Annotated in this window: 216 protein-coding genes, 1 tRNA gene and 2 pseudogenes (1 of these 219 running past the window's edge); 120 read left to right on the forward strand and 99 right to left on the reverse strand. The window is 75.8% G+C overall.

Features of this window, described 5'->3' with window-relative positions; all coding sequences use genetic code 11:
- Positions 1–653 (reverse strand): alcohol dehydrogenase catalytic domain-containing protein (locus BLQ97_RS18320; protein ID WP_245692435.1); only part of this gene is annotated, 653 nt, incomplete at its 3' end.
- Positions 654–835: 182 nt separating this feature from the next.
- Between BLQ97_RS18320 and BLQ97_RS18325 the strand changes: the two genes are divergently transcribed.
- From BLQ97_RS18325 to folP, 8 genes are all read left to right on the forward strand, one after another.
- Entirely contained in the window at positions 836–2,158 is a 1,323-nt protein-coding gene (locus BLQ97_RS18325; protein ID WP_091367473.1) for a serine hydroxymethyltransferase, read from the forward strand.
- Entirely contained in the window at positions 2,155–3,387 is a 1,233-nt protein-coding gene (locus tag BLQ97_RS18330; protein ID WP_091367474.1) for a sarcosine oxidase subunit beta family protein, read from the forward strand. Before BLQ97_RS18325 ends, BLQ97_RS18330 begins: the two co-directional genes overlap by 4 nt.
- 31 nt (positions 3,388–3,418) lie before the next feature.
- Positions 3,419–3,697: a sarcosine oxidase subunit delta gene (locus BLQ97_RS18335; protein ID WP_091367475.1), complete on the forward strand. Its 279-nt coding sequence runs from the start codon at positions 3,419–3,421 to the stop codon at positions 3,695–3,697.
- On the forward strand, positions 3,694–6,561 hold the full coding sequence (locus BLQ97_RS18340; protein ID WP_091367476.1) for a 2Fe-2S iron-sulfur cluster-binding protein: 2,868 nt from the start codon (positions 3,694–3,696) through the stop codon (positions 6,559–6,561). Before BLQ97_RS18335 ends, BLQ97_RS18340 begins: the two co-directional genes overlap by 4 nt.
- A complete protein-coding gene (locus BLQ97_RS18345; RefSeq protein WP_091367477.1) occupies positions 6,554–7,138 on the forward strand; it encodes a sarcosine oxidase subunit gamma in 585 nt (194 codons plus the stop codon). Before BLQ97_RS18340 ends, BLQ97_RS18345 begins: the two co-directional genes overlap by 8 nt.
- Before the next feature lie 25 nt (positions 7,139–7,163).
- Entirely contained in the window at positions 7,164–9,641 is a 2,478-nt protein-coding gene (locus BLQ97_RS18350; protein WP_091367478.1) for a GcvT family protein, read from the forward strand.
- A gap of 162 nt (positions 9,642–9,803) precedes the next feature.
- The gene (locus BLQ97_RS24305; protein ID WP_281181446.1) at positions 9,804–9,929 is read left to right on the forward strand and encodes a hypothetical protein; all 126 of its coding nucleotides are present in this window, start codon (positions 9,804–9,806) and stop codon (positions 9,927–9,929) included.
- The gene (gene folP / locus BLQ97_RS18355) at positions 9,926–10,795 is read left to right on the forward strand and encodes a dihydropteroate synthase (protein WP_091367479.1); all 870 of its coding nucleotides are present in this window, start codon (positions 9,926–9,928) and stop codon (positions 10,793–10,795) included. Before BLQ97_RS24305 ends, folP begins: the two co-directional genes overlap by 4 nt.
- Before the next feature lie 64 nt (positions 10,796–10,859).
- Here the strand turns inward: folP and BLQ97_RS18360 are convergent, their stop codons facing one another.
- Positions 10,860–11,525 carry a GntR family transcriptional regulator gene (locus BLQ97_RS18360; RefSeq protein WP_091367480.1) on the reverse strand — a complete coding sequence of 222 codons (666 nt, stop codon included), beginning with the start codon at positions 11,523–11,525 and terminating at the stop codon, positions 10,860–10,862.
- 138 nt (positions 11,526–11,663) lie between these two features.
- On the opposite strand from BLQ97_RS18360, the gene BLQ97_RS18365 reads away from it, so the two are divergent.
- The 8 genes from BLQ97_RS18365 to BLQ97_RS18405 all read left to right on the forward strand — a co-directional run bounded on the left by BLQ97_RS18365 (position 11,664) and on the right by BLQ97_RS18405 (position 18,492).
- The gene (locus tag BLQ97_RS18365) at positions 11,664–13,037 is read left to right on the forward strand and encodes an L-serine ammonia-lyase (RefSeq protein ID WP_091367481.1); all 1,374 of its coding nucleotides are present in this window, start codon (positions 11,664–11,666) and stop codon (positions 13,035–13,037) included.
- Between the two features lie 10 nt (positions 13,038–13,047).
- A complete protein-coding gene (purU, locus tag BLQ97_RS18370; protein ID WP_091367482.1) occupies positions 13,048–13,896 on the forward strand; it encodes a formyltetrahydrofolate deformylase in 849 nt (282 codons plus the stop codon).
- A 70-nt stretch (positions 13,897–13,966) separates the two neighbouring features.
- Complete coding sequence (locus BLQ97_RS18375) at positions 13,967–14,416, forward strand: PGPGW domain-containing protein (RefSeq protein ID WP_091367483.1); 450 nt, start codon at positions 13,967–13,969, stop codon at positions 14,414–14,416.
- Positions 14,417–14,634: 218 nt separating this feature from the next.
- Positions 14,635–15,507, forward strand: a complete 873-nt coding sequence (locus BLQ97_RS18385) for a patatin-like phospholipase family protein (RefSeq protein WP_091367485.1) — start codon at positions 14,635–14,637, stop codon at positions 15,505–15,507.
- 1 nt (position 15,508) lies between these two features.
- Positions 15,509–16,537, forward strand: coding sequence for a lysophospholipid acyltransferase family protein (locus BLQ97_RS18390; protein WP_091367486.1), 1,029 nt, complete (start codon positions 15,509–15,511; stop codon positions 16,535–16,537).
- Positions 16,538–16,583: 46 nt separating this feature from the next.
- Positions 16,584–17,060, forward strand: a complete 477-nt coding sequence (locus BLQ97_RS18395; RefSeq protein ID WP_217637260.1) for a DUF2975 domain-containing protein — start codon at positions 16,584–16,586, stop codon at positions 17,058–17,060.
- A complete protein-coding gene (locus BLQ97_RS18400) occupies positions 17,060–17,305 on the forward strand; it encodes a helix-turn-helix domain-containing protein (protein WP_091367488.1) in 246 nt (81 codons plus the stop codon). The genes BLQ97_RS18395 and BLQ97_RS18400 overlap by 1 nt, the downstream gene beginning before the upstream one ends.
- Positions 17,302–18,492: an FAD-dependent oxidoreductase gene (locus BLQ97_RS18405; protein ID WP_091367489.1), complete on the forward strand. Its 1,191-nt coding sequence runs from the start codon at positions 17,302–17,304 to the stop codon at positions 18,490–18,492. The genes BLQ97_RS18400 and BLQ97_RS18405 overlap by 4 nt, the downstream gene beginning before the upstream one ends.
- Here BLQ97_RS18405 and BLQ97_RS18410 read toward each other — a convergent pair.
- Positions 18,485–19,282, reverse strand: a complete 798-nt coding sequence (locus BLQ97_RS18410) for a phosphotransferase (RefSeq protein ID WP_091367490.1) — start codon at positions 19,280–19,282, stop codon at positions 18,485–18,487. The genes BLQ97_RS18405 and BLQ97_RS18410 overlap by 8 nt on opposite strands.
- Before the next feature lie 64 nt (positions 19,283–19,346).
- Positions 19,347–20,294, reverse strand: a complete 948-nt coding sequence (locus BLQ97_RS18415) for a sugar-binding transcriptional regulator (RefSeq protein WP_091367491.1) — start codon at positions 20,292–20,294, stop codon at positions 19,347–19,349.
- Positions 20,295–20,447: 153 nt separating this feature from the next.
- Between BLQ97_RS18415 and BLQ97_RS18420 the strand changes: the two genes are divergently transcribed.
- The 6 genes from BLQ97_RS18420 (at position 20,448) to BLQ97_RS18445 (ending at position 27,451) form a co-directional block, all read left to right on the forward strand.
- The gene (locus BLQ97_RS18420; RefSeq protein WP_091367492.1) at positions 20,448–21,815 is read left to right on the forward strand and encodes an ABC transporter substrate-binding protein; all 1,368 of its coding nucleotides are present in this window, start codon (positions 20,448–20,450) and stop codon (positions 21,813–21,815) included.
- 70 nt (positions 21,816–21,885) lie between these two features.
- Positions 21,886–22,851 carry a carbohydrate ABC transporter permease gene (locus BLQ97_RS18425; RefSeq protein ID WP_091367493.1) on the forward strand — a complete coding sequence of 322 codons (966 nt, stop codon included), beginning with the start codon at positions 21,886–21,888 and terminating at the stop codon, positions 22,849–22,851.
- Entirely contained in the window at positions 22,848–23,741 is an 894-nt protein-coding gene (locus BLQ97_RS18430) for a carbohydrate ABC transporter permease (RefSeq protein WP_217637261.1), read from the forward strand. Before BLQ97_RS18425 ends, BLQ97_RS18430 begins: the two co-directional genes overlap by 4 nt.
- Before the next feature lie 38 nt (positions 23,742–23,779).
- On the forward strand, positions 23,780–24,793 hold the full coding sequence (locus BLQ97_RS18435; RefSeq protein WP_091367494.1) for an NAD(P)-dependent alcohol dehydrogenase: 1,014 nt from the start codon (positions 23,780–23,782) through the stop codon (positions 24,791–24,793).
- A gap of 25 nt (positions 24,794–24,818) precedes the next feature.
- A complete protein-coding gene (locus tag BLQ97_RS18440; RefSeq protein WP_091367496.1) occupies positions 24,819–25,931 on the forward strand; it encodes an ABC transporter ATP-binding protein in 1,113 nt (370 codons plus the stop codon).
- 17 nt (positions 25,932–25,948) lie between these two features.
- The gene (locus BLQ97_RS18445; RefSeq protein ID WP_091367498.1) at positions 25,949–27,451 is read left to right on the forward strand and encodes a mannitol dehydrogenase family protein; all 1,503 of its coding nucleotides are present in this window, start codon (positions 25,949–25,951) and stop codon (positions 27,449–27,451) included.
- 10 nt (positions 27,452–27,461) lie between these two features.
- Here the strand turns inward: BLQ97_RS18445 and BLQ97_RS18450 are convergent, their stop codons facing one another.
- The 4 genes from BLQ97_RS18450 to BLQ97_RS18465 form a co-directional block, all read right to left on the reverse strand.
- Positions 27,462–27,866, reverse strand: coding sequence for a hypothetical protein (locus BLQ97_RS18450; protein WP_091367500.1), 405 nt, complete (start codon positions 27,864–27,866; stop codon positions 27,462–27,464).
- A gap of 63 nt (positions 27,867–27,929) precedes the next feature.
- On the reverse strand, positions 27,930–28,433 hold the full coding sequence (locus BLQ97_RS18455; RefSeq protein WP_091367503.1) for a VOC family protein: 504 nt from the start codon (positions 28,431–28,433) through the stop codon (positions 27,930–27,932).
- Positions 28,434–28,509: 76 nt separating this feature from the next.
- The gene (gene phaZ, locus BLQ97_RS18460; protein WP_091367505.1) at positions 28,510–29,754 is read right to left on the reverse strand and encodes a polyhydroxyalkanoate depolymerase; all 1,245 of its coding nucleotides are present in this window, start codon (positions 29,752–29,754) and stop codon (positions 28,510–28,512) included.
- Between the two features lie 79 nt (positions 29,755–29,833).
- Positions 29,834–31,426 (reverse strand): acyl-CoA synthetase, encoded by a 1,593-nt coding sequence (locus BLQ97_RS18465; RefSeq protein WP_091367507.1) that lies wholly within the window; start codon positions 31,424–31,426, stop codon positions 29,834–29,836.
- Positions 31,427–31,718: 292 nt separating this feature from the next.
- On the opposite strand from BLQ97_RS18465, the gene BLQ97_RS18470 reads away from it, so the two are divergent.
- The 5 genes from BLQ97_RS18470 to BLQ97_RS18490 are packed head-to-tail and all read left to right on the forward strand — an operon-like array spanning position 31,719 to position 36,870.
- Entirely contained in the window at positions 31,719–32,507 is a 789-nt protein-coding gene (locus BLQ97_RS18470) for an ABC transporter ATP-binding protein (RefSeq protein WP_091367916.1), read from the forward strand.
- Entirely contained in the window at positions 32,504–33,484 is a 981-nt protein-coding gene (locus BLQ97_RS18475) for an ABC transporter ATP-binding protein (RefSeq protein WP_091367915.1), read from the forward strand. Before BLQ97_RS18470 ends, BLQ97_RS18475 begins: the two co-directional genes overlap by 4 nt.
- Positions 33,481–34,371 (forward strand): branched-chain amino acid ABC transporter permease, encoded by an 891-nt coding sequence (locus tag BLQ97_RS18480; RefSeq protein ID WP_091367510.1) that lies wholly within the window; start codon positions 33,481–33,483, stop codon positions 34,369–34,371. The genes BLQ97_RS18475 and BLQ97_RS18480 overlap by 4 nt, the downstream gene beginning before the upstream one ends.
- Positions 34,364–35,614: a branched-chain amino acid ABC transporter permease gene (locus BLQ97_RS18485; RefSeq protein WP_091367514.1), complete on the forward strand. Its 1,251-nt coding sequence runs from the start codon at positions 34,364–34,366 to the stop codon at positions 35,612–35,614. Before BLQ97_RS18480 ends, BLQ97_RS18485 begins: the two co-directional genes overlap by 8 nt.
- Positions 35,611–36,870: an ABC transporter substrate-binding protein gene (locus BLQ97_RS18490; RefSeq protein WP_091367516.1), complete on the forward strand. Its 1,260-nt coding sequence runs from the start codon at positions 35,611–35,613 to the stop codon at positions 36,868–36,870. Before BLQ97_RS18485 ends, BLQ97_RS18490 begins: the two co-directional genes overlap by 4 nt.
- A gap of 102 nt (positions 36,871–36,972) precedes the next feature.
- On the opposite strand, the gene BLQ97_RS18495 is transcribed toward BLQ97_RS18490, so the two are convergent.
- Together BLQ97_RS18495 and BLQ97_RS18500 are read right to left on the reverse strand one after the other, a co-directional pair.
- The gene (locus BLQ97_RS18495; RefSeq protein WP_217637262.1) at positions 36,973–38,634 is read right to left on the reverse strand and encodes a CocE/NonD family hydrolase; all 1,662 of its coding nucleotides are present in this window, start codon (positions 38,632–38,634) and stop codon (positions 36,973–36,975) included.
- Positions 38,631–39,593 carry a quinone oxidoreductase family protein gene (locus tag BLQ97_RS18500; protein ID WP_091367518.1) on the reverse strand — a complete coding sequence of 321 codons (963 nt, stop codon included), beginning with the start codon at positions 39,591–39,593 and terminating at the stop codon, positions 38,631–38,633. Before BLQ97_RS18500 ends, BLQ97_RS18495 begins: the two co-directional genes overlap by 4 nt.
- Positions 39,594–39,694: 101 nt before the next feature.
- Here BLQ97_RS18500 and BLQ97_RS18505 point away from each other — a divergent pair, with 101 nt between their 5' ends.
- Positions 39,695–40,333, forward strand: coding sequence for a cysteine hydrolase family protein (locus BLQ97_RS18505; RefSeq protein ID WP_091367520.1), 639 nt, complete (start codon positions 39,695–39,697; stop codon positions 40,331–40,333).
- A 115-nt stretch (positions 40,334–40,448) separates the two neighbouring features.
- Entirely contained in the window at positions 40,449–40,682 is a 234-nt protein-coding gene (locus BLQ97_RS18510; protein ID WP_091367522.1) for a hypothetical protein, read from the forward strand.
- A gap of 25 nt (positions 40,683–40,707) precedes the next feature.
- Here BLQ97_RS18510 and BLQ97_RS18515 read toward each other — a convergent pair whose 3' ends face one another.
- Positions 40,708–40,968 (reverse strand): type II toxin-antitoxin system RelE/ParE family toxin, encoded by a 261-nt coding sequence (locus BLQ97_RS18515; protein WP_091367524.1) that lies wholly within the window; start codon positions 40,966–40,968, stop codon positions 40,708–40,710.
- A gap of 20 nt (positions 40,969–40,988) precedes the next feature.
- A complete protein-coding gene (locus tag BLQ97_RS18520; RefSeq protein WP_091367525.1) occupies positions 40,989–41,273 on the reverse strand; it encodes a type II toxin-antitoxin system Phd/YefM family antitoxin in 285 nt (94 codons plus the stop codon).
- Between the two features lie 194 nt (positions 41,274–41,467).
- Between BLQ97_RS18520 and BLQ97_RS18525 the strand changes: the two genes are divergently transcribed.
- From BLQ97_RS18525 to BLQ97_RS18535, 3 genes are read left to right on the forward strand one after another with little or no spacing between them, the layout of a single operon-like run.
- Positions 41,468–42,625 carry an NAD(P)/FAD-dependent oxidoreductase gene (locus BLQ97_RS18525; RefSeq protein WP_175471815.1) on the forward strand — a complete coding sequence of 386 codons (1,158 nt, stop codon included), beginning with the start codon at positions 41,468–41,470 and terminating at the stop codon, positions 42,623–42,625.
- A 22-nt stretch (positions 42,626–42,647) separates the two neighbouring features.
- Positions 42,648–44,177, forward strand: a complete 1,530-nt coding sequence (gene amaB, locus BLQ97_RS18530) for an L-piperidine-6-carboxylate dehydrogenase (protein WP_091367527.1) — start codon at positions 42,648–42,650, stop codon at positions 44,175–44,177.
- Positions 44,178–44,235: 58 nt separating this feature from the next.
- Positions 44,236–45,558 carry an ATP-dependent 6-phosphofructokinase gene (locus tag BLQ97_RS18535; protein ID WP_091367529.1) on the forward strand — a complete coding sequence of 441 codons (1,323 nt, stop codon included), beginning with the start codon at positions 44,236–44,238 and terminating at the stop codon, positions 45,556–45,558.
- 49 nt (positions 45,559–45,607) lie between these two features.
- On the opposite strand, the gene BLQ97_RS18540 is transcribed toward BLQ97_RS18535, so the two are convergent.
- A complete protein-coding gene (locus tag BLQ97_RS18540; protein ID WP_091367532.1) occupies positions 45,608–46,336 on the reverse strand; it encodes a PadR family transcriptional regulator in 729 nt (242 codons plus the stop codon).
- A 31-nt stretch (positions 46,337–46,367) separates the two neighbouring features.
- The gene (locus tag BLQ97_RS18545; RefSeq protein WP_245692438.1) at positions 46,368–46,877 is read right to left on the reverse strand and encodes a VanZ family protein; all 510 of its coding nucleotides are present in this window, start codon (positions 46,875–46,877) and stop codon (positions 46,368–46,370) included.
- A gap of 252 nt (positions 46,878–47,129) precedes the next feature.
- Here BLQ97_RS18545 and BLQ97_RS18550 point away from each other — a divergent pair, with 252 nt between their 5' ends.
- Together BLQ97_RS18550 and BLQ97_RS18555 are read left to right on the forward strand one after the other, a co-directional pair.
- The gene (locus BLQ97_RS18550; protein ID WP_091367533.1) at positions 47,130–47,723 is read left to right on the forward strand and encodes a hypothetical protein; all 594 of its coding nucleotides are present in this window, start codon (positions 47,130–47,132) and stop codon (positions 47,721–47,723) included.
- Between the two features lie 151 nt (positions 47,724–47,874).
- On the forward strand, positions 47,875–48,300 hold the full coding sequence (locus tag BLQ97_RS18555) for a hypothetical protein (RefSeq protein WP_091367535.1): 426 nt from the start codon (positions 47,875–47,877) through the stop codon (positions 48,298–48,300).
- A 100-nt stretch (positions 48,301–48,400) separates the two neighbouring features.
- On the opposite strand, the gene BLQ97_RS18560 is transcribed toward BLQ97_RS18555, so the two are convergent.
- Positions 48,401–48,691 carry a DUF1540 domain-containing protein gene (locus BLQ97_RS18560; RefSeq protein WP_091367537.1) on the reverse strand — a complete coding sequence of 97 codons (291 nt, stop codon included), beginning with the start codon at positions 48,689–48,691 and terminating at the stop codon, positions 48,401–48,403.
- Between the two features lie 177 nt (positions 48,692–48,868).
- Between BLQ97_RS18560 and BLQ97_RS18565 the strand changes: the two genes are divergently transcribed.
- The gene (locus BLQ97_RS18565) at positions 48,869–49,459 is read left to right on the forward strand and encodes a P-loop nucleotide/nucleoside kinase family protein (RefSeq protein ID WP_091367539.1); all 591 of its coding nucleotides are present in this window, start codon (positions 48,869–48,871) and stop codon (positions 49,457–49,459) included.
- Between the two features lie 3 nt (positions 49,460–49,462).
- Here BLQ97_RS18565 and BLQ97_RS18570 read toward each other — a convergent pair whose 3' ends face one another.
- Positions 49,463–51,973: an HAD-IC family P-type ATPase gene (locus BLQ97_RS18570; protein ID WP_091367924.1), complete on the reverse strand. Its 2,511-nt coding sequence runs from the start codon at positions 51,971–51,973 to the stop codon at positions 49,463–49,465.
- A gap of 130 nt (positions 51,974–52,103) precedes the next feature.
- Entirely contained in the window at positions 52,104–52,313 is a 210-nt protein-coding gene (locus BLQ97_RS18575) for a hypothetical protein (RefSeq protein ID WP_091367540.1), read from the reverse strand.
- Positions 52,314–52,410: 97 nt separating this feature from the next.
- On the opposite strand from BLQ97_RS18575, the gene BLQ97_RS18580 reads away from it, so the two are divergent.
- From BLQ97_RS18580 to gcvP, 13 genes are all read left to right on the forward strand, one after another.
- Entirely contained in the window at positions 52,411–53,283 is an 873-nt protein-coding gene (locus tag BLQ97_RS18580) for an alpha/beta fold hydrolase (RefSeq protein WP_091367543.1), read from the forward strand.
- 90 nt (positions 53,284–53,373) lie between these two features.
- Positions 53,374–54,246, forward strand: coding sequence for a PP2C family protein-serine/threonine phosphatase (locus tag BLQ97_RS18585; RefSeq protein WP_175471816.1), 873 nt, complete (start codon positions 53,374–53,376; stop codon positions 54,244–54,246).
- A gap of 188 nt (positions 54,247–54,434) precedes the next feature.
- On the forward strand, positions 54,435–56,504 hold the full coding sequence (locus BLQ97_RS18590; protein ID WP_091367547.1) for an elongation factor G-like protein EF-G2: 2,070 nt from the start codon (positions 54,435–54,437) through the stop codon (positions 56,502–56,504).
- Positions 56,505–56,647: 143 nt separating this feature from the next.
- Positions 56,648–57,310: a cardiolipin synthase ClsA gene (clsA, locus tag BLQ97_RS18595; RefSeq protein ID WP_245692440.1), complete on the forward strand. Its 663-nt coding sequence runs from the start codon at positions 56,648–56,650 to the stop codon at positions 57,308–57,310.
- Positions 57,307–58,191 (forward strand): DUF881 domain-containing protein, encoded by an 885-nt coding sequence (locus tag BLQ97_RS18600; RefSeq protein WP_091367550.1) that lies wholly within the window; start codon positions 57,307–57,309, stop codon positions 58,189–58,191. The genes clsA and BLQ97_RS18600 overlap by 4 nt, the downstream gene beginning before the upstream one ends.
- A gap of 3 nt (positions 58,192–58,194) precedes the next feature.
- Positions 58,195–58,527 (forward strand): small basic family protein, encoded by a 333-nt coding sequence (locus tag BLQ97_RS18605; RefSeq protein ID WP_091107512.1) that lies wholly within the window; start codon positions 58,195–58,197, stop codon positions 58,525–58,527.
- The gene (locus BLQ97_RS18610) at positions 58,524–59,459 is read left to right on the forward strand and encodes a DUF881 domain-containing protein (protein WP_091367551.1); all 936 of its coding nucleotides are present in this window, start codon (positions 58,524–58,526) and stop codon (positions 59,457–59,459) included. Before BLQ97_RS18605 ends, BLQ97_RS18610 begins: the two co-directional genes overlap by 4 nt.
- Positions 59,460–59,511: 52 nt before the next feature.
- Positions 59,512–59,916 carry a glycine cleavage system protein GcvH gene (gene gcvH, locus BLQ97_RS18615; protein ID WP_091367554.1) on the forward strand — a complete coding sequence of 135 codons (405 nt, stop codon included), beginning with the start codon at positions 59,512–59,514 and terminating at the stop codon, positions 59,914–59,916.
- A 262-nt stretch (positions 59,917–60,178) separates the two neighbouring features.
- On the forward strand, positions 60,179–60,697 hold the full coding sequence (gene odhI / locus BLQ97_RS18620; protein WP_091107509.1) for an oxoglutarate dehydrogenase inhibitor Odhl: 519 nt from the start codon (positions 60,179–60,181) through the stop codon (positions 60,695–60,697).
- 4 nt (positions 60,698–60,701) lie between these two features.
- Positions 60,702–61,484, forward strand: coding sequence for a transcriptional regulator FtsR (gene ftsR, locus BLQ97_RS18625; protein WP_091367556.1), 783 nt, complete (start codon positions 60,702–60,704; stop codon positions 61,482–61,484).
- Between the two features lie 90 nt (positions 61,485–61,574).
- Complete coding sequence (locus tag BLQ97_RS18630; RefSeq protein WP_091367558.1) at positions 61,575–62,060, forward strand: bifunctional nuclease family protein; 486 nt, start codon at positions 61,575–61,577, stop codon at positions 62,058–62,060.
- 256 nt (positions 62,061–62,316) lie between these two features.
- The gene (locus BLQ97_RS18635) at positions 62,317–62,892 is read left to right on the forward strand and encodes a MerR family transcriptional regulator (RefSeq protein ID WP_091367559.1); all 576 of its coding nucleotides are present in this window, start codon (positions 62,317–62,319) and stop codon (positions 62,890–62,892) included.
- Between the two features lie 146 nt (positions 62,893–63,038).
- A complete protein-coding gene (gcvP, locus tag BLQ97_RS18640) occupies positions 63,039–66,029 on the forward strand; it encodes an aminomethyl-transferring glycine dehydrogenase (protein ID WP_091367561.1) in 2,991 nt (996 codons plus the stop codon).
- 152 nt (positions 66,030–66,181) lie between these two features.
- Here the strand turns inward: gcvP and BLQ97_RS18645 are convergent, their stop codons facing one another.
- Positions 66,182–66,826: a DUF5701 family protein gene (locus BLQ97_RS18645; protein WP_091367563.1), complete on the reverse strand. Its 645-nt coding sequence runs from the start codon at positions 66,824–66,826 to the stop codon at positions 66,182–66,184.
- A 112-nt stretch (positions 66,827–66,938) separates the two neighbouring features.
- Between BLQ97_RS18645 and BLQ97_RS18650 the strand changes: the two genes are divergently transcribed.
- Positions 66,939–67,691 carry a hypothetical protein gene (locus tag BLQ97_RS18650; protein ID WP_091367564.1) on the forward strand — a complete coding sequence of 251 codons (753 nt, stop codon included), beginning with the start codon at positions 66,939–66,941 and terminating at the stop codon, positions 67,689–67,691.
- Positions 67,692–67,715: 24 nt separating this feature from the next.
- Here the strand turns inward: BLQ97_RS18650 and BLQ97_RS18655 are convergent, their stop codons facing one another.
- Both BLQ97_RS18655 and coaA read right to left on the reverse strand, forming a co-directional pair.
- Positions 67,716–67,916 (reverse strand): DUF5999 family protein, encoded by a 201-nt coding sequence (locus tag BLQ97_RS18655; protein WP_091367566.1) that lies wholly within the window; start codon positions 67,914–67,916, stop codon positions 67,716–67,718.
- A 270-nt stretch (positions 67,917–68,186) separates the two neighbouring features.
- Entirely contained in the window at positions 68,187–69,149 is a 963-nt protein-coding gene (gene coaA / locus BLQ97_RS18660; protein WP_091367568.1) for a type I pantothenate kinase, read from the reverse strand.
- A 114-nt stretch (positions 69,150–69,263) separates the two neighbouring features.
- Here coaA and BLQ97_RS18665 point away from each other — a divergent pair, with 114 nt between their 5' ends.
- Positions 69,264–70,079 carry a GNAT family N-acetyltransferase gene (locus BLQ97_RS18665; RefSeq protein ID WP_091367569.1) on the forward strand — a complete coding sequence of 272 codons (816 nt, stop codon included), beginning with the start codon at positions 69,264–69,266 and terminating at the stop codon, positions 70,077–70,079.
- Positions 70,080–70,144: 65 nt separating this feature from the next.
- Here BLQ97_RS18665 and BLQ97_RS18670 read toward each other — a convergent pair whose 3' ends face one another.
- Together BLQ97_RS18670 and BLQ97_RS18675 are read right to left on the reverse strand one after the other, a co-directional pair.
- Positions 70,145–71,032, reverse strand: a complete 888-nt coding sequence (locus BLQ97_RS18670; RefSeq protein WP_091367928.1) for a serine hydrolase — start codon at positions 71,030–71,032, stop codon at positions 70,145–70,147.
- Between the two features lie 98 nt (positions 71,033–71,130).
- The gene (locus BLQ97_RS18675; RefSeq protein ID WP_091367571.1) at positions 71,131–71,676 is read right to left on the reverse strand and encodes a YbhB/YbcL family Raf kinase inhibitor-like protein; all 546 of its coding nucleotides are present in this window, start codon (positions 71,674–71,676) and stop codon (positions 71,131–71,133) included.
- A 200-nt stretch (positions 71,677–71,876) separates the two neighbouring features.
- Between BLQ97_RS18675 and BLQ97_RS18680 the strand changes: the two genes are divergently transcribed.
- Together BLQ97_RS18680 and BLQ97_RS18685 are read left to right on the forward strand one after the other, a co-directional pair.
- Entirely contained in the window at positions 71,877–72,611 is a 735-nt protein-coding gene (locus tag BLQ97_RS18680) for a beta-phosphoglucomutase family hydrolase (protein WP_091367572.1), read from the forward strand.
- Complete coding sequence (locus BLQ97_RS18685) at positions 72,608–74,980, forward strand: glycoside hydrolase family 65 protein (protein ID WP_091367574.1); 2,373 nt, start codon at positions 72,608–72,610, stop codon at positions 74,978–74,980. Before BLQ97_RS18680 ends, BLQ97_RS18685 begins: the two co-directional genes overlap by 4 nt.
- 145 nt (positions 74,981–75,125) lie before the next feature.
- On the opposite strand, the gene BLQ97_RS18690 is transcribed toward BLQ97_RS18685, so the two are convergent.
- Entirely contained in the window at positions 75,126–75,830 is a 705-nt protein-coding gene (locus BLQ97_RS18690) for a M50 family metallopeptidase (protein WP_091367576.1), read from the reverse strand.
- 180 nt (positions 75,831–76,010) lie between these two features.
- On the opposite strand from BLQ97_RS18690, the gene BLQ97_RS18695 reads away from it, so the two are divergent.
- Complete coding sequence (locus BLQ97_RS18695; RefSeq protein ID WP_217637263.1) at positions 76,011–76,658, forward strand: LysE family translocator; 648 nt, start codon at positions 76,011–76,013, stop codon at positions 76,656–76,658.
- Between the two features lie 76 nt (positions 76,659–76,734).
- Here the strand turns inward: BLQ97_RS18695 and BLQ97_RS18700 are convergent, their stop codons facing one another.
- A complete protein-coding gene (locus BLQ97_RS18700; RefSeq protein WP_217637264.1) occupies positions 76,735–78,690 on the reverse strand; it encodes an MFS transporter in 1,956 nt (651 codons plus the stop codon).
- 606 nt (positions 78,691–79,296) lie between these two features.
- Positions 79,297–80,118 (reverse strand): ABC transporter permease, encoded by an 822-nt coding sequence (locus tag BLQ97_RS18705; RefSeq protein ID WP_091367579.1) that lies wholly within the window; start codon positions 80,116–80,118, stop codon positions 79,297–79,299.
- Positions 80,119–80,188: 70 nt separating this feature from the next.
- Between BLQ97_RS18705 and BLQ97_RS18710 the strand changes: the two genes are divergently transcribed.
- Positions 80,189–81,139: an ABC transporter permease gene (locus BLQ97_RS18710; RefSeq protein ID WP_175471817.1), complete on the forward strand. Its 951-nt coding sequence runs from the start codon at positions 80,189–80,191 to the stop codon at positions 81,137–81,139.
- Between the two features lie 580 nt (positions 81,140–81,719).
- Positions 81,720–81,962 carry a hypothetical protein gene (locus BLQ97_RS18715; RefSeq protein WP_139173750.1) on the forward strand — a complete coding sequence of 81 codons (243 nt, stop codon included), beginning with the start codon at positions 81,720–81,722 and terminating at the stop codon, positions 81,960–81,962.
- Between the two features lie 27 nt (positions 81,963–81,989).
- Here BLQ97_RS18715 and BLQ97_RS18720 read toward each other — a convergent pair whose 3' ends face one another.
- Positions 81,990–82,430 (reverse strand): hypothetical protein, encoded by a 441-nt coding sequence (locus tag BLQ97_RS18720; protein WP_245692443.1) that lies wholly within the window; start codon positions 82,428–82,430, stop codon positions 81,990–81,992.
- A 106-nt stretch (positions 82,431–82,536) separates the two neighbouring features.
- Between BLQ97_RS18720 and BLQ97_RS18725 the strand changes: the two genes are divergently transcribed.
- The 6 genes from BLQ97_RS18725 (at position 82,537) to BLQ97_RS18750 (ending at position 87,617) form a co-directional block, all read left to right on the forward strand.
- Positions 82,537–83,313 (forward strand): glycerophosphodiester phosphodiesterase family protein, encoded by a 777-nt coding sequence (locus BLQ97_RS18725; RefSeq protein ID WP_217637265.1) that lies wholly within the window; start codon positions 82,537–82,539, stop codon positions 83,311–83,313.
- On the forward strand, positions 83,298–84,227 hold the full coding sequence (locus BLQ97_RS18730; RefSeq protein WP_245692445.1) for a lysophospholipid acyltransferase family protein: 930 nt from the start codon (positions 83,298–83,300) through the stop codon (positions 84,225–84,227). The genes BLQ97_RS18725 and BLQ97_RS18730 overlap by 16 nt, the downstream gene beginning before the upstream one ends.
- Positions 84,228–84,273: 46 nt before the next feature.
- The gene (locus tag BLQ97_RS18735) at positions 84,274–85,617 is read left to right on the forward strand and encodes an MFS transporter (protein ID WP_091367587.1); all 1,344 of its coding nucleotides are present in this window, start codon (positions 84,274–84,276) and stop codon (positions 85,615–85,617) included.
- Entirely contained in the window at positions 85,614–86,345 is a 732-nt protein-coding gene (locus tag BLQ97_RS18740; RefSeq protein ID WP_091367589.1) for a thymidine kinase, read from the forward strand. Before BLQ97_RS18735 ends, BLQ97_RS18740 begins: the two co-directional genes overlap by 4 nt.
- 191 nt (positions 86,346–86,536) lie before the next feature.
- On the forward strand, positions 86,537–86,881 hold the full coding sequence (locus BLQ97_RS18745) for an RNA polymerase-binding protein RbpA (RefSeq protein ID WP_091367591.1): 345 nt from the start codon (positions 86,537–86,539) through the stop codon (positions 86,879–86,881).
- 181 nt (positions 86,882–87,062) lie between these two features.
- Positions 87,063–87,617 carry a dihydrofolate reductase family protein gene (locus BLQ97_RS18750; RefSeq protein ID WP_091367593.1) on the forward strand — a complete coding sequence of 185 codons (555 nt, stop codon included), beginning with the start codon at positions 87,063–87,065 and terminating at the stop codon, positions 87,615–87,617.
- A gap of 5 nt (positions 87,618–87,622) precedes the next feature.
- Here BLQ97_RS18750 and BLQ97_RS18755 read toward each other — a convergent pair whose 3' ends face one another.
- The 4 genes from BLQ97_RS18755 to BLQ97_RS18770 all read right to left on the reverse strand — a co-directional run bounded on the left by BLQ97_RS18755 (position 87,623) and on the right by BLQ97_RS18770 (position 92,274).
- Positions 87,623–88,132: an FxsA family protein gene (locus BLQ97_RS18755; protein ID WP_091367594.1), complete on the reverse strand. Its 510-nt coding sequence runs from the start codon at positions 88,130–88,132 to the stop codon at positions 87,623–87,625.
- 40 nt (positions 88,133–88,172) lie between these two features.
- Positions 88,173–88,967: a polyprenol monophosphomannose synthase gene (locus BLQ97_RS18760; protein ID WP_217637266.1), complete on the reverse strand. Its 795-nt coding sequence runs from the start codon at positions 88,965–88,967 to the stop codon at positions 88,173–88,175.
- Positions 88,964–90,565 carry an apolipoprotein N-acyltransferase gene (gene lnt, locus BLQ97_RS18765; protein ID WP_245692446.1) on the reverse strand — a complete coding sequence of 534 codons (1,602 nt, stop codon included), beginning with the start codon at positions 90,563–90,565 and terminating at the stop codon, positions 88,964–88,966. Before lnt ends, BLQ97_RS18760 begins: the two co-directional genes overlap by 4 nt.
- A gap of 191 nt (positions 90,566–90,756) precedes the next feature.
- Entirely contained in the window at positions 90,757–92,274 is a 1,518-nt protein-coding gene (locus tag BLQ97_RS18770; RefSeq protein WP_091367598.1) for an amidohydrolase, read from the reverse strand.
- 54 nt (positions 92,275–92,328) lie between these two features.
- On the opposite strand from BLQ97_RS18770, the gene BLQ97_RS18775 reads away from it, so the two are divergent.
- On the forward strand, positions 92,329–92,862 hold the full coding sequence (locus BLQ97_RS18775; RefSeq protein WP_091367600.1) for a GNAT family N-acetyltransferase: 534 nt from the start codon (positions 92,329–92,331) through the stop codon (positions 92,860–92,862).
- Here BLQ97_RS18775 and BLQ97_RS24310 read toward each other — a convergent pair.
- Positions 92,859–93,728 (reverse strand): lysophospholipid acyltransferase family protein, encoded by an 870-nt coding sequence (locus BLQ97_RS24310; RefSeq protein WP_091367601.1) that lies wholly within the window; start codon positions 93,726–93,728, stop codon positions 92,859–92,861. The genes BLQ97_RS18775 and BLQ97_RS24310 overlap by 4 nt on opposite strands.
- A 30-nt stretch (positions 93,729–93,758) precedes the next feature.
- Complete coding sequence (locus tag BLQ97_RS18785; RefSeq protein ID WP_245692448.1) at positions 93,759–94,934, reverse strand: carboxylate-amine ligase; 1,176 nt, start codon at positions 94,932–94,934, stop codon at positions 93,759–93,761.
- Between the two features lie 125 nt (positions 94,935–95,059).
- On the opposite strand from BLQ97_RS18785, the gene BLQ97_RS18790 reads away from it, so the two are divergent.
- On the forward strand, positions 95,060–95,917 hold the full coding sequence (locus BLQ97_RS18790; RefSeq protein WP_091367603.1) for a hypothetical protein: 858 nt from the start codon (positions 95,060–95,062) through the stop codon (positions 95,915–95,917).
- 22 nt (positions 95,918–95,939) lie between these two features.
- Here BLQ97_RS18790 and BLQ97_RS18795 read toward each other — a convergent pair whose 3' ends face one another.
- The 3 genes from BLQ97_RS18795 to BLQ97_RS18805 all read right to left on the reverse strand — a co-directional run bounded on the left by BLQ97_RS18795 (position 95,940) and on the right by BLQ97_RS18805 (position 98,900).
- Positions 95,940–97,085: an Rv2578c family radical SAM protein gene (locus tag BLQ97_RS18795; RefSeq protein WP_245692450.1), complete on the reverse strand. Its 1,146-nt coding sequence runs from the start codon at positions 97,083–97,085 to the stop codon at positions 95,940–95,942.
- Between the two features lie 224 nt (positions 97,086–97,309).
- On the reverse strand, positions 97,310–97,786 hold the full coding sequence (locus BLQ97_RS18800) for an Lrp/AsnC family transcriptional regulator (protein WP_091367604.1): 477 nt from the start codon (positions 97,784–97,786) through the stop codon (positions 97,310–97,312).
- On the reverse strand, positions 97,761–98,900 hold the full coding sequence (locus BLQ97_RS18805; protein WP_091367607.1) for a M24 family metallopeptidase: 1,140 nt from the start codon (positions 98,898–98,900) through the stop codon (positions 97,761–97,763). Before BLQ97_RS18805 ends, BLQ97_RS18800 begins: the two co-directional genes overlap by 26 nt.
- A 77-nt stretch (positions 98,901–98,977) precedes the next feature.
- Between BLQ97_RS18805 and BLQ97_RS18810 the strand changes: the two genes are divergently transcribed.
- Positions 98,978–99,895 carry a 5'-3' exonuclease gene (locus BLQ97_RS18810; RefSeq protein ID WP_091367943.1) on the forward strand — a complete coding sequence of 306 codons (918 nt, stop codon included), beginning with the start codon at positions 98,978–98,980 and terminating at the stop codon, positions 99,893–99,895.
- Between the two features lie 28 nt (positions 99,896–99,923).
- Here BLQ97_RS18810 and BLQ97_RS18815 read toward each other — a convergent pair whose 3' ends face one another.
- The 8 genes from BLQ97_RS18815 to BLQ97_RS18850 form a co-directional block, all read right to left on the reverse strand.
- A complete protein-coding gene (locus BLQ97_RS18815) occupies positions 99,924–100,532 on the reverse strand; it encodes a DUF4333 domain-containing protein (RefSeq protein ID WP_091367608.1) in 609 nt (202 codons plus the stop codon).
- A 112-nt stretch (positions 100,533–100,644) separates the two neighbouring features.
- Positions 100,645–103,494, reverse strand: coding sequence for a DEAD/DEAH box helicase (locus BLQ97_RS18820; protein WP_091367610.1), 2,850 nt, complete (start codon positions 103,492–103,494; stop codon positions 100,645–100,647).
- Positions 103,495–103,715: 221 nt separating this feature from the next.
- A complete protein-coding gene (locus BLQ97_RS18825; protein WP_217637267.1) occupies positions 103,716–104,618 on the reverse strand; it encodes a diacylglycerol/lipid kinase family protein in 903 nt (300 codons plus the stop codon).
- A 40-nt stretch (positions 104,619–104,658) separates the two neighbouring features.
- Entirely contained in the window at positions 104,659–105,591 is a 933-nt protein-coding gene (tatC, locus tag BLQ97_RS18830) for a twin-arginine translocase subunit TatC (protein ID WP_245692452.1), read from the reverse strand.
- A 20-nt stretch (positions 105,592–105,611) separates the two neighbouring features.
- Positions 105,612–105,917 carry a Sec-independent protein translocase subunit TatA gene (tatA, locus tag BLQ97_RS18835; protein ID WP_091367616.1) on the reverse strand — a complete coding sequence of 102 codons (306 nt, stop codon included), beginning with the start codon at positions 105,915–105,917 and terminating at the stop codon, positions 105,612–105,614.
- Between the two features lie 86 nt (positions 105,918–106,003).
- On the reverse strand, positions 106,004–106,216 hold the full coding sequence (locus BLQ97_RS18840; RefSeq protein ID WP_091367618.1) for a hypothetical protein: 213 nt from the start codon (positions 106,214–106,216) through the stop codon (positions 106,004–106,006).
- A gap of 10 nt (positions 106,217–106,226) precedes the next feature.
- Positions 106,227–107,204, reverse strand: coding sequence for a helix-turn-helix transcriptional regulator (locus BLQ97_RS18845; protein ID WP_217637268.1), 978 nt, complete (start codon positions 107,202–107,204; stop codon positions 106,227–106,229).
- Positions 107,201–108,178, reverse strand: a complete 978-nt coding sequence (locus BLQ97_RS18850; protein WP_091367620.1) for a helix-turn-helix transcriptional regulator — start codon at positions 108,176–108,178, stop codon at positions 107,201–107,203. The genes BLQ97_RS18845 and BLQ97_RS18850 overlap by 4 nt, the downstream gene beginning before the upstream one ends.
- A 126-nt stretch (positions 108,179–108,304) precedes the next feature.
- Between BLQ97_RS18850 and BLQ97_RS18855 the strand changes: the two genes are divergently transcribed.
- Positions 108,305–109,357 (forward strand): DUF3866 family protein, encoded by a 1,053-nt coding sequence (locus tag BLQ97_RS18855; protein ID WP_175471818.1) that lies wholly within the window; start codon positions 108,305–108,307, stop codon positions 109,355–109,357.
- Between the two features lie 17 nt (positions 109,358–109,374).
- Here BLQ97_RS18855 and pafA read toward each other — a convergent pair whose 3' ends face one another.
- The 9 genes from pafA to BLQ97_RS18900 all read right to left on the reverse strand — a co-directional run bounded on the left by pafA (position 109,375) and on the right by BLQ97_RS18900 (position 119,213).
- Positions 109,375–110,733: a Pup--protein ligase gene (gene pafA, locus BLQ97_RS18860; protein ID WP_091367626.1), complete on the reverse strand. Its 1,359-nt coding sequence runs from the start codon at positions 110,731–110,733 to the stop codon at positions 109,375–109,377.
- A gap of 56 nt (positions 110,734–110,789) precedes the next feature.
- Complete coding sequence (gene prcA, locus BLQ97_RS18865; protein WP_091367629.1) at positions 110,790–111,725, reverse strand: proteasome subunit alpha; 936 nt, start codon at positions 111,723–111,725, stop codon at positions 110,790–110,792.
- Positions 111,726–111,730: 5 nt separating this feature from the next.
- Entirely contained in the window at positions 111,731–112,573 is an 843-nt protein-coding gene (gene prcB, locus BLQ97_RS18870) for a proteasome subunit beta (RefSeq protein ID WP_091367631.1), read from the reverse strand.
- Between the two features lie 133 nt (positions 112,574–112,706).
- On the reverse strand, positions 112,707–113,480 hold the full coding sequence (locus tag BLQ97_RS18875) for an endonuclease VII domain-containing protein (protein ID WP_139173751.1): 774 nt from the start codon (positions 113,478–113,480) through the stop codon (positions 112,707–112,709).
- A gap of 21 nt (positions 113,481–113,501) precedes the next feature.
- On the reverse strand, positions 113,502–113,711 hold the full coding sequence (locus BLQ97_RS18880) for a ubiquitin-like protein Pup (protein ID WP_091107399.1): 210 nt from the start codon (positions 113,709–113,711) through the stop codon (positions 113,502–113,504).
- A gap of 95 nt (positions 113,712–113,806) precedes the next feature.
- Positions 113,807–114,799, reverse strand: a complete 993-nt coding sequence (locus BLQ97_RS18885; RefSeq protein ID WP_091367633.1) for an acyl-CoA dehydrogenase family protein — start codon at positions 114,797–114,799, stop codon at positions 113,807–113,809.
- A complete protein-coding gene (gene dop / locus BLQ97_RS18890; protein WP_091367634.1) occupies positions 114,800–116,305 on the reverse strand; it encodes a depupylase/deamidase Dop in 1,506 nt (501 codons plus the stop codon).
- A gap of 68 nt (positions 116,306–116,373) precedes the next feature.
- Positions 116,374–118,098 carry a proteasome ATPase gene (gene arc, locus BLQ97_RS18895; RefSeq protein ID WP_245692455.1) on the reverse strand — a complete coding sequence of 575 codons (1,725 nt, stop codon included), beginning with the start codon at positions 118,096–118,098 and terminating at the stop codon, positions 116,374–116,376.
- Positions 118,099–118,283: 185 nt separating this feature from the next.
- The gene (locus BLQ97_RS18900; protein ID WP_281181448.1) at positions 118,284–119,213 is read right to left on the reverse strand and encodes a tRNA (adenine-N1)-methyltransferase; all 930 of its coding nucleotides are present in this window, start codon (positions 119,211–119,213) and stop codon (positions 118,284–118,286) included.
- A gap of 87 nt (positions 119,214–119,300) precedes the next feature.
- Here BLQ97_RS18900 and BLQ97_RS18905 point away from each other — a divergent pair, with 87 nt between their 5' ends.
- Complete coding sequence (locus BLQ97_RS18905; RefSeq protein WP_217637270.1) at positions 119,301–120,224, forward strand: RecB family exonuclease; 924 nt, start codon at positions 119,301–119,303, stop codon at positions 120,222–120,224.
- Positions 120,225–120,371: 147 nt separating this feature from the next.
- Here the strand turns inward: BLQ97_RS18905 and BLQ97_RS18910 are convergent, their stop codons facing one another.
- Positions 120,372–121,103 (reverse strand): HAD family hydrolase, encoded by a 732-nt coding sequence (locus BLQ97_RS18910; RefSeq protein ID WP_091367640.1) that lies wholly within the window; start codon positions 121,101–121,103, stop codon positions 120,372–120,374.
- 88 nt (positions 121,104–121,191) lie between these two features.
- The gene (locus BLQ97_RS18915; protein WP_091367642.1) at positions 121,192–121,401 is read right to left on the reverse strand and encodes a dodecin; all 210 of its coding nucleotides are present in this window, start codon (positions 121,399–121,401) and stop codon (positions 121,192–121,194) included.
- A 50-nt stretch (positions 121,402–121,451) separates the two neighbouring features.
- On the opposite strand from BLQ97_RS18915, the gene BLQ97_RS18920 reads away from it, so the two are divergent.
- On the forward strand, positions 121,452–121,883 hold the full coding sequence (locus BLQ97_RS18920; protein WP_091367644.1) for a hypothetical protein: 432 nt from the start codon (positions 121,452–121,454) through the stop codon (positions 121,881–121,883).
- A gap of 63 nt (positions 121,884–121,946) precedes the next feature.
- On the opposite strand, the gene BLQ97_RS18925 is transcribed toward BLQ97_RS18920, so the two are convergent.
- A complete protein-coding gene (locus tag BLQ97_RS18925) occupies positions 121,947–123,401 on the reverse strand; it encodes a sugar porter family MFS transporter (RefSeq protein ID WP_091367646.1) in 1,455 nt (484 codons plus the stop codon).
- A 255-nt stretch (positions 123,402–123,656) separates the two neighbouring features.
- Between BLQ97_RS18925 and BLQ97_RS18930 the strand changes: the two genes are divergently transcribed.
- On the forward strand, positions 123,657–124,892 hold the full coding sequence (locus BLQ97_RS18930; protein ID WP_175471819.1) for an aromatic acid exporter family protein: 1,236 nt from the start codon (positions 123,657–123,659) through the stop codon (positions 124,890–124,892).
- A gap of 111 nt (positions 124,893–125,003) precedes the next feature.
- Here BLQ97_RS18930 and BLQ97_RS18935 read toward each other — a convergent pair whose 3' ends face one another.
- Both BLQ97_RS18935 and BLQ97_RS18940 read right to left on the reverse strand, forming a co-directional pair.
- Complete coding sequence (locus BLQ97_RS18935) at positions 125,004–125,396, reverse strand: tautomerase family protein (protein WP_091367650.1); 393 nt, start codon at positions 125,394–125,396, stop codon at positions 125,004–125,006.
- 197 nt (positions 125,397–125,593) lie between these two features.
- The gene (locus tag BLQ97_RS18940; RefSeq protein ID WP_091367652.1) at positions 125,594–126,331 is read right to left on the reverse strand and encodes a GntR family transcriptional regulator; all 738 of its coding nucleotides are present in this window, start codon (positions 126,329–126,331) and stop codon (positions 125,594–125,596) included.
- A 214-nt stretch (positions 126,332–126,545) separates the two neighbouring features.
- On the opposite strand from BLQ97_RS18940, the gene iolC reads away from it, so the two are divergent.
- The 9 genes from iolC to BLQ97_RS18985 all read left to right on the forward strand — a co-directional run bounded on the left by iolC (position 126,546) and on the right by BLQ97_RS18985 (position 136,690).
- On the forward strand, positions 126,546–127,526 hold the full coding sequence (gene iolC / locus BLQ97_RS18945; RefSeq protein ID WP_217637271.1) for a 5-dehydro-2-deoxygluconokinase: 981 nt from the start codon (positions 126,546–126,548) through the stop codon (positions 127,524–127,526).
- Positions 127,519–128,445: a class I fructose-bisphosphate aldolase gene (locus BLQ97_RS18950; RefSeq protein ID WP_217637272.1), complete on the forward strand. Its 927-nt coding sequence runs from the start codon at positions 127,519–127,521 to the stop codon at positions 128,443–128,445. Before iolC ends, BLQ97_RS18950 begins: the two co-directional genes overlap by 8 nt.
- 4 nt (positions 128,446–128,449) lie before the next feature.
- On the forward strand, positions 128,450–129,400 hold the full coding sequence (gene iolB, locus BLQ97_RS18955; protein WP_245692458.1) for a 5-deoxy-glucuronate isomerase: 951 nt from the start codon (positions 128,450–128,452) through the stop codon (positions 129,398–129,400).
- Positions 129,397–131,334: a 3D-(3,5/4)-trihydroxycyclohexane-1,2-dione acylhydrolase (decyclizing) gene (gene iolD / locus BLQ97_RS18960; RefSeq protein ID WP_091367654.1), complete on the forward strand. Its 1,938-nt coding sequence runs from the start codon at positions 129,397–129,399 to the stop codon at positions 131,332–131,334. The genes iolB and iolD overlap by 4 nt, the downstream gene beginning before the upstream one ends.
- A gap of 23 nt (positions 131,335–131,357) precedes the next feature.
- Positions 131,358–132,314: a sugar phosphate isomerase/epimerase family protein gene (locus tag BLQ97_RS18965; RefSeq protein WP_091367656.1), complete on the forward strand. Its 957-nt coding sequence runs from the start codon at positions 131,358–131,360 to the stop codon at positions 132,312–132,314.
- Positions 132,311–133,378 carry a Gfo/Idh/MocA family protein gene (locus BLQ97_RS18970; RefSeq protein ID WP_245692461.1) on the forward strand — a complete coding sequence of 356 codons (1,068 nt, stop codon included), beginning with the start codon at positions 132,311–132,313 and terminating at the stop codon, positions 133,376–133,378. Before BLQ97_RS18965 ends, BLQ97_RS18970 begins: the two co-directional genes overlap by 4 nt.
- Positions 133,375–134,250, forward strand: a complete 876-nt coding sequence (locus BLQ97_RS18975) for a sugar phosphate isomerase/epimerase family protein (protein ID WP_091367658.1) — start codon at positions 133,375–133,377, stop codon at positions 134,248–134,250. Before BLQ97_RS18970 ends, BLQ97_RS18975 begins: the two co-directional genes overlap by 4 nt.
- A gap of 9 nt (positions 134,251–134,259) precedes the next feature.
- Positions 134,260–135,753 carry a CoA-acylating methylmalonate-semialdehyde dehydrogenase gene (locus BLQ97_RS18980; RefSeq protein ID WP_091367660.1) on the forward strand — a complete coding sequence of 498 codons (1,494 nt, stop codon included), beginning with the start codon at positions 134,260–134,262 and terminating at the stop codon, positions 135,751–135,753.
- Between the two features lie 82 nt (positions 135,754–135,835).
- Entirely contained in the window at positions 135,836–136,690 is an 855-nt protein-coding gene (locus BLQ97_RS18985) for a mycofactocin-coupled SDR family oxidoreductase (protein ID WP_091367662.1), read from the forward strand.
- Between the two features lie 7 nt (positions 136,691–136,697).
- Here BLQ97_RS18985 and BLQ97_RS18990 read toward each other — a convergent pair whose 3' ends face one another.
- Positions 136,698–137,219: an Lrp/AsnC family transcriptional regulator gene (locus tag BLQ97_RS18990; RefSeq protein WP_091367664.1), complete on the reverse strand. Its 522-nt coding sequence runs from the start codon at positions 137,217–137,219 to the stop codon at positions 136,698–136,700.
- 156 nt (positions 137,220–137,375) lie between these two features.
- Here BLQ97_RS18990 and hppD point away from each other — a divergent pair, with 156 nt between their 5' ends.
- A complete protein-coding gene (gene hppD, locus BLQ97_RS18995) occupies positions 137,376–138,581 on the forward strand; it encodes a 4-hydroxyphenylpyruvate dioxygenase (RefSeq protein WP_091367666.1) in 1,206 nt (401 codons plus the stop codon).
- A 105-nt stretch (positions 138,582–138,686) separates the two neighbouring features.
- Here hppD and BLQ97_RS19000 read toward each other — a convergent pair whose 3' ends face one another.
- Complete coding sequence (locus BLQ97_RS19000; protein WP_091367668.1) at positions 138,687–141,011, reverse strand: transketolase-like TK C-terminal-containing protein; 2,325 nt, start codon at positions 141,009–141,011, stop codon at positions 138,687–138,689.
- Between the two features lie 71 nt (positions 141,012–141,082).
- Here BLQ97_RS19000 and BLQ97_RS19005 point away from each other — a divergent pair, with 71 nt between their 5' ends.
- Entirely contained in the window at positions 141,083–141,466 is a 384-nt protein-coding gene (locus BLQ97_RS19005; RefSeq protein WP_091367669.1) for a nuclear transport factor 2 family protein, read from the forward strand.
- A gap of 67 nt (positions 141,467–141,533) precedes the next feature.
- Here the strand turns inward: BLQ97_RS19005 and BLQ97_RS19010 are convergent, their stop codons facing one another.
- The 3 genes from BLQ97_RS19010 to BLQ97_RS19020 are packed head-to-tail and all read right to left on the reverse strand — an operon-like array spanning position 141,534 to position 144,384.
- Positions 141,534–142,559, reverse strand: coding sequence for an NAD(P)-dependent alcohol dehydrogenase (locus BLQ97_RS19010; RefSeq protein WP_091367671.1), 1,026 nt, complete (start codon positions 142,557–142,559; stop codon positions 141,534–141,536).
- Positions 142,556–143,341, reverse strand: coding sequence for an iron-sulfur cluster assembly protein (locus BLQ97_RS19015; RefSeq protein ID WP_091367673.1), 786 nt, complete (start codon positions 143,339–143,341; stop codon positions 142,556–142,558). The genes BLQ97_RS19010 and BLQ97_RS19015 overlap by 4 nt, the downstream gene beginning before the upstream one ends.
- Positions 143,341–144,384 carry an amidohydrolase family protein gene (locus BLQ97_RS19020; protein ID WP_091367674.1) on the reverse strand — a complete coding sequence of 348 codons (1,044 nt, stop codon included), beginning with the start codon at positions 144,382–144,384 and terminating at the stop codon, positions 143,341–143,343. The genes BLQ97_RS19015 and BLQ97_RS19020 overlap by 1 nt, the downstream gene beginning before the upstream one ends.
- Before the next feature lie 195 nt (positions 144,385–144,579).
- Here BLQ97_RS19020 and BLQ97_RS19025 point away from each other — a divergent pair, with 195 nt between their 5' ends.
- The 5 genes from BLQ97_RS19025 (at position 144,580) to BLQ97_RS19045 (ending at position 151,419) form a co-directional block, all read left to right on the forward strand.
- Entirely contained in the window at positions 144,580–146,052 is a 1,473-nt protein-coding gene (locus tag BLQ97_RS19025) for an AAA-type ATPase lid domain-containing protein (RefSeq protein ID WP_217637273.1), read from the forward strand.
- Positions 146,053–146,124: 72 nt separating this feature from the next.
- Positions 146,125–148,182 carry a phosphate acetyltransferase gene (gene pta, locus BLQ97_RS19030; protein WP_091367676.1) on the forward strand — a complete coding sequence of 686 codons (2,058 nt, stop codon included), beginning with the start codon at positions 146,125–146,127 and terminating at the stop codon, positions 148,180–148,182.
- A 13-nt stretch (positions 148,183–148,195) separates the two neighbouring features.
- Complete coding sequence (locus BLQ97_RS19035; RefSeq protein WP_091367678.1) at positions 148,196–149,392, forward strand: acetate/propionate family kinase; 1,197 nt, start codon at positions 148,196–148,198, stop codon at positions 149,390–149,392.
- A gap of 87 nt (positions 149,393–149,479) precedes the next feature.
- The gene (locus BLQ97_RS19040) at positions 149,480–150,787 is read left to right on the forward strand and encodes a sensor histidine kinase (RefSeq protein WP_091367681.1); all 1,308 of its coding nucleotides are present in this window, start codon (positions 149,480–149,482) and stop codon (positions 150,785–150,787) included.
- Positions 150,784–151,419, forward strand: a complete 636-nt coding sequence (locus tag BLQ97_RS19045; protein ID WP_245692463.1) for a response regulator — start codon at positions 150,784–150,786, stop codon at positions 151,417–151,419. The genes BLQ97_RS19040 and BLQ97_RS19045 overlap by 4 nt, the downstream gene beginning before the upstream one ends.
- 4 nt (positions 151,420–151,423) lie before the next feature.
- On the opposite strand, the gene metH is transcribed toward BLQ97_RS19045, so the two are convergent.
- Positions 151,424–155,227 (reverse strand): methionine synthase, encoded by a 3,804-nt coding sequence (metH, locus tag BLQ97_RS19050; RefSeq protein ID WP_245692465.1) that lies wholly within the window; start codon positions 155,225–155,227, stop codon positions 151,424–151,426.
- Positions 155,228–155,364: 137 nt separating this feature from the next.
- On the opposite strand from metH, the gene BLQ97_RS19055 reads away from it, so the two are divergent.
- Together BLQ97_RS19055 and BLQ97_RS19060 are read left to right on the forward strand one after the other, a co-directional pair.
- Positions 155,365–156,228, forward strand: coding sequence for a PAC2 family protein (locus BLQ97_RS19055; RefSeq protein WP_091367687.1), 864 nt, complete (start codon positions 155,365–155,367; stop codon positions 156,226–156,228).
- A 130-nt stretch (positions 156,229–156,358) separates the two neighbouring features.
- Positions 156,359–157,108, forward strand: a complete 750-nt coding sequence (locus BLQ97_RS19060; RefSeq protein ID WP_091367689.1) for a potassium channel family protein — start codon at positions 156,359–156,361, stop codon at positions 157,106–157,108.
- A gap of 86 nt (positions 157,109–157,194) precedes the next feature.
- Here BLQ97_RS19060 and BLQ97_RS19065 read toward each other — a convergent pair whose 3' ends face one another.
- From BLQ97_RS19065 to BLQ97_RS19085, 5 genes are all read right to left on the reverse strand, one after another.
- Positions 157,195–158,250: an HD domain-containing protein gene (locus BLQ97_RS19065; RefSeq protein WP_091367691.1), complete on the reverse strand. Its 1,056-nt coding sequence runs from the start codon at positions 158,248–158,250 to the stop codon at positions 157,195–157,197.
- Positions 158,250–159,554 carry a cysteine--1-D-myo-inosityl 2-amino-2-deoxy-alpha-D-glucopyranoside ligase gene (mshC, locus tag BLQ97_RS19070; protein ID WP_091367693.1) on the reverse strand — a complete coding sequence of 435 codons (1,305 nt, stop codon included), beginning with the start codon at positions 159,552–159,554 and terminating at the stop codon, positions 158,250–158,252. The genes BLQ97_RS19065 and mshC overlap by 1 nt, the downstream gene beginning before the upstream one ends.
- A 77-nt stretch (positions 159,555–159,631) precedes the next feature.
- Positions 159,632–161,152, reverse strand: coding sequence for a glycerol kinase GlpK (gene glpK / locus BLQ97_RS19075; RefSeq protein ID WP_091367695.1), 1,521 nt, complete (start codon positions 161,150–161,152; stop codon positions 159,632–159,634).
- 59 nt (positions 161,153–161,211) lie between these two features.
- Positions 161,212–161,937: an MIP/aquaporin family protein gene (locus BLQ97_RS19080; RefSeq protein WP_217637274.1), complete on the reverse strand. Its 726-nt coding sequence runs from the start codon at positions 161,935–161,937 to the stop codon at positions 161,212–161,214.
- A 147-nt stretch (positions 161,938–162,084) separates the two neighbouring features.
- Positions 162,085–163,830, reverse strand: a complete 1,746-nt coding sequence (locus tag BLQ97_RS19085; protein ID WP_245692468.1) for a glycerol-3-phosphate dehydrogenase/oxidase — start codon at positions 163,828–163,830, stop codon at positions 162,085–162,087.
- Positions 163,831–163,993: 163 nt separating this feature from the next.
- Between BLQ97_RS19085 and BLQ97_RS19090 the strand changes: the two genes are divergently transcribed.
- Together BLQ97_RS19090 and BLQ97_RS19095 are read left to right on the forward strand one after the other, a co-directional pair.
- Entirely contained in the window at positions 163,994–165,019 is a 1,026-nt protein-coding gene (locus BLQ97_RS19090) for a sugar-binding transcriptional regulator (RefSeq protein WP_091367697.1), read from the forward strand.
- 16 nt (positions 165,020–165,035) lie between these two features.
- Positions 165,036–165,758 carry a maleylpyruvate isomerase family mycothiol-dependent enzyme gene (locus BLQ97_RS19095; RefSeq protein WP_091367699.1) on the forward strand — a complete coding sequence of 241 codons (723 nt, stop codon included), beginning with the start codon at positions 165,036–165,038 and terminating at the stop codon, positions 165,756–165,758.
- Here the strand turns inward: BLQ97_RS19095 and BLQ97_RS19100 are convergent.
- From BLQ97_RS19100 to BLQ97_RS19120, 5 genes are all read right to left on the reverse strand, one after another.
- Positions 165,755–166,141 carry a VOC family protein gene (locus BLQ97_RS19100; RefSeq protein WP_091367965.1) on the reverse strand — a complete coding sequence of 129 codons (387 nt, stop codon included), beginning with the start codon at positions 166,139–166,141 and terminating at the stop codon, positions 165,755–165,757. The two genes, BLQ97_RS19095 and BLQ97_RS19100, sit on opposite strands and share 4 nt — an antisense overlap.
- Before the next feature lie 100 nt (positions 166,142–166,241).
- Complete coding sequence (locus BLQ97_RS19105) at positions 166,242–166,985, reverse strand: SCO1664 family protein (protein ID WP_091367701.1); 744 nt, start codon at positions 166,983–166,985, stop codon at positions 166,242–166,244.
- A gap of 13 nt (positions 166,986–166,998) precedes the next feature.
- The gene (locus BLQ97_RS19110) at positions 166,999–167,550 is read right to left on the reverse strand and encodes a DUF3090 family protein (RefSeq protein ID WP_091367703.1); all 552 of its coding nucleotides are present in this window, start codon (positions 167,548–167,550) and stop codon (positions 166,999–167,001) included.
- A 35-nt stretch (positions 167,551–167,585) separates the two neighbouring features.
- Complete coding sequence (locus BLQ97_RS19115; protein ID WP_091367705.1) at positions 167,586–168,290, reverse strand: histidine phosphatase family protein; 705 nt, start codon at positions 168,288–168,290, stop codon at positions 167,586–167,588.
- A gap of 119 nt (positions 168,291–168,409) precedes the next feature.
- Positions 168,410–169,243, reverse strand: a complete 834-nt coding sequence (locus BLQ97_RS19120; protein ID WP_091367706.1) for an undecaprenyl-diphosphate phosphatase — start codon at positions 169,241–169,243, stop codon at positions 168,410–168,412.
- Between the two features lie 177 nt (positions 169,244–169,420).
- Between BLQ97_RS19120 and BLQ97_RS19125 the strand changes: the two genes are divergently transcribed.
- Together BLQ97_RS19125 and BLQ97_RS19130 are read left to right on the forward strand one after the other, a co-directional pair.
- The gene (locus tag BLQ97_RS19125) at positions 169,421–170,401 is read left to right on the forward strand and encodes an aldo/keto reductase (RefSeq protein WP_091367708.1); all 981 of its coding nucleotides are present in this window, start codon (positions 169,421–169,423) and stop codon (positions 170,399–170,401) included.
- The gene (locus tag BLQ97_RS19130; protein ID WP_091367710.1) at positions 170,398–172,356 is read left to right on the forward strand and encodes an AAA family ATPase; all 1,959 of its coding nucleotides are present in this window, start codon (positions 170,398–170,400) and stop codon (positions 172,354–172,356) included. Before BLQ97_RS19125 ends, BLQ97_RS19130 begins: the two co-directional genes overlap by 4 nt.
- Positions 172,357–172,359: 3 nt before the next feature.
- On the opposite strand, the gene BLQ97_RS19135 is transcribed toward BLQ97_RS19130, so the two are convergent.
- On the reverse strand, positions 172,360–173,124 hold the full coding sequence (locus BLQ97_RS19135; protein ID WP_245692470.1) for a DUF2470 domain-containing protein: 765 nt from the start codon (positions 173,122–173,124) through the stop codon (positions 172,360–172,362).
- 60 nt (positions 173,125–173,184) lie between these two features.
- Here BLQ97_RS19135 and surE point away from each other — a divergent pair, with 60 nt between their 5' ends.
- Positions 173,185–173,985 carry a 5'/3'-nucleotidase SurE gene (gene surE / locus BLQ97_RS19140; protein ID WP_217637275.1) on the forward strand — a complete coding sequence of 267 codons (801 nt, stop codon included), beginning with the start codon at positions 173,185–173,187 and terminating at the stop codon, positions 173,983–173,985.
- A gap of 11 nt (positions 173,986–173,996) precedes the next feature.
- Here surE and BLQ97_RS19145 read toward each other — a convergent pair whose 3' ends face one another.
- A complete protein-coding gene (locus BLQ97_RS19145; protein WP_091367714.1) occupies positions 173,997–174,257 on the reverse strand; it encodes a hypothetical protein in 261 nt (86 codons plus the stop codon).
- Between the two features lie 169 nt (positions 174,258–174,426).
- Here BLQ97_RS19145 and BLQ97_RS19150 point away from each other — a divergent pair, with 169 nt between their 5' ends.
- Positions 174,427–174,630 carry a DUF5703 family protein gene (locus BLQ97_RS19150; protein WP_091367716.1) on the forward strand — a complete coding sequence of 68 codons (204 nt, stop codon included), beginning with the start codon at positions 174,427–174,429 and terminating at the stop codon, positions 174,628–174,630.
- A 4-nt stretch (positions 174,631–174,634) separates the two neighbouring features.
- Here BLQ97_RS19150 and BLQ97_RS19155 read toward each other — a convergent pair whose 3' ends face one another.
- Genes BLQ97_RS19155 through BLQ97_RS19165 form a run of 3 tightly spaced genes read right to left on the reverse strand, consistent with a single transcriptional unit; the run spans position 174,635 to position 177,121 of the window.
- Complete coding sequence (locus tag BLQ97_RS19155; protein WP_245692471.1) at positions 174,635–175,612, reverse strand: NADPH:quinone oxidoreductase family protein; 978 nt, start codon at positions 175,610–175,612, stop codon at positions 174,635–174,637.
- Positions 175,609–176,415 carry an SDR family oxidoreductase gene (locus tag BLQ97_RS19160; RefSeq protein WP_091367718.1) on the reverse strand — a complete coding sequence of 269 codons (807 nt, stop codon included), beginning with the start codon at positions 176,413–176,415 and terminating at the stop codon, positions 175,609–175,611. Before BLQ97_RS19160 ends, BLQ97_RS19155 begins: the two co-directional genes overlap by 4 nt.
- 7 nt (positions 176,416–176,422) lie before the next feature.
- Positions 176,423–177,121 carry an aspartate/glutamate racemase family protein gene (locus BLQ97_RS19165; protein WP_091367720.1) on the reverse strand — a complete coding sequence of 233 codons (699 nt, stop codon included), beginning with the start codon at positions 177,119–177,121 and terminating at the stop codon, positions 176,423–176,425.
- An 81-nt stretch (positions 177,122–177,202) separates the two neighbouring features.
- On the opposite strand from BLQ97_RS19165, the gene BLQ97_RS19170 reads away from it, so the two are divergent.
- The gene (locus BLQ97_RS19170) at positions 177,203–178,075 is read left to right on the forward strand and encodes a LysR family transcriptional regulator (protein WP_091367721.1); all 873 of its coding nucleotides are present in this window, start codon (positions 177,203–177,205) and stop codon (positions 178,073–178,075) included.
- 3 nt (positions 178,076–178,078) lie between these two features.
- Here the strand turns inward: BLQ97_RS19170 and BLQ97_RS19175 are convergent, their stop codons facing one another.
- Positions 178,079–179,398 (reverse strand): M20/M25/M40 family metallo-hydrolase, encoded by a 1,320-nt coding sequence (locus BLQ97_RS19175; RefSeq protein ID WP_091367723.1) that lies wholly within the window; start codon positions 179,396–179,398, stop codon positions 178,079–178,081.
- Positions 179,399–179,520: 122 nt separating this feature from the next.
- Between BLQ97_RS19175 and BLQ97_RS19180 the strand changes: the two genes are divergently transcribed.
- Together BLQ97_RS19180 and BLQ97_RS19185 are read left to right on the forward strand one after the other, a co-directional pair.
- Positions 179,521–180,609 (forward strand): GGDEF domain-containing protein, encoded by a 1,089-nt coding sequence (locus tag BLQ97_RS19180; RefSeq protein ID WP_091367725.1) that lies wholly within the window; start codon positions 179,521–179,523, stop codon positions 180,607–180,609.
- 16 nt (positions 180,610–180,625) lie between these two features.
- Positions 180,626–180,710, forward strand: a tRNA-Leu gene (locus tag BLQ97_RS19185).
- A 202-nt stretch (positions 180,711–180,912) separates the two neighbouring features.
- Here the strand turns inward: BLQ97_RS19185 and BLQ97_RS19190 are convergent.
- The gene (locus tag BLQ97_RS19190; protein ID WP_217637276.1) at positions 180,913–183,447 is read right to left on the reverse strand and encodes an excinuclease ABC subunit UvrA; all 2,535 of its coding nucleotides are present in this window, start codon (positions 183,445–183,447) and stop codon (positions 180,913–180,915) included.
- 338 nt (positions 183,448–183,785) lie between these two features.
- Between BLQ97_RS19190 and BLQ97_RS19195 the strand changes: the two genes are divergently transcribed.
- Positions 183,786–184,817 (forward strand): MerR family transcriptional regulator, encoded by a 1,032-nt coding sequence (locus tag BLQ97_RS19195; protein ID WP_091367729.1) that lies wholly within the window; start codon positions 183,786–183,788, stop codon positions 184,815–184,817.
- A 66-nt stretch (positions 184,818–184,883) separates the two neighbouring features.
- Here BLQ97_RS19195 and BLQ97_RS23080 read toward each other — a convergent pair.
- Positions 184,884–185,135, reverse strand: a pseudogene (locus BLQ97_RS23080) (IS5/IS1182 family transposase); the annotation flags it as partial.
- A gap of 653 nt (positions 185,136–185,788) precedes the next feature.
- Between BLQ97_RS23080 and BLQ97_RS23460 the strand changes: the two are divergent.
- Positions 185,789–186,409 (forward strand): TetR/AcrR family transcriptional regulator, encoded by a 621-nt coding sequence (locus BLQ97_RS23460; RefSeq protein ID WP_175471820.1) that lies wholly within the window; start codon positions 185,789–185,791, stop codon positions 186,407–186,409.
- 56 nt (positions 186,410–186,465) lie between these two features.
- On the opposite strand, the pseudogene BLQ97_RS24470 reads toward BLQ97_RS23460, so the two are convergent.
- From BLQ97_RS24470 to BLQ97_RS19210, 3 genes and pseudogenes are all read right to left on the reverse strand, one after another.
- A pseudogene (locus BLQ97_RS24470) lies at positions 186,466–186,810 on the reverse strand (hypothetical protein); the annotation flags it as partial.
- Positions 186,811–186,828: 18 nt separating this feature from the next.
- Positions 186,829–187,776, reverse strand: coding sequence for a thioredoxin family protein (locus BLQ97_RS19205; RefSeq protein WP_091367733.1), 948 nt, complete (start codon positions 187,774–187,776; stop codon positions 186,829–186,831).
- Positions 187,777–187,933: 157 nt separating this feature from the next.
- A complete protein-coding gene (locus BLQ97_RS19210) occupies positions 187,934–188,608 on the reverse strand; it encodes a VOC family protein (RefSeq protein WP_091367735.1) in 675 nt (224 codons plus the stop codon).
- Positions 188,609–188,921: 313 nt separating this feature from the next.
- Between BLQ97_RS19210 and BLQ97_RS19215 the strand changes: the two genes are divergently transcribed.
- The 4 genes from BLQ97_RS19215 to BLQ97_RS19230 all read left to right on the forward strand — a co-directional run bounded on the left by BLQ97_RS19215 (position 188,922) and on the right by BLQ97_RS19230 (position 193,977).
- The gene (locus BLQ97_RS19215; RefSeq protein ID WP_091367972.1) at positions 188,922–191,702 is read left to right on the forward strand and encodes an ATP-binding protein; all 2,781 of its coding nucleotides are present in this window, start codon (positions 188,922–188,924) and stop codon (positions 191,700–191,702) included.
- A gap of 204 nt (positions 191,703–191,906) precedes the next feature.
- Positions 191,907–192,341: a VOC family protein gene (locus tag BLQ97_RS19220; RefSeq protein ID WP_091367975.1), complete on the forward strand. Its 435-nt coding sequence runs from the start codon at positions 191,907–191,909 to the stop codon at positions 192,339–192,341.
- A gap of 68 nt (positions 192,342–192,409) precedes the next feature.
- A complete protein-coding gene (locus BLQ97_RS19225; protein WP_139173753.1) occupies positions 192,410–192,616 on the forward strand; it encodes a bleomycin resistance protein in 207 nt (68 codons plus the stop codon).
- Positions 192,613–193,977, forward strand: a complete 1,365-nt coding sequence (locus BLQ97_RS19230; protein WP_091367740.1) for a dihydrolipoyl dehydrogenase family protein — start codon at positions 192,613–192,615, stop codon at positions 193,975–193,977. The genes BLQ97_RS19225 and BLQ97_RS19230 overlap by 4 nt, the downstream gene beginning before the upstream one ends.
- Before the next feature lie 93 nt (positions 193,978–194,070).
- Here the strand turns inward: BLQ97_RS19230 and BLQ97_RS19235 are convergent, their stop codons facing one another.
- Together BLQ97_RS19235 and BLQ97_RS19240 are read right to left on the reverse strand one after the other, a co-directional pair.
- Positions 194,071–195,807, reverse strand: coding sequence for an MOSC and FAD-binding oxidoreductase domain-containing protein (locus BLQ97_RS19235; RefSeq protein ID WP_091367742.1), 1,737 nt, complete (start codon positions 195,805–195,807; stop codon positions 194,071–194,073).
- A gap of 49 nt (positions 195,808–195,856) precedes the next feature.
- On the reverse strand, positions 195,857–196,447 hold the full coding sequence (locus BLQ97_RS19240) for a peroxiredoxin family protein (RefSeq protein WP_175471821.1): 591 nt from the start codon (positions 196,445–196,447) through the stop codon (positions 195,857–195,859).
- A gap of 577 nt (positions 196,448–197,024) precedes the next feature.
- Here BLQ97_RS19240 and BLQ97_RS19250 point away from each other — a divergent pair.
- The 3 genes from BLQ97_RS19250 to BLQ97_RS19260 all read left to right on the forward strand — a co-directional run bounded on the left by BLQ97_RS19250 (position 197,025) and on the right by BLQ97_RS19260 (position 200,757).
- A complete protein-coding gene (locus BLQ97_RS19250) occupies positions 197,025–197,873 on the forward strand; it encodes an SDR family NAD(P)-dependent oxidoreductase (RefSeq protein WP_091367979.1) in 849 nt (282 codons plus the stop codon).
- A gap of 371 nt (positions 197,874–198,244) precedes the next feature.
- A complete protein-coding gene (locus BLQ97_RS19255; RefSeq protein WP_091367981.1) occupies positions 198,245–198,985 on the forward strand; it encodes an MBL fold metallo-hydrolase in 741 nt (246 codons plus the stop codon).
- A gap of 449 nt (positions 198,986–199,434) precedes the next feature.
- Positions 199,435–200,757, forward strand: a complete 1,323-nt coding sequence (locus BLQ97_RS19260; protein ID WP_217637278.1) for an alpha/beta hydrolase — start codon at positions 199,435–199,437, stop codon at positions 200,755–200,757.
- A gap of 33 nt (positions 200,758–200,790) precedes the next feature.
- Here BLQ97_RS19260 and BLQ97_RS19265 read toward each other — a convergent pair whose 3' ends face one another.
- Positions 200,791–201,306 (reverse strand): GNAT family N-acetyltransferase, encoded by a 516-nt coding sequence (locus tag BLQ97_RS19265; RefSeq protein ID WP_175471822.1) that lies wholly within the window; start codon positions 201,304–201,306, stop codon positions 200,791–200,793.
- Between the two features lie 112 nt (positions 201,307–201,418).
- On the opposite strand from BLQ97_RS19265, the gene BLQ97_RS19270 reads away from it, so the two are divergent.
- The 5 genes from BLQ97_RS19270 (at position 201,419) to BLQ97_RS19290 (ending at position 207,709) form a co-directional block, all read left to right on the forward strand.
- On the forward strand, positions 201,419–202,639 hold the full coding sequence (locus BLQ97_RS19270; protein WP_217637279.1) for a DUF3500 domain-containing protein: 1,221 nt from the start codon (positions 201,419–201,421) through the stop codon (positions 202,637–202,639).
- A gap of 1 nt (position 202,640) precedes the next feature.
- The gene (locus BLQ97_RS19275) at positions 202,641–204,059 is read left to right on the forward strand and encodes a HupE/UreJ family protein (RefSeq protein ID WP_091367748.1); all 1,419 of its coding nucleotides are present in this window, start codon (positions 202,641–202,643) and stop codon (positions 204,057–204,059) included.
- A 40-nt stretch (positions 204,060–204,099) separates the two neighbouring features.
- Positions 204,100–205,266, forward strand: coding sequence for a sensor histidine kinase (locus tag BLQ97_RS19280; RefSeq protein WP_139173755.1), 1,167 nt, complete (start codon positions 204,100–204,102; stop codon positions 205,264–205,266).
- Positions 205,263–205,982: a response regulator transcription factor gene (locus BLQ97_RS19285; RefSeq protein ID WP_091367752.1), complete on the forward strand. Its 720-nt coding sequence runs from the start codon at positions 205,263–205,265 to the stop codon at positions 205,980–205,982. Before BLQ97_RS19280 ends, BLQ97_RS19285 begins: the two co-directional genes overlap by 4 nt.
- Before the next feature lie 122 nt (positions 205,983–206,104).
- Positions 206,105–207,709, forward strand: a complete 1,605-nt coding sequence (locus BLQ97_RS19290; RefSeq protein ID WP_091367753.1) for an AMP-binding protein — start codon at positions 206,105–206,107, stop codon at positions 207,707–207,709.
- Between the two features lie 42 nt (positions 207,710–207,751).
- Here BLQ97_RS19290 and BLQ97_RS19295 read toward each other — a convergent pair whose 3' ends face one another.
- From BLQ97_RS19295 to BLQ97_RS19305, 3 genes are all read right to left on the reverse strand, one after another.
- Positions 207,752–209,275, reverse strand: coding sequence for an amino acid permease (locus BLQ97_RS19295; protein ID WP_091367755.1), 1,524 nt, complete (start codon positions 209,273–209,275; stop codon positions 207,752–207,754).
- Positions 209,276–209,442: 167 nt separating this feature from the next.
- Positions 209,443–209,709, reverse strand: a complete 267-nt coding sequence (locus tag BLQ97_RS19300; protein ID WP_091367757.1) for a hypothetical protein — start codon at positions 209,707–209,709, stop codon at positions 209,443–209,445.
- A 124-nt stretch (positions 209,710–209,833) separates the two neighbouring features.
- On the reverse strand, positions 209,834–211,522 hold the full coding sequence (locus BLQ97_RS19305; RefSeq protein WP_091367759.1) for a cyclic nucleotide-binding domain-containing protein: 1,689 nt from the start codon (positions 211,520–211,522) through the stop codon (positions 209,834–209,836).
- Between the two features lie 183 nt (positions 211,523–211,705).
- On the opposite strand from BLQ97_RS19305, the gene BLQ97_RS19310 reads away from it, so the two are divergent.
- The 3 genes from BLQ97_RS19310 to BLQ97_RS19320 all read left to right on the forward strand — a co-directional run bounded on the left by BLQ97_RS19310 (position 211,706) and on the right by BLQ97_RS19320 (position 213,996).
- Positions 211,706–212,860 (forward strand): PIG-L family deacetylase, encoded by a 1,155-nt coding sequence (locus BLQ97_RS19310; RefSeq protein ID WP_091367761.1) that lies wholly within the window; start codon positions 211,706–211,708, stop codon positions 212,858–212,860.
- A 74-nt stretch (positions 212,861–212,934) separates the two neighbouring features.
- A complete protein-coding gene (locus BLQ97_RS19315; RefSeq protein WP_091367763.1) occupies positions 212,935–213,651 on the forward strand; it encodes a DUF2652 domain-containing protein in 717 nt (238 codons plus the stop codon).
- Positions 213,652–213,690: 39 nt separating this feature from the next.
- The gene (locus BLQ97_RS19320; protein ID WP_091367765.1) at positions 213,691–213,996 is read left to right on the forward strand and encodes a hypothetical protein; all 306 of its coding nucleotides are present in this window, start codon (positions 213,691–213,693) and stop codon (positions 213,994–213,996) included.
- Positions 213,997–214,019: 23 nt separating this feature from the next.
- On the opposite strand, the gene BLQ97_RS24050 is transcribed toward BLQ97_RS19320, so the two are convergent.
- The 3 genes from BLQ97_RS24050 to BLQ97_RS19335 all read right to left on the reverse strand — a co-directional run bounded on the left by BLQ97_RS24050 (position 214,020) and on the right by BLQ97_RS19335 (position 216,517).
- Entirely contained in the window at positions 214,020–214,322 is a 303-nt protein-coding gene (locus BLQ97_RS24050; RefSeq protein ID WP_091367767.1) for a DUF7455 domain-containing protein, read from the reverse strand.
- A 219-nt stretch (positions 214,323–214,541) separates the two neighbouring features.
- A complete protein-coding gene (locus tag BLQ97_RS19330; RefSeq protein ID WP_091367986.1) occupies positions 214,542–215,450 on the reverse strand; it encodes an NAD-dependent epimerase/dehydratase family protein in 909 nt (302 codons plus the stop codon).
- A gap of 68 nt (positions 215,451–215,518) precedes the next feature.
- On the reverse strand, positions 215,519–216,517 hold the full coding sequence (locus BLQ97_RS19335) for an NAD(P)H-dependent flavin oxidoreductase (RefSeq protein WP_091367769.1): 999 nt from the start codon (positions 216,515–216,517) through the stop codon (positions 215,519–215,521).
- A 156-nt stretch (positions 216,518–216,673) separates the two neighbouring features.
- On the opposite strand from BLQ97_RS19335, the gene BLQ97_RS19340 reads away from it, so the two are divergent.
- Positions 216,674–217,645, forward strand: a complete 972-nt coding sequence (locus BLQ97_RS19340; RefSeq protein WP_091367989.1) for a tellurite resistance/C4-dicarboxylate transporter family protein — start codon at positions 216,674–216,676, stop codon at positions 217,643–217,645.
- A gap of 9 nt (positions 217,646–217,654) precedes the next feature.
- Here the strand turns inward: BLQ97_RS19340 and BLQ97_RS19345 are convergent, their stop codons facing one another.
- The 3 genes from BLQ97_RS19345 to BLQ97_RS19355 all read right to left on the reverse strand — a co-directional run bounded on the left by BLQ97_RS19345 (position 217,655) and on the right by BLQ97_RS19355 (position 219,398).
- Positions 217,655–217,858, reverse strand: a complete 204-nt coding sequence (locus BLQ97_RS19345; RefSeq protein WP_091367771.1) for a hypothetical protein — start codon at positions 217,856–217,858, stop codon at positions 217,655–217,657.
- Between the two features lie 95 nt (positions 217,859–217,953).
- On the reverse strand, positions 217,954–218,628 hold the full coding sequence (locus BLQ97_RS19350) for a hypothetical protein (RefSeq protein WP_139173756.1): 675 nt from the start codon (positions 218,626–218,628) through the stop codon (positions 217,954–217,956).
- A 92-nt stretch (positions 218,629–218,720) separates the two neighbouring features.
- The gene (locus BLQ97_RS19355; protein ID WP_245692472.1) at positions 218,721–219,398 is read right to left on the reverse strand and encodes a response regulator transcription factor; all 678 of its coding nucleotides are present in this window, start codon (positions 219,396–219,398) and stop codon (positions 218,721–218,723) included.
- A gap of 109 nt (positions 219,399–219,507) precedes the next feature.
- Between BLQ97_RS19355 and BLQ97_RS19360 the strand changes: the two genes are divergently transcribed.
- From BLQ97_RS19360 to BLQ97_RS19375, 4 genes are all read left to right on the forward strand, one after another.
- Positions 219,508–219,879, forward strand: a complete 372-nt coding sequence (locus tag BLQ97_RS19360) for a response regulator (RefSeq protein WP_091367775.1) — start codon at positions 219,508–219,510, stop codon at positions 219,877–219,879.
- Positions 219,876–221,699, forward strand: coding sequence for a sensor histidine kinase (locus tag BLQ97_RS19365; RefSeq protein ID WP_091367778.1), 1,824 nt, complete (start codon positions 219,876–219,878; stop codon positions 221,697–221,699). Before BLQ97_RS19360 ends, BLQ97_RS19365 begins: the two co-directional genes overlap by 4 nt.
- A gap of 72 nt (positions 221,700–221,771) precedes the next feature.
- The gene (locus BLQ97_RS19370) at positions 221,772–222,269 is read left to right on the forward strand and encodes a DUF6653 family protein (RefSeq protein WP_091367780.1); all 498 of its coding nucleotides are present in this window, start codon (positions 221,772–221,774) and stop codon (positions 222,267–222,269) included.
- A 113-nt stretch (positions 222,270–222,382) separates the two neighbouring features.
- Entirely contained in the window at positions 222,383–223,213 is an 831-nt protein-coding gene (locus BLQ97_RS19375; protein ID WP_091367782.1) for a CPBP family intramembrane glutamic endopeptidase, read from the forward strand.
- A gap of 52 nt (positions 223,214–223,265) precedes the next feature.
- On the opposite strand, the gene BLQ97_RS19380 is transcribed toward BLQ97_RS19375, so the two are convergent.
- Positions 223,266–224,372 (reverse strand): alpha/beta hydrolase fold domain-containing protein, encoded by a 1,107-nt coding sequence (locus BLQ97_RS19380; protein ID WP_091367784.1) that lies wholly within the window; start codon positions 224,370–224,372, stop codon positions 223,266–223,268.
- Between the two features lie 168 nt (positions 224,373–224,540).
- On the opposite strand from BLQ97_RS19380, the gene BLQ97_RS23475 reads away from it, so the two are divergent.
- Positions 224,541–224,684, forward strand: coding sequence for a hypothetical protein (locus tag BLQ97_RS23475; protein WP_175471824.1), 144 nt, complete (start codon positions 224,541–224,543; stop codon positions 224,682–224,684).
- Between the two features lie 22 nt (positions 224,685–224,706).
- Here BLQ97_RS23475 and BLQ97_RS19385 read toward each other — a convergent pair whose 3' ends face one another.
- Together BLQ97_RS19385 and BLQ97_RS19390 are read right to left on the reverse strand one after the other, a co-directional pair.
- Positions 224,707–225,480 (reverse strand): enoyl-CoA hydratase/isomerase family protein, encoded by a 774-nt coding sequence (locus BLQ97_RS19385; protein ID WP_091367786.1) that lies wholly within the window; start codon positions 225,478–225,480, stop codon positions 224,707–224,709.
- A 60-nt stretch (positions 225,481–225,540) separates the two neighbouring features.
- A complete protein-coding gene (locus tag BLQ97_RS19390; RefSeq protein ID WP_091367788.1) occupies positions 225,541–226,566 on the reverse strand; it encodes a site-specific integrase in 1,026 nt (341 codons plus the stop codon).
- A gap of 106 nt (positions 226,567–226,672) precedes the next feature.
- Here BLQ97_RS19390 and BLQ97_RS19395 point away from each other — a divergent pair, with 106 nt between their 5' ends.
- Positions 226,673–227,839 carry a hypothetical protein gene (locus tag BLQ97_RS19395; RefSeq protein ID WP_139173758.1) on the forward strand — a complete coding sequence of 389 codons (1,167 nt, stop codon included), beginning with the start codon at positions 226,673–226,675 and terminating at the stop codon, positions 227,837–227,839.
- A gap of 115 nt (positions 227,840–227,954) precedes the next feature.
- Positions 227,955–228,008, forward strand: partial view of an FAD-dependent oxidoreductase gene (locus BLQ97_RS19400; protein WP_245692473.1) — the 5' portion only. 1,260 nt of this gene lie beyond the right edge of the window; 54 of the gene's 1,314 nt are visible here — the first part of the coding sequence; it begins with the start codon at positions 227,955–227,957; the stop codon falls past the right edge of the window.

Here is a 228,008-nt window from a genome sequence, read left to right on the forward strand (position 1 = left end):
GCCAGCTTCCGGTCGTCGACGTCGACGGCGACGATCGTGGTCGCCCCGGCCAGCCTCGCCCCGGCGATCGCGGCGTCGCCGACCCCGCCGCAGCCGAACACGGCCACCGACTCGCCGCGCTGCACGCCACCGGTGTTGATCGCCGCCCCGACGCCGGCCATCACGCCGCAGCCGAGCAGCCCGGCGGCCGTCGCCGGGGTCTGCGGGTCGACCTTGGTGCACTGCCCGGAGTGCACCAGGGTCTTCTCGGCGAACGCGCCGATCCCGAGCGCCGGAGAGAGCTCGGTGCCGTCGGCCAGGGTCATCCGCTGGGCGGCGTTGTGGGTGTCGAAGCAGTACTGCGGCTGCCCCTTGCGGCAGGCGCGGCACTGCCCGCAGACGGCCCGCCAGTTGAGCACCACGAAGTCGCCGACCGCGACGTCGGTGACGCCCTCGCCGACCGCCGAGACGGTCCCGGCGGCCTCGTGGCCGAGCAGGAACGGGAACTCGTCGTTGATGTTGCCCTCGCGGTAGTGCAGGTCGGTGGCGCAGACGCCGCACGCCTGCACGTCGACGACCGCCTCACCGGGCCCGGGGTCCGGGACGAGGACCGTCTCGACGGTCACCGGGGCGCCCTTGCTGCGGGCGACGACGCCCTTCACCTCGTAGGCCATGGCGGTGGAGCTCCTCTCGTGGGGGTGCGCGACCGGTCGCGCCGGTGGGGTGGCCGCTGGTGCGGGGAGCCCGCGGGACGACGTCCCGGCTGCCCCTTGACCCTGCCCGGCGCCCACCCTAGTGTGGTCGACGACTGATATACCAGTCCTCGCTCCACATTCCCGACAGAGGGGACCCCGGCATGGTCGTCCAGACCCGCGAGGCTCCGCGGACCGCTCCCGCCCGCCTGCTCGACCGGTCGCTGCGGGAGACCGACCCGGAGGTCTCCGCCGCGATCTCCGCCGAGCTGACGCGGCAGCAGACCACGCTGGAGATGATCGCCAGCGAGAACTCGGCCCCCGTGGCCGTCATGCAGGCGCAGGGCTCGGTGCTCACCAACAAGTACGCCGAGGGCTACCCCGGCCGCCGCTACTACGGCGGGTGCGAGCACGTCGACGTGATCGAGCAGCTGGCCATCGACCGGCTGAAGGCGCTGTTCGGCGCCGAGTACGCGAACGTGCAGCCGCACTCGGGCGCCCAGGCCAACGCGGCGGCGATGTCGGCGCTCCTGCAGCCCGGGGACACCATCCTGGGGCTGGACCTGGCGCACGGCGGCCACCTGACCCACGGGATGAAGCTCAACTTCTCGGGCAAGCTCTACGACGTCGCGGCCTACCACGTGCGGCCCGACGACCACCGCGTCGACATGGCCGAGGTCGAGCGGCTGGCCCACGAGCGCCGGCCCCGGCTCATCATCGCCGGCTGGTCGGCCTACCCGCGGCAGCTGGACTTCGCCGGGTTCCGGCGGATCGCCGACGAGGTCGGCGCCTACCTGATGGTCGACATGGCGCACTTCGCCGGGCTGGTCGCCGCCGGACTGCACCCCTCGCCCGTCCCGCACGCCCACGTGGTCACCTCGACCACCCACAAGACCCTCGGCGGTCCGCGCGGCGGCGTCGTCCTGGCCACCGCCGACCTGGCCAAGAAGTTCAACTCCTCGGTCTTCCCGGGTCAGCAGGGCGGCCCGCTGGAGCACGTGATCGCCGCCAAGGCCGTCGCCTTCAAGCTGGCCGCCGAGCCCGCGTTCCGGGAGCGGCAGCAGCGGACGCTCGCCGGCGCCCGGCTGCTGGCCGACCGGCTGCTGGCCCCCGACTCCCGCGAGGCGGGCATCGACGTGGTCAGCGGCGGCACCGACGTCCACCTCGTCCTGGTCGACCTGCGGGGGTCCGAGCTCGACGGCCGGCAGGCCGAGGACCGGCTGCACGCCGTCGGCATCACGGTCAACCGCAACGCGGTGCCCTTCGACCCCCGCCCGCCGATGGTCAGCTCCGGGGTGCGGATCGGCACCCCCGCGCTGGCGGCCCGCGGCTTCGGCCTCGACGACTTCGCCGAGGTGGCCGACGTCATCGCGGCCGCGCTGCGCCCCTCGACCGGTGAGGAGCAGCTCGCCGGGCTCCGCGGCCGGGTCACCCGGCTGGCCGAGCGCCACCCCCTGTACCCCGAGCTGACGGAGGTCTCCCGATGAGCCCCCGCACCCCCGGCGCGGACCTGCCGGAGCACCCCGACTCCCTCTGGCGCGACCCCGAGCCGCGGAGGTCCTACGACGTGGTCATCGTGGGCGGCGGCGGGCACGGCCTGGCCACCGCGCACTACCTGGCGAAGGACCACGGCATCACGAACGTCGCGGTGCTGGAGAAGGGCTGGCTGGCCGGCGGCAACATGGCCCGCAACACCACGATCATCCGGTCCAACTACCTGTGGGACGAGAGCTCGGCGATCTACGAGCACGCGCTGAAGCTGTGGGAGGGGCTGGAGGAGGACCTCGACTACCCGATCCTGTTCAGCCAGCGCGGCGTGCTCAACCTCGCCCACACCCTGCAGGACGTCCGCGACAGCGTCCGCCGCGTCGAGGCGAACAAGCTCAACGGCGTCGACGCCGAGTGGCTGGAGCCCGACGAGGTCCGCAAGGTCTGCCCGGTCGTCAACACCTCGACCGACATCCGCTACCCGGTCCTGGGGGCGACCTACCAGCCGCGCGCGGGCATCGCCAAGCACGACTACGTGGCCTGGGGCTTCGCCCGCCGCGCCTCCGACGCCGGGATCGACCTCGTCCAGGACTGCGAGGTCACCGGCTTCACCACCGACGGCGACCGGGTCACCGGTGTCCGGACCTCCCGGGGCGACATCGCCGCCGGCACCGTCGTCCTCTGCGCGGCCGGCTCCACGTCGGTGCTCACCGACATGCTCGGCATCCGCGTGCCGATCCAGAGCCACCCGCTGCAGGCGCTGGTCTCCGAGCTGCTCGAGCCGGTGCACCCCACCGTGGTCATGTCCAACGCGGTGCACGTCTACGTCTCCCAGGCGCACAAGGGCGAGCTGGTCATGGGCGCCGGCGTCGACTCCTACAACGGGTACGGCCAGCGCGGCGCCTTCCACGTCATCGAGCGCCAGATGGCCGCCGCCGTGGAGCTGTTCCCGGTGTTCGCGCGGGCGCACCTGCTGCGCACCTGGGCGGGCATCGTCGACACCAGCCCCGACGCCTCGCCGATCGTCGGGCGGACCCCCTACGCGAACGTGTGGCTCAACTGCGGCTGGGGGACCGGCGGGTTCAAGGCCACCCCCGGCATCGGCTCGGCCCTCGCGCACACGATCGCCTCCGGCGAGCCCCACCCGCTCGTCGCGCCGTTCGGCCTCGACCGCTTCACCACCGGCGCGCTCGTCGACGAGCACGGCGCGGCCGCCGTCGCCCACTGACCGTCGCCTACTGACACAGGGAGCAACCCCGATGCAGCTCATCGCGTGCCCGTGGTGCGGCCCCCGCGAGGAGGTCGAGTTCTCCTACGGCGGCCAGGCCCACGTCCCCTACCCGGACAGCCCCGCCGAGCTCTCCGACGAGCAGTGGGCGCACTACGTCTTCCACCGCGACAACACCCGGGGCCGCTTCGCCGAGCGCTGGAACCACAGCGCCGGCTGCCGCCGCTGGTTCAACGCCATCCGCGACACCGCCACCTACCGCTTCGAGCGCGTGTACCGCCTCGACGACCCGAAGTCGGTGACTCCGTGACGAGCTCCTCCCGCACCCCCGAGGGCGGCCGCGTCGACCGCGCCACCACCGTCGAGTTCACCTTCGACGGGCAGACCCTGACCGGTCACCCCGGCGACACCCTGGCCTCGGCGCTGCTCGCCAACGGCCGGCACCAGGTCGCCACCAGCATCAAGCTCGGTCGGCCGCGCGGCATCGCCGCCGCCTGGGCCGAGGACCCCGGCGGCCTGGTGCAGATCGAGGAGCCCTTCCCGGAGCCCATGCTGCTGGCCACCACCGTCGAGCTCGCCGACGGGCTCGCCGCCTCCGGCCTGCCGGGGCAGGGCCGCCTCGCCGACGTCCCCGACTCGGCCCGCTACGACGCCGTCCACCACCACGTCGACGTGCTGGTCGTCGGTGCCGGTCCCGCGGGGCTGGCCGCCGCGCTCACCGCCGCGCGCTCCGGTGCCCGCGTCGCGCTCGTCGACGAGCAGTCCGAGGCCGGCGGCTCGCTGCTGGGCGGCACCGACCGGCTCGACGACGCCCCGGCGCTGCAGTGGGTCGCCGCGGCGGTCGCCGAGCTGGCCGCCGCCCCGGAGGTGCTGCACCTGCAGCGCACCACCGCCTTCGGCAGCTACGACGACGGCTTCGTCCTGGCTCTCGAGCGGCGCACCGACCACCTCGGCGCCGCCGCGCCCAAGCACGTCTCCCGGCAGCGGGTGTGGCGCCTCCGGGCGCGCTCGATCGTCGTCGCGACGGGGGCGCACGAGCGCCCGGTCGTGTTCGCCGACAACGACCGCCCGGGGACCATGCTCGCCGGCGCCGCCCGCACGTTCCTGCACCGCTACGGCGTGCTGCCCGGCCGCGAGGCCGTCGTGTTCACCACGAACGACAGCGCCTACGACGCCGCCCTCGACCTGTCCCGCGCGGGTGTGCGCGTGCAGGCGGTGGTCGACGCCCGGCCGGAGGGCTCGCCCCGGCGCGCGGAGTGCGAGCGCGCGGGCATCCGCGTCCTGTCCGGGGCCGTCGTGACCGGCACGCGGGGCGTCGAGCGGGTCACGCACGCCCTCGTCGCCCCGTTCGCGGACGGCGAGGTCGGCGCGAGCAGCGCGATCGCCTGCGACCTGCTGCTGGTCAGCGGCGGCTGGAACCCCGCGGTGCACCTGTTCAGCCAGTCCCGCGGCCGCCTCCGCTACGACGAGGGCCTCGGCGCGTTCGTGCCCGGCGAGGAGCTCGACGGCCTGGCGGTCGCCGGCTCCGCGGCCGGCCTGTTCGACCTGGCCGGGTGCCTGGCCGACGGGCAGCGCGTGGCCCGGGCGGCGCTCGCGGCCCTGGGGGTCGCGCCGGCGGCCGACGACCGGCTGCCCACCGCCCCGGAGCCCGTCGTCCCGGCCGCGCCCCTGGTGCTGTGGCGGGTGCCGGACACCTCGGGCGCCGAGGGCACCACCTCGTTCGTCGACCTGCAGCGCGACGCCACGGTCGCCGACGTCGCCCGCGCGATCGGCGCCGGCCTGCGCTCCATCGAGCACGTCAAGCGGTACACGACCATCGGCACGGCGCACGACCAGGGCAAGACCTCCGGCGTCCTCACCTCGGGGATCGTCGCCGAGCTGCTCGGGGTCCCGGTGCAGGACACCGGGACGACCACGTTCCGGCCGCCCTACACCCCGGTCGCCTTCGCCGCGCTGGCCGGCCGCGACCGGGGCCGGCTCTTCGACCCCGAGCGGGTCACCGCCCTGCACGACTGGCACGTGGCGGCCGGCGCGGTCTTCGAGGACGTCGGCCAGTGGAAGCGGCCCCGCCACTACCCGCGGCCCGGCGAGGACATGGAGGCCGCGGTCCTCCGGGAGTGCGCCGCGGTCCGCACCGGCGTCGGGATCCTCGACGGCTCCACCCTGGGCAAGATCGACGTCCAGGGCCCGGACGCCGCCGTCCTCCTGGACCGGCTGTACACGAACCTGATGAGCAGCCTGAAGGTCGGCTCGGTGCGCTACGGCGTCATGTGCGGCGTCGACGGCATGGTCATCGACGACGGCACGGTGCTGCGCCTGGCCGAGGACCGCTTCCTCGTCCTCACCACCACCGGCGGCGCGGCGAAGGTCCTCGACTGGATGGAGGAGTGGGTCCAGACCGAGTGGCCGGACCTGCGGGTGCACTGCACCTCGGTCACCGAGCAGTGGGTCACCTTCCCGGTCGTCGGCCCGCGCTCCCGCGACGTCGTCGGTGCGGTGTTCCCCGGCGTGGACGTCTCCGCCGAGGCGTTCCCGTTCATGACCTGGCGGGACACCACCCTCGAGGGGGTGCCGGTCCGGCTGGCCCGGATCAGCTTCTCCGGCGAGCTGGCCTTCGAGGTCTACGTCAACCCCTGGTACGCGGTCGCCGTGTGGGAGCGGCTGCTCGAGGCCGGTCGCCCGTACGGCATCACGCCCTACGGCACCGAGACCATGCACGTGCTCCGCGCGGAGAAGGGCTACCCGATCATCGGGCAGGACACCGACGGCACCGTCACCCCGCACGACCTCGGCATGGCCTGGGCGGTGTCGAAGAAGAAGCCCGACTTCATCGGCAAGCGCAGCTTCTCGCGGCAGGCCAACCAGGACCCGCTGCGCAAGCAGCTGGTCGGGCTGCTGCCCGTGGACCGGCAGACCGTCCTGCCGGAGGGCTCGCAGATCGTGGAGTTCGCCGCCGACGGCGAGCTGCCGCCCCCGCCGGTGCCGATGCTCGGCCACGTCACGTCCAGCTACCGCAGCGCCGAGCTCGCCCGGCCGTTCGCCCTGGCACTGGTCAAGGGCGGCCGGGAGCGCATCGGCGAGACCGTCCACGTCCCCGTCCACGGCACCCTCGTCCCGGTCGAGGTCACCGGCTCGGTGCTGGTCGACCCCGAAGGAGCCCGTCGCGATGGCTGAGCTGCTGCGCACCCACCCGCTCGAGGCGTGGACCGCCGCGTTCGAGCGGCTGCCCGACACCGTGCGGATCGCCGCCGAGCCGTACGTCGCGATGGTCGACGTCCGCCTCGGCACCGTCGGCCCCGGGGCGTCCACGGCGCTGGGCGTCGACCTGCCGACGGCGCCCAACACCTGGGTGCCGGCCGGCGCGGGGCGGGCCGTCTGGCTCGGCCCCGACGAGTGGCTGCTCACCAGCCCCACGGAGGCGCCCGAGGAGCTCGAGGGCCGGGTCCGCGCCGCCGTCGTCGGCCTGGGCGGGTCCGCGACCGACGTCTCCGCCCAGCGGATCGGCCTCCGGCTGGCCGGGGCGCGGGTGCGCGACGTGCTGGCCAGGGGCTGCTCGATCGACCTGCACCCGCGGGTGTTCGGCCGGGGGAGCAGCGCGCAGACGACGCTGGGCCAGGCCGGCGTGGTGCTGCTGGCCCTCTCCGACGCCGGGGACGACGTCGCCGTCCTGGTGCGGTCGTCCTTCGCCGGCTACCTGGCCGACTGGCTGCTCGACGCGGCCCTCGAGTTCACCACCACCCCCGACCGCTGACCGGCCCGTCAGTCAGGAGCAGAACGTGTCCACCACCCCTCGTGTCGTCATCATCGGAGCGGGGATCGTCGGCGCCAACCTGGCCGACGAGCTCACCCTCCGCGGCTGGGACCGCGTCACCGTCGTCGACCAGGGCCCCCTCCCGCTGACCGGGGGCTCCACCTCGCACGCGCCGGGGCTGGTCTTCCAGACCAACCCCTCCAAGACCATGACGGCGTTCGCCGGCTACACGGTGGAGAAGTTCCTGGACCTCGACGTCGACGGCGCCTGGTGCTTCAACCAGGTCGGCGGCCTCGAGGTCGCCACCACGCCCGGGCGGCTCGCCGACCTGCACCGCAAGCAGGGCTGGGCCACCTCCTGGGGCGTCGAGGCGCAGGTCGTCGACGCCGGGGAGTGCGTGCGGCTGCACCCGCTGGTCGACCGCGAGCGCGTCCTCGGCGGGCTGCACATCCCCTCCGACGGCCTGGCCAAGGCGTCCCGGGCGGTCGTCGCGCTCGCCCGCCGCGCCGAGGCGCGGGGTGCGGTCTTCCAGGGCTCGACCCGGGTGACCGGCATCGAGCAGGCCGGCGGCCGGGTGACCGGCGTCCGGACGCCCGACGGCGTTCTCCCCGCCGACGTCGTCGTCTCCTGCGCCGGCTTCTGGGGTCAGGAGCTCGGCGCCATGGTCGGCATGGACGTGCCCCTGCTCCCGCTGGCCCACCAGTTCGTCTGGACCGACCAGGTGCCCGACCTCGTCGGGCGCAACACCGAGCTCACCGAGGCGAGCCTGCCGATCCTGCGCCACCAGGACCAGGACCTCTACTACCGGGAGCGCGCCGACCGCCTGGGCATCGGGTCCTACGCCCACCGGCCGATGCCGGTCGACCTGCGGGAGCTGCCCCAGGGCGACGGCGACGACGGGGACGTCCGGGAGGAGTCGATGCCCTCGATGCTGCCCTTCACCGAGGAGGACTTCGCCGCCCAGTGGGAGGAGAGCCGGCTGCTGCTGCCCTCGCTGCGCGCCTCGAAGATCGACTCCGGGTTCAACGGCGTCTTCTCCTTCACCCCGGACGGCGGTCCGCTGATCGGCGAGTCGCGGGACGTGGCCGGCTTCTGGATCGCCGAGGCGGTCTGGGTGACCCACTCGGCCGGCGTCGCCCGGTCGGTGGCCCAGCTGCTCGTCGAGGGCCGCAGCGAGCTCGACCTGCACGGCTGCGACGTGCACCGCTTCGAGGACGTCCAGCTCACGCCGGAGTACGTCAGCGAGACCTCGCAGCAGAACTTCGTCGAGGTCTACGACGTCGTCCACCCGCTGCAGCCCCGGCTGTCCCCGCGCGACCTCCGGGTCAGCCCCTTCCACGCCCGGCAGCAGGAGCTCGGCGCGGTCTTCCTCGAGGCCGGCGGCTGGGAGCGGCCGCACTGGTACGAGGCCAACGCGCACCTGGTCGACGAGCTGCCCGCCGAGTGGGTACCGCCGGAGCGCGACGACTGGTCGGGACGGTTCTGGTCGCCGATCGCGGCGGCCGAGGCGTGGCGGACGCGCACCGCCGTGGCGATGTACGACATGACGCCGCTCAAGCGGCTGGAGGTCAGCGGGCCCGGTGCGCTGGACCTCCTGCAGCGGCTGACGACCGGCGAGATGGACAAGTCGGTCGGGTCGGTGACCTACACGCTGGCCCTCGACGAGGCCGGCGGCGTCCGCAGCGACCTCACCGTCGCCCGGCTGGGCGAGCAGCTGTTCCAGGTCGGCGCCAACGGCCCCCTCGACCTCGACCACCTCCTGCGCGAGGCGCCCGACGACGGCAGCGTGCAGGTCCGCGACGTCACCGGCGGCACGTGCTGCATCGGCCTGTGGGGCCCCCGCGCCCGCGACCTCGTGCAGCGGCTCAGCGCCGACGACTTCTCCAACGAGGGCCTGAAGTACTTCCGCGCCAAGCGGGCCCGGATCGGGGGAGTGCCGGTGACGGCGATGCGGCTGTCCTACGTCGGCGAGCTCGGCTGGGAGCTCTACACCGGCGCCGACACCGGCCGGCGGCTGTGGGACGTGCTGTGGCAGGCCGGGCAGGACCTCGGCGTCGTCGCCGCGGGCCGGGCCGCGTTCAACAGCCTGCGGTTGGAGAAGGGCTACCGCGCCTGGGGTCACGACGTGACCACCGAGCACGACCCCTACGAGGCCGGTCTCGGGTTCGCCGTCCGCAAGCAGAAGCAGGGCTACGTGGGCCAGGAGGCCCTCGCCGGGCGCAGCGCCGACACGGTGAGCCGCCGGCTGTCCTGCCTCACGGTCGACGACGGCCGCAGCGTCGTCCTCGGCCACGAGCCGGTGTTCGTGGACGGGCGGCCCGCGGGCTACGTGACGAGCGCGGCCTTCGGGCACACCGTCGGCCGGCCGGTCGCCTACGCCTGGCTGCCGGCGTCGGCGACCGTCGGGACGCGCGTCGAGATCGGGTGGTTCGACACCCGCATCCGGGCGACCGTCGCCGCCGAGCCGCTGGTCGACCCGGAGATGACCCGCATCCGCGGCTAGGAGAGGACCACCCTCCCCCCACGCCTCGCTCCGCTCGGCGCGGGCCCCTGGAGGGTGGCCGCCCCGGCCCGTCACCTCCGCCGGACCGGCGGGCGGCCCGACCACCGGGCGCCCGCCGGCCCGCGGCGTGCCCACCCGACCGCGCCCACTGGAGGACCGCCCGTGCGCACCGACACCCTCGAGACCTCCCTGGGGCAGCTCCCCGCCCGGGAGCCCGTCCCGGGCGGAGGGGCCACCGCCGCGCTGCTCCTGCGGCACACCGTCGCGTCCGCGCGCGGGGCGTCGTGACCGGCACGGCGCTGGCGGCGGCCCCCCGCCCGACCGGGACCGCCGCGTCCCTGGGCCGGGCGCTCCGGACCCGGCGGCCCCTGGTCTGCGGCGTCCTCAACGTCACCCCCGACTCCTTCTCCGACGGCGGGCGCTTCCGCAGCTTCGACCGCGCCCTGGAGCGCGGGCTCACCCTGGCGGCCGAGGGCGCCGACCTCATCGACGTCGGCGGGGAGTCGACCCGGCCGGGCGCGCGCCCGCCGACGCTCGCCGAGGAGCTGGACCGGGTGGTCCCGGTGGTCGAGGCCCTGGCCGGGCGGGTCGCCGTGCCGCTGTCGGTCGACACCTCCCGGCCCGAGGTCATGGGCGCGGCGGTGGCCGCCGGCGCCGGCATGGTCAACGACGTACGGGCGCTGCAGCGGCCCGGCGCCCTGGCCGCGGCCGCGGAGCTGGGCGTGCCGGTGTGCCTGATGCACATGCAGCGCTCGCCGGAGACCATGCAGGAGGACCCGCGCTACCGGGACGTCGTCGGGGAGGTGCGCGCCTTCCTCGCCGGGCGGCTGCGGGACTGCCTGGAGGCCGGCATCCCCCCGGAGCACCTGCTGGTGGACCCGGGGTTCGGCTTCGGCAAGACGCTGGCCCACAACCTCGCGCTGCTGCGGTCGCTCGACGCGCTCACCGGGCTGGGGGTCCCGGTCATGGTGGGGCTGTCCCGCAAGTCGCTGCTCGGGCAGCTCACCGGGCGGGGCGTGGCCGACCGGCTGCCCGGCTCCCTGGCGGCGGCCGCCGTCGCGGTCCAGCGGGGCGCCACCGTGCTGCGCGTGCACGACGTCGCGGCCACGCGGGACGTCCTCGCCGTCCTCGACGCCGTCGGCTCGGTGACGTGATGGAACGGCCACCCCTCAGGGGCCCGCGCCGAGCGGAGCGAGGCGTGGGGGGAAGGGTGGTCCTTCAGATGACCGCGCGGATCGCCCGCTCGAACCCGAGCACGTGCTCGCGGGCGAGGTCGTCGGCCCGGTCGGCGTCGCCGGCGGCGATCGCGCGGAGCAGCTCGACGTGCTCCCCGACGTGCTCGTCGACCGAGGGCAGCCGGTCCAGGAACAGGCAGAAGATCCGCGTCGCCAGGTTGTCGTACCGGATCAGGACGTCCTCCAGGTGGGGGTTGCCCGAGGCCCGGTAGATGGCCCGGTGCACCGCGAGGTCCCACCGCATCAGCTCGGTCCGGTCGGTCCGGTCGACGCGCAGGTGCTGGATGCTCGCGGCCAGCTCCTCGAGCTCGGCGGGCGACGAGCGGGCGGCCCGCTCGGCGGCACGCCGGGCAGCCAGCGGCTCGAGCTGGGCGCGGATGTCGGAGATGTGCGCCAGGTCGGAGATGTCCATGCCGGTCGCGAAGGTCCCGCGCCGCGGGTAGGAGACCACCAGCCGGTCGCCCTCCAGGCGCTTGAGCGCCTCCCGGACCGGGGTCCGGCCCACCCCGAGGTCCCCGGCCAGCTCGTCGTCGTCGATCGGGTCGCCGGGGCGGATGTCGAGCATGATCAGCCGGTCCCGGACCGCCACGTAGGCCTTGTCCGCCAGGGAGACGACGGACGAGTCGAGGTCCAGGGGGGCAGCGGTCACGGACAGATCGTAGAGGGTGACCGCCGCAGGGTCTTGCCTCGTCGGAGCGAACGACATACCGTGACGATACATCTGATATACCAATCGTGTACCTGAACCTGGGGCGCAGACCGGTGACCGGGGGAGAGGGAGGCAGCGGTGACCATCAGCGCCTTCGACCTGTTCAAGGTCGGCATCGGCCCGTCCAGCTCGCACACCGTCGGCCCCATGCGCGCGGCCTGCACCTTCGCCTCCCGCCTCCGCGACGAGGGGCTGCTGGGACGGGTCGCCGGGGTGCGCTGCGAGCTGTTCGGGTCGCTGGGGGCCACCGGGCACGGGCACGGCAGCGTCAAGGCCGTCGTCCTCGGCCTGGAGGGCGAGCAGCCCGACCTGGTCGACCCGGTCGCGGCCGAGCCGCGGGTCGACGCCGTCCGCCGCGAGGGGAAGCTCCTGCTCGCCGGCGAGCACCCGATCGCCTTCGCCGTCGACGACGACGTCGTGCTGCACCGCCGCCGGCGGCTGGAGTTCCACAGCAACGGCATGGTCTTCCGGGCCCTGGGCGCCGACGGCGAGGAGGTCGAGCGGCGCACCTACTACTCCGTGGGCGGCGGCTTCGTCCTCGACCAGGACGACGCCGGCGAGCCGGCCCTCGTCGAGGACCCCACACCCGTCCGGTACCCCTTCCGCACCGGCGAGGAGCTGCTGGCCCGCACGCGGGAGACCGGCCTGCGGATCAGCGACGTGGTGCTCGCCAACGAGCTGGCCTGGCGCAGCGAGGCGGAGGTCCGCGCCGGTCTGCTGCACGTGTGGTCGGTCATGCAGGAGTGCGTCGAGCGGGGCACCCGCACCCCCGGCGTCCTGCCCGGCGGGCTCAGGGTCCGCCGCCGCGCCGCCGCGCTGCGCGCGCAGCTCGAGGAGCACCCGGACGAGGCCGACCCGCTGCGCGCGATGGAGTGGGTGACCCTCTACGCCCTGGCGGTCAACGAGGAGAACGCCGCCGGCGGCCGGGTGGTCACCGCGCCGACCAACGGCGCCGCCGGCATCGTGCCCGCCGTCCTGCACTACTACCGCGACTTCGTGGGGTCCTACGACGAGGACGGCGTCGTCCGGTTCCTGCTCACCGCCGCCGCGATCGGGCTGCTGTTCAAGGAGAACGCCTCCATCTCCGGCGCCGAGGTCGGCTGCCAGGGGGAGGTCGGCTCGGCCTGCTCCATGGCCGCCGCCGGCCTCGCCGAGGTGCTCGGCGGGACGCCGGAGCAGGTGGAGAACGCCGCCGAGATCGGCATCGAGCACAACCTCGGCCTCACCTGCGACCCGGTCGGCGGGCTGGTGCAGATCCCGTGCATCGAGCGCAACGCCGTCGGCTCGGTCAAGGCGATCACCGCCGCGCGCATGGCCGTGCGCGGGGACGGCCGGCACCACGTCCCGCTGGACAAGGCGATCAAGACGATGCGCGAGACCGGGGCCGACATGAAGGACAAGTACAAGGAGACCGCCCGTGGCGGGCTGGCGCTCAACATCGTCGAGTGCTGAGGAGGCACCCGTGTCCCACCCGTTCACCCTCACGCTCAGCTGCCAGGAGCGCCCGGGCATCGTGCACGCGGTCAGCTCGTTCCTGTTCCGCCACGGCTGCGACATCGTCGAGCACCAGCAGTTCGACGACGCCGTCCGCGGTCAGCTGTTCCTGCGCACGGCCTTCGTCTGCACCGAGGACACCGACTGCGCGCGCCTGTCGGCGGAGTTCCGGGCGGTGGCCGAGGAGTTCGGCATGACCTACCAGGTCAGCGGGGACCGGCCGCAGCGGGTGGTGGTCATGGTGTCCAAGCTGGGGCACTGCCTCAACGACCTGGTGTTCCGCTGGCGCGCGGGCAGCCTGGGCGCCGAGCTCGTCGCGGTGGTGTCCAACCACGAGGACCTGCGCCCGATGGCGGAGGCGGCCGGCCTCCCGTTCGTCCACGTCCCGGTGACGCCGGCGACCAAGCGCGAGGCCGAGGCGCGGCTGCTCGAGCTGGTGGAGGAGTACCGGGCCGACCTGGTCGTGCTGGCCCGCTACATGCAGATCCTCTCCGACGAGACGTGCGCCGCCCTCTACGGCCGGGCGATCAACATCCACCACTCGTTCCTGCCGGGGTTCAAGGGCGCCAAGCCCTACCACCAGGCCTTCGACCGCGGGGTCAAGCTGGTCGGCGCGACGGCCCACTACGTCACCGCCGACCTGGACGAGGGGCCGATCATCGAGCAGGAGGTCATCCGCATCGACCACACCTACGACCCGCGGGCGCTGGCCACGGTCGGCCAGGACGCGGAGGCGCTGGCGCTGTCGCGGGCCGTCCGGTGGCACGGCGAGCAGCGGGTGCTCCTCAACGGGCACAGCACCGTCGTCTTCCGCTGAGGAGACGGCCCTCACCCACCCCGTCGCCCGGTCACCGCATGACGCGCGGACGGTCGGGCACAACACAACGGTGAAGACCGCTGTCGTCGCCGTCCTCGGCGGCCTGCTGACCCTCGCCGGCATCGCGCTGCTCGTGCTGCCCGGTCCCGGCTTCGTGCTGGTCGCGGCCGGCCTCGCCGTGCTGGCGACGCGCTTCCCGTGGGCGAGGAAGCCGCTGGACTACGCCAAGGAGAAGGCGAAGGAGGGCGTCGAGGAGGTGGCCCGGAGCCCGTGGCGCGCCGCCGGGGCGGTGCTCGCCGCGCTGGTGCTGGTCGCGCTCGGGGTGCTCGCGCTCGCCGGTGTCGACCTGCCCTTCGTCAACGCCTTCACCGCCGTGGTGCTCATCCTCTCCGGGCTCTTCCTGATCGGCACGGTCGTCTTCGCCCGGCGCCAGGAGAAGCTCGAGCAAGCCCGGGCGCACCGCCCGGCGGGCCGGCCGGGCACCGGCGGCGCCTACCGCGCCGCCCCGCACGGCTCCTGAGCGCCGCGCCGCCAGCGGTCCGCCGGCGGCGGCGACCGGGAGCGGCGCACCGGGGCGGGACCGCCGTGCGGGTGCACGCCGGAGGAGGAGAGCCCCTCGCCGGGCAATGACAGGTCGTGGGCGACGCCGACGCGGCCGCGGGCGTGGGGTCGGGTCCGTGGGGCCCCCGACCTCCCTCGCACCGCGGCGCGCTCCCGGTCGCGTGACACGATGCGGCCATGGCGACGCCACCGGTGCCCCGGGGTCCGGCCGGGACCGGCGGCACGGCCTTCGTCCTCGGCGGCGGGGGTGTCCTGGGGGCGGCCGAGGTGGGCATGCTGCAGGCCCTCCTCGAGCGCGGCATCCGCCCCGACCTGGTCGTGGGCACGTCGGTGGGCGCGATCAACGGCGCCGTCGTCGCCGCCGACCCCGGCCCCGGCGCGGTCCAGCGGCTGCGCGGCGTGTGGGAGGAGCTCGCCTCCCGTCGGGTGTTCGCCGGCTCCCTCCTCGCCCGGGTGGGCACCCTGGCGCGCACCCGCACCCACCTGCACCCCCGTGAGCCGCTGCGCGAGCTGCTCGAGGCCGAGCTGCCGGTGCGCACCTTCGCCGAGCTGCCGGTGCCCTTCCAGTGCGTCGCGGCGAGCATCGAGCGGGCCGCCGAGCACTGGTTCTCCGACGGCCCGCTCGTCGACGCGGTGCTCGCCTCCTGCGCGGTGCCCGGGCTGCTCCCGCCGGTGGCGATCGGCGGCGAGCACTTCCTCGACGGCGGCCTGGTGCACAGCATCCCGGTCGGCCGCGCGGTCGCCCTCGGTGCGCGCACGGTCTACGTGCTGCACGTCGGGCGCATCGACCGCCCGCTGCGGCCGCCGGCCCGGCCGTGGGACGTGGCCACCGTCGCCTTCGAGATCGCCCGGCGGCACCGCTTCGCCGCCGACCTGGCCACGCTCCCGGAGGGGGTCACCGTGCACGTGCTGCCCGCGGGGGACCCGGCGCCGCCCGGTGCCGCCACCCTGCGCTACCGCGACTTCTCCGGGGTGCCCGCCCGCATCGAGCGGGCCCGCGCCGCCGCCGGGGAGCTGCTGGACCGGGTCGCCGCGGGCGGGGTGGGCTGAGGTGCTGCCCCCGCGCCGCGTCCGGCGGGTCGCCGGCCCCCTGCTGCTCGCGGCGCTGGTCGCCGTCGTGGCGCTGCTGCCCGTGCTGGTGGTGCTGGCGCTGGTCGCCTCGTTCTTCCTGCCGGGGCGCTGGCGCGCGCTGCGGCTGCTGGCCTTCGCCGTCGTCTACCTCGCCCTCGAGGTTGCCGGGCTCGCCGTCGCCGGTGTGCTGTGGGTGCTCGGCGGCCTCGGCCGGCGGCTGGACACCCCGCGGTCCCGCGCGGCCCACTACACGGCGCTGCGGCTGCTGCTCGACGTGCTCATGCGGGCCGCCCAGCGGCTGTTCGCGCTGCGGCTGGTCACCGACGGCGAGTCCTGGTCACCGCTGGACGACGGCGTGCCCGGCTCGACCAACGCGATGCTGGTGCTCTCCCGGCACGCGGGCCCGGGGGACTCGTTCCTGCTGGTCAACACGCTGATGAACCGCGACCACCTGCGCCAGCCGCGGATCGTGCTCAAGGACGTGCTGCAGCTCGACCCGCTCATCGACGTCTACCTCAACCGGCTGCCCAGCACGTTCGTCTCCTCGGGGCCGGGCGCCGGCGACCGCGCGGAGGCCGCCATCGCCGAGCTGGCCCGCGACCTCGGCGAGGAGGACGCGCTGCTGATCTTCCCGGAGGGCGCGAACGCGACCCCGGGGCGCCGCCTCCGGGCCCTCCAGCGGCTGCGCGAGCGCGGGCTGGTCGCGGCGGCGCGCCGGGCCGAGGCGATGCGCCACCTGCTGCCCCCGCGCCCGGGCGGGGTGGTCGCGGCGCTGCAGGCGGCCCCGCACGCCGACGTGGTGCTCGTCGCGCACACCGGGCTGGAGCACCTGAGCACGGTGCGCGACGTCTGGCGGGGCCTGCCGGTGGACAAGACCCTGCACCTGCGCTGGTGGTTCGTCCCGGCCGCGGAGGTGCCGCGGGAGCAGGCCGAGCTGACCGACTGGCTCTACCGCTGGTGGGCCACCATCGACGACTGGATCACCACGACGTCGAGCGACACGCGGTAGAGATCTGTTGACTCTCGATAGGTAGTGATCGAGGATCACTGCCGTGATGACGGCACGGCGGGCTGTGCTCCCGCTCCGGGTCCTGCTCGTCCTGCTCTTCGGGCTGCTGGTCGTGCTCGAGACCGTGTCGCTGCCCGGCCAGTTCGCGCACCTGGCCGAGCAGCGCCCCGACCTCGCCCACCTGCGGTGGCCGCTGACGGCGGTGACGGTGTTCTGGGTGGTCTGCGCGCAGGTGGTGGTCGTGGCCACCGGGAAGCTGCTCACGCTGTTCGAGCAGGACCGGGTGTTCAGCGACGGGGCCTCCCGCTGGGTCGACGTCGTCCTGTGGGCCATCGGTGCCGCCTGGGCGGTGCTGGCGGTCGTCTCGGCCCGGGTGGCGCTCACCGCCGAGGACCCCGCCCTGCCGCTGCTGCTCCTGCTGCTGCTCGCCGGGGTCGGCGCGCTCGGGCTGCTGGTCGTGGTGGCGCGGGCGCTGCTGCGGCAGGCGACCACGCTGCGCACCGACCTGGACGCGGTCATCTGATGCCCATCGTGGTGCGCATCGACGTGGAGCTGGCCCGCCGCAAGATGAGCGTGGGGGAGTTCGCCGAGCGGGTGGGGCTGACGCCGGCCAACGTGGCCGTGCTGAAGAACGGCCGGGCCAAGGCCGTCCGGTTCAGCACGCTGGAGGCCATGTGCCGGGTGCTCGGCTGCCAGCCCGGCGACCTGCTCGAGTGGGTGCCCGACGACCAGGAGGCCCCGACCGCCGCCCAGGAGGCCGCCCGGTGAGCCGCGCCGTGGGCCACGCGGTGGGTGAGGACGTCGACGTCCTCGTCGTCGGTGCGGGGCTCGCCGGTCTGCACGCCGCCACCCGGCTGGCCGAGGCGGGCCACTCCGTGCTGCTGGCCGAGCGCCGGCCCGCGCTGGACGGCGCCGTGCGCACCACCGGGATCCTCGTCCGCAAGACTCTCGACGACTTCGCCCTCCCGCCGGAGAGCCTCGGGCCGCCGATCCGGCGGGTGGTGCTCTACCCGCCCGGCCTGCACCGGCCGGTGGCGCTGGTCAGCGACCGCGACGAGTTCCGGGTGGGCGACATGGGCCCGCTGTACACCGCCGCGGCGCGCACCGCGGTGCGCGCGGGGGTCCGCCTCGCGCTGGGCACCCGCTACGCCGGCCGGCGCGACGGCGTGTCCCTGCTCGAGGGGCCGGCCGGGCCGGCCCGGGTGCGGGCCCGGTTCGTCGTCGGTGCCGACGGGGCTCGCTCGCGCGTCGCCCGCGACCTGGGCCTCGACCGCAACCGGCACCTGCTCGTCGGCGCCGAGGAGGTCTTCGCCGTCCCCGACCGCGGGCTGCCGCCGGCCTTCCACTGCGTGCTCGACCCGTCGCTGGCCCCCGGCTACCTGGCCTGGGTGGTCGACGACGGCCGGCACGCGCACGTGGGCGTGGCCGGCTACGCCGAGCGCTTCCCCGGCGGGCTGCGCCGCACCCTGCAGCGCTTCGCGGCGACCGCCCCCGGCCTCACCGGCGTCGCCCGGCCCGCGGAGGTGGAGCGGCGCGGCGGGCCGATCCCGGTGGGCGGCCTCCTGCGCCGGATCGGCTGCCCCGACGGGCTGCTCGTCGGCGACGCGGCCGGCGCGGTCTCCCCGCTGACCGCCGGCGGCCTCGACCCGTGCCTGCGGCTGTCCGACCGCGCCGCCGACGTCCTCGACGAGGCGCTGCGGACCGGCCGGCCCGACGCGCTGGCCGGTTACGACGGGGCCGCGCTGCGCGCCGCCTTCCGCGGGCGGCTGGCGCTGCGCCGCGGGCTGGCCGCGGTGCGGACCCCCGCGGCCGCCACGGCGGCGTTCGCGCTGCTGCGCACGCCGCCCGGGCGCGCCGCCGCCCGTGCGGTGCTCTTCGCCGACCGGTCCTTCCCGGGCGCCCGGCCGGCCGCGGCCGCGCCCCGCCCGGCGGCGGCCGGCGCCCGGCTCAGCTGAGCGCGTCGCGCAGCAGGTCCGCCGACTCCCGGTACCACTGCTGGGTCTCGGTGGCGCGACGCCGGGCGCCCCCGGCCCACCAGTACCGCGCGAAGGCGGCGTGACCGTTGGCGACCGCGGTGCCGACGATGTCGTAGGACCAGTCGTGGTTGCACCGGACCGCGGGCACCAGCCGGTCCCGGTCGGCCGCGGAGGGGCCGTAGCTGTCGACGAACAGCCGCAGCCGGCGCAGCACCTGCCCCCGGCGGGAGTCGCCGACGTGGTGGTCGGGGCGCAGCGGCGCCCACAGCCGGACGGCGCCGGCGACGTCCCACACGCGGCTGCCGGGGCTGGCGAGGTCGAAGTCGATGAACGCCACCGCCCGGCCCTCCCGGAACACCACGTTGTCCAGGTTGAGGTCGTTGTGGCTGACCAGCCCGCCGGCGAACTCGGGCGGCGGGGACGCCGGCCAGGGGTGCGGCCCGGGGTCGAGGCCGGCCACCGCCGCGTGGTACTCGCGCAGCAGGTGGGCCACGCTGACCAGCGCCTCGTCGGTGAGCGCCCAGGACGGGTAGGGCGGGGTGACGGCGGTGCCGGGCACGTAGCTGAGCACCTCGCGGCCCCGCTCGTCGACGCCGAGGAAGCGGGGCGCGCCGCCGAAGCCGACCCGCTCCAGGTGCTCGAGCAGCGCGTGGGTGGCCGGGCTGGAGGGCCGCAGCGGCCGGCGGACGGTGTCGCCGACCCGCACCACCCGCCCGTGGTTGGTGAAGCCGCCCTCGAGCGGGACCTCGCACTCCTGGTGGCCGGGCACGGGCCTCCTCGCGGAACTCGTCGGGCAGGCTGGTCGGGCGGGCTCGTCGGGCGGCGCCGGGGCCTCAGTCGCCGAGCACGGCGTGGGCCAGGGCCGTGTGGGTCACGATGCCACCGACCAGCCCGCTGCGGAGGGCGGCGCGGACAGCCGGCGCCTTGGCCGTGCCGTAGGGGAGGACGAGCACCTCCGGGATCTGCCGCAGCTGGTCGGCGCCGATGCCGATCATCCGCTCGGACAGCTCGGTGCGGACCGGCGCGCCGTCGGCGGCCAGGAACACGCCGGACACGTCGGCGACCACCCCGAGGTCGCGCAGCGCGGCGCGGTCGGCCTCGGACACGGCGTCGTGCAGCGTCGACTGGCCGGGCGCCCACAGGCCGACGCCGGCCACCGCCCGGGTGACGTGCGGCAGCTGGGCGAAGGCGCGGGCGACCTCGGGCTGCCGGCGCAGCGCGGCGGCCGTCGCGGCGTCGGGGACGGTGAAGGGCGCGTAGAACACGTGCGCCGGGCCGCCGGAGGCCCGGGCCACCCCGCGGACGACGTCGACGGAGGTGTCGGGGCCGCCGGGCAGCGAGAGCACCCCGGTCAGCTGCACCACCGGCGTCCCGGGCAGCGGGGGCAGCGCCTCGGCCATCGCGCTCACCGCCCGCGCCCAGGCCAGGCCGAGCACGTCGTCGGGGGTGACCACCTCGGCCAGCAGCCCGGCGGCGGCCCGGCCCAGGTGCCCGCGCAGCGAGGCGTCGTCGTCGTCCGGGGTGTCGACGACGACGGCGTGCTGCAGGCCGTAGCGGTCGCGCAGCCGGACCGAGAGGTCGACGTCGATGCCCCCCTCGTGCCGGATCTCGATGCGGACCAGGCCGCTGCGGCGCGCGGCGTCCAGCAGCCGGGCGACCTTGAAGCGGCTCAGCCCGAACTCGTCGGCGATCTCCACCTTGGAGCGGCCGTCGAGGTAGTAGCGGCGCGCGATCGAGGCGCTGAGCACGATCCCGGCCGGCCCCACGCGGTCCCCGTCCATCACTCCTCCTGCTGCTCATCTGAGCACTGCGCGGCTCACCTTGGCACAACTCCTTGACGCACGGTCGGGTGCCGGAGAGACTCACGCCACACACATCTGAGTGACACGTCGCTCACATGAGCGGCCCTGTGTTACGGGTTGGGGGGACCGCCGGTGTCCGGACACGCGCGACCCGCCCCCGCCGCCGTCGCGGCGACGGTGCTGGTGCTGGGGCTGAGCGGCTGCGCCGGGTGGGGTGGCGGCCCCACCGGCGGCGGGCCCGACACGATCAACGTGCTGATGGTCAACAACCCGCAGATGGAGGACCTGCAGCAGCTCACCGCGGAGCACTTCACCGCCGAGACCGGCATCACGGTCAACTACACGGTGCTGCCGGAGAACGACGTCCGCGACAAGATCAGCCAGGAGTTCTCCAGCCAGGCGGGGCAGTACGACGTCGCCACGCTGAGCAACTTCGAGATCCCGATCTACGCCCGCAGCGAGTGGATCGCCCCGCTCGACGAGTACGTCGAGGCCGATCCGGAGTTCGACCAGGACGACGTCCTCGCCCCGCTGACGGCCTCGCTGTCCGGCGACGACGGCCGGCTCTACGGCGAGCCGTTCTACGGCGAGTCCTCCTTCCTCATGTACCGCGCCGACGTGCTCGAGGCCGCCGGCATCGAGATGCCGGCGAACCCGACCTGGCAGGAGGTCGCCGACATCGCGGCCGCGGTGGACGGCGCCGAGCCGGGCATGGCCGGGATCTGCCTGCGCGGCCAGCCCGGGTGGGGGCAGGTGTTCGCGCCGCTGACCACGGTGGTCAACACCTTCGGCGGCACCTGGTTCACCGAGGACTGGGAGCCGCAGGTCGACAGCCCGGAGTTCCGGGACGCCGTGCAGTTCTACGTCGACCTGGTCCGCGAGCACGGGGAGACCGGCGCGCCCCAGGCCGGCTTCACCGAGTGCCTCAACAACGTCGTCCAGGGCAACGCCGCCATGTGGTACGACGCCACCTCGGCCGCCGGGTCGCTGGAGGCCGAGGACTCCCCGGTCAAGGGCCTGATGGGCTACGCGCCCGCGCCGGTGGTGGAGACCGACAGCGCCGGCTGGCTCTACGCCTGGTCCTGGGCCGTGCAGCAGGCCAGCACCAAGAAGGACGCCGCGTGGGAGTTCGTCTCCTGGGCCTCCAGCGCCGGGTACGAGGAGCTCGTCGGCGCCGAGCTGGGCTGGTCGCGGGTGCCCGCCGGCAAGCGGGCCTCCACCTACGGCAACCCCGACTACCTCGCCGAGGCCTCGGCCTTCGCCGAGCCGACCCTGGCCGCCATCGAGGCCGCCGACCCGGACGACCCGGGGGTGCAGCCGCGCCCGGCGCCCGGCATCCAGTTCCTCGGCATCCCGGAGTTCCCGGACCTGGCCACCCAGGTGTCCCAGGACGTCAGCTCCGCGATCGCCGGCCAGATGACCGTCGACGAGGCGCTGGCCCGCGGCCAGGACCTCGCCGAGGACGTCGCCGAGCGCTACCGGGAGCGCGCGTCGGGATGACCGGCGCACCCACCACCCGGACCTGCACGCCCGCGGGCACGGCAACCGCCCGCGAGGGGGAGGAGCGGCCATGAGCACGACCATCGAGCGCAGGCGCGACGACGTCGGGTCACCCCCGCCCCCGCCGCCGTCGGGGGCGCTGCGGCGCACGTCGGACTGGGCCCGCCGCGCGCCCCTGCTGCCGGCGCTGCTGTTCACGATCCTGGTGACGCAGCTGCCCTTCGTCGTCACGCTGGTCGTGTCCTTCATGGACTGGAACGCCTACTACCCCGACGAGCGCGGGTTCACCGGCTTCAGCAACTACGCCAGCGTGCTCACCGACGTGAACATGCGCGAGGCGATCCTCACCACGGTGGTCCTGACCGTGGTGGTCGTCCTGGTCAGCCTGCTGCTGGGCATGGGCATCGCGCTGCTGCTCGACCGGCAGTTCCGCGGCCGCGGCGTGGTGCGCACCCTGATGATCACGCCGTTCCTCGTCGTCCCGGTGGCCGCGGCGCTGCTGTGGAAGCACGCCCTGTTCAACCCCGAGTACGGCCTGCTCAACGGCACCCTCACCGCGATCTGGCGGCTGTTCGGCTCGGAGGACGCGCCGCAGCCGGACTGGATCACCGCCGCGCCGCTGGTCTCGGTCGAGGTCGCCCTGATCTGGCAGTGGACGCCGTTCATGATGCTGATCCTGCTGGCCGGGCTGCAGAGCCGGCCGCTGGACGTCATCGAGGCCGCGCGCATCGACGGCGCGAGCACCTGGCAGGTCTTCCGCTACATGACCTTCCCGCACCTGCGCCGCTACCTGGAGCTCGGCGCGCTGCTCGGGTCGATCTACATCGTCCAGAACTTCGACGCGGTCTTCACGATCACCTCGGGCGGCCTGGGCACCGCCAACCTGCCCTACGTCATCTACCAGACCTTCTACCAGGCGCACGACTACGGCCGGGCGTCCGCGGCGGGCGTCGTGGTGGTCATCGGCACGATCGTCATCGCCACGCTCGCACTGCGGACCGTCTCGACGCTGTTCCAGGAGGAGAACGCGCGATGAGCTCCGTCACCGACGTCGGCCCGGTCGCCGCCACCCGCACGCCCGAGGGCGAGCCCCGCGCGCCGCGCAAGCCGCGCAGCGGCGCCCTGCTCGGCGTGCTCGCCTGGCTGATCGGGATCCTGTTCGTCGTCCCCGTGCTCTGGATGGTCCTGACGTCGTTCCACAGCGAGGAGGACGCCGCGACCAACCCGCCGTCGCTGTTCGCCCCGCTGACGCTGGAGGGCTACCGGTCCTTCTTCGGCATCGGCACCGGCGCCAACCCGTGGCCGTCGCTGGCCAACTCGCTGACCGCCAGCGTGGTGTCCACGGTGATCGTGCTGCTGCTGGCCATCCCGGCGGCGTACGCGCTGTCGATCCGGCCGGTGCGCAAGTGGACCGACGTGCTGTTCTTCTTCCTGTCCACCCGGATGCTGCCGGTGGTCGCGGGGCTGCTGCCGATCTACCTGTTCGCGCAGGTCAGCGGGCTGCTGGACAACATCTGGCTGCTCATCGTCCTGTACACCGCGATGAACCTGCCGATCGCGGTGTGGATGATGCGCTCCTTCCTCGCCGAGGTGCCGGTGGAGATCCTCGAGGCGGCCTCGATGGACGGCGCGGGCCTGCTGCTCACCCTGCGCCGGGTGGTCGCGCCGATCGTGCTGCCGGGCATCGCGGCCACCTCGCTGATCTGCTTCATCTTCAGCTGGAACGAGCTGCTGCTGGCCCGCACCCTCACCGGCACCGTCGCGCAGACCGCGCCGGTGTACCTGACCGGCTTCGTCACCAGCCAGGGGCTCTTCCTCGCCCAGGTGTGCGCCGCCGCCTTCGTGGTGTCGCTGCCGGTGCTCATCGCCGGGTTCGCCGCCCAGGACAAGCTGGTGCAGGGGCTGTCGCTGGGAGCGGTCAAGTGAGGAGCCGGGTGTGAGGGGCGCGGCGTGAGGGGCGCGCCGTGAGGGCGGCGGTCCTGCGCGGCCCCGGCGACGTCGTCGTCGAGGAGCGCCCGGTCCCCGAGCCGGGGCCGGGGGAGGTGCTCGTCCGCGTCACCGCGGTGGGCGTGTGCGGCTCGGACACCCACTACTACGACCACGGGCGGATCGGCCGCTACGTCGTCGAGGCGCCGCTGGTGCTCGGCCACGAGGCCGCCGGGGAGGTGGTCGCCCTCGGCCCCGGCGTGACCGCCCCGGCCGTCGGGCAGCGCGTGTCGGTGGAGCCCGGGGTGCCCGACCTGACCTGCGCGCAGTGCCTGGCCGGCCGCTACAACCTCTGCCCGGGCATGCGGTTCTTCGCCACCCCGCCGGTCGACGGCGCGCTCGCCGAGTACGTCACCGTGCACGCCGCCTTCGCCCACCCGGTGCCCGACGGCCTGGGGAACGACGCCGCCGCGCTGCTCGAGCCGCTGTCGGTGGGCATCTGGGCCTGCCGCCGCGGCGGGGTCACCGCCGGCTCCCGGGTGCTGGTGGTCGGCGCCGGCCCCATCGGCCTGGTCAGCGTGCAGGCGGCGTTGGCCTTCGGCGCCACCGAGGTGGTGGTCTCCGACGTCAACCCCGCGCGGCTGGCGCTGGCCCGCGAGCTGGGCGCCACCGCCGTCGTCGACGCCCGCAGCGAGCGCCCCACCGACCTCGGGGACCCGCCCGGCGTGCTGCTGGAGTGCTCGGGCGTGCCCGCGGCGATCGCCGAGGGGATCCGGGCCCTGGACCGGGCCGGCCGCGCGGTGCTCGTCGGCATGGGCGGCGACGAGGTGCCGCTGCCGCTGTCCGTGGTGCAGGAGCGCGAGCTGGAGGTCACCGGCACCTTCCGCTACGCCGGCACCTGGCCGACGGCGATCGCGCTGGTCGCCGCCGGGCGGGTCGACCTCGACCGCCTGGTCACCGGCAGCTACGACCTCGACGGCACCGAGGACGCCCTCACCGCCCGCCGCCGCGACCCCGGCTCGGTCAAGGTCGTCGTCCGCCCCGGCCCCTGACCCCACACCGCAGGAGGAGAGTCCCATGGCCTCGGTCACCTACGACGCCGCCAGCCGCATCTACCCCGGCGCCGACCGGCCCGCCGTCGACGCGCTGGACCTGGAGATCGCCGACGGCGAGTTCCTCGTCCTCGTCGGCCCCTCCGGCTGCGGCAAGTCCACCTCGCTGCGGATGCTCGCCGGCCTGGAGGACGTCGACCGCGGCGCCATCCGCATCGGCGACCGCGACGTCACGCACCTGAAGTCCAAGGACCGCGACATCGCGATGGTCTTCCAGAGCTACGCGCTGTACCCGCACATGACCGTGGCCGACAACATGGGCTTCGCGCTGAAGATCGCCGGCCGCAGCCGCGACGAGATCTCCCAGCGGGTGGCCGAGGCCGCCCGGATCCTCGACCTCGAGGAGTTCCTCGACCGCAAGCCCAAGGCCCTCTCCGGCGGGCAGCGGCAGCGGGTGGCGATGGGCCGCGCGATCGTGCGCGACCCGCAGGTGTTCCTCATGGACGAGCCGCTGAGCAACCTCGACGCCAAGCTGCGCGTGCAGACCCGCACCCAGATCGCCGCCCTGCAGCGCCGGCTCGGGACGACGACGGTCTACGTCACCCACGACCAGGTCGAGGCCATGACCATGGGCGACCGGGTGGCGGTGCTGCGCGCCGGCGTGCTCGAGCAGTGCGACACCCCGCTGCGGCTCTACCAGGAGCCGGCCAACGTGTTCGTCGCCGGCTTCATCGGCTCGCCGGGGATGAACCTCGCGGAGTTCGCGCTCGACGACGGGCAGGCCGTCCTCGGCCGGGCCCGCATCCCGGTGCCGACGGCGGCGCTGCGCGCGCTGTCGGCCGAGGACGCGCGCACCGTGGTCGCCGGCTTCCGCCCGGAGTCGCTGGAGCTGGTCGGCGAGGGCGAGCCCGGCGCCTTCCCCGTCGACGTGACCGTGGTGGAGGAGCTGGGCTCCGACGCGTTCCTGCACGGGTCGCTGCCCGACCTGCCGCCGGACTCGGGGACCCTCAGCGACAGCATCATCGCCCGGGTCGACCCCAACCGGCCCCCGGCCAAGGGCGAGCGGGTGCACCTGCGCATCCAGCCGGGCCGGGAGCACCTGTTCTCCCCGTCCACCGGGCACCGCCTGCCCGCCTGAGCACCCAGGAGCCTGCCGTGCCACCGCTCGCCGCCGCGACGCTGCCCGCCCTCGCCGGCACCCTGCCGGTGCCCACCTACGACCGCACCCGGGTGCGGGCGGGGATCGTGCACCTGGGGGTGGGTGCCTTCCACCGCTCCCACCAGGCCCTCTACCTCGACCGGCTGCTCGCGGCCGGGCAGGGGGAGGAGTGGGGCATCTGCGGGGTCGGCGTGCTGCCGTCGGACCGCCGGATGGCCGAGGTCATGGCGGCCCAGGACTGCCTCTACACCCTCGTCGTCCGCCACCCCGACGGCACCGCGGAGGCCCGCGTCGTCGGCTCGATCGTGGAGTACCTGCTGGCGCCCGACGACCCCGACGCGGTCGTGGAGAAGATGGCGGCGGAGACCACGCGGATCGTCTCGCTGACCGTCACCGAGGGCGGCTACGCCCTCGACCCGGTCACCGGCCGGTTCGACCCCGCCGACCCCGGCGTCGCCCGCGACCTGGAGCCCGGCGCGGCGCCCTCGACCTGGTTCGGCCTGCTCGCCGAGGCGCTGGTGCGCCGCCGCGAGCGCGGGCTGGCGCCGTTCACCGTGGTGTCCTGCGACAACGTGCAGCACAACGGCGACGTCGCCCGGCGCAGCTTCGCCGCGTACGCGGCCCTGCGCGACCCCGAGCTCGGCGCCTGGGTGGAGCGGGAGGTCGCCTTCCCCAACTCCATGGTCGACCGGATCACCCCCGCCACCACCGACGACGACCGCGCCGACGTCGCCCGGCGCCTCGGCGTGGAGGACGGCTGGCCGGTGGTGTGCGAGCCGTTCGTGCAGTGGGTGCTGGAGGACCGCTTCCCGCTCGGCCGGCCGCCGCTGGAGGAGGCCGGCGTGCAGGTGGTGGCCGACGTCGAGCCCTACGAGCGGATGAAGCTGCGGCTGCTCAACAGCGGCCACCAGGCGCTGGCCTACCTGGGCACCCTCGCCGGGTACCGGCTGGTGCACGAGGCGGCGCAGGACCCGCTGTTCCAGCGGCTGCTGCTGGACTACATGGAGCGCGAGGCGACCCCGACGCTGCTGCCGGTGCCCGGCATCGACCTCGACGCCTACCGCCGGCAGCTCATCGAGCGGTTCGCCAACCCGGCGATCCGCGACACCCTGGCCCGGCTGGCCTTCGACGGGTCCGAGCGGCTGCCCAAGTGGCTGCTGCCCGTGGTGCGGGACAACCTGGCCGCCGGCGGCGAGGTCGCCCGGTCGGCCGCGGTGGTCGCCGGCTGGGCCCGCTACTCCGAGGGCGTCGACGAGCAGGGCGCGCCGATCCCGATCGCCGACCGGCGCAGGGAGCGGCTGGCGGCCAACGCCGGCCGGCAGCGGGAGGACCCGCTGGCGTTCCTCGCCGACCGCGAGCTGTTCGGCGACCTCGTCGACGACGCGCGGTTCACCTCGCCCTACCGGGCGGCGCTGGCCTCCCTGTACGAGCGCGGCGCGCGGGCGACCGTCGAGGACGTCGTCGCCGGTACCGTGCCCGCCGCGACCGGCGGCCGCTGAGCCCCGGGCGTCAGCCGGCGTCGAAGAGCACCACCTCGTCGGGCTGCGCGGTGAACGGGTTGGCCCACTCCGAGGCGGCGCCGGTGATCGGCTGGGCGTCGGTGACCACGACGTGCGGCGTGCCGGGGTAGACGGCGAGCACGCGGGTGGGCGAGGTCAGCGTCTCGGTGTGCTCGACGAGCTCGCCGCGGCGCAGCAGCCGCGTCGTCCGTCGGCCGCGCAGCTCCGCGCCGACCTCGGCCACCCACACCGCGCCGTCGGCGGCGAAGGTGATCGAGCGCACCCGCCGGCCGGGGGGCGCGGGGGCGCAGCCGGCGAAGTCGGCGAGCGCCTCGTAGAGCCGCTCGGCCTGCTCGTCGTCGCTCGCTCGGGGGAGGAAGAAGGCCACCACGCCGGCGATCCTGCCCCGGGCCACCGACGCTCCCGCGGCCCGGGGCGGGGGTGGGTCGGGGCAGGTGTGGGTCGGGGCAGGGGCGGGTCAGAGCACGGTGGAGCCGTACATCTCGCCGAGCGGGTCGGCGATGAGCTCGATGCGGGCGCCGTCGGGGTCGCGGAAGTACACCGACACGCCGCTGTGCACCTCGTGCGGGACGCCGGCGTCGGCGAGCCGGGCGACGAGGTCCTGCCAGCGGTCGGGCTCGACGCTGATCGCCAGGTGGTGCAGCCCGCCGAGCACCTCGGCGTAGGGGCCGACGTCGAGGCCGGGGAAGTCGAAGAAGGCCAGCAGGTTGCCGTGGCCGATGTCGAAGAAGAAGTGCGAGGACCCCGGGTAGTCGCGGTTCTCGATCAGCTCGGTGAGGGGGAAGCCGAGCACGTCCTGGTAGAAGCGCACCGTCGCCTCGACGTCGCTGCTGATCAGCGCGGTGTGGTGCAGGCCGCGGGCGGTGGAGGCCGGCCGCTGCCCGGCGGGGCGCAGGTGGGCGGCGCGGATGCGGGCCCTCTCGGCGTCGCGTGCCGTCGGGTCGGGTGCGGTCGCGGTCATGGCGGGCGTCTCCTCGGTCGGGCCGGCGTCGTGCGACCGATCGTCGCAGGACGCCGGCCCGGCGCGCAGGGCTGCGTCAGCGGGCGCGCGCCGCCACCGGGGCGTCCTCGGCGGCCGCGACGAACGACCGGACCACCGGGTAGATCTCGGCCTCCCAGCGGGCGCCGGCGAACACGCCGTAGTGGCCCACGCCCTGCTGCAGGTGGTGGTGCCGCCGCTCGGCCGGGATGCCGGTGCACAGCGCGTGCGCCGCCTCGGTCTGCCCGGGTGAGCACAGGTCGTCCTGGGCGCCCTCGACGGTGAGCAGCGCGGTGTCGGTGATCGCGGCGGGGTCCACCCGCTGCCCGCGCCAGGTGAACTCGCCGCGGGGCAGGTCGTGCTCCATGAACACCCGCTGCAGCGTCTCCAGGTAGAACTCCGCCGGCACGTCCATGACCGCGCCGTACTCCTCGTAGAAGGCGCGGGTGGTGGCCGCGGCCGCCTCGTCGCCGGCCACCATCGAGCGGTACATCTGCAGGTGGGCGCGCAGGTGCCGGCGCGGGTTCATCGACATGAACGCCGTCAGCTGGGTGACGCCGGGGTAGACGCGGCGGCCGGCGCCGGGGTGGCGGGCCGGCACGGTGGTGGTGAGCAGCCGCTCGTAGCGCGAGATGGAGTGCCGGCCGGCGCCGTCGTTGACCCGGTTGGGGTTGACCCGGGTGTCGATCGGCCCGGCCATCAGCGTCAGGCTGCGCGGCTGGGCGGGGTCGCCGGCGGCGGCCATCACCGCGACGGCGGCCAGCACCAGCGGCGCCGGCTGGCACACGGCCATGACGTGGGTGTCGCGGCCCAGGTGCCGCATCGCGGCGAGCACGTGGTCGACGTACTCGTCGAGGCCGAACCGGCCGGCCTCCAGCGGCACGTCGCGGGCGTTGTGCCAGTCGACGACGAAGACGTCGTGGTCGGCCAGCAGGGTGCGCACGGTCGGGCGCAGCAGGGTGGCGAAGTGCCCCGAGATCGGCCCGACGACGAGCACCTGCGGCTGGCCGGCCACGTCGGGCTTGCCGAAGTGCAGCACGTCGGCGAACGGCGTCGACAGCACCGGCTCCACGACCACCTCGGCGCTGCGCCCGTCGACGTCGACCGCGTCGATGCCCCACTCGGGCCGCACGTGCGTGGGGCGCGCCTCGGCGAGCACCCGGCAGGCGGCCCGCAGCCGGCGGGGCACCGGCAGCCCGGCCAGCGGCGCCGGCAGCGCCTCCAGCGCCCGGGCGGTGAGCGCCGTCGTCGTCCGGGCCGGTGCGGTCAGCCGCTGCTGCCACTCGTAGGCGGTGTAGAGCACGGGTGCGTCCCCCTCGGGTCCTGGTGTGGTCCGCGCCACACCCGGCCGACGGTAGGCGACGGCCCGCCGTTCGGCGCGCTCATCCGGCCAGGTCGGCGTACGTCGTCCGCAGGTCGCGCTTGAGGATCTTGCCGCTGGCGTTCTTGGGCAGCGCGTCGGCCAGCGCCACGTGGCGGGGGGCCTTGAACCCGGCCAGCCGCTCGCGGCAGAAGGCGACCAGCTCCTCGGGGGTCACCGGCTGCCCGTCGCGGGGGACCACCACGGCGGCCACGGCCTCGATCCACCGCGGGTGCGGCACGCCGAAGACGGCGACCTCGGCGACGGCGGGGTGCTGGTAGAGCACCTCCTCCACCTCGCGGCTGGCCACGTTCTCCCCGCCGGTCTTGATGACGTCCTTCTTCCGGTCGACGACGGTGACGTAGCCGTCCTCGTCGGCCACGCCGAGGTCGCCGCTGTGGAACCAGCCGTTGCGGAAGGCCTCCGCCGTCTTCTCCGGGTCGTTCCAGTAGCCGGCCGTGGCGTGCGGGCTGCGGTGCACGATCTCGCCCTCCACGCCGGGGCCCACCGGGCGGTCCTCGTCGTCGACGACGCGGGTCTCGCTGTTGACCACCGCGGTGCCGGCCGACCCGGGCTTGCGCAGCTGGTCCTCGGGGGAGAGGACCAGCGCCAGCGCGGACATCTCGGTCTGGCCGTAGAAGTTGAACAGCGCCATCCCGGGCAGCCGGCGGGACAGCTCCTCCACCACGGCCACCGGCATGATCGACGCGCCGTAGTACCCCTTGACCAGCGAGGACAGGTCGCGGCGGTCGAGGTCGGGGGAGCGCAGCAGCCCGATCCACACCGTCGGCGGGCAGAACAGGCTGGTGATCCGCTCCCGCTCCACGGTCTCGAGCACCGTGGCCGGGTCGGGCCCGGGCAGCACCACGTTGGTCCCGCCCAGGTAGAGGTTGGGGTTGAGGAAGCAGTGCTGCGCGGCGACGTGGAACAGCGGCAGCGCGTGCAGCGCCACGTCGTCGGCGGTGTAGCGGCCGTCGACGATGCAGCTGACGTACTGGCTGACCAGGCTGCGGCTGGTCATCATCACGCCCTTGGGCCGCGACTCGGTGCCGCTGGTGTACATCAGCTGCAGCACGTCGTCGTCGGCCACCGGCACCTGCGGGGGCGAGGCGTCCGCGTGCGCCGTCCAGGTCTCGTAGGCCTCCCAGCCCTCCGGTGGCGCGGTGTCCCCGCCGCCGAGCACGCCGCGCACCCGGACCTCCCCGTCGCGGCCGGACAGCCGCAGCGCCTCGCGGGCCACCGGCAGCAGCGCGGCCTCCGCGACGACGCCGACCGTGCCGGAGTGCCCGAGCACGTAGGCGACCTCGCCGGCCTGCAGCATGAAGTTCACCGGGACGGCGATGGCGCCGAGCCGGGCCAGCGCGAAGGTGAGCGCCACGTAGCCGTCGTCGTTGTGCGACAGCAGCGCCACCCGGTCACCCTTGGCCAGCCCCCGGTCGGCCAGCGCGTGGGCGGTGCGGTTGACCACGGCGTCGAGCTCGGCGTAGGTCCAGGACCGGTCGCCGAAGCGCAGCGCGGTCTTCCCCGGCGCGCGGACCGCCGAGCGGTGCAGCAGGTCGCCGAGGGCGTGCCCGCGGGCGGTCGCGATGGTCGCGGTGAGCTGGTCGTCGAACACGGGAGGGCTCCTTCGCCGCCGTCGGTCCCGGGGAGCCGGGTGTAGCAGCCGCGGACACCCGCCGTCGAGCAGCCGCCCGGTCCTGACACGGCCGGGGGACGCGGACAATGTCGCCGGCACCCGTAGCGGTGGCACCGGGGGTGTGTCGCGGGCACGTCGGGAACCCCTCCGGGTGCGGACGGTCGCGTCTCGGATCACCGAGTGGTCACAGTCGTGCCGTCGCAGCCCGACAGGCCTTGACCTGCGGCCTATCGTTCCGCCGCATGTGCTCCACATCACCTCCGGTCGCCCCGTGCTGACCGTCGACTCGCTGCAGGTCACCTACGGCGGCGCCGTCGAGGCCGTCCGGGGCGTGTCCATGGAGGTGCCCGACGGCGCGGTCGTCGCGGTCCTCGGCAGCAACGGCGCCGGCAAGAGCACCCTGCTGCGCACGATCTCCGGCACCCTGCGGCTGCACCGCGGCCGGGTCGACGCCGGCTCCGTGCGCCTCGGCGACCTCGACCTCACCCGCCGCGACGCCGGCCAGATCGTGCGCGCCGGCGTCGTCCAGGTGCCGGAGGGGCGGCGGATCTTCGGCCGGCTCACCGTGGAGGAGAACCTGCGCGCCGGGGGCATGGGCAACCGCGACCGCGCCGCCAAGGCCGAGGCCGTCGCCCGGGTGCACGACCTGTTCCCGGTGCTGCGCGAGCGGGCCGGCCAGCGCGCCGGGCTGCTGTCGGGCGGGGAGCAGCAGATGCTGGCCATCGGCCGCGCGCTGATGGCCAGCCCGCGGCTGCTGCTGCTCGACGAGCCCTCCCTGGGCCTGGCGCCGCGGGTCATCGGCCAGATCGGCGAGGTGGTCGCCGAGATCAACCGGCAGGGCACCGCGGTGCTGCTGGTCGAGCAGAACGCCACCATGGCCCTCGGCGTCGCGGACCGCGCCTACGTCCTCGACGTCGGCAAGGTGTCGCTGTCGGGCAACGCGCGCGAGCTCGCGCAGACCGACGAGGTGCAGCGGCTCTACCTCGGCCACACCGGGGACGCCCCCGAGCAGCGCACCGACCGCGCGCCGCTGCGCAGCCTGTCGCGGTGGTCGGCGTGAGCGCGCCCGCGGCCGAGACCCGCAGCGACGTCCCCCCGGTCGAGGTCGAGCACGTCAGCGTCGCCTTCGGCGCCATCAAGGCGCTCAGCGACGTCTCGTTCACCGTTCAGCCGGGCAGCATCCACGCCGTCATCGGGCCCAACGGCGCCGGCAAGTCGACGCTGTTCAACGTCCTCTCCGGCGTCTACAAGGCCACCGAGGGCGAGGTCCGCTTCGGCGACGCCCGCCTCAGCACCATGCGGCCGTTCCAGATCGCCGGCGTCGGTGTGGCCCGCGCCTTCCAGAACATCGCGCTCTCGGGCGCGCAGACCGTCGCCGAGAACCTGATGCTCGGCCGCCACCACCTCACCAAGGCCGGCTTCCTCTCCTCCGGGCTGCGGCTGCCGCGCGCCACCCGCGAGGGGAGGGTGCACGGCGAGCGCATCCGCGAGATCGCCGAGTTCCTCGACCTGGGGCCCAAGCTGCACACCCCGGTCGGCGTGCTGTCCTACGGCGACCAGAAGCGCGTCGAGGTGGCCCGCGCGCTGTGCATCGAGCCGCGGCTGCTGCTGCTCGACGAGCCGGTGGCCGGCATGAACGCGCAGGAGACCGTGCGGATGGCCGACGCGATCCGGGAGATCCGCTCGGCGCTGGGGATCTCGATCATCCTCGTCGAGCACGACATGGGGATGGTCATGTCGCTGGCCGACCGGGTCACCGTCCTGGACTTCGGCCGCCGCATCGCCGACGGCACCCCGGCGCAGGTCCAGTCCGACCCCGAGGTCATCCGCGCCTACCTGGGCTCGGGCACCGACGTCGACCCGGCCGAGGCGGCCGCCGCCGCGCACGGCGGGACACAGCACGGCGCGACACAGCACGACCCGACGGAGCACGGCACCGCAGGGCACGGCGCCACCGCGCACGGCGCGACAGCACACGGCACGACCGAGCACGGCACCGCTGACCACGCCACCGACGTCCCGGGGAGCCGGCCGTGACCCAGTTCCTGTCCCTGCTGCTCAACGGCATCTCGCTGGGCGCCATCTACGCGCTCATCGCCCTGGGCTTCGTGATCATCTTCAAGGCCAGCGAGGTGGTGAGCTTCACCCACGGCTCGCTGCTGCTGCTCGGCGCCTACACGATCGCCCGGCTGTCGGACACCCTCGGGTTCTTCCCGGCGGTGCTGGTCGGCGTCCTGGTCACCGCCGTGGCGGCGTTCCTGGTCGAGCGGTTCATCATCAACCGGCTGCGCGGCGCCCCGGTGATCAGCCTGGCCATCGTCACCATCGGCGTCGACATCATCCTGCTCACCGAGCTCATCCGGCAGATCGGCCCGGACATCCTCAACGTCCCGCACCCGTGGGGCGGCGACTCGGTGCGCATCGGCGGCGTGGGCATCAGCGAGAACCGGCTCATCGCCATGGGCGTCGCCGGGGTCCTGATCATCGCGTTCTTCGTCGCGTTCAAGTACTCCAGCTGGGGCGTGGCGATGCGCGCCTCGGCCGAGGACGGCGAGGCCGCGGCGCTCATGGGCATCCGCCAGGGCCGCGTCTCGGCGCTGGCCTGGGTGGTCGCCGGCGTGCTGGCCGCCGTCGCCGCGCTGTTCCTCGTCGGCGCGCCCACCCCGGGCGTGAGCGCGGCCGCCTACACGGTGGCGCTGCGCGCCTTCCCGGCCGCCATCCTCGGTGGCCTGGACTCCACCGGCGGCGCGCTGGTGGGCGGGCTGCTCATCGGCATCACCGAGGCACTCGCCGCCGGGTACCAGGAGCAGCTGTCCTTCCTCGGCCGCGGCTTCGGCGAGGTCGCCCCCTACGTCGTGATGATCATCGTGCTGCTCGTCCGCCCCTCCGGCCTGTTCGGGACCAAGGAGCTGACACGTGTCTGACACCCTCTCCGCCCCGGCCGGCGCCGGCCGCGCGCCGGCGGCCCCGGCCGGCTCCGCGCCGCGCCGGTCGCCGGCCCGGCTGCTCACGCCGCTGCTGCTGCTCGCCTTCCTCGTCGTGCTGCTGGCCCTGCCGCTGTACGTGGAGGAGTTCTGGCTGCGCACCGGCTTCGCCGTCGCCGGCGCGATCGTCGGCGCCATCGGGCTGAACCTGCTGGTGGGCACCACCGGGCAGCTGTCGCTGGCGCACGCCTTCTTCCTCGCCGTCGGCGCGGTCAGCTACACCTTCATCTCCGGGGAGTCCGGCGGCCTGGGCACCCGGGCGGCGCTGCGCGGCCTGGAGCTGCCGCCGATCGTCGGCATGGTCGTCGGGGTGCTGCTCGCGGGCCTGGCCGGGCTGGTGTTCAGCCCGATCGCGGCGCGGCTGCGCGGCATCTACCTCGGCGTCGCCTCGCTGGGCCTGGTGTTCATCGGCGTGCACGTGCTCAACACCTGGACGCCGGTGACCGGCGGCTTCAACGGCCGCTCGGTGCCGGAGTTCTCGCTGTTCGGGTTCAGCTTCGGCAACGACGACCCGCAGCTGTTCGTCCTCGGCGTCCCGTTCCGCGAGGCCGAGCGGCTGTGGTACCTGGGCATCGTCCTGGCCCTGGCCGCCTACCTCTTCGCCCGCAACCTGCTGCGCAGCCGGCCCGGCCGGGCGCTGCAGACGCTGCGCGACAGCGAGGTGGCCGCCTCGGTCATGGGCGTCAACGTGCAGGCCTACAAGGCGCGGGTGTTCCTGGTCAGCTCCATGTACGCGGGCCTGTCGGGCGTGATGTACGCGCTGTCGATCGGCAGCATCGCGCCGGAGTCCTTCGGCCTCACCGTGTCGATCCTCTACCTGGCGATGATCGTGCTCGGCGGGCTCGGCTCGGTGGCCGGCGCCGCCCTGGGCGCGGCCTTCGTCACCGCGCTGCCGCTGGTCTTCCAGCAGTTCGCCGACGTGCTGCCGCTGGTCAGCGCCCCCGGCGAGGGCGGCATCAACGCCGGCATCGCGGCCCGCTACCTCTTCGGGCTGGCGATCATCATCGTCGTCCTCTTCGAGCCCGGCGGCCTGGCCGGGTTCGCCAACCGCTTCCGCAGCCGAGGCCGCCGGTCCGCCCGCGCCCCCGGCCGCGGATCCCCGAGCGCCGCACCGGCCTCGGCGTCGAGCACCACCGTCACCGACCCGTCCGATCCACCAGCGCAAGGGAGCAGCACCAGATGACAGCAGGGAAGCGTCTACGGGGGGCCACCGTCCTGGCCGCTGCCGCCGTCGTGGCGGTCAGCGGCTGCAGCACCAAGGCACCGGAGAGCGGTGGCGGCGGTGGCGGCGGTGGCGGCGGAGGCGGCGAGGGGGAGGTCACCACCGACGTCGGCATCGAGGGCACCACCATCCGGCTCGGCGTGCTCACCGACCTGACCGGTGTGTTCGCCGCGCTCGGCACCGACATCACCAACGGCAACACGCTGTACTGGCAGGACAACCAGGTCTGCGACACCTACGACGTCGAGCTCGACGTCCAGGACACCAACTACGTGCCGCAGACCGGCGTGCAGCTCTACTCCGGCATGGAGCCCAACATCCTGGCGATGCAGCAGACGATCGGCTCGCCGATCAACACCGCACTCGCCCCGGAGTACGAGAGCGACTCGATCGTCAACTTCCCGTCGGCCTGGGCGCGCACGCTCACCGAGATCCCGGGCACCGGCGTGCTGGGCGCCACCTACGACGTGGAGCTGGCCAACGGCTACCAGTACCTGTTCGACCAGGGCCTGCTGCAGGACGGCGACACCGTCGGGCACATCTACTTCGAGGGTGAGTACGGCGAGAACGGCCTGGCCGGCAGCGAGGCCGTGGCCGAGGCCCGGAACCTGACCGTCGTCCCGGCGCAGATCAAGTCCGCCGACCAGGACATGTCCGCCCAGATCACCCAGTTCGCCTCCGAGGGCGTGGACGCGATCGTGCTGACCGTCGCCCCCGCGCAGACCGCCTCGGCGGCCGCGGTGGCGCAGGCCCAGGGCCTCGACGTCCCGATCCTGGGCAGCAACCCGGTGTTCGCGCCGGGCCTGCTGCAGGGCCCGTCGGCGCAGTGGCTCAAGGACCACCTGTACGTGTCCTCGCCGATCACCTCGTGGGACTCCCAGCCCGAGCTGCTGCAGGAGTACCAGGCGGCCTACCCGAACACCACGCCGAGCCTCGGCGCGGTCTTCGGCTACGCCATGGGTGACGTGATGAAGCAGGTGCTCGACTCCGCCTGCGAGGAGGGCGACCTGACCCGCGAGGGCGTGCTCGCCGCGTTCGGCGAGCTGTCCGACGTCGACACCGGCGGCCTCCTCGTGCCGATCAACGGGTTCGAGACCGGGGTGTCGCCCAGCACGCAGAGCATCATCCTGCGGCCGGCCGACGTCCCCGGCGGCGCCGAGGTCGTGCAGGAGGCGTTCGAGGGCGAGCTGGCGGCCGACCTGGCCGGCGGCGAGTAGCAGCAGGGAGCCGGGCCGGCCCTGCACGCGGGCCGCTCCAGCACCGCACCAGCGGCGCCCCCTCCCTCCGGGGAGGGGGCGCCGTCCTGCGTCCGCCGGCGCTCAGCGCAGGACCGGCAGCTCCACGCAGGAGGGGTGCGCGGCGTCGGCGAACACCTCGAACCGGCAGGGCCGGCCGGTGGTGGCCGACGCGAAGGGCTCCCCGGTGCCCAGGTTGCGGGCGAAGCGCGGGAACGCCCCGCCCGACACCTGCACGCGCAGCCGGTGCCCGGCCCGGAAGCGGTAGGCGGTGGGGAACAGCTCGACGTCGACGGCCAGCACGCCGTCCTCGCCCACGACGACGTCGGCGGCCGGCACGGTGCGCGGGTGCAGCCGCCGGATCCCGTCGACGACGTTGCGCGAGACCCCTGCCGGGTCGACGTCGCAGAGCCGCACGAACAGGTCGGCGTGCTCGAGGTCGGTGCGCACGAACACCCGCGCGCGCACGTGCCCGACGACGTCGAGGTCGCGGGGGAGCACCGGCCCGGTGGACACCAGGACGTCGTCGCGGGCCTCGACCGCGGCGTTGTCGGCCTGCCGGCCGGGCCGCTCCAGCAGCGGGCCGCCCACGGTGGGCGTGGGGTCGGCGGGGTCGTAGGTGAACCGCCGGGGCGGGGCGTCGCCGGTCTCCGGCTGCTCGGTGAGGCCGCCGTCGGCCCGCAGGTGGTGCGCCACGGGCGAGCTGCCCGGTGGCGGCCAGGTCTCCGACTCCAGCCACGTGCCGGCCTGCTGCAGGTACAGCCGCACCGGCGCGCCGGTGGGCGCCGGGCCGCCGTCCAGGTGGTGGCGCAGCCAGCGCACGTCGCTGCGGACGATCTCCTTCAGCTCCCCGGGGTCGCCGTGCAGCCACGGGCCGACGGTGATCCGGGCGGGGACCCCGGCGGCGCGCAGGCGGGCGTGGTCGGTGAGCTGGGCGGCGGCGAACAGGTCCCACCAGCCGGTCACCATGTTGGTCGGGGGGAAGCCGGTCAGGTCGGCGTCGTCGTGGTCGACGCCGTCCCAGAACGGGTCGCCGGGCGCGGCGTGGCCGGTGAAGTCGCGCCAGAACGGCACGGGTGCCCCGACGGCGGCGGTGTCGGCGGCCTGCAGCGGCAGCAGCCGCAGCGCCCGGTGCACCCGCGCCCGCAGCCGCGGGCTGAGCGGCCCGGGCAGCCCGCCGGCCTCCTGGCGGCCGATGGCCACCGACCAGCGCAGCGCGTTCTCCAGTGCCGGGGCGCCGTGGTCGTAGAAGGCGGTGGTGATCCGCGCGCCGGTGATGTGCGGCGAGACCGCCACCAGCGGCGGGTCGGCGTAGGGCGCCACCGCCCACTGGGTGTGGCCGAAGTAGCTGCCGCCAGTCATCGCCACCCGCCGGTCGCACCACGGCTGGGCGCGCACCCAGGCGAGGGTGGCCAGGCCGTCCTCGTGCTCGGTGCTGAACGGCCGGAAGTGCCCGCCGGAGCCGAACGTGCCGCGGGTGGACTGCACGAACACCTGGAAGCCGCGCCGGGCGTAGGGGGCGGCGAAGGCGTGCGCGACCAGCCCGGCGCGGCCGTAGGGGAGCCGGATGAGGACGACCGGCAGCGGGCCGGCCGCGCCGGCGGGCCGGTAGTGGTCGCCGAGCAGCGTCACGCCGTCGGGCACCGGGACGGCGACGTCGCGCTCGACGGTGTAGCGCACCGCGCGCAGCGGCAGGCCCAGCGCCGCGTCGGCCAGCAGGCCCCCCAGCCGGGCGAGCACGCTCACGCGGCCCCGTCCCCGCCGGGCAGCAGCAGCACCTTGCCCGTCGTCCGGCGGCCCTCCAGCTCCTCGTGCGCCCGCCGGGCCTCGGCCAGCGGCAGGCGCGCGCCGATGCGCACGTCGAGGCGGCCGGCGGCGACCAGGTCGAGCACCGCGCCGGCCAGCGCCCGCAGCAGCTCCGGCGTGCGGGTGTAGGTGGCCAGCGTGGGGCGCTGCACGTAGACCGAGCCGTGCGCGGCCAGCTGCTGCAGCTCCAGCGGCTCGGGCTGCCCGCTGGAGGCCCCGTAGAGGATCATCCGCCCGGTGGGCCGCAGCGCCCGCAGCCCCGCGGCGAAGGTGCTGCGGCCCACGCCGTCGTACACCGCCGCGGCGCCCTCCCCGCCGGAGAGCTCGCGCACCCGCTCGGCGAACCCGTCGTAGCCCACGACGACCTCGTCGGCGCCGGCGCCGCGGGCCAGCTCCGCCTTCTCCTCGGTCGACGTCGTGGCCAGCACGTGCCCGCCGCGCTGCCGCACCAGTTGGGTGAGCAGCAGCCCGACGCCACCGGCGGCGCTGTGCACGACCACCCAGTCGCCGTCGGCCACCGGGTGGGAGTCCGCGGCCAGGTAGTGGGCGGTGCAGCCCTGCAGCATCACCGCGGCGGCCAGCTCCGCGCTCACCCCGTCGGGCACCGGGACGAGCGCGCCGCGCCGGGCGGCCACCCGCCCGGCGTAGCTGCCGGGCACGTTGAGCCAGGCCACCCGCTCCCCGGTGCCGACGACGCGGCCGGCGCCCTCGGCGCCCACCACCGCCGGCGGGGAGGCGGTGTAGGGCGGGCGGCCCTCGCGCTCGTAGACGTCGCGGAAGTTGACGCCCACCGCCTCGACGTCGACCAGCACCTCGCCGTCGCGGGGCTCGGGGTCGGGCACGTCCCGGACGGTGAGCACCTCCGGTCCGCCGGTGCGCTCGTAGACCACTGCCTGCACGTCGCCTCCTCGGGTCGGCCGCCGCGCCGGGGCCGTCGCCCGTGCCTACCACCGGGCGGCGCCCCCTGGTAGCCGAGGGCGGGGCCTGGCACGCTCGGCGCGTGCAGCGGGCCTTCGGCGTGGACGTCCCCGAGACCGTCGCGGAGATGTGCCGGCCGGCGGCCAGCGCGGTGCTCGTCTACGACGCGCAGGTGGGCATCCTGGCCCACGTCCGCGACCGCGAGGCGCTGACCGGCCGGATCGCGGACGTCCTGCGCGCCGCGCGCGGGGCCGGCGCGCCGGTCCTGTACGTGCGGCACGTGTCGCTGCCGCCCTCGCACATGGGGGTGGCGGCGCTGCGCACCGCGATGGCCTGGCAGCGGCGGGACCGCGCCGACGCCGTCACCGCCGCCTTCCCGCCCGACGCCGAGCACACGCAGATCACCGGCGACCTGGCACCGGCCGACGGCGAGCCGGTGTTCGACAAGCTGGGCATGTCGGCGCTGGTGGGCACGCCGCTGGAGGCCGTGCTGCGCGACCGCGGGGTGAACACGCTGGTCCTGGTCGGCGCGGTGCTGGAGATCGGCATCGAGCCCACCGCCCGGCACGCCGCCGACCTCGGGTTCCTGCCCGTGGTGGTCGACGACGCCTGCGGGGTGGTCGACGAGGAGGCCGCCCGCCGGTCGCTCGCCGCGCTGGACTACAGCCTGCTGTCCCACCGCTGCACCGCCGCCGAGGTCGTCGCCGCGTTCGGCGGGTGACGCCCGGCCCGCGGCGCAAGAGCCGGGCGCCCCTGTCGGTGCCCCGCACGCGGCGGTACCCACACCGGTACGCCGGTGCGTGCCGTCACCGGCGACCCGTCCCGGGGGAGGACCCGTGAAGCGCCTCGCTCTGCCCGCACTCGTCCTGTCGTTCGCCGCGGCGTCGGTCGCCACCGCCGGCGCCGCGTCCGCCGCACCCACCGAGCCCGCCGCCTGCTTCGGGGCCTTCTCCAGCACCTTCGCCCAGATGTTCGTGCCGTCCGGGGCGCTGGTGTCCGGGGCGGCTCCAGGAGGTGGCATCGGCACGGTGGCGTCCGAGAAGCCGAACGACCCCACCGGCTGCCCCTAGCGGGCCGGGCCGGCCGCGCCCGCGGTCACCGCCCCGGGCGGTAGGCGTCCCGGCGGTGGGCGACGTCGACCACGGTCACCGTCCGGCTCCCGTCGTCGATCCGGTGCACGACCCGGTAGGTGCCGCGGCGGGCGCTGTCCCTGTCCGCGAGTGGCGGCCGGAGCCGGTTGCCGACGCGGTGAGGGGCGTCGAGCAGTGGTCCGGTGACGAACTCGTACGTCGCGGTGGCGACGGCCTCCGGCAGGTGCTCGGTGAGCTGACGGCGGGCGGTCGGCGTGACGGCCAGGGTTTATGGGCGGTCGTCCGTCACGGACGGCGCGGGTGGTGGCGGCGCATCGCCGCGTCCAACTCCTCGCGGGACTCGACCTCGCCGCGCGCCAGCTCGTCCTCGGAGGCGTGCAGGCGCCGCATCGCGTCGGCATCGGCGAGGATCTCGATCGTCTCCTCGAGCGACTCGAGGTCCTCCGTGGCCACCAGCACGGCGGACGGCTTGCCGTGCACGGTCACGTACACCCGCTCGTGCTGTCCGCTCACCCGGGCGACCAGACGGGACAGGTGTGCCTTGACGTCGGCCAGGGCCATCGTCGTCATGGTCAGGATCCGACCAAACCCTGCCCACGGCGTCCGCGCGGTGTGCACGTGCGGTCGCCGGGGGCGGCGGCCGACCGCGGTGCGGGCACGCGGAGCACGCCGGCCCGCGACGGCACGCCACGCTCCCGGGGCCTGGTGCGGCGGGCCGCCCGCACCGCAGGATGGGGCTCCCGTCCCGCGTCCGGAGGAGACCCATGAGCCCGCAGCTGCCGTCCTCGGCGTCGGTCGTCGTGATCGGCGGGGGCGTGGTGGGCCTGGCGACGGCGTACGAGCTCGCCCACGCCGGCGTGCGCGACGTCGTCCTGCTCGAGCGCGACTCCTTCGGCTCGGGCTCCACCTGCCGGGCCGCCGGCGGGGTGCGGGCGATGTTCTCCGACCCCGTCAACGTCACCCTCGGCGCCCGCAGCCTGGAGACCTTCCGCGACTTCCCGGCCCGCTTCGGCCAGGACGTCGACTTCGCCCAGGTCGGCTACCTGTTCCTGCTGTCCACGCCCGCGGAGGTCGCGGACTTCACCGCCGCCGTCGCGCTGCAGAACGACCTCGGCGTGCCCAGCCGGATGGTCGACGTCGCCGAGGCGCGGCGACTGTCCCCGCTGGTCGACGGCGACGGGCTGCTCGCCGCCGCCTGGTCGCCCACCGACGGCCACTGCACGCCGGAGTCGGTCGTCCTCGGCTACGCCGCCGCGGCCCGCCGCGCCGGCGCCACGCTGGTGCCGCACTGCGCCGTCACCGGGGTCGACGTCGCCGAGGGCCAGGTCACCGGCGTGCGCACCCGGGCCGGGCGGGTGCAGACCGACGCCGTCGTCGTCGCCGCGGGGCCGTGGTCGGCGGAGGTGGGCCGCCTCGCCGGCATCGACCTGCCGGTGGAGCCGCTGCGCCGGCAGATCCTGGTCAGCGAGCCGGTGCCCGGCCTCGACCCGCACACCCCCTTCACCATCGACTTCGCCACCTCCTTCTACTTCCACCGCGAGGGCGCCGGCGTGCTCATGGGCATGTCCGACCCCGACGAGACGCCCGGCTTCCGGCTCACCCGCTCCGAGGCGTGGCTGCCGCGGCTGGGCGCCGCGGTGGAGCGGCGGGCGCCCGCGCTGGCGTCGGTGGGCATCGCCAGCGGCTGGGCCGGCCTCTACGAGATGACGCCGGACCACAACGCGCTCATCGGCCGGTCCGCCGAGGTGGAGGGGCTGCTCTACGCCACCGGCTTCTCCGGGCACGGGTTCCTCATGGGCCCGGCCGTGGGGGAGGTGGTGCGCGACCTGTACCTGGGGCGCGAGACGCTGGTCGACGTCGCCGGGCTCGACGTCCGGCGGTTCGCCACCGCGGGCGCCCGCCCGGAACTGAACATCGTGTGACCGACAGAGGAGTTCGCAGAACGTGACCAGCCTGCCCACCGCCGAGGAGCTCCGGACCCTCGCCCGCGAGGCCGCCGGACGCTGCGGCGTCGACCTCGACGCCGTCGCCGGCGACCACCCGGTGACCTCCCCGCTCACCGGGACCCCGCTGGCCTCGGTCCGCTGGGACACCGCCGGCGACGTCGAGACGGCCGTCGCCCGCGCCGGCGAGGCGTTCCGCGCCTGGCGGACGACGCCGGCGCCGGTGCGCGGCCAGCTCGTGCGCCGCCTCGGCGAGCTGCTGCGCGAGCACAAGGCCGACCTCGCCACCCTGGTCAGCCTGGAGGTCGGCAAGATCACCTCCGAGGCGGCCGGCGAGGTGCAGGAGATGGTCGACATCTGCGAGTTCGCCGTCGGCCTGTCCCGCCAGCTCTACGGGCGCACCATCAGCTCCGAGCGCCCCGGCCACCGGCTCATGGAGACCTGGCACCCGCTCGGCGTCGTCGGCGTCATCAGCGCCTTCAACTTCCCGATGGCCGTCTGGTCGTGGAACACCGCCGTGGCGCTGGTCTGCGGCGACCCGGTGGTGTGGAAGCCCTCGGAGCTCGCGCCGCTGTCGGCGCTGGCCGCCGCGGCGCTGCTGGACCGGGCGATCGCCGAGACCGGCGCCCCGGCCGGGCTCAGCCAGGTCGTGCTCGGCGGCGCCGACGTCGGCGAGGCGCTGGTGGACGCGCCCGGGGTGGCGCTGCTGTCGGCCACCGGGTCCACCCGGATGGGCCGGGTCGTCGGCCCGCGGGTCGCCGACCGCTTCGGCCGCTCGCTGCTCGAGCTCGGTGGCAACAACGCCGCGATCGTCACCCCCTCGGCCGACCTCGACCTGGCCACCCGGGGCATCGTCTTCTCCGCCGCCGGCACCGCCGGGCAGCGCTGCACCACGATGCGGCGGGTCATCGCGCACGTCGACGTCGTCGACGCGCTCGTCGAGCGGGTGGCCGCGGCCTACCGTGCCCTGCCGATCGGCTCGCCGATCGCGCCCGGGACGCTGGTCGGCCCGCTGGTGCACGACGCCGCGTTCAAGGCGATGCAGGACGCGCTCGAGGCTGCCCGGCAGCAGGGCGGCGAGGTCGTCGCCGGCGGCGGGCGGCGGCTGGCCGACGAGGCGCCGGACGCCTACTACGCCGAGCCGGCGCTGGTGCGGATGCCCGGGCAGACCGACGTGGTCCGCCAGGAGACGTTCGCCCCGATCCTCTACGTGCTGCCCTACCGCACGCTGGAGGAGGCGGTGGCGCTCAACAACGACGTCCCGCAGGGGCTGTCGTCGAGCATCTTCACCTCCGACCAGGCCGAGGCGGAGCGGTTCCTGGCCGCCGACGGCTCCGACTGCGGCATCGCCAACGTCAACATCGGCACCTCCGGGGCGGAGATCGGCGGGGCCTTCGGCGGGGAGAAGCACACCGGCGGCGGCCGCGAGTCGGGGTCCGACGCGTGGAAGGCCTACATGCGGCGGGCCACCAACACCATCAACTACTCCGGCGAGCTGCCGCTGGCGCAGGGCGTGGAGTTCCCGATCTGACGCGCCGACACGGACCCAGTCGTCATGACGACTGGGTCCGTGTGGGAGCGTCCTCCCCATGGTCGACTCCGCGGACCTCGCCGTCCGCACGCTGGGCCCGTGCCGCATCGACTCGCCGCTGGCCCCGCGGCTGGGCGCCCGGGAGACGACGCAGCACTCCGTCGTCGAGGAGGACCGCATCCTCTTCGACGACACGCTGTCGATGGCCGGCGCCCGCGGCGTGCCGCTCGAGCAGCTGCCCAGCCTGGAGCCCGGCGGCCCGCGCAAGAAGATCTACTTCGACCCGGCCAAGACCCGGGTCGGCATCGTCACCTGCGGCGGGCTGTGCCCCGGCCTCAACGACGTCATCCGCGGGCTGGTGCTGGAACTGTCCCGGCACTACGGCGTCCGGCGGATCGTCGGCTTCCGCAACGGCTACCGGGGGTTCATCCCGGAGTTCGGCGAGGACGTGCTCGACCTGACCCCCGAGGTCGTCATGCACATCGACGACGAGGGCGGCACCATCCTCGGCACCTCCCGGGGCAAGCAGGACCCCGAGGCGATCGTGGACGCCCTCGAGCGCCTCAACATCAACATCCTGTTCGTCATCGGCGGGGACGGCACCATCCGCGGCGCGATGGACGTCGTGCGGGTGGTTGAGGAGCGCGGCCTGAAGGTGGCCGTGATCGGCATCCCGAAGACCATCGACAACGACATCCCCTACATCGACCAGAGCTTCGGCTTCCAGACGGCGATGTCGGAGGCGACCAAGTCGATCCACGCGGCCAGCGTCGAGGCCCGCTCGGCGCCCGGCGGCATCGGCCTGGTCAAGCTCATGGGCCGGCACTCGGGGTTCATCGCCTGCTACTCCACGCTGGCCAAGGACGACGCCGACTACGTGCTCATCCCCGAGGTGCCCTTCGCCCTCGACGGCGAGCGCGGGTTCCTCGAGCACCTGCGCCAGCGGGTGCAGGAGCGCGGGCACGCCGTGGTGGTCGTCGCCGAGGGCGCGGGGCAGGAGCACGTGGAGGGCGAGGAGCCCGGCCGCGACGCCTCGGGCAACGTCCGCTTCGGCGACATCGGCCGGCTGCTGCGCAAGCGGATCATCGAGCACCTCGACGCGCGTGGGGTGGAGAACAACGTGCGCTACTTCGACCCGAGCTACGCCATCCGCAGCGTGCCGGCCAACCCCTACGACAGCGCGTACTGCCTGCGCCTGGCGCACGCCGCGGTGCACGCGGCGATGGCCGGGCGCACCGAGGTGATCGTGGCCCGCCGGCGGCGGCGCTTCGTGCACATCCCGATGGGGCTGGCGGTCAGCCGCCGCAACCACGTCGACCCGCTGGGCGACCTGTGGATGTCGGTGCTCGAGGCCACCGGTCAGCCGGTCCGCTTCGAGTAGCGGGGGCCGGTCCGGGCGCCTCGGCTCCCGGACCGGCCCCCGGTGCCGCTCACGTCGCCGGCGTCCCGGCCTGGCCGGGAGTCCCGGTCTGGCCGGGGGTCCCGGCGTCGGGGCCCTCGGCGAGCAGCAGGTACAGCGCCCGCCGGGCCTCGGCGAGGACGGCGGCCGCGGCGGTCAGCTGCGCCTCCGACCCGGTGCGCGAGACCTGGCGCACCGCGCCGTGCACCTGCTCGAGCAGGCCGCGCAGGTCGGGGCCGGCCGCGCCGTCGGCGGTGCCGCCGAACGGGTCGGCCCAGGTGTCGCGGCGCTCCTCGACGTGCTGCCGGCCGGCCTCGGTCAGCGTGACCAGCTTGCGGCCGGCCTCGGCGGTGACGGTGGCCAGGCCCTCGTCCTCCAGCGCGCTGATCGTCGGGTAGACCGCGCCGGGGCTGGGCGTCCAGCGGCCGCCGCTGCGCTCGGCGATGGCCTGCATGAGCTGGTAGCCGTGCATCGGCTGCTCGGCGAGCAGCAGCAGGACGGCGGTGCGGACGTCGCCGCGGGGAGCCCGGCCACGGCCGTGGCGCCGGCCACCGGGGCCGAGACCGCGCCCGCCGGGGCCGAAGCCGCGGCCGCCCGGGCCGAACTCGGGACCGCCGGGACCGAAGCCGGGACCGCCCGGGCCGAAGCCGGGGCCGGGGCCGAAGCCGCCGGGACCGCCCTCGTGCGGGTGGTGGTGGGGGCCGCGGAAGCCGCGGCGCGGGCCGGGCTGCCGGCCTCCGGGGAAGGGGTGGGAGAACATCTCAGGACCTCCTGTGTCGTATCGGATGACGCTAACGATACATCGCTACCGTCGCCCCGTCTACTGCCGCCGTACCGGGTGCACCCACCGGTCCTGAGCCGGTGCGGTCGGCCGCGGCGACGATCGCCCCGACCAGCACCGCCCCGACCGCGTTGAGCAGGGCGTCGACGGGGGAGACCACCCGGCCCAGGGGCAGGAGGAGCTGCAGCCCCTCGATCGCGCCGCCGGTCGCGAGCGCGACCGCGGCCAGTCGCCCGGCTGCGGCGAGCCCCGGCCACAGCCGCACGGCGAGGGCCGCCGGTGCCGCGAGCAGCAGGAGGTTGCCGACCAGCTGCAGCAGCGTGGCGGGGGAGGCGAGGCCGGTCAGGTACCAGCGCAGCTCCGCCCCGGGTGCGCCCCACGCCCACCCGGACCCCTCCGGCACGAGGGTCAGCGCCGCCACGACGGCGAGGGCCAGGGCGAGTCCGGCACCGAGCGGCAGTCGCCGGCCGGAGGGTCCGCGGCCGGTGCCTGCGGCGGGGGAGCGCTGGTCGAGGTCCACGACCCCAAGGTCGATCCACCACCCGCGCGCCACCTGCGCGCGGGCTGGGAGGCGGCTGACCGTCTCCTCCGACCGTTATCCCCAACCCGACGTCGACACGGGACGGAAACGGCACCGTGCCGCGGCGAGGGGAGGGGACCTGACCGCGGGTCACAGCAGCGGCACGGCGCGTTCCCAGGTGCGTCACAGGTTGGGGGTCGACCCTGGGAGGCGAACGGCCGGAGGGACCGGCTGCCGGACTAGGAGTGTCCCGTGCGCAAGAAGATCGTCCTCGCCGCCACCGCCGGTGTGCTCGCGCTGACCGGCCTCGGGCTCGCCGTCCCCGCGATGGCCGACGAGGAGGAGACCGGCACGACCGAGGCCACCACCGCCGAGGACCGCATCCGCGACGCGCTCTCCGGCCTCGTCGACGACGGCTCGATCAGCCAGGAGCAGGCCGACGAGGTGGCCACCACGCTCAGCGACGCCGGCCTGGGCGGGCACGGCGGGCACGGCTGGTTCCGCGGCTTCGACCTCTCCGTCGCGGCGGAGACCCTGGGGCTGAGCGAGGACGACCTCCGCACCGCGCTGGAGGCCGACGGCGCCAGTCTGGCCAGCGTGGCCGCCGACCAGGGCGTGGCCGTCGAGGACCTCGTCGCCGCCCTGACCGCCGCCGCCCGCGAGCACCTCGACGAGGCCGTGGCCGACGGCCGGCTCACCCAGGAGCAGGCCGACGAGCGGGCGGCCGACATCGAGGGCTGGATCACCGAGCGGGTCAACGACACCGACACCGACACCGACGCCGACACCGACGGCGGCCCGCGCGGCGGCTGGGGTCCCTGGGGGCACTGGGGCGACGACGACTGACCCGCGCCCGGCGACCTCCTGACGGCACCCGCTGACGGCGCCGCCCGCACCCGCGGGCGGCGCCGTCGTGCCGTCCACGGTGCGGGCCGGGGGTGGACGGATCCGTCCGCCTGAGGTTAGCCTCGCCTCACCACGATCCGAGGAGGTCTGCGTGGGGCTGCGACTGCCGGTCGGCGACGTGACCGTGCTGCTGGGACCCGACGGTGCCCGGAGCCGGGTGATGACCGCCCTGGACGACGACAGCGGCCGCTGCGCCTCCGGGCACGCGTCGGTGCGGGTGCACCGGCTCGCCGCCCGGGCCGGTGCGGACGTGCGCGACCGGCTCGAGGCGATCGAGGCCGTCGCCGCGCAGGGCGCGACCATCGTGCTCGTCGACCGCTTCACCGACGGCCTGCCCGCCCCCGAGCGGCGCCGGCTGCTCGCCGCCCTGCGGCCGGTGGCCACCGCCGGGCGCGCCGTCCTCGTCGACGACGCCGACCCGGTGGCCGCGCTCGCCGTGGCCGACGGCGCGCTGCGCGCCGACCCGTCCGGCGGGCTCGTCCACGAGCCGCTGGGCGCCGACCTGCTGGCGTCCTGACCCGCGGCGTCCTGACCCGCGGCGTCCTGACCCGCGGCGTCCTGACCGACGGCGTCCGGGGTCGCGTCCGGGGCCGTGGCCCCGGACGCGGGGGAGGGGACTAGCGGGCCGAGTAGGTCAGGCAGTCCGCGGCGTCGGCCTCGGGCCCGACGCTGATCCCCGGGGCGGTGCACTCGAGCTTGTCGTTGTGCACGCAGTCGGAACGGTGGCAGGCGCCGACCATCCCGCTGCGGCCGAGACCGCCGCGGAAGCTGATCTCCACGAAGGTGCCGCAGTGGGCGTGGTCGCCCCCGACGGTGATCGCCCCCGCGTGGCACTGGTGCTCGGCGTTGTAGGAACAGCTGCTCACCGCGCAGTCCTGCACCTGGGGCATGTCCTGGAGAGAGGTCATGGACCCAGGCTGGCACGCCCGCGGAGGGCCCGCCAGCCAAGGAAGGCTAGCCTGACCTGCGCGAACGCCGTCCGGCGGGCACGTCCGGCGGGTTCCGTGCGTTGACCTGTCGACGGACCCGGCCGGGCACCGGCACCCTCCGGGCCGGCCCCCCGGCGGGCCAGGTGGAGGTGGGAGATGACCCTGTCGACCGGTGGGGACCCGGCGCCCGGCGCGCCCGGTGCCGCGACCGGCGGCCCCGCGCTCGTGGTGGTCGGCGGGCTGCCCGGCAGCGGCAAGACGACCCTGCTGCGGCAGGTGCTCGACCGCGACGTGCCGGGCGTGACCGGCGTGGACTCCGAGCACGTCGCCGAGCGGCTGGCCGGCGCCGGCGTCCCCTACCGGCTGCTGCGCCCGCTGGTGCACGCGGTGCACCGCGTGGCCGTGCTGCGGGCGCTGGCCGGCCCCGCCCCGGTCGTCGTCCTCACCGACCCCTGGACGAGCACCGCCTGGCGCGCCGTCGTGCTGCGGGCCGCGCACCGGGCCGGGCGGGCGGTGCGGCTGGTGCTGCTGGAGACCACGCCCGAGGAGGCCGCGGCCGGCCAGCGCGAGCGCGGCCGGGCCATCTCGGCCGGCGCCATGCGCCGGCACGCGGCCCGGTGGGCCCGCCTGCAGCAGGCGCGCGCCGAGGCGGCCGGGTCGGAGGGTCCCGACGACGTCCTCGTCGTCGACCGCGAGGCGGCCCGGCGGCTCACCCTCGACGACGTCCTGGGCCGCATCGGCGGCTGAGCCTCAGCCCGCGGGGGTCAGGCCCAGGGCCCGCTCGAGCAGGCGGAACCGGTAGACCGCGCTCAGCACGGCGAACCAGAGCAGCAGCGCCGGCAGCACCGTGGCGAACACGGGGTCGGCGGCGTCGGTGAGCCCGAAGTAGTCGGTGAGCACGGGCACGAACAGCAGCCCGGTGAACGCCACCACCAGGCCGGCCACCAGCAGCGCCGGCCGCCGGTCGCCGTCGGGGGGAGTCCAGGAGGCGAAGAACCGGTTCGGCGGGCGCAGGAACAGGATGAGCAGGAACGCGGCGTAGGACACGAAGGTCGACAGGCCGGTCTGCGCGCCGATCGTCGCGGCGGCCTCGGCGAACCCGACGTCGGAGGAGGAGACGCCGGTGTAGCGCTCGAAGTCGGCCACCACCTGCTCGGGCGTGCGCGCCGTGCCCACGGCGTCGATGAGCGCCGTGTAGAGCGTGGCGTACACCCCGACCCCGGCCGCCGCGGTGACCACCATCGCCGGGACGACGAAGCGCCACAGCGAGGTGAGCAGGTGCGGGTCGGGCCGCTCCGGCCGCGCCCAGGTGGTGAGGAACAGCGTCGGGACGCCGACGGTGAGCAGCGTCAGCCCGACCTGCGCGGGGGAGTAGGGGAACCCCAGGCCGAGCATGGTGACCGCGACGATCACCAGCCCCTGGGTGCCCACCCGGGCGAGGAACACCTGCATCGAGGTGCCGATGCCGGTGATGATCCGGCGGCCCTCGTGCTGGGCGGGCAGCAGTGCGCCGATCGCGTCGTCGGTGAGCACGATGTCGGCCACGTCCCGGGTGACCGCGCTGCCGCTGCGCATCGCCACCCCGACCTGCGCCCGCTTGAGCGCCCGCGCGTCGTTGACGCCGTCGCCGATCATCGCGACGTAGCGGCCCTGGCGGCGCAGCGCGTCGACCAGCCGTTCCTTCTGCTCCGGCGCGACCCGGCCGAAGACGGCGGTGCGGGTGACCAGCGCGTCGAGCCCGGCGTCGTCCAGCGCGGCGAGCTCCGCGCCGGAGACCGGGTCGCCGGCGTCCATGCCCGCCTGCCGGGCGAGCGCGGCGACCGTGCGCGGGTCGTCGCCGGAGACCACCTTGAGGTCGACCCCGTCGGCGGCGAAGCGGGCCACCGTCTCGGGCACGCCGGGGCGCAGCTCGTCGGCCAGGACCACCAGCGCCAGCGGCTCGAGCGCGGGCAGCCGGGCCCGGCCGTCGCCGTCGCGCAGGGGGGCGGCGGGGTCGGCCGGGCGGGCGGCGACGAGCACCCGCAGGCCCCGCGAGGTGCGGGCGGCGACGGCGTCGGTGAGGTCCGCCCCGGGCGTCGCCGGTGCCAGGGAGTCGGGCGCACCGAGCACCAGCACGCCGTCGTCGGTGCGCACCGCGCTCCACCGCAGCGCCGAGGAGAACGGCACCTCCTCGCGCACCGGGAGCGCCGTCCCCGGGAGCGCGGCGGCCAGCGCGGCGGAGGTGAGGTTGGCCGCGGCGGTGCTGCGGGCCGCCGTCCCGACCAGCCGCTCCACCGCCTCCCGCGGCAGCCGGCCGACCGGCACCACCTCGGCGAGGGTGAGCCGCCCGGTGGTCAGCGTGCCGGTCTTGTCGGTGCACACCACGTCGACGTTGCTGATGGACTCCACGGCGTTGACCTGCTGCACCAGCGCGCCGTCGCGGGCGCTGGCCGCGGCGCCGACGGTGTAGGCGAGCGCGACGAGGAAGAACAGCCCGTAGGGGACCAGGCCCGACAGCACCGCGGTGGTCTGCACCACGCGCTCCACCGACAGCCCCTCGAGGGCGGCCTGCAGCAGGATGGTGGCGCTCATCAGCCCGACGAGCACCATGACCAGCCGGACGACGAAGTCGATCCGCCGCTGCAGCGGGGTGGCGTCGGTGCTCACCCGGCGGACGTCGGCGGTCAGCCGACTGGCGTAGCTGGCGCCCCCGACGTCGCGGGCCAGCTGCCAGCCCTCCCCGCCGGCGGCGAAGCTGCCCGACAGCAGGTCGTCGCCGGGCCGCTTGGGCTGCGCGTCGGACTCGCCGGTCAGCAGCGACTCGTCGGCCTCCACTGCGCCCTCCAGCAGCGGCCCGTCGACGACGACCTGGTCGCCGGGGCGCAGGTGCAGCACGTCGCCGCGCACCACCTCGTGCGGCAGCACCTCCTCGTCGTGGCCGTCGCGCACCACCGTGACCCGGCCGCGGGAGAGCAGCTGCAGGCGGTCGAGCTTGCGCTTGGCGCGGATCTCCTGGACGGCGCTGATGGCGGCGTTGACCAGGCCCAGGCCCACGCTGGTGACCGCGTCGCTGTAGCGGCCGAGGGCCAGGAGCGCAGCGCCGATGGTGAACAGGATCGTGTTGAAGGTGTTGAAGACGTTGGTGCGCAGGATCCGCGCGTAGCCGCGACCGGACGCTCGCGGCGCGGCGTTGCCCTCCCCGCGGCGGAGCCGGGCCTGCGCCTCCGCTCGGGTCAGGCCCCAGCTGCCGGCGGCGCGGTCGGTGGTACGGGTGGGCTGCACGGCGGCCACCCTGACAGGCGGCGCGGCGGCGGGCACGGCGGCGGGCCGCGACGATCAGGTGACCTGATCGTCGCGTGTCCTCCCTCACGGTGGGCGGTGGGGTCGGACGCGCTGCGGTGAGGTGGGACGCTCAGTCGGGCGCGAGCCGGCGGCACTCGGGGCAGGGGTCGGCCGAGCCCAGCCCGCGGCGTCCGGCCCACGACCCCTGGACGACGGCGACCGGCGTCCCGCAGACGGCGACCCACGGCGGCGGCCCGTCGGCGGCATCCCGCGGGACGGCGTGCGCCCGGCTGCTCTCCTGGTCCCGGCCGGCCGCGTGGCCGCTCCCCGCGCTCGTCACCGGCCCAGTGTCCCGGACGCCCGTCCCTGACCGTTATCTCCAACTGGTCACCGCAATCCGGACGACAGCAGCCGGTGACGCCGGTCAGGCTGGCGCGGTGACGACGGAGCACCGGGTGACCGTGGCCGGGGGCGTGCAGCTGTGGGCCGAGGAGCGCGGGGACCCGGCCGCCCCGCCGCTGCTGCTGGTCATGGGCGCCAACGCCAGCGGCGTGCTGTGGCCCGAGGAGCTGGTCGACCTGCTGGCCGCGCGGCACTCGGTGGTCCGCTACGACCACCGCGACACCGGCCGCAGCTCCGCCGTCCTCGACCGCGCGCCCTACGCCGTCGCCGACCTCGCGCGCGACGCCCTGGCCGTCCTCGACGCGCTGGGGATCGCGCGGGCGCACGTCGTGGGCATGTCGATGGGCGGGACGCTCGTCCAGCTGCTGCTGCTCGACGCGCCGGAGCGGCTGCGCAGCGCCACCCTGCTCTGCACCTCCGCCCTCGGCGCCGGGCTGGCCGACGTCGCGGGCACGAGCGGGCTCCCCGGTCCCGCGCCCGCGCTGCTCGAGTACTGGCAGACCATGGGCGGCGACCGCGACCGGGCGGCCGAGCTGGACTGGCGGGTGGAGCACTGGCGGCTCCTGGGCGGCGGGGTGCTGCCCTTCGACGCCGCCTGGTTCCGCGCGCTGGAGGAGCGGGCGATGGACCACGCCGGCAGCGTCCGCGGGCCGGTGGCGCACGCGCTGGCCGACCAGGCCGGCCTCGACCGCGGCGCGGAGCTCGCCGCCGTCCGGGTGCCCACCCTCGTGGTCGACGCGCCGGCCGACCCCGTGAACCCGCCGCCGCACGCCGCCCACCTCGCCGCCGTGGTCGGCGGCGCGCGGCTGGTCCGGGTGCCCGGCATGGGGCACGCGCTGCCGCCCCCGGTGCACGCACCGCTGGCCGCGGCGGTCTCGGCGCACACCGCCGCCGCCGACGCCGGCTGACCGCCACCCCACCGCCCCCCGGGGCGACCTCCCGCGGGCGTCGTGCGCCGCCGCTCTCCGGAACCGGCCCGACCGGGCCATGCTGTCGCCGTGACCGCCCCCGTGACGCCGCTGCCGTGGTTCCCGGCAGCCGAGGCGCCCGGCGGCGGGCGGTCCCCGGCCCCCCGCGGCGCCGTCGACCGGCTCGTCCTCGACCCCGCCGCCGTCTCGCTGGCCGGGCCCCGCGGGCAGGACCAGGACGCCGGCCTCGCCGGGCCGGCGCTGCTCGTCGTCGCCGACGGCGTGGGCGGCGGCAACGGCGGCGCGCAGGCCGCCCGGGTGGCGGTCACCGAGGTCGCCCGCCGGGCCGCCGCCGCGCGGGAGTCGGGCGAGGACGACGCCCCCGACGCGGGCCTGGCCGCCGCGCTCGCCGCTGCCGACGCCGCCGTCCGGTCGGCCGCCGCCGGTGACCCCGCGCTGGCCGGGATGGCGACCACCTGCACCGCCGCGGTGCTCACCCGCGACGGGCGGGTCGTGGTGGCCCACGTCGGCGACAGCCGCGCGCACCTGCTGCGCGGCGGCGTGCTCACCCGGCTGACCACCGACCACACGCTGGTGCAGGCCCTCGTCGCCTCCGGCGAGCTGAGCCCCGAGGAGGCCGCGACCTCCTCGATGCGCTCGGTGCTGCTGCGCGCGCTGGGCGGGTCGGCCGACCCCGGCCCGGCGGACCTCGTCGCCGTCCGGCCCGAGCCGGGCGACCGGCTGCTGGTCTGCTCCGACGGGCTCTCCGGCGTGGTCCCGGCCGCGACCCTGCAGCGGGTGCTCACCGCCGAGCGGCGCCCCGCGGCCGCCGCCTCCCGACTCGTGCTGGCCGCGCTGGCGGCCGGCACCCGCGACGACGTCACGGTGGTCGTCGGGGACGTCGCCCCGGCCGGCTGGGCCGGCAGCACCGCGACGGTCGCGGTGGGCGCCCTCGCCGGCTGAGCCGGGCGGAGCCAGACCGCGTGGGCGGGGGGCTTGCCCGGCGGCTCCGCCCGGGGGCAGGGTGTGACGCGAGACACATCCCGTGACGACCCGGGAGGCCGCGGTGCCCGACCCAGCAGTCGACAGGACCGATCCCGACAGCGAGGCACCCGGCCGCCCGGCCGGGGACGACCGGCCGGGCGGCCGCCGTGGGTAGGGACGTCGTCCCGGCGCCGGCTCCCCGCGAGCCCGCCCGGGTGCGCAACGTGGCGCTCGTCGGGCACGCCGCGGCCGGCAAGACCACCCTCGCCGAGGCGCTGCTCGTGGCCACCGGGGCGCTGCCGCGCGCCGGGCGGGTCGAGGACGGCACCACCTGCCTCGACAGCGACGACGTCGAGGTCCGCCAGCAGCGCTCGGTGACCCTCGGGGTGGCCACCGTCGAGCACGAGGGCACCCGGATCACGCTGCTGGACACCCCGGGCAGCCCGGACTTCGTCGGTGAGCTGCGGGCCGGGTTGCGGGCCGCCGATGCCGCCCTCTTCGTCGTCTCGGCCGTCGGCGGGGTGGACGCCTCCACCGTGGCGCTGTGGGAGGAGTGCGCGGCGGTCGGCATGCCCCGGGCCGTCGTCGTCACCCAGCTCGACCGGGCCCGCGCCGACGCCGAGGAGACCGTCCGGCTGTGCCAGACCGCGCTGGGCGCCGGCGTCTACCCGGTGCACCTGGTCGACCGGGGGCCCGACGGCGCCGTCCGGGACGTGGTCAACCTGCTGCAGCCCGGCGCCCAGGCCCCCGACGCCGACCGGCTCCGCAGCGAGCTCATCGAGGGGATCATCGGCGAGAGCGAGGACGAGGCGCTCATGGAGCGCTACCTCGCCGGCGACGAGCTCGTGCAGGGCGACCTGATGAGCGACCTGGGGACCGCGGTCGCCCGCGGGCACTTCCACCCCGTGCTCTGCGCGGCCCCGCTGCAGGGCATCGGCCTCGACGCGCTGCTCTACCTGGTCGTCCACGGCTTCCCCTGCCCGACCGAGCACGGCTGCCCGCCGGTCACCCGCCCCGACGGGTCACCGGCACCGGCCCTGTCGTGCGACCCCGACGGCCCGCTGGTGGCCGAGGTGGTCAAGACGACGACCGACCCCTACCTGGGGCGGGTGTCGCTGCTGCGGGTGTTCTCCGGCACGCTCACCCCCGACACGCCGGTGCACGTCTCCGGGCACGGCGGCGCCGAGCGCGGCCACCCCGACCACGACGCCGACGAGCGGATCGGCGCGATCTCCTCCCCGCTGGGCGCGGCGCTGCGGCCGGTGGCGTCCTGCCCGGCCGGCGACGTGTGCGCGGTCGCCCGGCTGACCTCCGCCGAGACCGGCGACACGCTGTCCTCGCCCGGCGACCCGCGGCTGGTACCGCCGTGGGAGCTGCCGGTGCCCCAGCACCCGGTCGCCGTCGAGGCCGCCTCCCGCGGCGACGAGGACCGGCTGGGTCCCGCCCTCGCCCGGCTGGCCGCCGAGGACCCCACCCTGCGCGTCGAGCGCTCCCGCGACACCGGCCAGCTGCTGCTGTGGTGCGTCGGGGAGGCCCACGGCGAGGTGCTGCTCGAGCGGCTGCGCTCCCGGCACGGGGTGGCGGTGACGACGGTGCCGGTGCGGGTGCCGATGGTGGAGACGCTCGCCGGGCCGGCGAAGGCCACCGGCCGGCTGGTCAAGCAGTCCGGCGGGCACGGGCAGTACGCCGTCGTGGTGGTGGAGGCCGAGCCCGGGGAGCCGGGGTCGGGCATCACCTTCGCGCAGCGCGTCGTCGGCGGGGCGGTGCCCTCCCAGTACCACGGCAGCGTGGAGAAGGGGGTGCGCGCCCAGGCGGCGAAGGGCGTGCACGACGACCGGCCGCTGGTCGACGTCCGCTTCGTGCTCGTCGACGGCAAGGCGCACTCGGTCGACTCCTCCGACGCGGCCTTCCAGTCCGCCGGGGCGCTGGCCGTCCGCGAGCTCGCGGCCGCCGCCGGCACCAAGGTGCTCGAGCCGTGGTGCGAGGTGCAGGTGGTGGTGCCCGGCGAGCACGTGGGCGCGGTGATGAGCGACCTGTCCTCGCGGCGCGCCCGGGTGACCGGCAGCGACGCCGACCCCGCGCGCGACCGGACCACCGTGCGCGCCGAGGTGCCCGAGCTGGAGCTGCTCGGCTACGCCGGGGCGCTGCGCTCGGTCAGCCACGGCACCGGGTCGTTCACCCGCCGCCCGCTGGGCCACGAGCCGGCGCCGGCGTCGCTGGTCGCCGTCCCGGTGTAGCGGCCGGTCGGGCCCAGCGGTCGGCCCCGCTGCAGATCCCCGGAGCGGCCCCGTCCGGAGGCTCGCCACGAGCTCGCGAGTGGTGAGGGGGACGGGGTCGGTGAACTAGCCTCGGGCACGGTGTGCAGCGGGGTGGAGGAGCAGTGACGTCGTCGCAGGGGCCGTCGGCCACGGGGCCGGGGCCCGTCGTCGACCGCAACGCGCTGCCCGACCGCGTCTGGACGGTGCCCAACGCGCTGTCGGTGCTGCGGCTGCTCGGCGTCCCGCTGTTCCTGTGGCTGCTGCTGGGCCCGCGGGCCGACGGCTGGGCCGTGGTCGTCCTCATGGTCGCGGGGGTCACCGACTACGCCGACGGCAAGCTCGCCCGCGTGCTCGGGCAGTCCAGCCGGCTGGGCGCGCTGCTCGACCCCGCCGCCGACCGCCTCTACATCGTCTCGACGCTGATCGCCTTCGTGCTCCGCGACGTGGTGCCGCTGTGGTTCGTGGCGCTGCTGGTGGGCCGCGAGCTCGTGCTCGGGGTGGCGCTGCTGCTGCTGCGCCGCCACGGCTACCCGCCGCTGCAGGTGCACTACCTGGGCAAGGCGGCCACCTTCATCCTGCTCTACGCCTTCCCGCTGCTGCTGCTGGCCGACGGCGGCGGCGCGCTGGTCGCCGTCCTCACCCCGGTCGCCCGGGCGCTGACCATCTGGGGCGGCGCGCTCTACCTGCTCGCCGGCGTGCTCTACGTCGTCCAGGTGCTCGGCCTGCTGCGCGCCGAGCGGGCGGTCCCCGTCGGGGCGGGCGCGGCGCCCCGTCCGGCGCCGTGAGCGCGCCCCGCGGGGGCGGGGGTGCGCGGTCGATGGGCGCCTCGCTGCTCGACCAGGTGCTCGCCGAGACCCTCGACCCGGCCTACGCCCGTGCCGCCCGGGCCCGCGCCGCGCGCGGGGAGGACGCCGGCCCCCGCCGGCGTCGCCGGCTGGGCCCCACGGCGGTCGCGCTCACCATGGTCGGCGCCGGCCTGCTGACCGCGGTGACCTGGGACCAGGCCGCCTCGGGGGCCGAGGGCCGCCAGGAGGTCCGCGCCGCGCTGGTCACCGAGATCGAGGCGCAGTCGGCGACCACCGACGGCCTCGCCGCCGAGCTGGAGGCGCTGCGCCAGCGGGTCACCGGCGCGCGCGAGGACGCGCTGGCCGCCACCGCGCAGGGCCAGCGCGCCATCGACGACCTCGACGCCGCCGAGCAGGCCGCCGGCCTGGTGCCGGCGATCGGGCCGGGGCTGCTGGTCACCCTCGCCAACGCCGAGGCCGACGCCGACTCCGACCCGGTCGGCGGCGGGGGCGGCGAGGACTCCCGCGGGCGGGTCCAGGACGGCGACCTGCAGCTGGTGGTCAACGCGCTGTGGGCGTCGGGCGCCGAGGCGGTGGCCGTCAACGGCCAGCGGCTGGGGCCGACGACGGCCATCCGCTTCGCCGGGGAGGCGGTCCTCGTCGACTTCCGCCCGGTCACCAACCCCTACGAGGTCAGCGCGATCGGCGACCCGGACGAGCTCCGGTCGCGGTTCCTGGCCAGCTCCGAGGTCGGCGCGCTCGCCGTCGTCTCGGACCTGTACGGCCTGCGCTTCGAGTTCGCCGAGGAGGACGAGCTGTCCGTGCCCGCCGGGGGAGTCCCCGAGCTGCGATCCGCCGTCCCGGCCGGAACGGGGGGCTGAGGCGTGCTGCCCGTGATCGGCCTGGCCGTCGGCATCGTCCTCGGCCTGGTGTTCGACCCGACCGTGCCGGTGGGCCTGCAGCCCTACCTGCCCATCGCGGTGGTCGCCGCGCTCGACGCGGTCTTCGGCGGCGTCCGGGCGCGGCTGGACGGCATCTTCGACGCGAAGGTCTTCGTCGTGTCGTTCGTGTCCAACGTCGTCGTCGCCGGGCTGATCGTCTTCCTCGGTGACCAGCTGGGCGTCGGCGCGCAGCTGTCGACGGCGGTCGTCGTCGTGCTGGGCATCCGCATCTTCGGCAACGCCGCGGCCATCCGCCGGCACGTGTTCCGGGCATGAGCGGCACCCCGCGTCCCGACGACGCCGAGCGGCCCGGCCCGCCCGCCGACGACGACGTCCCCGCGGCCACCGGGGAGCGTCCGGCCGGGGAGGAGCAGCTCACTGAGGAGCCGGCCCCTGAGGAGCCGGCCCCTGAGGAGCCGGCCCCGGAGGAGCCGGCCCCCGAGGAGCCGGCCCCCGAGGAGCCGGCCCCCGAGGAGCCGACCTCCGAGGAGCGGCCCGCCGCGCCGGCGGCCGGCCCCGCGCGGCGCCGGCAGCGGCGGGTCGCCGGCGCGCTGATCGCCGTCCTCACCCTGCTGCTCGGCTTCGCCATCGCCGTGCAGGTGCGCAACACCGACACCGGCGAGGCGCTCGCGGCCACCCGCGAGGAGGACCTCGTCGGCATCCTCGACTCCCTCGACTCCCGCGAGGCCCAGCTGCGCCAGCAGATCGCCGACCAGCGGGCCGCGCTGCGCGACCTGTCCGGCACCGACAGCCGCTCGGCCGCCGCGCTCGAGGAGGCCACCGCCCGGGCCCAGGCGCTGGCCGTCCTCAACGGCACCGTCGCCGCCGAGGGCCCGGGACTGGTCATGACCATCCGCGACCCGCAGGGCCAGGTGCGCGTCGCCGACCTGCTCGACGCCGTCCAGGAGCTGCGCGGCGCGGGCGCGGAGACGCTGCAGATCGACGGCGTCCGGGTCGGCGTCTCCACCGCGGTCACCGGGGAACCGGGGGCCCTGCGGATCGACGGCCGGCCGGTGAGCGCGCCCTACGAGGTGGTGGTGATCGGCTCGCCCCAGGACCTGCAGACGGCGATGAGCATCCCCGGCGGCGTCGTGGACCGGGTGGGCCGGCAGGGCGGCAGCGTCGACATCGAGCAGCGCGACCGCGTCGTGGTGGACGCGTTGCGACCCCTCGACGAGCCTCAATACGCTCAGCCGCAGACCGAGTGAGGACCTCTCCACCCCCCGGGGAGGCCGCGGACGACCCTGGAGACGACGCCGCATGACCACGCCCGACGACCGCCGCTACACCGACCAGCACGAGTGGGCGCTCGTCCAGGGGGGCGGGGACTCCGGCACGGTGGTCCGCGTCGGCATCACCGACCACGCCCAGGACGCGCTGGGGGACATCGTCTTCGTGCAGCTGCCCGAGGTGGGCGCCGAGGTGGCCCCCGGCAACCCGATCGGCGAGGTGGAGTCGACCAAGTCCGTCTCCGACGTGTACTCGCCGGTCGCCGGCGTCGTCACGGCGGTCAACGAGGCGCTCAGCGACACCCCCGAGACGGTCAACGCCGACCCCTACGGGCAGGGCTGGCTGGTCGAGGTCACCGTGTCCGGGGACGGCGGGGACCCCACCGCCGACCTGCTCGACGCGGCCGCCTACCAGGCGCTGGTCGACGCGTCCTGAGCACCCCCGGGTCCCCGGGAGACCCCCGCCCGATCACTATGCTGCCCTCGGGAACGGGCTCCGGCCCGGCCCGCTGGGACTGCTGTGGCGTCGCCCCGACGCCCGGTTGACCCTCGGGTCGACCGCTGGTTCCATGACCAACGGCCCGCCGTGCCCCGCACGGCGGCCGACCACGAACGGACCGTCCGGTCCGTCGTCCGCCGGCCGCCCGCGGCAGACCCCCTCGCCCGCGGCGGTGCCCCCTGCACCGGAGGAGACAGACGTGCACTGCACTCGTTGTGGCCACGACAACCCCGAGGGCAGTCGCTTCTGCGCGCAGTGCGGCGCCGCCCTCTCCCAGGAGCGGGTCGGCGAGTCGACCAGCGTGATCCCCAAGGTCGGCGGCGAGGACTCCGGCGAGGTCCCCGAGGTCTCCGAGCCCGCCCCCGACGCGCACGCCGGCGCCGTCGAGTCGCTGCCGGCCGGGTCGGCCCTGCTGGTGGTCAAGCGCGGCCCCAACGCCGGCAGCCGGTTCCTGCTCGACCAGGACGTGACCACCGCCGGCCGGCACCCCGACAGCGACATCTTCCTCGACGACGTGACCGTCAGCCGCCGGCACGTGGAGTTCCACCGCGAGGGCGGCGGCTTCTCGGTGCACGACGTGGGCAGCCTCAACGGCACCTACGTCAACCGCGAGCCGGTCGACGTCGCGACGCTGGCCGGTGGCGACGAGGTGCAGATCGGCAAGTTCCGCCTCGTCTACCTGACCGGCCCCCGCACCGGCGAGCCCGCCGCCCGCTGAGCCGGTGCCCGGAGCGCCCGCCAGCGCGTCCGGGGGCGCCGCCGACGCGCGCACCCCGCGCCTGACCATCGGCGCGGTGCTGACGGCGCTGCGCGACGACTTCCCCGACGTCACGATCAGCAAGATCCGGTTCCTCGAGAGCGAGGGACTGGTCGCCCCGCAGCGGACGCCGTCGGGCTACCGGAAGTTCTCCCGGGCCGACGTCGACCGGCTGCGCTACGTGCTCACCGCGCAGCGCGACCACTACCTGCCGCTGCGGGTCATCAAGGAGCACCTCGACGCGCTCGACCGCGGGCTGCCGGTGCCCGGCACCGGCCCCGCCGTGCCGGGCCCCGCCGTGCCGGGCCCCGACGTGCCCGCCGACGGGCCGGCGGCTGGGCACCGGGCCGCCCCGGCGCCGGCCGCCCCGGCTGCCGAGCGCCCGCTGCCGGCCGAGGAGTTCGCCCGCGCGGCCGGCCTCGAGGCGGGGCAGCTGGCCGACTGCGTCCAGTACGGCCTGCTGGCCCCCGACGCCGACGGCCGCCACCCGGCCGGCGACCTGCCCATCGCGCAGGCCGCCGCGGGCCTGGCCCGGCACGGCATCGAGCCGCGGCACCTGCGGGTGTTCCGCACCGGTGCCGAGCGCGAGGCGGTGCTGGTCGAGCAGCTGCTCGCGCCGGTGCTGCGGTCGCGCTCGGAGGACGCCCGCGCCCGCGCGGCGGAGGAGCTGGCGCAGCTCGCCGGGCTGTCCGCGCAGCTGCACCGGGCCCTCCTGGAGGCACGCCTCCGGGACCTCCTGCGCCCCTGAGGGCGGCGTACGGTGGACCTGCCGCCGGAGGGGCCGCCGTCCACGCCGTGCCGGCGCTCGCCCGTACGCCGCAGCTGAGGGAGCAACACCGTGCAGGAACTCAGAGTCGTCGGGGTCCGGGTCGAGCTGCCCGGCAACCAGCCCATCCTGCTGCTCAAGGAGACGCAGGGGGAGCGCTACCTGCCGATCTGGATCGGTGCGGTGGAGGCCGCGGCGATCGCGTTCGAGCAGCAGGGGGTGCGGCCCGCGCGGCCGATGACCCACGACCTGCTGCGCGAGGTCGTGCGCACCCTGGGCGCCGAGCTCGAGGCGGTCAACATCACCGAGATGCGCGACGGCATCTACATCGCCGAGCTGGTGTTCGGTGACGACCGGGTCGTCTCCGCCCGGCCCTCGGACGCCGTCGCCCTGGCCGTCCGCACCGGGGCACCGATCTACGGCGCGGAGGAGCTGCTCGACGAGGTGGGCATCGAGATCCCCGACGAGCAGGAGGACGAGGTCGAGAAGTTCCGCGAGTTCCTCGACCAGATCTCGCCGGAGGACTTCGGCGCCGGGTCCGGTTCCGGCGGGGCGTGAACGGGCGGGGTGCGTGTGACCCCGTCCGCCACAGTCGTCACACGCGTCCCGACCGGCGCGGACGGGCTACAGCAGCGCGACGCACCTGCCGATACCACCCCTCCGGGGTGCTCGCGGCGACACGCCGCCCGCGTCAGTTGACCGCCCTGGGGGCCCGGCTTACGGTCGCGGACAACACCGGTGTGATCCGTGGGGAAGCGGATCTGACCGGGACGCCCGCCGCGACCGTGGCGGCACGCGAAGGAGGACCGCTGACGTGAGCGACCAGAGCGAGGGCTCCCAGGGTCAGCTCTTCAGCGACGCCGCCGTCGGGGCACCGGACTACGACGAGGTCGACAGCGACCTGGTCGGGTACCGCGGCCCGACGGCGTGTGCCGCGGCCGGGATCACCTACCGCCAGCTCGACTACTGGGCCCGTACCGGACTGGTCGCCCCCTCGGTGCGCAGCGCCACCGGCTCGGGGACTCAGCGGCTGTACTCGTTCCGCGACATCCTGGTGCTCAAGGTGGTCAAGCGGCTGCTCGACACCGGGGTGTCGCTGCAGAACATCCGCCGGGCCGTCGACCACCTGCGCAACCGCGGCACCAAGGACCTCGCCAACGTGACGCTGTTCTCCGACGGCGCGACGGTCTACGAGTGCACCTCGGCCGAGGAGGTCGTCGACCTGCTCGCCGGCGGTCAGGGCGTGTTCGGCATCGCCGTCTCCGGTGCGCTGCGCGAGCTGTCCGGGGAGCTGGCCGAGCTGCCCGCCGAGCGGCTCGACGGCGCCCCGCTGCACGCGGCCGAGGACGAGCTGGCCATGCGCCGCCGTCGTCGCGTGCAGACCGCGTAACCCACCGAAGCTCCTCCGGAGCCGGCACTGCCGGCGGTGCTCGGCGATCGCCGGCGCTGCAGCACCGGCAGTGCCCGGGGAACGCCGTCGGTGCGGCTCCGCCCGACCCGGGAGGGTGCCGCGCCGCCGCTGGTAGCGTCGTGACAATGGCGGATGCTGCTGCTGGCCCCCTCCCGTCGCTGTCCGCGCTGAGCCCCGCGGGGTCGTTCGCGGCCCGGCACATCGGCCCCCGCGCCGACGAGACCGCCGCGATGCTCGAGACCGTCGGGTACGACTCGCTGCAGTCGCTGGTCGACGCGACCGTGCCCGAGGTCGTGCGCGACCGCGACGAGCTGAGCCTGCCGCCGGCCGCCGACGAGGCCGCCGTCCTCGCCGAGCTGCGCGAGCGGGCCGCGGCCAACGAGCTGAGCGTCCCGATGATCGGCCTGGGCTACTCCGGCACGGTCACCCCGGCGGTCATCCAGCGGAACATCCTGGAGAACCCCGCCTGGTACACCGCCTACACGCCCTACCAGCCCGAGATCAGCCAGGGCCGGCTCGAGGCGCTGCTGAACTTCCAGACGGTGGTCGCCGACCTCACCGGGCTGCCCGTCGCCGGCGCCTCGATGCTCGACGAGGCCACCGCCGCCGCGGAGGCGATGACCCTGGTCCGCCGGGCGGGGCGCGCCAAGCCCGACGCCGTGTTCGTCGTCGACGCCGACACGCTGCCGCAGACCCTCGCCGTCCTCGAGACCCGCGCCGAGCCGCTGGGCATCCGGCTGCACGTCGCCGACCTCTCCGCCGGGTGGCCGGCCGACCTGCCCGCGGCCGGCGCGTTCGGCGTGCTGGTGTCCTACCCGGGCGCCAGCGGCGCGGTCCGCGACCACCGGGCGCTGGCCGAGGCCGCGCACGCCGCCGGCGCCGCGGTCGTCGTCGCCGCCGACGTGCTGGCGCTGACCCTGCTCGAGGCGCCGGGCGAGTGGGGCGCCGACGTCGCCTGCGGCAGCACCCAGCGCTTCGGCGTCCCGCTGGGCTACGGCGGCCCGCACGCCGGCTACCTGTCGGTGCGCGAGGGCCTGGCCCGCCAGCTGCCCGGCCGGCTGGTCGGGGTCTCGGTGGACGCCGACGGTGACGTCGCCTACCGGCTGGCGCTGCAGACCCGCGAGCAGCACATCCGCCGGGAGAAGGCCACCAGCAACATCTGCACCGCGCAGGTGCTGCTCGCCGTCATGGCCGGCGCCTACGCCGTCTACCACGGGCCCGAGGGGCTGACCGCGATCGCCGCCCGGGTGCACCGCAGCGCGCTGGCACTGGCCGGGTGGCTGCGCGCCGGCGGCGTCGAGGTGGTGCACGAGGCCTTCTTCGACACCGTGCAGGCCCGCGTCCCCGGCCGGGCCGACGAGGTGGTCGCCGCCGCCGCGGCCCGCCGCATCGACCTGCGCCGGGTGGACGCCGACACCGTGGCGGTGGCCTGCGACGAGACGACGACCCCGGAGGTGCTGCGCCAGGTGGCCGCGGCGTTCGGCATCGCCGCGGACGACTCGGCGCTCGACGACGACGGCCCCGACGCGCTGCCCGACGCGCTGCGCCGGCGCACGCCGTTCCTCACCCACCCGGTCTTCTCCGCGCACCGCTCGGAGACGGCGATGATGCGCTACCTGCGCGCGCTGTCGGACAAGGACCTGGCGCTGGACCGCACGATGATCCCGCTGGGCTCGTGCACGATGAAGCTCAACTCCGCCGTCGAGATGGCCGCCATCACCTGGCCGGAGTTCGCCGGGCTGCACCCCTTCGCCCCGGCCGACCGGGCCCGCGGCTACCGGCAGCTCATCGACGAGCTGTGCGCCTGGCTGGCCGAGATCACCGGCTACGCCGCGGTCAGCGTGCAGCCCAACGCCGGCTCGCAGGGCGAGTTCGCCGGGCTGCTGGCCATCCGCGGCTACCACCGCTCGCGCGGCGAGGAGCACCGCGACGTCTGCCTCATCCCGAGCTCCGCGCACGGCACCAACGCCGCGAGCGCGGTCATGGCCGGCATGCGGGTGGTCGTGGTGGCCTGCGACGAGGCCGGCAACGTCGACCTCGCCGACCTGCGGGCCAAGATCGGGCAGCACGCCGACCGGCTGGCCGCGATCATGGTCACCTACCCGTCGACGCACGGGGTGTTCGAGACCGACATCCGCGACATCTGCGCGGCGGTGCACGACGCCGGCGGCCAGGTGTACGTCGACGGCGCCAACCTCAACGCGATGGTCGGGCTGGCCCGGCCGGGGCGCTTCGGCTCCGACGTCAGCCACCTCAACCTCCACAAGACGTTCTGCATCCCGCACGGCGGCGGCGGTCCCGGCGTCGGGCCGATCGGCGTCCGGGAGCACCTGGTGCCCTTCCTGCCGGGCCACCCGCTGGCCGACACCGGCGGGCAGGGGCCGGCGGTGTCGGGCGCCCCGTGGGGGTCGGCGGGCATCCTGCCGATCTCCTGGGCCTACCTGCGGCTGATGGGCCCCGACGGGCTGCGCCGGGCCACCGAGCACGCGGTGCTCGGCGCCAACTACCTCGCCGCCCGGCTGCGCGAGCACTTCCCGGTGCTCTACACCGGCGCCGGGGGGCTGGTCGCCCACGAGTGCATCCTCGACATCCGCCCGCTGACCCGGGCCACCGGCATCACCAACGACGACATCGCCAAGCGGCTGGTCGACTTCGGCTTCCACGCCCCGACGATGAGCTTCCCGGTGGCCGGCACGCTGATGGTCGAGCCCACCGAGAGCGAGGACAAGGACGAGCTCGACCGGTTCGTCGAGGCGATGGTGGCCATCCGCGGCGAGATCGATCGGGTCGCCTCCGGCGAGTACGACCGCGAGGACAACCCGCTGCGCAACGCCCCGCACACGCTGAGGATGCTCGCCGGCGACTGGGACCGGCCCTACGACCGCGCCGCCGCGGTGTACCCGGTGCCCTCGCTGGTCACCCGCGGCTACCTGGCCCCGGTGCGGCGGATCGACCAGGCCTTCGGCGACCGCAACCTGGTCTGCTCCTGCCCGCCGCCGGAGGCGTTCGCCGAGCCGGAGCCCGCGCACGCGCCGCAGACGCACGTGCCCGACCCCGGCGAGGGCGCCCCCGACGACCTCGGCACCGCCGCCGACGTGGTGGGCGCCTCCGCCTAGCGGCGCCAGATCTGCACACCGGGTGCCGTCCGGGCCCGGACGGCGACCGGTGTGCAGATCTCGCCGTGCAGATCTCGCCGTGCAGATCTCGCCGTGCAGATCTCGCCGTGCAGATCTCGCCGTGCAGATCTGGCCGTGCAGGTCCCGCCCGGTCAGGACACCGCGGTGCGGCCCGACGCCGAGGCGATGCCCAGCCAGGTGTGCCGGTTGCCCGCCCAGCACCAGCCGACCTTGGCGGTGCCGCGGCGCTGCGGCCCGTCGCGGCCGGTGCCGTTGCTGATCCACAGCGCCGGCGTGCGGGCGTCCAGCGACCCGTCCGGCCGCCGCAGCCGGGAGCCGACGGTCATCGTGCAGGCGTTGCGCTCGAGCACCCCGGGGCTGTGCAGCAGCCAGGTCAGCCCCTCGGCCACGATGAGCGGCGTCCGCCCGGCCGCCCGGATCCGCGGCAGCGCGTCGTCCGGCGTCACGTCCCGGTACTCGTCGCCGCGCTCGGGCCCGCACAGCGCGTAGACCGGGCCGGACGGCGGGACGGCGTCGGGCAGGGGGGCGAAGTCGTCGAGGTCGGTGAGGTCGACGACGACGAACGCCGGCCGGTCCCGCCACCGCACCGCGGGCACCAGCGCCGAGGCCGGCACCCGGTCGGGGGCGAGCACCAGCAGCGCGTCGCGGGGACACGCGGCGGCGGCCGCGCGCAGCTCGGCGTCGGACAGCCCGGCACGTCCGGCCAGGCCCAGGGCGGCCAGCCGGTCGGCCTGCTCGGCGGGGGAGGGGAGCGTCAGGGGGACGGCGCGGGTCACGGGACACCTCCGGAGGAGGGGACGGCGGACCGTCGGGCAACGCGCGGGCGCCCGGCCCGGTTCCGCGGGTGACGGGTCGACGCCCTCCCGGCCGGGGAGGACGATCGGCGGCATGGTGCGCGGTGGGCGGGGACGGGTCGCGACGGCGTGGGTGGCCCTGGGGGCCGGCGCGGTCCTGACGGCCGGGTGCGCGGGGGTCTCCGACGCCGCGGCCCCGGTCAGCCCGGCGGCGGCGACCACGCCCGCAGTGGCGCCGGCGTCGCCCGACGCGCTGCGGGACCGGCTGCTGCCCGCCGCGGCCTTCGGCGCCGACGCGACCGTCGTCGGCCTCACCCTGGAGCAGGCCGGCACCGGCCTGGCCGGCCTGGCCGGGGACTGGTGGGACGGCGACACCGGGGCGCCCACCGTCGAGCCGGCGCTGTGCGGCTCGGCGCTCGGAGCGGTGGCGGGGGCCGCCGGGAGCCCGGACGCCGAGTCGCCGGTGCTGGTGGCGCAGGCCGCGCTCGGGCCGCAGGCGCGCACGGTGGAGGTGCTCGCCGAGTCCCCGGCGCTGGCGGGGGTGCAGCTGCCGGTCGACCGGCTGCTGGCCGCCTGCGCGACGGTCACGGTGACCGCGCCGGGCGGGGAGACCGCGACGGTCGGGCTGTCGCCGCTCGACGCCCCGGAGCTCGGGGACGCCGGCGCGGCGCTGCGGGTGACGGTCGACCGGGCCGGTCAGGCCACCGCGACCGCGCTGGTCGGGATCGTGGTGGACGGCGGCCGGGGGCTGCTGCTGGCGCAGACCGCCGCCCCGGGGGCGGCCGAGCCGGACCCGGGGGCGTTCACGGCCCTGCTCGGCGACGCGGCCGAGGCCGCCGCCGGCTGAGCGGGAGCGCCCCCGGGTCCTCGCTCAGGCCGGGACGAGCCCGGTGCGCCACTCGTGGTGGTCGGGGACGGCGCGGCCGTCGGGGAGCAGCTCACCGTCGTCGTCGAAGAGGACGACGCCGTTGCACAGCAGGCTCCAGCCCTGCTCGGGGTGGCTGCTGACGACGGCGGCGAGGTCACGCGCTTCGCTGCTGGGGTCGGGACACGGGGTGGGGTGTACGCACATCAGGATCGACTCCCGATCGGCCGGCGGGGAAGGCCGGGGTTACTTGTAGTGAGCGTCCGAGTACCGGACGTTCCGAGTGTGCGCCGTCGACCGGCCCTCGTGGGGTGACGAACCTCACCACCTGACCCGATCGGGTCGTCAGCACCTGCCAGCCGGGACGCCGGACGGCGCACCGGCCGCTCTTGTCATCCCGTTATCCCCAACTTATCGGCGCTCTCGCCCGGGGAGCGCGAGTGACGGAGGCAGTGAGAGGACGGGGGAAGGGTGCGGTCAGAGCTTGCGGAGCAGCACCCGGCGCACCGCGTGGTCGGCGGCCTTCTGCAGCACCAGCCGGGCGCGCGAGCGGGTCGGCGCGATGTTCTGCCGCAGGTTGGGGCCGTTCACCGCGTCCCAGATGGACAGCGCGGTGGCCCGGGCGTCGTCGTCGCTGAGGCCGGCGTAGCGGTGGAAGTAGGCCGAGCTGTCGGCGAACGCGGTGCGCCGCAGGGCGAGGAACCGCTCGACGTACCACTGCTGCACGTCGGACTCGGCGGCGTCGACGTAGACGGAGAAGTCGAAGAAGTCCGACAGGAACACCTCGGGCACCCGGCCGTCGTCGCGGCGGCCGGCCTGCAGCACGTTGAGCCCCTCGAGCACGAGGATGTCGGGCCGGTCGACCACCTGGCGCTGGCCGGGCAGCACGTCGTAGCTCTGGTGGGAGTACACCGGCGCGCTGACCTCGCCGCGGCCGGACTTGACGTCGGCGAGGAAGCGCACCAGGGCCCGCCGGTCGTAGCTCTCGGGGAAGCCCTTGCGGGCCAGCAGGCCGCGCTGCTCGAGGACGGCGTTGGGCCACAGGAACCCGTCGGTGGTGACCAGGTCGACCCGCGGGGCGCCGGGCCCGGCGGCCAGCAGCGTCTGCAACAGGCGGGCGGTGGTGCTCTTGCCGACGGCGACGCTGCCGGCGACGGCGATGACGTAGGGCACCTTGGCGGTGGTGTCGCCGAGGAAGCGGCTCTGCGCGGCCCACAACCGCCGGCTGGCGGTGACGTGCAGGGCGAGCAGTTCGGCCAGCGGCAGGTAGACGGTGGCCACCTCGCCGAGGTCGATGCGGTCGCCGAGGCTGCGCAGCGCCCGCAGGTCGGCCTCGTCCAGGGGCAGCGTGCGGTCGCCGGCCAACCCCCGCCACGTGGCGCGGTCGAACGCCGCGTAGGGCGAGATCTGGGTGCGGGTCACGGCCGTCACGCCGTCCATCGTGCCGCCCGCCCTCCCGCGGGCGGGTCCCCGGGGTCCCTCCGCGGGGGGAGTCCGGGCCCGGGCGCCGGTCGTGGCGCGGCCGGCGGGGCGGCCCGCGTCTAGGGTGCCGGTGTGCCGACCCGCCCCGGCCTGCTCGACCGCGTCGAGCAGTACGCCGCCGCCGCGCCGCTGGCCGATGCGCGGGTGGTGCCCGTCGGGACCCTCGACGTCCCGATCGGCTCGCCGGCCTGGCCCTACCCGGCGCGCCCGCGGCCGGGCACGCGCACGGTGGGGGCCGACGACGTCCGGCGGGCGGTCGCGCTGCAGGACGAGGCGGGGCTGCCGGCCGCGGTGGAGTGGGTGGTCGAGCGGACGCCGTCGCTGGCGGCCGCCGCCCGGGCGGCCGGTCTCGTGGTGACGGAGTTCCCGCTGCTGGTCGTCGACGACCCGGTCGAGCTGCTGCTGCCGCACGGGGTGCGGCTGTACCTGGTGGGGGCCGAGGACCCGCGGCTGCCGTGGTACCAGGAGCTGCTGGAGACCGCCTTCGCCCCGGACGTCGAGGTGGCCGGCGCTCCCGAGGGCGCGGCTCCCGACGGCGCGGCGGCCGAGGACGCGCGCACCGCGGTGCTGCGCGAGCGGGTGGCCACGGGGCGCACGGTGGTGATGGTCGCCGTCGAGGACGGGCGGCCGGTGGCGGTCGGCGCACACCAGCCGGTCGACGTCGGCGGCCGCGAGGTCAGCGAGGTCGTCGGGGTGGCCAGCTCCCCGCGCCGCCGCGGCCGGGGTGTGGGCGCGGCGCTGGCCTCGGCACTGGTGGCGCAGGCGCGCGAGACCGCCGACCTGGTGTTCCTCACCGCCGGCGACGACGACGTGGCGCGCGTCTACGAGCGGGTGGGCTTCGCGTGGCTGGGCGCCACCGGGGTCGCCGACCGGCCGGCCCCGCGCTGAGCCCGGCCCACTGAGCGCGGCCCACTGAGCCCGGGCCCCTGAGCCCGCCCCGTTGCGCCCGGCCGTCAGCCGGGAGGCGGGGACAGCAGCGCGGCGGCGGCGCCGTCGAGCGCGGCGCGGGCCCGGCCGTAGGACACCGAGCGCGGCACCTCGCTGAGCAGCACGACCACCCGGTTGCCGACGACGCCGACGGAGTGCAGGTGCCGCTGCCCGCTCAGGCAGCACATCCAGCCCTGCTTGACCGCGGTGGCCGGTGGCGCGGTGCCGAAGACGCCGAAGCGCTGGTCGAAGCCGTCGGCGGCGACCGGCGTGGTGGCGCTCATCCAGGACAGCAGCGTGGCGGCGTCCTCGGGGTCGGCGACCTGGCGCAGCGTGCCGAGGAAGCGGGCCAGGTCGCGGGCGGTGGTGGTCGTCTCGCCCCACTGGCTCGGGTCGTCCGGGGGAGCGGTGTCGCGCAGGCCGTAGCGGGCGGCCACGTCGCGCACCATCTGCGGACCGCCGAAGCGGTCCCAGAACTGGGAGGCGGCCGGGTCGTTCGACGCGCTGATCATGTCCTGCAGCAGCCGCCGGTCCCGCTCGCCCAGGGTGACCGTGCCGGCGCGGGCCCGGTGCAGCAGGTCCTCGGCGAGGAAGAGCTTGACCAGCGAGGCGGTGGGCAGGGGCCGGGCCGCCGCGGGGCCGTTGTCGGCGGTGCGCAGGACGAGCCGGCCCCCGGTCGCCCCCGGCCCGGTGAGCCCGGGGGCGACCGGCACGAGGCCGGCGACCGCCACGGCCAGCGTGCCCCCGGGGGCACCGAGGGGGCCGACCACGGGCGCCAGCAGCCCGGGTGCCGGGGGCGCGGCCGCGGCCCGCCGGGGCTCGAGGAGCACCTGGGCCAGCAGGAGGGCCAGCAGCAGGACCGGCACCAGCACGCGGTACGACGGCGGGCGGGCCGGGACCGGGCGGGAGGGCACCGGGGACACCACGGCCCCTGCCTACCCGGTCCCGGCCCTGCGCACCTACCCCGCGGCGGGACGACCTGGTTCCGTTGCGGTGTCCGCCCGGGGTGGCGTCACTCCTGGGTGTAGGTGGGCACCAGGACGGCGCGGGCCAGGGTGTGGCCGAAGAGGTTGAAGCCGTGGAAGGCCGGCGAGGCGTCCTCGGGCACCCCCATGTCCTCGACGTCGAGGGCGTGCACGACGGTGTAGTACCGGTGCGGGCCGTGCCCGGCCGGGGGAGCGGCGCCCACGTAGCCGGCGAATCCGGCGTCGTTGCGCAGCTGCCGCGCCCCGGCCGGCAGCCCCGCGCCGTCCTGGTCGCCGGCGCCGGCGGGCAGCTCGGTGACCGACGCGGGCAGGCCGGTGACGATCCAGTGCCAGAAGCCGCTGGCGGTGGGGGCGTCGGGGTCGTAGACGGTGACGGCGAACCCCTGGGTGCCCTCCGGGAAGCCCGACCACGACAGCTGCGGCGAGCGGTCCTGCCCGCCGGCGCCCATCATCCCGCTGACCTGGGGCGCGGCCATCTCCTCGCCGTCGCGGACGTCGGTGCTGGTCACCGTGAACGACGGGACGGGGGGCAGGAAGTCGTAGGGGTTCGGGGGCGTGGGCCGCTCGGCCATGGGGCGCTCTCCTCGCGTCGGGGGCGGCGTCCTGCCGCCTCGGCGCGACCCTAGTGAAAGGAGCCCGTCGCCCCCCACCGCTCGCAGGCTCGCGGCGGGCCCCTGCAGCGGGGCCACGGGGCGCCGCGCCGTCCGGCGCCGGCGCCCGGCCGGGTGGTCTCGACCCGTCGCCGGTGCGCGCGCGCCGGTAGCGTCGGCGCGTGCTCGGACTCCCCGACGGCATCCGTGCCTGTCTCTTCGACATGGACGGCGTGCTCACCCGCACCGCGACGGTGCACATGGCCGCGTGGAAGCGCACCTTCGACGAGTACCTGCGGGCCACCGACCCGCAGGCGCCGCCGTTCACCCAGCTGGACTACAACCGCTACGTCGACGGCAAGCCGCGGGCCGACGGTGTCCGCGACTTCCTGGCCAGCCGCGGCATCACGCTGCCCGAGGGCACCCCCGACGACCCGGCCGACGCCGCGACCGTGCACGGCATCGGCCGCCGCAAGAACGAGCTGCTGCTCACCGAGCTCGCCGAGCACGGCGTGGAGGTCTACCCCGGGTCGATGGCCTACCTGCGCGCGGCGAAGGACGCCGGCCTGGCCACCGCGGTGGTCACGGCCTCGGCCAACGGCGAGCAGGTGGTGGCCGCCGGCGGGTTCGCCGACCTCATCGACGCCCGCGTCGACGGCGTGGTCACCGCCCGCGAGGGACTGCGCGGCAAGCCCGCCCCGGACACCTTCCTGGCCGGCGCCCGGGCGCTGGGGGTCGCGCCCGCCGAGGCCGCCGTCTTCGAGGACGCGCTGGCCGGGGTGGCGGCCGGGCGGGCCGGGGCGTTCGGCCTCGTCGTCGGCGTCGACCGGGTCGGGCAGGGCGAGGCGCTGCGCGAGCACGGCGCCGACGTCGTGGTGACCGACCTCGACCAGCTGCTGAACGGGGGTGCCCGGTGACGGAGGGGCGGCCCAGCTTCCCCGTCGAGCCGTGGTCGCTGACCGAGATCGGCCTCGACCACGCCTCCCTCGGCGTCCACGAGTCGGTGTTCGCGCTGGCCAACGGGCACATCGGCATGCGCGGCTCGTTCGAGGAGGGCGAGCCGATCGTCGTCCCCGGCACCTACCTCAACGGCTTCTTCGAGGAGCGGCCGCTGCCCTACGCCGAGGCCGGGTACGGCTTCCCCGAGCAGGGCCAGACCGTCGTCAACGTCACCGACGGCAAGCTCGTCCGGCTGCTGGTCGGTGACACCCCCCTCGACCTGGACTACGGCCAGATCGTCGAGCACCGCCGCACCCTCGACCTGCGCCGCGGCGTGCTGCGGCGGGTGACCGAGTGGCGCTCGCCCAACGGGCGCACGGTGACCGTGACCAGCACCCGGCTGGTGTCGCTGCGGCGGCGCTCCATCGCCGCGATCGAGTACTCGGTGGAGTGCTCCGACGACCGCGGCGACCTCTACGTGGCGCTGCAGTCGGACCTGCTGGCCAACGAGCCGGTGGACAGCGGCACCGAGGGCGACGACCCGCGCGCGGCCGCCGCGCTGCGCCGGCCGCTGGTCAACGAGCTGGCCGTGGGCCGCGGGCAGCGCGCGGTGCTGGTGCACCGCACCCGGCGCAGCAAGCTGCGGATGGCGGCGGGCATGGACCACGTCGTCGACGTCCCCGACACCGCCACCCAGGACATGGAGGCCGGCGAGGACCTCGCCCGCTTCACCCTCGCCGCCCGGCTGCCGCAGGGCTCCTCGCTCAAGCTGGTCAAGTACCTCTCCTACGGCTGGAGCTCGCGCCGCTCGGCGGCGGCGCTGCGCGACCAGGTGGAGGGGGCGCTGGCGACGGCGAAGCTGGCCGGCTTCGAGCGGCTCATGCGCGAGCAGCGGGAGGTCCTCGACGCGCACTGGGCGCTGGCCGACGTCGAGATCGACGGCGACGACGAGCTGCAGCAGGCCGTGCGGATCGGCGTCTTCCACGTGCTGCAGGCCGGGCTGCGCGCCGAGCGCCAGCCGATCCCGGCCAAGGGGCTCACCGGCCCCGGCTACGACGGGCACACCTTCTGGGACACCGAGACCTACGTGCTCCCCGTGCTCACCTACATCGCCCCGGACGCCGTCCGCGACGCGCTGCGGTGGCGGCACTCGACGCTGGACCTGGCCCGCTCCCGCGCCCGCGAGCTCGGCCGGCAGGGCGCGGCCTTCCCGTGGCGGACCATCCGCGGCGAGGAGACCAGCGGCTACTGGCCGGCGGGGACGGCGGCCTTCCACATCAACGCCGACATCGCCGACGCCGTCGTCCGCTACCTGCACGCCACGCACGACGAGGAGTTCGAGCGCGACTTCGGCGCCGAGCTGCTCATCGAGACCGCGCGGCTGTGGGCGTCGCTGGGCCACTTCGACGCCGAGGACGGGTTCCGCATCGACGGGGTGACCGGCCCCGACGAGTACACCGCCGTGGTGGACAACAACGTCTACACCAACCTCATGGCGCAGCGGAACCTGCGCGAGGCGGCCGCGGCGGTCGAGCGCCAGCCCGACGTCGCCGGCCGGCTGGAGGTCACCGAGGAGGAGGTCGCGCACTGGCAGCGGGCCGCCCGGCTGATGCGGGTGCCGTGGGACCCGCGGCTGGGCGTGCACATGCAGTCCGAGGCGTTCACCCACCACCAGGAGTGGGACTTCGCCGCCACCCCGCCCGACCACTACCCGCTGCTGCTGCACTACCCCTACTTCGAGATCTACCGCAAGCAGGTGGTCAAGCAGGCCGACCTGGTGATGGCGCTGCACCTGCGCGGGGACGCGTTCACCCACGAGGAGAAGGTCGCCGACTTCGCCTACTACGAGGCCCGCACGGTCCGCGACAGCTCGCTGTCGGCCGCGCAGCAGGCGGTCGTGGCGGCCGAGACCGGGCACCTGGAGCTGGCCTACGACTACTGGGGCGAGGCCGCGCTCACCGACCTGCAGAACCTGCACGGCAACGCCGGCCACGGACTGCACATCGCCTCGCTGGCGGGGGGCTGGATGGTCGCCGTCGCCGGGTTCGGCGGCATGCGCGACCACGACGGCCGGCTGCTGTTCAGCCCGCGGCTGCCCTCGCGGATCGAGCGGCTGGCCTTCCGGCTGTCCTACCAGGGCCGCTGCCTGCAGGTGACGATCGAGAAGGAGCGCACCACCTACCGCCTGCGCGACGGCGAGCCGCTCGACATCCACCACCACGGCCGCCGGGTCACGGTGGACGACACCGACCTGGTGCTGGACAACCCGCCCGCACCGGAGGTGGCGCCGGTGTCGCAGCCCCCCGGCGCCGCGCCGCGCCGCCGCGGCAACGGCCGCCGCGACTAGGAGAAGGACCCCCTCGCCCCCCGCCCCTCGCTCCGCTCGGGACGGGCCCCTGCGAGGGAGCCGTTCCAGCACCTCACCGGCCCCCCGCCCCTCGCTCCGCTCGGGACGGGCCCCTGCGAGGGAGCCGTTCCAGCACGCTGCGGGGTCAGGGGACCAGCAGCCAGGTGGCGGCGAGGGCGAGGGCGGCGACGTCGACGAGCAGGAAGACGGCCACCCACACCACGCCGGGGACGTGGGTGAGCCGGGCGAGCTGGTCGGCGTCGGAGTCCGGGGTGCTCCGCCGGCGCCGTTCGGCCTGCAGCTCGAGCACCGTCCGCGGCGCGGCGAGCAGCAGGAACCAGGTGACGGCGGCGGCGAACCCGGCCTGCGCGGCTGTCGGCAGCCACCCGGTGACGCCGACGAGGACGGCGCCGGTCACCAGCACCGCCCCCAGGCCGAAGAAGTTGCGGATCTGCAGCAGCAGCAGCGCCAGCAGGGCGAGCAGCGCCCACAGCACCCCGACGGCGTGGCCGGCCGCCAGCAGCGCGGCCGCCCCCAGCCCGAACAGGCCCGGGCCGACGTAGCCGGCCAGCAGGGTGAGCACCATGCCCGCCCCGGTGGGGCGACCGGCGGACACCGTCAGCCCCGAGGTGTCCGAGTGCAGCCGGATGCCGGCCAGCCGGCGGCCCGTGGCGACGGCGGCCAGCCCGTGCGCGCCCTCGTGCGCGATCGTCACCACCGTGCGGGCCGGCCGCCACAGCGCCGGGCTGGCGACCACCACGAGCGCGACGAGGGCGGCGCCGACCAGCACCCCGGGGGGAAGCGGCACCTCGGCGGTCACCCGCGTCCAGAGGCGGTCGAGAGGGTCCACGGCGGCGAGTGAACAGGACGGGCCTGGGACCGACCCGGGAGGTGCGGCCCGTCCCTCCGCCGACCCGCTACCTCCCGACCGTTATCCCCAACGAACCGAACACCCCACAGGAGGGACGGACGAACCGGCACCGAGAAAGGCGGTCGCGGTCGCCGGGCAGGGCTGGGAGCATCCGCGGGCGTGGACGCGGTCGCACTGGCGGGGACGGTCCCCGCCTTCCTCGGCGTCGTGCTGCTCATCGCGGCGACGCCGGGGCCGGCGATGGCGCTCGTCGTGCGCCGCGCCGCCCTGCGGGGGACGGGCGCCGCCGTGCCGACCGTGCTGGGCCTCGAGGCGGGACTGCTGGTCTGGGCGCTGCTCGCCGGGGCCGGTGTCGCCGCCGCGGTCGCCGCGTCGGAGGTCGCCCACCTGGTGCTGCGGGTGGCCGGGGCCGTGGTCCTGCTGTGGCTCGGCGGGCGGGCGCTGTGGCGTGCGGGGCGGGGAGGCGGTGAGGCACCGGTGCCCGGTGGGGGCGGCGCCGGCGCCGGCGCGGGACGGCGGGCCTTCGGCGAGGGCCTCCTGGTGCAGCTGGCCAACCCGAAGCTGGCCGTCTTCATGGTCGCCCTCTACCCGCAGTTCGTCCCTGCGGGCAGCGACCCGCTGCCGGCGGCCGCCGTGCTCGGGCTGCTGCAGGTCGCCGTCGAGACGGCGCTGTACCTGGGGCTCGCGGTCGGCGTCGGCCGGGCGGGGACCTGGTTCCGGCGTCCGCGGGTGGGCCGTGGCCTGGACGCCGCCGCCGGCACCGTGCTGGTGGGCATGGGCCTGCGCGTCGCCGTCACCACCCGCTGAGCCGCCACCGGACTCGCACGGACGAGCGGAGGGGCCGGGGCCCCCTCGTGCCCCGGCCCCTCCGTTCGGTGGTGGCTCAGCCGTTCGTGCGCTCGAGCGCCGCGAGCTCGCGGGCCACCATCTCCTCGTGCGCCTGCTCGTCCTGGCGGGCGCGGCGGGGGCTCCACCGGCCGGCCATCACGAACACGAAGGGCAGGAACAGCAGCTGCCCGGCGACGCACACCCACCACCAGCGCTGCCACTGCCGCGGGTTCTCCTCGGCGGCGGCCGCGACCTCGTCCCCGTGCTCGGCGAGGTAGGCGAGGTCGTCGGCCGGGATGGACGTGTTCGCCTGCTGCAGCACGGTGCCGTACCGCTGCACCAGCGCCAGGTCGGCCTGCACGGCCGGGTCGCCCAGGCTGACGAGCAGCTGGGTGGCCTGGCCGGCGTCGACGCCGAGGGCCGAGGCGATCTGCCCCACCGCGGCGGCACCGGCCGCCGGGTCGGTCGGGTCGGCCTGCAGCGCCGCCAGCGTGGCCGGGTCGACCGCCTGGGCGGCCGCCAGCTGCGGCGCCCGCGTGCGCACCGCCTCCGACACCGCGGCGGCCTCGTCGGCGTCGGCGCCCTGCTGGGTGGCCACCGCGCCGAGCGCCGTGGCCAGCGCGCCGACGTCCTGGGGGTCGGCGGCCAGCGCGGCCGAGGTGGCCGGGTCGAGGGCCGAGAGCACCGCGACCTCCTGCGGGTGGGCGGCGACGATCTCGCTCACCCGGGAGCCCTGGTCGACCAGGACGGAGGTCGCCGGCACGACGAGGGTGAAGACCGCCAGCGACGCCGTCACCACCAGGCGCAGCAGCCAGCCCCAGACGGCCAGTCCGGTGGCCGTGGCGGCCGGGTTGTGCCGCTCGACGGTCTCGGTGAACGAGGCCATCCAGGCGACGTAGGCCATGCCGCCGCCGGCCGCCGACAGGATGAAGTAGGTCGCGATCGTGTAGTAGCCGGTCTCCGGCCGCGTCGCCGACAGCGCGAACAGCACCGAGCCCACGAGGCCGACGAGCGTGCCGACGACCATGAACGGCTTGCGCACCCGGAACCGGTCGGTGAGCACGCCGGTGACCACCAGCGCGATCGCGTTGGTCACCCAGTACCAGTTGGCCAGCGCGTTGGCGCGCTGCTCGGAGTAGCCGAAGACGGTGGCGAAGTAGACGACGGCGAAGCCGACGAGGATGTAGTAGAGCAGCAGGAAGATGCTGATGGCGAAGGCCGACCCGACGACGTCGAAGCGCAGCACCTGCCGCCAGTGGCCCTTGAGGGCCTGCTCGGTGTCCAGGCCCCGGGCCCGCGCCTCGACCAGCGCGCGGTCGCGCATGCTCACCATGAGCTGGTCGCGCAGGGCGGGGGAGAGCTCGCGCAGTCCGACGAGGGCGACGACGAACACGACCAGGCCGGCGGTGCCGCAGACGTAGAACTGCCAGCGCCAGTCGGGGTGCTCGTCAAGGGTGTTGCTCGACACCGTCGTCACCACGAGGCTGCCGAGCACCGGGCCGAGGGTCCAGAAGCCCATGGCGACGCCGCGGCCGACCTGCGGCGAGAAGTCGCGGATCAGCGCCGGGGTGGCCACCAGCACCACGCCCTCGACGAAGCTCAGCACCGCGAAGAGCACCGTGAAGGCGGTCTTGCCCGGCGCGTGCGGCAGGCCGACCAGGAGGAGCAGCCCGGTGAGGAGCAGGCCGCCCACGACCAGGTTGGCCCGGCCCCACCGGTCGGCGAGACCGGCGAACAGCGAGGCGAACGCACCGACCAGGTTGCCGATGACCGAGACGAAGACGTAGCCGGTGAAGGAGAAGCCGAGCTCGGCGATGATCTGGGTCGCGACGGCGCCACCGACGTAGAGCTCGTAGTACAGGATCACGGTGGCCAGCACGGTGATCCCCAGGTACAGCGACCGGGGCCCGTTCTCGGGGTAGTGGTGCAGCTTGCGGTCCCAGAGGCGGCGGAGGCCGGAGACCTCGCGGGGTGGGGGAGCCTCGTTCGGGCGGACGGCGGTAGCGGTCACGGACGATCCCTTCCCGGCGCAACGCCGAGCACGGGTGGGGAGGACGGCCGCCCCGCGGGCGACCGCCGGTGTGGCGTGGAACACACCGGCGGGAACGTAACCACGGGTGATGCAGAGGTCAACGACTTCCTGCAACGTCATCCCGATCCGTTACATCCGTTATCCCCAAGTTGCAATCAAAACAAGCGGCAACGACCCAGAACGACGACGACCGGGGGAGGGTCCCGCCCACCGCCTCCGCTGCGGTGTCGGGCGGGCGGGACCGAGGGACGGGTTCGCCGCTGGTCACGGCTCGTCGCTCGCCGGCCCGGCCCCGGTGGGTGTCGGCGCGCCGTGCACGCGGGACGGGACACGCCGGGCGCCGGGATCGGCCGGCCGCGGCGTGGCACGCGGCAGCATGATCGCCGGTCGAGCGCTGCAGCTCTCCTCTCTTCTACCGTTATCCCCAACAAAATGATGGAATTGACGGTTGCTCGTCCCGAACAAGACCATGAAGGACCAGGGGAGGGGTCATCTGTCAGCCTGGAGCCGGGACGGACGACCCGGACCCGAGCAGGGGAGTGGTGCCCCGTCGACGTCCCGGGCTCGCGACGCCCTCGCGACGGCTCAGCGGTGGGTCGGACGTCGGCGCAGGCCCTCGCCGAGGAGGACGAAGGCGGTGACGGCGACGACGAGGACGAGGCTGGGCGCGATCAGGGTGTGCGGCGCCCGGGAGGACGCCTCGCCGCCCTGCTGCAGCAGGATGCCCCAGGACTCGGTCGGGCGCTGCAGGCCGACGCCGGCGAAGGTGAGGACGGCCTCGGCCGACACCAGGACGCCGGCGTAGGCGCTGGCGAAGACCACCAGCGGCCGGACGGCGTGCGGGACGACGTGCCGGGTGAGCAGCCGCACGGGTCCGGCGCCGAGGGCGCGGGCCGCGGTGACGTGGTCGAGCGCCACGACCTGCCGGGTGGCCGCGCGCACGACCCGCAGCATGGGCGGCCAGCTGAAGGCCGTGAGCACGGCGACGAGCTGCACGGGGCCGCGCCGGTCGGTGGCGCTGAGCAGGACGACCCCGCCGAGGACGAGCGGGATCCCCGACCACACGTCGGTGGCCCGGGAGACGACGCCGTCGACCACGCCGCCCGCGTAGCCGGCCACCGTGCCCAGTACGACCGCCAGCAGGCCCGCGAGGACGATCACGGCGGCCGCCGCGAGCAGCGACGTCCGCGCCCCGTGGACGGCCTTGGCGGCCAGGTCGCACCCGAACACGTCGAGACCGAGCGGGTGCGCCCACGACGGCGGCTCGAGGGACGCGCCGAGGTCGCAGTCGCGGGGGTCGGCGGGGCTGAGCGTGCTGGGCGCCAGGACCATCACCGTGAGCACGGCCAGCAGCGGGACGGCGACCAGCAGGGCGCCGCTCGCCCGGACCCGGTTCGACGACGGCACGAGCGGATCCTGCCCGACGGCCGGCCGGGACCTCGACGGCGGTGATCACGGTGCTGCCACGATGTCGGCCGTGCCCGCCTTCGCCCTGCGCCGCCTGGCGCAGATGGTGCTCAGCCTCTGGGCGGCCGTGACCCTGGTCTTCGTCGCCGTGACGCAACTGCCCGGGGACCCGGTGCGGGCGCTGTTCGGCTTCTCGCCCCCGCCGCCGGAGCTCTACGCGCGCATCCGCAGCGAGTTCTCGCTCGACGAGCCCCTGCCGGTCCAGTACGGCCGCTACCTCCGCGACCTGGTGACCGGGGACTGGGGCCGGGGGCTGCCGACCCTGCGCGGGGACGCCGTCGTGCCCGGGCCGGCCGTCATCGACGTGCTGGCGGTCGCCGCGCCGGTCAGCGCGACCCTGCTGGCCGGCGCGGTGGTGCTCCAGCTGGTCGTCGGCGTGGTCGCCGGGGCGCTGGCCGCCGGCGGGCGGTGGACAGGCAAGGGAGTCACCGTGGTGGCCACGCTGCTGGTCGGCACGCCGGTGGTCGTGGCGGCCTACCTGCTGCGCTTCGTGTTCGTCTCCGAGCTCGGCTGGGCGCCGTTCAACGGGCGCAGCGGCGAGCCCGCGGCCTACGTGCTGCCGACCGTGGCACTCGCCGCGCTGTCCACCGGCTACGTCGCGCTGATCACCCGCGCGGAGGTGGGCGACACGCTGCGCGCGCCCTTCGTGCAGGCGGCGCGCGGCCGCGGGCTGACGACCCGGCGGGTGGTCGGCGTGCACGCGCTGCGTCCCGCGCTGACGCCGGTGGTGACCTTCGTGGCCGCCCACCTGGGACAGCTCGTGGTGGGGCTGGTCGTCGTCGAGGGGGTGTTCGGCATGCCCGGTGTCGGCAACGCGATCCTGGGCGCCATCGGCGGGCGCGACCGGGCGCTGCTGGTCGGGCTGACCACGGTGGTCATCGCCGCGGTCATCGTGGCCAACGCGGTCGCCGACGTCGCCGCGGCCGCGCTGGACCCCCGGGTCCGCCTGCAGGAGACGTGACGGAGGAGGAGGCTCCGGGGAGGACGGGAGCGGCCCCGCTCCGCGCTACCTGACATAATGTGCATTATCGGCACAGGTTCCCAGGGCGGTCGGAACCGGTCGAGATCGTCCCGCCGGGCCCGGCCACACCGCCGGCCACGACCTGGTGGACACGACCTGGTGGACACGACCTGGTGAGTTCGGGACCCTGGCGACGTCGGGACCACCGGCACGGCTCGTCCGGCTCGCAGGTGACGGCGGCACGCACCCCGACACCACGCGCGCCGACGTCCCGCGTCCGGCACCCGTGCCGGCCCGGCACCTCCGGTGGTCCCCGGCGTCACGACCCGTCCGTGCCGTCCGACCGGCGCCGCCCGGTGTCCGCAGCTCCGATCCCGTCACCTGCCCGCCGCCGGCCCGTCCTCGCCGGCCGACCCGGGCCCGACTGTCGACCGGTCGCCCCGGACGCCACCGCCGGACGGTGACCCCCTCCTCCCCGGCAGTCACCGACACCACCAGTGTTGCGTCACAGTGACGCAATAATGGTGGTGTGGGGTGCTTCGACGGGCGGCCCGCCCGGCTGCTCCGTAGGGTCGACGACATGGAACTCCGACGTCCGATCGCCGCACTGATGACCGCCCTGGCTCTCTTCGGCGGCGGTGCCACGCTGACGGCGTGCGGTGATCCGGCCGGCCAGGACCGCAACGACGGCACGACCGACGACAGCGAGAACACCAGCGGTGGCGACCCGTCGGAGGAGTCGCAGGACAACCTGCCGGACAACAGCAACCCCGACCCGGGAGCACCCGAGGACCAGGACGACGACACGCAGGACCCGGACTGACCGGGCGGCGACCTGCGACCCGGCGGGTCAGCCGGCGGCGCGCTCGCTGACCCAGAGCTTGTCCAGCCGGCCGGTGGAGTGCACCAGGTCGGCCAGGGAGCGTTCGAGCTCGGCCTTGGTGTGCCGCTCGGCCAGCAGCGTCTGGACGTCCTCGATGGCGCAGCGCAGCTGGTAGAGCCGGTCCTGCAGGCCGTCGAGCTCGGCGCGCTTGACCAGGACGACGTCGCCGGGCAGGCCGGCCTGGGTGCTGGCGTTGCGCTGCTCGTAGGCGCGCTGGCGGCAGGCCTGCCCGCAGTAGAGCCGGGGGCGGCCCACCGACCCGGCCTGGGGCAGGACGCGGCGGCACCAGCCGCAGCGGCGCTCGCCGCCACTCCCCTGCCGACCGTCTTCCGCCGGGGCGTCCGTCCCCAGCTGCGTCGTCGTACCGACCGCCTTCCCCACCGTCCTGCGGGCGCGCTGCTCTGCCACGGCCCGCACGGTAGACGGCGGCACCGACAGTCCCGCCGGACACGCCCGCGACGCGCTGACGGAGGGCCCGTCCGGCGTGTCGGGCGGCGCGGCTAGCGTGTCGGCCGTGCCCCCCGCCCGGTTCGCCTACCTCGAGGGGCCGACGCCGCTGGCGATGGCGCACCGCGGCGGCGCCATCGAGCACCTGGAGAACACGCGGCCGGCGTTCGAGGCGTGCGTGGCGATGGGCTACCGGTACCTGGAGACCGACGTCCGCGTCACCGCCGACGGTGTCCTCGTCGCCTTCCACGACCCCACCCTCGACCGGGTCACCGACCGCACCGGCCGCATCGAGCACCTGCCGTGGGCGGAGGTCGCCACGGCGCGCATCGGCGGCCGGGAGCCGGTCGTGCGGCTCGAGGACCTCTTCGGCGCCTGGCCCGACGTCCGGTTCAACCTCGACGTCAAGGCCGCCGGCGTGCTCGCGCCGCTGGTGCCCCTGGTGCGCCGGACCGGGATGGCCGACCGCATCTGCCTCGGGTCGTTCTCCGACGCGCGGGTGGCCGCGGCCCGCCGGGTGTTCGGGCCCTCGGTGTGCACCTCGCTGGGCCCGCGCGGGGTCGCCGCGCTGCGGCTGTCGTCCTACTCCCCCCGGGCCGCCGGGCTGGTGCGGCTGCCGGCCGGGTGCGCGCAGGTGCCGCTGCAGCTGGGCGGCCGCGCGCTGGTGGACGAGCGGTTCGTGGCCGCCGCGCACGCCCGCGGGCTGCAGGTGCACGTGTGGACGGTGGACACCCCGGAGGAGGCCGCGGCGATGCTCGACCTGGGCGTCGACGGGATCATGACCGACCGCCCGGCGATGCTGCGCGGCGTGCTGGAGGACCGGGGCCAGTGGACGCCGCGCTGAGCGGGTGGGTACCGGGCGGGTGGCTGCCGGGCGGGTGGGTGCAGGCGCTGCGCGACTGGCGGCCGGCCCCGCCGCCGCTGCCCGACCACCTCGAGGGCATCCTCCGCGCCGGCGACCCGGAGTGGTTCGCCCGCGAGCTGGCGATCGCCGCGGCCCCGCCGTGGGAGGTGTGGCTGTTCCTGCTGCAGCGCTTCTCCTGGCTGGTCGACCTCGTCGGCCGGGTGGAGGTCACCGGGTCGATCCCCGCGGAGCTGCGGCGCGGGCCGCTGCTGCTGGCGGCCAACCACGTCGGCGACTTCGACCCGTTCGTCATCGCCGTCGCGCTGCACCGGCTCGGCGTCGTCCCCCGGATCATGGCGACCGGCGGGATCGTGTCCGCGCCGGTGGTCGGCCCGCTGCTCGAGCGGGCCGGCGGCATCCGGGTCGACCGCGGCACCGAGGTGGCGCGGCACGCGGTGCGGGTCACCGAGGTGGCGCTGGTGCACGGCGGGCACGTGGTGGCCTATCCCGAGGGGCGGGTCGGCCTGGCGCCCGACGGCTGGCCCGAGCGGGGCCGCACCGGCATGGCGCGGCTGGCGCTGGGCGTGCGGGTGCCGGTGATCCCGGTCAGCCAGTGGGGCGCCCAGGAGGTGCTGCAGTACGGCAACGACTGGGGCAAGCTGCGCACCCTAGCCCGGTCGCTGGTGCAGCGGCCGGTGCTGCGGGTGCACGTCGGGCCGCCGGTGTCCATGGCGGACCTCGAGCTGGGCCGGGTGGGCGACGCCAACCGGGCACGGACGCGCATCGCGGCGGCGATCACGCGGGGGCTGGTGCCGCTGCGGGAGGCGAGCCGGCCGCTGCACCCCGACCCGACCCGGCCCACGACCGGTGTCGCGGCGTTCCCGGGCGGCGTCGTCCCCGACGACATCCCGTGACCGGACGGTGCTGGATCCGCGCCGCCCGGGGTGGCACCCTGCGCCGGTGAACGCCCCCGACGTCGACGCCGCGCCGCCCGTCGACCGTGCCCTGCGCCGCGAGCGCTTCGGCTGGTACTCCTACGACTGGGCGATGTCGGTGTTCAACACCAGCGTCACCACGGTCTTCCTCGGGCCCTACCTGACCTCGGTCGCCGAGGACGCCGCCGGGCCCGGCGGGCGGCTGCCGTTCCTGGGTCTGGCGATCCCGCCGGGCAGCTGGTTCTCCTACGTGCTGTCGGTGTCGGTGGTGCTGCAGGTCGTGGTGCTGCCGCTGACCGGCGCGGTCGCCGACCGCACCGGCCGCAAGCGGCACCTGCTCGGGGCGCTGGCGGCGCTGGGCGCGCTGGCCGCGACCTGCCTGTTCTTCGTCGCCGACGGCCGCTACCTGCTGGGCGCGGCGCTGTTCGTGGTGGCCAACGTCAGCTTCGGCGCCGCCACCGTCGTCTACTACTCGTGGCTGCCCGACCTGGCCGGCCCCGACGAGCGCGACGCGGTCTCCAGCCGCGGCTGGGCCTTCGGCTACGTCGGGGGCGCGCTGCTGCTCGCCGTCCACCTCGGGCTCTTCCTCGGCGCGGGCTCGCTGGGCCTCACCGAGGGCGAGGCGGTGCGCATCTGCCTGGCCACCGCCGGCCTGTGGTGGGGACTGTTCACGCTGGTCACGGTGTCGCTGCTGCGCGACCGGCCGGCGCAGGCCGCCGCGCACGCCACCAGCGGCTTCCGCCAGCTCGCCGCCACGCTGCGGGGCATGCGGGCGTTCCCGCTGACGCTGTGGTTCCTCGGCGCCTACCTGCTGTTCAACGACGGCGTGCAGACGGTGGTCTCGCTGTCGGCGACCTACGCCAGCGAGGAGCTGGGCCTGTCGCAGTCGGTGCTCACCGGGGCGATCCTCATGGTGCAGGTGGTCGCGGTGTTCGGGGCGCTGGGCCTGGGCCGGGTGGCGGCCCGCCACGGCGCCAAGCGCACGGTGCTGGGCTGCCTGGTGGTGTGGACGGCGGTGCTGGTGGCCGCCTACTGGCTGCAGGAGGGCGCGGTCGCGCAGTTCTACGCCCTGGCCGCGGTGATCGGGCTGGTGCAGGGCGGCACGCAGGCGCTGTCGCGGTCGCTGTTCAGCCACCTGATCCCGGCGGGCAAGGAGGCGGAGTACTACAGCTTCTACGAGATCAGCGACCGTGGGACCAGCTGGCTGGGGCCGCTGGCCTTCGGCCTGACCTACCAGCTCACCGGCTCCTACCGGTACGCGATCATCAGCCTGGTGGTCTTCTTCGTCGCCGGCTTCCTGCTGCTGCTGCGGCTGCCGGTGCGCCGCGCGGTGGTCGCGGCGGGCAACACGCCGCCGGAGCGCCTGTGACCGACCCGTCCGTCCCGCCGGTGGCGGTGCCCGCCGCCGGTGACCGCCGCCGCGCGCCGGCCCCGGCCCACCTGCGCTTCTTCCACGGCCCGATGGACTGCGGCAAGTCCACCCTCGCCCTGCAGGTCGACCACAACCAGAGCCGCCAGGGCCGCTCGGGGCTGCTGCTGACCCAGGGCGACCGCTCGGCACGGCCGCTGATCAGCTCCCGGGTCGGCCTGTCGCGCACCGCCGTCGAGGTCGACGCCGGCAGCGACCTGCTGCTGCTGGTGCGCAGCCACTGGGCCGGGGGCCGCCGGGTGGACTACCTGATCGTCGACGAGGCGCAGTTCCTCACCCCCGGGCAGGTCGACCAGCTCGCCGAGCTCGTCGACGCCTCGCACGTCGACGTCTACGCCTTCGGCCTGACCACCGACTTCCGCGCCCGCCTGTTCCCGGGCACCCAGCGGCTGCTGGAGGTCGCCGACGACGTGCAGCGCATCCAGGTCGAGGTGCTGTGCTGGTGCGGGCTGCCGGGCCTGCTCAACGCCCGGGTGGTGGACGGCGCGATGGTGCGCTCGGGCGCCACCGTCGTCGTCGCCGACACCGCGCCCACCCCCGCCCCGACCGACGAGGCCGGTGACGAGACGGGCGCGGAGGTGCACTACCAGGTGCTGTGCCGCCGCCACCACGTGCTCGGCCAGCTCGGGCCCACCGCGGCCGGGCCGGGGCAGCTGGCCCTCCCCTGAGCCCGGGTCCCCCGGCCGGGGGGTGCGTGCGGCGCCCGATACCACTCCATGCGATGATGGGGAACCGACTCAGCGGAATCTCTTCGCGAAATCCGTCGTTGGTCCCTTTCGACTCCCCTGCGCAGTGGGTAGCTCCCTGCTGCGACGTGGACTCCTGACCGACACCCCGAAGCACGAGAGGACGGTGTGCCATGGGCGAGCGTTCCCTGCGCGGCAGCCGACTGGGCAGCGTGAGCTACGAGACCGAGCGGAACACCGCTCCGATCGAGCGGCAGTACGCGGAGTACAAGTGCCCCACGGGCCACCAGTTCACCGTGCCGTTCGCCGACGACGCCGAGGTGCCCGACACCTGGGAGTGCAAGTTCGACGGCGCCGCGGCCAAGCTGGTCGGCGGCAGCGAGCCGGCCCCCAAGAAGGTCAAGCCGCCGCGCACCCACTGGGACATGCTGCTCGAGCGCCGCTCCGTGGAGGACCTCGAGGAGGTCCTCGCCGAGCGCCTCGAGGTGCTGCGCGGACGGCGCACCCGCGCCAGCTGAGGGAGGACCCGCCTCCTCCCACCGCTCGCGAGCTCGCGGCGGGCCCCTGGAGGCGGGCCGTGCCAGGACCGTTCGGCGGCCCCGGTGGGACACCCCACCGGGGCCGTCGCGCGTCCGGGGACCGCTCAGTTCCCGCTCCCCCACGGGTCTGCCCCGTCAGCACCCCCCCGAGGAGGACGCCGTGGCCCACCTGATCGCCGGCATGACGATGTCCCTGGACGGCTACGTCGCCGACCCCTCCGGGGACTTCGGCGTGCTCTACGCCGACCTCGACAGCCCGGCCGGCCGCGCCTACCTGGCCGCCTCGCAGGCGGAGACCGGGGCGGTCCTCATGGGGCGGCGCACCTTCGACGGCGCGCCCGACCCCGACTCCTACGCCGACGACTACGAGTACCAGGTGCCGATCGTCGTGCTCACCACCCGCCCGCCGGCCACGCCGCCGCGCAGCAACGACCGGCTGTCGATCACCTTCGCCGGCGACCTGCCCGCGGCGGTGGCCACCGCCCGGGAGCTCGCCGGGGAGCGGGCGGTCACCGTCGTCGGCGGCGCCGACCTCAACCGCCAGCTGCTCGACGCCGGGCTGGCCGACGAGCTGCGCGTCGACGTGCTGCCCGTGCTGCTCGGCGGCGGCCTGCGGCTCTTCGACGGCGTCGCCCCGGCCCGGCTCGCGGCGACCGGCGTCGAGCGGGTGGGCGAGCGCACCTGCCTGCGCTTCCGGCCCCTCCCCCGGGACTGAGGTCGTCAGCCGCGCGGGCCGGCGTCGACCACGTCGCCGGCCACCTCGCCCTCGATGACCCGCACCCGCGCACCGGCCGCCGTCGCACCGGCCGCCGTCGCCCCGGGCACCCGGGTGCTGCGCACCCGCACCGGACCCGCGGGGACCAGGCCCAGCCGCGCGACCAGCCCGCGGCCGACGACGGCCCGCACCAGGGGGCGGGTGGGCGGCAGCAGGCACAGCAGCCCGACGACGTCGCCGAGGAAGCCGGGCAGCACCATGAGCGCCCCGCCGACGGCGACCAGGCCCCCGTCCCCGATCGTCCGGCCTCGCTGCAGGGGCCCGCCGCGAGCGTGCGAGCGGAGGGGGGCAGCGAGGCCCCTCAGCTGCCGCGCCGTCAGCGACCAGCCCAGCACGGTGGTGGCCAGCGCGGCGAGCACGGTCGCGCCCACCCCGATCCAGCTCGCCACCAGCACGAGGACGACGACCTCGGCGAGGGCCCACAGCCCCGCCAGCACCCGAACGCGGTGTCCCACGGTTCTCCTCGGCCCGGCTCGCCGGGCGGCCCGGGTCCGCCTACCGGACCGCGCTGGACCGCCCGCCGTCGCGGACCCGTCCCGGTACGGCGCGGGGGACCCGGCCCGGCAGCCGGTCGGCCAGCCGGTCCTGCAGGCCCCACCACGTGACCCGCACCAACGCCTCCTCAACGATCGAGGCGGTCATCTTGCTCCGGCCCCGCGCGCGTTCGCTGAAGGTGATCGGCACCTCGACCACCCGGGCGCCGGAGCGCCACGCCCGCCACGCCCAGTCGACCTGGAAGCAGTACCCCTGGCTGGCCACCGCGTCGAAGGGCAGCCGGTCGACCAGCTCGCCGCGGACCGCCCGGAACCCGCCGGTGGCGTCGGCCAGCGGCAGCCGCAGCGCCCAGCGGGTGTAGCGGTTGCCCAGCCGGGAGAGCAGCAGCCGCCGCCGCGGCCAGTCCTCGACGCGGCCGCCGGGCACCCAGCGCGACCCGAGCACCAGGTCGGCGCCGTCCAGGGCGGCCAGCAGCAGCGGCAGCTGCTCGGGGTGGTGCGAGCCGTCGGCGTCCATCTCGACGAGCACGTCGTAGCCGCGCTCGCGGCCCCACCGGAACCCCGCGACGTAGGCCGGGCCGAGGCCGGTCTTCGCCGTCCGCCGCAGCACGTGCACCCGCGGGTCCGCGGCGGCCAGCCGCTCGGCGAGCTCACCGGTGCCGTCGGGTGACCCGTCGTCGACCACGAGGGCGTGCGCGGCCGGCACCGCGGCGCGCAGCCGGTCGAGGATGGGCCCGAGGTTGTCCACCTCGTCGTAGGTGGGGATGACCACGAGCACCCGCGGCGGGACGGTCACCGGCCGCTCCGCCGTCCTCGCCGTGCCCGCAGTGCCGGGACGGCGACGGCGAGCACCGCCCCGGCACCGAGCGCGGACAGCAGCCACTCGGGGCCGGCGCCGACCCGCTGCGCCGGCGTGGTGGTGTCGCGCTGGGCGATCTCCTCGACGAACACCGCCGGGGTGAACAGCTGCGACTGCCGCACCAGCGTCCCGTCCGGGGCGATCACCGCCGAGATGCCGCTGGTGGAGGCCAGCGCCACCGAGCGGCCGAACTCCACCGCCCGCACCTGCGCGGCGGCGACCTGCTGGGCGCTCTCGTCGCTGAACCCGAAGGTGGCGTTGTTGGTCTGCACGACGAGCAGCCCGGCGCCGGCCTCCACCGTGTCGGCGACCAGGGAGTCGTAGACCACCTCGAAGCAGATGACGTCGCCCACCCGCGCGCCGCCCACCTCCAGCACCCCGACCTCGCTGCCCCGGGTGAAGTCGCGGCGGACCAGGTCGACCTTGTCGCTGAAGAAGCGGAAGAAGGCGCGGGCGGGCACGTACTCGGCCAGCGGCACCGGGTGGCGCTTGACGTAGGTGTCGCCCGGGCCGGTCACCGGGTCCCACACGATGCCGGTGTTGCTCAGGTACCGCCCCGGCCCCTCGACGACGGCGCCGACCAGGATCGGCGCGTCGATCGCCGCGGCGGCGCCGCTGATGGCCCGGGCGGCGTCGGCGTTGGTGTAGGGGTCGATGTCGGAGCTGTTCTCCGGCCACACCACCAGGTCCGGCTGCGGCTGGTCCCCGGCGGCCACCGCGGCGGCCAGCTGCCGGGTCTGCTGCACGTGGTTGTCCAGCACCGCGCGGCGGCGGGCGTTGAACTCCAGGCCGGCCTCGGGCACGTCGCCCTGCACGACGGCGACGGTGACCGCCGGCCCGCCCGCGGTGAGCGAGGCGCCCGGCAGCGGCAGCCAGGCCAGCCCCCCGAGCAGCGGGACGGCCAGCGCCCCGGCCACCGCGGCGGCCGCCGTCCGCACCGTGCGCCCCTGGACGGCGGCGAGGACCGCCGCCGCCAGCAGCGCGCCGCACAGCGCGACGGCGAAGGCGACCAGCGGCACCCCGCCGTAGGCGGCCAGCGACAGGAACGGCCCGTCGGTCTGGCTGAACCCCAGCCGTCCCCACGGGAACCCGCCCAGCGGCAGCCGGCCGCGCAGCGCCTCGTCGGCCACCCACAGCGCCGCCGTCCACAGGGGCCACAGCCGCAGCCGGGAGGTGGCCGCCGTCGCCGCTCCCAGCAGTGCCACGAACGCCGCCTGGGAGAGCGCCAGCGCCAGCCACGGGAACGCCCCGACGTAGGTGCCGCTCCACGACAGCAGCGGCACGAAGAAGGCCAGCCCGAACACCAGGCCCAGCCAGGCGCCGCCGCGGGCGCGCTGCCCGTGCACGGCCAGTGCCAGCGCCGCGGTGGCCGGCACCGCCAGCAGCGGCAGCGACCAGCCCGGGAAGGCCAGCAGCAGCAGTCCGCCCCCGGCGGCGGCCAGCGCGGTGCGCCACGGCAGGCGGCGCGAGGCGGGGGGTGTCTCGTGCGGGCCGGTGCGCGGCCGCTGCGTGTCCGGCGCGGCTGCTGCGGGCACCCTCGGCCTCCCCGCGACGTGGTGCCGCGGGCGGGGCCCCGGCGTCCGGCTGGCACCCACCACACGGCGGGCGCGGACCACCGCGTGGTCCACCGACCAGCATCCCATCCCCCCGGCCGCGGCCGGCCTCCCGACCGGGAGCGTCCCCCGTCGGGTCGGCCCCGACGCTCGTTACAGCGACCCGACGGCGGTCACTGCAGCGGCTCCCCCGCCACCACCAGCGCCCGGCAGGCGGGCCGCTGCCGCTCGGCGAGGACGCCCGACAGGCTCGCCCCGCTCGCCCACAGCGCCAGGTCGGCCGGGGCGCCCACCGACAGCGGCCCGGCCGGCGTCTCGGCGCGGGCGGCGTGCCAGCCGCCGTGGGTGGCGGCGTCGAAGGCGTCGAAGGGCCGCAGCCCGGCGCCGGGCGTGCGGTGGTCCACGGCGGCGTGCACCCCGCCCCACGGGTCCAGCGGGGTGACCGGGGCGTCGCTGCCCAGCGCCAGGGCGACGCCGGCGTCGGCGAGGTCGGCGAACGGGTTGGTCGCCAGGGCCCGCTCGACCCCGAGCCGCTCGGCGTACATCCCGGCCTCCCCGCCCCACGCCGCGTCGAACGCCGGCTGCACGCTGGCCACCACCCCCCAGGCCCGCATCCGCGCCACGGCGTCGGCGGAGGGCATCTCGACGTGCTCGAGGCGGTGCCGGCAGGCGCGCACCGCGGCCACGCCGAGCTGCTCGACCACCACGCCGACGGCGTCGAGCACCTGGCCCACCGCGGCGTCGCCGATGACGTGGAACCCGGCCTGCAGCCCGGCCTCGGTGCACGCGCGCACGTGGTGCACCAGCGAGGCGGTGTCGAACCGCAGCGCGCCGGAGGTGGCCGGCCGGTCGCGGTAGGGCGTGCCCAGCGCCGCGGTGTGCGAGCCCAGCGCGCCGTCGCAGAACAGGTCGCCGCCGGCGCCGGCCAGCCCGAGCTCGTGGACCGGCTCCAGCCCGCCGCGCTCGGCCAGCTCCCCCCAGTAGCCGACCACCCCCGGGCCGGGGCGCCCGCCGGCGAGCGCGAGCAGCGCCTGCAGGTCCTCCGCGCTGGACACCTCGGGCCCGGCCATCTCGTGCACCGTGCCGATCCCCAGCCGCGCCGCCTCGGCCAGCGCCGCCGCCTGCGCCGCGGCCCGCTGCGGGCCGCCCACGGCGCCGTAGGCGGCCTGCCGGGCGGCGTGGTGGGCGTCGAGGCGCAGCTGCCCGTCGGGGGAGAAGCCGGGCAGCCCGCGGATGCCGGGGACCCGGTCGAGCAGCGCGGTGGACACCGTCGCGGAGTGCACGTCCACCCGGGCCAGGTAGGCCGGCCGGTCGCCGACGACGGCGTCGAGGTCGGCGCGGGTCAGCCCGCGGCCCTCCGGCCAGCCCGTCTCGTCCCAGCCGGTGCCCAGCACGATCCCCGGCGGGGCGGTGCGCACCGCGTCGGCGACGGCGGCGAGCGCCGCGGCGAGGCTCGACCTCGAGTGGAGGTCGAGACCGGTCAGCGCCAGCCCCGTCGCGGTGGCGTGCACGTGCGCGTCCACGAACGCCGGGGTCAGCAGCGCGCCCTCCCCGGCCAGCACCCGGCCGGCGCGCGGCGCGTCGGCGGCGTCCCCGAGCCAGGCGATCCGGCCGTCGACGGCGTGCACCGCGCGGCCGCGGCGGTCGCCGACGGTGACGTCGGTGATCAACAGGTCGGCCGGTGCGCTCATGCCGGGAGCATGACGGCGGGGCGTGAGGGTCGTGGCGCCGGGTAGGCACCGACCGTGCCCGACGGCGACGGGGAGCTGGTCACCGAGCGGCTGCGGCTGCGCGCCTGGACCACCCGCCGCGACGACCTGGCCCGCCTCACCGACCTCTACCGCCGCGAGGCGGTCACCCGCTGGCTGGGCGGCACCCCCTCGGTCGGCCCGGTGGAGCTGGTGGCCCGCTGGGCGCAGGTCTCGCGCGCCGACCCGCGCTGCGGGGTGTGGGCGGTCGAGCCCCGCGCGGACCCCGCCCGGATCGCCGGCACGCTGCTGCTCAAGCCGTTGCCCGACGGCGTCGGCGAGGTCGAGGTCGGCTGGCACCTGCACCCCGACAGCTGGGGCCGCGGCTACGCCACCGAGGCCGCCCGCGCGGTCGTGCAGTGGGCCTTCGGCGCCGGCCTGCCCGAGGTCTACGCGGTCGTGCGGCCGGGCAACGCGGCGTCCCTGGCGGTCTGCCGGCGGCTGGGCATGACGCCGCTGGGGCGGCTGCGCCGGTGGTACGACGTCGAGCTCGAGGCCTTCCGGCTGATGGCGCCCCCCGTCGTCGACTAGGCCGCCCGCCCCCCGCGGCGGACGCGGGCCGCCAGCCGCGCCCGGCGGGAGGTGCGCGCCCGGCGCCGGTGCCCGGTGGCGTCGGCGAGGTCGCGGGCCGCGGCCTCCTCCAGGGTGGGCGCGGTGCCCCCCAGGTGCACCGGCAGCCACCACGTGTCCTCCGGCCCCGAGGGCTGCTGCGGGTAGCTGCGCTGCGCCTCGTCCAGCAGCGCCTCCATGGCCGCGCGGGTGCGGGCCAGCAGCGCCGCCGGCGTCTCCCCCGGCTCCGGCTGCAGCGGCTCGCCCAGCAGCACGGTCACCGCCCGGCCGCGGGTCAGGTCGACCGGGTGCTTCTTGGTGGCCACCCGGTGCCCGCCCCACACCGCGGCGGGCAGGATCGGCACGCCGGCGTCGATCGCCATCCGGGCGGCGCCGGCCTTGAGGTCCTTGAGGGTGAAGCTCTGGCTGATCGTCGCCTCGGGGAACACGCCCACCAGCTCGCCGTCCTTCAGCGCGCGCACGGCGGCATCGAACGCCGCGGCACCGGCCTTGCGGTCGACCGGGATGTGCCGCATCGCGCGCATGAAGGGCCCGGCGAACCAGTGCCCGAACACCGCGGCCTTGGCCATGAAGCGCACCAGGCGGTGCTGCGGGAGGGCGGCCAGGCCGAGGAAGGTGAAGTCGAGGTAGCTCACGTGGTTGCTGCACACCACCGCGCCGCCGGACGCCGGCACGTGCTCGGCGCCGCGGACGTCGAAGCGCAGCCGCAGCAGCCGGAACACCACCAGGGCCAGCCGGACCACCAGCCGGTAGGGCCGGTCCCGCCGGTCGGGGTGGGGGCCGAACAGGTCGCGCCGCACGACGTCACGCCAGCTCGCGGTGTCCACGGCGGGGACGATAACCGGCTCCGGACGGCGTCACCCGCCGGGCGGCCCGGCCGCGGTGAGCTCCACGGCGGCCCGCACCACCGCGGACAGGTCGCCGGTCTCGCCGAACACCCGGCGCTGCAGCTCGGCGCCCGTCCCGCGCGCCAGCACCGCGGCGACGCCGTCGGCCACCCGCTCGCCGTCGCCGGCGTCCCGCAGCGCGGGACCCACGTGCCCGAGCAGCGCGCCGACGACGTCCGCCGCCGGGGCGGGCCGGCCGGTGAGCGGGTGCAGCAGGTCGCCGGCGGTGCCCGACCGCCCGGCGCGCCAGGCGGCCACCCGCAGCACGTCGGCGCGCACGGCGGGCGCCGGGACGCCGTCGCGCCACTCCCGCGCGGCGGTCTCCACCAGGGCGCGCACCAGCCCGGCGTGCGTGACGGCGTCCTCGACGCGCAGGCAGACGTCGGCGATGCGCACCTCGACGGTGGGCCAGGTCTGCGACAGGCGGGCGTCGACGGAGACCATCCCCGCGTCGACGATGGTCTCCGTCGCCACCAGGTCGGCGACCACCCGGTGGTAGGCGGCGGCGTCCCCGAAGCGCTCGGTGGCCCCGGAGGAGGGCCACCGGTTCCACGCCTGCGAGCGGAAGCTGGCGTACCCGCTGTCGCGGCCCAGCCAGAACGGTGAGTTCACGGTCAGCGCGGTGAGCACCGGCAGCCACACCCGGATGCGGTCGAGGACGGCCACGCCCTCCTCGTCGTCGGCCACCGACACGTGCACGTGGCAGCCGCAGGTCAGCTGCTCCAGCGCGGTGAGCCCGAAGGTCGCGGCCATGAGCTCGTAGCGCTCGCCCGGCGTGGTCACCGGCTCCACCGACACCGGGGAGCTGGCCAGGGCCGCCACCCGCGCGCCCACGGCCCGCGCCGCGGCGTCGGCCCGGCCGCGCCAGTGGCGCAGCTCCGCGGTCACCTCGGCCAGGTCGCTGCACACCCGGGTGCCGAGCTCCAGCTGCTGCTGCATCAGCTCGGGCACCAGGTGGCCCGGCGACCCGCCGGTCCCCTCCCCCTCCCCGGAGCGGTCGTGCTCCGCGGGGGTCTCCCCCTCTCCCCGCCGCGACGCCACCGCGAGCGCCTCGGGTCCCAGCGGCACCGGCACCCCCGACGGGTCGACGACGAGCAGTTCCTCCTCCACCCCGACCGTGCGCACCGGGACATCGTCGGTGCGCACGGGTCCCCCCCGCAGGTCGGTGCCCCGGCGGGCCCGACACAGGCCTTGCGCGGCAAGCGTTCCTGGTCGTTCGAGACCACCGATTTTTTCATTGCTTCGTTAGGGATAACGGGTATGATGGGGAAGTGGACGCGGGATGGCAGCACCCCCTGCCCGACATGCCGGCACCCCCGGCGGCCCGGGCGTGGCAGCGCCTGGCGCCTCCCGAGGGCTACGCCGTCCAGTGGCGTCGGCTGGTCGACGCCGCACTCGAGCTCGGGCTCGGCCCCGAGGAACTGGCCTCCGGGGGCATGGACGACGTCGCCGCGGCCCGCGGGTGGAAGCCCGCCACGGTCACCCTCTACAGCAAGGTGGCCCGCTACGGCGGCGTCCCCCTGCCGGTGCCGCCCACCCCGGAGCCCGACCCCCGCTCCCTGGACCTCCGGCCGCTGACCGAGGTGCGCAGCGAGGACCCCGAGCACCTGCGCACCGTCGTGTGGTGCGCCATCGCGCTGGGCTGGCCGGCCCCGGTGGGCACCTTCCGCGACCTGCGGCGCGAGCAGGTGCACCCCACGGCGCGCCGGCTGGTGGTGCGCACCGACGACGGCGAGTGGTCGGTGCCCGGCGCCCTGCTCGCCTGGCACGCCTGGGAGGAGGTGCGCAGCCGCTTCCCCGCCCTGGCCGACAGCCCGTGGGTGCTCCCGGCGCTGCGGCGCGGCCCGGGCCTCACCTCCACGGTGGGCGGGCGGCTGTCCAGCCAGGCGCTGCAGGTCACCTTCACCAAGCACGCCGTCCGGACCGCCCTGCACCTGCGCGCCACCGCCACGGGCGCGCGCCGCGCGCGGGCCGAGGCCCTGGCGGCCGTCTACGAGACGCTGTCCTACGACTCCTACCGCCGGCTGGCGCTCGCCGGTGGCGCGGAGCCGGTGGCCGAGCGCGGGGCGGTGCGGGCCGAGCGCGCCGCCCGGGCCAACCGCGCGTCCGCCGCCCCGCCGGCGGGCTGAGCCCCTCCCCTCCCCCGCCGTCTCACAGCAGCGGGAGCTGGCCGGCGACGGCCTCCTCCCGGATCGCCCGCCCGCGCCGCCGGACCCCCGCCCCGGGCGCGGGCGGGCCAGGGGACGGCGGCAGGCTGCCGGCCGGGAAGGCCGCCTCGTCGTCGCCGGGGACGCCGGGGGGCGCCACGCCGTCGGCGCCACGCGCCCGCCCGCTGCCCTGCCCGTCGAGCCCGTGCCGGCGCAGCAGCGGCGCGACCCGGGCGGCCAACCACGACCGGTACTCGGCCGTCACGTACGCGCCGCCGCGGTAGAGCTGCCGGTAGCGGCCGACCAGCGCGGGGTGCTCGCGGGCCAGCCAGGCGGAGAACCACTCGCGGGCGCCCGGGCGCAGGTGCAGCGGGACGACGGTGACCCCCGTCGCGCCCACGGCCGCGACCGCCGCCAGCGCGGCGTCGAGGTCGGCGAGCCGGTCGGTGAGCCCGGGCAGCACCGGGGCGAGGAACACCCCGCAGGGCAGGCCCGCGTCGGTGACCGCGCGCACCAGGTCCAGCCGCGCCCGTGGCGAGGGCACCCCGGGCTCGAGGCCGGCGTGCAGCTCCTCGTCCCAGATCGCCAGGGACACCCCGAAGCCGACCGGCACCCGGCGCGCGGCCGCGGCCAGCAGCGGGACGTCCCGCCGGGCCAGCGTGCCCTTGGTGAGGACGGAGAACGGCGTCCCGGAGTCGGCCAGCGCACGGATCACCCCCGGCATCAGCCGGTAGCGGCCCTCCACGCGCTGGTAGGGGTCGGTGTTGGTGCCCAGCGCGACGTGCTCGCGCCGCCACGACGGCCGGGCCAGCTCCCGGCGGAGCACCTCGACCAGGTTGGTCTTGACGACGATCTGGGTGTCGAAGTCCCGCCCCGCGTCCAGGTCGAGGTACTCGTGCGTCGACCTGGCGAAGCAGTAGACGCACTGGTGGAGGCAGCCCCGGTAGGGGTTGATCGTGTAGGAGAACGGCACCCGCGAACCGTCGGGCACCTTGTTCAGCCCCGAGCGGGCCAGCACCTCGTGCAGCGTCACACCCGGGAACTCGGGCACCTCGACGCTGCGCAGCAGGCCGCGCGCGCTCGGCATGCCGGGCAGCAGCGCGCCGTCGCCGTCGTCGAGCCGCTGGGCGTCCCACCGCATGGCGCCCATGCGAACACACGTTCGACCCACTGTCCAGGCGGTGTGGACCGTGTTGCTGTCCCCGAGCGGGTGTCCCTACCGATTTTCGGCGATGGTGTTGGGGATAACGGACGGTCAGGGGCTGCTGTCCGGCGTACTCGATCATCACGGGCGCTGCGGGACCGGCACCGCGCGAGGAGCACGGGCAACGGGCGGCGGCGTGCCCCCGGCCGGCGACACGGGCCGCCGGCGGCTCAGACGAGCGGGCGGTCCTCGTAGAAGGTCGAGAGGACGACGGTGGTACGGGTGCTCACGTTCGCCGTCGCCCGGATCTCGCGCAGCAGCGCCTCCAGCGCCTCCGGGGAGGCCACCCGCACCTTGAGCAGGTAGCTCTCCACCCCCGCCACCGAGTGGCAGGCCTCGATCGCGTCGAGGTGGGCGAGCTTGGCCGGGGCGTCGTCGGCCTCGTGCAGGTCCAGCGGCGTGATCGAGACGAACGCCGTCATCCCGAGCCCGAGCTTGCGGGCGTCGACGCTGGCCCGGTAGCCGGTGATCAGGCCCCGCTGCTCGAGGCGCCGCACCCGCTGGTGCACCGCCGACACCGACAGGCCCACCCGCTCGGCGAGCTCGGTGTAGCTGGCCCGCCCGTCGCGGGCCAGGGCCGCCAGCAGCGCCCGGTCGACGTCGGGGGCGGCGGCCCCCGGCTCAGCCGGGGAGGACGACGAGCCCACGGGGACCCTCGTTCAGCGTGCGCACGCCCTCGTCGGTGCAGACCACGATGTCCTCGATGCGCGCGCCGCAGCGCCCGGCGAGGTAGATGCCCGGCTCCACCGAGAAGGCCATCCCCGCCTCCAGCGGCAGGTCGTTGCCCGCGACGAGGTAGGGCGCCTCGTGGGTGTCCAGGCCGATGCCGTGCCCGGTGCGGTGGATGAAGTGCTCGCCCCAGCCGGCGGCGGTGATCCGGTCGCGCGCCACGGCGTCGACCTGCTCGGCGGTCACCCCGGGGCGGACGGCGGCCACCGCGGCCTCCTGCGCGTCCTGCAGCACGGCGTACCACTCGGCCACGTCGGGGCCGGGCTCGCCGCCGACGGCGTAGGTGCGGGTGCAGTCGGAGCGGTAGCCGGTGGCGGTCTCCCCGCCGATGTCGACGACGACGAGGTCGCCGGCCTGCACCACCCGGCCGGACAGCTCGTGGTGCGGGCTGGCGCCGTTGGGCCCGGAGCCGACGATGGTGAAGTCGACGCCGACGTGCCCCTCGGCCAGGATCGCCGCGGCGACGTCGGCACCGATCTCGGCCTCGGTGCGGCCCACCCGCAGCCACTCCCCCATCCGCGCGTGCACCCGGTCGATCGCCGCGCCGGCGGCGGCGAGCTCCTCGACCTCGGGCGCGGTCTTGACCATCCGCAGCCGGTCGACCACCGGCGTGGCCAGCTCGAGGGTGGAGCCGGGCAGGGCGCGGTGCACGCCGAGCGCGTGCTCGGCCCAGGTGCGGGCGCCGACCGCCACCCGGGTCGGCGCGCTCCCGAGCCGGGCGGTGACCTCGGTGGCGAGCAGCGCGAACGGGTCGTCGGTCTCGTCCCAGGCGCGCACCTCCAGGCCGAGCGCGCCGGCCGGGCCGGCGTCGACCATCGGCGCCTCCAGCCGCGGGACGACCAGCAGCGGGTCGCCGCTGCGCGGCACCACCAGCGCGGTCAGCCGCTCCATCGCGTGCGCGTGGTAGCCGCACAGGTAGCGCAGGTCCGAGCCCGGCGTGAGCACCAGGACGTCGATCCCCAGCTCCGCGGCGACGGCGCGCGCGGCGTGCACGCGGTCGATGGTGACGAGGGCCCCCGTGCTGTCTGCCACGCCCGGACACTAACCCCGGGTGGCGACCGCGCCCGCCCCGGTTGCCCGGACCGTTACCGTCACCGGCCGTGACGACGATGCTGCTCGACGCCGCGAGCCTCTACTTCCGGGCCTTCTACGGCGTGCCGACCAGCGTGACCGCCCCCGACGGGCGACCGGTCAACGCCGTGCGGGGGTTCCTGGACATGACCGCCCGGCTGCTCACCGCGCACGGCCCCGACCGGCTCGTCGCCTGCTGGGACGACGACTGGCGCCCGGACTTCCGGGTCGCGGCCCTGCCGTCGTACAAGGCGCACCGGCTCTCCCCCGAGGGCGGGGAGGAGACGCCTCCCGAGCTCGGGCCGCAGGTGCCGGTGCTCGTCGACGTGCTCGCCGCGGCCGGTGTCGCGCGGGTCGGGGCGCCGGGCTACGAGGCCGACGACGTCATCGGCACGCTGGCCACCCGCGCCCGCGGGCCGGTCGACGTCGTCACCGGTGACCGCGACCTGTTCCAGCTCGTCGACGACGTGCGCGGCGTCCGGGTGCTCTACACCAACCGCGGCATCACCGACATCGAGGTGGTCGACGAGGCGGCGGTGAGCGCGAGGTACGGGATCCCGGGGCGCGCCTACGCCGACTTCGCCGTCCTGCGCGGCGACCCCAGCGACGGGCTGCCCGGGGTCGCCGGCATCGGCGCCAAGACCGCGGCGGCGCTGATCACCGAGTTCGGCGACCTCGCCGGCGTGCGGGCGGCCGCCGCGCGCACCGCGGTGCCGCGGGCACCGCTGACCGCCGCCGTGCTCAAGCGGCTGCACGCCGGCGCGGCGTACCTGGACGCAGCGCCGGTGGTGGTGGCCGTGGCGCGCGACGTCGACCTGCCGGCCGTGGAGGGCGCGCTGCCGCGCCGGCCCGCCGACGCCGGCGCGCTGGCCGCGCTGGCCGACGCGCACGGGCTGCGGTCCTCGCTGGGCCGGCTGGGGGCCGCGCTGGGCTGGCCGGCCGACGTCCTGGACTGAGGACGGCGGCCGGCCGCCGCGCCGTCGGTCAGACGACCTCCCACGTGTAGGCCGCCGACTCCGCGTCGGTGATCACCACCCGGATCGTCACGTCGTCGCCGTCCTCGGTGGTGCCGGAGCAGTCGTAGCTGGCCCCGGCCTCCACGACCATCTCGTCGTCGCAGCTGACGTCGATGCCGACGCCGAAGGTCTCCTCGAACTGGGTGGCGATGTCGTCCTCGGCCCGGTCGCCGTCGAGGACGTCCTGGCCGAGCAGCAGCGCGAGCAGGATCGCCGCGCCGATGACGACGACCGCCAGGGCCGTGCCGATGAGCGGGCGGGTGCGCGACCTCCGTGGCGGCTCCCCGTAGCCGACGGGCTGGCCGTACCCGCCGGGCTGGCCGTAGGAGGCGAAGGGCTGGCCGGGCGCGCCGGGCTGCGCCGACCAGGGGCCGGGGGGCCCGTACTGCCCGGGCGGCGGCCCCGGCTGCTGGGGGGCGCCCGGCGCCCCCCAGGGACCCGGCTGGCCCGGCTGGCCGTACGGCCCGCCCGGCTGCCCGTACCGCTCGCCCGGCTGGCCGTACGGTCCCGGCGGCCCGTACGGACCCGGCTGCTGCCCGTACCGGTCCGGCTGGCCACCCTGCGGCGGGTTGGTCATCGTCGCTCCTGCCCTCCCGGCCCCTGCGGACCGTCCCGGAACACCCCGTCACCGGGAGCGGGAGCGATTGTGCCCCACCCCGGCGTGCGTCCCGCTCCCCCGACCGGCTGCCTCAGCCGCTGACCGCGACGGCGACCACGCCCCGCCGCACCCGGCCCACCGCGGCGCGGGCGACCCGGGCGACGTGCTCGTCAGCGACCTTGGCCAGCTGGTCGAGCACGTCGACGAGCTGGCGCGCCCAGCGCACGAAGTCGCCGCCGGAGAGCTCGGTACCGGCCTGCTCGGCGCCGGCGAGCACCCGGTCGAGGCTCTGCCCGTCGGCCCACCGGTAGGCCGCCCAGGCGAAGCCCAGGTCGAGGTCGCGGCTGGCCGGCAGGCCCCGGTCGAGCTCGACGTCCTGCAGCCGGGCGCGGATGCGGCGCATCTCCGCGATCGCCGAGGCGACCTCACCGGCGGGCACCGCCGGCTGCCCGGGCGTCTCGCGGCGCGCCTCGAACACCAGCGTGGACACGGCGGCGGCCAGCCCGGCCGGGCCCAGGCCCCGCCAGGCGCCGGCGCGCAGGCACTCGGCGACGAGCAGGTCGCCGTCGGACCAGATGCGCGCCAGCCGGCGTCCCTCGTCGGTGACCCGGGGGACGTCGTCGAGCGGGACGTCCTCGGCGGTGTCGGCCGGCACCAGGGGCGCCACCTCGGGCACCAGGTAGCCCAGCTCCTCGAGGACGTCGCAGGTGCGGTCGAACTGGCGGGTCAGCGACCCGGTGCGCTCGGCCATCCGCCGGTGGGTCGCCTCGGCCTCGGCCACCGAGCGCAGGTAGCGCTCGGCGGCGCGCACCCGGTCCTCCCGGTCGGGCAGCCCGTGCACCGGGTGGGCGCGCAGCGCGCGGCGCAGGTCGTGCAGCACCGGGTCGTCGGCGGCCGCCGAGCGCTGCCGGACCCGGCGGGCGCCCAGGTCGTTCTCCACCCGCGCGGCGCGCAGCGTCGAGGCGAGGTCGCGGCGGGCGTGCGGGCTGCGGTGGTTGAAGTTGCGCGGCACCCGCACCCGGGCCAGCGCGGTCACCGGCGTCGGGAAGTCCACGCTGCCCAGCCGGCCGGCCCACTTGTCCTCGGTGAGCACCAGCGGCCGCGGGTCGGCGAGGTCGGTGACGCCCGGGTCGAGGACGACGGCCAGGCCCTGCCGCCGTCCCGACGGCACCCGGATGACGTCACCGGGGCGCAGCGCGGCCAGCGCGTCGGCGGCCTCCATCCGGCGCTTGGCCTGCGAGTCGCGGGACAGCTCCCGCTCGCGGTCGGCGATCTCCCGGCGCAGCCGCGCGTAGCCGGCGACGTCGCCGCCGTCGGAGTGCATCTCGGCGGCGGCCCGCTCGGCCTCCTGCTCGTGCCGGGCGGCCGCCCGGGCCAGCCCCACCACCGAGCGGTCGGCCTGGAACTGCGCGAAGGAGGAGGCCAGCAGCTCGCGGGCGCGGGCCCGGCCGAAGCTGCCGACCAGGTTGACCGCCATGTTGTAGCTGGGCCGGAACGACGAGCGCAGCGGGTAGGTGCGGGTGCTGGCCAGCCCGGCCACGACCGAGGGGTCCATGCCCGGCGCCCACACGACGACGGCGTGCCCCTCGACGTCGATGCCCCGCCGCCCGGCCCGGCCGGTGAGCTGGGTGTACTCCCCCGGCGTGACGTCGACGTGCGCCTCGCCGTTCCACTTGACCAGCCGCTCGAGGACGACGGTGCGCGCGGGCATGTTGATGCCCAGCGCGAGGGTCTCGGTGGCGAACACGGCCTTGACCAGGCCGCGCACGAAGCACTCCTCGACGGTCTCCTTGAACGCCGGCACCAGCCCCGCGTGGTGGGCCGCCAGCCCGGCGAGCAGGCCCTCCCGCCACTCCCAGAAGCCCAGCACGTGCAGGTCCTCGTCGGGCAGCGAGCCGGTGCGCTCGTCGATGATCCGGGCGATCTCGGCGCGCTCGGCCTCGTCGGTGAGCCGCAGGCCCGACTGCAGGCACTGGGCGACGGCGGCGTCGCAGCCGTTGCGGCTGAAGATGAACGTGATCGCCGGCAGCAGCCCGGCGCGGTCGAGCCGCTCGACCACCTCCGGGCGCGCCGGCGGCCGGTAGCGCGGCTTGTGCCAGTCGCCGCGGTCGCGCCGGGAGCCGCCGTTGCCGCCGCCCCAGGTGTCCAGCCGCCGCTCGTACTCGCGCACGTAGCGCACCAGCTCGGGGTCGACGACGCTGGCGCCGCGGTCGCGGGTGGACCGGGTGCGGGGGTCCTCCCCCTGCTCGGCGGCGTGCGCGGCCGGGCGCAGGCTGAACAGGTCGAACACCCGGTTGCCCACGAGCATGTGCTGCCACAGCGGGATCGGCCGGACCTCGCTGACGACGACCCGGGTGTGCCCGCGGACGGTGACCAGCCAGTCGGCGAACTCCTCGGCGTTGCTCACCGTCGCCGACAGCGACACCAGCGTCACCGACGCCGGGAGGTGGATGATCACCTCCTCCCACACCGCGCCGCGGAAGCGGTCGGCGAGGTAGTGCACCTCGTCCATGACCACGTAGCCGAGGCCGTCGATGGCCGGGGACTCCGCGTAGAGCATGTTGCGCAGCACCTCGGTGGTCATCACCACCACCGGGGCGTCGCCGTTGATCGCGTTGTCGCCGGTGAGCAGCCCGACCTGCTCCTCGCCGTAGCGGTCGACGAGGTCGTTGTACTTCTGGTTGGACAGCGCCTTGATCGGCGTCGTGTAGAACGCCTTGCGGCCCTCGGCGAGCGCCTTGTGCACGGCGAACTCGCCGACGACGGTCTTGCCGGCGCCGGTGGGCGCGCACACCAGCACGCCCGCGCCCTCGTCGAGCGCCTCGCACGCCTCGACCTGGAACGGGTCGAGGGAGAAGCCGAGCTCGGCGGTGAAGTCGGCGAGGGTCGGGTGCGCGCTGCGCCGCCGGGCAGCCGCGTACCGCTCGGCGGGGCTGGACATGTCCTCCACGTTAGGCGCACCGGCGGCGGCGCTCAGATCGGCGCGGGATCCCCGGGCGTCGCCGTCTTCCCCGCCTGCCCTCTCCACCCGGTTCACCGAGCGTGTAGTTGGGGATAACGGTCGAGTTGCGGCGGGTGCGACGGGGACCGGACGGCGTCCTACCGCACCGCAGCGCGTCCCACCCGACCGCCCACCGTCGGGTGGGACACGCGATGATCAGGTCACCTGATCATCGCCGGGCGTCCGCTGCCCACCACGAGCAGCGCGCCCGGCACGGCCTCGGCGAGCACCGGCAGCGCGGCCACCGGCTCCCCGTCGGCCCAGGTGGTCAGCCCGGCCCCCGCCAGCTCCACCCGCGCCGCGCGGTGCACCGTGACCGCCGGGTGCCCGACGTGGGAGCCCGCCGCCAGCCGCGGGCGGGTGCGCACCAGCTCCCGGCGCGACACCGGCCCGACCACGGTCACGTCGAGCAGCCCGTCGGCCGGGTCGGCGGCCGGGCAGATCCGCAGCCCGCCGCCGTACCAGGCGGTGTTGCCGACGGCGACCAGCGTGACCGGCAGCGTCCGCGGCCGCCCGTCGAGGGTCAGCGTGACCTCGCGCGGCCGCAGCCGGGCCAGCTCGGCCAGGACGGCCACGTCGTAGCGCCGGGGCCCGCGGGGGCGGCGCAGCCGGGCGGCCCGCTCGGCGACGGCCGCGTCGAAGCCGCAGCAGAGCACGGTGGCCCACCAGCGGCCCGCCGCCCGGCCGGCGTCGAGGGTGCCGACGGCGCCCTCGCGCAGGTCCGCGGCGGCCGCCGCGGCGGCGGCGACCGGCTCCGGCGGCACGCCGAGGGCCCGCGCCAGGTCGTTGCCGGTACCGGCGGGGACCACCGCCAGCGGGGTGCTCGCGCCGGCGACGGCCTGCAGCGCGGCGTGCGCGGTGCCGTCTCCCCCGACCGCCAGCACGGCGGCGGCGCCGGCGGCCACCGCGCCCGCGGCGGCCCGCTCGGCACCGGCCCGGTCGGCGGCGGGCAGCACCCGCGGCGCGAGGCCGCCGCGGCGCAGCACCGCGAGGACGGCGGGCAGCACGGCGCGCGCCCGTCCCCGCCCGGCGGCCGGGCCCACCAGCACGGCGACGTCGGTCACCGCCGGGCCCCTCCCGGCACCGGCCGGCACGCCCGGCGGGTCAGCCGCGGGAGGCGGTGCGCTCGTCGGCGGGCTGCGGCCCGGCGAGCGGCGACGGGGCGGCGTCCAGCGGCGACGGGCGGGCGTCCAGCGGCGAGGCCTCGTCGTCGGCCACCTCGTGGAAGTGCTCGCGGGCGTCGCGGCGGGCCCGCCGCCGGTCCACCAGCCGGGCCACCTGGATGGCCAGCTCGAAGAGCACGATCATCGGCCCGGCCATGAGCAGCATGGTGAACGGGTCCTGCGTGGGGGTGACGAACGCGGCGAACACGATGGTGAGGAAGAAGATCCACCGGCGGCTGCGGCGCAGCACGTCGTAGGACAGCACCCCCACCGCGTTGAGCGCGACGGCCACCAGCGGCACCTCGAAGCTGACGCCGAAGGCCACCAGCAGGGAGAGCACGAAGCCGATGTAGTCCTGCGCGGTGAGCGCGATGACCACGCCGTCGCCGGCCAGCCCGAGCAGCAGCTCCAGACCCGCCGACAGCGACACGTAGGCCAGCACCGCGCCGAGGGCGAACAGCGTGGACGAGACCAGCACGAAGGTGATGCCGTAGCGCTTCTCGTTGCGCTTGAGGCCAGGGGTGATGAACGCCCACAGCTGGTAGAGCCACACCGGCGCCGACAGCACCGCCCCGGCCAGCAGGCTCACCTTCAGCCGGATGAACACCCCGCCGAACACGTCGGTGATCAGCAGCCCGCAGTCGGTGTCGCCGCCGTAGCGCAGCTCGGGCTCCAGGCCGCAGTAGGGCGCGCGGATGAAGTCGCCCAGCCCGTGCTCGTACCACCAGAAGGCGACGGCGGCGGCGACCAGCAGCGCCAGCAGCGCCTTGGCCACCCGGTTGCGCAGCTCGGTGAGGTGCGCGACCAGGGTCATCGTCGCCTCGGGGTCGCGCGGTGGCCGGCGACGCCGGCGGCGCGGGGCGGGCCCGCTCACGTCGGTGCTCCGGGGGCGGGTCAGCGCGGGTCGGCGGCGCCGGGCCGGCCGGCGCGCGCCCGCAGCTCCGCCGCGCGGGCCTCGGCGGCGACCGCCTCGGCCTCGAGCTGCGCGCGGCGGTCGGCGTCGGCCGCGTCGAGGGCGGCCGGGCCCTGCCGGCCACGGTCGTCGCGGGTCCGGTCGTCGTCCTTCATGCCCTTCATCTCGCCCTTGAAGATGCGCAGCGAGCGGCCGAGCGAGCGCGAGGCGTCGGGCAGCTTCTTGTACCCGAACAGCAGCAGGATCGCGAGGACGATCAGGATGATCTCCGGCGCGCCGAGGTTCATGCGTCCTCCAGGTCGAGGGGCGACGGCGGCGATGCTACGCCGTGGGGTGTTCGTCGCCGGGGTCCTCGGCGGACGCCGGGGCGCGGTCAGCCCTCGCCGCGGCGCTCCTCCACCGACGACAGCGCGGCCGCGCGGGCGGCGGTGGCCTGCGCCTGCGCGAGCACGGGCCGCACGTCCCGCTCGGCGGCCTCCAGCTCCCGGCCCAGCCGCTGCAGCGCGCCGAGCACGCCGTGCACCAGCGCGCCGAGCACCACCAGCGCCAGCACCCCGACGGCGATCCAGACCACGAGCAGCAGCACGGCGACGACCCTAGGCCCCCGGCTGCCCGCCGTAGCGGGCCAGGGCGGCCCGGGCGTCGGCGGCGACGGCCTCGGCGAGCTCGGCCGGCTCGGCCACCGTGGCCGCCCCGCCCAGGGAGGCGACCAGCCGGCGCGCCCACGCCAGGTCACCGGTGCGCAGCGCCACCGCCAGCCCGCCGGGCGGGTCGTCCACCTCGCGGACGTCCTCCACCGGGTAGTACTCGGCCACCCAGCGGGCGGTGCGCGCCAGCCGCAGCCGCACCACCGGCGCGTCCGGCCCGGGCTGGTAGATGCCGTTGTCCAGGTCGCGCAGGTGCACCCCGGGCGGCGGCGCGGCGGGCTCGTCGAGCACCTCGACGTCGTCGACCCGGTCGAGGCGGAACAGCCGCAGCCCCTCGGCGCGCCGGCACCACGCCTCCAGGTAGGAGCGGCCGTCGACCAGCAGCAGCCGCAGCGGGTCGACGGTGCGCTCGGTGCGCTCGTCGCGGGTGGGCACGTAGTAGTGCAGGTGCAGCGCCCGGCCCTGCTCCAGGCCGCGGCGCACGACGGCGAGGGACTGCTCGCGGGCGTCCACCGACAGCGCCACCGGGGTGACCCGCTCGGCGGCGTGCCCGGCGGCGGCCGACACCTTGGCCAGCGCGCGGCTGACCGCCTCCTGCTCGGCCAGGCCGGGCAGCTCCAGCAGCGTGCGCAGGGCCACCACCAGCGCGACCGCCTCGTCGGTGGTCAGCCGCAGCGGGCGCACCATGCCGGCGGTGAAGGTGACCCGCACCCGGTCGCCCTCGAAGGCCAGGTCGATGAGGTCGCCGGGGCCGTAGCCGGGCAGCCCGCACATCCACAGCAGGTCCAGGTCGCGGCGCAGCTGCCGCTCGGGGACGCCGAAGTCGCGGGCGGCCTCGGCCAGCGGCACGCCCTCGGGCCGCGCGGTCAGGTACGGGACCAGCGACAGCAGCCGGGTCATCCGCTCGTTGGTCGCCGGGCTCGTCACGACCGCTCCCCCATCGCCGCCAGCCGGGTGAGCCGCTCGACCACCGCCGCGCGCACCGCCTGCGGCGACTCGACCACGACGTCGGGGCCGTAGGCGGCCAGCTGGTCGGCCAGCCGCCACGGCTCGGTGGTCCGCAGCTGCAGCCGGTCGTCGCCGTCGGGGCCGGCGCCCAGCGGGGTGGCCCAGCGGCGCAGGCCCACCGCGGTGCCCGGCCGCGCGCGCACCACGACCAGGTGCTCCTCGCCCCCGGCCTGGCGGGCCACCAGCGCCGAGAGGTCGACGTCGGCCGGCGGCTCGAACGCGCCCTCCGGCCCGGTCGCCCGCGGCGTGCCGACGACCCGGGAGAGCCGGAACACCCGGGGCGCCTGCCGGTCGAGGTCGAGGCCCACCAGGTACCAGCGGCCGTGCCAGGCCACCACGCCCCACGGCTGCACGTGCCGGCGGGCCGGGGCGTCCTCGTCGGGCCGGCGGTAGTCGAAGGTCAGCACCCGGCGGTCGCGGGCGGCGGTGTAGCAGGGCTCGAACGCCGGCTCGTCGGAGTCCAGCCGCGGCTGCACCGGCAGCGCCCGGGCCGGGTCGACGTCGACACCGGCGGCACGCAGCTTGACCAGCGCGCTCTGCGCGGCCCCGGCCAGCTGCGCGGACTCCCACAGCCGCAGCGCCAGCCCCACCGCGGCGGCCTCCTCGCCGGTGAGCGTGATCTCGGGCAGCTCGTAGTCGGCGCGGGCGATGCGGTAGCCGTCCTCGGTGTCGAAGACGCTGGTGCGGCCGGTCTCCAGCGGCACGCCCATCTCGCGCAGCTCGGCCTTGTCCCGCTCGAACATCCGCTTGAACGCCTCGTCGGCGCGGGCGGTGCCGTCGTCGGGCTCGTAACCGGGCACGGTGGCGCGGATCCGCGCCGCGGTCACGTACTGCCGGGTGCCCAGCAGGGCGATGACCAGGTTGACCAGCCGCTCCGCCCGCTTCGCCGACACGCGCCCAAGGCTAGTCAGCCCCGCTGCACCGGGGCCGCCGGGCCGCGGGCGGCCGGGGTGCTGGCTAGCCTCTCGGCCGTGGGGGAAGCGACGAGGACGCAACGGATCCGCTGGCGACGCGGGCGGGTGACCGCCACCGGCCGCAGCTGGCGCGACGCCCTCGAGCTCACCGTGGCGGTGCCCGGCGACGGCGACGTCCGGTCGCTGGCGCACCCCTCGCTGGTCGGCGTCCCCGAGGTCGGCGACGAGGTGCTGCTCAACACCACCGCCTGGGCGCAGCGCCTGGGCACCGGCGGCTACGCGCTCGTCGTCGCCGTTCCCGACCGGCTGCCGCCGGACCCCACCGGCCCCGGCCACCTGGTCAAGGCCCGCTACACGCCGATGCAGGTCAGCGTGCAGGGCGTCGACGAGCAGGACACCGAGCACCACGACGCCATCGCCGAGGCCGAGGACCTCGGCGGCATGCCGGTCGTCGTGGCCGACCTGCACTCGGCGCTGCCGGCGGTGCTCATCGGCGTGCTGGCCACCGACCCCGACCTCCGGGTCGCCTACGTGATGACCGACGGCGGCGCGCTGGTGGCCGGCTTCTCCCGCACGCTGCACACCCTGGCGCCGTCGCTGGCCGGCGTGGTCACCGTGGGCCAGGCCTTCGGCGGCGACCTCGAGGCGGTCACCCTGCACACCGGGCTGCTCGCCGCCCGGCACGTGCTCGGCGCCGACGTCGCGATCGTCACGCAGGGCCCGGGCAACCTGGGCACCGGGACGTCGTGGGGCTTCTCCGGGGTGGCCGCGGGTGAGGCCTGCAACGCCGTCTCCGTGCTGGGCGGGGAGCCGATCGGCGCGCTGCGCATCTCCGACGCCGACCCGCGCCCGCGCCACCGCGGGGTCTCCCACCACTCGCTGACCGCCTTCGGCCGGGTGGCGCTGGCCGGGGTGACGCTGGTGGCGCCGCGGGGGCTGGGCTCGGAGCTGGGCAGCCAGGTCGACGAGGACCTCGCCTCGCAGCCGGAGCGCAACGAGGTCGTGTGGGTCGACACCGAGGGCCTCGACGAGGCGCTGCAGCTCTCCCCGGTGACGCTGTCGACGATGGGCCGCGGCTGGCCGGAGGAGCGCGCCTACTTCCTCGCCGCCGCAGCGGCCGGCCGCTACGCCGCCGTGCAGGTGCCGGTCGAGGGCTGAGCCCGCGCCGGCCGCGGTCACATGGAGGCGATGAGCTTCTCCACCCGCTCGTCGACGCTCTTGAACGGGTCCTTGCACAGCACGGTGCGCTGCGCCTGGTCGTTGAGCTTGAGGTGCACCCAGTCGACGGTGAAGTCGCGCCGCTTCTCCTGCGCCTTGCGGATGAACTCCCCCCGCAGCTTGGCGCGGGTGGTCTGCGGCGGCACGTTCTTGGCCTCGAACACCCGCGGCTCGTGCGCCACCCGCTCGACCTGCCCGCGCCGCTCCAGCAGGTAGTACAGCCCCCGCCGGCGGCTGATGTCGTGGTAGGCGAGGTCCATCTGCGCCACCCGCGGCGAGGACAGCGACAGGTCGTGCTTGGCCCGGTAGCGCTCGATGAGCGAGAGCTTGGTCGCCCAGTCGATCTCCCGGTCGATGAGCGAGAGGTCGCCGGAGTCGACGGCCTTGAGCACCCGCCCCCACAGTTCCAGCATCTGCCGGTGCACCGGCCCGAAGCCCTCCCGGTCGACGAACTCCGCCGCCCGCGCGTGGTACTCCGCCTGGATCTCCAGCGCCGACATCTCCCGGCCGTTGGCCAGGCGCACCTTGCGGCGGCCGGTGATGTCGTGGCTGATCTCCCGGATGGCGCGGATCGGGTTCTCCAGGGCCATGTCCCGGATCGGCACCCCGGCCTCGATCATCCGCAGCACCAGGTCGGTGACGGTGACCTTGAGCAGCGTCGTCGTCTCGTTCATGTTCGAGTCGCCGACGATGACGTGCAGCCGCCGGTAGCGCTCGGCGTCGGCGTGCGGCTCGTCGCGGGTGTTGATGATCGGCCGGCTCCGCGTCGTCGCGCTGGAGACGCCCTCCCAGATGTGCTCGGCGCGCTGGCTGACGCAGTAGATCGCCCCGCGCGGGGTCTGCAGCACCTTGCCCGCGCCCACCACCAGCTGCCGGCTGACCAGGAACGGGATGAGCACGTCGGCGAGCCGGCTGAACTCCCCGTGCCGGCCCACCAGGTAGTTCTCGTGGCAGCCGTAGCTGTTGCCCGCCGAGTCGGTGTTGTTCTTGAACAGGTAGATGTCGCCGGTGACGCCCTCCTCGGCCAGCCGCTGCTCGGCGTCGACCAGCAGGCCCTCGAGGATCCGCTCGCCCGCCTTGTCGTGGACGACGAGCTCGGTGAGGTCGTCGCACTCGGCGGTGGCGTACTCGGGGTGGCTGCCGACGTCGAGGTAGAGCCGCGAGCCGTTGCGCAGGAACACGTTGGAGCTGCGCCCCCACGAGACCACCCGGCGGAACAGGTAGCGCGCGACCTCGTCCGGGGACAGCCGGCGCTGCCCGCGGAAGGTGCACGTGACGCCGTACTCGGTCTCGATCCCGAAGATCCGTCGGTCCACGGACCGAGCCTAGGCGCCGGATGCGACTCCGGCCGGTTCCCGGCGCGGCCCGCCGCTCAGGACGACCGGCCGCCGCCGTCCGCCCCGCCGTCGGTGCCGCCACCCTCGCCGTCGGCCGGTCCGGGCTGCGGGCCGGCACCCTCTCCCGAGCCCGCCGTGCCCCCCGCGGTGTCCGGTGCGGCCGGGTCGCCGAGACCGGCCGGGGTGCCCGGCTGCGGCGCGCTCGGCGTGTGCGCGTGCGTGGCGCCCTCGGCCGCCTGCTCGGCCGTGGCGTCGCCGGCCGACCGGTCGCCGAGCAGGCTGCCCAGCGCGGCGCCGACGACCCGGCGGAAGGCCCGCTTGGGCCGGCGCCGGTCGAGCACGGCGACCTCGAGCTGGGTGGCCGGCAGCAGCCCGCCGTCGCCGTTGCCCGACATCGCCGGGCTGGACGCCGACAGCGCGCGGACGCCGACCATCAGCGCGTCGCGCAGGTCCAGGCCCGCCCGGAAGTGGTCCCGCAGGTGCCCGGTGACCGCGTCGGCCTGCCCGCCCATGACGATGAAGTCCGGCTCGTCGACCACCGAGCCGTCGAAGGTCAGCCGGTAGAGCTGGTCGGCCTCCGGTGTCTCACCCACCTCGGCGACGCACAGCTCCACCTCGAAGGGCTTGGTCTGCTGGGTGAAGATCTCGCCGAGGGTCTGCGCGTAGGCGTTGGCGATGACGCGGCCGGTGACGTCGCGGCGGTTGTAGGAGTAGCCGCGGACGTCGGCCAGCCGCACGCCGGCCACCCGCAGGCTCTCGAACTCGCTGTAGCGGCCCACCGCGGCGAAGCCGATCCGGTCGTAGATCTCGCCGACCTTGTGCAGCGTGGAGCTGGGGTTCTCGGCGATGAACAGCACGCCGTCGGCGTAGGTGAGCACGGCGACGCTGCGGCCGCGGGAGATGCCCTTGCGGGCGTACTCCGAGCGGTCGCGCATCAGCTGCTCGGGCGAGGCGTAGTACGGCATGGTCATGGCGGTCAGCCCTGCCCCTCGGCGGCGGCCCGCTCGTCGGTGATGGTCCCGGCGACGGCGGCCACCTCGTCGTCGGTGAGCCGGACCGCGCCCTCGGCGTCGACCCGGTAGACGATCGGGTACAGCCGCCGCACCGGGTCCGGCCCGCCGGTGGCGGAGTCGTCGTCGGCGGCGTCGTAGAGCGCCTCGACCAGGCTGCGGGTGGCCGCGTCGCCGTCGAGGCCCGGGCGCCAGGTCTTCTTCAGCGAGTTGCGGGCGAACAGCGAGCCCGAGCCGACCGAGGAGTAGCCGCGCTCCTCGTAGTTCCCGCCGGTGACGTCGTAGCTGAAGATCCGGCCCGGGGTGGCGCCCGGCGCGGCGTCGAGGTCGTAGCCGGCGAACAGCGGGACCACCGCGAGGCCCTGCAGGGCGGCGCCGAGGTTGCCGCGGATCATCTGCGCCAGCCGGTTGGCCTTGCCGTCGAGGCTGAGGGTGAGGCCCTCGATCTTCTCGTAGTGCTCGAGCTCGACCTGGTAGAGCTTCACCATCTCGATGGCGATGCCCGCCGCGCCGGCGATGCCGATGACCGACCAGCTGTCGGCCGGGTACACCTTCTCGATGTCGCGGCTGCTGATGAGGTTGCCCATGGTGGCGCGGCGGTCGCCGCCCATGAGCACGCCGTCGGCGTAGGTGAGAGCGACGATCGTGGTGCCGTGCGGGGTGAGGTCACCGGCGTTGACCGCGGGGACCGGGCGCCTGCTGGGCAGTAGGTCGGGCGCGGCGGTGGCGAGGAAGTCGGTGAACGAGGAACCCACCCGGTCCAGGTAGGCGGGCGGGAAGCCGCTCCGGCCGGTGTGCGACTGGGTCAACCCGTCCACCTCTCCGCCCCGCTCGGGGTGCTGATCGACGTGCCGCGGGGACCCCGCGACGCCTGCCGCCGACCCTACCGGCGCGACTCGCGACCCACCCGGGACGCCGGGAGGCGGGCGCGGCCGGCCGGGATCAGTGGGGAGGAGGCCGGTCCAGGGAGGCGATCACGGCCGCGACCCGGGCGCGCACCACGTCGCGGTGGGAGCACCCGGCGGCCCGGCCCCGGACGGCGAGCCCGCCGGGGTCGCCGGACCCGCGCGGTGCCCGCAGGACCCGCTCACCTGCTTCCGGCTCGTCCGCACGGGTCGGCCCGGCGCGGTGGCCCTCCACGTACCGGGCAGCCGCGCGCAGCGTCGCAGGGTCGTCCTTGAACTGACCCAGGCCGCCGTTGCAGCCGAAGCACAGCAACTGGCGCACCCGGCCGGTGTCGTGGTCGTGGTCGATGTGTGCAGCCGGTGCCGCTCGGCAGATCGCGCACCGACCGTCCTGCGCCGCGAGCATCGCGTCGGCATCCTCGGCCGTGATCCCGTACCGGCGCTTGAGGTGGTAGGTCCGGGAGCCACCGATCTTGTCCAACGAGGCGCGACCGCGCGCGTTGTGGCACGGCCGGCAGTAGGAGTGCCGCCCGCTCTTGGTGGCTGACGTCTTGGGGAAGTCGGCGAGCGGCTTGACCGCATCGCAGTCAGGGCACCACTTGTGGCCGTCGGGGACGTGACGGTCGAGGGCGAAGCGGCGCTTGGGTGGCCCCTGGCGGCGCTCCTTCGAGGCTCGGAGACGGCGCCGGGCGTGGTCACGACAGTAGAAGGCGAGACCGTCGCGCCGGCGCCTGTCCCGGGTGAAGTCCTCTACCGGGCGGTGCGCACCGCAATCTGGGCAGAACTTTTCCCCGCCATTCTTGTCCGCCATTTTAATGGCACGACGGAATGGTCACTCCCCTCCTTTTTGCACATATGAACGAACGAATTCCTCTGCATTCTCCTCGAGGACGTCGTCGATTTCATCCAGAATGGCGTCGACGTCCTCGGACATCTCCTTGTGCCGCTCGGCGACCTCGGTGTCGACCGAGGCCTCGACCTCGTCGGTCTCCTCGCGCGTCCGCGTCGCCTTCTGCTGCCCGCCGGTGTCCCTGGTGGCCACGTGCCCTCCCCTGGTGCGCGCCGAGTGCGTGCTGCCGCCGAAACTACCCGCAGGTACCGACATCCGTCGGCCGCCGGCGCGGGGCGTACCCGCGATCAGCGCGGGGCCGACGCGGCGCCGAGGCGGTCGAGCAGCGCGGCGCGGATCGCCGGCCGGGTGCCGAAGACCAGCAGGAACAGCGCCTCCCGCAGCGTCCGCTCGGCGTCGCTGCCCGACCGCACCGCGCTGCTGCCGCTGGCCACCGCCAGCGCGCCCGCGGCCCGGTGCGCCAGCGCGGCGGCCTCGGCGCGGGCGGCGGGCAGCTCGTCGGGGCCCGCGGCGTCGAGGCGGGCGCGCACGGCGGCCAGCTCGCCGTCCAGCGGGGAGGGCCCGACCAGCCGGGTGCACCGGCGCACCAGGCCGAGGGCCAGCGAGCCGTTCACCCGCAGCGTCGCGGCGTCGGCGGCCAGCACCTCGCTGAAGGGCCGGCGCCGCACCAGGCGGTCGGCGGGCACCCGGTGGCCGGTCAGCCGCAGCTCCACCGTCGCGCTGGCCCGCACGGCGACCAGCGGCTGCGCGGCGACCGCCAGCGTCGGCCCCTCGACGGCGTCGACGAGCACGAAGGCCACGTCCGCGCCGTCGCGGGCGGCGACGAGCAGCACGTCGACCGCCCCCCAGCCGGTCACCCAGGGCACCGCGCCGTCGAGCACCAGGTCGCCGCCGTCGGCCCGCGCCGTCATCGCCGGCGGCCCGGGCCGGGTCGCCGCCTGCAGCGCCACCCCGGCGCGCCGGCGCCCGGCGCAGAGGTCGGCCAGCAGCTGCGGGTGCGTGCCCGCGGCGGCCAGCCGGGCGACGACGCCCAGGTGCTGCAGCCAGACGAACGTCGTCGCCAGGTCCCCGGCGGCGAGCTCCTCGACGACGGCGGCGACGGTGACCGCGTCGGCCCCCAGCCCGCCCGACGGGCGCGGCCCGGTCAGCCCGTAGAGCCCGGCGCCGGCCAGCGCGTCGAGGTGCCCGCGCGGCACCGCCCCGGCCGCCTCCACCGCGGCGGCCGCCGGCGCCAGCAGGGACGCGGCCAGCTCCCGGGCCGTCGCGACGGGGCCGGTCACTCAGCCGCCGGTGATCGTGTCGACCAGCTCCTGCGCGGTCGACGTCGACTCGAACAGCAGGCCGACGTGCTCGCGGGTGCCGCGCAGCGGCTCCATCGTCGGGATCCGCACCAGGTTCTCCCGGCCCAGGTCGAACACCACCGAGTCCCAGGACGCCGCGGCCACCTGCGCGGGGAAGCGGCGCAGGCACTCGCCGCGGAAGAACGCGCGGGTGTCGGCCGGCGGGCTGACCACGGCCCGGGCGACCTCCTCGTCGGTGAGCAGCCGCCGCATCGAGCCGCGCGCCACCAGCCGGTGGTAGAGCCCCTTCTCCGGGCGCACGTCGGAGTACTGCAGGTCCACCAGCTGCAGCCGCGGGTCGCCCCACTCCAGCCCGTCGCGGGAGCGGTAGCCCTCGAGCAGCCGCAGCTTGGCCGGCCAGTCCAGCCGGTCGGCCAGCCGCAGCGGGTCGGCGGCGAGGTCGTCGAGCACCTCGGCCCAGCGGCGCAGCACGTCGGCGGTCTGCTCGTCGGCCTCGCCGCCGCGGTCGACGAACCGCTGCGCCTGGTCGAGGTAGGCGCGCTGCACGTCCAGCGCGGTCATCCGGCGGCCGTCGCGCAGCCGCAGCAGGTGGGTGAGCGAGGGGTCGTGGCTGACCGCCTGCAGCGCCGCGACCGGCTCCTCGACGGCGAGGTCCTCGGTCAGCGCCCGGGCCTCGATCATCGCCAGCACCAGCGACGTCGTCCCGACCTTGAGGTAGGTGGACAGCTCGGCGAGGTTCGCGTCGCCGACGATCACGTGCAGCCGGCGGTACTCGTCGGGGTTGGCGTGCGGCTCGTCGCGGGTGTTGATGATCGGCCGCTTGAGCGTGGTCTCCAGACCCACCTCGACCTCGAAGAAGTCGGCGCGCGAGGAGATCTGGAAGCCCTTGGTGCGGCCCTCGGTGCCGATGCCGACCCGCCCGGCGCCGGCGACGACCTGCCGGGTGACGAAGAAGGGGACGAGGCCGCGGATGATGTCGATGAACGGCGTCCGCCGGTCCATCAGGTAGTTCTCGTGCGCGCCGTAGCTGGCGCCCTTGCCGTCGGTGTTGTTCTTGTACAGCTGGATGGGCTGGGTGCCGGGGATGCGGGCGGCCCGCCGGGCGGCCTCGACCATCACCCGCTCCCCCGCCTTGTCCCACAGGACGACGTCGCGCGGGTTGGTGACCTCCGGCGTCGAGTACTCCGGGTGGGCGTGGTCGACGTAGAGCCGCGCGCCGTTGGTGAGGATGACGTTGGCCATCCCGGAGTCCTCGTCGAGGTCGGTGTGGTCGAGCGCCTGGGCCGGCGAGAGGTCGAACCCGCGGGCGTCGCGCAGCGGCGACTCCTCCTCGAAGTCCCAGCGGGGGCGGCGCCGGGTGGGCGCGTCGGCCACCGCCCAGGCGTTCACCACCTGGCTGGAGAGGGTGGTCGGGTTGGCCGTGGGCTGCCCGGGGACCGAGATGCCGTACTCGACCTCGGTCCCCATCACCCGCCGAACGCTCATGCGACCGAGACTAGGCGGCGGACCGGACGCCGCCCGGGCACCCCGCGCGGGGGTGCCCGGGCGGGGTCTCAGAGGTACTGGCCGGTGTTGGTGGCCGTGTCGATGGCCCGGCCGGACTCGTTGCCCTTGCCGCTGATGAGCGTGCGGATGTAGACGATCCGCTCGCCCTTCTTGCCCGAGATCCGCGCCCAGTCGTCGGGGTTGGTCGTGTTGGGGAGGTCCTCGTTCTCCTTGAACTCGTCGACGCAGGCCTGCATCAGGTGGCCGACCCGCAGGCCCGCCGTCCCCGTCTCGAGGTTCTCCTTGATGGCCATCTTCTTGGCGCGGTCGACGATGTTCTGCAGCATGGCGCCGGAGTTGAAGTCCTTGAAGTACAGGACCTCCTTGTCACCGTTGGCGTAGGTGACCTCGAGGAAGCGGTTCTCCTCGCTCTCGGTGTACATCCGCTCGACGGTGCGCTGGATCATCCCCTGGATGGTCGCCTCGGCACTGCCGCCGTTCTCGGCGAGGTCGTCGGCGTGGATGGGCAGCGTCGGCGTCAGGTACTTGCTGAAGATGTCGCGCGCGGCCTCGGCGTCGGGCCGCTCGATCTTGATCTTCACGTCGAGCCGGCCGGGCCGCAGGATCGCGGGGTCGATCATGTCCTCGCGGTTGGAGGCGCCGATGACGATGACGTTCTCCAGGCCCTCGACGCCGTCGATCTCGCTGAGCAGCTGCGGCACGATCGTCGACTCGACGTCGGAGGACACGCCCGACCCGCGGGTGCGGAAGATCGAGTCCATCTCGTCGAAGAACACGATGACCGGCGTGCCCTCGCTGGCCTTCTCCCGGGCGCGCTGGAAGACCAGCCGGATGTGCCGCTCGGTCTCGCCGACGTACTTGTTGAGCAGCTCGGGGCCCTTGATGTTGAGGAAGTAGGACTTCGCCTGCCCCTCCCCCTTCACCGCGGAGACCTTCTTGGCCAGCGAGTTGGCCACGGCCTTGGCGATCAGCGTCTTGCCACAGCCGGGCGGGCCGTAGAGCAGGATGCCCTTGGGCGGGCGCAGCTCGTACTCGCGGAACAGGTCGGCGTGCAGGAACGGCAGCTCCACGGCGTCGCGGATCTGCTCGATCTGCCGGGACAGCCCGCCGATGTCGGAGTAGTCGATGTCGGGGACCTCCTCGAGGACGAGCTCCTCGACCTCGCTCTTGGGGATCCGCTCGTACACGTAGCCCGACCGCGTCTCCAGCAGCAGCGAGTCGCCCACCCGCAGCGGCTGGTCGGTGAGCGAGTCGGCCAGGAAGACGACCCGCTCCTCGTCGGTGTGGCCGATGACCAGGGCGCGCGGGGTGAGGCCGTCGACCGGCTCGAGCAGCTCCTTGAGCATGACGACGTCGCCCTGCTTCTCGAAGCCGCGCGCCTCGACGACGTTCATCGCCTCGTTGAGCATGACCTCCTGGCCGGGGCGCAACTGCTCGCCCTCGACGGCCGGGGAGACCGACACCCGCAGCTTGCGGCCGCCGGTGAAGACGTCGACGGTGCCGTCGTCGAAGCGGGTCAGGAAGACGCCGTAGCCCGACGGCGGCTGCCCGAGCCGGTCGACCTCCTCCTTGAGGGTGACCAGCTGCTCGCGGGCGTCGCGCAGGGTGCCGGCCAGCTTGTCGTTGCGCTCGGAGAGGAAGGCCGCGCGGCCCTCCGCCTCGGCGATCCGCTCCTCGAGGGCGCGCACCTGCCGGGGGCTGTCGGCCACCTTGCGGCGCAGGAGACCGATCTCCTCCTCGAGGTAGGAGATCTGGGCGAGCAGCGCGGACACGTCTCGTTCGCGCCGCGCCCGGAACTCGTCGGGACCACTTCCAAGGCCGGAGCCCATCGCGCACCTCCGCAGATCGGCGGGAGCCAGGAGGCAAATCTATACACGGCGGCCGACACCCCGCCGGGGGCTCGCGCAGACCGTGACGCGCTCGTCACGCCGCCGTGACGGGAGTCCCCGGCCCTCGCTCAGTGCTTCTGCGCGCGGCGCTGCCGGGCGGGGGCGACGACGCCCTCGGCCAGCCGCCGGGCGGTGACCAGGAACGCGGTGTGGGCCACCATCCGGTGCTCGGGGCGCACCGCCAGGCCCACGGCGTGCCACGGGCGGACCAGCGACTCCCAGGCGTACGGCTCGGTCCAGCAGCCCTGCGCGCGCAGCGCCTCGACGTAGGTGGACAGCTGGGTGACGGTGGCGACGTAGCCGACCAGCACGCCGCCGGGGCGCAGCGCCGCGGCCACGGTGGGCAGCACCGCCCAGGGCTCGAGCATGTCGAGCACCACCCGGTCGACGACCTCCTCGGCGGGGTGGTCGGCGAGGTCGCCGAGGCGCAGGTCCCAGGTGGCGGGGACGCCGCCGCCGAAGAAGGCGGCGACGTTGCCGCGGGCGACGTCGGCGAAGTCCTCGCGGCGCTCGTAGCTGGTGACCCGGCCGTGCTCGCCGACGGCGCGCAGCAGCGAGCAGGTCAGCGCACCGGACCCGGCGCCGGCCTCGAGCACCCGCATGCCCGGGCCGATGTCGCCGTTGCCGACGATCTGGGCGGCGTCCTTGGGGTAGATGACCTGCGCGCCGCGGGGCATGGACAGCACGAAGTCGGCCAGCAGGGGCCGGAACGCCAGGTAGCCGGTGTTGGCGGTGGAGTGCACGACCGACCCCTCGGGGGCGCCGATGAGGTCGTCGTGGGCGATGGCGCCGCGGTGGGTGTGGAACTGCCTGCCCGGCTCCAGGACGACGGTGTGCAGCCGGCCCTTGGGGTCGGTGAGCTGCACCCGGTCGCCGGCGACGAAGGCGCCGGGCACCGGAACGGCCGCCGTCGGCCGCTCCTCCCCCGCCGGCAGGGGCTCCGCGGCCGGCGCCGGCTCGGGCTGGGGTGCGTCGGTCGGCTCGGGCTGCGGGTCCACGGGCGGCCAGCCTAGGTGAGAGCGGTCCGCGGGCTCCCCGGCGCGGGTGCCGCGGAACTGTCGGTGGCCCGGCCTAGCCTCGGGAGCGTGACTGCAGTGTTCTCCTCCGACACCGCGGCCGACGGCGGGCAGGCGGCCGCGCCCGCTCTCGAACGGGTGCCGCGGCGGCCGTCGCTGTCGCCCAGCCGCGCGGCGGACTTCAAGACCTGCCCGCTGCTCTACCGGTTCCGCACGATCGACCGGCTGCCGGAGAGGAAGAGCGCCGCGGCGGTGCGCGGCACGCTGGTGCACGCCGTCCTCGAGCGGCTCTACGACCTGCCCGCCGCCGAGCGCACCGTCGACGCCGCGCGCGGCCTGGTGACCCCGGCGTGGGAGGAGCTGAGCGCCGACCCGGAGGTCGCCGCGCTGTTCACCGCCGGCGAGGAGGGCGCCGAGCCGCCGTCGCTGGAGACGTGGCTGGCCTCGGCCGGCAAGCTGGTGGAGACCTACTTCACGCTGGAGGACCCGACCCGCATCCAGCCCGAGGGCCGCGAGGAGCTGGTCGAGGTCACCCTGCCCGACGGGCTGCTGCTGCGCGGGTACGTCGACCGGCTCGACGTCGCCCGCAACGGCGCGCTGCGGGTGGTCGACTACAAGACCGGCTCGATGCCGCGGGAGGCCTTCGAGTCCAAGGCGCTGTTCCAGATGAAGTTCTACGCGCTGGTGCTGTGGCGCACCCGCGGCGTGGTGGCCAGCCAGCTCAAGCTCATCTACCTCGGCGACGGCGACGCGCTGACCTACGCCCCCGACGAGGGCGAGCTGGTGCGCTTCGAGCGGACGCTGCTGGCCATCTGGGCGGCGATCGAGCGGGCGGTGTCCACCGGCGACTTCCGGCCCAACCGCACCCGGCTGTGCGACTGGTGCGACCACCAGGCGCTGTGCCCCTCCTTCGGCGGCACTCCCCCGCCGTTCCCCGCGGAGGCCGCCGCCGCGGCCGGCTGGCCGACGCTGCCGGTCGTCGAGCGCGACTGACACCTCTCCCGCGCCGGGCGGTACCGCCACTCCTCACCGTTCCGCGCGCGGTGCTGCGTCCCCGTTCGGGTGCGGCTCAGTTGGGGATAACGGAAGGGTCCGCCCCACGGCGGTGCACCGGCCGGTGCCGGGAGGCCGGGCCGGCCGTCAGTGGCGGCTGGCGGCGGGCTCGCGGGCGGCGCGGACACCGGCGAGGACGCCGGTGAGGTCGGCGAGGCCGACGCCGGCGAGGGTGTCCCGCAGCACCAGCCCGGGCGCGGGGCTCAGCGGCTGCAGCGACGGGACGCCGAGCACCGCGCAGCCCGCCGCGAGGCCGGCGGCCACCCCGGCGGCGGAGTCCTCCACGACCACGCAGCGGGCCGGGTCGACACCGAGCGCCGCCGCGGCCTGCCGGTAGGGCGCCGGGTCGGGCTTGCGGGCGGGCACCTCGTCGCCGCAGACGGTGAGGTCGAACGGCGGGACGTCGGGGAAGGCCCGCTCCAGCTGGGCGAGCACGAGGTCGGCGAGCCGGCGCGGCGTCGTCGTCACCAGGGCCGTGGGGACGGCGGCGGCGCGCACCTCGGCGATCAGCTCGCGCGCGCCCGGCCGCCAGTGCAGGTCGCTGGCCAGCAGCCCGGCGACGGTGTCCTCGACCCAGGCGGCGTCGGCCCGCCACCGGTCCTCGCGGTCGAGGCCCAGGTCGGCGTGCAGGACCTGCATGGAGTGGCGCATCGAGGTGCCCACGGTGGCCTCCCGGCCGGCCGCGCTCAGCTCACCGCCGAGCCGGCGGGCGAGGGCGAACAGCGCCGTCCCCCAGTGCTCCTCGGTCTCCACGAGGGTGCCGTCCATGTCGAACAGGACAGCGGCGGGATCGGTCCGGCGGTCGGGGGTGGTGGTCACTGGTCGTCTTCCGTGCAGACAGCAGGGGCGGTGCGGCCCGCGCCGGCCGACCCGCCCAGTGTCCCACCCCCGGCCGCGGGGGCGCGGATCAGTCCTCGACGCGGAAGCCGATCTTCAGCGTCACCTGGAAGTACGCGACGTCGCCGTCGGCGACCTGGCCGCGGACCTCCTGGACCTCGAACCACTCCAGGTTGCGGACCGTCTCGGCGGCCTTGCGGACGGCGGTGCGGATGGCGTCGTCCACGCTCGTCGGGCTGCTGCCCACGATCTCGCTGAGCCGGTACACGTGGTTGCTCACAGCGCTCTCCTCTCCGGCCGGGGACGGTCGGTGCGCCTAGCATCGTCGCGGTGCCCGATCGCTCGCACGCCCAGGTCGTCCTCGGCCAGCAGGTCTACCCCGTCCTCGAGCAGTGCCGGAAGCCCGAGGTGCTGTGGGCCAAGCTCGCCACGGGCAACTACGACTGGCTCGGCGTCCGCCGCAACGGCCGGTACGTGCTGGGCCGGCCCCGGCTGTCCGCCGTCGTCCCGGAGGAGCCCGGCCCGCTGCCGGACGACGCGCGCGAGCCGCACCGCATCGAGTCGCTGGCACCGCTGCAGCGGGTGCCGCGGTGGGAGGCCTACCCGACGGCCGAGGAGGCCCGCGACACCTTCGGCCGGCTGGTGCAGGGCGACCCGATCACCCCGCTGCGCACCTCCGGGGTGTGGCGGGCGCGGCTGGTCGTCGACGGCCGGCCGGTCGAGGAGCGGCTGGTCGTCCGCCCGCTGCCCCGGCTGGTCTGACCCGGACACGGCGGTGCCCGCCACCCCGGACAGCGGGGTGACGGGCACCGTCGGGCGGGGTGGTCAGCCGCCGTGGACGCCGACCGGGGCCTCGCGGACCTCGGCCGGGGAGTGGGTCCGGAAGTCGTCCTCGAGCTCCTCGAGCGAGCGGCCCCGGGTCTCCGGCGCGAACTTCTTGACGAAGGTGAGCGAGCCGACGTTGACCAGCGCGAACAGCCCGAAGGTCAGCGTCGCGCCGAGGGACGCCACCAGCGGCGGGAAGGCGAAGGAGATGGCCGCGTTCACCGTCCACAGCACGAAGACGGCGATGCCCATGGCGAACCCGCGGATGGTCATCGGGAAGATCTCCGACAGCAGCAGCCACACCAGCGTGCCGATGAACGTCTGCACGAAGAAGACGACGAACAGCATGGCGGCGAGGATCAGGTAGCTGCGGAAGCCCGACTCCGGCAGCAGGAACGACAGCGCCAGCACCGCGTGCCCGGCGGCCACCCCGGTGAACCCGGTGAGCAGCAGCGGCCGCCGGTTGATGCGGCCGATGAGGACGATGCCGAGGATCGTGCCGATGATGCCGACGACGCCGACGGTGATGGTGAGGATGAGCGACGCGCTGGCCCCGAGGCCGGTCGACTCGAGGATGGTCGGCGCGTAGTAGTTCACCGTGTTGATGCCGGTGGCCTGCTGCACCGTGGCCAGCCCGCAGCCGATCCAGAGGATCCGGCGCATCCACGGGAAGGCCCGCAGGTCGCGCATCGCCGCGCCCTTGTCCTCGGTGACGTCGCGCTGGGCGTGCTGGGCGATGACGTTGTACTCCTCGGCGGCCTCGGCCGGGTCCCGGCTGAGGCTCAGCACCCGCCGGGTGTCCTCCAGCCGGCCGCGCACGGCGTACCAGCGCGGCGAGTCGGGCAGGAAGAACATGCCGACGAACAGCGCGACCGCGGGGACGGTGGCCACCGCGAGCATCCAGCGCCACACGTGCGGGTCCTTGATGAGGGCGTCGAGCAGGGCGTTCATCGCGAAGGCGAGGAACTGGCCGGTGACGATCATCAGCTCGTTGATGGTGACCATCCGGCCGCGCCGGTCGGCGGGGGCCATCTCGGCCAGGTACAGCGGGCAGGTGGCGGCTGCGGCCCCGACGCCGAAACCGAGCAGGATGCGGCCACCGGTCATGACGCCGACGTTGGGCGCCACCGCGCAGATCAGCGCGCCGACGAGGAACAGCCCGGCGCACACGAGCAGGCTGCCCTTGCGGCCGAGGGCGTCGGCGAGCTTGCCGCCGAGCAGCGCGCCGAACGCCGCGCCGGGGAACAGCAGCGAGCTGACGACGACGGCCTCGCTGAACGTGGTGAGGGCGAGGTCCTCCTTCATGTAGAGGAGGGCACCGGAGATGACCCCGGTGTCGTAGCCGAACAGCAGACCGCCGAGCGTGGAGATCACCGTCAGCTTGACGAGGAACCGGTTGTGCGCCGGCGAGCGCTGCGCGCCGGTGGACGTCCCGGAGGAGGAGTGGATCGACATGGCCGCTCTTTCGGGGGTGGAGGGCGTCGTGGCCCCGGGTGGGAGGTGCGGACGGGTCGGGCAGGTGGGGAGTCAGTGGGCCGGCGCGGCGGCGGGGTCCCGGCCCCGGGGCCGGCCGCACGGGGCCCGGCGCCGGGCCGCGCGCGGCCGGCGGGCCGGGACCGGACGGTCGGGTGGGGCGCAGGGGACGGCGGTGGCGCGTCCCCACCGGCGAGCCGGGTGCCGGGGCCGCGGGCCATCGCGGAGGATGGCGCCGTGGCTCCCTGGCGTCGGAGCGGGCGCGGGCCCGTCCCGGAACTCGTCGCGGGCGCCGTGCACCTCGTGCGCCGGCGCGCCCGCTCCGCGGCGTTCCGCGCACTCCGGCTGACCGGGGCGACCGTGGCCGCCTACGTCGTCGCCCAGCTCGTCGGGCTGCACGACCCGCCACCGCTGATCGCCGCGCTCACCGCGCTGCTGGTCGTGCAGGCCACGCTCACCAGCACGCTGGTCAACGGGGTGCAGCGGGTGCTCAGCGTGGTGGCGGGCGTCGCCCTGGCGGTGGGGTTCGTCGCCGTCGTGGGCCTCACCTGGTGGAGCCTCGGAGCGCTGGTCGCGGCCGCGATCGTCGTCGGCCAGCTCTTGCGGCTGGGACCGCACCTGGTCGAGGTGCCGATCAGCGCGATGCTGGTGCTCGGGGTCGGCGCCTCCGGAGCCGAGTCCTACGGCGGCGACCGGGTGCTGGAGACGCTCCTGGGCGCGGCCGTCGGCATGCTCGTCAACGTGGCGTTCCCACCGGCCGTGCGGACCCGGCACGCGATCCGGTCCGTCGAGCGGTTCGCCGGGGAGATCGCCGCGCTCCTCGACGACGCCGCGGGCACGCTCCTGGCCGGCCCGGTGTCCCCGGAGCAGTCCGCGCGCTGGCTGCAGGACGCCCGCCGGCTCAACCGGCACGTCCCCCGCCTGGACCGGGCGCTCGCCCACGCCGAGGAGAGCCGCCGGCTCAACGTGCGCGCCCTGCGCTCGCCCTGGGCGCCCAGCGGCGTGCGCGCCGGGCTGGACGCGCTGGAGTACACCTCGGTGTCGCTGCGGACGCTGTTCCGCGCGGTGGACGACGCCACCCGCGAGCGCACCGGGATCGGCGAGGACGCCGGGTACGCCGACACCGTCCGGCGCACCACGGCCAGCCTGCTCGAGCGCATGGGCACCGTCGTGCAGGAGTTCGGCCGGGCGCTCACGGCGGGGCCCGGGGACGCCCGGCGCGCCGCGGAGGAGCGGCTGGCGTCCGCCCTCACGGCCCTGGCCAGCGGCCGGGCACTGGTGGCGGACCTGCTCATCGGCGACCCGCGCAGCCGCACGGGGCTGTGGGAGCTGAACTCCGCGCTGCTCACCACCGTCGACCGCATGCTCGACGAGCTGGGTCCCGGGCCGGCCGGCGCCGCCGAGGCGCTGCCGGCCCCCCGCGCCGCGCTGCTCGCCCCGCACCGGCTGCGGCTGGGCCGCCGCCCGTCCTGAGGCCGGCCGTCCCCCGGCGGCGGGGCCGCCGGGGAGGACCGGGTGCCGTGCGGTCACGTCGTGCCTCCTCGGGTGCGGGGGTGGGTGGGGCGCCGGGGTTCCGGGCGCGGGTCAGAGGTCGCCGTCGAGGAACTGCGCGCGGCCGAGTCCGAAGGACCAGTCGGCGCGGGTGTTGCCGACGACGGACACGACGAGGTCGCCCGGGGGCAGCCCGGTGGCCTCCCCGAGGCGGGCGCACAGCCCGGCGTAGAGGGCGCGCTTCTGCTCGTCCGAGCGCCCCTGCTGGACGACCTGCAGCACGACCAGGTCGTCGGTGCGCTCGATGCCCAGGCCGGTGTCCTCGCAGATCAGCTGCCCGGGCCGGTGCTCGGTGAGCACCTGGTAGCGGTCGCCGGGCGGTGCGGCGAAGACGTCGAGCAGGACCTCCTGCACGGTGTCGGCCAGCAGGCGGAGCTGCTCGGGGGTGCGCCGTCCCTCGACGACGTCGATGCGGACCAGGGGCACGGGGCCTCCCTCGACGTGGGGTCGGCCGGCGTGACGCCGGCCACACGCTGAGGGACTATGTCAGGACATTAGGACTTTGTGAAGCCCCATTCGGCAGATCCCGCGCCCGGTCCGTCGGGACACGCCGGGAGGCGGGGCGGGCAGGCGGGCACTCCCCGTGCCGGAGGGCGCGGGGCGCGGGGGTCGGCGGGGTGCCGTCAGCGGCCGACGAGCGTCGTCTCGAAGTCGTAGCGCGAGGCGCGGTAGACGTGCCGGCCGTGCTCGACCGCGACGCCCTTGTCGTCGAAGGCGGTGCGCTGCATGGTCAGCAGCGCCGAGCGCGGCGGCTCGTCGAGCAGCCGCGCCTCGTCGGCGCGGGCCAGCCGGGCGCCGATGCGCTGGTGCGCCACGCGCAGGTGCACCCCCTGGCCGCGCAGGTACTGGTAGAGCCCGCGCTCGCCGAGCTCGGCCGGCGTCGGGTCGAAGCGCCCGGGCAGGTAGTTGGTCAGCACGGCCAGCGGCTCGCCGCGGGTCCGGCGCAGCCGGCGCAGGGTGACGACCTCCTCCCCCGCGGCCAGGTCCAGCTCCGCGGCGACGTCGGCCGGCGCGGGCACCCGCTCCAGGGAGAGCACCTCGGTCGTGGGCGCCTCGCCGCCGCGCGCCAGGTCGTCGTAGAGGCTGGTCAGCTCGACCGAGCGGCGCACGTGCGGCGCGATCACCTGGGTGCCCACGCCGCGCTTGCGGACGAGCAGCCCCTTGTCGACGAGCTCCTGGACGGCGCGGCGCACGGTGGGCCGCGACAGCCCGTAGGACTGGGCGAGCAGGATCTCGTTCTCCAGCTTCGACCCCGCGGGCAGGCTGCCGTCGGTGATCGCCCGCTCGAGGGCCTGCGACAGCTGGAAGTACAGCGGGGTCGGGCTGGAGCGGTCGATGTCGAAGGTCGGCGTGACGGCCACCTGGTCCTCCTCGTGCGGGCGCCGGCGGAACGGCTCCGGCGGGGGCGCACCCGGATGATCGCACCCGCCGCCGCGCCCCGGCCTCCCCCCGTCGGGGCATCGAGACGTCCCGATGTCCTGCTGTGCTTATGTCCTGACAAAGTCTTGACGCGGCCCTGTGCGGTGGAGCACAGTCCCTGGCACCGCAGGACGACGCACAGGGACGGAGCGCACCGTGCAGAACGCACCCGACGTGGTGGTCATGGGCCGCAGCGGCGTCGACGTCTACCCGCTGCAGGTGGGCGTCGGGCTGGAGGACGTCGAGACCTTCGGCAAGTACCTGGGCGGCAGCGCGGCGAACGTCGCGGTGGCCGCCGCCCGCCTCGGGGAGTCCGTCGCGCTGGTCACCGGGGTCGGCGACGACCCCTTCGGCCGGTTCGTGCGGCGGGCGCTGCGGGAGCTGTCGGTCGACGACCGCTTCGTCGTCGTCGACCCCGAGCACCCGACGCCGGTGACCTTCTGCGAGGTCTTCCCGCCCGACGACTTCCCGCTGTGGTTCTACCGCCGGCCCACCGCCCCCGACCTGCAGGTGCGGCCCGCCGACCTCGACCTCGACGCCGTCCGCGGCGCCCGGCTGTTCTGGGCCACGGTGACCGGCCTGTCCGAGGAGCCCTCCCGCTCGGCGCACCACGCCGCCTGGGCGGCCCGCGGGCGGCAGCGGCACACCGTGCTCGACCTGGACTACCGGCCGGTGTTCTGGTCCTCCCACGACGAGGCCGCGCGGCAGGTGCGGGCGGCGCTGCCGCACGTGACCGTCGCCGTCGGCAACCGCGAGGAGTGCGAGGTCGCCACCGGCGAGACCGACCCCGACCGGGCCGCCGACGCGCTGCTCGACGCGGGGCTCGAGCTCGCCGTGGTCAAGCAGGGCCCCCGCGGCGTCCTCGGCAAGACCCGCACCGAGCGGGTGGTCGTGCCGCCCACGCCGGTCGAGGTGGTCAACGGCCTCGGCGCCGGTGACGCCTTCGGCGGGTCGCTGGTGCACGGCCTGCTCGCCGGCCTGCCGCTGGAGCAGGTGCTGCGCAACGCCAACGCCGCCGGGGCCATCGTCGCCTCGCGCCTGGAGTGCTCGACCGCCATGCCCACCGCCGACGAGGTCGCCGCGCACGTCGCCGCGCACGCCTCCCCCACCCCCCGCCTGGAGAGCACCCGTGCCTGACACCGCCCTGGACCTGCCCGACCTGGGCACGACCGTGCCGCTGTGCGCCACCTACGCCGAGGTCACCGAGCTGCGCAGCCGCCACCCCGAGGCCGTCGCGCGGGCGCTGGCCACCCGCCGGCGGCGCCCCGCCTTCCTCCCCGAGGACGGCCGGCTCATGCTCGTCGCCGCCGACCACCCCGCCCGCGGCGCGCTGGCCGCGCAGGGCCGGCCGACGGCGATGAACAGCCGCACCGACATGCTCGACCGGCTGCGCACGGCGCTGGCCCGGCCCGGCGTCGACGGCCTGCTCGCCACCGCCGACATCGCCGAGGACCTCCTGCTCATGGGCGCGCTGGAGGACAAGGTCGTCGTCGCCTCGATGAACCGCGGCGGCCTGGCCGGCTCGGTCTTCGAGATGGACGACCGGATGACCGCCTACGACGTGCGCGGCGTGGTCGAGGCCCGCTTCGACGCGGCCAAGATGCTCAACCGCTTCGACCTCGACGACCCCGGCACCGTGGTGTCGATGGAGTCGGCCGGCCGGGCGGTCACCGAGCTGGCCCGCGCCGGCGTGGTGGCCATGCTCGAGCCCTTCCTGTCCCGCCGCGTCGACGGCCGGGTGGTCAACGACCTCTCCCCCGACGCGGTCATCCGCAGCGTGCACATCGCCCAGGGCCTGGGCGCCACGTCGGCCTACACCTGGCTCAAGCTCCCGGTGGTCGACGAGATGGCGCGGGTCATGGACGCGACCACGCTGCCCACGCTGCTGCTCGGCGGGGACCCCTCGCGGCACCCGGAGGAGACCTACGCGCAGTGGGGCGACGCGCTGGCGCTGCCCTCCGTGCGCGGCCTGGTGGTCGGCCGCACGCTGCTCTACCCGCCCGGTGACGACGTCGAGGCCGCGGTCGACACCGCCGTCTCCCTCGTCCACGGGTGACGCCGTGACCGCCACCGTGCCCGCACCCGACACCCGCGCCCTGCACCTGCCCGCCGGCAGCGCCGCCGCCGGCGACTACGCCCTCGAGGTCACCCCCGAGTCCGCCGGCTGGGCCCACTCCGGCCTGCGCGTGCTGGAGCTCGCCCCCGGCGGGCGGCACACCCTGGCCACCGGCGAGGACGAGGTGCTCGTCGTGCCGCTGTCCGGCGGGCTGCGCGTGTCCTGCGACGGGCAGGACCTGGAGCTGACCGGCCGGCCGGACGTCTTCGCCGGCCCCACCGACTTCGCCTACCTGCCCCGCGAGGCCACCGCGGAACTCGCCAGCGAGCACGGGGGCCGGTTCGCCCTCTGCAGCGCCCGCGCCCGCCGGCGGCTGCCGGTCCGGTACGGCCCCGCGGCCGGCGTGCCGGTCGAGCTGCGCGGCGCCGGCGCCTGCAGCCGGCAGGTGAACAACTTCGCCACCGCCGGCGTGTTCGAGGCCGACGCGATCATCGCCTGCGAGGTGGTCACGCCCGGCGGCAACTGGTCGAGCTACCCGCCGCACAAGCACGACGAGACCAGCGACGTGGAGAGCGAGCTCGAGGAGGTCTACTACTTCGAGGTCGCCCCCGGCCCGCAGGGGCAGCCCGGCCTGGCCTACCACCGCGTCTACGGCACCCCCGAGCGGCCGATCGACGTGCTCGCCGAGGTCCGCGACCGCGACGTCGTCCTCGTCCCGCACGGCTGGCACGGGCCCTCGATCGCCGCGCCCGGGCACGACCTCTACTACCTCAACGTCATGGCCGGCCCCGGCCCGGAGCGGGCCTGGCGCATCGTCGACGACCCCGAGCACGCCTGGGTGCGCGAGAGCTGGGCGCAGCAGGACGTCGACCCGCGGCTGCCCCTGCACTCCCCCGCCCGAGCCGCCACCCCTCCCCCCGCCCGACCCGAGCAGAACGGAGCGACCCGACCGTGAGCGCGCCGTCCCACCCCCCGGCCGAGACCGAGACCGTCCGGCTGACCGTCGCCCAGGCGGTCGTGCGGTTCCTCGCCCAGCAGCACACCGAGCGCGACGGGCAGCGGCAGCGGCTGTTCGCCGGCTGCCTGGGCATCTTCGGTCACGGCAACGTCGCCGGCCTCGGCCAGGCGCTGCTGCAGGCCGAGCTCGACGAGCCCGGCGCGCTGCCCTACGTGCTCGGCCGCAACGAGCAGGCCATGGTGCACACCGCCGTCGCCTACGCCCGCGCCAAGGACCGGCTGCAGACCTGGGCGATCTCCACCAGCGTCGGGCCCGGCTCCACCAACACGCTCACCGGCGCGGCGCTGGCCACCATCAACCGGCTGCCGGTGCTGCTGCTGCCCGCCGACACCTTCGCCACCCGCTCGGCCGGCTCGCTGCTGCAGGAGCTGGAGCTGCCCGCCTCCGGCGACGTCACCGTCAACGACGCCTTCCGCCCGGTGTCGCGCTACTTCGACCGCGTCTGGCGGCCCGAGCAGCTGCCCGGCGCGCTGCTGGGCGCCATGCGGGTGCTCACCGACCCGGCCGAGACCGGCGCGGTCACCCTCTGCTTCCCGCAGGACGTGCAGGCCGAGGCCTTCGACTGGCCGGTGGAGCTGTTCGCCGAGCGCACCTGGCACGTCGGCCGCCCGCTGCCCGAGCGCGCCGCGCTGGCCCGCGCCGTCGAGGCCATCCGCTCGGCCCGGCGGCCGCTGGTCGTGGCCGGCGGGGGCGTCGTCTACTCCCACGCCACCGAGGCCCTCGACGCGTTCGCCACCGCCACCGGCGTGCCGGTCGCCCAGACCCAGGCCGGCAAGGGCGCGCTGCCCTTCGACCACCCGCAGTCGGTCGGCGCCATCGGCTCCACCGGCACGACGGCGGCCAACGCCCTGGCCCGCGAGGCCGACGTCGTCATCGGCATCGGCACCCGCTACCAGGACTTCACCACCGCCTCCCGCACCGCCTTCAGCGACCCCGGCGTGCGCTTCGTCAACGTCAACGTCGCCTCCCCCGACGTGGTCAAGCACGCCGGCATCGCGGTGCAGGCCGACGCCCGCGAGGCGCTCACCGCGCTGACCGACGCGCTGGCCGGCTGGTCGGTCGACGACGCGTACCGGACCCGCACCGCCGAGCTCGCCGCCGCGTGGGAGGCCACCGTCGAGGCCGCCTACCACCCGCCGGTGCCCAGCGCCGGCGAGGGCGGCCGGCTCACCCAGAACGAGGTCATCGGCCTGGTCAACGAGGTGTCGGCGCCCCGCGACGTGGTCGTCTGCGCCGCGGGCTCCATGCCCGGCGACCTGCACAAGATGTGGCGGGTCCGCGACCCGAAGGGCTACCACGTCGAGTACGGGTACTCGTGCATGGGCTACGAGATCCCCGGCGGCATCGGCATCCGGATGGCCGCCCCCGACCGCGACGTGTTCGTCATGATCGGCGACGGCTCCTACCTGATGATGCCGACCGAGCTGGTCACCGCCGTCCAGGAGGGCGTCAAGATCGTCGTCGTCCTGGTGCAGAACCACGGCTTCGCCTCGATCGGCGCGCTGTCCGAGCAGCTCGGCTCCCAGCGCTTCGGCACCCGCTACCGCGCCCGCGCCGCCAACGGCCGCCTCGAGGGCGACGTGCTGCCGGTCGACCTCGCCGCCAACGCCGCCAGCCTCGGCGTCGACGTCCTCACCGCCCAGGACGGCCCGAGCCTGGAGGCCGCCCTGCGCAAGGCCAAGGCCAGTGACCGCACCACCGTCGTCCACGTCGAGACCGACCCGCTGGTCGACGCCCCCTCCAGCGAGTCGTGGTGGGACGTGCCGGTCAGCGCGGTGTCCACGCTCGAGAGCACGCAGCAGGCCCGCGGGGTCTACGAGCAGTGGAAGGCCCGCCAGCACCCCTACCTGACGCCGTCCGAGCGTTCCTGAGCACCCTCCGAGGAGAGGCAGACATGACCGTGCAGCAGCCCGGAGGCGCCCGGATCCGCGTCGGGTCCGCGCCCGACTCGTGGGGCGTCTGGTTCCCCGACGACCCCCAGCAGGTGCCCTGGCCGCGCTTCCTCGACGAGGTCAGCGCCGCCGGCTACGAGTGGATCGAGCTCGGCCCCCACGGCTACCTGCCCACCGACCCCGCCCGGCTCGCCGACGAGCTGGCCGCCCGCGGCCTGCGCGTCTCGGCCGGCACCGTGTTCGAGCACCTGCACCGACCCGACTCCTGGGACGACGTGTGGCGGCAGGTCGGCGACGTGGCGACGCTCACCGCCGCGATGGGCGGCACCCACGTCGTCGTCATCCCCGACGTCTGGCGCGACCACAAGACCGGCGAGGCCATCGAGCCGCGCGAGCTCACCGCCGAGGCCTGGGCGCGGCTGGCCGCCGGCGTCGACCGGCTCGGCCGCGCGGTGCAGGAGGAGTTCGGCCTGTCCATCGCCTTCCACCCGCACGCCGACAGCCACGTCGGCCGCCAGCCCGACATCGAGCGCTTCCTCGCCGAGACCGACCCGGCGTACGTGCCGCTGTGCCTGGACACCGGGCACGTCAGCTACTACGGCGGGGACAACCTCGACCTCGTCCGCCGCTACCCCGAGCGGATCGGCTACCTGCACCTCAAGCAGGTCGACCCGGCCGTGCTCGAGCGGGTGCACGCCGAGGACGTCCCCTTCCCCCAGGCCGTGCAGCTCGGCGCCATGATCGAACCGCCGCACGGCGTGCCCGACCTGCCGCCGCTGCTGGCCGAGGTCGAGCGGCTGGGCCTGGACGTGTTCGCCATCGTCGAGCACGACCTCTACCCCTGCCCGCCCGACGTGCCGCTGCCCATCGCGCAGCGCACCCACCGGCTCATCGGCTCCTGCGGACTGCCCTCGCTGCAGCTCGGCCGGCCCCGCACCCCCGCGGCGGAGCAGGCGTGACCGCCGCCGAGGTGCTGCCCGCCGCCGCGGCCGCCGGGCCGGACACCGCCGACCTGCGCGTCGCCGTGCTCGGCGTCGGCCTGATGGGCGCCGACCACGTCGCCCGGCTCTCCCGCCGGGTGTCCGGGGCCCGGGTGACCGTGGTCAGCGACGCCGCCACCGACCGCGCCGACCAGGTCGCCGCCGAGGTGCCCGGCTGCCGGGTGGTGCCCGACCCGCTGGCCGCGATCGCCGACCCCGAGGTCGACGCCGTCGTCGTCGCCAGCCCCGGCCGCTTCCACGAGGAGCAGGTGCTCGCCTGCATCGAGCGCGGCACCCCGGTGCTGTGCGAGAAGCCGCTGACCATGGACGCCGACAGCTCGCTGGCCGTCGTCCGCGCCGAGGACGCGCACACCGCGCGCACCGGGCGCCGGCTGGTGCAGGTCGGCTTCATGCGCCGCTTCGACCCCGAGTACGCCGCGCTGCGCGAGCTGGTCGCCTCCGGCGGCCTCGGCGAGCCGCTGCTGGTGCACTGCGCGCACCGCAACCCCGCGGTGCCCGCCGGCGTCACCACCGAGTCGGTCGTCAACGACTCCGTGGTGCACGAGGTCGACGTCGCCCGGTTCCTGCTCGGCGAGGAGATCGCCGCGGTCACCGTGCTGCGCCCCCGGTCCACCCGGCGCGCCGCCGAGGGCCTGTCCGACCCGCTGGTGGTGCTCCTCGAGACCACCGGCGGCCGGCTGGTCGACGTCGAGTGCTTCGTCAGCACCGGCCTGGCCTACGAGGTGCGCACCGAGGTCGTCGGCGAGGACGGCAGCGCGCTGATCGGCCTGGACGCCGGCCTGGTCCGGCAGCAGGCCGGGCCGGGCGGCGCCGTGCGCGGCACCGCGGTCACCCCCGGCTTCCGCGAGCGGTTCGGCCGCGCCTACGACGTCGAGGTGCAGCGTTGGGTGGACGCCGCCCGACGCGGCGGCATCGACGGCCCCGGCGCGTGGGACGGCTACGCCGCCCAGGCGGTCTGCGCCGCGGGCGTGGAGGCGCTGCGCACCGGCCGGCGCACCGAGGTCCGGATGGAGGAGCGATGAGGATCGCGCTGGACCCGCAGATGCTGCGGACGACGCCCCTGCTGGAGCTGCCCGACGAGGTGGCCCGGATGGGCTACGGGTGGATCGAGCTCTCGCCCCGCGAGGACCTGGTCCCCTTCTTCAAGCACCCCCGCATCGACACCGCCACCGTCCGGGCGTTCAAGTCCCGGCTGGCCGACGCCGGCGTCGGGATCACCTCGGTGCTGCCGGTCATGCGCTGGTCGGGGCCCGGTGAGGTGGAGCGGCAGGCGGCCGTGCGCTACTGGCGGCGCGCCATCGAGATCTGCGTCGAGCTCGGCGTGGACACGATGAACAGCGAGTTCAACGGCCGGCCCGAGGCCCCCGAGCTCGCCGAGGCGATGTTCTGGCGCTCGATGGAGGAGCTGCTGCCGGTGTTCGAGCGCGAGGGGATCCGGCTCGCGCTCGAGCCGCACCCAGACGACTTCATCGAGCTCGGCCACCCGGCGGTCGACATGGTCCGGGGCATCGACAGCCCGGGCGTGTCCTTCCTCTACTGCCTGCCGCACACGTTCCACCAGGGCGACGACGCACCGGGGGTCATCGCCCACGCCGGCGACCTGCTCACCCACGTGCACGTGGCCGACTCGATGGACCACCGCGCCTCCGACGGGCTGCGGTACATCACCAACCCGCCGGGCAACACCACCCGTGTGCACCAGCACATGGAGATCGGCCGGGGCGACGTCGACTTCGACGAGGCCTTCGCCGCCCTGGCCGGCATCGGCTTCGACGGCGTCCTGACCACCTGTGTCTTCGGCTGGGACGACCAGGCCCGCGAGTCCGGCACCCGGATGCTGCAGGCCATCCGCGAGCTGGTCACCAAGCACTTCCCCGACACCACCGTCTCCTGAGGAGCGAGCATGCCCACCGCCATCCCGCACTGGATCGACGGCGCCCGCCGCGAGGGCACCAGCGGCCGCACCGGCGAGGTCACCGACTCCGCGACCGGCGAGGTCACCGGCGAGGTCGCGCTGGCCAGCGTCGAGGAGGTCGACGCGGCCGTCGCCGCCGCGACGGCCGCCTTCCCCGCCTGGCGCGACACCTCCCTGGCCAAGCGCACCGCGGTGCTCTTCCGGTTCCGCGAGCTGCTCAACGCCCGCAAGCCCGAGCTCGCCGCGATCATCACCGCCGAGCACGGCAAGGTCCTCGACGACGCCCTCGGCGAGGTCTCCCGCGGCCAGGAGGTCGTCGAGTACGCCTGCGGCGTGCCCTCGCTGGTCCGCGGCGGGTTCACCGAGAACGCCTCGACCAACGTCGACGTGCACTCGATCCGCCAGCCGCTCGGTCCGGTGGCGGTCATCAGCCCGTTCAACTTCCCGGCGATGGTCCCGATGTGGTTCTTCCCCGTCGCGATCGCCACCGGCAACACCGTCGTCCTCAAGCCCAGCGAGCAGGACCCCTCCGCGGCGCTCTGGATGGCCGAGCTGTGGAAGGAGGCCGGGCTGCCCGACGGCGTGTTCAACGTCGCCCAGGGCGACAAGGTCGCCGTCGACCGGCTGCTGGAGCACCCCGACGTGAAGGCGGTGTCCTTCGTCGGGTCCACCGCGATCGCGCGCTACGTCTACGAGACCGGCACCCGGCACGGCAAGCGGGTGCAGGCCCTGGGCGGGGCGAAGAACCACATGGTCGTGCTGCCCGACGCCGACCTCGACCTCGCCGCCGACCAGGCGGTCAACTCCGGGTTCGGCTCGGCCGGCGAGCGGTGCATGGCCATCAGCGCGGTGCTCGCCGTCGGCGGGATCGGTGACGACCTGGTCGCCCGCATCGCCGAGCGCACCCGCACCCTGCGCACCGGCGACGGTCGCAAGGGCTGCGACATGGGGCCGCTGATCAGCGCCAAGCACCGCGACCGGGTCGCCTCCTACGTCGAGGCCGGCGAGCAGCAGGGCGCCAAGGTCGTCGTCGACGGCCGGCAGGTGACCCCCGACGGCGGCGAGGACGGCTTCTGGCTCGGCCCCACGCTGGTCGACCACGTCGAGCCGCACATGAGCGTCTACACCGACGAGATCTTCGGCCCGGTGCTGTCGGTGCTGCGGGTGGACACCTACGAGCACGCCGTCGAGCTGATCAACGGCAACGAGTACGGCAACGGCACGGCCATCTTCACCAACGACGGCGGCGCCGCCCGGCGCTTCCAGCACGAGGTGGAGGTCGGGATGATCGGGATCAACGTGCCCATCCCGGTGCCGATGGCCTACTACTCCTTCGGCGGGTGGAAGAACAGCCTCTTCGGCGACTCCCACGCCCACGGCGCCGAGGGCGTGCACTTCTACACCCGGGGCAAGGTCGTCACCTCCCGCTGGCTCGACCCCAGCCACGGCGGCCTCAACCTCGGCTTCCCGCAGAACACCTGACGCCCGGCCGGCGCCGGTGGGGACCCGTCCCCGCCGGCGCCGGCCGCCCTCCCGCACCCACCGACACACGAGGACCGAGGACATGGCCCAGACAGCGTTCGACCCCAACCGCTTCGCCGGGAGGGTCGCCTTCATCAGCGGCGCCGGGCGGGGCCAGGGCCGGCAGTTCGCCGTCGACCTCGCGAAGGAGGGCGCTGACATCGTCGGCTTCGACGTCTGCGAGGACATCCCCGGCGCCAGCACGCCGATGGCCACCAAGGCCGACCTCGAGGAGACCCGCGCCCTCGTGGAGGCCACCGGCCGGCGGATGGTCGCCGAGCGCGCCGACGTCCGCGACTACGCCGCCGTCGAGGCGGTGCTGCAGAAGGGCCTGGCCGCGTTCGGCCGGGTCGACGTCGTGGTGGCCAACGCCGGCATCTGCTGCGGCGCCGGGCCGTTCTGGGAGATCGGCCTGCAGGAGTGGAAGGACACCGTCGACACCGACCTCACCGGCGTCTGGCACACCGTCCGCGCCGCCACCCCCGCGATGATCGAGGGCGGCCGCGGCGGCGCGATCGTCATGATCGCCTCGGCCGGCGCGACGAAGGGCTTCCCGAACATCACCCACTACGTCGCGGCCAAGACCGCGCTGGTGGGGATGCTCAAGCCGATGGCCGCCGAGCTCGGCCCGCACTCCATCCGGGTCAACGCGCTCTCCCCCACCAACGTCAACACGGCCATCTACATGACCGAGACGAACAAGCGGCTCTTCCTCCCCGACAACCCGAACCCCACCGACGAGGAGTACGAGATCGCCTCCCGGCCCCAGCACGTGCTGCCCATCGGCTGGATGGAGACCCGGGACACCTCGGCCGCGCTGCGCTACCTCGCCTCCGACGACGCCCGCTACGTCACCGGGCTGGAGCTGCGGGTCGACGCCGGGGTGGTGCTGCGCTGAACCGGCCCTACCGGCCGGGGTCCGCCGGCCGATAGGGCGAGCGGCCCGACCCGCGGGCCGCCTCGGAGGCGAGCAGGGGCAGCGTCCGCCACGCCACGAGCTCCGAGAGCACCACCACGCTGGTGGAGCGGACCACCGCCGCGGACCGGTTGAGGTCGACCAGGATCTGCTGCAGCGCCTCGTGCGATCGCGCAGCCACCCGGCACAGCACGTCGCCGCTGCCGGTGGTGGCGTGCGCCTCCAGCACGCCGGGGATGGCCTCGAGGTCGCGGCGGACGGCGTCGATGGCGCCCTGCGCGATCTCCAGGGTGACGAAGGCCTGCACGCCGAAGCCCGCCGCGGCGACGTCGACGTCGGGGCCGTGGCCGGTGACCACGCCCGCCTCCTCCAGGCGCGCCAGCCGGGCGGTCACCGTCGCGCGGGCCACGCCGGTGCGCCGGGACAGCTCCAGGTCGCCGGCGCGGGGGTGCTCCCGCAGCGCGGTGAGCAGGGCGACGTCCAGCGCGTCGAGCGGCCGACCCGGGGTCACGGTGCCTCCAGCTGTGCTCGTTGCCCACCCTGCGCCGGGTGCAGCTGTGCCATCTGAGCACACCGGGCAGTCCCAGCGGCACCGGTTGCCCAGCCCGGGTGACCGGGTGTGCGCTGCCCCCCGACGCTGCCGGACCGCGCCCGACGGGAGACGACGATGAGCCTCGACCAGGTGCTCAACGACGAGGAGCGGCTGGCCCGCCTCGACCTCGACCAGCTCAGGCAGCTCGTGGGGCTGGTCGAGCACGACGACTCCGCCGACCCGTTCCCGGTGTCGGGCTGGGACGCGCTGGTCTGGGTGGTGGGCAACGCGCTGCAGACGGCGCACTTCCTGCAGTCGGCGTTCGGCATGGAGCTGGTGGCCTACTCCGGCCCGGAGACCGGCAACCGCGACCACCACGCCTACGTGCTGCGCTCGGGGGCGGCCCGGTTCGTCGTCCAGGGCGCCTACGACCCCGCCAGCCCGCTGGCCGACCACCACCGCGCGCACGGCGACGGCATCGCCGACATCGCGCTGGCCGTGCCCGACGTCGACCGCTGCGTCGCGCACGCCCGGGCGCAGGGCGCCACCGTGCTGGAGGAGCCGCACGACCTCACCGACGAGCACGGCACCGTGCGGCGCGCGGCGATCGCCGCCTACGGCGACACCCGGCACGGCCTGGTCGACCGGTCCCGCTACACCGGCCCGTACCTGCCCGGCTTCGTCGCGCGGACGTCGTCCTTCGTGCCCCGCCCGGGCCGGCCGCAGCGGCTGTTCCAGGCCGTCGACCACGTCGTCGGCAACGTCGAGCTCGGCGCGATGGACGCCTGGGTGGACTTCTACAACCGGGTCATGGGGTTCACCAACATGGCCGAGTTCATCGGCGAGGACATCGCCACCGACTACTCGGCGCTGATGAGCAAGGTGGTGGCCAACGGCAACCACCGGGTGAAGTTCCCGCTCAACGAGCCCGCGCCCGGGAAGAAGCGCTCGCAGATCGACGAGTACCTGGAGTTCCACCGCGGTCCGGGCGCCCAGCACGTCGCGCTGGCCACCGGCGACATCCTGGCCACCGTCGACGCGATGCGCGCCGAGGGCGTGGACTTCCTCTCCACCCCCGACTCCTACTACTCCGACCCCGAGCTGCGGGCCCGCATCGGCGAGGTGCGGGTGCCGATCGAGGAGCTGCAGGCCCGCGGGATCCTGGTCGACCGCGACGAGGACGGCTACCTGCTGCAGATCTTCACCAAGCCCACCGGCGACCGCCCCACGGTGTTCTTCGAGCTCATCGAGCGGCACGGCTCGCTCGGCTTCGGCAAGGGCAACTTCAAGGCGCTGTTCGAGGCGATCGAGCGCGAGCAGGCCCGGCGCGGCAACTTCTGACCCGGCGCCCGCCGTCTGGGCCACCGCCGGGGAGGCAGTCGTGGTCGGCGACACGGGCGGACACGCCGTGCCCGGCGACCACGACTGCCTCTTCGGCCGGAGAGGTCAGTCGACCAGGTCCAGCGCGGCGCCCACCAGCGAGTCGACGTCGAGGCCGTGGGAGCGGTACACGCTGTCGAGGTCGCCGGACTGCCCGAAGCGGGTCACGCCCAGGTGGGTGGCCGGCACGCCGCGCACCCCGGCCAGGAACGCCAGCGTGTGCGGGTGGCCGTCGAGCACGGTGACCAGCGGCGTGGCCCGCTCGGCGGGGAACACCGCGTCGAGCACCCAGCCGGGCGCCTCGTCCAGCCCGCGGCGGGCCTGCACCGCCCGGAACAGCAGGTCGGGGCTGGTCACGACGACGACGTCGGCGGGGAAGCCGAGCCCGTCGAGCCGCTCGGCGGCGGCCAGCGCCTCGGGGACGACGGCGCCCACCGCGGCGAGGGTGACCGCCGGGCGCGGCACCCGCCGCAGCGGGTAGGCGCCGGCCACGACCTGGCGGCGGCGCCGCTCGCGGGCCGCGGGGTCGGCCGGGACGGCGGCCAGCGCCTGGTCCACCGGCCGGGTGGAGAGCCGGACGTAGGAGCTCGACCCGCCCGGCCGCCCCATCTGCCCGAGCGCGGCCAGCAGGCACCACTCGGTGTCCAGGGCGAACGCCGGCTCGTAGGACAGGCAGCCGGGCTGCTCCAGCCCGATCGACGGCGTGGTGATCGACTGGTGCGCACCGCCCTCGGGGGCCAGCGTGACCCCGGAGGGCGTGCCCACCAGCAGCGACTGCCCGCCGGCGTAGACCGTGAACGACCACGGCTCCAGCGCCCGCTCGACGAACGGGTCGTAGAGGACGCCGACCGGCAGCAGCGGCTGCCCCCACCGCGACCAGGTGGCGCCCAGCTCGCCGATCGCGCCGACCAGGTTGGTCTCGGCGATGCCGAGCTCCACGTGCTGGCCCGACGGCCGCTCCCGCCAGTGCAGGATCGTCTCGGCGTCGTCGGCGAACCAGTCGCGGCGGTCCTCGTGCGACCACACGCCCACCTTGTTCACCCAGCCGCCGAGGTTGGTCGAGCTCGACACGTCGGGGCTGACGGTCACCACCCGCCGGCCCACCTCGGGCGCGGCCCGGTTGAGGTCGAGCAGCGTGCGGCCCAGCGCCGCCTGCGTCGTCGCCGTCCCCGACGGGGTGCGGCCGAGGTCGGCCGGCACCGGCGGCGGCACCTGGGGCGCGACGTCGGTGCGCCGCAGCCGGCCGGCGGCCGCGGCGAGCAGCCGGCCGGGCGCGCTGTCGGCGGGGAAGCCCGCCCAGGGATCGGCCGGGTCGACGCCGACGTGCCCGGCCAGCTCGTGCAGCTGGGCCTCGGTGAGCAGCGCGGAGTGGTTCTGCGGGTGGCCCTCGGTGGCCAGCCCGTAGCCCTTGAGCGTGTAGGCGATGACCACGGTGGGCCGGGTGTCGTCGATCCGGGTGAACGCCTGGCGCAGCGCGGCGAGGTCGTGGCCACCGAGGTTGCGCACCGCGGCCACCAGCTCGTCGTCGGGCACGCCGGCGACGAGCGCGGCGACGTCGTCCGCGCCGGGCCCCTCCCCGGGCAGCGTCCGGCGGACCTCGTCGGGGGTGCGGCGCAGCATCCGCTGGTACTCGGCGTTGCTCATCCCGTCGATGCGGTCGCGCAGCGCCGGCCCTCCGGGGCGGGTGAACAGCCCCTCGAGCAGCGCGCCGTACTTGACGGTGAGCACTTGCCAGCCGGCGGCGGCGAACATGCCCTGCAGCCGGGTGGCGCCCATCGTGGGGACGACGCGGTCGAGCGACTGCCGGTTGAGGTCGACCACCCACACGACCTCACCGAGCTCGGCCACCATCGGGTCGAGGACGGCCTCCCACACCGCGCCCTCGTCGAGCTCGGCGTCGCCGACCAGCGACCACTGCCGGCCCGTCCCGCCGGCGCCGAACTGGGTGTTGACGTAGCGGCGGGCCAGCGCGCCCCAGATCGGGGCGGTGGCGCCGATGCCGACCGAGCCGGTCGAGTAGTCGGCCGGGACGGGGTCCTTCAGGCGCGAGGGGTAGGACTGCAGCCCGCCGAACGCGCGCAGCGTGGTCAGCCAGGAGGCGTCGAGCTGCCCGAGCAGGAACTCCAGGGCGTGCAGCACCGGGGAGGCGTGCGGCTTGACGCTCACCCGGTCGTCGGCGCGCAGGTGCTCCAGCCACAGCGCCGTCATGATCGTCACCATCGACGCGCTGGAGGCCTGGTGGCCGCCCACCTTCAGGCCCGAGGGGTCGGTCCGCACCCGGTTGGCGTGGTCCACCACCGCCGTCGCCAGCCACAGCACGCGCTGCTCGACCTCCCGCAGCGCGGCGTCGTCGGAGCCGGTCGCGGGCGGTCGCGGGGCGGTGAGCGTCATGGTCTCTCCTGTCGGACGGTGGGGCACCAGGATGGCGGGTGCCCGCGCCGCCGTCGCGAGAGGACCCGCCCATGACCACGGACCCGTCCCCGACCGCAGACCCGTCCGCACCGGACCGCGCGGCGCGGCTGCGCGCGCTGTACCGGGCCTTCACCGCCCGCGACCTCGACGCGGTGCTGGCCGCGATGAGCCCCGACGTCGACTGGCCCAACGGCTGGGAGGGCGGCCGCGTGCACGGGCACGACGGCGTGCGCGCCTACTGGGAGCGGCAGTGGGCGCAGATCCGGCCCCTGCTGCGGCCGACCGGCGTGCAGGAGCGGCCCGACGGCTCGGTGGCGGTGACCGTGGCGATGACCGTGCGCGACCCCGGCGGCACGGTGCTGTCGCGGGAGACCGTGCGGCACGTGTACCGCTTCGCCGGCGACCTCGTGCGGCGGATGGACGTCGAGCGGTAGGACGTCGAGCGGGTGGACGTCGAGCAGTGGGCCCCGGCCGGCGGTCCGGCCGGGGCCCACCCGGTGCTCACGGCACGAGGATCGCGCGCCCCCGCACCTTGCCGGCATCGAGGTCGCGGATGGCGTCCACGGCCCGGTCCAGCGGGTACTGCTGGGTGTGCAGGGTGACCTTCCCGGCCTGGGCGAGCACCATCAGCTCGGCCAGGTCGGTGTAGGTGCCGACGATGTTGCCGACGACGTTCTTCTCGCCGGCGACGAACTCCAGCGTCGGGATGCGCAGCTCGCCGCCGTAGCCGATGACGTAGAGCGAGCCGGCCGGGGCGGTCATGTGCCAGCCGTCCGTCTCCGCGCCCTGCTCGGCGACGAAGTCGAAGACGACGTCCGCGCCGCCGCCGGTGAGCTCCTGCACCGCCTGCACCTGGTCGCCGTCGGCGACCACGGTCTCGTCCGCCCCGATCTGGCGGGCGAGCTCGAGCGCCTCGGGGTTGCGGTCGACGACGACCACCCGGGTGCCCGACAGCGCGGCCAGGCACTGCACGCCGATGTGGCCGAGCCCGCCCGCGCCCTGCACGACCGCCGTCGTGCCCGGGTGCAGCAGCGGCAGCGCCTTGCGCACGGCGTGGTAGGCGGTGATGCCGGCGTCGGCGAGCGCGGCGACGTCCGCCGGGTTGGTCGACGGGTCGAGCTTCACGCAGGCACGGGCCGTGGTGCGCAGGTACTCGGCCATGCCGCCGTCGTCGTTGCTCAGCCCGGGGAAGAAGGCGTGCTCGCACTGCATGTCGCGGCCGGCGCGGCAGGCCAGGCACAGCCCGCAGCTCGGCTGCGGGTGCAGGATCACGGTGTCCCCGACGGCGACGTTGGTGACCCCCTCCCCCACCTGGTGCACCCAGCCGGCGTTCTCGTGCCCGATCACGTAGGGCAGCTCGGGGTTCTGGATGTCGGCCCACTGGCCCTCGAGGATGTGCAGGTCGGTGCGGCACACCCCCGCCCCGCCGATCTTGACGATGACGTCGAGGGGTCCCTGGAGCTGCGGCTCCGGGACGTCGTCGATGCGGGGGTCGACGTGGTACTCGTGCACGCGGACGGCCTTCATGAGCGCACCTCCAGGGGCAGCAGGGGACGGTCCTCGGGTCGGGGCGTCTGGTCGGCCTCGGACCCGGGGTAGCGGGTGGTGAGCAGGCCGCGGCAGAAGTGCGCGTTGCCGTCGACCGAGATGCGCACCGAGCGGGCCCGGCGCAGGAAGTGCGCCGCGGCGTCGCCGGCGGGGCGGGTGCCGTCGGCCTCGACCAGCACCGGGGACGCGGGGTCCAGCGGCAGGCCCACCGCGGCCCGGCGGCGCAGCAGCGCCCCGGTGGTGGGCTCCCCCGCCGGCAGGTCGCCCAGGGTGAGCGCGGCGACGTCGACGGCCGGGTCGAGCCGGAGCAGGGCGGTGACCGCCCGCTCCATCGCGGCGGTGTGCGCCTTGCGGGTGAAGGTCGCCCGCAGCTCGTCGAGCGACTGCTCCGCCTCGTGCCCGAAGGTGCCCCGGTAGCCCAGGCCCGCGGCCAGGCCGCGGTTGATCAGCTCGGAGTCGTGGTGGTCGTCGAGCTCGACAACCACCCGCGCCACCCCGGGCAGGCCCGAGACCGCGTCGTGGGCGTCGGAGACCATCAGCCAGGCGAAGTTGGGCGCACAGAACGAGGTGGGCAGCCGCAGGTGCACCTCGACGCGCACCCCGTCGTCGGTGTCGTCGTCGGTGTCGTCGACCGCCACCGAGCGGACGAAGCCGACGTCGGTGATCGGCTCGTCGAGCTCGGGGTCGACGACGGTGCCGAGCGCCGCGCGCACCGCCGCCTCGTCGACCCGGGCGGCCCGGGCGGGGAGGACGGCCGTCATCAGACGCTCGCCAGGTCGGCCGCGGCCGGCTCGCGCGGGCCGGTCGGGGTCTCGTCGGCCTCGGCCACCTGCAGGTGCTCGGGCACGGGCAGGTCGTAGAGGCGGGCGGCGTTGAGGCCGAGCACCTTCTTCTTCTGCGCGGTGGTGATCGGCGAGTACTCGGTCATGTCCTCGGGGATCTGGAAGTCCACGAACCGCTCGACCAGCCACTTCGGCGTCCAGAGGGCGTAGTCGCTGGAGAACAGGATCCGGTCCTCGCCGATCCAGTAGAGGAGCTCACCCATGATCTGGGCGAAGTAGCGCGGCCGGGTGTGGATGAACGGCATCGCGACGGCCAGGCCGCCGTAGACGTTGGGCTCCTGGGTGGCGATCCAGCAGAAGTCCTCCAGCCGCGGCAGCCCGACGTGCTCCACGACGAAGTTCAGGTCGGTGAAGTCGGTGGCGGCGTGGTCGACGTCGGCGACGTCGAAGGCGTCGCGGTCCAGCGGGCGGATGGTGGGGCCCTTGTGGATGTGGATGTTGCGGATGCCCAGCTCGCGACAGGCCTCGAAGTAGCGGTAGGCCATCGGGTCGGTGAGCTTCCAGCCGCGGGACTCGCCGTGCCAGTCGGCGGTGTAGAGCTTCACGCCCTTGAGGTGCATGCGCTCGGCGTTCTCGCGCAGCTTCTCCAGCCCGTTCTCGCCGTCGCGCGGGTCCCAGTAGTGGTTGTAGGTGAGCTTGTCCGGGTGGGCCTGGGCGAGGGCGAACGCCTCCTCGGTCTGGCCGAAGCCCCGGTGGTAGAACTCCGCCAGCCGGGCGGGCTGGAAGATCGCGTGGTCGACGATGCCGTCGACGAACACGTCGCGCATCAGCCGCTCGCCGCCCTGGTAGAGGTACTCCTCGTAGCCCCAGGTCTCCGACTCCGGCGACAGGTTGCGGTGGTAGTCGTAGAAGCAGTCGATGAACTGCTTGCCGTGCACGTTGCGCTGGTTCTCGGGACGGGCGTCCCACAGCGCGATGTGGGCGTCCACGACGTGGTACTGCTCGCCGTCCTTGCTGTACATCCGTGGCCTCCGTCGGCTCGGTGTGAGTGGGGTCACTACCTGGGGCCGACGCTAGGCAGCCGCGGCGGGGCGGCACAGCCGCCGGGTGTCTCACTTCGGGACAGCCGCCCGCTCGCTGGACCGCGTACATTCGGTGGTCTGCGCCACACGCCGCGCGGCCCGTCGTGGCCGGCCTCCCAGCACCGGAGGGACCCCGTGGACGACCTGCCGGCCCGCAGCCTCGCCGACCCCGAGCTCGCCGCCCGCGCCGCCGCACCACGGCTGCGCGCGTCGTGGCACCGCAGCCAGGACTACGGCGTGCCGCCCGACGAGGTCATCCCCGTCTTCACCGGCTCCCCCGACACCGGCTCGCTGCTCTACGAGTGCGCCCACCGGGTGCTCACCGACCTGCAGGCGACCATCGCCAACGAGCCGGTGAGCCTGATGGTCGCCGACTCCGAGGGGCTGGTGCTCGCCCGGCTCGGCGACGACCGCGACATCCGGCGCTCGCTGGACCGGGTGCACCTGGCCCCCGGGTTCACCTACAGCGAGCGCAACGCCGGCACCAACGGCCTGGGCCTGTCGCTGGCCGACCGCGCGCCGTCGCTGGTGCGCGCCGGCGACCACTACGTCACCGACCTGCGCGGCTACACCTGCGCGGCCGCCCCCGTGCTCGAGCCGCTCACCGGGCAGCTGGCCGGCAGCATCAACCTGACCACCTGGTCGGAGTCGTCCTCGGAGCTGCTGCTCGGCCTGGCGCAGACCGCCGCGTCGGCCACCAGCGCGCTCATGCTCGTGCGGGCCGGCGGCCGCACCGTCCGGCCCGCGCCGCGCGGTGAGGTGTTCTCCGTCGTCCGCGGGTCCGCCGCCGGGGACGACGTCGGCGACCCGTGCGCGTCGGCCGGCTGGCGGTCCGCGCTCGACGAGGCCGCGGGCGCCGTCGCGGCCGGGCGGGTGCTCACCGTCCTCGGCGAGCCCGGCGCGGGCAAGGCGACGCTGGCCGCGCTGGCCCGGCGCCGGGTGGCGGCGCGGCAGCGGCTGCTGCACGCCCGCGCGCCGGAGGGCGGGGACGTCGCGGCCTGGCTGGAGCTGTGGACGCCGGAGCTGCGCGACCCGGGCACCTGCGTGATCGTCTCGGGCCTGCCGCACCTGCCCGCGTGGGCCGCCGGCGACCTCGCCCGCACCCTGGCCGCCGCCCGCCGGGCCGGCCGGCCGCAGCCGTTCGTGCTGTCGGCGCCGGAGTTCGCCGCGCTGCCCGACCCGCTCGCCCGGCTGGCCGACGCGGTCGTGGAGGTGCCGCCGCTGCGGGCCCGCGCCGAGGACGTGCTGCCGCTGGCCGGCCTGTTCGCCCGCCAGGAGCGGCACCGCGCCGTCGCCCTCACCCCGCGGGCGGCCCGCGCGCTGACCGGCTGCCCGTGGCCGGGCAACGTGCGCCAGCTGCGCCGGGTGGTGCGCGACGCCGCCGCCCGCGCCGACGTCGTCGACGTCCACCACCTCGCGCCGGAGGTGCTCGACGGCGGCAGCCGGCCGCTGTCGCGGCTCGAGCGGCTGGAGCGCGACGAGATCGTCCGGTGCCTGACCGAGCCGGGGACGACGATGACCCGGGTCGCCGAGGAGCTCGGGATCGGCCGGGCCACCCTCTACCGCAAGATCGCCCAGTACAAGATCGCGGTCCCGAAGGCCGGCTGAGCCCGCCCGCTCCGGACGCCGCCCCGCCGCCGCGCCCCTAGGGTCGCGGGCAGGGGGCGGAGGGAGACGAGGGTGTCGGACGGGCTCTACCTCACCGGCTGCGAGCCGGCGACCGGCAAGTCGGCCGTGGCCCTGGGGGTGTTCGAGCTGCTGGCGCGGCGGGTCGGCCGGCTCGGCGTGTTCCGCCCGGTGGTGTCCACCCGCGACGGCGCCGACCCGGTGGTGGACCTGCTGCTGCCGCGCTCCCCCACCGCGCTGCCCGAGGAGGCCTGCGTCGGGGTGCCCTACGCCGACGTGCTGGCCGACGAGGACCGGGCGCTGTCGGAGATCGTCGCCCGCTACCGGGCGCTGGCGGCGCGCTGCGACCGGGTGCTGGTCGTCGGCTCGGACTTCAGCGAGGCCGGTGCCTCCCGCGAGCTGGCGCTCAACGCCCGCATCGCGGCCAACCTCGGCCTGCCGGTGCTGTGCGTCGTCTCCGGCCGCGACCGCGACCCCGGTGACGTGGCGGTGGCCGTCGGCGTGGGCGAGACCGCGGTGCGGGCGGCCGGCGGCGAGGTGGTCGCGGTCGTGGCCAACCGGGTGCCGCCGCGGCTGCTGCCGGCGGTCCGCGAGCGGGTCGGCGGCCGCGCGGTGCCGGTGTACGTGCTGCCCGAGGCGCCGGTGCTCACCGCGCCCACCGTGGCCGAGGTGGCGCGGGCCTGCGCCGCGCGGGTGCTGGCCGGCGACGAGGCGGCGCTGGGCCGGGAGACCTCCGGCGTGCTGGTAGCGGCCATGACCATCCCCAACCTGCTCGAGCGGCTGGTCGACGACGTCGTGGTGATCACCCCGGGCGACCGCGCCGACGTCGTCCTCGGGGTGCTCGCCGCGCACCTGTCCGGCGGGCTGCCCGCCCCGGCCGGGCTGGTGCTCACCGGCGGCATCGAGCCCGCCGCGTCGGTGATGCGGCTGGTCGAGCGGCTGCCGGCCGTCGTCCCCGTGGTGGTCACCGACGAGGACACCTACGCGACCGCCACGCTGGCCGGGTCGGTGCCCGGCCGGATCGGCCCCGGGGCGCCGCGCAAGGTGGACGTCGCGCTGGCGCTGGTGGAGGAGCACGTCGACGGCGCGGAGCTGCTCGACCGCACCGCGGTCGCGCGGCCGCGGGTGACCACGCCGCTGATGTTCGAGTACGAGCTGCTCGACCGGGCCCGCGCCGACCGCCGCCACGTCGTCCTCCCGGAGGGCACCGACGAGCGGGTGCTGCGGGCCGCCGAGCGGCTGCTGCGCCGCGGCGTCGTCGACCTGACCCTGCTCGGCGACGCCGGGGAGGTGCGCGCCGCGGCCGCCCGCGCCGGCGTCGACGTCGCCGGGGCGCGGCTGCTCGACCCGTGCGAGCCCGACCTGCGCGAGCGCCTCGCCGTGGAGTACGCGCGGCGGCGGGCGCACCGCGGCGTGACCATGGACGCCGCCCGCGACCTGGTCGTCGACGTCTCCTACGCGGGCACCCTGATGGTCGCCCTGGGCCTGGCCGACGGCATGGTCTCCGGCGCCACGCACACCACCGCGCAGACCATCCGCCCGGCGCTGGAGCTGATCCGGACCACCGAGGGGGTCTCGCTGGTCTCCAGCGTGTTCTTCATGTGCCTGGCCGACCGGGTGGTCGTCTACGGCGACTGCGCGGTCAACGTGCACCCCAGCGCCGAGCAGCTCGCCGAGATCGCGGTCACCTCGGCGCGCACGGCGGACCGCTTCGGCGTCGAGCCGCGGGTGGCGATGCTGTCCTACTCCACCGGCAGCTCGGGCAGCGGCGAGGACGTCGAGCGGGTGCGCGCGGCCACCGAGCTGGTGCGCGCCCGCGCCCCCGGGCTGCCGGTGGAGGGGCCGATCCAGTACGACGCCGCCGTCGACGCCGGGGTGGCGCGCACCAAGCTGCCCACCAGCGAGGTGGCCGGGCGGGCCACCGTGTTCGTCTTCCCCGACCTCAACACCGGCAACAACACCTACAAGGCGGTGCAGCGCAGCGCGGGCGCGGTGGCCGTCGGCCCGGTGCTGCAGGGGCTGCGCCGGCCGGTCAACGACCTCTCCCGCGGCGCGACGGTGCAGGACATCGTCAACACGGTGGCGATCACGGCGATCCAGGCGCAGTCGTGAGCGGGGCGCAGTCGTGAACGGGCGGGTGTTGGTCGTCAACTGCGGCTCGTCGTCGCTGAAGTACCGGCTGGTCGACGTCGGCGCGGTGCAGGCGCTGGCGTGGGGACTGGCCGAGCGCGTCGGGCAGCCCTCGGGCCGGCTCACCCACTCCCGGGCGGGCGCGGAGCCAGCGGTGGTGGAGCAGCCGCTGCCCGACCACGCCGGCGCGCTCGCCGCCGCGCTGCAGGCCTTCGAGCACGCCGGGCCGTCACTGGCCGACGCCGGCCTGACCGCCGTCGCGCACCGGGTGGTGCACGGCGGCGACCGCTTCTCCGCGCCCGTGCGCATCGACGATGACGTCGTCCGCGCGGTGCGCGAGCTGGCCACGCTGGCGCCGCTGCACAACCCGGTCAACGCCGTGGGCATCGAGGTGGCCCGGCGCGCCTTCCCCGGCCTGCCGCACGTGGCGGTGTTCGACACCGCCTTCCACGCCACGCTGCCACCGCACGCGCACACCTACGCCGTGCCGCCGCAGTGGGCCCGCGACCACGGGGTGCGCCGCTACGGCTTCCACGGCACCTCGCACGCCTACGTCTCCCGCGCCGCCGCCGAGCTGCTCGACCGGCCGCCGGCCGAGACCAACACCGTGGTGCTGCACCTGGGCAACGGGGCCAGCGCCAGCGCCGTCGCCGGGGGCCGCAGCGTGGAGACCTCCATGGGCATGACGCCGCTGGAGGGGCTGGTCATGGGCACCCGCTCCGGTGACCTCGACCCCGCCGTCGTCGCGCACCTGCACCGGGTGGCGGGGCTGTCCCCGGAGGAGGTGGACCGGGCGCTGAACTCCTCCAGCGGGATGCTGGCGCTGGCCGGCACCAACGACCTGCGGGAGGTGCACCGGCGCATCGCAGACGGCGACGAGGCGGCCGCGCTGGCCCTCGACGTGTTCTGCCACCGGGTGCGCAAGTACGTGGGCGCCTACCTGGCGGTGCTGGGCCGCACCGACGCGATCGCCTTCACCGGCGGCATCGGCGAGAACGACCCGGTGGTGCGGTCCCGCTCGCTGGCCGGCCTGGAGGCGCTGGGCATCCGGCTCGACGAGCAGCGCAACGCCGTCCGCGCCCCGGGCGGGCGGCGGGTGTCGGCCGACGACAGCCCGGTCGCCGTGCTCGTCGTCCCCACCGACGAGGAGCTGGAGATGGCCCGGCAGACGGTGGCCCTGCTCGCCGGCTGACCGCGACGCCGTGTCGGGGAAGCCCGACAGCGGACCGGCCGGGCAGCAGGATGGGACCGTGACCGTCCCGCCGCCAGGCTCGTCGGCATGAGCACCGACACCGCCGTCCTGCCACCGATGACACCCGCAGCGCCCGACCCGGCCCGCCCGCGCGACCGGCTGCGCGCCCTCGGCGTGGACACCGCCTACGCCCTCGCCGGCTTCCCCGTCGCCACCGTCGCCTTCGTCGTCGTGGTGACCGGCCTGTCCCTCGGCGCGGGGCTCCTGGTCGTCTGGGTCGGGCTGGCCGTGCTGGCCGGCACCCTGCTCGCCGCGCGCGGCCTGGCCGGTGTCGAGCGGGCCTGGCTGCCCGCGGTCCTCGGCACGCCGCTGCCCCGGCCGGCCTACCGGCCCGCCGAGGGCGGCGCCGTCCGCCGGCTGCTGACGCCGGTGCGCGACCCGCAGACCTGGCTGGACGCGCTGCACGCGCTGGTCCGCTTCCCGCTGGCGGTGCTGGCGTTCAGCGTGACGGTGAGCTGGTGGGCCGTGGCGCTCGGCGGCCTGAGCTACGGGCTGTGGGACTGGGCGCTGCCGCGCGACGAGGGCAACCAGGACCTGCTCGAGCTGGTGGGCCTGGAGAGCTCGCCGTTCCGGCGCATCCTGCTCTACACGGTGATCGGGGCGCTGTTCGCGCTGCTGCTGCCGCTCGTCGTCCGCGCGGTCGCGCTGCTGCAGGCCCAGCTCGGGCGGGTGCTGCTCACCGGCCGGGCCGCCACCCAGGCCGAGCTCGGCCGGCTGGCCGGGGGCCGCGACGCCGCCGTCGCCGCCGAGGCCGTGGCGCTGCGGCGGCTCGAGCGCGACATCCACGACGGGCCGCAGCAGCACCTGGTCCGCCTGGGCATGGACCTCTCCCGCGCCCGGCGCCAGCTCGACCGCGACCCGGACGCCGCGCGCGCCACGCTCGGCGAGGCCGCCGACCTGGCCCGGGAGGCGCTGGAGGAGCTGCGGGCGCTGTCCCGGGGCATCGCGCCGCCGGTGCTCGCCGACCGCGGCCTGGCCGCCGCGCTGGCCGCCGTCGCGGCGCGGTCCCCGGTGCCCGTCGAGCTGGCCGTCGACCTGCCCCGCGAGCGGCTGGCGCCGGTGGTGGAGAACACCGCCTACTTCGTGGTCAGCGAGGCGCTGGCCAACGTGGCCAAGCACAGCGGCGCGACCGCCTGCCAGGTCGTCGTGGTCGCCGCGGGCCCAGCGCTGCGCGTCACCGTGGAGGACGACGGCCCCGGCGGGGCGGTGCCGGTGCCCGGGCACGGCCTGGCCGGGCTCGCCGACCGGCTGCGCGCCGTCGACGGCGTGCTCACCGTCGACAGCCCGGCCGGCGGCCCCACCCGGCTGGTCGCGGAGCTGCCGTGCGGGTCGTGATCGCCGACGACTCGGTGCTGCTCCGCGAGGGGCTGGTGCGCCTGGTCGAGGAGGAGGGCAGCGAGGTGGTCGCCGTCGTCGGCGACGGCCCCTCGCTGGTCCGGGCGGTGGCCGAGCACCGCCCCGACGTCGCCGTGGTCGACGTCCGGATGCCCCCCACGCACACCGACGAGGGGCTGCGCGCCGCCGTCGAGGCGCGCGCCGCCGTCCCCGGGACGGCGGTGCTGGTGCTGTCGCAGTACGTCGAGGTGGCCTACGCTGACGAGCTGCTCGCCGACGGCCGCGGCGGGGTCGGCTACCTGCTCAAGGACCGGGTGGCCGACCTCGACGCCTTCCTCGCCGCGCTCACCGGCGTCGCGGCCGGCGGCACGGTGCTCGACCCGCAGGTGGTCGCCCAGCTGTTCGCCCGCCGCCGCGCCGACGACCCGGTGCGCCGGCTGACCCCCCGCGAGCGGGAGGTGCTGGAGCTCGTCGCCGAGGGGCACTCCAACGCCGCGATCGCCCGCCGGCTGGTGGTCAGCGGCGGCGCGGTGGAGAAGCACACCCAGCGGATCTTCGCCAAGCTCGGCCTGGCCCCCGACGAGGACCGCAACAGCCGCGTGCTGGCCACCCTCGCCTACCTGCGCTCCTGACCGGCTACTCGGCGTCCGTGCGGTAGCCGAGGTTGGGCGAGAGCCAGCGCTCGGCCTCGGCGAGGGTCCAGCCCTTGCGCCGCGCGTAGTCCTCGACCTGGTCGCGGCCCAGCCGGCCGAGCACGAAGTACCGCGACTCGGGGTGGGAGAGGTAGAGGCCGCTGACCGCGGCACCCGGCCACATCGCCATCGACTCGGTCAGCTGCAGCCCGGTGGCGGCCTCGACGTCGAGCAGGTCCCAGATCGTCTGCTTCTCGGTGTGCTCGGGGCAGGCCGGGTAGCCCGGCGCCGGGCGGATGCCGCGGTAGCGCTCGGCGATGAGCGCGTCGTTGTCCAGGTGCTCGTCGGCGGCGTAACCCCACAGCTCCCGGCGCACCCGCTCGTGCAGCCGCTCGGCGAACGCCTCGGCCAGCCGGTCGGCCAGCGCCTCGAGCATGATCGCCGAGTAGTCGTCGTGCTCGGCCTTGAACGCGGCCACCCGCTCGGCCGAGCCCAGCCCGGCGGTGACGGCGAACGCGCCCACGTGGTCGCGCAGCCCCGTGGCCCGCGGCGCGACGAAGTCGGCCAGCGACTTCCGCGGGGAGCCGTCGCGGCCCTCGGTCTGCTGGCGCAGCTGATGCAGCACGGCGCGCACCGCCGTCCGCGACTCGTCGGTGTAGACCTCGACGTCCTCGGTGCCGTCCACCCGGTTGGCCGGGAACAGCCCGACGACGCCGTTGGCGGTCAGCCACCGCTCGGCGACGATCCGGTCGAGCATCGCCTGCGCGTCCGCGTAGAGCCGGCGGGCGGCCTCGCCGGTCGTGGGGTTGTGCAGGATGTCGGGGAACCGGCCGCGCATCTCCCACGCGTTGAAGAACGGCTGCCAGTCGATGTAGCCGCGCAGCTCCTCCAGCGGGTGCTCGCGGAAGACGCGCACGAACTGGGTGGCCGCCGCGTGCCGGTGGTCGCAGCCGGGGCCGGTGCACGCGTCGCGGGCCTGCCGGGCCAGCATCCGCGGCCGCGGCGGGGTGTAGGCCGACCAGTCCAGCTGCGGCGCGGCGGCGCGCGCGGCCTCCAGGGACAGCAGCGCGCGGGTGTCGGTGCGCGCCGCGTGCCGCTCGCGCAGCCCCTCGTACTCGCTCTCGACGCCGGCGAGCAGCTTGGGGCGCTGCTCGTCGGACAGCAGCGCGGCGACGACGGGCACCGACCGCGACGCGTCCTTCACCCAGATGACCGGGCCGTGGTAGCGCGGGGCCACCTTGACGGCGGTGTGCGCCCGCGAGGTCGTCGCCCCGCCGATGAGCAGCGGCACGTCGAAGCCCTGCCGCTCCATCTCCGCGGCCAGGTTCACCATCTCGTCGAGCGAGGGGGTGATCAGGCCCGAGAGGCCGATGACGTCGGCGCCCTCGGCCTTGGCGGTGTCGAGGACCTTCTGCGCCGGCACCATGACGCCGAGGTCGACGACGTCGTAGTTGTTGCACTGCAGGACCACACCGACGATGTTCTTGCCGATGTCGTGGACGTCGCCCTTGACGGTGGCCATGACGACCTTGCCGTTGCTGCGCTCGGCGTCGCCGGGCCGCTTCTCCGCCTCGATGAACGGGATGAGGTAGGCGACGGCCTTCTTCATCACCCGCGCGGACTTCACCACCTGCGGCAGGAACATCTTGCCCGCGCCGAACAGGTCGCCGACGACGTTCATGCCGTCCATCAGCGGACCCTCGATGACCTCGATGGGCCGGCCGCCGCGGGCGGCGATCTCCGCGCGCAGCTCCTCGGTGTCGGACTCGACGAACTCGTCGACGCCCTTGACCAGCGCGTGGGTGATCCGCTGCGCCACCGGCAGCGCCCGCCACTCCTCGGTCGCCGCCTCCTTCGCCGCGCCGTCCCCGGCGTAGTCGCCGGCGATCTCCAGCAGCCGCTCGGTGGCGTCGGGGCGGCGGGCCAGGACGACGTCCTCGATCCGCTCGCGCAGCTCGGCCGGGACCTCCTCGTACACCTCCAGCGCGCCGGCGTTGACGATGCCCATGTCCATGCCGGCGGCGACGGCGTGGAAGAGGAACACCGCGTGGATGGCCTCGCGCACCGGGTTGTTGCCGCGGAAGGAGAAGGAGACGTTGGAGACGCCGCCGGACACCAGCGCCCCGGGCAGGTTGTCCTTGATCCAGCGGGTGGCCTCGATGAAGTCCAGCCCGTAGCGGGCGTGCTCCTCGATGCCGGTGGCCACCGCGAACACGTTCGGGTCGAAGATCACGTCCTCGGCGGGGAAGCCGACCTGCTGGGTGAGGACGTCGTAGGCGCGCCGGCAGATCTGCTGCCGCCGCTGCAGCGTGTCGGCCTGGCCCTGCTCGTCGAAGGCCATGACGACGACGGCGGCGCCGTACCGGCGGCACAGCCGGGCCTGCTCGACGAACTCCGCCTCGCCGTTCTTCAGCGAGATCGAGTTGACGATCGACTTGCCCTGCAGCTGCTGCAGGCCCGCCTCGATGACCTCCCACTTGGAGGAGTCGACCATCACCGGCACGCGGCAGATGTCGGGCTCGGCGGCGATCAGGCGGGTGAAGCGGGTCATCGCCTCGACGCCGTCGATCATGCCCTCGTCCATGTTGACGTCGATGACCTGCGCGCCGGCCTCGACCTGCTGGCGGGCGACGGCGAGCGCGGTCGGGTAGTCGCCGTCGCGGATCAGCCGGCGGAAGCGGGCCGAGCCGGTGATGTTGGTGCGCTCGCCGACGTTGACGAACAGCGAGTCGGCGTCGACGGCCAGCGGCTCGAGGCCCGACAGGCGCAGCGCCGGCCGCCGGGCGGGCGGGGTGCGCGGCGGCAGGCCCTCGACGGCGGCGGCGATGGCCGCGACGTGCTCGGGCGTGGTGCCGCAGCAGCCGCCGACGAGGTTGACGAAGCCGTCCTCGGCGAAGCCGCGCAGCACCCCGGCGGTCTCGGCCGGCGCCTCGTCGTACTCGCCGAAGGCGTTGGGCAGCCCCGCGTTCGGGTAGCAGGAGACGAAGGTGTCGGCGACCCGGGCCAGCTCGGCGACGTAGGGCCGCATCTCCTCGGCACCCAGCGCGCAGTTGAGCCCGACGGCCAGCGGGCGGACGTGGCGCACCGAGTTCCAGAACGCCTCGGTGGTCTGCCCGGACAGGGTGCGGCCCGAGGCGTCGGTGATCGTGCCGGAGACGACCACCGGCCAGCGCCGGCCGTGCTGGTCGAACAGCGTCTCCAGCGCGAAGACCGCCGCCTTGGCGTTGAGCGTGTCGAACACGGTCTCGACCAGCAGCAGGTCGGCCCCGCCGTCGACCAGGCCCCGCGCCTGCTCCAGGTAGGCCTCGACCAGCTCGGCGAAGGTGACGTTGCGGGCACCGGGGTCGTTGACGTCGGGCGAGATGGACGCCGTCCGGCTGGTCGGGCCGATCGCGCCGGCCACCCAGCGCGGCCGGCCGGGGGTGCGCGCGGTCATCGCGTCGGCCTCGCGGCGGGCCAGCCGCGCGGCGGCCACGTTGATCTCGTACGCCAGCGCCGACATGCCGTAGTCGGCCAGCGAGATGGCGGTGGCGTTGAAGGTGTTGGTCTCGACGACGTCGGCGCCGGCCTCGAGGTACTCGCGGTGGATGCCCGCCACCAGCTCCGGCGCGGTGAGCACCAGCAGGTCGTTGTTGCCCTGGACGTCGGTGTGCCAGTCGGCGAAGCGCTCGCCGCGGTAGCCGGCCTCGCTGGGCCGGTCGCGCTGGATCGCCGTCCCCATCGCCCCGTCGAGCACGAGGATGCGCTGCTCGAGCAGGGCGGTCAGCTCCGCCGTCGCGTCGGGGCGGGGGGTGGGGGCGTCGGTCACGGGCGTCCTCGGGAGTCGGTCGGCGGCGGACGGGCCTGCTGCACGGGCAGCGGTCCCGGGCCCTGCCTTTGTTCCGCGGGTCATCCTCCCACCTCGACGTCCCGGCGGGAGGCCGCGACCGACGTAGGCTCGCAGGGGTGACCGACCCGAAGTCCGCCTCCGAGGACCTGCCCCAGCTCGACCGGCCGGTGGTGGTGGTCGCGTTCGAGGGCTGGAACGACGCCGGGGACGCCGCGACCGGGGCGCTGGAGCACCTGGAGCTCATCTGGGACGCCACCCCCCTCGCGGCGCTCGACCCCGAGGACTACTACGACTTCCAGGTCAACCGGCCCACCGTCTCCCTGGTGGGCGGCATCAGCCGGCGCATCGAGTGGCCGACCACGCGCATCTCGGTGGCCCGCCCACCGGGCAGCGACCGCGACGTCGTGCTCATCCGCGGCATCGAGCCGAACATGCGCTGGCGCGGCTTCTGCGAGGAGCTCATCGAGCTGTGCCGCGAGCTCGACGTGCAGACCGTCGTGGCCCTGGGCGCGCTGCTGGCCGACACGCCGCACACCCGCCCCACCCCGGTCACCGGATCGGCCTACGACGCCGAGTCCGCCGAGCGCTGGGGGCTGCAGACCTCCACCTACGAGGGGCCCACCGGCATCCTGGGCGTCTTCCAGGACGCCTGCGTGCAGGCCGGGCTGCCGGCGGTGAGCTTCTGGGCCGCCGTGCCGCACTACGTCTCCCAGCCGCCCTCGCCGCGGGCCACCGTGGCGCTGCTGCAGCGCGTCGAGGAGGTGCTCGAGGTCGCCGTGCCGCTCGGCGCGCTGCCCCAGCAGGCCGACGAGTGGGTGAAGACCGTCGACGAGATGGCCCAGGAGGACGCCGAGGTCGTCGAGTACGTCCGCTCGCTGGAGGAGCGGCAGACCGAGTCCGACCTGTCCCAGGCCGACGGCGACCAGATCGCCCGAGAGTTCGAGCGCTACCTGCGCCGCCGGGGCTCCTCCCCCAACTGAGCCGGTCCCGGCCGCCGCGTCGTCGTGCGGCGGCCGGTGTCCCGCGACAAGTTGGGGATAACGGTCGTGCCGGTGGTGGCGTCCCGGCTAGCGTGACCGCGACGGTCCCCGACCCCGCGACGGAGGCGGCGTGTCCATCCGGCACCGGCTGCGGCCCTTCGACGACCGCTCCCCGGCCCTGGACCGCTTCGGCGCGCTGCTCGGGCTGACCGCCGGTGCGCTGGTGACGCTGTCGCTGACCGGCGTGACCCCGGGCCGCGCGGGCACCTCGGAGTCGGTGGCCGAGGCCGTCGTCACCGTCTTCGTCGGCGCGGTGCTCCTGCTCGCGCTGCGCACCTCCGGGGTGTCCCGCCGCTGGCTGCACCCGGCCACCGTCCTCGTCGGCCTGGCCGTGGCGGTCACCGTCGTCGGCGTCGTGCTGCGGCTGCCGGTCGTGGCCGAGGAGGCGGCCGGCGCGGACTCCGGCGCGGTGCCGGTGCTGTGGATCGTGCTGTCGGCGCTGGCGCCGGTGGTGGTCATCCGGCGGCTGCTGCACCACCACGAGGTGACGCTGCGGACGGTGCAGGGCGCGGTGGCGGCCTACCTGCTGATCGCGCTGGCGTTCTTCTTCGCCTTCCTCGGCGTCGAGTCCGCGGCCGGGGACTTCTTCGGCCGCCCCGAGCCGACGACGTCGTTCATGTACTTCAGCCTGTCGACCCTGACCACCACCGGGTACGGGGACCTGGCGGCCGTCTCCCGGGTGGGCCGGCTGCTGGCGACGACCGAGGCGCTGGTGGGCCAGGTCTTCCTGGTCACCTTCGTCGCCCTGCTGGTGGGGCTGCTCGCCGAGCGCTGGCGGGACCGCCGGTCGGCCGGGGGCGGGGACGCCGAGCGCCCCTGAGCCCCCTCCCGGGGCGTTCCTCGTCCTCCCGGGGTCCGGCAGCGCCCCGGGACACCGGAGAACACCCCGGGAGCGACGACGCGCGATCAGGTGCGCAGCAGCGGGGTCATGCGGGCCGCGGCGTCGTCGCCGAAGAGCCGGTCGTGGGTGGCCAGCGCGAACCGGTCGGTCATCCCCGACACGTGGTCGACGACCTGGGTCACCAGGTCGGCCTCGGTGTCGCGGTAGGTGTCCGGGATGAGCCCGGGGTGGGCCAGGTGGTGGTCGACCAGCCGCCGGATGACGTCGACGGCCAGCTGCTTCTGCCCCGCGGCGGTCTCGGACACGTACACCCGCGCGAACATGAACGCCCGCAACTCGTGCATCGCCGCCAGCGGCCCGGGGGCCATCACCACCGCTCCCCCGTCGGCCAGCGACCCGGCGACGACGGCGTCGACCATCGCCCCGACCATCGCGCTGCCCGGCTCGCCGAAGGCCGCGCGCGCGACCGCGGGCAGGTCACCGGGCCGCAGCACCCCGGCGCGGACGGCGTCGAGCGCGTCGTGGGACAGGTAGGCGATCCGGTCGGCGTACCGCACGCACTCGCCCTCCCGGGTGGCCGGCGGCGGGCTGATCTTCCAGCTGTGCGCGCGGATGCCGTCGCGCACCTCCCAGGTGAGGTTGAGCCGCTCGAGCACCTCGACGATCCGCACGCCCTGCGCCGCGTGGTGCCAGCCGCCGGGGACGTAGGGGTCGAAGGCGTCCTCGCCGATGTGCCCGAACGGCGAGTGCCCGACGTCGTGGCCGAGCGCGATCGCCTCGGCCAGCGTCTCGTTGAGGCCCAGCGCCCGGGCGATCGCGCGGGCCACCTGGGTGACCTGCAGCGTGTGGGTGAGCCGGGTGACGAAGTGGTCGCCGTCGGGGTTGAGGAAGACCTGCGTCTTGTGCTTGAGCCGGCGGAAGGCCTTGGCGTGCAGGATCCGGTCGCGGTCGCGCTCGTAGGCGGTGCGCAGCCGGTCCTCGGGCTCGGCGACGGCGCGGCCGCGGGTGGCCACCGAGCGCGCCGCGGCCGGGGCGAGCCCGGACTCCTCCGCCTCACGCGCGGCGCGACCGGTGAGCCGGAACCCCTCGGCCGGGGCGCCGTCCCGGGACCCGCCGGGCATCAGCCGTCCTGCAGCGCAGCGCCGAAGAGGTCGATGCCCAGCAGGGCGTCGACGGCGTCGGCCACGACGGCCGGGGCGCCGTCCTCGGTGTCGCCGTCGCCGGTGCCCGTGCCGTCCCCGGTGCCGCGGAGGGTGGCCGCGGCCCAGGCGTCGACGACGGCGATGGCGCCGGGGCTGTCGAGGTCGTCGGCCAGGCGCTCGCGCAGGCCGGCCAGCACCGGCGCGGCCGGGGCGCCGGTGTCGCGGACGACGGCACGCCGCCAGGTGGCCAGCCGGCTCTCCGCGGTGGTCAGCAGGTCGGCGGTCCAGGCGCGGTCGGTGCGGTAGTGGCCCGACAGCAGGGCCAGCCGGATGGCCATCGGGTCGACGCCCCCGCCGCGCAGCTTGGAGACGAACACCAGGTTGCCCCGGCTCTTGCTCATCTTCTCGCCGTCCAGGCCGATCATCGCCGCGTGCACGTAGGCCCGGGCGAAGGGCAGCTTCTCCCCCGTCGCCGCGGCGGTGAGCGCCTCGGCGTGGACGGCGGAGTACTCGTGGTGCGGGAAGACCAGGTCGCTGCCGCCGCCCTGCACGTCGAAGCCCATGCCGATGGTGTCCAGCGCGATCGCCGCGCACTCGATGTGCCAGCCGGGCCGGCCGGCGGTGCCGCGCGGGCCGGGCCAGGACGGCTCGCCCTCGCGGTGGCCGCGCCACAGCAGCGGGTCGAGCCGGTTGCGCTTCCCCGGGCGGTCGGGGTCGCCGCCGCGCTCGGCCGAGAGCGCCAGCATGGTGGCCTCGTCGTAGCCGGACTCCTCGCCGAAGCCGGGCGCCTGCGCGACGTCGTGGTAGACGTCGCCGGTGCCGTCGTCGAGCACGTAGGCCAGGCCCTCGTCGAGCAGGGTCTCCACGTGCACGACGATCCGCGGGATGGTCGCCACCGCGCCCACGTAGTCGTCGGGCGGCAGCACCCGCAACGCCGTCATGTCCTCCCGGAAGAGGGCGGTCTCGCGCATCGCGAGCACCACCCAGTCCTCGCCGTCGCGCTCGGCGCGCTCGAGCAGCGGGTCGTCGACGTCGGTGACGTTCTGCACGTAGTGCACGCCGTGGCCGGCGTCCCGCCACACCCGGTTGACCAGGTCGAAGGCGAGGTAGGTGGCGGCGTGGCCGAGGTGGGTGGCGTCGTAGGGGGTGATCCCGCAGACGTACATCCGCGCGACCCGGTCGGGCGTGGTGGCCACGACCTCCCCCCGGGCGGTGTCGAACAACCGGAGGACCGGGCCGGGGCCCGGCAGGGTCGGCAGGAGCGGGGCGGGCCAGGCGAGCACGACACCGAGCCTAGTTGCGTGGCCCGCCCCACCCCGCGGACGCCGCCCCACCGGGGACGGCGCCCGTGGGGGACCGCTCAGGCGTCGTCGTCGTCGTCGACCCAGTCCAGCGTGCGGGCGACGGCCTTCTGCCACTTGCGGTAGTAGCGGTCGCGCGTGCCGGCCTCCATGACCGGCGACCACCGCTTGTCCTCGGCCCACTGGCTGGTCAGCTCGTCCTCGTCGGCCCAGAAGCCGACCGCGAGGCCGGCGGCGTAGGCCGCGCCGAGCGCCGTCGTCTCGGCGATCTGCGGCCGGACGACGTCGACGCCGAGGACGTCGGCCTGGAACTGCATGAGCAGCTCGTTGACCACCATGCCGCCGTCGACGCGCAGCTCGGTGAGGTCGACGCCGGAGTCGGCGTTCATCGCCTCGACCACCTCGCGCGTCTGGTAGGCGGTGGCCTCCAGGACGGCGCGGGCCAGGTGACCGCGGTTGACGTAGCGGGTCAGCCCGACCAGCGCGCCGCGGGCGTCGGAGCGCCAGTGCGGGGCGAACAGGCCGGAGAAGGCGGGCACGAAGTAGGCCCCGCCGTTGTCCTCCACCGAGCGCGCCACCGCCTCGATCTCGCCGGCGCCGCCGATGAGCCGCAGGTTGTCGCGCACCCACTGCACCAGCGAGCCGGTGACGGCGATGGAGCCCTCGAGGGCGTAGACCGGCTTGCGGTCGCCGATCTTGTAGCAGACCGTCGTCAGCAGGCCGTTCTTCGACGACACCGCCTCCTCGCCGGTGTTGAGCAGCAGGAAGTTGCCGGTGCCGTAGGTGTTCTTGGCCATGCCGGGCGAGAAGCAGACCTGCCCGAAGGTGGCCGCCTGCTGGTCGCCCAGCGAGCCGGCGATCTTCACGCCCGCGAGCGCGCCGGCCTTGCGGCCCTCGCCGTAGACCTCGGAGTTGGAGCGGATCTCCGGCAGCATCGACACCGGGATGCGCATGTCCGCGGCGATCGACTCGTCCCAGGCCAGGGTCCGGTAGTCCATGAGCATCGTCCGCGAGGCGTTGCTGACGTCGGTGATGTGCTGACCGCCGTCGGTCCCGCCGGTCATGTGCCACAGCAGCCAGCAGTCGATCGTGCCCATGAGCAGGTCACCGCGCTCGGCCCGGTCGCGGGCGCCCTCGACGTTGTCGAGGATCCAGGTCACCTTGGGCCCGGCGAAGTAGGTGGCCAGCGGCAGGCCGACCTTCTCCTTGTACCGGTCGGCGCCGCCGCCGAGCTCGCCGAGCTCGGTGACGATGCGGTCGGTGCGGGTGTCCTGCCAGACGATGGCGTTGTAGACCGGCTCGCCGGTGTGCCGGTCCCAGACGACGGTGGTCTCGCGCTGGTTGGTCAGGCCGACGGCGGCGAGGTCGGCGCCGGTCAGGTCGGCGCGGGCCAGCGCCTGGCCGACCACCTCGCGGACGTTGGCCCAGATCTCGACCGGGTCGTGCTCCACCCAGCCGGCGCGCGGGAAGATCTGCTGGTGCTCCTTCTGGCCGACGGCCACGACGGCGCCGTCGTGGTCGAAGACCATGCAGCGGGTGCTGGTGGTGCCCTGGTCGATGGCGGCGATGTACTGGCTCACGGGGACCTCCGGGTGCGTCGTTGCAGGTGGGGGTGCGGGACGGGGAGAGCGGGCGCGGGTCAGAAGACCTGGGAGAGCAGGCCGGCGAGGACACCGCCGAGGACGGGGCCGACCACCGGGACCCACGAGTAGCCCCAGTCGCTGCCCTTCTTGCCGCGGATGGGCAGCACGGCGTGCGCGATGCGCGGGCCGAGGTCGCGGGCGGGGTTGATGGCGTAGCCGGTGGGCCCGCCGAGCGAGGCGCCGATGCCGACGACCAGCAGGGCGACCGCGAGCGGGCCGATCTCGGTGGGGGTGTTGCCGAACTTGAGGATCACGTAGACCAGCACGAAGGTGCCGATGAGCTCGGTGACGGTGTTCCACGCCGGCCGGCGGATCGCCGGTGCGGTGGAGAACGTCGCCAGCACCTCGCCGGGATCCGGGTGGGCGGTGTAGTGCTCGTGGTAGGCCAGCCAGGCCACGACCGCGCCGAGGAAGGCACCGACGAACTCGCCGGCGAAGTAGACCAGCGTGCTGCCGAACGTGACGTCGACCCCGGGGGCGTACTCGTCGGCGCCCGAGGCCCACAGGCCCAGGGTGACCGCCGGGTTGAGGTGGGCGCCGCTGCGGTAGCCGGCGTAGACGCCGATGAAGACCGCCAGGCCCCAGCCGAAGTTGATCAGCAGCCAGTCGGCGCCGCGGCCCTTCGACTCGGTGAGCAGGACGTTCGCGACGACGCCGACGCCGCCGAGCAGCAGCAGTCCGGTGCCGAGCACCTCGGAGAAGAAGACGGAGACCAGTGACACGCCAGGGACCTCTCTGTCCGGTTGTGCCGTACGGGGGCCCGCCCGGTCCGGGCGGGGTCGTGCGGGATCTGCGTGCTCCTCCTCTCGCGGGCTCGCGGTCGACGGGGTGGGGCGGGGCCGGCCGCGGGGTCCCGGCCGGCCCCGGGCTCAGGAGGCGTCGGCGAAGGGCCGGATCTCCGGCGCCTGCAGCCGGGCGGCCTCGGCGGAGCTGTCGTCGGGCATGACCTCGGCGGCGCGCTCGGCCTCGACGCGGGCGAGGTAGCTCGACACCTCGCGCTCGAGCTGCGCGTCGTCCCAGCCCAGCGGCCCGGCCATGAGCTGCGCGGCCGCGCGCGCCGACGCCGTCCCCCGGTCGGCCTGCTCGTAGGACAGCCGGGTGCGCCGGGTGAGGACGTCCTCCAGGTGCAGCGCACCCTCGGCGGTGACGGCGTAGACGACCTCGGCGCGCAGGTAGTCCGGGGCGCCCTCGAGCGGCCGGCCGAGGTCGGGGTCGGCGTCGACCAGGGCCAGGACCTCGTCGACGAGGCTGCCGTAGCGGTCGAGCAGGTGCTCCACGCGCGTCTCGGTCCACCCGTGCGCGGCGGCGAGGTGGGCCTTGCGGTTCCAGCGCACCTGGTACCCGTCGGCGCCGACCAGGGGCAGCTCCTCGGTGAGCGAGGCCGGCACCGGCGCGGCCGGGTCCTCCCCCGGTGCGCGGTCGGCCAGCGCCATGTCGACGACGTCGCGGGCCATGACCCGGTAGGTCGTGTACTTGCCCCCGGCGATGACGGTCAGCCCCGGCCGGACGGTGGCCACGGTGTGCTCGCGGGAGACCTTGGTGGTCGAGCCGCTGCCGTCGTCGACCGGCTGCAGCAGGGGGCGCAGGCCGGTGTAGACGCCGAGGACGTCGTCGCGGGTGAGCGGCCGCTGGAGGACGGCGTTGGCGTGCTCGAGCAGGTAGTCCACGTCGGCCGAGGAGGCGACCGGGTGGTCCTTGGCCAGGTCCCAGGGGGTGTCGGTCGTGCCGATCACCCAGTGGGTGGGCCACGGGATGATGAACAGCACGCTCTTCTCGGTGCGCAGGATGAACCCGTCCTCACCGGCGATGGCCGACCGCGGGACGGCGATGTGCACGCCCTTGGAGGCGCGCACGGTCAGGCCCTGGGCGCGGAAGAGCTCCTGGGTGTGGTCGGTCCACACGCCGGTGGCGCCGACGACGTGGCGGGCGCGGATGGTGAGCTCGCGGCCGGTCTCGAGGTCCACGGCCCGCACGCCGGCGACCCGGCCGTCCTCCTCGAGGTAGCCGGTCACCTGGGTGCGGCTGGCGGCGAGCGCGCCGTGGCCGACGGCGGTGCGCACGAGCACCTGGACCAGCCGGGCGTCGTCGACCTTGGCGTCCCAGTAGCGGATCGCGCCGATGGCGGCGTCCTCGCGCAGGGAGGGGGCGACCCGGCGCAGCGACCGCTTGGACAGGTGCCGGTGCAGCGGGACGCCGCGGCCGCCGACGCGCCCGAGCAGCCCGCCGAGGGTGTCGTAGAGGGCGATGCCGGCGCCGATGTAGACCCGCTCCCACAGCCGGTGGCGGATCGGGTACAGGAAGGGCACCGGGTGCACCAGGTGCGGGGCGAGCCGGCCGACGAGCAGGCCGCGCTCGTGCAGCGCCTCGCGGACCAGCGCGAAGTCGAGCATCTCCAGGTAGCGCAGGCCGCCGTGGACGAGCTTGCTGGCCCGGCTGGAGGTGCCCGAGGCCCAGTCGCGCTGCTCGAGCAGGCCGGCGGTCAGGCCGCGGCTGGCCGCGTCCAGGGCGGCTCCGGCACCGGTGACACCACCTCCGATCACCAGGACGTCGAGGACCTGCGAGGACATGCGGTCGAGTGCGTCGGAACGGTTCTGCAGGGACAGGGCGGTGGGCACGGGCACTCCCGGGAGGTGTGCTGGTCACCGACGGGGGGCCGCCGGTGCGCTGAACAGTCCAGAGCCTGCCGCGCTCGCGCCGCCAGATCAGCTCCGTGCACGCATGTGCACGCGCGGACTACCGTCGTCGACGGCGGCGGACCGCGCGGAGGGAGGGGCCGGGATGACACCCGACGACCGGGTCGAACGGGTCGCCCGGAGGTTCTGGCTGGACAGGGCCACGATGGAGACGATCGCGAACGAGGAGGGCGTCTCCCGGTCGACGATCTCCCGCGCCCTGGACACCGCCCGGGCGACCGGTGTCGTCAGCATCACGGTCAACCCCGTGCACGGACGTGCAGCCGCGATGGCCGCGGAGCTCGGTCGCCGGCACGGCATCGCGGCCCGCGTGGTGCCCGTCCCGGACGACGCGCCGGGTCCCGCGCGGCTGCAGGCGGTCGCGGCCGAGACCGCCGTGCTGCTCGACGCGGTCGTGGACACCGGCACCACCCTGGGCCTGGCGTGGGGCACCACGACCAGCGCGGTGGGGCAGCACCTGCGCGCCCGCCCGCTGCGCGACGCGCACGTCGTCCAGCTCAACGGGGCGATGAACACCCACAGCAGCGGCGTCGGCTACGGCAGCGACGTCCTGGGCCGGTTCGGCACCGCGTGGGACGCGCGGGTGCACCACTTCCCGGTGCCGGCGTTCTTCGACCGGCCCGAGACGCGCCAGGCGATGTGGCGGGAGCGCAGCGTGCGCCGGGTGCTCGACCTGCAGCAGGGCGCCGGCGTCGCGCTCTTCGGCATCGGCGCGATGACCGGGGCGGTGCCCTCCCGGGTGCACACGGAGGGGTACCTGACGCCCGGCGACCGGGCCGACCTGGTCGCCGCCGGCGTCGTCGGCGACGTCTGCACGGTCTTCCTGCGCGCCGACGGCTCCTGGGAGGGGATCCCGCTCAACGCCCGCACCAGCGGGCTGCTGCCCCCGGTGCTGCGCCGGATCCCCCGGCGGGTGTGCGCGGTCGCCGGCGACGACAAGGTCGCCGGTCTCGTCGCCGCGCTGGCCGCCGGGCTGGTGACCGACCTGGTGCTCGACTCGCGGGCGGCCCAGGAGCTGCTGACCTCCCGTCCGCCGACCCGGCCCGCGCCGCTGTGGCGGCCGCCGTCGGGCCACCCGCCGCCGACCGGCGCTAGCGTCCGGGGCACCTGACCCCGGGGAGGTCGCCGTGGAGCCGTCCGCCTACCTGCCGGCGCTGCGCCGGGCCGACGCCCGGTTCGCCGACGCCGCCGCCGAGGCCGTGCTGAGCGCGGGCTGGCGCGCCGCGGTGCCCGGCTGCCCCGGGTGGACGCTGTCGGACCTGGTCTGGCACCTGGGCGAGGTGCAGCACTTCTGGGCGTGGGTGGTGCGCACCCGCGCGCCGCACCCCGGCGGCTACGACGGCCCGCACCGGCGGCCCGACGACGAGCTGCTGGGCTGGTCGGCCGGGCAGTCGGCGGAGCTGGAGGTCGCGCTGGCCGCCGCCGACCCCGCCGAGCGGGTGTGGACCTGGGCGCCCCGGCAGGACGTCGGCTTCGTGCTGCGCCGGCAGGTGCACGAGGCCGTCGTGCACACCGTCGACGTGGAGCAGGTGCTCGGCGACGTCCGGCCGGTCCCGCCCGAGGTCGGCCTCGACGGCGTCGACGAGTGGCTGGAGGTCGTGGTGCCCGGCGTCTTCCCCGACGGGCCGCCGGAGGGCGCCCACCCGGTGGTGCTGCACGCGATCGACGCCGGGGAGGAGCGGACGCTGTTCGCCGGCAGCCGCCCGCAGCCGGTGGCCACGCTGCGCGGCACGGCCGGCGACCTGCTGCTGGCCTGCTGGCGCCGGGTGCCGCTGGAGGTGCTCACCGTGGACGGCGACGGCCTGCAGGCGGCGGCGATGATCGACCTGGTGCGCCTCGACGCGCCCTAGGGCCAGCGGACGGCGTACCGGTCGAACGCCTCCCCGGTCTGCACGCCGACCACGCAGAACACCAGCCCGGCGGGGTCGGTCATCTGCCAGAACGAGCCCATGTCGGCCAGCCGGCGGGCGCCGAGGGCCTCCAGCCGGGCCACCTCGGCGGGGACGTCGTCGGTCTCCACGTCGACGTGCCAGCGCGGCGGCGTCCCCTCCCCCGTGCGCTGCACCTCCAGGGAGAGCCCGCCGGCGAGGGAGCCGAGCGAGGCCCAGTCGCCGTCGGCGGGGTCGGGGACGGCGGTGCGGCCGGTGGCGCCGGCCCAGAACGCGGTGCCCGCGGCGTGGTGCGCGGGCGGCAGGTCGAGCAGCAGGACGGCCAGGCGGGAGCGGTGCGGCACGTGCCGCATGCTGCCCGCCGGCACCGACGGTGTGCGCCGACGCCCCCTTCCCTGCCTCGGAACGGGGCCGGGGCGCACACCGTCGGCCGCCGGCCTCGGCTCAGAACGGCGGCCAGGGCAGGGCGGGCCACTCGCCGGAGGGCTCGGGGTGCAGCTGGCTGCGCAGCAGCTCGGCCACCCGCTGCTGCGTGCTGCGGACCTCGCGGCGGGTGAGGTGCTCGTGCAGCGCGTCACCGAGGTCGCCGCGCAGGTCGTCGGCGAGGCGCTCGAGCACCTCCAGCGCCTCCAGCGGCAGCGGCTTGCCGGCCCAGCGCCACAGCAGGGTGCGCAGCTTCGGGTCGGAGGAGAAGCAGATGCCGTGGTCGACGCCGTACACGTGGCCGGCCGAGGTCGGGATGATGTGCCCGCCCTTGCGGTCGGCGTTGTTGACCACCGCGTCGAAGACCGCCATGCGGCGCAGGCCGGGGTGGTCGGAGCGGACGAAGGCGGCCAGGTCGACGTCGGGGTCGCCGTCGACCCACAGCTGCACCATGCCGGGGCCGAACGGACCGTCGCGCAGCACCGTGGGTGGCACGACCGACCAGCCGGTGGCCTCGCTGACCAGCGCCGCGGACACCTCGCGACCGGCCAGCGTGCCGTCGGGGAAGTCCCACAGCGGCCGCTCGCCGGCCACCGGCTTGTACACGCACTCGGCCTCGAGCTCGCCGGTGCGCACGACCCCGACGAGGGTCACGTTGCTGGCGTCGAGCATCCGGCCCTCGAGGTCGATGTCCCCCTCGAGCAGCAGGCGGCGCGCCTCGGCGTCGCCGACCGGGGTGCGCAGCTCCCGCGCGGGCTCGCTCACCGTCGTCCCCGGTTCAGCGGCGGTAGCCGTTCTGCCGGGGGCAGACGTGGCCGGTGGGGTCCAGCGGCAGCGAGCACAGCGGGCAGGACGGGCGGCCGGCGGCGACGACGCGGCGGGCGCGGGCGACGAACGAGCGGGCCGCGCCGGGGGTGATCGTCACGCGCAGCGCGTCGGGGCCCTCCTCGGCGTCGGAGAGGATGGCCTCCTCGTCGACCGGCTCCTCGCCGGCGGCCACGGCCTCGACGACGACGGCCTGCGTCTCGCCGTCCCAGGCCAGGCCCATCGCGGCGACCCGGAACTCCTCGTCGACCGGCGCGGTCAGCGGCTCCAGGTCGTCGACGTCGGCCTCGGCGGGGACGACGGTCCCGGGCCGGGTGGCCACCTCGTCGAGCAGCTCGTCCATGCGCTCGGCGAGCACCTGCACCTGCGACTTCTCCAGCGCGACGCTGACCACGCGGCCCTCGGCGTCGGAGGCCTGCAGGTAGAAGGTCCGCTCGCCCGGCTGCCCGACCGTGCCGGCGACGAACCGGGACGGGCGGTCGAAGCGGTAGACCTGGCGGGGCACGCGCCCAGGTTACGCGGGCCCGCCGACCACCGCGTTCAGGGAACCGCCGCGCCGGCGCCGCCGCCGACGACCGCGTCGGAGTCCCTCCCCCGGCGGCGCCGCGGCCGCTTCCTCGGCGGGACCAGCGCGGCGACGTCCCCGCCGGTGTCGTTGACGCGGACGACGAACGGGCGGGTCTCGGTGTAGGTGACCACCGAGACCGACGCCGGGTCGACGACGATGCGCTGGAAGCCGTCGAGGTGCAGGCCCAGGGCGTCGGCGAGCACCGCCTTGATGACGTCGCCGTGGCTGCAGGCCAGCCACACCGCGTCGGGGCCCAGCCGGGCGTTCCACTCGCGGACGGCGGCCACCGCGCGGGCCTGGGTCTGCGCCAGCCCCTCCCCCTCGGCGCCGGGGAACACCGCCGCGGAGGGGTGCTGCTGCACGACCTTCCACATCGGGTCCTTGACCAGCTCCTTGAGCGGCCGGCCGGTCCAGTCGCCGTAGCGGGCCTCGCCGAGCCGCTCGTCGGTCCGCAGCTCCAGGTCGCGGCCGGCGAGCACCGCACCGGCCGTCTGCCGGCAGCGCTCCAGCGGGCTGCTCACCACGGCGGCGAGCGGCACCGGGGCCAGCCGCTGCCCCACCGCGGCCACCTGCGCCTGCCCGGTCTCGTCGAGCTCGACGCCCGGGGTCCAGCCGGCCAGCACACCTCCGGCGTTCGCCGTCGTCCGGCCGTGCCGCAGGAGGATGACGGTGGTCACCCGGCCGAGCCTAGGTGCGCGCAGCGGACGGCGCCGTCCCCTGGTGAGGTGCTGGAACGGCCCCCTCGCAGGGGCCCGCCGCGAGCGTGCGAGCGGTGGGGGGGCGAGGGGGTCCTTCATCAGTTGGGGGCGAGCACGCCCACGCCGACCAGCGCGAGCAGTGCCAGGCCGAGCACCACCCGGTAGACGACGAACGGGGTGAAGGTGCCGCGGTCGAGGTAGCGCAGCAGCCAGGCGATGACCGACAGGCCCACCCCGAAAGCGATGACCGTGGCCAGGATCGTCGGCCCCCAGGAGATCGTCTCGCCGGCCACGTCGCCGGTGAACGTCTCGTAGACCTGGAAGAAGCCCGACCCGAGGACGGCGGGGACGGCCAGCAGGAAGGAGTACCGCGCGGCCGCGGCCCGGGTGTAGCCGAGGAAGAGCCCCATGGTGATCGTGCCGCCGGAGCGGGACACGCCGGGCACCAGCGCCATCGCCTGCGCCAGGCCGAACAGCAGCCCGTCGCGGACGGTGAGCTGGTGCAGCTCCCGCCGCTTGCGGCCCACCCGGTCGGCCCAGTACAGGACCAGCGAGAACGCCACCAGCGCGATCGCGACGATGCGCAGGTCGCGGAAGGTGGTCTCCACGTCGTCCTGGAACAGCAGGCCGAGCACCACGATCGGGACGCTGCCGACGATGATCAGCCAACCCATCCGGGCGTCGGGGTCCGAGCGCAGCGAGCGGTCGGTCAGCGCCCGCAGCCAGGCGACGACGATCCGCGCGATGTCGCGGCGGAAGTAGAGCAGGACGGCGGCCTCGGTGCCGATCTGGGTGATCGCGGTGAACGCCGCCCCCGGGTCACCCCAGCCCGACGCCTCGCCGACCACCCGCAGGTGGGCGCTGGAGGAGATCGGGAGGAACTCCGTCAGGCCCTGCACCAGGCCCAGGACGACGGCCTCGAACCAGCCCACCGCCGGTCAGCCCCGGCGTCCGGACGACGGGCGGGCGGGCGCGGCGGAGGTCAGCGGAGGCACGGGCGGACAGCCTAGGTCGCCGCCCCCGGACCGACCGGGCGCGACCCGCGCGCCGTCCACCACACCCGCCGCGTCCCCGGCCGGTGTCGGTGTCCGGCGGTAGGTTGGCCGGTCGTGGAACAACGGGCGCTGGGACGCAGCGGCCTGGTCGTCTCCCGGCTGGCGCTGGGCACCATGACCTGGGGCCGGGACACCGACGAGGACGAGGCGGCGCTGCAGCTGACCGCGTTCGCCGACGCCGGCGGCACCCTGGTCGACACCGCCGACGTCTACTGCGACGGCGACAGCGAGCGCCTGCTGGGCCGGCTGATGGCCGACGTCGTCCCCCGCTCGGAGCTGCTGGTGGCCACCAAGGCCGTGGGCCGCACCGGCGCCGGGCCGATGGGGCGCGGCGGCTCCCGCGGGCACCTGCTGGCCGCGCTGGACGCCTCGCTGGAGCGGCTCGGCGTCGACCACGTCGACCTCTGGCAGCTGCACGCGTGGGACGAGCTCACCCCGGTCGAGGAGACCCTGGCCGCCTGCGACGCCGCCGTCACCTCAGGGCGGGTGCGCTACGTCGGGGTGAGCAACTTCACCGGCTGGCAGACCGCGCAGGCGGCGACCTGGCAGCGCGCCTGGCCCGGCCGCGCGCCGCTGGTGAGCACCCAGGTCGAGTACTCGCTGCTGCAGCGCGGCGTCGAGCGGGAGGTGGTGCCCGCCGCCGAGGCGCTGGGGCTCGGCGTCCTGGCCTGGTCGCCGCTGGGCCGCGGGCTGCTCACCGGCAAGTACCGCACCGACACCCCCGACGGGTCCCGCGGCGCCTCGCCGCAGTGGGCCGGGTTCATCGACGACCTGCGCTCACCGGCCGCCGACCGGATCGTCGAGGCGGTGGTGACCGCCGCCGACGGGCTGGGCACCACCCCGCTGGCCGTGGCGCTGGCCTGGGTGCGCGACCGGCCCGGGGTGGTCGCGCCGGTGGTCGGCGCGCGCACCGCCGAGCAGCTGCAGTCCTCCCTCGACGCGGAGTCGGTGCGGCTGCCCGCCGCGATCCGCACCGCGCTGGAGGACGTGTCGGCGCCGCACTTCTCCTACCCCGACCAGCGGTCGGCCCGATGACCGCGGCCCCCACCCCCGCGGCCCCCGACCCGGTCTTCGCCGCCTTCTGCGCGGCGGGGCTGTGGCCGGGCCTGGGCAAGCGGGCCGCCGCCGAGCTGCCCGGCGCCGGGATCACCTCGCCCGACGACGTGACCGCCACGCGGCTGCAGAAGCTGCCGCGGGTGGGGACGCAGCGCGCCGAGCGACTGTTCTCCTCGTTCCTGTCCGCCCAGCCCACGTACGGCGTGGTGGAGCTGCTGGTGACGGCCGGCCTGGAGGCGAAGCTGGCGTCCTCGGCCGCCGACGCCCTGGGCGACGACGCCGCCCGGCGGCTGCGCGACGACCCGTGGGCGCTGCTGCGGCTGCCGGCCGTCAGCCTGCGCGACGCCGACCGGCTGGCCATCTCGCTGCTGCCGGGCGCCGACCGCAGCGACAGCCGCCGCGGCCGGGCGATCGTCGTCATGACCCTGCGGACGGCGGCGCGCGACGGGCACACCGTGCTGCCCGCCGACCTGGTGGTGGCCGCGCTGCGCGCCGAGGGCGTGGCCGACCCGGCGGCCGCGGTCCTGGCCGCGGTCGAGTCCGGGGAGGTGCTCGACCACGAGCCGCCGGAGCCGGAGTTCGACGAGGACGCCGACCCCGACGAGCTGCCCGAGCCCGACCCGGCGCTGCGGATGCTGTCGCTGGGCCGCTTCGGCATGGCCGAGGAGGCCGTCGCCGAGGGCGTGGCGCGGCTGGCGGCCACCGCCGAGCGGATCGCCGACCCCGCCGCCGTCCGGTCGGTGGCCAAGGGGCTCGACGACGCGCAGAAGGCCGCCGTCGCGCAGGTGCTCGGCGCCGGCGTGTCGCTGCTCACCGGCGGCCCCGGCACCGGGAAGAGCCGCACCGTGGCCGCCGTCGTCAAGCTGCTCATGGCCAGGGGCAGCGAGGTGGCGCTGGCCGCGCCCACGGGACGGGCGGCCAAGCGGCTGGAGGAGCTCACCGACCACCCGGCGACGACGGTGCACCGGCTGCTGGGCTCGCAGGGTTTCGGCGGCGGGTTCGCCCGCACCGAGGAGTGGCCGCTCGACGCCGACGTCGTGGTGGTCGACGAGGCCTCGATGCTCGACGTCGAGCTCACCGCCGCGCTGGTGGAGGCCTGCCCCGACGGCACCCACCTGCTGCTGGTCGGCGACCCCGCGCAGCTGCCCTCGATCGGCCCCGGGCACGTGCTGGGCGACCTCATCGACTCCGGCGTCGTGCCGGTCACCGAGCTGACCACCCTCTACCGGCAGGCCGAGGGCGGCGCGATCGCCCGGCTGGCCAACGCCGTCCGCGGTGGGCAGCTGCCGCCGGTGGACTCCCCCGACCGCGAGGTGGTCGTGGTCCCCGCGTCGGGCAGCGGCGAGGCGGCCCGGCGGGTGGTGCAGCTGGTCACCGACTCGATCCCGCGGGCGCTGCGCATCGACCCGCGCAACGTCCAGGTGGTGACGCCGGTCCACCGCGGGCCGGCCGGGACCATCGAGCTCAACCGCGCGCTCAAGGAGCGGCTCAACCCGGGCGATGGCACCGTCTTCGGCTTCGACGTCGGCGACCGGGTGGTGGCCACCGCCAACCACCTCGACATCGAGCCGATCGGGTTCGCCAACGGCGAGGTGGGCGTGGTGACCGGCACCGGCGACGGCACGCTCGACGTCGCCTTCGCCTCCGGGCCGGTGACGGTGCCCAACGACGCGCTGCCCGACCTCAAGCACGGCTGGGCGATCACGGTGCACCGCGCGCAGGGCTCGGAGTGGCCGGGCGTGGTGGTGGTGCTGCCCCCGGAGGCCGGCGGGATGCTCTCGCGGCCGCTGGTCTACACCGCGCTCACCCGGGCGCAGCAGCACCTGTCGATCGTGCACGCGTCCGGGGCGGCCCTGGCGCGGGCGGTGCGGGAGGTCGACGTCCGCCCCCGCCGCACCCGGCTGGCCCAGCTGCTGCGCGAGAACGCCGGCTGACCCTCAGTCGCGGCGGCTGAGGCCGGCGCGGAGGGCGCACAGCAGCCGGGACGTCGCCGCGCGCAGCTGGCCCGGGCAGGTCAGCGGCCGCGCGAAGGGCACCCGGACGTCGCGGTGCCCGCCGGGCCGCTCCACCCGCAGCCGGTAGCCGAACCGGTCGACGCCGAGCGGGCGCACCACCTCGCCCGCGCCGGCGGCGACCCGGCTGCGCAGCAGGGCCAGCACGTCGGGGTGGTCGCGCTCCAGGTGCTGCAGCACCCCGGCCTCCACGGCGGCCAGCGGGTCGGGGCGGGCGGCGGCGAACCCGGCCGGCGAGACCTCGGTGCAGCCGCCGCCCTCGCGCAGCACCACCTCGGCGAGGTCCAGTCGCAGCAGCAGGGCACCGGCGCCGACGTCGAGCAGCGCGCCCTCGGGCCGCACCTCGGCGAAGGCCAGCGCGGCGGCGGTGCGGTCGGCCGGGCGCACCGGCGTCAGCCAGCCGGAGAGCCACAGCGTGGCGCGCACCGGGTCGCGCAGCGGCACCGGCGCCCGGTCGCTGACCATGAGCAGCGCCGAGACGTCGGCCCGCCCCTCGAGCGCGCGGGCGGCCTCGCCGTCGGCGGGGACGAGCACCAGCACCTGGCCGGCGGCCGTGGTGGCGTGCGCGAGCGGGCGGCCCGGCTCGTGCCCGGGCAGGCAGAGGGCGGCGGCCGCCCGGGTGGCGGCGGTGCGGGCGCGCTCGGCGGCGCCGGCGACGGCCGGCGCCTGCGGGCCGGAGCAGGTGGTCACGGGTCCCCCTCGGATCGGTGAGTTAGGGCAGCCTAACCACACTCGGCGTCCGGTGGAGGGGTGAGGGCCCGCGTCCCGGGGAACGGGGAGGCGGTGCGCGCCCTGGTGACCAACGACGACGGGATCGACAGCCCCGGCCTGCACGCGCTGGCCCGGGTGGCGGTGGCGGCCGGGCTGGAGGTGACGGTCGCCGCTCCGCACGAGGAGTCCAGCGGGTCGAGCGCCGCGGTGAGCGCGGTGCACTCCTCGGGCCGGCTGGCACTGCACCGGCACGAGCTGCCCGGGGTGGACGCCGTGCGGACGCTGTCGGTGGAGGCCTCCCCCGGGTTCATCGCCTTCGCCGGCATCCGCGGCGCGTTCGGCGAGCCGCCCGACGTCGTGCTCTCCGGCGTGAACAAGGGACCCAACACCGGGAGGATGGTGCTGCACTCGGGCACCGTGGGCGCCGCGCTCACCGCCACCACGCACGGGCTGCCGGGGCTCGCGGTCTCCCTCGAGGGCGCGGCGGACTGGACCGCCGAGCACGCCTGGGACACCGCCGAGGAGGCCGCCGCCCGGGCGCTGCGCTGGCTGCTGGCCCACCCGCCGGGCCCGGTGGTGGTCAACGTCAACGTGCCCGACGTCCCGCCCGACCGGCTGCGCGGGCTGTGCGCGGCGCGGCTGGCCCCGCACGGCGCGGTGCAGGTCGACGTCGGCGAGGCCGGCGAGGACTTCGTCACGCTCACCTACCGCGAGACCCCGGAGGCGCCGGCGCCCGGCAGCGACGTCGCGCTGCTGCGCGAGGGCTGGGCGACGGTGACCCTGCTCGGCCCGCCGGCCGAGGTGCCCGGCGCCGGCTACCCCGGTCTCGGCTCGGCCTGAGCGGCGGCCGGTCAGTCGGTGCGCTCGTCGTCGTCCAGGGGGACGTCGGCCTCCTGCTCGAGGACGTCGGCCTCGTCGGCGTCGCGGTCGCCGACGCCGCGCGGGGTGCCCGCGGTGCCGGGCGAGGTGGCCAGCTGCTGCTCGAGCGCGTCGGCCTCGGGGACGCCGTCGCCGATGCCGCCGACCTCGCCGGCGAGGGTGGGGGCGGCGGGCTCGAGGAGCGCCTCCTGCTCGGCGCGATCGGCGTCGTCGGCGGTGCCGGGATCGGTCACGTCGTCCTCCCTCGGTGCGGTGCTCCGGTGCGGTGCTCCGGTGCGGTGACCCGGTGCGGTGGCCCGGGTCGCCGTCCATCCTGCCGCCCGGTCCCCGTCCCGGCAGCCCCGGGAACGGCGGGTGGCAGACGGGTGACCGGGGGTCGTCGCCCGTGGCAACATCGGTCGGGTGGACGGCGCCGACGACTACGAGTACGCGCCGCTGCGGATCCCGCCGGGCACGTCCCGGTCCGCAGCGGCGACGATGCTGAGCCTCCAGGTCGACGTCGGTGGGTGGGAGCTCGCCCGCCTCCAGCTGCACGCCGACGGCACCCGCAAGGCCGTCCTGCGGCGGCGGGCGCGGCTGTCCTACCTGCCGATGCCCGTCACCTGAGCGGTCAGGGCACGAGGACGACCTTGCCGACCGTGCCGCGGTCGGCCAGGGCGGCCAGCGCCCGCGGCGCCTGGTCCAGCGGCAGCACCTGCCCGACCAGCGGGTCGATCGCGCCCTCGCCGACCAGCCGGACCAGCTCGTCGTGCGTCCGCCCGATCACCGCCGGGTCCTTGCGCTTGTACAGCCCCCAGTGCAGGCCGACGACGCTGTAGTTCTTCACCAGCGCGTGGTTGGCCGGCGCGTCGGGGATGCGCCCGCTGGTGAAGCCGACGACGACCAGCCGGCCCTCGAAGGCCACGCACCGGCGCGAGCGGTCGAAGACGTCGCCGCCGACCGGGTCGTAGACGACGTCGGCGCCCTCGCCGCCGGTGAGCTCCTTGACCACGGGGACGAAGTCCTCGGCGGTGTAGTCGACGACGTGGTCGGCGCCGAGCTCCCGGCAGACCTCGACCTTGTGCGCGCCGCCCGCGGTGGCGATCACCCTCGCCCCGGCCGCCTTGCCGAGCTGGATGGCGGCCGACCCGACACCGCCGGCCCCGGCGTGCACCAGCAGCCACTCCCGCGGCTGCAGGTGCGCGCGGCGGTGCAGGCCGACGTGCCCGGTCTGGTAGGTGATCCACAGCGCCGCGGCCTGCTCGTCCGAGAGCGCGTCGGGCACCGGCCAGGCGTCGGCGGCGTCCATCAGCGCGTACTCGGCGAAGGCCCCGGGCCCGCCGGCCGGCGCGCCGACCACCCTCCGGCCGTCCTCGGTCTCCCCGCACAGCTCCATGCCCGGCGTGTAGGGCAGCGGCGGGCGCTCCTGGTAGCGCCCCTGCGCCATGAGCACGTCGGGGAAGTTCAGCGCCGCCGCGCGCACCCGCACCCGGAGCTGCCCCTCGCCCGGGGTGGGCGGCTCGACGTCCTCCAGCCGCATCACCTCGGCGGGGTCGCCGAGCTCGTGCACCCGCCAGGCCCGCATGCGCCCGCTCACCGCCCCGGTCACCGCATCGACGGGGGCCGCAGGGCCTCCGGGACGACGGCGGTCTCGCCGGTCGGCGTCTTCGCGCTCGGCACGCCCTTGAACCGGTAGGGCACCGTGCCGACGCCGGGCTGGATGACGTAGGCCGCGCCCGGCTCGCCGGACTCCCAGGCCATGACCATCGCGGCGGCGACCTCGGCGGCGGGGATCACCGGGAAGGACGCCGCCTCGAACTCGTGCCGGATGCGGTCGATGATCGCGGTGTCGGCGAACCCGGGGCAGATCGCGGTGATGGTGGTGCCCTCCCGCGCCAGCCGCGGCGCCATCGAGCGGACGAACGCGATCGCGCCGCCCTTGGCCACGCTGTAGCTGGGGTCGGTGGCCATCGGCGAGAGGCCGGCCAGTGACGCCGTCACCACGATCGCCCCGCCGCCGGCCCGCCGGATCGCCGGGCGGGCGGCCTGCACGCCGTAGACGACGCCGAACAGGTCGATCTCCACCACGCGCAGGAACTCGTCGAGGTCCAGGGCGTCGTCGCTCTTGGCCGCGGAGATGCCGGCGTTGAGGTAGGCGGCGTCGAGCCGGCCGTGCTCGGCCTCCACCTGCGCGACGACGGCCTCGTTGGCCGCCCGGTCGGCGACGTCGAGGGCGACGAAGTGCGCGCCCAGCTCCTGCGCCACCGACCGGTTGCGCTCGGTGTCGAGGTCGGCGGCGACCACGGTGACGCCGCGCTCGCGCAGCTGCTGCGACAGCGCCCGGCCGAAGCCACCGGTGCCCCCGGTGATCAGCGCGACGGATCCGGGACCGGGAGGTGTGGGAGGTGTCACCCGGGCATCACACCACGGCAGCCGGGACGGCCAGCGCGCGGTCGACGGCGGCGGTCACGTGCAGCCGGGCCGACGGCAGCAGGGGCACCGGGGAGTCGTCGGGGCCGAGCAGCAGCTCGAGCTCGGTGCAGCTGAGCGCCACGGCCAGCGCGCCGCGGGCGGCGAGCCGGGCGACCACCGCGCGCAGGTCGGCCCGCGTCGCGTCGGTGAGCACGCCGCGGCACAGCTCGCCGAAGATCGCGGTGTCGACGCGGTCCACGTCGTCGTCCGGCGGCACCAGCACGGTCAGCCCGCGGGCGGCGAGGCGGTCGCGGTAGAACGGCTCGCGGACCGTCCCGGCGGTCCCGAGCAGCCCGACCACCGGCCCGGGCGCGGCGGCGGCCACCGCGTCGGCGATGTGCAGGAAGGGCACCGACAGCGCGGCCTCCAGCGCCGGGGCCACCCTGTGCATGTAGTTCGTGCACAGCAGCACCAGGCCGGCGCCGGCCGACTCCAGCGCCCTCGCCTCCGCGGTGAGCAGGGCCGCGGCGTCGTCCCAGCGGTCCTCCAGCTGGCAGGCGCGCACGGGGCGGAAGTCGAGGCTGCGCACCAGCAGCGACGCGCTGGCCAGCCCGCCGAGGCGGTCGCGGACCAGCTCGTTGGCCACCCGGTAGTACAGCGCCGTCGACTCCCAGCTCATCCCGCCCAGCAGTCCGATCGTCTCCATGCCGCCAGGCTGGCCGCTGACGAGCTCCCTGACCAGACCGTCGGGACGACCACCGGACCCAAGCGCTGCTTGGATGTCGGCGTGGACTCCCGCCGGCTGCTGGTCTTCCGCGAGGTCGCGCACGCGGGTTCCCTGTCCGGTGCGGCCCGGGCCCTGGGCTGGACGCAGCCGGCGGTCAGCCAGCAGGTGAAGCGGCTCGAGGCCGAGGCCGGCACGCCGCTGGTCGTGCGCGAGGGGCGCGGCGTGGCGCTCACCGAGGCCGGCCGGCGGCTGCTGCGCCACGCGGAGGCGATCGCCGACCGGCTCGCGGCCGCCGAGCAGGACCTGGCCGCGCTCGCCGGCCTGGCCACCGGGAGGGTGCGCATCGCCGCCTTCCCGACCGCCGCCGCGGTGCTGGTGCCCCCGGCGCTGGCCGCGCTGCGCGACCGGGCGCCGGGAGTGGAGGTGCACTTCGCCGAGCTCGAGCCACCCGAGGCCGAGGCGGCGGTGCGCGACGGGGAGGCCGACCTGGCCGTCGTCTTCCGGCACGAGGACGACGCCGACGCCGTCCCCGGCGACCTGCTGCGCGAGCCGCTCACCCGCCACCCCGTGCAGGCCGTCGTCCCCGCGGGGTCGCCGACACCGGCGTCGCTGGCCGACCTGCGCGAGGAGCCGTGGATCGCCGGCTGCGCACGCTGCCGGCGGCACCTGCTGCGCTGCGCGCGGCGGGCCGGCTTCGTCCCCGACGTCCGGTTCGCCACCGACGACCACGTGGTCGTGCAGCGCCTGGTCGCGCGGGGGCTCGGCGTGGCGCTGCTGCCGAGCTGGGCGTTCGCGGTCGGCGCCCAGCCCGGCGTGGCCGCCGTCGACCTGCCCGACGTCGACGGGCGGGTGGTGGAGACCCTCGTCCGCCCCGACGCGCGACGGGTGCCCGCGGTGGCCGCGGCGCTCGAGGCGCTGCGGGCCGCCTGTTGAGGGCTAGACCGAGCGCAGGAACCGGTCGAGCACCCGGACGCCGAACTGCAGCGACTCCACCGGCACCCGCTCGTCGATGCCGTGGAAGAGGGAGGCGAAGTCCAGGTCGGCGGGCAGCCGCAGCGGCGAGAACCCGAAGCAGCGCATGCCCAGGCGCTGGAAGCTCTTGGCGTCGGTGCCGCCGCTCATGGTGAACGGCACCGGGCGGGCGCCGGCGTCCTCGGCCTTCAGCGCCTCGACCATCAGGTCGACGAGCGGGCCGTCGAACGTCGTCTCCACGGCCTGGTCGTGCACGATCCACTCGCGCTGGACGCCCTCGCCGACCAGCGAGGCGAGCTGGCGCTCGAACTCCTCCTCCTGGCCGTGCAGGAAGCGGCCGTCGACGGTGGCGCTCGCGGTGCCGGGGATGACGTTGGCCTTGTAGCCCGCCTGCAGCATCGTGGGGTTGGCGGTGTTGCGCAGCGCCGCGCCGATCATCCGGCTGATGGAGCCGAGGCGAGCGAGGGCCTCCTCGGGTGCGTCGGGGTCGATCTCGATGCCGTAGGCGTCCTCGACGGCGGCGAGGAACTGCCGCATCGGCGGGGTGAGCACGGTGGGCAGCCGGGAGGCGCCGATCCGGGCGACGGCCTGGCACAGCCGGGTGACGGCGTTGTCGTCGTGCACGAACGAGCCGTGCCCGGGCCGCCCGCCGGCGGTCAGCCGCATCCAGGCCAGGCCCTTCTCGGCGGTCTGGACGAGGTAGAGGCGCAGGTCGTCGCGGACGGTGATGCTGAAGCCGCCGACCTCGCTGATCGCCTCGGAGCAGTCGGCGAACAGGTCGGGGTGCTCGTCGACCAGCCAGCGGGCACCGAGCTTCCCGCCCGCCTCCTCGTCGGCGACGAAGGCGAGCACGACGTCGCGCGGCGGCTGCACGCCGGTGCGGGCCCAGTCGCGCACCAGCGCCAGGACCATCGCGTCCATGTCCTTCATGTCGACCGCGCCGCGGCCCCAGACGTAGCCGTCGCGCTCCTCGCCGGAGAACGGGTGCACGCTCCACTCGGCCGGGTCGGCGGGGACGACGTCGAGGTGACCGTGCACCAGCAGCGCGGGCCGGCTGCGGTCGGCGCCGGGGATGCGGGCGACGAGGCTGGCCCGCCCGCGCTCGGACTCGTGGATGACGCTGTCGATGCCGACCTCGTCGAGCTTGCCGGCCACCCACTCGGCGGCGGCCCGCTCACCGGCGCTGGTGGCGGTGTCGCCGGTGTTGGTGGTGTCGATCCGGATCAGCTCGCTGAGCAGTTCGGCGACCTCGGACTGGGCCCGGCTGGGCGCGGTGCTGTCCACCGGCCGAGCGTAGGGCGCCCGCCGACCGGCCGCCGCGAGCGGTCCTGTCCCCTGACCTGGTTATCCTCCGCCGCCGACGGCCGGTGCCCCGGTCCCCGATCCTGCGGAGGTGAGCCCCGCCGATGTCCCTGCGGGCACGCGACCCCCTCGCGGCCGCGCGCAGTGCCGTGCCGCTCCTCGTGGTGTGCGCGGTCGCCGTCGCCGCGTGGACGCTCGTCGAGGCGGGCGCGCTGAGCGCGGCGGGCACCGCCGTGTCCTGGGCGGTGGTCGGCCTGCTGGCCGCCGCGGCCGCCCTGTTCCGGCTCGTCCCGGCCGGCCGGCTCGACCGCGTGCGCGCCGGCGCCGTGGCGGCGGTGACCGGTGTCCTGCTCGTCTGCGGGCTGCGGCTGGTCACCGCCGACACCTCGGCCGCCGCCCACGCCTTCCTCACCTTCCCGGTGCTGTGGAGCGCCGTGCACCTCCGGCGCGGGGGCGTCGTCCTGGTGACCGGGGTGGCGCTGGCGGCCGACGCCGCGACGGCGCTGCTGCTGCTCCCGCTGGGTGCGGCGCTGACCGACCTGGTGTTCTCGGGCGGGGTGCTGGTCGTCGTCGCCGTGGTCCTGCACCGGGCGGCAGCGACGCAGGCCCGGCTGGTCGCGGCCCTACAGGAGCAGGCGGACGTGGACGCGCTGACCGGGCTGGTCAACCGCCGCGTCTTCGACCAGGCGCTGGCCGGCCAGCGGGCCCGGCGGACGTCGTCGGGCACCGCGCTGCTGCTCATCGACGTCGACACGTTCAAGCAGATCAACGACGCGCACGGCCACCCGGTGGGCGACGCGGTCCTCGTGCACCTGGCCGGCGTGCTCCGCGAGCAGGTGCGGGCCGACGACGCCGTCCTGTCCCGGCTCGGCGGCGACGAGCTCGCCGTCCTGCTGCCGGACTGCCCGGCCGACGTGGCCGCCGAGCGCGCCGGGCGGGTGCACGAGGCGGTGCGCGGGACGCCGCTGCGACTGGCCGACGGGACGGCGCTGCCCCTGTCGGTCAGCCTGGGTGTGGCGCACACCGCCGGCTCCGTGCTCGACGTCCGGGACCTGTACTCGGCCGCCGACCGGGCGCTGTACGCCGCCAAGCGGGCCGGCCGCGGGCGGGTGGCGGTGGCGCCGGCCGTTCCCCCGCGCCCGACCGTGCCGCGGCGGCGGGGGGTGCACGAAGCCGCGCCCTCGGTCGGGTAAGCTCTGCTCCGCACTCGTCCGGGTGGCGGAATGGCAGACGCGCTAGCTTGAGGTGCTAGTGCCCTTTATCGGGCGTGGGGGTTCAAGTCCCCCCTCGGACACCCAGGAGTGGGATCCATCCCACCTGCTCGGGCCGGAGTCCCGCTCCGCGCCCACGACCGGCACGGTCCCCGCCGATCCCCGATGGGCAACCCTCCCTTCCCCGCGGCTCCCGGCCGCCTCCGGCGCAGCGGTGCTGCGGCGCGTCCTGGGCGCGACTGCCGAGCAGGTGGCGGCTCGGACGGAGGCCGGCCGCAGGCTGTCTCACCGGACTGCCGAGCGGGCCGACGACGGAGCGAGCTCCGCCCTCGGCAGCCGGGGGGCGAGGAAGCGGGCGGTCTGGCTCGCCGGCGTGGTGGCCACCTGTTCCGGCGTGCCGGCGGCCACGATCCTGCCGCCCTGGTCACCCGCTCCGGGACCCAGGTCGATGACCCAGTCGGCGTCGGCGACGACGTCCATGTCGTGCTCCACCACCACCACGGTGTTGCCCGCGTCGACGAGCTGGTGCAGCTGGCGCACCAGCAGTTCCACGTCAGCGGGGTGCAGCCCGGTGGTCGGCTCGTCGAGGACGTACAGCGTGTGCCCCCGTCGGGCCCGTTGCAGCTCGCTGGCCAGCTTCACCCGCTGCGCCTCGCCGCCGGACAGCTCCGTCGCCGGTTGTCCGAGGCGGAGGTAGCCCAGACCGACCTCCTGCAGCACGCGCAGGCTCCTGGCCACCGGCGCGAGGTCGGCGAGGAAGTCCGTGGCCGCGTCGACGGTCAGGTCGAGCACCTCGGCGATGTTCTTGCCGCGGTGCGTGATCTCCAGCGTCTCGGGGTCGTAGCGCGCACCGTGGCAGGTCGGGCAGGGCGAGTACGTCCCGGGGAGGAAGAGCAGTTCCACGGTCACGAAGCCCTCGCCCTGACACGTCGGGCAGCGCCCCTCGGCCACGTTGAAGGAGAACCGCCCGGCGCCGTAGCCGCGCCTGCGGGCCTCCTCGGTGGCCGCGAAGAGCTTGCGCACCGCGTCGAAGAGCCCGGTGTAGGTGGCCAGGTTGGACCGGGGGGTCCGGCCGATGGCCTTCTGGTCGACGCGCACCAGACGGTCGACGGCCGCGGGCCCCTCGACCTGCACCGTCACCCCCACGGTGTCCTGGACGACGTCGTCCGGGTCGCCGGTCGGGTCGTCACCGGCGTCGCCCTCGCCGTCCGCGGCCGTCGCGGGTGAGCCGAGCTGCCGGGAGACGACGTCGGCCAGCACCTGGCTGACCAGCGTCGACTTGCCCGAGCCGGAGACGCCGGTGACCGCGGTGAGGACCCCGAGCGGGAACTCCGCCTCGACGTCGCGCAGGTTGTGCCGGTCGATGCTCCCCAGGTGCAGCTGCCCCGCGGGCTGCCGTCGCGGCCGACCGACCGGCGGCTCCCGGTCGAAGAGGAAGCGCCGGGTGACCGAGGCCTCCACGTGGGACAGGCCGGCGACGGGCCCGCTGTAGAGGACGCGGCCGCCCCGCTCACCTGCCATCGGGCCGACGTCGACGATCCAGTCGGCGCGGTGGGCCAGCGCCATGTCGTGCTCGATGACGAACAACGAGTTGCCGGCCGCGGTCAGCTGGTCGAGGACCCTCAACAGTGGTTCGGCGTCGGCCGGGTGCAGCCCCGCGGACGGCTCGTCCAGGACGTACACCACGCCGAACAGCCCCGACCGCAGCTGGGTCGCGATCCGCAGCCGCTGCAGCTCGCCCGGCGACAGGGTCGGGGTCGTCCGGTCCAGGCTGAGGTAACCGAGGCCCAACGTGGTGAGCACCTCGATCCGGCCGAGGAGGTCCGCCGTGATCCGCGCCGCGACGTCGGTCGCCTGCGGTGCCTGGCGGAGCGTCTCGACGAGCGCGGTCAGCGGCAGGGCCGCCAGCTCGGCGATGTTCCGGCCGCCGACGGTGACGGCCAGGGACTCGGGCCGCAGCCGGGTGCCCGAGCAGACCGGACAGGTCGAGGTCCGCACGAACCGCAGGACCCGCTGCCGCATGGTCGGGCTCTTGGTGTTGGCCAGGGTGTGCAGCACGTAGGCCCGCGCGCCGGTGTACCGGCCCTGGTAGTCGCGCTGGACCTGACCCACCCCGCGGACGGGGCGCACGGTGACCTCCGGCTGCTCGTCGGTGAACAGGATCCAGTCGCGCTCGGCCTGTGGCAGGTCCCGCCACGGCCGGTCGATGTCGTGGCCGAGCTCGACCAGGATGTCGCGCAGGTTCTTGCCGTGCCAGGCGCCCGGCCAGGCGGCGATCGCGCCGTCCCGGATGCTGAGCGATGCATCCGGGACCAGGCTGTCCTCGGTCACCAGGTGGACCCTGCCCAGACCGGAGCACTCGGGGCAGGCGCCGGCGGCGGTGTTGGGCGAGAAGGCGTCGGAGTCCAGCCGACCGGTCGACCCCGGCGGGTGGGTGCCGGTGCGCGAGAACAGCATCCGCAGCGAGTTGGACAGCGTCGTCACGGTGCCGACGGTGGACCGGCTGCTGGGGGTGCCCCGGCTCTGCTGCAGCGCCACCGCCGGCGGCAGCCCGGTGATCTCGTCGACGACGGGTGCGCCGACCTGGTGGATGAGCCGCCGGGCGTACGGGGCCACGGACTCGAAGTACCGGCGCTGCGCCTCCGCGTAGATCGTGCCGAAGGCCAGCGAGGACTTCCCGGATCCGGAGACGCCGGTGAAGACGACCAGGGCGTCCCTCGGCACGTGGACGTCGACGTTGCGCAGGTTGTGCTCGCGGGCGCCGCGCACCCGGACGAACGGGTCCGTCGGCGAGGACGCGCGGCCCGGTTCGTCGATCACGGCTCCAGCCTGACCTGCGCCCGGGCCGGAGGGGCACCCGGGGCACACCCGGTCCCGCCGGCGTTGCCCGGACCGTCGCTGCGGGCACCGAGCGGGACGTTCCCCGAGCCGGCGCTGCCGGCCGGGCAGCGCGGGGTCACCCGCCGGCTCCTCGCTCGCCCAGCGCGCGGGCGGCATCGGCGACGTCCTCCGCGGTGATCGTGGTGACGTCAGCACGGATCCGGGGGCGCCCGCGTCGCGGGAGACCGGGGCGAGGAGCGTCGCGCTGCTGACGCCGACCCGGTGCTGCACCTCCCGGGACACTCGCCCTCAGCGACGAAGCAGGGGACGATTCCGGGGTGGCGCGGCCGCCCGAGCAGTCCAGCGCGGACCCGCGGCTGAGCGTCGCCGTGGTGGCCCGGCGACTGGGCGTTGCGCCGACGACGCTGCGGTCCTGGGACCGCCGCTACGGCCTCGGCCCATCCGACCGCCGGCCCGGCCAACACCGCAGCTACACCAGTGAGGACGTCGCCCGGCTCGAGGCGGTCCGGCTGCTGCTGCTGGAGGGAGCCACCGTCGCCGAGGCGGTGCGTCTGACGCGAAGCGCCACGGACACCCCACACGGAGCGGAGGTCGGGGCCGACGCGCCCACCGCCGTCCTTCCCCGCCCCTCACCGCCGTCGTGGCCCGCGCGCCTCCGGCGGTTGCATGCCTCGACACGTCAGATGGACGCCGACCGCGTCGTCGCCGTGCTCGACCAGGCCGTCGACGCGCACGGCGTGACCGCGACCTGGGACCACCTGCTGCGGCCGGCACTCGCCGCGCTGGGCGAACAGTGGAGGAGCGACGAGCGGTGCATCGCCGAGGAACACCTGCTCAGCGAGTGCGCGACCCGGCTGTTCCACCAACTGGTGGGGGCACGCCCCGTCACCGCCCGGCGCCCGGTGCTGTTGCTCAGCGCATCGGCCGAAGGTCATGTCCTGCCCCTGCACGCACTCGCAGCGGCACTGGCCGAGCAGGGGGCGCCGAGTCGGCTGCTCGGCTCCACGCCCACGGCGGCCGCGCTGGCGGCGATCCGACGGATCCATCCGTCGGCGGTCGTCATCTGGGCCCAGGCGTCGGAGAACGCGACCATCGACGTCTTCACCCGATTGCCCCGGATCCGTGGAGGACTGCAGACCCTGGCGGCCGGCCCCGGGTGGAGCACCGTCCCCGTACCGCCGGGCGTCGCACGCGCGAACAGCTTGCAGACGTCCCTGGACCTGCTCGGAGACACCGCTCGAGGGCGACGCGCCCCCGCACGCCGCGGCGCGTCGCCGCTACGACCGGTGCCGCCGGCACCGCGACCGGGACGACCGGCACCACCCGGGGACGACCGGAGCCCGGAGTAGCCCGGCGGGCGGAGGTCTCCCGGAACGGCGGGTTGCCGAACAGGACACTCGCGTTGGCGAAGGACAGGCCTCGGCCCGCTCGTGGAGTCGGCGCCAGCAGGTCCAGCCCGAGCCGCAGCCGAGCTCGGTCAGGTGCTTGGTCCAGCCGTGCCGGTGCCGAGCACGAAGACGATGCTCTCGAGCAGGTCGCGGTCGGAGGTTCGCGGTCTACCGGTGCGGCCGCGAACGGCCGGCTTGCCCGGTGGATCAGCGGCTCGACCCGTGCTCACAGCTCGCCACTGATCAGCGCGGCGGCGGGGAAGACGCCGAGGAGCTCAGGGTCCGCACCCGCGCCGAGGCATGTCCGACCGGCAGGACCTGAGGACCCACTTCGGCAACGTCCTCCACGCACCGGATGACGGCTCGACGCCAGCCGTCGAGTCGTGTGCGGGTGTACCGAGTCGCTCCTCGGACCCCTCACCGCCCCTCAGGGGCCGTCCCTCACCGCAGCACCGACCCGCAGGGTGCGCTGACGGCTGCCGCCTGCGGCGGAGCCGGGGGTGCTCGCCGACGCGGGGTCGGACCAGACCGGTGCGACGGCGCTCCGCCGCACCTGTCCGGCACCACGGCCGGCAGGCTCCCCACTCCGCCGACCCCCTGCCGCCGGCTCCAGCCCTCCTGGGAACGACGGCTGCGACGAGCGGTCCGGGCGAGGGCCCGGGTGCGACCGAGCGCTCGGGGCCGTCTCGTCCGGCGTCCGCAGCTGCACTGTCCTGCCTGCGCCGGCCTGGTCGTTGCTGCACCATCCACGGGAAGATCCCGAGGGACGTGCCCACCTGACCGGACGGTCGGCCGGCACGCCGTGTGCGAGGAGGTCACGTGGGGCGGTGAGGGACGAGTCCGCACCGGCGAGCGAGGCCGGGGCCGAGGAGCCGGTGCCCGCGAGGACGGGTCCAGGTCGGTGGCAGCGCAGCCGGGCCCGTGTCGAGCGAGTGGCGCTCGAGCTGTTCGACCGACACGGTGTGGAAGCCGTGACGGTCGAGCAGATCTGCGCGGCGGCCGGCATCGGCCCTGCGACCTTCTACCGCCACTTCGGTACCAAGGACGGGGTGCTCTTCGCCTACCGGCCGCTCTTCCTGGAGGCCATCCGGACCGCCGTGTCCAGGGCGCCGGCGGGTACCGCCTCCGACCAGGTGGAGGCTGCCCTCCTCGACTTCGCCGAATACCTCGAGGCACACGCTGACGAACTCGCGATGCGGGACCGCATCGTCGCCGCGAACCCGGTCCTGCTGCCCCGCACGCTCCTCGTGCAGCGCGAGTGGGAGGCGGAGCTCACCCGCGCGCTGGCAGCAGCGCGCGGTGTGCCGGACACCGACCCCACCGTGTGGTGGAACGCAGCCCTGGGGCTGGTCGTCATCCGCGCTGCCTTCCGCCGCTGGCGGGGCGAGGCGGCAGCCACCCTCCGGGGGTGCGTGCGGGAGAGCCTCGCGGAGGCACGCGCGACGATCGCCACGCGTGCCGCCCCGGGCACGACTCCGGCCCACCCGGACCCGGCGACTCCTCCGGCGCTCGAGGACGAGAGGGCGCGGGAGGGACACGACGGCGACGGGTGACGGTCGTCCCCCGGCCGGTCCCGCACCGGTCGGCCGGGGACGGGCCGCTCAGGAACTCGCAGGACGACCTCCTCGCAGCCGGGGTGTCGGAGGACGACGGCCGGCGCGTCCCGGTACGGGTGGTGGGCACCGATCGGCGACGTCTGCCCGCAGGCCGGGTTCGCCCCACCGGAGATCGAGGAGACGCGCGGCTCGCCGGTCCCCCACCTCGTCGTCGAGGAGCTCCCGGTCGGTGTCCCGGCTGTCACCGAGTCCGTCGCCGTCGTCCTCGTCGAGGTGCTGCGGCCACTCCCTCGCCGAGCGAGCGCCCAGGCTCTCCCCGGTGACCTGCTCCCAGTGCGTCGTCCCCCGGTCACGGACGGCCCCACGGCCGGTCGACGTGCCGACCAGCCGCGTGCCACCCCGCACGGGTGGGGCGCTCAGCCGAAGGTGGAGGCGTAGGCGTCCGCGCCGGCCTCGAGGAACTGGACCTCCAGCGTGCGGTCGCGGATCGGCCCCTGCTGACGGATCAACTGGTAGAGGCGGCCCTCGCGCAGCACACCCGTTCCCTCCTCGCTGACGTCCAGGCCGTGTGCCGAGGCGGGGGCCTCGCCGTCGAGGACGACACGGAAGGGAACCGGTCGCCGGCCCCCCGGAGCGAGCACCAGGTGCACATCGCGGGCGTGGAAGCCGATGGCGATGCTCCCGCCGGCCTCACGCAGCCGCACGCTCTCGGCGCCGACGGACCAGTCGCCCCGGAGGCTCCACCGTCCGGGCCGGAGGCCGGGCGACGACGTGTGGCTGGTCGAGCCGTCGGTCGCGTACCCGCTCGGCGGTACGGGCGGCAGTCCGCGCCCGCTGCCGAGGTAGGTCTCGGGCGTCCGCAGGTTCGCCCAGTCGGCTGCCGCCTCGACGCCGGCCGCGACGACGTCGACGAGTTCCCGGTCGACCCCGAGCAGCCGCTGGACGAGGCGCTCGGACTCCTCGTAGCGTCCCTCGCCGGAGTACTGGTCACGGATGACGCCGTCGGCGTCGACGAAGTACAGCGCCGGCCAGTAGTGGTTGCCGAAGGCGTCCCAGATCCGGTGGTCGTCGTCGACGGCCACCGGGTGGTCGATCCCACGGACCTCGATCGCCTGTCGCACGCCGTCGAGGGAGCGTTCGAAGGAGAACTCCGGCGTGTGCACTCCCACGACCAGGAGCCCGTCGGCCCGGTAGGCCCGTGACCAGGCCCGGATCCAGGGCGCCGTGCGCAGCCAGTTGATGCAGGTGAGGGTCCAGAAGTCGACCAGGACGACGTGGCCGCGCAGCGCGGCAGCGCTCAGCGGGCCGCTGTTGAGCCAGCCGGACGCGCCGTCGAGCGGGGGCATGTGGACGCGGGTCAGCATGTCGGTCCTCCCGGGACGTCGCGCCGCTCCGACGGGCTGCAGGTGGACCCGGGACGCGCTACGCCGTCCCGGGCCGATGCGGATGGCCGTCGACGTGACGGCCCGTGCGGCCCGCCCCGGCTGCGCCTGGCCGCCGCCACGACCCCGCGGATGCACCTCAGCTGGGTGGCTGCTCTCCGGTCTGCTCGCGCCGCATGAACTCGGCGTACCACTGCGGCCAGTCGGGGTCGGCCTGACCAGTGCGGGCCTCGTGCTCGCCGTGCGCGGCAGCTGCCCGCCGCAGGGCCTGGGACAGGTCGTCCGCCGACGCGTAGGTCGTCTCCCCCTCGACGCGCCCGGGGAACCGGGTGGTGACCTCCTGCAGGACCCAGCCGTTGCCGTCGGGGTCGGTGAAGTCCAGGAACGACCCGTAGGTGCCGCGGTCGGGGTGGGGGCCGGGCACTGGTGGGTCGTTGCCGGGGAACCGGCACGCGTAGCCCTCCTGGCAGTGGTAGACGCCGCTGTTCGGCACCCCTCGGGCCACGAGGTCGGCGTGGGCGGCCTCGATGTCGCCGACGACCAGGTGCAGGCCCTGCGCGGAGCCGGGCGCCGCCGAGGTGACGTTCGTGCCGAACTGGATGGAGCACGCCGATCCCGGAGGCGTGAACTGGATGCCCCGGAAGTGGTCGCCGCCCCGGAAGTCGCCGTCCAGCCGCCACCCCAGCCCCTGGTAGAAGGCCATCGCCCGGTCGACGTCGGACACGGGGATGACGATCACCTCCAGCTTCATGTCGACCGTCGCGACACCCGCCGCTGCTGCGCTCTCGTCGCGCCGGACCTCGGTGGTGCTCATCCCGCCCTCCTCGCTGTCTCGGACGGGCTCGACGCTGCCTCCGGGAGCGCTGCCTCACACCAGGGGGACACCCTGGGCGGCTCCCTGGTGCTGCGCGTCCGCTCGCCCCCCGGCCCTCCCGCCGCGCGCGAGCGGGTGCACGACCGGCCGGCGGGGCCACTGGGTGCTCGGTCACTCGCCCTGCGCACCGGCTCGCCCGTGCCGGTCCGGAGGAGTGCCACACCGCAGTGAGAGTCACTATCATCTGCTCCCGCCGCCCTCACCGGTGGCCGGGTACCGCAGCGCGCTGACCGACGAGACGGGCGGTGTCGGCATGGCTCTCCCCAGCTCCCTGCCCGGTCTGCTCGGGCGGCGTGGCGAGTCCGACCGGTTGAGCAGCCTCGTGGCGGCGGCGAAGGCGGGACGCAGCCAGGTCCTGGTCCTGCGCGGCGAACCGGGGATCGGCAAGACCGCCCTGCTCGACGTCGTCCTGGACCGCGCGGTGGGCTGCCAGGTGGCGCGCGCATCCGGGGTCGAGTCGGAGATGGAGCTCGCCTTCGCCAGCCTGCACCAGATGTGCAGCCCCTTCCTCGACCGGCTGGACGACCTGCCGCCCCCGCAGCGGGATGCGCTGGGCACCGCGTTCGGGCTCCGGTCGGGCAACGCGCCGGACCGCTTCCTCATCGGCCTGGCCGTCCTCACCCTCGTCGCGACGGTGGCGGACGACGGGCCGTTGGTCTGCGTCGTCGACGACGCGCAGTGGCTGGACCAGGCCTCGGCGCAGGTCCTGGAGTTCGTGGCCCGCCGGCTGGGTGCCGAGAGGGTGGCTCTCGTGGTCGCCGTGCGAGAACCCGAGGGGGCTCTCCGGTTCACCGGACTCCCGGAACTGCGGGTGGGCGGACTGGGGCCGCACGACGCCGCGGCGCTCCTGCAGTCGGCCCTGACGGGCCCCCTCGACCCGAGGGTCCGGGAACGGATCCTCGCCGAGAGCCACGGCAACCCCCTCGCCCTGCTGGAGCTGCCTCGGGGGCGGTCGACAGCGGACCTCGCCTTCTGCAGCGACCCCGGGGCCACGACCCCGCCCCTGCCCCTGCGCCTCGAGCGCACCTTCCTGCAGCAGGTGGAGCCGCTCCCCCGTCCGGCGAAGCGGCTGCTGCTCACGGCCGCGGCCGATCCGGTCGGTGACGTCCTCCTTCTCTGGCGCGCCGCCGACCTGCTCGGCATCGAGGCCGAGGCGGCGACGGCGTGCGAGGCCGCGGGGTTGATCGAGCTGCGGGACCGGATCCGCTTCCGGCACCCGCTGGTGCGTTCGGCCGTCTACCGGTCGGCCACCCCGTCGGATCGCCGCAGGGTGCACGCAGCGCTCGCCGAGGTGACCGACCCCTCCCTCGACCCCGACCGGAGAGCCTGGCACCGGGCCTGTGCGGCGGTGGGACCGGACGAGGTCGTGGCCGCAGAGCTGGAGCGCTCCGCTGACCGTGCGCTCGCCCACGGTGGTCTGGCGGCAGCGGCCGCCTTCCTGGAACGGGCGACGGCGCTGACGCCCGATCCCGGGCGACGGGCCCAGCGCGCCCTGGAGGCCGCTCAGGCCGAGGTGACCGCCGGCCGGTTCGCCGCGGCGGCGAGCCTCCTGACCGCAGCCGCCCTGGGTCCGCTGGGCGAGGCGGACCGGGCGCGGCTGGAGCTGCTGCAGGCGCAGATGTCCTTCGCCGCCCACCACGGCAACGGCGCCCTGCCGCTGCTGCTGGGGGCGGCGCGGCGCCTGGAGCGGCTCGACCCGCGACTGGCCCGCACCACCTACCTCGACGCGCTGGCGGCGGCGCTCTTCGCCGGACGGTTCGCAGGGGGCCCGGGTGCGCGCCAGGTGGCCGAGGCCGCCAGCAGCGCCCCGCCCGCCGAGGTCGTCGGCAAGGGAGACGTCCTGCTCGACGGCCTCGCCGTCCGGTTCACCGACGGGTACGCGGCATCGGCGCCCCTCTGCCGTCGCGCGGTCCGGATGTTCGTGGACGACGAGCTCACCCTGGACGAGGCCCTGCGCTCGGCCTGGCTGGCGGCCTCCACGGCGGTGTCCCTGTGGGACGACACCGGATGGGACGTCCTCACCCGCCGACACCTGCAGACCACCCGGCAGGCCGGAGCCCTCAGCGCCCTGCCCCTCGCGCTCACCAGCCGCGTCTTCGTGCACCTGTTCACCGGCGAGCTCACCGCGGCCGCCGCTCTGGTGCAGGAGTTCCAGTCCCTCGCGGAGGTGACCGGCGGGGTGGGCTCGCTGGCCCCGTACGGCCAGGCGTGCCTCGCGGCAGTACGCGGGTCCGCCGAGATCGCCGAGCCGGTGATCGCCAGCTGCCTCGAGGACGTCGTCGGCCGCGGGGAGGGGGTCGGCGTCAACGTGGTGCAGTGGGCCCGCGCCGTGCTGTGCAACGGCCACGGGCGCTACGAGGAGGCCCTGCAGGCCGCCCGGGACGCAGCAGCCGACCCGCTGGAACCCGGTCCTCCGCAGTGGGCGCTGGCCGAGGTGGTCGAGGCGGGCGCCCGCACCGGGGACACCCGGGCGGCGGGCGCGGCCGCCGAGCAGATCTCGGCGATGGCCCGCTCCACCGGCACCGACTGGGTGCTGGGCGTCGAGGCGGCGAGCCGCGCCCTGCTCGGCGACCGGCGCACCGCCGAGGACCTCTACCGCGAGGCCGTCGACCGGCTGGACCGGACGTCGGTGCAGGTCACGCTCGCCCGCACCCGCCTGCTCTACGGCGAGTGGCTGCGCAGGGAGGGGCGCCGCGTGGATGCCCGCGCCGAGCTGAGGGCGGCGCACGAGGCGCTGAGCGCCATGGGGCTCCACGCGTTCGCGGAACGCGCGCGGCACGAGCTCCTCGCCACCGGGGAGACGGTCCGCAAGCGCACCCCCGACACCCCGACCGAGCTCACGCCCCAGGAGGCGCACATCGCCCGGCTCGTGGCGCAGGGCCTGACCAACCCCGAGATCGGCGCCGCGCTGTTCATCAGTGCCCGGACCGTCGAGTGGCACCTGCGCAAGATCTTCGGCAAGGTCGGCGTGGCCACGCGCCGGGAGCTGCGCCGGTCCGTGCTCGAGGTCGACCGGGCGTCCGCGAGCGCCTGAGCCGCGCACCGGCCCGCGGCGCGGCCGACCGCCCCGACCGCGTGCGGTCCACCCGCGGCCGCGGGGGCCGACCGCACCCGGGCAGGCCCGTCCCCTCGGCCGGCCAGGGTCTTCCCCTGGGGCGAGCACGGCGTCCGGCGCGCCACGGTCTCCCTGACACCGCTCAGGTGCCGGCAGCCGGACACGAGGAGGTCCACCGTGGACATGAAGCTCGAGGTCGTCTCGGTGCACGTCGCCGACGTCGACCGGGCCAAGCAGTTCTACAAGGAGCTGGGCTGGCGCGAGGACGCCGACTTCCCGGGCGAGGGCGGCTACCGCGTCGTCCAGATGACACCGCCGGGGTCGCCGACCTCGGTCCACTTCGGCACCGGCACCGTCCAGCCGGACGGCCCTGTCCAGGGCGTGTTCCTCGCCGTCTCGGACATCGAGGCCGCCCGCGCCGAGCTCGCCGCACACGGCGCGCAGGTCAGCGAGGTCTTCCACGACGCCCACAAGGGCCCGTTGCGGGCCGACCCCGCAGCGCGGGTCAGCGGACCGCACCCCCAGCGCCTCAGCTACGCCTCCTACGCGACCTTCAGCGACCCCGACGGGAACACCTGGGTCCTGCAGGAGATCACCACCCGCCTACCCGGCCGCTGACACCGCCCCGACCGGAGCGCCGACAGGTCGGTGCCCCGGCCGGCGGGCGACCTCCACGCGATCCCTCCGTGACCGAGAGGACCACCATGGACGTCAACACCCTGACCGCCCTGCTCCGCGAGGCCGAGGAGCAGCACGGCCCCTACGAGGCGACCGCCCCTCCGCACCACTGGTCGGGCTGGTACGCCGCCTACGTCACCGCCCGCGAGCACGGCCGCACCGTCGAGGAGGCCGCGACCGAGGCGTCCCGGCACCTCGAGGGAGCGCGGCGATGACGACCGACCACGACGTCGTCGTCCTCGGCGGCGGCGCGCCCGGTGAGCACTGTGCGGCGGCGCTCGCGGCGGGAGGGCTGCGCGTGGCGCTCGTCGAGCGAGAGCTCGTCGGCGGCGAGTGCTCGTACTGGGCCTGCATCCCGTCCAAGACGCTGCTGCGCGCCGGCGAGGCCGTGCACGCCGCACGCGAAGCCGGCGCCACCGCGCAGGTCGACGTCCACGCCGCCCTCGCCTGGCGTGACGAGATGGTGTCGCACCACTCCGATGCCGGCCAGGAACGGTGGCTGGACGCCCACGGCATCGACCTGCTCCGCGGCACCGGCCGACTCGCCGGGCCCGGCGCCGTCGAGGTGGACGGCACCCGGTACACCGCCGGGCACGTGGTCCTCGCCTGCGGGTCCGACCCCGTGCTGCCTCCCGTCCCCGGGCTGCAGCACCTCGACGGTGTGTGGACGAACCGCGGGGCGACCGGCATGACCGAGGTGCCCCGCCGGCTGCTCGTGCTGGGTGGCGGTGCGGTCGGCGTCGAGATGGCCCAGGCCGTCCGACGGCTGGGAGGCGAGGTCGTCCTCGTCGAGATGGGCGACCGGTTGCTGGCCCGCGAGCCTGCGCCGCTCGGCCACGCCCTCGGTGAGGTGCTGCGCCGAGACGGCGTCGAGGTGCTGCTCGACACCCGGGTGGAGCAGGTCCGGCGCGAGGGCAACGACGTCGTGCTGACGCTCGGGGACGGCCGCGAGCTGCGCGGCGACCGCCTCCTGGTCGCCACCGGCCGCCGTCCGCGGGTCGAGGGGATCGGCCTGGAGACGGTCGGGATCTCCCCCGACGCCCGGGGCGTCCCGGTCGACGCCCGGTTGCGGGCGGCCGAGCGGACCTGGGCCATCGGCGACGTCACCGGCCTGTGGCAGCTCACCCACGTCGGCAAGTACCAGGCCAGGATCGCCGCCGCCAACATCCTCGGGGAGCCGCGCGAGGCCGACTACGAGGCGGTGCCCCGCGTGGTCTACACCGACCCCCAGGCGGCCGCCGTGGGGGCGACGGAGGCGCCCTTCTCCGCCACGACCGCGATCGCGGACGTCGCGAAGACGGCGACCTACACCCGGGAGTACGCCCGGAGCACCGGTCACCTGACCCTGCTCAGCGACGGCCACCGGCTGACCGGCGCGCACGCCGTCGGCCCGGAGGCCGGCGAGTGGCTGCAGCAGGCGACCCTGGCCGTCCGGGCCCACGTGCCGCTCGAGGTGCTGCTGGACACCATCCAGCCGTTCCCGACGTTCTCCGAGGTCTTCCTCGCGACGCTCCTGAGCCTGCACGGAGCCGTGGTGGCGAGACGGCGCGAGCTCGTCCAGGCGGCACCGTCCTGAACCGAGCCGTCCGCGCGGCCGTGCCGCCGGGACCCGGGGCGCATCCCGGGTCCCGGCGGCACGGCCGGAGCCTGCCCGGGGACCCGGGTCGGCTCAGAGGGCGAGCGCCAGGTCGGTGACCGGCGTGCTGCAGCAGATGAGCGCACGTCCCTCCGGTGGCCGCTCCAGAGGCTCGGACGCGTAGCTGACGCGGCCGGCGAGGACGGTGCTCTCGCAGGTGTGACACGTCCCGTTGCGGCACGAGAAGCGCACCGGCACGTCGCAGGCCTCGGCCAGCTCCAGCAGGGTGCCGGAGTGCGCGTCCCAGGGAACCGTCAGCCTGCTCCGCACGAAGCTCACCGCGGGACCCGGACCCGGCGGTCGGACCCCCGGCGGCGGGTGGGGCGCCCGCGGCGTCCCCGTGGCCACGATGCCCGACGTGGTGGCGCCCTCGCTGCCGAAGACCTCGACGGCGACCCGCTCCGGTGGCACCCCGCGCGCCGCCAGGCCCGCGCCCAGGTCGCGGAGGAACCCGGCGGGGCCGCAGAGGTAGAAGTCCGCGTCGAACGGCACGCCGGCGTCCTCGAGCACGCCGGCGCCGAGCCGGCCCACCACGTCGGGCCGGGCGCCGGCGCCTGGCCGGGGCCGGCTGTGGGCGACCAGCCGGTGGGCGTCGGGGAGCCGCGCCAGGAGCTCGTCCACCTCGGCGGCGAACGCCTGCTCCGCGTCGTCCCGGGCGCCGTGCACCCACCACACCGTCCGCGGATCGCGCCGGACGGTCAGGTCGTGCAGCATCGCCAGGACCGGGGTGGCGCCGACGCCCGCGCTGACGAGCACCACCGGACGCTCGCCGGCGTGGAGCGTGAACCGTCCCCGCGGGGCGGCGACCTCGACGAGGTCCCCGACCTGCACGGTGCGGTGCAGCAGGCCGCTGGCCGAGCCCCCGGGCTCCAGCTTGACGCTGACCCGGTAGCCGGACTGCGCGTCCGGCGGACGGGACATCGAGTAACTGCGCAGCACCGGGTGCGCCTCGGCGTCGGGCTGCAGGCGCAGCGTCAGGTACTGGCCCGGCTCGGCGGCCGGCACCGCACCGCCGTCCGCGGGCAGGAGGCGGAACGAGCTGATCGTGCTGCTCTCCGCCTGCTTCGCCGCGACCCGCATCGGCCGGAAACCCTCCCAGGCCGGCCGGGACGCGGCCTCCTCGGGAGCCTGGTCGAGCAGCGCCCGGAAGCTGTCGCGCCAGCCCCGGCTCAGCGCGGGGATGGCGACCGCACGGCGCAGCGTCGCCCGCGACCGGCCCGGCAGGTACAGGAGAGCGTCGACGTCCGCCACGGTGAGACGGTCCTGGGCCTCACCGGTCCTGACGATCTCCTGACCTGCCTCGACGAGACCCTCCTGGAGGACCCGCAGGTAGAACCCGGGCCGGTGATGGGCGACCAGGAGCGTCGGCATCTCGGGGACGCCCAGCCGGATGCCGACGCGGTAGCAGGTGACCCGCGGCTGCGTGACCTCGAACTCCGCCTGCCCGATGCGGTACCGGTCTCCGATGCACACCTCGTCGTCGGGCAGGCCCTCGACGGTGAAGTTCTCGCCGAACTGGCCGTGGACGAAGTCCTCCCGACCGAGGACCTGCTCCCAGTAGCGGTAGGACCCGATCTGGTACACGAAGACGGCGCGGTGCTCGCCGCCGTGAGCCAGCCGGTCGGCCTGCTCGTCGCCGTCGATGTTGATGCGGCGCACCATCCGGACGCCGGGGACGGGCTGTTTGTAGACGGCGGTGCGAACCGTCCTCCCCCGCCAGGACACCTCGCGTGGCCCGCCGACGTTGACCGACAGCAACCGATCGGTCATCCCACAGCCACCTCCTCGAGCCGTTGCGCCCGGCGCCAGGTCCGTCTCGCTACAGGGCGCGCAGCACGGGGTCAGCGTCCTCGTCGTGGAAGAACCGCGAGTGGTCTCCGGCCTCCCACGCCTCACGGAAGCCAGCCGCACTGAGGTCCCAGTCCGGCCGGATGTCCCGGGTGACCTCGCGCAGGTCGCGCCGCAGGTCCTCGACCGAGGGCCGACCCCAGTACCAGTAGCCGTTGTAGACGCTGTGGATCACCAGCCCGGGCTTGAGCACGAGCGTGTGCGGGACCATCGGGTCGTGATGGGGGTCGGTGTACTCCTTGATGTCGAGGTCCTTCTGCACCTTGCGACCGACGTCGGACAGGAAGGTCCAGGTCGCGCCCACCGAGGCCCGGAACTCCCGGGTGGTGACGATGTTGTCCGTCGAGATCGTCACGATGCGCGTGTAGGCGACCGCGAACTCCGCCTGCACGGCTGCCAGCCTGAGGTGCTGCTGGTTGTCCTTCGGGCAGTAGTGGCCGCGGGAGAGCAGCAGGACCAGCGGGTCGCTGCCCTGCAGTTCGCTCAGGCGTCGCCGCTTCTTGCTGTGGTCGGTCAGTTCGTAGTCGGGGAACGTCCCGCCGGGGACGATGTCGGCGCGCATGTCTCTGCTCCTTGACGAGGACGTCAGCCGCTGTCGGACGGAGTCCGGCATCAGCCCCCGGCGTGGGTGGACGGACGGCGGAGCCATCGCCGCAGCCACCGGTCGAGCAGCTGCCCGAACGCCTGGAGGTGCTCGAACGCATCCGGGGACCACACGCCGCCGACCTCCCAGCCGGATCGAGTGCTGCTGGAACGGTGGGCAGCCTCGCGTGCACGGCGGTCCGTCGCGCCCGTGAGACCCACGGGCCCGGAGACGACGACAGCCCCCTCGCACCTGTGCCCGGTGGCATCCGCAGTCCCCGCCCGCGCTGCGCCGTCGTCAGGGCAGGACGGCCGACGCACGCGGGTCGCCGGCGAGCCGTCCGCGCGACCGGCCGGGAGACGCTCCAGGTCCTGGCCGGAGACCACCGGCGGCGGCTCCTCCGGCAGTCGCTCTCGTCCGTGAGCCGCACCAGGTGCCTCCCGCACGGGTGGCCCGTGCGGGAGGCCTGCGGTCACGGGGAGCGGGCGCCCTGGGTGTCGGGCGCCAGTGGTTCCCACGGGCGCGACAGCCGACGTCACCGGTGAGGCTCACCGCCATGACCGAGGAGACCTCGCGCACATGGTTCGTCACGGGAGCGTCGTCAGGGATCGGCCTGGCTGTCGCTCGGGCGGCCGCCGGTCGCGGCGACAACGTCGCCGCACTGGCCCGCACCACGGCAGCACTCGACCCGCTGGTCGAACGACACGGGTCTCGCGTTCTCGGACAGGTCGCCGACGTACGGCGGCCCGCCGACGTCGAGGACGCCGTCGCCCGGACCCTCGACGCGTTCGGCCGGATCGACGTGGTGGTCAACAACGCCGGCTACGGCCTGTTCGGGGCCGTCGAGGAGTCCACGGACACGCAGGCCCGGGCCACCTTCGAGACCAACGTCTTCGGGGTCCTGCACGTGCTGCGGGCGACGCTGCCGGTCCTGCGTGCCCAGCGCAGCGGGCACGTCCTGCAGGGGTCGTCGTACTACGGCCGGATCGCCGAGCCGGGGGTCGGGCTGCTCAGCGCCACCAAGTACGCCGTCGAGGGTCTCACCGACGCCCTGGTCCCGGAGCTGGAACCCCTGGGCATCAAGGTCACCCTGGTCGAGCCCGGCCCGACCGCCACCGCCTTCCTCTCCAACCTGGCCGTCGCCGATTCGATCGCCGACTACGACCAGACGGTGCGCGAGGTGCAGAAGGCCATCGGCGAACTGCCGCCCGAGACCTTCAACGCCCCCGATCGCGTCGCAGCGGCGATGCTCTCCGTCGTCGACGCCGAGCGCCCCCCGCGGCGCCTCGTCACCGGCAACTTCGCGGTGAAGGTGATCCGCGAGGCCCTCGAGAGCCAGCTCGCCGAGCTCGAGGCCTGGAAGACCACCGCACTCGCCGTGGACGACGTCCTAGTCGCCTCCTGACCCCCGGTGCGCCGGCCCTCGGACGCGACTGGGCGGCGGCGAGCCAGACGCCCGGGGACCGGGCAGCACATCCGGCCTGCGACGACGACCCCGACGGCGTCGACGGCCACCTATCCGAGGAGACCGAGCAGGCGGATGCGAGTGCCGGCGTCGCGGCGTACGACGGCGTGCACAGCTGGCTGACCGACGTCCGGGAGGACGCCCCGGACACCCGAGCGCGGCTCGTCGCGGACCGGTGGGCGCAGGAAGGCGTCTGTGCCCCGCACCGGCGCCGCGGCGAGCCGCAGGACAGCCGGCCCCCACGGGCGACGCGTCCCGTCGTGTCGCACCTGCCGCACGACCTCACCGAGCGAGGTGGAGAGGAGCCACGCATGCGCATCCAGAGGATGCCCTGGGCGGGCATCAGGATCGAGACCGCGAACGGGCGGATCGCCATCGACCCGCTGTTCACCCTGGAGGAGGGCTGGGGGCCACCCAGGGACCCCTTCTACCCCCTGACCGACTTCGGGCCGGTGGACGCCGTGCTCAGCACCCACCTGCACACCGACCACTTCGATGCCGAGGCCATCGCTGACTTCTACGGCGCCGACCTCCCGGTCTACGTCCCCGACCAGGCTGTGGACGACGCGCGGCGCAGCGGGCTGACCGGCATCATCGGCGCCATCGTCGGCCAGCCGATCCGAGTGGGGGCACTGACCATCACCCCGACCTTCTCCGTGGACGGGATCGGGGACGCACAACACGCCTACGTCGTGGAAGCCGACGAACGCCGCATCCTCCACTGCGGAGACACCCTGTGGCACGGCTACTGGTGGAAGATCAGGGAGCAGTTCGGCGCCTTCGACGCCGTCTTCCTGCCCGTCAACGCCGCCACGGTGGAGTTCCCGGGAGTGATCCCCAGCGGGCTGCCGGTCATCATGTCGCCCGAGCAGGCGGCCGCAGCGGCCGTGGTGCTCGGAGCCGAACAGCTGGTCCCCATCCACCACGGGACCTTCCACAACCCCCCGTGGTACGCCGAGACCCCTGACGTCCTGTCCCGGCTCGAGACCGCCACCGAGGACAGGGTGACGCTCACGATCATGGAGGCGAAGGACGAGCTCACCCTGACCTAGCCACGCGTCAGTACCGTGAGCTGTCGCCGGAGGACTGGCGAGCCGTCGGGCGGCCGTGGAGCGTGGCCAGTGGCCAGCGGCCAGCGGCCAGCGGATGAGGTTCCCGAGCCGCAACCAGAGGCCGGACGACAGCTGTCAGTTCCTGGCCACCGGGTCTTCCCTGACACCGCCGACGCCTGCGTGTCCCCGCCGACGCGCTCGGATCGCACGCCGCCGCCCCCTTCGGCGACGCCTCGCCCGATGAGACGAAGTGATCTCGTCCGGCCGGAGGGTCAGGGTGCGACCGTGCCCACGGAGCCGCGCACACCGCGTCCCTCCCCCACCAGGACGGCCGATGGTGGGACGGCTCCCGCGCCACGGTGCCCAGGTCCCCCCGCGGCCACTCGATCGCCTCGGTGCTCCTGCAGGTCAGGAGCCCGGGGCGTTCGCGTCTCGGGACACTCCGGCCCGTGGCACCCGCTGTGGTGCGCCACGCCCTCCTGACCGTGGAGCCGGCGCTGGGCCTGCGCGAGGCGGCGATGCCGTCCCGGAGGACGTGCCCGCCGTCGTCGGCCACCCAGGTGCAGCTCGGCGTCCTCGACGGCACCGAGGTGCTCCTCGTCGAGCGGCTGCCGGCACCCGGCGCGGTCGTCGACCACACACGCACGACCGTGGTCCTCCGGCCGGGCGGCGTCGGGCGCCGGCAGGCAGGATGTCCGCGGCCGGCCGAGCTCCCGAGCGGCGGGCACCGGACCGAGCAGGGGTCGTGCCGGCAGCCGGCACGCAGGAGGGAGCCGAGGATGAGCCGATCGCGGTACGAGGTGGACCCCGGCCTGCGGAGGGCGGGCCGGCTGCTCGGCCGCCTGACGCCCAGCACCCCGGGTGGCTTCCGGCGGCAGGTCCGGGTGATGAATGCCCTGGCCCGGCGCCGCCACCGCCCCGGCCGCGAGCGCAGCCAGGTCCGCGGCGACATCGAGGTGACCCAGCGCTGGACTCCCCGCCGCGACGGCTCGCCCCTGCGCCTGCTGGTCGTCCGCCCGGCCGTCCCCCGCCGGCAGGCACCCGGTGTGCTGTGGATCCACGGCGGCGGCTACGCCCTCGGCACCCCGGAGCAGAGCCTGGCCACGGCCCGGCGCCTGGTCACCGCCGCCAACGCCGTGGTCGTCCTGCCCGACTACCGCCTGTCGGTGCAGGCGCCCTACCCCGCGGCGCTGGACGACTGCTACGACGCCCTGCTGTGGCTGCGCGACTCCGCCGGCGACCTGGGCGTCGCCGACGACCAGCTGGTCGTCGGCGGCGAGAGCGCCGGCGGCGGCCTGACCGCGGCGGTCACCCTGGTGGCCCGCGACCGGGGCGAGGTCGCCGTCGCCTTCCAGGTGCCGCTGTACCCGATGATCGACGACCGCCCCACCGCGTCCTCGCGGGACAACACCACCCCGGTGTGGAACACCACCACCAACACCGCCGCCTGGGACCTCTACCTCGGGGACCTGCGCGGCGGCGACGTGCCGGCCTCCGCGGCTCCGGCGCGGGCCACCGACCTCGCCGGCCTCCCCCCGACGCTGACCTTCGTCGGCGACATCGAGCCCTTCCACGACGAGGTCGTCGACTGGTGCCGGCGCCTGGAGGCCGCCGGCGTGCCGGTCAGCCTCGAGGTCTACCGGGGCGCCTTCCACGGCTTCGACCTCGTCGCCGCGTCCGCTCCGATCAGCCGGAAGGCGCGCGCCTTCCTCGTCGACGGGTTCCGCGACCACCTCGCCCGCCACCGCGCGCCGCAGCCCGCCCGCCGCTGACCGGCACCCGCTCCCGGCCGGCCGCTGCGGACGTCATCCCGTGGTCGGCTCGTCCCGGGCCGGTGGACGGAGCAGCGTCCAGCGCCAGACCCGTTCGCCGTCCTCGAGGTCCTCGCCGTCGTGGCCGAAGCCGGCCTTCCGCAGGACGCTGGTGGACGCGTTGCGCTCGGGCAGCGTGTGGGCGACCACCCTGGTGACCTGCTCGTCGGCGAGGGCCTCGGCGACCATGGCCCGGGTCGCCGCGGTGGCCAGGCCGCGACCACGGCGTCCTCCGGCGATCTCGTAGCCGATCTCGACGGCGCCCTCCTCGGGCGGGCCCTTGAAGCCGCCCCAGCCGACCAGCTCCCGCGGCTCACCGGAGACGAAGAACCGCGCGCCCCACGGCGAGGTCGTGGACGCCGCGGCGAGGGCGCCTCGCGTGGCCAGGAGGGCCTCCCGGAAGGTCACCCAGCCGGGCGCCACGTCGTGCCCGAGCGCACGCGCGAGGGCGTCGTCACCGGCGATCGCGGCGTCCAGCAGGTCCACGGTGACGGGCACGAGGCGGATCACGGTCCCCATCGTGCCCGCCGGCGCCGAGCCGTACTGCGGTCGCAGTACGCCGGACGGCAGGGCCTGCGGAGGGACGACGACGGCGGAGCGCTCGGACGCGGACGCTGTCGGTGTGAACCCCCGCGTCCCCACCACGTCCCTCGCCGCGAGTGCGGCCGTGCTGCTGTCCCTGGGGCTGGTCGGCTGCGGCTCGGGCGACAGCGGCGACTCGTCGTCCGCGTCGACCTCGGCCAGCGCGACCTCGTCCCCCGCGACCTCCGGCTCCGGCGACGTCGTCGCCCTGGCCGAGGCGTTCGCGGCCACGCTGGACGAGGAGCAGGCCGCAGCGCTCCAGCAGGACTACACGTTCGCCAACGCGAGCAACTGGTCGAACCTCCCCGACGCCCTGCTGACCGGTGGCGGCGGTGCCGCGCCGGGCGGCGGCACCCCGCCGAGCGGAGCGGCACCCAGCGGTGGAGCGCCCAGCGGCGGCGCGCCCAGCGGTGGAGCGCCCAGCGGCGGTGCGGGCTCGGCCAGCAGCACCGGCCGGGTCGGCCTGCAGACCGACAGCCTCACCGACGAGCAGTGGTCGGCCCTGGAGGACCTGCTGGCCGGCGTCACCGGCAGCGCGGCGGACGAGGGCTTCGACGAGATCCTGCAGCACCTCGCGGCCGACGACTACCTCGCCGACAACGGCGGCGGGGACGACTACGGCCGGGGCGACTACTTCATCGCCTTCCTGGGTGAGCCCAGCGACTCGGGCACCTGGGAGCTGCAGTTCGGCGGCCACCACCTGGCGGTGGCCAACACCTACGTCGACGGTGCCCTGGCCGGGGCCACCCCCTCCTTCCGCGGCATCGAGCCGCTGGGCACGGTCGAGCAGGACGGGGAGACGGTGCAGCCCGAGCAGCAGGAGCAGGCCGCGTTCGCCGCGCTGCTCGGCTCGCTGGACGACGACCAGCTGGCCGCCGCGCAGCTGTCGCAGAGCTACGGCGACATCCTGCTCGGCCCCGGCAACGACTGGGCGTTCCCGGAGACCTCGGAGGGCCTGGTCGGCTCGGAGCTGGACGACGAGCAGAAGGCGCTGCTGCTGGCCGCCATCGCCACCTACGTCGGGGACGTCGACGACGCCGACGCGGAGACCATCCTCGCCGGCTACGAGGGCGAGCTCGACGACACCCACGTCGCCTTCTCGGGCACCAGCTCGGTCAGCGAGGTCGGGGACTACGTCCGCATCGACGGGCCGTCGGTGTGGATCGAGTTCTCCCTGCAGAACGGCATCGTCCTGGACGGCGCCCACCTGCACGCGGTGTGGCGGGACAAGCAGTCCGACTACGCCGGCCTGACCTCCTGAGATGACGGCGACCCCGGCCCGGACCCCGCGCCGACCCCTGCGCGGGGTCCGGGCCGGGGCGCTCGGGCGACGGGTGGCCGGCGCCGTCCTGCTGGTCGCCGTGGCCCTGCTGCTGTCCGCCGGCCCCGCCTCGGCGCACGTCGTCCCGTCCAGCGTGCTGCAGCTCGACCTGCACGCCGACCGGGTCGACGGCGACCTGCTGGTGCCCGCCACCGACCTGGCGACCGCCAGCGGGCTGCCCCTCGTCGGGCAGGACGGCGCCGGTGCACCCGTGGACGCGGAGACCGCCGACGCCGTGGCCGGGTACCTGACCGACAACGTCGCGGTCACCTCCGACGCCGGCGACTGGGAGGTCCGGGTCAGCGACGTCGCGACCACCACCACCGAGCAGTACGGCACCGGGACCTTCCCCGCGGTCACCGCCGACGTCGTCCTCGTCCCGCCGGCGGGCGCCGACGTGCACCGCTTCGAGCTGGACTACGACGCCGTGGTGCACCAGGTCGTCACCGCCGACGCCTACGTGGTGCTGCGCAGTGACGACACCGGCGCGGTCGTCGCCGGTGACCTGCCGGCCTCCCTGGGGACGGTCACGGTCGACACGGTCACCGGCACGATCCCCGCGCTGCAGGTGGACCTGACCGCCGACACGGGGGGCGGGAGCCGGGCCGGCTTCCCCGAGATGGTCGCCCTGGGCGTCTCGCACGTCGCCGAGGGCACCGACCACCAGCTGTTCCTGCTCACCCTGCTGCTCCCTGCCCCGCTGCTGGCGGCCGCGGGCCGGTGGCGGGCGACCGTGCCGGCCCGGAGGACCGTCCGGCGGATCACCGGCACCACGCTGGCCTTCACCCTCGGCCACTCGGCCACCCTCGCCCTGGGTGCGCTGGGGCTGCCGGTGCCCGGCCGGGCGGTCGAGGCCGCGATCGCGGTGAGCATCCTGGTGGCCGCCGCGCACGCCGTCCGGCCGCTGTTCCCCGGCCGGGAGCCGCTCGTCGCCGGCGTCTTCGGCCTCGTCCACGGACTCGCCTTCGCCGGCACCCTGTCCGGGCTCGACCTCTCCGGCGGCGAGCTGGTGCGCGGCCTGCTGGGGTTCAACGTCGGCATCGAGCTCGCGCAGCTGGCCGTCGTCCTCCTGGTGCTCCCGCCGCTGGTCGTGCTCGCCCGCACCCCGGCCCACCGGCGCCTGCGGGTGGCCGCCGCGGTGCTGACCGGGGTGGCCGCGACCGGGTGGCTGCTCGACCGGGTGGGCGTGGACACCCCGCTGGCCGGCGCCGCCGACCGGCTGGGACCGGCCTCGCCGTGGCTGGCCGGGTTGCTGTGGGTCACCGCCGTCGTGGTGCTGGCCCGGGCCCGCACCGGCTCCGTGCCGCCGCCGGCCCCGGTGGGGGGACACGACGTCCCGCTGGCCGGTTCCGCCCGGTGACGGCCGCCGACGGTCGCGGTGCGCCCGTACCGTGCCGGGCGTGGGTGCAGCACCGGCAGGACGGCCGCCGACCCTGCGGTACGGCGTGACCGTGGCGGCAGCGACGCTGCTGGCCGCGGTGGTCCCCGGCGGCGAACCACCCGGACCGGACGGCGGTCGGCCGTGGGCCGTGCTCGTCGGGGCACTGCTCGGCGGGGCCGCACTCCTGCTGCTGCGGCGGCGGCCGGCCCTGGCGGTGCTGGGCTGCCTGGCGGTCTGCACCACCGTCCAGCTGCTGCTCGGCGCGCCCACCGGTCTGGTGGTGCTCGTGCTCGTGGCCCTGCTCCTGGTCGCGCTGCGGCGGCCGCTGCGCGTCGCGGTCGTGCTGCTGGCGGTCTGCTGCCTGGTCTACCTGGGCACCGACCTCGCCACGGGCGGCTGGGACAGCCGGGTGCTCGCCCCGCTGGCCCTCATGGCGGCCTGCACCGCCGCCGGTGTCGCCGTGGCCGGGCAGCAGGCCCTGGTGCGCGCGGCCACCGAGCGGGCCGCCGCGGCCGAGCGGACGCGGCAGGACGAGGCCGACCGGCAGGTCGCCGACGAGCGGCTGCGGATCGCCCGCGAGCTGCACGACGTCGTCGCCCACCACGTCGCGGTGATGGGGGTCCAGGCCGGCGCGGCCGAGCAGCTGCTGGACACCGACCGCGACCAGGTGCGCCTCGCGCTCGGCCAGGTGCGTGCCTCGGGGCGGACGGCGCTGACCGAGCTCGGCGCCGTGGTCGGTCTGCTGCGCACCCGCTCCGAGGCCGCCCACGTCGACGACCTGCGACCGGCCCCGGCCGGGCTGGCTCGCCTCCCCGAGCTGCTGGAGTCGGTCCGGACCGCCGGACTGCGGCTGACGGTGGCGGAGCAGCCGGAGGACCCCGGCGCGACCGGGCTCGACGAGGTGGCCGACATCGCGGCCTACCGCATCGTGCAGGAGTCGCTCACCAACGCGCTCAAGCACGGCACCGGAGAGGCCGTGCTCGCCGTCGCGGCCCGGTCGGGCTCGGTGGTGGTCACCGTGACCAACCCGGTCCAGCCGGAGACGCGGCCGGGCGCCGGACACGGCCTGCTCGGCATGCGCGAACGAGCCGACCTGATCGGTGCGGAGCTCCGCGCCGGACCCGGCGGGAACGGGTGCTTCACCGTCCACCTCCGCATCCCGACCCGCCGGCCGGCCCGCGCATGACCGCACCGATCCGGGTGCTCCTGGCCGACGACCAGCCGCTGATCCGGTCCGGGGTGGCGGCCGTGCTCGGCAGTGCACCGGACATCACCGTGGTCGGCCAGGCCGGCGACGGCAGCGAGGCCGTCCGACTGGCCCAGCTGCACCGCCCCGACGTCGTCCTCATGGACCTGCGGATGCCGGTCCTCGACGGCATCGCCGCCACCCGGGCGATCACCGCCCAGCCGGCACTGGCCGGCGTGCGGATCCTCGTCCTGACCACCTTCGACAACGACCGCAACGTGCTGCTCGCCCTGCGGGCGGGTGCCAGCGGGTTCGTCGGCAAGGGATCCGAGCCGGCCGACCTGATCCAGGCGGTCCGGGTGGTCGCGGCCGGGGACGCGCTGCTCTCCCCGCGGGCGACCCGGGCCCTGGTCGAGGACTACGTGCTCGGCGGCGCGGACCCCGGCCCCCCGTACGACGAGGCGGCAGACGCCCGCGCAGCCTTCGGGCAGCTGACCGAGCGGGAGCTGGAGCTGGTGAGCTGGGTCGCGCTCGGGTCGAGCAACGCCGAGATCGCCGCGGCCCTGGTGCTGTCGCCGCTGACGGTGAAGACGCACGTCAACCGGGCGATGGCGAAGGTCGGTGCCCGGGACCGGGCGCAACTGGTCGTGCTCGCCTACCGCACCGGCCTGGTCCACCCGCGGACGCGACGACCGGGACCGCCCGGCCCAGCGTGAGCACGCGGGGACCGGCCCCGCCGTTCCCGTCGCTGCCGCAGCCCGCTCCGGGATGCCTTGAAACGAGCCGGCGTGGCCCCGACCATGCGGTCGGAACGGGGACGTGGCGAGGGAGGCGCGCCGTGCTCAGGACCGCGTACTGGCCTGCGGAGCAGCTCGAGTCGGTCCGCGAGGAGACTGTCGGCGACCTGCTGCGCAGCGCTGCCGAGCGGGCCCCGGACGCGGTGGCGCTGGTCGAGGGAACGGCCGAGGGGGACCGCCGCCGGTGGTCCTACGCGCAGCTGCTGTCCGAGGCCGAGCAGACGGCCGGGGCCCTGCTCGGCCGCTTCTCCCCCGGCGAGCGGGTGGCGGTCTGGGCCGACAACCTGCCCGAGTGGATCGTCCTGGAGATGGGCGCGGCCCTGGCCGGGCTGACCCTCGTGACGGTGAACCCGGCGCTGCGCGCCGACGAGCTGCGGCACGTGCTGCGGCACTCCCGCGCCTCGGGCGTGTTCCTGCGGCGGGAGTACCGGGGCAACCCGATGGCCGACACCCTCGCGGCCGTGCAGCCGGACCTGCCGGACCTGCGCGAGAGCGTCCTGTTCGAGGACTGGGACGCCTTCCGCGCGTCGGGGAGCCCCACCGAGGCGTTGCCGGCGGTGTCCGCGGCCGACCCGGCGCAGGTCCAGTACACCTCCGGCACGACCGGGCTGCCCAAGGGCGCGGTGCTCCACCACCGCGGCCTGACCAACAACGCGCGCTTGTCCTACGTCGACGTCCTCGGGATGGGCGAGGGCGAGGCGGTCGTCAACCCGATGCCGCTGTTCCACACCGCGGGCTGCGTGCTGGCCACCCTGTCCTCGATCGCCAGTCTCGGCACGCAGGTCCTCCCGCCGTCCTTCGACCCGGGCCTGCACCTGCGCCTCGTCGAGGAGGAGCGCAGCGTCGGGTTCGTCGGCGTCCCGACCATGCTCGTCGCGCTGCTGGCGCACCCCGACTTCTCCCCCGCCCGCACCGCGTCCGTGCGCTGGGCGCTGTCCGGCGGTGCGCCCGTCCCGCCGCCCCTGCAGCGCCGCGTCGAGGAGCTCCTCGGGGTGCCGATGCACATCGTCTACGCGCAGACCGAGGCCTCCCCCGGCATCACGATGACCCGGGCTGACGACAGCCCGGACGACCGGGCGGAGACCGTGGGCCGTCCCCTGCCGGCGACCGAGGTGAGGATCGCCGACCCGGCGGACGGCACCACCGTCGTCCCCGGGGCGGTCGGTGAGCTGTGCACCCGCGGGTACCACGTCATGACCGGGTACCTCGACGCGCCCGAGCAGACCGCCGCCGCGATCGACGCCGACGGCTGGCTGCACACCGGCGACCTCGCCACCATGGACGAGCGCGGCTACTGCCGGATCACCGGCCGGCTGAAGGACATGATCATCCGCGGGGGCGAGAACGTCTACCCGCGGGAGATCGAGGACGTGCTGTCCGCCCACCCCGGGGTGGCCGAGGTCGCCGTCGTCGGCGTCCCGGACCCGGTGTGGGGCGAGCAGGTCGCCGCCTTCGTCCGGCCGGCTCCCGGTGGCGCGCCCACGGAGGCCGAGCTGGAGGCCCACTGCCGGCGGCAGCTGGCCCCGCACAAGACGCCGCGGCACTGGCGGTTCGTCGAGGCGTTCCGGCTGACCGGGTCGGGGAAGGTCCAGAAGTACCGCCTGCGGGAGGAGTTCGCCGCGCTGCCGGACCACGAGCCGGCCTGACCGCCCGGCGACCGCCTCGAGGAGCGGGGATCCGGGGACCGGTCACGGCGCCTCGTTGGGGTAGCCCTCCTCGTCCATCCGCCGGATCACGCGGGGGTCGAGCCGCCCCTCGCCCACGGCCGCGTCCACCTCGGCGTCGACCACGGCGCCGTGCTCGTGCATCCACCGGTCGGCGCGGGTCTCCGCGGCGACCCCGTCGTCGGTCAGGTGGGCGTCGCCGATCACCTTCCGCCGGACGGCGTAGGCCACGAGCACCAGCGCCCAGGCCAGGAGGCTGAGCAGCAGCTGGGACCGGGTGCCCTCGCGGACGAACATCTGCACCAGGATCGCGACGATCGCGGCCGCCGTGAGCAGGGTCAGCACCGGGTAGAGCCACATCTTCACCCGCAGCCGCTCCGGCGGGATCGTCGGCCGCATCCGCAGCTGGGAGAGCGTGATCAGCAGGTAGACGAACAGGATGATCGCGCCGGAGGAGTTGAGCAGGAACAGGAAGACGGTGTCCGGCGAGACGTAGGCGGCGATCACGCAGAGGAACCCGATGACCGACGACGACAGGATCGCCCAGGCCGGCACCCCCCGCTTGCTGATCCGCAGCATCCGGCCCGGCGCCTCGTGCCGCGCGGCGAGCACGAACAGCATCCGCGAGGCGGTGTAGAGGCCGGAGTTCAGGCAGGACAGCACCGCGGTGAGCACCACCGCGTTCATGATCTCGGCCGCGGCCGGGATGCCCATCTCCTCCATCGCGGCCACGTAGGGCGAGCCGCCCAGCCGCGTGGAGTTCCACGGCAGGATCGTGGCCAGCAGGAAGATCGACCCCACGAAGAACACCGAGATGCGCAGGACGACGGAGTTCGTCGCCCTGACGATCCCCCGCTCCGGCTCGTCGGACTCCGCCGCGGCGATGGTGGCGATCTCCGCGCCGACCATCGAGAAGATCACGATGACGATGCCCGAGAACAGCGCGCCGACCCCGTTGGGGAACAGGCCGCCGTGCTCGGTGAGGTTGGAGAAGTCGAGGTCGCGGCCCGGCCACAGGCCCAGGACGAACAGCGCGCCCAGGCCGATGAAGACCATGATCGTCGCGACCTTGACGCCGGCGAACCAGTACTCGAACTCGCCGTAGGAGGCCACCGAGAACAGGTTGGTCGCCGTCATGAGCACCATGAGCACGAGCGCCATCAGCCACAGCGGGACGTCGGGCAGCCAGCGCTGCAGGATCCCCGCCCCGGCCACGGCCTCGAAGCCGACCACGATGACCCAGAAGTACCAGTACAGCCAGCCCACGCTGAAGCCCGCCCAGCCGCCGAGGGACTGCCGGGCGTAGTCGGCGAAGGACCCCGTCGAGGGGTTGGCCACCGCCATCTCCCCCAGCATCCGCATGACCATGACGATCAGGACGCCGGTGATCGCGTAGGTCAGGAACGCCGCGGGTCCGACCTCACCGATGATCGCGCCCGAGCCGACGAACAGGCCCGCGCCGATGACACCGCCGATCGCGATCATCGTGAGGTGGCGCTGCTTGAGTCCCTTGTGGAGGTCGCCGCTGTTGGCGGGGCCGTGTGCCATGTCCGCTCCCTCGTTGGACGACGAGTCGGTGGGCTCCGGGCGTGCGACCAAGGATCGGGCCGTCGCCGGGTCGACGCCAGTGGGAACGACTCCGCTCGGTCAGGTCCCGTGCACGGGACCTGACCGGCGCGCGAGGAGCGGGCCCGGCGGACCGGGGACCGCGGGGGTCAGACCGTCCAGGCCGTCGTCTCGTCGAGGGTGACCAGGGCGGCGGCCTGCGCCTCGGTGAGGTCGCCGGAGCGGCTCCACCGCCCGCGCAGGTGCCGGCGGGCGGCCTGCGGGGAGCTCAGCCGCGAGCTGTCCGGGGACCAGGAGTCGAGGAGCACCAGGCTGCGCACCAGGCGCCGGGGCCAGCTCCGGTCCGCCGGCTGACGGTCCGGCCGGGGACCGGGGGTGCGGGGGCCGGGCTCGAGGTGGTCAGCTGCGCGGGGCACGGGTGCTCTCCTGCGGTCACGAGGGGTGGCGCGTGCGGGACGGGGCCGCGTCCGGCACGCCCCGTCCACGGTACGACCGGGCCGGCGAGCCGGGGCGCAGGCCGGGGCGTGACGGTCCGCACCGTCAGCCGGGGTCCGGGCGGCCGTCGGGGTCGGGGTGCGGCCGGACCCGGTCGCGGTGCCCGTCCTCGCTGAGGTAGCCGCGGACGAGCTGCTCCGCGGTCGCGGAGGTGGCCGAGTAGCTGGTGACCGCCGCGACGAATGCGGAACCGCTGAGGGCGGCGAGCCCGGTGTCCTCGAGGGCGCGCACGGTCGCCGTCCGCGGGACCGAGTGCAGCAGCGCGATCTCGCCGAAGGAGTCGCCGGGCCCGAGCCGGCGGACCTCGCGCCCGTCGACGACGACGGCCACGGCGCCGGACTCGACGACGTAGAAGTCCTCGCCGCGGTCCCCCGCCCGGAACACGTCGGTCCCCGCCGCGACACCGAGCCGGCGCAGCCGCAGCGCCAGGCCCTCGATGGCCGGGACGGGCAGCAGCCGGAGCATGCGGACCCGGCGCAGCAGCCGGATGCGGTCGCGGCGCGTGCCGATGTCGGCGTCGATCGCCCGCAGCGCCGCCCAGCGCGCGGCGACCGCCACCGGGAGGAGGCAGCCGGCGACGGCGAGGGCGCCGGCGCCCCCCAGCGCGGAGACGAGCAGGGGGACGGTCAGCGAGCCGAGCGCCACCGTCAGGGAGAACACCGCCTCGGTCAGGGCGAGCACCCGCGCCAGCGTCCGGTCGGGGACCAGCCGCTGCAGCAGGGTGAAACCGGTGACGTCGACCAGGGCGTTGGCCGCGCCGACGACCAGGAAGGCGCCGACCGCCACGGTGCTGCCGGTGACCAGCCCGACGACGACGAGCGGCACCCCCCACATCGCGATCCCGGCGCCGAACAGCGTGCCCAGCCGGGCGCTGCCCGCGGCCCCGATCGTCGCCGTCGCCGCCACCAGGCCCCCCACGCCGAACGCCGCCCAGAGCAGCCCGACGCCCGGGCGGCCGAGGTCCGTGAGGTCCACCGCGACCACCACGGCCAGCACCGTCAGGGCGCCGCGGACCACGCACTGCACCCCGCCCAGGACGATCACCTCCGCGGCCCGGGGGCGCCGGCGCAGCTCGCGCAGCCCGTCGGCGACGTCGGCGAGGACCCCGGCCCGCCCGCCCGGCGGGTCGCCCACCGGGCGGGCCGACTCGTAGCGCAGCCCGGCGGCGAGCACCCCGGCGACGGCGGCGAGTCCGGCGACCGCGGCGAACGCGGCCGCCGTGCTGGCCCCCGCGATCAGCGCGGCCGCGAGCAGCGGGCCCACCAGCGCCGCCAGGCCGTCGAGGACGGCGCGGACCGCGTTGACCCCGGCCAGCTCCTCCGGCGTGCTGCACAGCGTGGGGAACAGCGCACCGAGCACCGGCCGGTACGCGGCGTGGCAGACCGTGGAGGCGGTCAGCAGCGCGTACACGGCCACCGGCTCGCCGGCCACCGCCGCCAGCCCCGCTCCCCCCGCGGTGAGCGCCCGGACCCCGCACGTGACCACCAGCAGCCGGCGCCGCGGGACCCGGTCGGCGAGCACGCCCAGCCAGGGGAGGGCGAGCGTCGCGGGCAGCACCCGCAGGAAGCCGACGACGCCGACGCCGATAGCGCCGTCGGTGTCGAACGCGTAGACCGTCATCGCGGTGAGGAACAGGAACTCGCCCGTCCACGCCGCCACCGACGACGACTGGGCGAGCCGGAGGTTGCGGTTGCCGGTCACCGATGCCCACGCCTCGCGGTAGGCACCGGGCACGGCGCGGACGCTAGCAGCGCGGCGGCGTCCGGGGGGTGCTCCGCGCAGCCGTTCGCGGGCCGGGGACCGCACCGTGCACCGGACCGGCCCGCCGCCGCCCGGGGCGGGTACGGTGCGCCCCCGACCGGGGCCTGTCCCGCAGGTCCCGGCCACGTCCACGAGCAGCGGAGTCGACGGTGACCGATGGCTGACGCCCCCTCGGTCCGGCCGCCCGGTCGGCCGCGCCCACGCGTGCTCGGCGTCTTCGCCCACCCCGACGACGAGACCATCTGCGCCGGTGGCACGTTCGCCAAGTACGCCGGCGCCGGCGCCGACGTCCGCGTGGTCTCCCTGACCCGGGGCGGGGCCGGCCAGATCAGGGACGCCGCCGTGGCGACCCGCGCCACGCTGCGGGCGGTGCGCGAGGAGGAGCTGGCCGCGGCCGGCGAGGCGCTCGGGCTGACCGGGGTGACCTGCTTCGACCACCCGGACGGCGGCCTGGCCGACGTCGACGGGCAGGTCCTGGTGGACCTCGTGGCGGAGCTCCTCGACGACCTGCGGCCCGACGTGGTCGTCACGTTCGGCCCGGACGGGTTCTCCGGTCACCCGGACCACGTCGCCGTCGGTGCCGCCGTCACCGCGGCCTGCCGGCAGCTCCCGCCGTCGGCGTCGACCCGGCTGTTCCACTGCCACCAGCCGCGCAGCGGCATGCTGCTGCGCGACCGCCTGGCCAGCTGGGTCGTCGAGCTGACCACCCGCTTCACGGGCACGCGGGACTTCGTCCGTGCGCTGTCGGTCTTCTCGCGCGAGACGACGGCCCTCGGCTACGCCGCCGACTTCGTCACCGTCGAGTGGTACCCCGCCGGCTCCTACCTCATCGAGCAGGGTGACGCCGCGACCTCGATCCACTTCCTCCTGTCCGGGGCCGTCGAGATCCGGCGGGAGGGCGCGGACGGCCGGGTCCGGGTGGTCGACCGGTCCGGCCCCGGGGAGTTCGTCGGCGAGCAGGGCATCGCCACCGGCCGGCCGCGCAACGCGCACGTGGTCGCCGTCGACGACGTCACGACCCTCACGTTCCTGGCCTCCGACCCCGCCGTCCTCGGCGGCCCCCCGGAGCAGGGCTTCCCGCCCACCCGGACGCTGCCCTCCGGGGACCGGGTCGACGCCCGGGTGGACACGTGCATCGACGTCACGGACTTCGTCGGCCACAAGATCCGGGCCACCGCCGCCCACCGCTCCCAGTACCCGATCGACCCGGCGATGTTCCCCGAGCCGATCCTGCGGGAGATGTTCGGCGCCGAGTACTTCACCCAGGTCCTGCCGGAACCGGAGCTGCGGACCTCCCTCCTCGACGACTGACCGGGACCGGTACGGGACGGGATCGGACGTCGCCGACGGCGCTGCCGGGGCCGTCCGCGCTGCTAGGGTCCGGCATGGCGACCCGGCGTGCGCTGCTCCTCATCGCCGACATCGGCGGCTACACGCAGTACATGCAGTTCCACCGCAGCGTCCTGGGGCACGCGGAGGCGGCCACGCGGCGCATGCTCGACCGGGTCGTCGGTGCGGCGCGGGACTTCGACCTGATCGAGATCGAGGGCGACGCGGCGTTCCTCTCCCGCGACGTCGACGGGCTGGACGGTCCCGCGACGCTGGCGGCCACCACCCGCGCCGTCGTCGCCATGCACCGCGCCTTCCACGTGGAGCGGCGGTTCGTCGAGCTCAACATGTGCCCGTGCGGCAGCTGCCGGCAGACCAGCGACCTGCGGCTGAAGTTCGTCGCGCACGTCGGGGAGGTGGCGACCCAGACGATCCGGCGCCGGAAGAAGCTCGTCGGCGTGGACGTGATCTACGTCCACCGGCTGCTCAAGAACGGCGTCGACGTGCCGGAGTACCTGCTCGTCTCCGACGACCTCTTCCGCAGCGGGGGCCCGGCCGCCGCCGAGCTGGCGATGCGGGAGGTCCCCCAGGACCTCGAGGGCATCGGGCAGGTGCAGACGTTCTTCGTCGACGTCGCGGACATGGCCGCACCGCCGGTCCTGCCGGACCTCTCGTGGTCCCAGCGCCTCGGCAGCACGCTGGGCATGGTCGGCCGGGGCCTCCCGCACGTCCTCCCCCGCCGGCGTCCCCGGCAGCTCGCCACGGCCGGCTGAGCCCGCGGGCCGGCCGTCGGAGTCGGGCACGATCCGGCCGTGGAGACCGAGCAGCTGCTGCGGACGGCGGCCGACCGGCTGGAGGCGCTCGCCGCCCGGACCACCGCCGGCGACTGGCGGGCCGGCGGGCTGCTGGCGACCCGTCCCGAGGTCGTCGCGCACCTCCCCGGCGGCGGCACGGAGCACGTGGCCGAGGCGCGGGCCGGCACCGGTGCGTGGATCACCGCCCTCTCCCCCGCGCTGGCCGCGCCCCTCGCGGGCTGGTTGCGCGCGGCGGCCGCGCAGGGTGCGGCCGACCCGGCGGCCGCGGCGTTCGCCCGGGCGCTGCTCACGCGGCTGCCCTGACCGCGGCGCGCTCGACGGCCGTGTCAGGCCTCGAGCCGGCCGGTCTCGTCGCGGATCGTGGCACCGGCAGCGGCGAGGGCCGCCTCGTGCTCCCGTCCGTGGTGGGCGCAGAAGAGCAGGTCGCCGCCACCGGGCAGCACGGCGCGGACGAACGCCTGCGCACCGCAGGGGCCGCGGCCGGTCCGGCCGTTGCGGCCGCCCACCACGGCGGGGGCGTCGCAGCGGTCGGCGAGCGTCAGCGGGGCGACGGCGGGCGCCGCGGACACGACGTCGCGGTCGTGGGTGGCGTGGTCGTGGCCGGCGCGGTCGAGGGTGGCGCGGGGCACTCGGTTCCTCCGGTCGGTCTCGAGGGGTGCGGGTCACGGGTGGGCGGTGGCACCGGTCTCCCGTGCTCGTGCGGGGGGTGGCGGCTCCCGCTCGACGTCTCCACCGTGCCGCCGGTGTCCGCGGGCCGCCACGGGCGGCGCCGGTCGACCCGGACCCCGCCCGCCTTCCGGCCGTCGGCAACCCGCGGCCGGCGGCGGCACGGCCTCCGCCCGGGACGGTCAGGTCCCGCCGGTCAGGCCCCGCCGCAGCTCGTCGACCGCCTGCGCCAGGCCCACCCGCGGGGTCCAGCCCCAGCGCCGGGCGCGGTCGGTGCGCAGCCGGCCGGTCCACACCGGCTCGTCGGTCCACTCGGGCGCGACGCCCAGCGCGTCGGTCACCGTGCCCAGGTAGTCCCGCCAGGTCGCGGGCTCCCCCGCGACGACGACCGGGGTCGTGCCGCCGGCCACCGGGCCGCGCTCCGGGTCGTCGGCGGTCGCGACGGCGCCCGTGGCGACGTCCGCGACGAGGGCCGCCAGGTCGTCGACGTGCACCCAGGCGAAGGTCTGCGCCGGGTTGGCGCGGCGCTCCCCGCCACGGACCTGCTGCGGTCGCAGCGTGTTCCAGACCGACGTGTCGCCGGCGCCCAGGACGGCCGGCGGGCGGACCAGCACGGTGGTGAGCCCGCCGACCTGCGCGAGCGCGGCGTCGGTGGCGTTCTTGGTGTCGGGGTAGTCGCCGCTGCCCTCGGGCAGGAGGACACCGTCCTCGGCGACGTCGCCGACGCCGGCCGAGCGGTCGTAGACGCCGGCCGTGGACAGGTGCACGAAGCGGGCGACGCCGGCGTCCCGGGCGGCCCGGGCCAGGACCGGCGTCCCCTCGACGCCCACCCGGTGCTGCACCTCGCGCGACGAGCCCATCGGGTGCACCGTCGACACGACCGCGTCGGCCCCCTGGGTCACCGCGCGGGCGACGGAGGCGTCGGCGAAGTCGCCGACGTGCTCGGTGACCCCGTCGAGCGCGGGCGCGCTGCCGGCGCGGCGGACGACGGCGCGCACCCGGGCCGACCGGGCGACGAGCGCCCGGCAGACCGCGGCACCCACCAGCCCGTTGGCACCGGTCACCACGACGACGGGAGAGGAGTCGGCCACGTCGTCCACCCTGCCAGCGGCTCCCCGGCCGCGCTGCGCGGGCACCGCCCGCGGACGGGTGCCGGGGTCTACGGGCGCCCGGCGAGGACGGCGTCCGCCTCCCGGGCGAGGTCGTGCACGAGGTCGGCCGCGGGCCGGACGTCGTCGACCAGCGCGCAGGACTGGCCGCAGTAGAGGACCGCCTGGTCGAGGTCGCCCTCGAACCCCTCCATCGGCATGAAGATGCCGTAGCGCGGCAGCTCGACCGTCTGTCCCGCGACCGGCATCTTGCCGATGACGTCCCCCTCACCGGCCCGGGACCCGGTCGGCGGCGAGCCGGCCGCCTCCCACTCCCGCACGGCCGCGTTGCGCAGCACCCGGTGCGGGGCGTCAGGCCACCCGACGTCGAACACCCGCGTGTGGAACGTGTCCTCCGCGGTCGCGGCGACGATGCGGTCCTTGTACTCCCGGGCGGCCCGCGACTCCGCGCTGCAGAGGAAGCGGGTGCCCAGCGAGACCCCCTGGGCACCGAGGGCGAGGGCGGCGGCGACCTGCCGTCCGGTCGCGATGCCCCCGGCCGCGACGACCGGCAGCGGGGCCACCGCCTGCACCGTCGCGGGCAGCAGGACCGACAGCGCCGTGGTGCCCCGCACGTGACCGCCCGCCTCGACACCCTGGACCATCACGGCGTCCACGCCGGCGGCCGCGGCGCGCCGGGCCTCGTCGACCGAGCCGCACTGCACCAGGACCCTCGTCCCGACCCGGTGCGCCTCCTCGACCCAGGGGCCCGGGTCGCCCCAGAAGAGCACGAGGACGGGCACCCGTTCCTCCAGGCAGCAGGCCACCGCGTCGTCGTCCATGAGCGGGACGATCAGGTTGACCCCGAAGGGCCGGTCGGTGAGCGCCCGCAGTTGACCGATCGCCTCCCGGATCGCCGGCGCGGGCAGCCCGCCCATGCCCAGCACCCCGAGGCCACCGGCACCGCAGACCGCGGCCGCCAGCTCCGGGCCGGCGAGGCCGCCGCCCATGCCGGCGTTCCAGATCGGCACCTCGATGCCGAGGGACGTGCACAGCGGGGTGGTCAGCATCGCGCACCTCCGGGGTGGCTGGGCCGTCGGGACCGGCAGGAGGGCACCGTAGACCCGGCCCGGGCGCCGTGGCGCTCCACCGGCGCGGGGCGGTGCGCGCGGCCGGCTGCCCGGTGGACCCGACCGGCCCGGGGCAGGATCGCGGCCGTGGCCGGCATGCGGAGGCGTCGGGTGTCCGGCCGCGGGCGGCTGGGGACGGGGCTCACCCCGGCGGCCGGAGCCGCGGTCATGAGCACCGGCATCCTCTCGACGGCGACGGAGAGCGCCGGTCTGACGGTGCTGTCCTGGCTGCTGCTGGCGCTCGCCGTCGCCGGAGGCCTCGTGCTGGGCACGCACCTGGTCGTCCGGTGGGCGACGGACCGCGCGGGGTGGCTGGCCGACGCCGCGACACCGGCCTCGCTCACCGGCGTGGCCGCGACGACGGTGATCGGTGGCCGGGTCACCGCCGCCGGCTGGACCGGCCCGGCGTGGCTGCTGCTCGCCGTCGCCGCGCTCCTCTGGGTCGTCCTGCTCCCCCGCGTGCTGCGGCACCGGCAGGTGCCCACGGTCGGCGGGAGCTTCCTGGTCTGCGTGGCCACGCAGGGGCTGGCCGTCCTGTCCGCCACGCTCGCCGGGGCAGCCGGCAGCCGCCCGGCGCTGTCCGCCGGCGTGGCCGCCTTCCTCCTCGGGCTCGTGCTCTACGCGGGAGTGCTGGCCCGGTTCGACTGGCGCCAGCTGGCCGTCGGCGCCGGCGACCAGTGGGTGGCGGCCGGGGCGCTGGCCATCACGAGTCTCGCGGGCGCGCACCTGGTGCTCGCCGCCGACCGGCTGGGCACACCGGGCCGCGTCGTGGGGCCGCTGCGCGCGCTGGACCTGGCGGTGTGGGGCCTGACCCTCGGGGGCTACGCCGTCCTGCTGGCCTGCGAACTGCGCTGGCCGCGCCGGCACTACGACGTCCGGCGCTGGGCCACGGTGTTCCCCCTGGGCATGACCGCCGCCGCCGGCTTCGCGGTCGCCGAGGCGGAGCGGCTGCCCGCCCTGGCCCGCGTCGGGCAGGTCCTGCTGTGGCCCGCCCTGGCGGCCTGGGTGCTCACCGCGGCCGGTGCGGCCGCCGCCCTCCTGCGCCGGGGTCCCGCGGCGCCGGGGTGACCGGCCCGGCTACCGCGAGCGCTGCTGGCCGCGGGCGACGAGCACCAGCACGACGAGCACCAGCGCCAGCGGCGCCCAGGCCGGCAGCGCGAAGGGGCCGAGCACCAGCTGCGCGACCACCAGGAGGAGCTGGAAGCCGAGCCAGAAGCCGACGAGCAGGACGAGCCCGAACAGCAGCGGCCGCTCGCCGCGCAGACGCCTGAGGTGCTCCACGTGCCCTCCTCCGCGCGCCCGCTCGGGCGCGTCGGACGGTCAACGACCGGGGCGCCGCCGGCTGTTCCCCCTCCCCCTCCTCCGGGGGAGGCGCCTCACCGGGAGCGGACGGTGACCTGCCCGACGCCGGTCGACGCGTCGATCGACCGCCCGGCGGAGGCGTCGTGGTCCACCTGCACCTCCGTGGGACCCACCGTCGCGTCGGCGTCGACGCGGTAGCGCCCGTCGGGCACGACGACCTCGACGTTGCCGGCCGCACCGGCGTCGACGCGGACCTCCCCGGGGGCACCGGTGAAGGTCGCGGTCACCGTGCCGGCCCCGGCACCCACCTCGAACAGCGGGACGTCGAGGTCGACGGCGGTCACGTCGCCCACGCCGGTGTGCACCCGCACCGGGACGCCGGCGGGCACGGTGACCTCCTCCTCGGTCCAGCAGTGCAGGGCGAACCCCGAGCACCCGGACGTGATCCGCAGGACGCCGTCGACGAGCTCGTGCCGCGGCGCCGCGGAGGAGGTGAACAGCCCGTGCGGGGTGGACCGCACGCCCACGGCGTCCCCGTCCCCGCCGCGCAGCGTCACCGGGCCCGCACCGATGTCGACGACGACCTCGCGCACGCCGGGGACGACGGAGCTCGTGCTGTCGTGGCGGACCTGCGTGGCGGCGGCGAGGCCCCCGACGAGGGCGGTCGCGGCCACCGCGCCGACGACCCAGCGGGAGCGGCGGCGCCGGGCCACCGGGGAGGGGACGGGACGGATCCGCGTGCTGGTCATGCCCGGCACGGTCGTCCTCCGCGGCGGCGCCCGGCAGCGGGACAACCCGCGACCGGGGCAGGGTTGTCCCTGCTCCCGCCGAACCGGTCGGCTCAGTGCCGGAGGAAGGCCAGCACCGCGAGCACCCGCCGGTTGTCGTCGGCGGCCTGGTGCAGTCCCAGCTTGGTGAACACCGACCGCACGTAGGCCTCGACCGTCTTCTGGCTGAGGAACAGCTGCTCCCCGATCGCCTGGTTCGAGCGCCCCTCCGCCATCACCGCGAGCACCTCGCGCTCCCGCTCGGAGAGGGCGTCGAGGGGGCTGTGCACCCGGCGGCGGCCGACCAGCGTCGCGACGACGCCCGGGTCGACCACCACCCCGCCGGCCGCCACGCGGCGCACCGCGTCGCGGAGCTCCGCGAGGTCGGCGACCCGCTCCTTGAGCAGGTACCCGGCGCCGGTGGTGCCGCCGTCGACGAGCTGCAGCGCGTAGCCCGTCTCGACGTGCGCCGACAGCACCAGCACGCCCGTGCCCGGGTGCCGCTCGCGCAGCGCCCGCGCGGCCTCGAGCCCCTCGGTGGTGTGCGTGGGCGGCATGCGGATGTCGACCACCGCCACGTCCGGCGGGTCGGCGGCCACGCTGGCCAGCAGCGCCCCCGCGTCGCCCACCGCGGCCGTGACGGCGAACCCCGCCTCGGTGAGCAGCCGGGTCAGGCCCTCCCGGAACAGCACCGCGTCGTCGGCGACCGCCACCCGCAGGGCGCGCGCCTCGGCCGTCGGGATGGGCGACACGCGGACAACGTCGGGGCGCGGGTCCGCCCTGTCAAGGACCGTCCGCCACGACCTGCGGTACCGGGTTGACCCTGTACCCCCGGGGACGGCGCGTCGCGACCATGGGGAGGTGCCGATCCGGCTCCTCATCGTCGACGACCACCCGTCGTTCCGGTCGCTCGCGCGCCGGCTGCTGGAGGACGAGGGCTTCGCCGTCGTCGGGGAGGCGGGCGACGGCCGGGGCGCGGTGCGGGCCGCCCGGGAGCTGCGTCCCGACGCGGTGCTGCTCGACGTGCAGCTGCCCGACGTCGACGGGTTCGTCGTCGCCGCGGCGCTGGCGGAGGACGCCGACCCGCCCGCGGTGGTGCTGGTGTCCAGCCGGTCCCGCGCGGACTACGGGCACCGCGTCGGCCGCAGCGCCACCCGCGGGTTCATCGCCAAGGCCGAGCTCAGCGGGGCCGTGCTGCGGCGGCTCCTCGGCGACGGGCGGACCGCGTCGTGAGGCCGCCGGGCGGGCGGGGCCGGGCCGCGGTCGCCGCCGGTGGGGTGGCCGCCGGCCTGGGCGCCGCGGCGGCCCTGTCCTGGGGCGGGTACGACGTGCCCGCCGCGCTGGCCGCACCGACGCTCGTGCTCGACCTCGCCGTCGGCTGGTCCTTCGTCGGCACCGGCCTGCTCGCCTGGTCGCGCCACCCCGACAACCGCACCGGCGCGCTGATGGTCGTGCTCGGCTTCGCGGCGCTCGGCCGGTACGCCGTCGCGGTCGCCTCGGACGTGGGCTTCGCCGTCGGGGTGCTGCTGGGGTCGCTGTACCTGAGCGTCTTCGTCCACCTGCTGGTCACCTTCCCCACCGGCCGGGCGACGACGTGGCCGCAGCGGGTCACCGTGACCGTCGGCTACCTGCTCTCCACCCCGCTGGACGGGTTCTTCCTCCTGCTCGGGGCGACGCGCGGCGCCCCGGCCGGCCTCCCGCCCAACGGGCTGGTCATCGTGCCCGCCCCCGCCGGCAGCCCGGTGCTCGTCGACGCCGTGGTGCAGGGGGTCGTCCTGGCGCTGTGCACGGCGGTCCTCGCCATCGTGGCCGCGCGGTGGCGGCGGGCGAGCACCGCCGAGCGCCGCGCCATCGGCCCCGGGCTGCTGGGCGGCGTGCTGGTCGTGCTCGCGCTGATGGCGCAGCGCAGCGCGTTCGTGCTGGCCATCCACCCCGACGTCCGGGTCGGCTTCACCTGGGCCGCCCGCACGGTGCTGGTCGTCTGGCCGCTGGCCCTGCTGTTCGGGCTGGTCCGCAGCCGGCTCGACCGCTCGGCGGTGAGCCGGATGATCGTCGAGCTGGGCGCGGGCCCACCCGGGCCCGAGCGGCTGCGCGGCGTGCTCGCGGCCACGCTGCACGACCCGAGCGTGGCGATCGCCTACTGGCTGCCCGAGCGCGGGGTGTTCGTCGACGCCCGGGGCGACCCGGCCGCGGTGGAGCCCCCCGCCCCCGGCCGCGGGGTGACCTACCTGGAGCGGGGCGGGTCCCGGATCGCCGCGCTCACCCACGACGCCGCGCTGGCGGGCGAGCCGGAGCTGGTCGCGGCCGTCGCGGCCGGTGCCGGGATGGCGCTGGAGAACGAGCGCCTGCACGCCGAGGTGCGCGCCCGGCTGCGCGAGGTGCAGGCCTCGCGGGCCCGGATCGTCGAGTCGGCCGACGCCGCGCGGCGCCGCGTGGAGCGCGACCTGCACGACGGCGCCCAGCAGCGGCTGGTGAACGTCGCCCTCCTGCTCCGGATGGCCCGCGGACGGCTGTCCGCCGGCCCGCCCGGGGAGGTGGACGCGCTGTTGGGTGAGACCGTCGACGAGCTGGCCGGGGCGCTGGAGGAGCTGCGCGAGCTCGCCCGGGGGATCTACCCGGCGCTGCTGACCGACTCCGGGCTGGGACCGGCCCTCGCCGCGCTCGCCGAGCGCTCGTCGGTCCCGGCCGTGGTCACCGGGGCGCCGCCCGGACGGTTGCCCGGCGCGCTGGAGCACGCCGCCTACTTCGTGGTGTCGGAGGGCCTGGCGAACGCCGCGAAGCACGCGGCGGCGGCGGAGGTCCGCATCGACGTCCGGGTGACCGACGGCGTGCTGGTGGTCGCGATCGCCGACGACGGCGTCGGCGGCGCCTCCCTCGCCGGGGCCGGGCTGCGCGGCCTCGTCGACCGGGTGGCCGCGGCGGGCGGGCGGCTGCGGCTCGCCAGCCCGGCGGGCGGCGGGACGCGGCTGACCGCCGAGCTGCCGATCGCCCCCGCGGTACCGGCGGCCCGCAGCGAGCCGGACGCGCGAAGGGCGCCGTCCCCCTCTCCCTGAGCCGGGGCCCCACCCGGTCCCCGGACCGCGTACCGCCGCCGACCGGGCGGCACCGACCAGGAGGGCAGCGACATGACACTGGACGCGACGATGGCCCGGGCCTTCGGCCTGGAGGGGGACGCCTGGCAGCGCCACGCGAACCCGTGGAGCGTCTACACCCGCGTCCCGATCCCGTGGCTGCTGGCCGGCGCGATCTGGACCCGCACCCGGATCGGCCGGTGGTCGCTCGTGCCGGTGGGCGCCGTGTGCGCGTGGACCGCGGTGAACCCCCGGGCGTTCCCCCCGCCGCGCTCGCTGGACCACTGGGCGTCCCGGTCGGTCCTGGGCGAGACCTCCTGGGCCCGGCGCGAGGAGGTCCCCGTCCCGCCGCGGCACCGGGTCGCGCCGCACGTGCTGGGCGCCCTCAGCGCGTTGGGGCTGCCGTTCGTCGTCCGGGGGCTGGTCGTCCGGGACGGCTGGATGGTCGCGTTCGGGCTCGCCGTGCAGTCGGCCGGCAAGCTGTGGTTCCTCGACCGGATGGCCCTCCTGTACGACGAGGCCGCGCCGGCGCCGGCCGCCGCCACCCGCTGAGCGGGAGCGGCTACAGGGTCAGCCCTCGCGGAGTCGAGGGCTGACCCGCTGGTCGGGCACCTCCCGGGCGGCGAACCCTCGGGTCCGTCCCTCTCCACCCGACGGAGGTCCCCGTGTCCGGCGCCGTGTCCTGGGTGCGACAGCACCGACTGACCAGCTTCTTCGTCCTCGCCTACGTGGTGTCGTGGACACCCTGGGCCGTACACCTGGCGGGGGCGTCCCTCGGCACCCCGTTCTTCCCCGGCGGTCCGCTGGTGGCCGCGGTCGTGGTCGTCGCCGTCGCCGAGGGCCGGCCGGGGTTCCGCGAGCTCGGCGCGCGGCTGGTCCGGTGGCGGGTCGGCTGGGTCTGGTACGTCGTCGCGGTCGGCCTGCCGGTGGTGATGGTGCTCGTGACCGGCCTGCTCACCGACTGGCTGGGGGGTCCCGCACCGGACCTCTCCGCGGTCGTGTGGACCGACGTGGCCCTCGTGCTGGCCGTCCGCCTGGTGAACCCGACGGACAGCGCGCTGGGCGAGGAGCCCGGCTTCCGCGGCTACGCGCTGCCCCACCTGCAGCTGCGGTGGTCCCCGCTCGCGGCGGCCGGGGTGCTCGGCCTGCTGACGGCGGGCTGGCACCTGCCGCTGGTGGCGCTCGGCAACCTGGGCTGGATCGGACTGCCCTCGACCGTGCTCATCGCCTTCGTCTACGTCTGGCTGGTCGACCGCACCGGCGGCAGCCTGCTCATGGCGATCCTCTTCCACGCCAGCCAGGGCGCGTTCACCTTCGGCATGCTCGGCTTCACCGGAGCCGCGCAGGACCGCGCCGCGTACGTCTACGCCGGCGTGCTCGCCGTGGTCGTGACCGGCCTGGTCCTCGGGGACCGGGCGGCCTGGCGCCGGGCACCGCGGTCGGCCGTCGCCGGGGAGCCGGTGCCCGCGACCGAACGGGTGACCTCCCGGCCGTGACACCGGCCGCGGTGGGCCCGGCCACGGGCCCACCGTCGCGCCGCGCGGCCGGTCAGAGACCGGCGACGAAGCCGCGGATGTCGCGGACGGCCGCCCGGTAGGCCTCCGGAACGGCCGTCCGCCAGGACATCTCCGCGGCGTGGGTGAGGCCGAGGTTCACCCGGCCGACGACGGGCACGCCGGCGCGCTGCAACAGCCGGAAGTAGGCGATGCCCTCGTCGCGCAGCGGGTCGAGCTCGTTGACGGTGACGACGTGCGGCGGGAGCCCCTCGACGTCGGCCTCGGTGGCGAAGTAGGGCCAGGCCAGCGGGTCCTCGGCGTGCTCGCCGGTCGGGTCGTAGACCGCGACGAGCACGTCCATCATCTGGCAGTTGAGGTAGTGCCCGTCGTTCTCGACCAGCGAGGGCAGCTCACGCAGCTTGCGCTCACGGCTCCAGCCGTAGCCGCCGCTGATGTAGGGCACCATCGCGTAGACGCCGTCGACGCGGTCGAGCCGGTTCTCGCGGCGGGCCTTGAGCACCGTCGCCAGCACGAGGTTGGCCCCACCGGACTCGCCCTGCAGGACGACCTTCGTGATGCCCAGCTGCTCGCGGTGCTGGTGGACCCAGTCGAGGGCGCTGCTGCAGTCGTCCAGCCCGGCCGGGAACGGGTGGGCACCGTCGGCGGTCCAGGCGTTGCGGAAGTCGACGGTGACCACCACCATCCCGGTCGCGGCGAGGTCCTCGCTCCACCGGACGTGCACCCGGTTGGCGGCCTCGAGGATCGTCATGCCGCCGCCGTGGAGGTAGACCAGGCCCGGCAGCGGCCCCGCGCTCCCGGCGGGGCGGTACACGTGCAGGCGGATCTCGTTGCCGTCGACCCCCGTGGTCGTCTCGACCCGGTGGTCGACGTCCGGGCGCTCCTCGCCGTCCCAGTCGCTCGGGACCGCGGCGTACAGGCCCTCGAAGGCGGCGTGCGACTGGCCCACGAACTCGGCGACCGTCGCGGGGTCGGCGGTCCGGTCGACGGGCGGTGGCGCGGCGTGTCCGTCCATGTCGAAGGCGGCGAGCCCGGCCCGCAGCCCGGGGTGCAGCCGGGGATCGGTGCGGAGCTCGACGTCCGGGTCGGCGAGCCGACCCTCCTGCCGCGCGCGGACCGTCTCCTGCGTCGTCTGGTCCATCAGCCGTCCCGGAGCGTTGGGGTGCCCACCTGAGGCGCCGCACTGTGGTCGGGGTCACGCGTGCTGTCAAGGAGGCTCGACCGCCTGCGGGCGCGCCGGAACCCCTGGCGCGGCGGGGCGACCGGCGGTAGGGAGGAGTGTGTTCCACCCTCGACGAGGGAGCACCCGATGGCCGACAAGTCGCCCCACGACGACCACACCGCGAAGAAGTCGGGCAAGGCCGTCAAGGCCAGGCGCAGCGAGCGCAAGGAGAAGCAGCAGGCCGCCTCGCAGGTGGAGCGGCTGATGCACCCGCGGACCGTCAAGCGCTGAGCGACCCCGCCGGCGAGCCCGGTCAGTCCGACCAGACCGGCGGGCGCCGGTCGAGGAAGGCCGCCAGCCCCTCGCGGAAGTCCGCGGTCGCGCCGAGCGCCACCGCCTCCTCCCGCTCGATCGCCAGCCCCTCCGCGAAGGGCAGGTCGACCCCCTCGGTGACGCAGCGCCGGATCGCCGCCAGCGCGCGGGCCGGCTTGCGGGCCAGCCCCTCGGCGTAGCCCTGCACCTCCTCGCGCAGCCGCTCGGGAGCCACCACGACGTCGACCAGGCCGATGGCGAGGGCCTCCTCCGCGCTCAGCAGCGTGCCGTCGTAGAGGAGGCGCAGGGCGCGCGGCCGGCCGAGCAGGCGGGCCAGCGCCTGGGTCGCCCCGACCGGCGGGAGGAACCCGATGCCGATCTCCGGCTGCCCGAGCCGGGCGGTGCTCGCGGCGAAGCGGACGTCGCAGTGCAGCACGATCTCCAGGCCGCCCCCGACCGCGGTGCCGTGCACGGCTGCCAGGAGCGGTTTCGGTGCGGCGCGCACCCGCCGCACCAGGTCGTGGCACGCGTCCACCCAGCGGCGCATGCCGTCGTCGTCGGTGTCGGCGAAGACCCGCAGGTCCGCACCCACGCTGAAGTGGGCCTCCAGCGCGCTGCCGACCACCACCACCCGGACGGCGGGGTCGGCGAGGTGCTGCTCCAGCGCCTCCGGGACCTCCCGGAGCATCTCCCAGTGGAAGGCGTTGACCGGCGGGCGGTCGTACTCGATCCAGCCCACCCGGTCGCGCACCGTGACCCGCAGGAACTCGGCCATCCGCGCACCCTCCCACCGCGGCCCGGCTCCCGGGCCGGGTCGCGCCCCGGGGCGCGCGGCTCAGAGCCCGAGCCGGGCCGAGGCCGGGTCGGCCCAGCGGCTGCTGGAGTCGTAGCCCCGCATGGTGGTCACCGAGGCCCAGCGGCCGGTGCGGGCCAGCTCCCGCTCGCTGACGCCGGCTCGGTAGCCCTCCGTGGCGAACGAGCGGCGCAGGCTGTGCGGGCTCAGCCCCTCCAGCGGGACGCCGGCCCGCTCGGCGGCACGGCGCAGCACCAGCCGCACCGACGACCGGGCCATCCGCGTCCGGCCGATGCGCGGCTGCGCGCCCCGCCCGACGCTGCGGAACAGCGGTCCGGAGCCGCCGAGGTCGGCCGCCTCGACCCACGCCTGCAGCGCGCGGACCGGGCAGGTCCGCGCCCGCACCCCGGGCGCCAGGGCGAGCACCTCGCCGGCGCCCTCCTGGTCGGTCTTGGACCAGCGGATGGTGACGTCCAGGCCGCCGTGCCCGGCCGGGGTCAGGTCGCCCACGTCCAGCCCGCAGACGTCGGAGGCCCGCAGCCCCAGGGCGAAGGAGGTGAGGATGACCGCCCGGTCGCGCAGGCCCGCCGGCCCCGGGGGGAGGTCCTCGACGAGGGCGCGGATCGTCTGCGTGTCCAGCGCCCGCGCCTTGCGCGGACGGCGGCCGTCGCGGGCCGCCGTCCGCCGGATGCCCCGGAGGACCTCCCGGGTGCCGGGGTGCTCCGACGGGCTGGGGTACCCGGCCTCGCGGTGCGCGTGCCCGATGCCGGACAGCCGGCGGGCGATCGTGCGGGGGCTGGCCCCCGCGTCGCCCAGCGCCGCCAGGTAGGTGGCCACCGCGGCGTCGGCCGCCGGCAGCGGGGTGAACCCGCGCTCCCGGGCCCAGGCCGACCAGGCGCGGAAGTCGGCGTCGTAGGCCCTGCGGGTGGACTCGGCCTTCGCGGCGGTGAGGTAGCGGCCCACCGCCGCGACGTCCCCGGGGAGCACCAGGCCCCCCTCGGCGGCGCTGACGACCGCCTCCCCCGCCCCGGTCGGCCCCGGCTCACGGCGGCCGTCCTCGGACTCCATAACAGGTGATTATGGAGTGCCTCCGCCCGGTCGTGCGCACCGCCCCGGCCGTGCGTTCGTCCGCGTTCGTTCGTCGCACATGACGGACGGGTGCACACTGGACGACGTGACCGAGGGGACGACGACCTGCGCCTATCCGGACTGCGCCCTCCCCGTGGCCCCGCCCCCGCCCACCGGCGGCCGCTCGTCGTACTGCACGCGGCCGGACCACAACCGCACGACCGCCTACACCGCCCGCCGCGCCGCGGCAGCCGCCCGCACGGCCGCACCCGAGCCGCCCGCCACCCAGCACCCGGGCGCCCCCGCCGCCGAGACGCTGACCGGGGTCGCCGACCGGCTCCGCGAGACCCTGGCGGCGATCGAGGACCAGGTGGGCCGCGCCCGGGAGGCGCTGACCCGGGCCGCGGACGCCGAACTCCTGGAGGCGGAGCGGGCGGCACTCCGCACCGACGCGCGCCGGGAGGTCGCCGAGGCCGAGCAGCGCGCGTCCCGGGCCGACCGGGCGCGCGCGGTCGCCGAGAAGGCCACGCGGGAGGCCCTCGACGTCGCCGCCCGGGCCGAGGCGGCCGCGGCGTCCTCCCGGGACGAGGCCGCCGCGGCCCGGGAGGACGCCGCGGGGGCCCGCGACCGGGAGGCGGCCGCCCGGGAGGACGCCGACGCCGCGCAGGCGACCGCGGAGCGGGCGCGCGCCGACGCGGGTGCGGCCGCGGCCGCCGCCGCCGAGGCCGAGGCGGGGCGGCTCGACGCCGAGCGCCGGCGCGAGGAGGCCGAGCGCCAGGCCTCCTCCGCCCGCGCCGGGACGGCCCGGGCGGAGGAGGCGCGCGACCGCGCGCTGGCCGAGGCCGCGGCGGCGCAGGAGCGGGCGGCGGCGGCGGAGGCCGCCCGCGACCGGGCGCTGGAGGCCGAGCGCGCGGCGCAGACGGAGGCCGGGCGCGTGCGGGCCGACGCGGTCCGGGCGGTCGGGCGCGCCGAGCAGGCGGAGGCGGCCGCCCGGCTGGGGACCACCGCCGCGGAGGGCCGCGCCCGCGCGGCGGAGGCGCGGGCCGACGCCGCGGCCGAGCGGGCGGCGGCGCAGGAGGCCCGCGCCGAGCGCGCCGAGCGCGCCGCCGAGGAGAGCCGGCGGGACCGGCTGCGCGCGGAGGAGGCACGCGACCGCGCGGTCGCCGACGCCGCGGCCGCGCGGGCCCGGCCGGCGGCCGCAGGGACACCGGGCAGCGAGGACCGGGACGCCGCGGCGGCGGAGGCCCACCCCCAGCAGGACGCCGTCGACTGAGTGCCGGCAGCGTCCCGCGCCGCCGGAGCACCCGGGCACCTCCCCTCGCGGCTACCGTGTCGCCGCGCGGCACCGGAGGCGCCCCGCCGTCCCGGGGGACCGAGAGGAGCCCGCCGTGAGCAGCACGCCGACCGAAGAGGACGACCGCTCCCGCGCGACCGCGGACCGG

Origin of the sequence: Geodermatophilus telluris (genome assembly GCF_900102745.1) — a bacterium.
Lineage (GTDB): Bacteria > Actinomycetota > Actinomycetes > Mycobacteriales > Geodermatophilaceae > Geodermatophilus > Geodermatophilus telluris.

Excerpts from the sequence above, each read along its gene's own strand:
- BLQ97_RS18820 (WP_091367610.1), bottom strand. The coding sequence starts at position 103,494 with ATGTCCAGCCCCGCCGAGCGGTACGCGGCTGCCCGGCGGCGCAGCGCG.
- BLQ97_RS18980 (WP_091367660.1), top strand. The coding sequence starts at position 134,260 with ATGCCCACCGCCATCCCGCACTGGATCGACGGCGCCCGCCGCGAGGGC.
- BLQ97_RS18440 (WP_091367496.1), top strand. The coding sequence starts at position 24,819 with ATGGCCTCGGTCACCTACGACGCCGCCAGCCGCATCTACCCCGGCGCC.
- BLQ97_RS19335 (WP_091367769.1), bottom strand. The coding sequence starts at position 216,517 with ATGCTGACCACCCCGCTGTGCACGTCCCTCGGCATCGAGGTGCCGATC.
- BLQ97_RS19230 (WP_091367740.1), top strand. The coding sequence starts at position 192,613 with ATGACGACCGACCACGACGTCGTCGTCCTCGGCGGCGGCGCGCCCGGT.
- BLQ97_RS19065 (WP_091367691.1), bottom strand. The coding sequence starts at position 158,250 with ATGCCCGGCGGGTCCCGGGACGGCGCCCCGGCCGAGGGGTTCCGGCTC.
- BLQ97_RS18430 (WP_217637261.1), top strand. The coding sequence starts at position 22,848 with ATGAGCTCCGTCACCGACGTCGGCCCGGTCGCCGCCACCCGCACGCCC.
- BLQ97_RS19255 (WP_091367981.1), top strand. The coding sequence starts at position 198,245 with ATGCGCATCCAGAGGATGCCCTGGGCGGGCATCAGGATCGAGACCGCG.
- BLQ97_RS19180 (WP_091367725.1), top strand. The coding sequence starts at position 179,521 with ATGTCCCTGCGGGCACGCGACCCCCTCGCGGCCGCGCGCAGTGCCGTG.
- BLQ97_RS18385 (WP_091367485.1), top strand. The coding sequence starts at position 14,635 with ATGGCGACGCCACCGGTGCCCCGGGGTCCGGCCGGGACCGGCGGCACG.
- BLQ97_RS19165 (WP_091367720.1), bottom strand. The coding sequence starts at position 177,121 with ATGGAGACGATCGGACTGCTGGGCGGGATGAGCTGGGAGTCGACGGCG.
- BLQ97_RS18325 (WP_091367473.1), top strand. The coding sequence starts at position 836 with ATGGTCGTCCAGACCCGCGAGGCTCCGCGGACCGCTCCCGCCCGCCTG.
- BLQ97_RS19385 (WP_091367786.1), bottom strand. The coding sequence starts at position 225,480 with ATGGCCGAGTTCCTGCGGGTCACGGTGCGCGACCGGGTGGGCTGGATC.
- BLQ97_RS19275 (WP_091367748.1), top strand. The coding sequence starts at position 202,641 with ATGACGGCGACCCCGGCCCGGACCCCGCGCCGACCCCTGCGCGGGGTC.
- BLQ97_RS18400 (WP_091367488.1), top strand. The coding sequence starts at position 17,060 with ATGCCCATCGTGGTGCGCATCGACGTGGAGCTGGCCCGCCGCAAGATG.
- BLQ97_RS19250 (WP_091367979.1), top strand. The coding sequence starts at position 197,025 with ATGACCGAGGAGACCTCGCGCACATGGTTCGTCACGGGAGCGTCGTCA.
- BLQ97_RS18330 (WP_091367474.1), top strand. The coding sequence starts at position 2,155 with ATGAGCCCCCGCACCCCCGGCGCGGACCTGCCGGAGCACCCCGACTCC.
- BLQ97_RS18520 (WP_091367525.1), bottom strand. The coding sequence starts at position 41,273 with ATGACGACGATGGCCCTGGCCGACGTCAAGGCACACCTGTCCCGTCTG.
- BLQ97_RS19220 (WP_091367975.1), top strand. The coding sequence starts at position 191,907 with ATGAAGCTCGAGGTCGTCTCGGTGCACGTCGCCGACGTCGACCGGGCC.
- BLQ97_RS19020 (WP_091367674.1), bottom strand. The coding sequence starts at position 144,384 with ATGTACAGCAAGGACGGCGAGCAGTACCACGTCGTGGACGCCCACATC.
- BLQ97_RS19215 (WP_091367972.1), top strand. The coding sequence starts at position 188,922 with ATGGCTCTCCCCAGCTCCCTGCCCGGTCTGCTCGGGCGGCGTGGCGAG.
- BLQ97_RS19015 (WP_091367673.1), bottom strand. The coding sequence starts at position 143,341 with ATGACGGCCGTCCTCCCCGCCCGGGCCGCCCGGGTCGACGAGGCGGCG.
- BLQ97_RS18770 (WP_091367598.1), bottom strand. The coding sequence starts at position 92,274 with ATGAGCGCACCGGCCGACCTGTTGATCACCGACGTCACCGTCGGCGAC.
- BLQ97_RS19370 (WP_091367780.1), top strand. The coding sequence starts at position 221,772 with ATGACACTGGACGCGACGATGGCCCGGGCCTTCGGCCTGGAGGGGGAC.
- BLQ97_RS18335 (WP_091367475.1), top strand. The coding sequence starts at position 3,419 with ATGCAGCTCATCGCGTGCCCGTGGTGCGGCCCCCGCGAGGAGGTCGAG.
- BLQ97_RS18815 (WP_091367608.1), bottom strand. The coding sequence starts at position 100,532 with ATGACCAACCCGCCGCAGGGTGGCCAGCCGGACCGGTACGGGCAGCAG.
- BLQ97_RS18490 (WP_091367516.1), top strand. The coding sequence starts at position 35,611 with ATGACAGCAGGGAAGCGTCTACGGGGGGCCACCGTCCTGGCCGCTGCC.
- gcvP (WP_091367561.1), top strand. The coding sequence starts at position 63,039 with ATGGCGGATGCTGCTGCTGGCCCCCTCCCGTCGCTGTCCGCGCTGAGC.
- BLQ97_RS18965 (WP_091367656.1), top strand. The coding sequence starts at position 131,358 with ATGACCGTGCAGCAGCCCGGAGGCGCCCGGATCCGCGTCGGGTCCGCG.
- BLQ97_RS18610 (WP_091367551.1), top strand. The coding sequence starts at position 58,524 with ATGAGCGGCACCCCGCGTCCCGACGACGCCGAGCGGCCCGGCCCGCCC.
- BLQ97_RS19380 (WP_091367784.1), bottom strand. The coding sequence starts at position 224,372 with ATGGACCAGACGACGCAGGAGACGGTCCGCGCGCGGCAGGAGGGTCGG.
- BLQ97_RS18455 (WP_091367503.1), bottom strand. The coding sequence starts at position 28,433 with ATGACCGCGACCGCACCCGACCCGACGGCACGCGACGCCGAGAGGGCC.
- BLQ97_RS19390 (WP_091367788.1), bottom strand. The coding sequence starts at position 226,566 with ATGGAGTCCGAGGACGGCCGCCGTGAGCCGGGGCCGACCGGGGCGGGG.
- BLQ97_RS18565 (WP_091367539.1), top strand. The coding sequence starts at position 48,869 with ATGACCCTGTCGACCGGTGGGGACCCGGCGCCCGGCGCGCCCGGTGCC.
- BLQ97_RS18525 (WP_175471815.1), top strand. The coding sequence starts at position 41,468 with ATGAGCCCGCAGCTGCCGTCCTCGGCGTCGGTCGTCGTGATCGGCGGG.
- BLQ97_RS19210 (WP_091367735.1), bottom strand. The coding sequence starts at position 188,608 with ATGAGCACCACCGAGGTCCGGCGCGACGAGAGCGCAGCAGCGGCGGGT.
- BLQ97_RS19240 (WP_175471821.1), bottom strand. The coding sequence starts at position 196,447 with ATGCGCGCCGACATCGTCCCCGGCGGGACGTTCCCCGACTACGAACTG.
- BLQ97_RS19285 (WP_091367752.1), top strand. The coding sequence starts at position 205,263 with ATGACCGCACCGATCCGGGTGCTCCTGGCCGACGACCAGCCGCTGATC.
- BLQ97_RS18535 (WP_091367529.1), top strand. The coding sequence starts at position 44,236 with ATGGTCGACTCCGCGGACCTCGCCGTCCGCACGCTGGGCCCGTGCCGC.
- hppD (WP_091367666.1), top strand. The coding sequence starts at position 137,376 with ATGAGCCTCGACCAGGTGCTCAACGACGAGGAGCGGCTGGCCCGCCTC.
- prcA (WP_091367629.1), bottom strand. The coding sequence starts at position 111,725 with ATGACCATGCCGTACTACGCCTCGCCCGAGCAGCTGATGCGCGACCGC.
- BLQ97_RS19090 (WP_091367697.1), top strand. The coding sequence starts at position 163,994 with ATGACACCCGACGACCGGGTCGAACGGGTCGCCCGGAGGTTCTGGCTG.
- BLQ97_RS19130 (WP_091367710.1), top strand. The coding sequence starts at position 170,398 with ATGACCGCGGCCCCCACCCCCGCGGCCCCCGACCCGGTCTTCGCCGCC.
- BLQ97_RS19310 (WP_091367761.1), top strand. The coding sequence starts at position 211,706 with ATGGCTGACGCCCCCTCGGTCCGGCCGCCCGGTCGGCCGCGCCCACGC.
- BLQ97_RS18540 (WP_091367532.1), bottom strand. The coding sequence starts at position 46,336 with ATGTTCTCCCACCCCTTCCCCGGAGGCCGGCAGCCCGGCCCGCGCCGC.
- BLQ97_RS19295 (WP_091367755.1), bottom strand. The coding sequence starts at position 209,275 with ATGGCACACGGCCCCGCCAACAGCGGCGACCTCCACAAGGGACTCAAG.
- BLQ97_RS18655 (WP_091367566.1), bottom strand. The coding sequence starts at position 67,916 with ATGTGCGTACACCCCACCCCGTGTCCCGACCCCAGCAGCGAAGCGCGT.
- BLQ97_RS19235 (WP_091367742.1), bottom strand. The coding sequence starts at position 195,807 with ATGACCGATCGGTTGCTGTCGGTCAACGTCGGCGGGCCACGCGAGGTG.
- BLQ97_RS18395 (WP_217637260.1), top strand. The coding sequence starts at position 16,584 with ATGACGGCACGGCGGGCTGTGCTCCCGCTCCGGGTCCTGCTCGTCCTG.
- BLQ97_RS19005 (WP_091367669.1), top strand. The coding sequence starts at position 141,083 with ATGACCACGGACCCGTCCCCGACCGCAGACCCGTCCGCACCGGACCGC.
- tatA (WP_091367616.1), bottom strand. The coding sequence starts at position 105,917 with ATGAACCTCGGCGCGCCGGAGATCATCCTGATCGTCCTCGCGATCCTG.
- BLQ97_RS18415 (WP_091367491.1), bottom strand. The coding sequence starts at position 20,294 with ATGGACGGGGACCGCGTGGGGCCGGCCGGGATCGTGCTCAGCGCCTCG.
- BLQ97_RS19315 (WP_091367763.1), top strand. The coding sequence starts at position 212,935 with ATGGCGACCCGGCGTGCGCTGCTCCTCATCGCCGACATCGGCGGCTAC.
- gcvH (WP_091367554.1), top strand. The coding sequence starts at position 59,512 with ATGACCACGCCCGACGACCGCCGCTACACCGACCAGCACGAGTGGGCG.
- BLQ97_RS19010 (WP_091367671.1), bottom strand. The coding sequence starts at position 142,559 with ATGAAGGCCGTCCGCGTGCACGAGTACCACGTCGACCCCCGCATCGAC.
- BLQ97_RS18745 (WP_091367591.1), top strand. The coding sequence starts at position 86,537 with ATGGGCGAGCGTTCCCTGCGCGGCAGCCGACTGGGCAGCGTGAGCTAC.
- BLQ97_RS18650 (WP_091367564.1), top strand. The coding sequence starts at position 66,939 with ATGGTGCGCGGTGGGCGGGGACGGGTCGCGACGGCGTGGGTGGCCCTG.
- BLQ97_RS18795 (WP_245692450.1), bottom strand. The coding sequence starts at position 97,085 with ATGGGCGCCATGCGGTGGGACGCCCAGCGGCTCGACGACGGCGACGGC.
- BLQ97_RS18425 (WP_091367493.1), top strand. The coding sequence starts at position 21,886 with ATGAGCACGACCATCGAGCGCAGGCGCGACGACGTCGGGTCACCCCCG.
- BLQ97_RS19340 (WP_091367989.1), top strand. The coding sequence starts at position 216,674 with ATGCGGAGGCGTCGGGTGTCCGGCCGCGGGCGGCTGGGGACGGGGCTC.
- coaA (WP_091367568.1), bottom strand. The coding sequence starts at position 69,149 with ATGGACGGCGTGACGGCCGTGACCCGCACCCAGATCTCGCCCTACGCG.
- BLQ97_RS18810 (WP_091367943.1), top strand. The coding sequence starts at position 98,978 with ATGCTGCTCGACGCCGCGAGCCTCTACTTCCGGGCCTTCTACGGCGTG.
- BLQ97_RS18345 (WP_091367477.1), top strand. The coding sequence starts at position 6,554 with ATGGCTGAGCTGCTGCGCACCCACCCGCTCGAGGCGTGGACCGCCGCG.
- BLQ97_RS19350 (WP_139173756.1), bottom strand. The coding sequence starts at position 218,628 with ATGACCAGCACGCGGATCCGTCCCGTCCCCTCCCCGGTGGCCCGGCGC.
- BLQ97_RS18715 (WP_139173750.1), top strand. The coding sequence starts at position 81,720 with ATGGAACTCCGACGTCCGATCGCCGCACTGATGACCGCCCTGGCTCTC.
- BLQ97_RS19000 (WP_091367668.1), bottom strand. The coding sequence starts at position 141,011 with ATGACGCTCACCGCCCCGCGACCGCCCGCGACCGGCTCCGACGACGCC.
- BLQ97_RS23475 (WP_175471824.1), top strand. The coding sequence starts at position 224,541 with ATGGCCGACAAGTCGCCCCACGACGACCACACCGCGAAGAAGTCGGGC.
- BLQ97_RS18875 (WP_139173751.1), bottom strand. The coding sequence starts at position 113,480 with ATGGCGGACAAGAATGGCGGGGAAAAGTTCTGCCCAGATTGCGGTGCG.
- BLQ97_RS18975 (WP_091367658.1), top strand. The coding sequence starts at position 133,375 with ATGAGGATCGCGCTGGACCCGCAGATGCTGCGGACGACGCCCCTGCTG.
- dop (WP_091367634.1), bottom strand. The coding sequence starts at position 116,305 with ATGAGCGTTCGGCGGGTGATGGGGACCGAGGTCGAGTACGGCATCTCG.
- BLQ97_RS19205 (WP_091367733.1), bottom strand. The coding sequence starts at position 187,776 with ATGCTGACCCGCGTCCACATGCCCCCGCTCGACGGCGCGTCCGGCTGG.
- BLQ97_RS18925 (WP_091367646.1), bottom strand. The coding sequence starts at position 123,401 with ATGTCGATCCACTCCTCCTCCGGGACGTCCACCGGCGCGCAGCGCTCG.
- BLQ97_RS18985 (WP_091367662.1), top strand. The coding sequence starts at position 135,836 with ATGGCCCAGACAGCGTTCGACCCCAACCGCTTCGCCGGGAGGGTCGCC.
- BLQ97_RS18560 (WP_091367537.1), bottom strand. The coding sequence starts at position 48,691 with ATGACCTCTCTCCAGGACATGCCCCAGGTGCAGGACTGCGCGGTGAGC.
- BLQ97_RS18675 (WP_091367571.1), bottom strand. The coding sequence starts at position 71,676 with ATGGCCGAGCGGCCCACGCCCCCGAACCCCTACGACTTCCTGCCCCCC.
- BLQ97_RS19040 (WP_091367681.1), top strand. The coding sequence starts at position 149,480 with ATGAGCACCGACACCGCCGTCCTGCCACCGATGACACCCGCAGCGCCC.